Source organism: Arthrobacter sp. Z1-15 (assembly GCF_054792395.1).
Map to the genome: position 1 here is coordinate 3,095,133 of NZ_CP096454.1, position 226,062 is coordinate 3,321,194.

General features: G+C 65.0%; 230 protein-coding genes and 5 tRNA genes (2 of these 235 running past the window's edge). 55 read left to right on the plus strand and 180 right to left on the minus strand.

Annotated features, from left to right (window positions below; genetic code table 11):
* From M1D40_RS14165 to rpoB, 18 genes are all read right to left on the minus strand, one after another.
* Positions 1-2,197 carry the 5' portion of a hypothetical protein gene (locus tag M1D40_RS14165; RefSeq protein ID WP_461169214.1) on the minus strand. It extends 2,156 nt beyond the left edge of the window, so the window shows 2,197 of its 4,353 coding nt (coding positions 1-2,197); its start codon is at positions 2,195-2,197; its stop codon lies beyond the left edge, outside the window.
* A 241-nt stretch (positions 2,198-2,438) separates the two neighbouring features.
* Positions 2,439-3,629 carry an elongation factor Tu gene (gene tuf, locus M1D40_RS14170; protein WP_341393387.1) on the minus strand — a complete coding sequence of 397 codons (1,191 nt, stop codon included), beginning with the start codon at positions 3,627-3,629 and terminating at the stop codon, positions 2,439-2,441.
* A 225-nt stretch (positions 3,630-3,854) separates the two neighbouring features.
* Positions 3,855-5,969, minus strand: coding sequence for an elongation factor G (fusA, locus tag M1D40_RS14175; protein WP_341393386.1), 2,115 nt, complete (start codon positions 5,967-5,969; stop codon positions 3,855-3,857).
* 114 nt (positions 5,970-6,083) lie between these two features.
* Positions 6,084-6,554 carry a 30S ribosomal protein S7 gene (rpsG, locus tag M1D40_RS14180; protein ID WP_104052741.1) on the minus strand — a complete coding sequence of 157 codons (471 nt, stop codon included), beginning with the start codon at positions 6,552-6,554 and terminating at the stop codon, positions 6,084-6,086.
* Between the two features lies 1 nt (position 6,555).
* Complete coding sequence (gene rpsL, locus M1D40_RS14185; RefSeq protein WP_104052742.1) at positions 6,556-6,930, minus strand: 30S ribosomal protein S12; 375 nt, start codon at positions 6,928-6,930, stop codon at positions 6,556-6,558.
* 375 nt (positions 6,931-7,305) lie between these two features.
* On the minus strand, positions 7,306-8,133 hold the full coding sequence (locus M1D40_RS14190) for an IclR family transcriptional regulator domain-containing protein (RefSeq protein ID WP_461169215.1): 828 nt from the start codon (positions 8,131-8,133) through the stop codon (positions 7,306-7,308).
* Complete coding sequence (locus M1D40_RS14195) at positions 8,117-8,782, minus strand: 3-oxoacid CoA-transferase subunit B (RefSeq protein WP_461169216.1); 666 nt, start codon at positions 8,780-8,782, stop codon at positions 8,117-8,119. The genes M1D40_RS14190 and M1D40_RS14195 overlap by 17 nt, the downstream gene beginning before the upstream one ends.
* Entirely contained in the window at positions 8,779-9,462 is a 684-nt protein-coding gene (locus M1D40_RS14200; RefSeq protein WP_461169217.1) for a 3-oxoacid CoA-transferase subunit A, read from the minus strand. The genes M1D40_RS14195 and M1D40_RS14200 overlap by 4 nt, the downstream gene beginning before the upstream one ends.
* A 32-nt stretch (positions 9,463-9,494) precedes the next feature.
* Positions 9,495-10,694, minus strand: coding sequence for a thiolase family protein (locus tag M1D40_RS14205; protein ID WP_461169218.1), 1,200 nt, complete (start codon positions 10,692-10,694; stop codon positions 9,495-9,497).
* Positions 10,695-10,783: 89 nt separating this feature from the next.
* On the minus strand, positions 10,784-11,140 hold the full coding sequence (gene pcaC, locus M1D40_RS14210; protein ID WP_341393736.1) for a 4-carboxymuconolactone decarboxylase: 357 nt from the start codon (positions 11,138-11,140) through the stop codon (positions 10,784-10,786).
* Positions 11,141-11,192: 52 nt separating this feature from the next.
* The gene (locus tag M1D40_RS14215) at positions 11,193-12,005 is read right to left on the minus strand and encodes an alpha/beta fold hydrolase (protein ID WP_461169219.1); all 813 of its coding nucleotides are present in this window, start codon (positions 12,003-12,005) and stop codon (positions 11,193-11,195) included.
* On the minus strand, positions 12,002-13,417 hold the full coding sequence (locus M1D40_RS14220; RefSeq protein ID WP_461169220.1) for a lyase family protein: 1,416 nt from the start codon (positions 13,415-13,417) through the stop codon (positions 12,002-12,004). The genes M1D40_RS14215 and M1D40_RS14220 overlap by 4 nt, the downstream gene beginning before the upstream one ends.
* 2 nt (positions 13,418-13,419) lie before the next feature.
* A complete protein-coding gene (gene pcaG / locus M1D40_RS14225; protein WP_461169221.1) occupies positions 13,420-13,986 on the minus strand; it encodes a protocatechuate 3,4-dioxygenase subunit alpha in 567 nt (188 codons plus the stop codon).
* Complete coding sequence (gene pcaH / locus M1D40_RS14230) at positions 13,983-14,810, minus strand: protocatechuate 3,4-dioxygenase subunit beta (protein WP_461169222.1); 828 nt, start codon at positions 14,808-14,810, stop codon at positions 13,983-13,985. The genes pcaG and pcaH overlap by 4 nt, the downstream gene beginning before the upstream one ends.
* 115 nt (positions 14,811-14,925) lie before the next feature.
* Positions 14,926-16,122 carry a 4-hydroxybenzoate 3-monooxygenase gene (locus tag M1D40_RS14235; RefSeq protein ID WP_461169223.1) on the minus strand — a complete coding sequence of 399 codons (1,197 nt, stop codon included), beginning with the start codon at positions 16,120-16,122 and terminating at the stop codon, positions 14,926-14,928.
* A 139-nt stretch (positions 16,123-16,261) separates the two neighbouring features.
* Complete coding sequence (locus tag M1D40_RS14240) at positions 16,262-17,026, minus strand: IclR family transcriptional regulator (RefSeq protein ID WP_461169224.1); 765 nt, start codon at positions 17,024-17,026, stop codon at positions 16,262-16,264.
* Between the two features lie 80 nt (positions 17,027-17,106).
* Positions 17,107-20,997 carry a DNA-directed RNA polymerase subunit beta' gene (locus M1D40_RS14245; RefSeq protein WP_341393376.1) on the minus strand — a complete coding sequence of 1,297 codons (3,891 nt, stop codon included), beginning with the start codon at positions 20,995-20,997 and terminating at the stop codon, positions 17,107-17,109.
* A gap of 90 nt (positions 20,998-21,087) precedes the next feature.
* Entirely contained in the window at positions 21,088-24,588 is a 3,501-nt protein-coding gene (rpoB, locus tag M1D40_RS14250; RefSeq protein WP_341393375.1) for a DNA-directed RNA polymerase subunit beta, read from the minus strand.
* Between the two features lie 518 nt (positions 24,589-25,106).
* Between rpoB and M1D40_RS14255 the strand changes: the two genes are divergently transcribed.
* Entirely contained in the window at positions 25,107-26,339 is a 1,233-nt protein-coding gene (locus M1D40_RS14255; protein WP_461169225.1) for an acetyl-CoA C-acetyltransferase, read from the plus strand.
* A 94-nt stretch (positions 26,340-26,433) separates the two neighbouring features.
* Here M1D40_RS14255 and rplL read toward each other — a convergent pair whose 3' ends face one another.
* The 8 genes from rplL to M1D40_RS14295 form a co-directional block, all read right to left on the minus strand.
* On the minus strand, positions 26,434-26,808 hold the full coding sequence (gene rplL / locus M1D40_RS14260) for a 50S ribosomal protein L7/L12 (protein WP_341393373.1): 375 nt from the start codon (positions 26,806-26,808) through the stop codon (positions 26,434-26,436).
* Positions 26,809-26,885: 77 nt separating this feature from the next.
* The gene (gene rplJ / locus M1D40_RS14265) at positions 26,886-27,446 is read right to left on the minus strand and encodes a 50S ribosomal protein L10 (RefSeq protein WP_341393372.1); all 561 of its coding nucleotides are present in this window, start codon (positions 27,444-27,446) and stop codon (positions 26,886-26,888) included.
* Positions 27,447-27,788: 342 nt separating this feature from the next.
* Positions 27,789-28,886, minus strand: coding sequence for a GNAT family N-acetyltransferase (locus M1D40_RS14270; protein WP_461169226.1), 1,098 nt, complete (start codon positions 28,884-28,886; stop codon positions 27,789-27,791).
* Positions 28,887-29,008: 122 nt separating this feature from the next.
* Positions 29,009-29,716, minus strand: a complete 708-nt coding sequence (gene rplA, locus M1D40_RS14275; protein ID WP_342023904.1) for a 50S ribosomal protein L1 — start codon at positions 29,714-29,716, stop codon at positions 29,009-29,011.
* Between the two features lie 143 nt (positions 29,717-29,859).
* On the minus strand, positions 29,860-30,291 hold the full coding sequence (rplK, locus tag M1D40_RS14280; RefSeq protein WP_104052758.1) for a 50S ribosomal protein L11: 432 nt from the start codon (positions 30,289-30,291) through the stop codon (positions 29,860-29,862).
* A 130-nt stretch (positions 30,292-30,421) separates the two neighbouring features.
* Positions 30,422-31,246 carry a transcription termination/antitermination protein NusG gene (gene nusG / locus M1D40_RS14285; protein WP_341393365.1) on the minus strand — a complete coding sequence of 275 codons (825 nt, stop codon included), beginning with the start codon at positions 31,244-31,246 and terminating at the stop codon, positions 30,422-30,424.
* 95 nt (positions 31,247-31,341) lie between these two features.
* Positions 31,342-31,608 carry a preprotein translocase subunit SecE gene (secE, locus tag M1D40_RS14290; RefSeq protein ID WP_341393364.1) on the minus strand — a complete coding sequence of 89 codons (267 nt, stop codon included), beginning with the start codon at positions 31,606-31,608 and terminating at the stop codon, positions 31,342-31,344.
* 97 nt (positions 31,609-31,705) lie between these two features.
* Positions 31,706-31,778: transfer RNA gene (locus tag M1D40_RS14295), tRNA-Trp, on the minus strand.
* A 298-nt stretch (positions 31,779-32,076) separates the two neighbouring features.
* On the opposite strand from M1D40_RS14295, the gene M1D40_RS14300 reads away from it, so the two are divergent.
* Positions 32,077-33,297 (plus strand): pyridoxal phosphate-dependent aminotransferase, encoded by a 1,221-nt coding sequence (locus M1D40_RS14300; protein ID WP_461169227.1) that lies wholly within the window; start codon positions 32,077-32,079, stop codon positions 33,295-33,297.
* 54 nt (positions 33,298-33,351) lie between these two features.
* Here the strand turns inward: M1D40_RS14300 and M1D40_RS14305 are convergent, their stop codons facing one another.
* Both M1D40_RS14305 and M1D40_RS14310 read right to left on the minus strand, forming a co-directional pair.
* On the minus strand, positions 33,352-34,038 hold the full coding sequence (locus tag M1D40_RS14305) for a response regulator transcription factor (protein ID WP_341393362.1): 687 nt from the start codon (positions 34,036-34,038) through the stop codon (positions 33,352-33,354).
* Positions 34,035-35,360, minus strand: coding sequence for an ATP-binding protein (locus tag M1D40_RS14310; protein WP_461169228.1), 1,326 nt, complete (start codon positions 35,358-35,360; stop codon positions 34,035-34,037). The genes M1D40_RS14305 and M1D40_RS14310 overlap by 4 nt, the downstream gene beginning before the upstream one ends.
* A 133-nt stretch (positions 35,361-35,493) precedes the next feature.
* Between M1D40_RS14310 and M1D40_RS14315 the strand changes: the two genes are divergently transcribed.
* From M1D40_RS14315 to M1D40_RS14335, 5 genes are all read left to right on the plus strand, one after another.
* A complete protein-coding gene (locus tag M1D40_RS14315; RefSeq protein ID WP_461169229.1) occupies positions 35,494-36,912 on the plus strand; it encodes a PspC domain-containing protein in 1,419 nt (472 codons plus the stop codon).
* Positions 36,909-37,163 carry a hypothetical protein gene (locus M1D40_RS14320; protein WP_341393359.1) on the plus strand — a complete coding sequence of 85 codons (255 nt, stop codon included), beginning with the start codon at positions 36,909-36,911 and terminating at the stop codon, positions 37,161-37,163. Before M1D40_RS14315 ends, M1D40_RS14320 begins: the two co-directional genes overlap by 4 nt.
* A gap of 81 nt (positions 37,164-37,244) precedes the next feature.
* Positions 37,245-37,484 (plus strand): PspC domain-containing protein, encoded by a 240-nt coding sequence (locus tag M1D40_RS14325; RefSeq protein ID WP_461169230.1) that lies wholly within the window; start codon positions 37,245-37,247, stop codon positions 37,482-37,484.
* A gap of 154 nt (positions 37,485-37,638) precedes the next feature.
* Positions 37,639-38,667, plus strand: coding sequence for a 6-phosphofructokinase (locus M1D40_RS14330; RefSeq protein WP_341393357.1), 1,029 nt, complete (start codon positions 37,639-37,641; stop codon positions 38,665-38,667).
* 64 nt (positions 38,668-38,731) lie between these two features.
* Positions 38,732-39,445, plus strand: a complete 714-nt coding sequence (locus M1D40_RS14335) for a GNAT family N-acetyltransferase (RefSeq protein ID WP_461169231.1) — start codon at positions 38,732-38,734, stop codon at positions 39,443-39,445.
* A gap of 59 nt (positions 39,446-39,504) precedes the next feature.
* Here the strand turns inward: M1D40_RS14335 and M1D40_RS14340 are convergent, their stop codons facing one another.
* The 4 genes from M1D40_RS14340 to M1D40_RS14355 all read right to left on the minus strand — a co-directional run bounded on the left by M1D40_RS14340 (position 39,505) and on the right by M1D40_RS14355 (position 42,669).
* Positions 39,505-39,903: an ankyrin repeat domain-containing protein gene (locus M1D40_RS14340; protein WP_461169232.1), complete on the minus strand. Its 399-nt coding sequence runs from the start codon at positions 39,901-39,903 to the stop codon at positions 39,505-39,507.
* Positions 39,904-39,957: 54 nt separating this feature from the next.
* Positions 39,958-41,049 (minus strand): CAF17-like 4Fe-4S cluster assembly/insertion protein YgfZ, encoded by a 1,092-nt coding sequence (gene ygfZ / locus M1D40_RS14345; RefSeq protein WP_461169233.1) that lies wholly within the window; start codon positions 41,047-41,049, stop codon positions 39,958-39,960.
* A gap of 63 nt (positions 41,050-41,112) precedes the next feature.
* Complete coding sequence (locus M1D40_RS14350) at positions 41,113-41,712, minus strand: heme-binding beta-barrel domain-containing protein (RefSeq protein ID WP_341393354.1); 600 nt, start codon at positions 41,710-41,712, stop codon at positions 41,113-41,115.
* 210 nt (positions 41,713-41,922) lie between these two features.
* Positions 41,923-42,669 (minus strand): hypothetical protein, encoded by a 747-nt coding sequence (locus M1D40_RS14355; protein ID WP_341393353.1) that lies wholly within the window; start codon positions 42,667-42,669, stop codon positions 41,923-41,925.
* Positions 42,670-42,813: 144 nt separating this feature from the next.
* Between M1D40_RS14355 and M1D40_RS14360 the strand changes: the two genes are divergently transcribed.
* The 10 genes from M1D40_RS14360 to M1D40_RS14405 all read left to right on the plus strand — a co-directional run bounded on the left by M1D40_RS14360 (position 42,814) and on the right by M1D40_RS14405 (position 52,430).
* Positions 42,814-43,524: a winged helix-turn-helix transcriptional regulator gene (locus M1D40_RS14360; protein WP_341393352.1), complete on the plus strand. Its 711-nt coding sequence runs from the start codon at positions 42,814-42,816 to the stop codon at positions 43,522-43,524.
* An 81-nt stretch (positions 43,525-43,605) separates the two neighbouring features.
* Positions 43,606-44,580 carry a mycothiol synthase gene (gene mshD / locus M1D40_RS14365; protein WP_461169234.1) on the plus strand — a complete coding sequence of 325 codons (975 nt, stop codon included), beginning with the start codon at positions 43,606-43,608 and terminating at the stop codon, positions 44,578-44,580.
* 95 nt (positions 44,581-44,675) lie between these two features.
* Positions 44,676-46,901: an RNA degradosome polyphosphate kinase gene (locus M1D40_RS14370; RefSeq protein ID WP_461169235.1), complete on the plus strand. Its 2,226-nt coding sequence runs from the start codon at positions 44,676-44,678 to the stop codon at positions 46,899-46,901.
* 11 nt (positions 46,902-46,912) lie between these two features.
* Positions 46,913-47,956 carry an NUDIX hydrolase gene (locus M1D40_RS14375; protein ID WP_461169236.1) on the plus strand — a complete coding sequence of 348 codons (1,044 nt, stop codon included), beginning with the start codon at positions 46,913-46,915 and terminating at the stop codon, positions 47,954-47,956.
* Positions 47,957-48,054: 98 nt separating this feature from the next.
* Positions 48,055-48,582, plus strand: coding sequence for a ferritin (locus tag M1D40_RS14380; RefSeq protein WP_341393348.1), 528 nt, complete (start codon positions 48,055-48,057; stop codon positions 48,580-48,582).
* A gap of 5 nt (positions 48,583-48,587) precedes the next feature.
* Positions 48,588-49,109 (plus strand): DUF1648 domain-containing protein, encoded by a 522-nt coding sequence (locus M1D40_RS14385; RefSeq protein ID WP_461169237.1) that lies wholly within the window; start codon positions 48,588-48,590, stop codon positions 49,107-49,109.
* Positions 49,110-49,231: 122 nt separating this feature from the next.
* Positions 49,232-50,035: a thymidylate synthase gene (locus tag M1D40_RS14390; RefSeq protein ID WP_341393346.1), complete on the plus strand. Its 804-nt coding sequence runs from the start codon at positions 49,232-49,234 to the stop codon at positions 50,033-50,035.
* A gap of 13 nt (positions 50,036-50,048) precedes the next feature.
* On the plus strand, positions 50,049-50,732 hold the full coding sequence (locus M1D40_RS14395; RefSeq protein ID WP_461169238.1) for a dihydrofolate reductase: 684 nt from the start codon (positions 50,049-50,051) through the stop codon (positions 50,730-50,732).
* A gap of 9 nt (positions 50,733-50,741) precedes the next feature.
* On the plus strand, positions 50,742-51,881 hold the full coding sequence (gene asd, locus M1D40_RS14400) for an aspartate-semialdehyde dehydrogenase (RefSeq protein WP_341393344.1): 1,140 nt from the start codon (positions 50,742-50,744) through the stop codon (positions 51,879-51,881).
* Positions 51,882-51,959: 78 nt separating this feature from the next.
* Positions 51,960-52,430, plus strand: coding sequence for a hypothetical protein (locus tag M1D40_RS14405; RefSeq protein ID WP_341393343.1), 471 nt, complete (start codon positions 51,960-51,962; stop codon positions 52,428-52,430).
* A 71-nt stretch (positions 52,431-52,501) separates the two neighbouring features.
* Here the strand turns inward: M1D40_RS14405 and M1D40_RS14410 are convergent, their stop codons facing one another.
* The 11 genes from M1D40_RS14410 to M1D40_RS14460 all read right to left on the minus strand — a co-directional run bounded on the left by M1D40_RS14410 (position 52,502) and on the right by M1D40_RS14460 (position 64,297).
* Positions 52,502-53,578 carry a UDP-N-acetylmuramate dehydrogenase gene (locus M1D40_RS14410; RefSeq protein ID WP_341393733.1) on the minus strand — a complete coding sequence of 359 codons (1,077 nt, stop codon included), beginning with the start codon at positions 53,576-53,578 and terminating at the stop codon, positions 52,502-52,504.
* Positions 53,579-53,583: 5 nt separating this feature from the next.
* Positions 53,584-54,015, minus strand: a complete 432-nt coding sequence (locus M1D40_RS14415) for a MaoC family dehydratase (protein WP_461169239.1) — start codon at positions 54,013-54,015, stop codon at positions 53,584-53,586.
* A gap of 4 nt (positions 54,016-54,019) precedes the next feature.
* Positions 54,020-54,469: an FAS1-like dehydratase domain-containing protein gene (locus tag M1D40_RS14420; protein WP_341393341.1), complete on the minus strand. Its 450-nt coding sequence runs from the start codon at positions 54,467-54,469 to the stop codon at positions 54,020-54,022.
* A complete protein-coding gene (locus M1D40_RS14425) occupies positions 54,466-54,696 on the minus strand; it encodes a hypothetical protein (RefSeq protein ID WP_341393340.1) in 231 nt (76 codons plus the stop codon). Before M1D40_RS14425 ends, M1D40_RS14420 begins: the two co-directional genes overlap by 4 nt.
* A gap of 90 nt (positions 54,697-54,786) precedes the next feature.
* Positions 54,787-55,710, minus strand: coding sequence for a DUF2797 domain-containing protein (locus tag M1D40_RS14430; RefSeq protein WP_341393339.1), 924 nt, complete (start codon positions 55,708-55,710; stop codon positions 54,787-54,789).
* A gap of 128 nt (positions 55,711-55,838) precedes the next feature.
* Positions 55,839-56,405, minus strand: a complete 567-nt coding sequence (locus M1D40_RS14435; RefSeq protein ID WP_341393338.1) for a type 1 glutamine amidotransferase domain-containing protein — start codon at positions 56,403-56,405, stop codon at positions 55,839-55,841.
* A 111-nt stretch (positions 56,406-56,516) separates the two neighbouring features.
* On the minus strand, positions 56,517-57,995 hold the full coding sequence (locus M1D40_RS14440) for a MinD/ParA family ATP-binding protein (protein WP_461169240.1): 1,479 nt from the start codon (positions 57,993-57,995) through the stop codon (positions 56,517-56,519).
* Between the two features lie 286 nt (positions 57,996-58,281).
* Positions 58,282-59,562 carry a M20 family metallo-hydrolase gene (locus M1D40_RS14445; RefSeq protein WP_461169241.1) on the minus strand — a complete coding sequence of 427 codons (1,281 nt, stop codon included), beginning with the start codon at positions 59,560-59,562 and terminating at the stop codon, positions 58,282-58,284.
* Positions 59,559-61,259 carry an amidohydrolase gene (locus tag M1D40_RS14450; RefSeq protein WP_461169242.1) on the minus strand — a complete coding sequence of 567 codons (1,701 nt, stop codon included), beginning with the start codon at positions 61,257-61,259 and terminating at the stop codon, positions 59,559-59,561. The genes M1D40_RS14445 and M1D40_RS14450 overlap by 4 nt, the downstream gene beginning before the upstream one ends.
* On the minus strand, positions 61,256-62,950 hold the full coding sequence (locus M1D40_RS14455; protein ID WP_461169243.1) for a thiamine pyrophosphate-dependent enzyme: 1,695 nt from the start codon (positions 62,948-62,950) through the stop codon (positions 61,256-61,258). The genes M1D40_RS14450 and M1D40_RS14455 overlap by 4 nt, the downstream gene beginning before the upstream one ends.
* A 24-nt stretch (positions 62,951-62,974) precedes the next feature.
* The gene (locus tag M1D40_RS14460) at positions 62,975-64,297 is read right to left on the minus strand and encodes an MFS transporter (RefSeq protein ID WP_341393331.1); all 1,323 of its coding nucleotides are present in this window, start codon (positions 64,295-64,297) and stop codon (positions 62,975-62,977) included.
* Positions 64,298-64,505: 208 nt separating this feature from the next.
* Between M1D40_RS14460 and M1D40_RS14465 the strand changes: the two genes are divergently transcribed.
* A complete protein-coding gene (locus tag M1D40_RS14465) occupies positions 64,506-65,639 on the plus strand; it encodes a helix-turn-helix domain-containing protein (protein ID WP_461169244.1) in 1,134 nt (377 codons plus the stop codon).
* A gap of 64 nt (positions 65,640-65,703) precedes the next feature.
* Here M1D40_RS14465 and M1D40_RS14470 read toward each other — a convergent pair whose 3' ends face one another.
* A complete protein-coding gene (locus M1D40_RS14470; protein ID WP_341393329.1) occupies positions 65,704-67,683 on the minus strand; it encodes a hydantoinase B/oxoprolinase family protein in 1,980 nt (659 codons plus the stop codon).
* Position 67,684: 1 nt separating this feature from the next.
* The gene (locus M1D40_RS14475; protein ID WP_461169245.1) at positions 67,685-69,721 is read right to left on the minus strand and encodes a hydantoinase/oxoprolinase family protein; all 2,037 of its coding nucleotides are present in this window, start codon (positions 69,719-69,721) and stop codon (positions 67,685-67,687) included.
* Positions 69,722-70,018: 297 nt separating this feature from the next.
* On the opposite strand from M1D40_RS14475, the gene M1D40_RS14480 reads away from it, so the two are divergent.
* On the plus strand, positions 70,019-71,473 hold the full coding sequence (locus tag M1D40_RS14480) for a helix-turn-helix domain-containing protein (RefSeq protein ID WP_461169246.1): 1,455 nt from the start codon (positions 70,019-70,021) through the stop codon (positions 71,471-71,473).
* Here M1D40_RS14480 and M1D40_RS14485 read toward each other — a convergent pair.
* The 4 genes from M1D40_RS14485 to M1D40_RS14500 form a co-directional block, all read right to left on the minus strand.
* The gene (locus M1D40_RS14485; protein WP_461169247.1) at positions 71,409-72,860 is read right to left on the minus strand and encodes an APC family permease; all 1,452 of its coding nucleotides are present in this window, start codon (positions 72,858-72,860) and stop codon (positions 71,409-71,411) included. The two genes, M1D40_RS14480 and M1D40_RS14485, sit on opposite strands and share 65 nt — an antisense overlap.
* Positions 72,861-72,943: 83 nt before the next feature.
* Positions 72,944-74,425: an aldehyde dehydrogenase family protein gene (locus M1D40_RS14490; RefSeq protein ID WP_461169248.1), complete on the minus strand. Its 1,482-nt coding sequence runs from the start codon at positions 74,423-74,425 to the stop codon at positions 72,944-72,946.
* A gap of 86 nt (positions 74,426-74,511) precedes the next feature.
* A complete protein-coding gene (locus M1D40_RS14495) occupies positions 74,512-75,708 on the minus strand; it encodes an acyl-CoA dehydrogenase family protein (RefSeq protein ID WP_341393324.1) in 1,197 nt (398 codons plus the stop codon).
* A gap of 43 nt (positions 75,709-75,751) precedes the next feature.
* Positions 75,752-77,155, minus strand: a complete 1,404-nt coding sequence (locus M1D40_RS14500) for an aminotransferase class III-fold pyridoxal phosphate-dependent enzyme (RefSeq protein ID WP_461169249.1) — start codon at positions 77,153-77,155, stop codon at positions 75,752-75,754.
* Between the two features lie 80 nt (positions 77,156-77,235).
* Between M1D40_RS14500 and M1D40_RS14505 the strand changes: the two genes are divergently transcribed.
* Positions 77,236-78,747: a PucR family transcriptional regulator gene (locus M1D40_RS14505; protein WP_461169250.1), complete on the plus strand. Its 1,512-nt coding sequence runs from the start codon at positions 77,236-77,238 to the stop codon at positions 78,745-78,747.
* On the opposite strand, the gene M1D40_RS14510 is transcribed toward M1D40_RS14505, so the two are convergent.
* The gene (locus M1D40_RS14510; RefSeq protein ID WP_461169251.1) at positions 78,744-79,943 is read right to left on the minus strand and encodes a CaiB/BaiF CoA transferase family protein; all 1,200 of its coding nucleotides are present in this window, start codon (positions 79,941-79,943) and stop codon (positions 78,744-78,746) included. The genes M1D40_RS14505 and M1D40_RS14510 overlap by 4 nt on opposite strands.
* Before the next feature lie 376 nt (positions 79,944-80,319).
* On the opposite strand from M1D40_RS14510, the gene M1D40_RS14515 reads away from it, so the two are divergent.
* Positions 80,320-81,528, plus strand: coding sequence for a tyrosine-type recombinase/integrase (locus tag M1D40_RS14515; RefSeq protein ID WP_461169252.1), 1,209 nt, complete (start codon positions 80,320-80,322; stop codon positions 81,526-81,528).
* Positions 81,529-81,767: 239 nt separating this feature from the next.
* Entirely contained in the window at positions 81,768-82,337 is a 570-nt protein-coding gene (locus M1D40_RS14520; protein WP_461169253.1) for an Ltp family lipoprotein, read from the plus strand.
* A 78-nt stretch (positions 82,338-82,415) separates the two neighbouring features.
* Here M1D40_RS14520 and M1D40_RS14525 read toward each other — a convergent pair whose 3' ends face one another.
* The 28 genes from M1D40_RS14525 to M1D40_RS14660 form a co-directional block, all read right to left on the minus strand.
* Positions 82,416-82,655, minus strand: coding sequence for a hypothetical protein (locus tag M1D40_RS14525; RefSeq protein ID WP_461169254.1), 240 nt, complete (start codon positions 82,653-82,655; stop codon positions 82,416-82,418).
* A 142-nt stretch (positions 82,656-82,797) separates the two neighbouring features.
* A complete protein-coding gene (locus M1D40_RS14530) occupies positions 82,798-84,306 on the minus strand; it encodes a glycosyltransferase family 61 protein (protein WP_461169255.1) in 1,509 nt (502 codons plus the stop codon).
* A gap of 335 nt (positions 84,307-84,641) precedes the next feature.
* Complete coding sequence (locus M1D40_RS14535; RefSeq protein ID WP_461169256.1) at positions 84,642-86,774, minus strand: tail fiber domain-containing protein; 2,133 nt, start codon at positions 86,772-86,774, stop codon at positions 84,642-84,644.
* A 67-nt stretch (positions 86,775-86,841) separates the two neighbouring features.
* Entirely contained in the window at positions 86,842-87,207 is a 366-nt protein-coding gene (locus tag M1D40_RS14540) for a hypothetical protein (protein WP_461169257.1), read from the minus strand.
* The gene (locus tag M1D40_RS14545) at positions 87,204-88,166 is read right to left on the minus strand and encodes a hypothetical protein (RefSeq protein WP_461169258.1); all 963 of its coding nucleotides are present in this window, start codon (positions 88,164-88,166) and stop codon (positions 87,204-87,206) included. The genes M1D40_RS14540 and M1D40_RS14545 overlap by 4 nt, the downstream gene beginning before the upstream one ends.
* A 55-nt stretch (positions 88,167-88,221) precedes the next feature.
* The gene (locus M1D40_RS14550; protein WP_461169259.1) at positions 88,222-88,989 is read right to left on the minus strand and encodes a hypothetical protein; all 768 of its coding nucleotides are present in this window, start codon (positions 88,987-88,989) and stop codon (positions 88,222-88,224) included.
* Complete coding sequence (locus tag M1D40_RS14555) at positions 88,986-89,270, minus strand: hypothetical protein (protein WP_461169260.1); 285 nt, start codon at positions 89,268-89,270, stop codon at positions 88,986-88,988. The genes M1D40_RS14550 and M1D40_RS14555 overlap by 4 nt, the downstream gene beginning before the upstream one ends.
* A 254-nt stretch (positions 89,271-89,524) precedes the next feature.
* The gene (locus tag M1D40_RS14560; protein ID WP_461169261.1) at positions 89,525-90,313 is read right to left on the minus strand and encodes a hypothetical protein; all 789 of its coding nucleotides are present in this window, start codon (positions 90,311-90,313) and stop codon (positions 89,525-89,527) included.
* 116 nt (positions 90,314-90,429) lie between these two features.
* Entirely contained in the window at positions 90,430-91,563 is a 1,134-nt protein-coding gene (locus tag M1D40_RS14565; protein WP_461169262.1) for a Gp37-like protein, read from the minus strand.
* Positions 91,563-92,321 (minus strand): hypothetical protein, encoded by a 759-nt coding sequence (locus tag M1D40_RS14570; protein ID WP_461169263.1) that lies wholly within the window; start codon positions 92,319-92,321, stop codon positions 91,563-91,565. Before M1D40_RS14570 ends, M1D40_RS14565 begins: the two co-directional genes overlap by 1 nt.
* Before the next feature lie 167 nt (positions 92,322-92,488).
* Positions 92,489-97,312, minus strand: a complete 4,824-nt coding sequence (locus M1D40_RS14575; protein ID WP_461169264.1) for a matrixin family metalloprotease — start codon at positions 97,310-97,312, stop codon at positions 92,489-92,491.
* A 65-nt stretch (positions 97,313-97,377) separates the two neighbouring features.
* Positions 97,378-97,764, minus strand: coding sequence for a hypothetical protein (locus M1D40_RS14580; RefSeq protein ID WP_461169265.1), 387 nt, complete (start codon positions 97,762-97,764; stop codon positions 97,378-97,380).
* 50 nt (positions 97,765-97,814) lie between these two features.
* Entirely contained in the window at positions 97,815-98,156 is a 342-nt protein-coding gene (locus M1D40_RS14585) for a hypothetical protein (protein ID WP_461169266.1), read from the minus strand.
* 307 nt (positions 98,157-98,463) lie between these two features.
* Positions 98,464-99,141 carry a hypothetical protein gene (locus M1D40_RS14590; protein WP_461169267.1) on the minus strand — a complete coding sequence of 226 codons (678 nt, stop codon included), beginning with the start codon at positions 99,139-99,141 and terminating at the stop codon, positions 98,464-98,466.
* Positions 99,142-99,186: 45 nt separating this feature from the next.
* On the minus strand, positions 99,187-99,594 hold the full coding sequence (locus M1D40_RS14595) for a hypothetical protein (RefSeq protein WP_461169268.1): 408 nt from the start codon (positions 99,592-99,594) through the stop codon (positions 99,187-99,189).
* A gap of 274 nt (positions 99,595-99,868) precedes the next feature.
* Positions 99,869-100,204, minus strand: a complete 336-nt coding sequence (locus M1D40_RS14600; protein WP_461169269.1) for a hypothetical protein — start codon at positions 100,202-100,204, stop codon at positions 99,869-99,871.
* Between the two features lies 1 nt (position 100,205).
* Positions 100,206-100,610: a hypothetical protein gene (locus tag M1D40_RS14605; protein ID WP_461169270.1), complete on the minus strand. Its 405-nt coding sequence runs from the start codon at positions 100,608-100,610 to the stop codon at positions 100,206-100,208.
* A gap of 5 nt (positions 100,611-100,615) precedes the next feature.
* Positions 100,616-100,951, minus strand: coding sequence for a hypothetical protein (locus tag M1D40_RS14610; protein ID WP_461169271.1), 336 nt, complete (start codon positions 100,949-100,951; stop codon positions 100,616-100,618).
* A 56-nt stretch (positions 100,952-101,007) separates the two neighbouring features.
* Complete coding sequence (locus M1D40_RS14615; RefSeq protein WP_461169272.1) at positions 101,008-102,027, minus strand: major capsid protein; 1,020 nt, start codon at positions 102,025-102,027, stop codon at positions 101,008-101,010.
* Between the two features lie 11 nt (positions 102,028-102,038).
* The gene (locus tag M1D40_RS14620; RefSeq protein ID WP_461169273.1) at positions 102,039-102,407 is read right to left on the minus strand and encodes a head decoration protein; all 369 of its coding nucleotides are present in this window, start codon (positions 102,405-102,407) and stop codon (positions 102,039-102,041) included.
* A 24-nt stretch (positions 102,408-102,431) separates the two neighbouring features.
* Complete coding sequence (locus M1D40_RS14625; protein WP_461169274.1) at positions 102,432-103,052, minus strand: hypothetical protein; 621 nt, start codon at positions 103,050-103,052, stop codon at positions 102,432-102,434.
* 65 nt (positions 103,053-103,117) lie between these two features.
* Positions 103,118-103,969 carry a VG15 protein gene (locus tag M1D40_RS14630; RefSeq protein WP_461169275.1) on the minus strand — a complete coding sequence of 284 codons (852 nt, stop codon included), beginning with the start codon at positions 103,967-103,969 and terminating at the stop codon, positions 103,118-103,120.
* Positions 103,969-105,402 carry a hypothetical protein gene (locus M1D40_RS14635; protein WP_461169276.1) on the minus strand — a complete coding sequence of 478 codons (1,434 nt, stop codon included), beginning with the start codon at positions 105,400-105,402 and terminating at the stop codon, positions 103,969-103,971. Before M1D40_RS14635 ends, M1D40_RS14630 begins: the two co-directional genes overlap by 1 nt.
* Positions 105,403-105,414: 12 nt before the next feature.
* Positions 105,415-106,929, minus strand: coding sequence for a hypothetical protein (locus tag M1D40_RS14640; protein WP_461169277.1), 1,515 nt, complete (start codon positions 106,927-106,929; stop codon positions 105,415-105,417).
* Positions 106,930-106,940: 11 nt separating this feature from the next.
* Entirely contained in the window at positions 106,941-107,342 is a 402-nt protein-coding gene (locus M1D40_RS14645) for a hypothetical protein (protein WP_461169278.1), read from the minus strand.
* A 9-nt stretch (positions 107,343-107,351) separates the two neighbouring features.
* Complete coding sequence (locus tag M1D40_RS14650; protein ID WP_461169279.1) at positions 107,352-107,591, minus strand: hypothetical protein; 240 nt, start codon at positions 107,589-107,591, stop codon at positions 107,352-107,354.
* Between the two features lie 9 nt (positions 107,592-107,600).
* The gene (locus M1D40_RS14655) at positions 107,601-108,005 is read right to left on the minus strand and encodes a hypothetical protein (protein ID WP_461169280.1); all 405 of its coding nucleotides are present in this window, start codon (positions 108,003-108,005) and stop codon (positions 107,601-107,603) included.
* Positions 108,006-108,436: 431 nt separating this feature from the next.
* The gene (locus M1D40_RS14660; protein WP_461169281.1) at positions 108,437-108,745 is read right to left on the minus strand and encodes an HNH endonuclease; all 309 of its coding nucleotides are present in this window, start codon (positions 108,743-108,745) and stop codon (positions 108,437-108,439) included.
* A 67-nt stretch (positions 108,746-108,812) separates the two neighbouring features.
* Here M1D40_RS14660 and M1D40_RS14665 point away from each other — a divergent pair, with 67 nt between their 5' ends.
* Positions 108,813-109,013 carry a hypothetical protein gene (locus tag M1D40_RS14665; protein WP_461169282.1) on the plus strand — a complete coding sequence of 67 codons (201 nt, stop codon included), beginning with the start codon at positions 108,813-108,815 and terminating at the stop codon, positions 109,011-109,013.
* Positions 109,014-109,216: 203 nt separating this feature from the next.
* Here the strand turns inward: M1D40_RS14665 and M1D40_RS14670 are convergent.
* The 40 genes from M1D40_RS14670 to M1D40_RS14865 all read right to left on the minus strand — a co-directional run bounded on the left by M1D40_RS14670 (position 109,217) and on the right by M1D40_RS14865 (position 127,817).
* A tRNA-Leu gene (locus M1D40_RS14670) sits at positions 109,217-109,290 on the minus strand.
* Positions 109,291-109,534: 244 nt separating this feature from the next.
* On the minus strand, positions 109,535-109,750 hold the full coding sequence (locus tag M1D40_RS14675; RefSeq protein ID WP_461169283.1) for a hypothetical protein: 216 nt from the start codon (positions 109,748-109,750) through the stop codon (positions 109,535-109,537).
* Positions 109,751-110,051: 301 nt separating this feature from the next.
* A complete protein-coding gene (locus tag M1D40_RS14680; protein ID WP_461169284.1) occupies positions 110,052-110,780 on the minus strand; it encodes a hypothetical protein in 729 nt (242 codons plus the stop codon).
* Entirely contained in the window at positions 110,777-111,004 is a 228-nt protein-coding gene (locus tag M1D40_RS14685) for a hypothetical protein (protein ID WP_461169285.1), read from the minus strand. Before M1D40_RS14685 ends, M1D40_RS14680 begins: the two co-directional genes overlap by 4 nt.
* Positions 111,001-111,381, minus strand: coding sequence for a hypothetical protein (locus M1D40_RS14690; RefSeq protein WP_461169286.1), 381 nt, complete (start codon positions 111,379-111,381; stop codon positions 111,001-111,003). Before M1D40_RS14690 ends, M1D40_RS14685 begins: the two co-directional genes overlap by 4 nt.
* Complete coding sequence (locus M1D40_RS14695; protein ID WP_461169287.1) at positions 111,378-111,596, minus strand: hypothetical protein; 219 nt, start codon at positions 111,594-111,596, stop codon at positions 111,378-111,380. The genes M1D40_RS14690 and M1D40_RS14695 overlap by 4 nt, the downstream gene beginning before the upstream one ends.
* Complete coding sequence (locus M1D40_RS14700; protein WP_461169288.1) at positions 111,593-111,760, minus strand: hypothetical protein; 168 nt, start codon at positions 111,758-111,760, stop codon at positions 111,593-111,595. The genes M1D40_RS14695 and M1D40_RS14700 overlap by 4 nt, the downstream gene beginning before the upstream one ends.
* Complete coding sequence (locus M1D40_RS14705; RefSeq protein WP_461169289.1) at positions 111,757-111,984, minus strand: hypothetical protein; 228 nt, start codon at positions 111,982-111,984, stop codon at positions 111,757-111,759. The genes M1D40_RS14700 and M1D40_RS14705 overlap by 4 nt, the downstream gene beginning before the upstream one ends.
* Complete coding sequence (locus M1D40_RS14710; protein WP_461169290.1) at positions 111,977-112,405, minus strand: RusA family crossover junction endodeoxyribonuclease; 429 nt, start codon at positions 112,403-112,405, stop codon at positions 111,977-111,979. Before M1D40_RS14710 ends, M1D40_RS14705 begins: the two co-directional genes overlap by 8 nt.
* Positions 112,402-112,731, minus strand: a complete 330-nt coding sequence (locus tag M1D40_RS14715; RefSeq protein WP_461169291.1) for a hypothetical protein — start codon at positions 112,729-112,731, stop codon at positions 112,402-112,404. Before M1D40_RS14715 ends, M1D40_RS14710 begins: the two co-directional genes overlap by 4 nt.
* Positions 112,728-113,057, minus strand: coding sequence for a hypothetical protein (locus tag M1D40_RS14720; RefSeq protein WP_461169292.1), 330 nt, complete (start codon positions 113,055-113,057; stop codon positions 112,728-112,730). Before M1D40_RS14720 ends, M1D40_RS14715 begins: the two co-directional genes overlap by 4 nt.
* A complete protein-coding gene (locus M1D40_RS14725) occupies positions 113,054-113,689 on the minus strand; it encodes a hypothetical protein (protein ID WP_461169293.1) in 636 nt (211 codons plus the stop codon). Before M1D40_RS14725 ends, M1D40_RS14720 begins: the two co-directional genes overlap by 4 nt.
* Positions 113,686-113,928: a hypothetical protein gene (locus M1D40_RS14730; protein WP_461169294.1), complete on the minus strand. Its 243-nt coding sequence runs from the start codon at positions 113,926-113,928 to the stop codon at positions 113,686-113,688. The genes M1D40_RS14725 and M1D40_RS14730 overlap by 4 nt, the downstream gene beginning before the upstream one ends.
* A complete protein-coding gene (locus M1D40_RS14735; RefSeq protein WP_461169295.1) occupies positions 113,925-114,275 on the minus strand; it encodes a hypothetical protein in 351 nt (116 codons plus the stop codon). Before M1D40_RS14735 ends, M1D40_RS14730 begins: the two co-directional genes overlap by 4 nt.
* Positions 114,272-114,910 (minus strand): hypothetical protein, encoded by a 639-nt coding sequence (locus M1D40_RS14740; protein WP_461169296.1) that lies wholly within the window; start codon positions 114,908-114,910, stop codon positions 114,272-114,274. The genes M1D40_RS14735 and M1D40_RS14740 overlap by 4 nt, the downstream gene beginning before the upstream one ends.
* Positions 114,907-115,287: a hypothetical protein gene (locus M1D40_RS14745; protein WP_461169297.1), complete on the minus strand. Its 381-nt coding sequence runs from the start codon at positions 115,285-115,287 to the stop codon at positions 114,907-114,909. Before M1D40_RS14745 ends, M1D40_RS14740 begins: the two co-directional genes overlap by 4 nt.
* Positions 115,284-115,568 carry a hypothetical protein gene (locus M1D40_RS14750; RefSeq protein WP_461171067.1) on the minus strand — a complete coding sequence of 95 codons (285 nt, stop codon included), beginning with the start codon at positions 115,566-115,568 and terminating at the stop codon, positions 115,284-115,286. Before M1D40_RS14750 ends, M1D40_RS14745 begins: the two co-directional genes overlap by 4 nt.
* A 377-nt stretch (positions 115,569-115,945) precedes the next feature.
* Complete coding sequence (locus tag M1D40_RS14755; protein WP_461169298.1) at positions 115,946-116,386, minus strand: hypothetical protein; 441 nt, start codon at positions 116,384-116,386, stop codon at positions 115,946-115,948.
* Positions 116,387-116,410: 24 nt separating this feature from the next.
* The gene (locus M1D40_RS14760; protein ID WP_461169299.1) at positions 116,411-116,764 is read right to left on the minus strand and encodes a hypothetical protein; all 354 of its coding nucleotides are present in this window, start codon (positions 116,762-116,764) and stop codon (positions 116,411-116,413) included.
* Positions 116,761-117,138 (minus strand): hypothetical protein, encoded by a 378-nt coding sequence (locus M1D40_RS14765; RefSeq protein WP_461169300.1) that lies wholly within the window; start codon positions 117,136-117,138, stop codon positions 116,761-116,763. The genes M1D40_RS14760 and M1D40_RS14765 overlap by 4 nt, the downstream gene beginning before the upstream one ends.
* A 200-nt stretch (positions 117,139-117,338) precedes the next feature.
* Positions 117,339-117,608 carry a glutaredoxin family protein gene (locus tag M1D40_RS14770; protein WP_461169301.1) on the minus strand — a complete coding sequence of 90 codons (270 nt, stop codon included), beginning with the start codon at positions 117,606-117,608 and terminating at the stop codon, positions 117,339-117,341.
* 53 nt (positions 117,609-117,661) lie between these two features.
* A complete protein-coding gene (locus M1D40_RS14775; RefSeq protein ID WP_461169302.1) occupies positions 117,662-118,234 on the minus strand; it encodes a hypothetical protein in 573 nt (190 codons plus the stop codon).
* A 74-nt stretch (positions 118,235-118,308) separates the two neighbouring features.
* Complete coding sequence (locus M1D40_RS14780; RefSeq protein ID WP_461169303.1) at positions 118,309-118,476, minus strand: hypothetical protein; 168 nt, start codon at positions 118,474-118,476, stop codon at positions 118,309-118,311.
* 71 nt (positions 118,477-118,547) lie between these two features.
* Positions 118,548-119,165, minus strand: a complete 618-nt coding sequence (locus tag M1D40_RS14785) for an RNA ligase family protein (protein WP_461169304.1) — start codon at positions 119,163-119,165, stop codon at positions 118,548-118,550.
* 68 nt (positions 119,166-119,233) lie between these two features.
* Positions 119,234-119,725, minus strand: a complete 492-nt coding sequence (gene ssb, locus M1D40_RS14790) for a single-stranded DNA-binding protein (protein WP_461169305.1) — start codon at positions 119,723-119,725, stop codon at positions 119,234-119,236.
* Positions 119,722-120,129: a hypothetical protein gene (locus M1D40_RS14795; RefSeq protein WP_461169306.1), complete on the minus strand. Its 408-nt coding sequence runs from the start codon at positions 120,127-120,129 to the stop codon at positions 119,722-119,724. The genes ssb and M1D40_RS14795 overlap by 4 nt, the downstream gene beginning before the upstream one ends.
* 11 nt (positions 120,130-120,140) lie before the next feature.
* Complete coding sequence (locus M1D40_RS14800; RefSeq protein WP_461169307.1) at positions 120,141-120,686, minus strand: hypothetical protein; 546 nt, start codon at positions 120,684-120,686, stop codon at positions 120,141-120,143.
* Positions 120,683-121,504 (minus strand): YqaJ viral recombinase family protein, encoded by an 822-nt coding sequence (locus tag M1D40_RS14805; RefSeq protein WP_461169308.1) that lies wholly within the window; start codon positions 121,502-121,504, stop codon positions 120,683-120,685. Before M1D40_RS14805 ends, M1D40_RS14800 begins: the two co-directional genes overlap by 4 nt.
* The gene (locus tag M1D40_RS14810) at positions 121,501-121,716 is read right to left on the minus strand and encodes a hypothetical protein (protein WP_461169309.1); all 216 of its coding nucleotides are present in this window, start codon (positions 121,714-121,716) and stop codon (positions 121,501-121,503) included. Before M1D40_RS14810 ends, M1D40_RS14805 begins: the two co-directional genes overlap by 4 nt.
* Positions 121,717-121,907: 191 nt before the next feature.
* A complete protein-coding gene (locus M1D40_RS14815; protein WP_461169310.1) occupies positions 121,908-122,123 on the minus strand; it encodes a hypothetical protein in 216 nt (71 codons plus the stop codon).
* Complete coding sequence (locus M1D40_RS14820; RefSeq protein ID WP_461169311.1) at positions 122,120-123,331, minus strand: AAA family ATPase; 1,212 nt, start codon at positions 123,329-123,331, stop codon at positions 122,120-122,122. Before M1D40_RS14820 ends, M1D40_RS14815 begins: the two co-directional genes overlap by 4 nt.
* A gap of 94 nt (positions 123,332-123,425) precedes the next feature.
* The gene (locus M1D40_RS14825) at positions 123,426-123,587 is read right to left on the minus strand and encodes a hypothetical protein (RefSeq protein ID WP_461169312.1); all 162 of its coding nucleotides are present in this window, start codon (positions 123,585-123,587) and stop codon (positions 123,426-123,428) included.
* Positions 123,584-123,934: a hypothetical protein gene (locus tag M1D40_RS14830; RefSeq protein WP_461169313.1), complete on the minus strand. Its 351-nt coding sequence runs from the start codon at positions 123,932-123,934 to the stop codon at positions 123,584-123,586. Before M1D40_RS14830 ends, M1D40_RS14825 begins: the two co-directional genes overlap by 4 nt.
* 345 nt (positions 123,935-124,279) lie before the next feature.
* Positions 124,280-124,621, minus strand: coding sequence for a hypothetical protein (locus M1D40_RS14835; RefSeq protein WP_461169314.1), 342 nt, complete (start codon positions 124,619-124,621; stop codon positions 124,280-124,282).
* A complete protein-coding gene (locus M1D40_RS14840) occupies positions 124,618-124,983 on the minus strand; it encodes a hypothetical protein (RefSeq protein ID WP_461169315.1) in 366 nt (121 codons plus the stop codon). Before M1D40_RS14840 ends, M1D40_RS14835 begins: the two co-directional genes overlap by 4 nt.
* Positions 124,980-125,321, minus strand: a complete 342-nt coding sequence (locus M1D40_RS14845) for a hypothetical protein (protein ID WP_461169316.1) — start codon at positions 125,319-125,321, stop codon at positions 124,980-124,982. The genes M1D40_RS14840 and M1D40_RS14845 overlap by 4 nt, the downstream gene beginning before the upstream one ends.
* The gene (locus M1D40_RS14850; RefSeq protein WP_461169317.1) at positions 125,318-125,596 is read right to left on the minus strand and encodes a hypothetical protein; all 279 of its coding nucleotides are present in this window, start codon (positions 125,594-125,596) and stop codon (positions 125,318-125,320) included. Before M1D40_RS14850 ends, M1D40_RS14845 begins: the two co-directional genes overlap by 4 nt.
* Positions 125,593-126,726 carry a DNA polymerase III subunit beta gene (dnaN, locus tag M1D40_RS14855; RefSeq protein WP_461169318.1) on the minus strand — a complete coding sequence of 378 codons (1,134 nt, stop codon included), beginning with the start codon at positions 126,724-126,726 and terminating at the stop codon, positions 125,593-125,595. The genes M1D40_RS14850 and dnaN overlap by 4 nt, the downstream gene beginning before the upstream one ends.
* Before the next feature lie 286 nt (positions 126,727-127,012).
* The gene (locus tag M1D40_RS14860; protein ID WP_461169319.1) at positions 127,013-127,249 is read right to left on the minus strand and encodes a hypothetical protein; all 237 of its coding nucleotides are present in this window, start codon (positions 127,247-127,249) and stop codon (positions 127,013-127,015) included.
* Positions 127,250-127,565: 316 nt separating this feature from the next.
* A complete protein-coding gene (locus tag M1D40_RS14865) occupies positions 127,566-127,817 on the minus strand; it encodes a helix-turn-helix domain-containing protein (protein ID WP_461169320.1) in 252 nt (83 codons plus the stop codon).
* 115 nt (positions 127,818-127,932) lie between these two features.
* On the opposite strand from M1D40_RS14865, the gene M1D40_RS14870 reads away from it, so the two are divergent.
* Entirely contained in the window at positions 127,933-128,190 is a 258-nt protein-coding gene (locus M1D40_RS14870; protein ID WP_461169321.1) for a helix-turn-helix domain-containing protein, read from the plus strand.
* A 376-nt stretch (positions 128,191-128,566) separates the two neighbouring features.
* Here the strand turns inward: M1D40_RS14870 and M1D40_RS14875 are convergent.
* Positions 128,567-128,640: transfer RNA gene (locus M1D40_RS14875), tRNA-Met, on the minus strand.
* A 79-nt stretch (positions 128,641-128,719) separates the two neighbouring features.
* Positions 128,720-128,791: transfer RNA gene (locus tag M1D40_RS14880), tRNA-Thr, on the minus strand.
* Between the two features lie 198 nt (positions 128,792-128,989).
* On the opposite strand from M1D40_RS14880, the gene M1D40_RS14885 reads away from it, so the two are divergent.
* Positions 128,990-130,366, plus strand: a complete 1,377-nt coding sequence (locus tag M1D40_RS14885) for a protein kinase domain-containing protein (RefSeq protein ID WP_461169322.1) — start codon at positions 128,990-128,992, stop codon at positions 130,364-130,366.
* 81 nt (positions 130,367-130,447) lie between these two features.
* On the opposite strand, the gene M1D40_RS14890 is transcribed toward M1D40_RS14885, so the two are convergent.
* From M1D40_RS14890 to M1D40_RS14900, 3 genes are all read right to left on the minus strand, one after another.
* Positions 130,448-132,364, minus strand: coding sequence for a DEAD/DEAH box helicase (locus M1D40_RS14890; protein WP_341393320.1), 1,917 nt, complete (start codon positions 132,362-132,364; stop codon positions 130,448-130,450).
* A gap of 357 nt (positions 132,365-132,721) precedes the next feature.
* Complete coding sequence (locus tag M1D40_RS14895; RefSeq protein ID WP_461169323.1) at positions 132,722-133,384, minus strand: MOSC domain-containing protein; 663 nt, start codon at positions 133,382-133,384, stop codon at positions 132,722-132,724.
* Positions 133,385-133,394: 10 nt separating this feature from the next.
* Positions 133,395-134,693: a glycosyltransferase 87 family protein gene (locus tag M1D40_RS14900; protein WP_461169324.1), complete on the minus strand. Its 1,299-nt coding sequence runs from the start codon at positions 134,691-134,693 to the stop codon at positions 133,395-133,397.
* A gap of 129 nt (positions 134,694-134,822) precedes the next feature.
* On the opposite strand from M1D40_RS14900, the gene M1D40_RS14905 reads away from it, so the two are divergent.
* Entirely contained in the window at positions 134,823-136,001 is a 1,179-nt protein-coding gene (locus M1D40_RS14905) for an amidohydrolase (protein ID WP_461169325.1), read from the plus strand.
* Complete coding sequence (locus M1D40_RS14910; protein WP_341393316.1) at positions 135,998-136,435, plus strand: hypothetical protein; 438 nt, start codon at positions 135,998-136,000, stop codon at positions 136,433-136,435. The genes M1D40_RS14905 and M1D40_RS14910 overlap by 4 nt, the downstream gene beginning before the upstream one ends.
* A gap of 29 nt (positions 136,436-136,464) precedes the next feature.
* On the opposite strand, the gene M1D40_RS14915 is transcribed toward M1D40_RS14910, so the two are convergent.
* Positions 136,465-137,613 (minus strand): cystathionine gamma-synthase, encoded by a 1,149-nt coding sequence (locus M1D40_RS14915; RefSeq protein WP_461169326.1) that lies wholly within the window; start codon positions 137,611-137,613, stop codon positions 136,465-136,467.
* A gap of 59 nt (positions 137,614-137,672) precedes the next feature.
* Entirely contained in the window at positions 137,673-139,052 is a 1,380-nt protein-coding gene (locus M1D40_RS14920; protein ID WP_461169327.1) for a cystathionine beta-synthase, read from the minus strand.
* Between the two features lie 124 nt (positions 139,053-139,176).
* Here M1D40_RS14920 and M1D40_RS14925 point away from each other — a divergent pair, with 124 nt between their 5' ends.
* From M1D40_RS14925 to M1D40_RS14935, 3 genes are all read left to right on the plus strand, one after another.
* Entirely contained in the window at positions 139,177-140,202 is a 1,026-nt protein-coding gene (locus M1D40_RS14925) for a DNA-3-methyladenine glycosylase family protein (protein WP_461169328.1), read from the plus strand.
* Positions 140,203-140,301: 99 nt separating this feature from the next.
* Entirely contained in the window at positions 140,302-141,402 is a 1,101-nt protein-coding gene (locus tag M1D40_RS14930; RefSeq protein ID WP_461169329.1) for a Gfo/Idh/MocA family protein, read from the plus strand.
* Positions 141,402-142,175, plus strand: coding sequence for a ThuA domain-containing protein (locus M1D40_RS14935; protein ID WP_461169330.1), 774 nt, complete (start codon positions 141,402-141,404; stop codon positions 142,173-142,175). Before M1D40_RS14930 ends, M1D40_RS14935 begins: the two co-directional genes overlap by 1 nt.
* Here the strand turns inward: M1D40_RS14935 and M1D40_RS14940 are convergent.
* From M1D40_RS14940 to M1D40_RS14960, 5 genes are all read right to left on the minus strand, one after another.
* The gene (locus M1D40_RS14940) at positions 142,148-143,749 is read right to left on the minus strand and encodes an ammonium transporter (protein WP_341393310.1); all 1,602 of its coding nucleotides are present in this window, start codon (positions 143,747-143,749) and stop codon (positions 142,148-142,150) included. The two genes, M1D40_RS14935 and M1D40_RS14940, sit on opposite strands and share 28 nt — an antisense overlap.
* A gap of 264 nt (positions 143,750-144,013) precedes the next feature.
* Complete coding sequence (gene fdhA, locus M1D40_RS14945; RefSeq protein ID WP_461169331.1) at positions 144,014-145,231, minus strand: formaldehyde dehydrogenase, glutathione-independent; 1,218 nt, start codon at positions 145,229-145,231, stop codon at positions 144,014-144,016.
* A gap of 236 nt (positions 145,232-145,467) precedes the next feature.
* The gene (gene trxA, locus M1D40_RS14950; protein WP_152219900.1) at positions 145,468-145,866 is read right to left on the minus strand and encodes a thioredoxin; all 399 of its coding nucleotides are present in this window, start codon (positions 145,864-145,866) and stop codon (positions 145,468-145,470) included.
* Between the two features lie 132 nt (positions 145,867-145,998).
* Positions 145,999-146,080: transfer RNA gene (locus tag M1D40_RS14955), tRNA-Tyr, on the minus strand.
* 125 nt (positions 146,081-146,205) lie between these two features.
* Positions 146,206-146,559: a hypothetical protein gene (locus M1D40_RS14960; protein WP_461169332.1), complete on the minus strand. Its 354-nt coding sequence runs from the start codon at positions 146,557-146,559 to the stop codon at positions 146,206-146,208.
* Between the two features lie 127 nt (positions 146,560-146,686).
* On the opposite strand from M1D40_RS14960, the gene M1D40_RS14965 reads away from it, so the two are divergent.
* Positions 146,687-147,178, plus strand: coding sequence for a YajQ family cyclic di-GMP-binding protein (locus M1D40_RS14965; protein WP_341393307.1), 492 nt, complete (start codon positions 146,687-146,689; stop codon positions 147,176-147,178).
* A gap of 167 nt (positions 147,179-147,345) precedes the next feature.
* Positions 147,346-147,945: a hypothetical protein gene (locus M1D40_RS14970; RefSeq protein ID WP_461169333.1), complete on the plus strand. Its 600-nt coding sequence runs from the start codon at positions 147,346-147,348 to the stop codon at positions 147,943-147,945.
* 11 nt (positions 147,946-147,956) lie between these two features.
* On the opposite strand, the gene M1D40_RS14975 is transcribed toward M1D40_RS14970, so the two are convergent.
* The 3 genes from M1D40_RS14975 to M1D40_RS14985 form a co-directional block, all read right to left on the minus strand.
* Entirely contained in the window at positions 147,957-148,637 is a 681-nt protein-coding gene (locus tag M1D40_RS14975; protein ID WP_461169334.1) for a histidine phosphatase family protein, read from the minus strand.
* Between the two features lie 42 nt (positions 148,638-148,679).
* A complete protein-coding gene (gene htpX / locus M1D40_RS14980; protein ID WP_461169335.1) occupies positions 148,680-149,552 on the minus strand; it encodes a zinc metalloprotease HtpX in 873 nt (290 codons plus the stop codon).
* Positions 149,553-149,743: 191 nt separating this feature from the next.
* Positions 149,744-151,015: an MFS transporter gene (locus M1D40_RS14985; protein ID WP_461169336.1), complete on the minus strand. Its 1,272-nt coding sequence runs from the start codon at positions 151,013-151,015 to the stop codon at positions 149,744-149,746.
* Positions 151,016-151,146: 131 nt separating this feature from the next.
* Here M1D40_RS14985 and M1D40_RS14990 point away from each other — a divergent pair, with 131 nt between their 5' ends.
* On the plus strand, positions 151,147-151,890 hold the full coding sequence (locus tag M1D40_RS14990; RefSeq protein ID WP_461169337.1) for an MBL fold metallo-hydrolase: 744 nt from the start codon (positions 151,147-151,149) through the stop codon (positions 151,888-151,890).
* Here the strand turns inward: M1D40_RS14990 and M1D40_RS14995 are convergent.
* The gene (locus M1D40_RS14995; protein WP_461169338.1) at positions 151,887-152,621 is read right to left on the minus strand and encodes an esterase/lipase family protein; all 735 of its coding nucleotides are present in this window, start codon (positions 152,619-152,621) and stop codon (positions 151,887-151,889) included. The two genes, M1D40_RS14990 and M1D40_RS14995, sit on opposite strands and share 4 nt — an antisense overlap.
* Complete coding sequence (locus M1D40_RS15000; protein ID WP_341393300.1) at positions 152,618-153,379, minus strand: alpha/beta fold hydrolase; 762 nt, start codon at positions 153,377-153,379, stop codon at positions 152,618-152,620. The genes M1D40_RS14995 and M1D40_RS15000 overlap by 4 nt, the downstream gene beginning before the upstream one ends.
* 90 nt (positions 153,380-153,469) lie before the next feature.
* Here M1D40_RS15000 and M1D40_RS15005 point away from each other — a divergent pair, with 90 nt between their 5' ends.
* Entirely contained in the window at positions 153,470-153,919 is a 450-nt protein-coding gene (locus tag M1D40_RS15005) for a Fur family transcriptional regulator (RefSeq protein WP_461169339.1), read from the plus strand.
* Between the two features lie 34 nt (positions 153,920-153,953).
* Positions 153,954-155,444, plus strand: coding sequence for a catalase (locus M1D40_RS15010; RefSeq protein ID WP_341393298.1), 1,491 nt, complete (start codon positions 153,954-153,956; stop codon positions 155,442-155,444).
* Between the two features lie 97 nt (positions 155,445-155,541).
* Here M1D40_RS15010 and M1D40_RS15015 read toward each other — a convergent pair whose 3' ends face one another.
* The 6 genes from M1D40_RS15015 to M1D40_RS15040 are packed head-to-tail and all read right to left on the minus strand — an operon-like array spanning position 155,542 to position 160,862.
* On the minus strand, positions 155,542-156,429 hold the full coding sequence (locus M1D40_RS15015; RefSeq protein WP_341393297.1) for a prenyltransferase: 888 nt from the start codon (positions 156,427-156,429) through the stop codon (positions 155,542-155,544).
* A complete protein-coding gene (locus M1D40_RS15020) occupies positions 156,426-156,860 on the minus strand; it encodes a lycopene cyclase domain-containing protein (protein ID WP_461169340.1) in 435 nt (144 codons plus the stop codon). The genes M1D40_RS15015 and M1D40_RS15020 overlap by 4 nt, the downstream gene beginning before the upstream one ends.
* Complete coding sequence (locus M1D40_RS15025) at positions 156,857-157,219, minus strand: lycopene cyclase domain-containing protein (RefSeq protein WP_461169341.1); 363 nt, start codon at positions 157,217-157,219, stop codon at positions 156,857-156,859. The genes M1D40_RS15020 and M1D40_RS15025 overlap by 4 nt, the downstream gene beginning before the upstream one ends.
* Positions 157,219-158,883, minus strand: coding sequence for a phytoene desaturase family protein (crtI, locus tag M1D40_RS15030; protein ID WP_461169342.1), 1,665 nt, complete (start codon positions 158,881-158,883; stop codon positions 157,219-157,221). The genes M1D40_RS15025 and crtI overlap by 1 nt, the downstream gene beginning before the upstream one ends.
* Positions 158,880-159,791, minus strand: coding sequence for a phytoene/squalene synthase family protein (locus tag M1D40_RS15035; RefSeq protein ID WP_461169343.1), 912 nt, complete (start codon positions 159,789-159,791; stop codon positions 158,880-158,882). Before M1D40_RS15035 ends, crtI begins: the two co-directional genes overlap by 4 nt.
* A 3-nt stretch (positions 159,792-159,794) precedes the next feature.
* A complete protein-coding gene (locus tag M1D40_RS15040; protein ID WP_341393292.1) occupies positions 159,795-160,862 on the minus strand; it encodes a polyprenyl synthetase family protein in 1,068 nt (355 codons plus the stop codon).
* A 35-nt stretch (positions 160,863-160,897) separates the two neighbouring features.
* On the opposite strand from M1D40_RS15040, the gene idi reads away from it, so the two are divergent.
* A complete protein-coding gene (gene idi / locus M1D40_RS15045; RefSeq protein WP_461169344.1) occupies positions 160,898-161,467 on the plus strand; it encodes an isopentenyl-diphosphate Delta-isomerase in 570 nt (189 codons plus the stop codon).
* Here idi and M1D40_RS15050 read toward each other — a convergent pair.
* Positions 161,464-162,222 (minus strand): glycosyltransferase family A protein, encoded by a 759-nt coding sequence (locus M1D40_RS15050; protein WP_461169345.1) that lies wholly within the window; start codon positions 162,220-162,222, stop codon positions 161,464-161,466. The genes idi and M1D40_RS15050 overlap by 4 nt on opposite strands.
* Before the next feature lie 100 nt (positions 162,223-162,322).
* Here M1D40_RS15050 and M1D40_RS15055 point away from each other — a divergent pair, with 100 nt between their 5' ends.
* The gene (locus M1D40_RS15055; RefSeq protein ID WP_461169346.1) at positions 162,323-162,979 is read left to right on the plus strand and encodes a hypothetical protein; all 657 of its coding nucleotides are present in this window, start codon (positions 162,323-162,325) and stop codon (positions 162,977-162,979) included.
* 112 nt (positions 162,980-163,091) lie between these two features.
* On the opposite strand, the gene M1D40_RS15060 is transcribed toward M1D40_RS15055, so the two are convergent.
* The 8 genes from M1D40_RS15060 to M1D40_RS15095 form a co-directional block, all read right to left on the minus strand.
* On the minus strand, positions 163,092-164,276 hold the full coding sequence (locus M1D40_RS15060; RefSeq protein WP_341393288.1) for a TerC family protein: 1,185 nt from the start codon (positions 164,274-164,276) through the stop codon (positions 163,092-163,094).
* Positions 164,277-164,526: 250 nt separating this feature from the next.
* Complete coding sequence (locus tag M1D40_RS15065) at positions 164,527-164,832, minus strand: DUF4193 domain-containing protein (protein WP_229964803.1); 306 nt, start codon at positions 164,830-164,832, stop codon at positions 164,527-164,529.
* A 325-nt stretch (positions 164,833-165,157) separates the two neighbouring features.
* The gene (locus M1D40_RS15070) at positions 165,158-165,550 is read right to left on the minus strand and encodes a hypothetical protein (RefSeq protein ID WP_461169347.1); all 393 of its coding nucleotides are present in this window, start codon (positions 165,548-165,550) and stop codon (positions 165,158-165,160) included.
* Positions 165,551-165,710: 160 nt separating this feature from the next.
* Complete coding sequence (locus M1D40_RS15075; RefSeq protein ID WP_341393286.1) at positions 165,711-166,112, minus strand: DUF779 domain-containing protein; 402 nt, start codon at positions 166,110-166,112, stop codon at positions 165,711-165,713.
* Complete coding sequence (gene adhP, locus M1D40_RS15080; protein WP_341393285.1) at positions 166,112-167,131, minus strand: alcohol dehydrogenase AdhP; 1,020 nt, start codon at positions 167,129-167,131, stop codon at positions 166,112-166,114. Before adhP ends, M1D40_RS15075 begins: the two co-directional genes overlap by 1 nt.
* A gap of 60 nt (positions 167,132-167,191) precedes the next feature.
* Entirely contained in the window at positions 167,192-168,715 is a 1,524-nt protein-coding gene (exaC, locus tag M1D40_RS15085) for an acetaldehyde dehydrogenase ExaC (protein ID WP_461169348.1), read from the minus strand.
* Between the two features lie 109 nt (positions 168,716-168,824).
* The gene (locus M1D40_RS15090) at positions 168,825-170,201 is read right to left on the minus strand and encodes a GAF domain-containing protein (protein ID WP_461169349.1); all 1,377 of its coding nucleotides are present in this window, start codon (positions 170,199-170,201) and stop codon (positions 168,825-168,827) included.
* A gap of 217 nt (positions 170,202-170,418) precedes the next feature.
* Complete coding sequence (locus M1D40_RS15095; protein WP_341393282.1) at positions 170,419-171,840, minus strand: FAD-dependent oxidoreductase; 1,422 nt, start codon at positions 171,838-171,840, stop codon at positions 170,419-170,421.
* Between the two features lie 174 nt (positions 171,841-172,014).
* Here M1D40_RS15095 and rarD point away from each other — a divergent pair, with 174 nt between their 5' ends.
* Positions 172,015-173,088, plus strand: coding sequence for an EamA family transporter RarD (rarD, locus tag M1D40_RS15100; RefSeq protein ID WP_461169350.1), 1,074 nt, complete (start codon positions 172,015-172,017; stop codon positions 173,086-173,088).
* A 102-nt stretch (positions 173,089-173,190) separates the two neighbouring features.
* Here the strand turns inward: rarD and M1D40_RS15105 are convergent, their stop codons facing one another.
* From M1D40_RS15105 to M1D40_RS15120, 4 genes are all read right to left on the minus strand, one after another.
* Positions 173,191-174,831 carry a CAP domain-containing protein gene (locus tag M1D40_RS15105; RefSeq protein ID WP_461169351.1) on the minus strand — a complete coding sequence of 547 codons (1,641 nt, stop codon included), beginning with the start codon at positions 174,829-174,831 and terminating at the stop codon, positions 173,191-173,193.
* 214 nt (positions 174,832-175,045) lie between these two features.
* A complete protein-coding gene (locus M1D40_RS15110; RefSeq protein ID WP_461169352.1) occupies positions 175,046-176,581 on the minus strand; it encodes an APC family permease in 1,536 nt (511 codons plus the stop codon).
* A complete protein-coding gene (locus M1D40_RS15115) occupies positions 176,578-177,474 on the minus strand; it encodes a universal stress protein (RefSeq protein ID WP_461169353.1) in 897 nt (298 codons plus the stop codon). The genes M1D40_RS15110 and M1D40_RS15115 overlap by 4 nt, the downstream gene beginning before the upstream one ends.
* A gap of 12 nt (positions 177,475-177,486) precedes the next feature.
* Entirely contained in the window at positions 177,487-178,893 is a 1,407-nt protein-coding gene (locus M1D40_RS15120) for a flavin monoamine oxidase family protein (protein ID WP_461169354.1), read from the minus strand.
* A 171-nt stretch (positions 178,894-179,064) separates the two neighbouring features.
* On the opposite strand from M1D40_RS15120, the gene M1D40_RS15125 reads away from it, so the two are divergent.
* A complete protein-coding gene (locus tag M1D40_RS15125; RefSeq protein WP_461169355.1) occupies positions 179,065-179,745 on the plus strand; it encodes a TetR/AcrR family transcriptional regulator in 681 nt (226 codons plus the stop codon).
* A gap of 12 nt (positions 179,746-179,757) precedes the next feature.
* Here the strand turns inward: M1D40_RS15125 and gabT are convergent, their stop codons facing one another.
* Entirely contained in the window at positions 179,758-181,110 is a 1,353-nt protein-coding gene (gene gabT, locus M1D40_RS15130) for a 4-aminobutyrate--2-oxoglutarate transaminase (RefSeq protein ID WP_461169356.1), read from the minus strand.
* 67 nt (positions 181,111-181,177) lie between these two features.
* Positions 181,178-182,608, minus strand: a complete 1,431-nt coding sequence (locus M1D40_RS15135; RefSeq protein ID WP_341393274.1) for a gamma-aminobutyraldehyde dehydrogenase — start codon at positions 182,606-182,608, stop codon at positions 181,178-181,180.
* Positions 182,609-182,774: 166 nt separating this feature from the next.
* Between M1D40_RS15135 and M1D40_RS15140 the strand changes: the two genes are divergently transcribed.
* The 4 genes from M1D40_RS15140 to M1D40_RS15155 all read left to right on the plus strand — a co-directional run bounded on the left by M1D40_RS15140 (position 182,775) and on the right by M1D40_RS15155 (position 185,966).
* Positions 182,775-184,226, plus strand: coding sequence for a PucR family transcriptional regulator (locus tag M1D40_RS15140; RefSeq protein ID WP_461169357.1), 1,452 nt, complete (start codon positions 182,775-182,777; stop codon positions 184,224-184,226).
* Between the two features lie 86 nt (positions 184,227-184,312).
* Positions 184,313-184,945: a putative glycolipid-binding domain-containing protein gene (locus M1D40_RS15145; RefSeq protein WP_341393272.1), complete on the plus strand. Its 633-nt coding sequence runs from the start codon at positions 184,313-184,315 to the stop codon at positions 184,943-184,945.
* A 57-nt stretch (positions 184,946-185,002) separates the two neighbouring features.
* On the plus strand, positions 185,003-185,428 hold the full coding sequence (locus M1D40_RS15150; protein ID WP_461169358.1) for a hypothetical protein: 426 nt from the start codon (positions 185,003-185,005) through the stop codon (positions 185,426-185,428).
* 10 nt (positions 185,429-185,438) lie between these two features.
* The gene (locus M1D40_RS15155) at positions 185,439-185,966 is read left to right on the plus strand and encodes an HIT family protein (protein ID WP_341393270.1); all 528 of its coding nucleotides are present in this window, start codon (positions 185,439-185,441) and stop codon (positions 185,964-185,966) included.
* Here M1D40_RS15155 and M1D40_RS15160 read toward each other — a convergent pair.
* Genes M1D40_RS15160 through M1D40_RS15170 form a run of 3 tightly spaced genes read right to left on the minus strand, consistent with a single transcriptional unit; the run spans position 185,963 to position 189,075 of the window.
* The gene (locus M1D40_RS15160; RefSeq protein WP_461169359.1) at positions 185,963-187,024 is read right to left on the minus strand and encodes a polyprenyl synthetase family protein; all 1,062 of its coding nucleotides are present in this window, start codon (positions 187,022-187,024) and stop codon (positions 185,963-185,965) included. The two genes, M1D40_RS15155 and M1D40_RS15160, sit on opposite strands and share 4 nt — an antisense overlap.
* On the minus strand, positions 187,021-188,367 hold the full coding sequence (locus tag M1D40_RS15165) for a geranylgeranyl reductase family protein (RefSeq protein WP_461169360.1): 1,347 nt from the start codon (positions 188,365-188,367) through the stop codon (positions 187,021-187,023). Before M1D40_RS15165 ends, M1D40_RS15160 begins: the two co-directional genes overlap by 4 nt.
* Positions 188,368-189,075 (minus strand): demethylmenaquinone methyltransferase, encoded by a 708-nt coding sequence (locus M1D40_RS15170; protein WP_341393267.1) that lies wholly within the window; start codon positions 189,073-189,075, stop codon positions 188,368-188,370.
* Between the two features lie 164 nt (positions 189,076-189,239).
* On the opposite strand from M1D40_RS15170, the gene M1D40_RS15175 reads away from it, so the two are divergent.
* The 5 genes from M1D40_RS15175 to M1D40_RS15195 all read left to right on the plus strand — a co-directional run bounded on the left by M1D40_RS15175 (position 189,240) and on the right by M1D40_RS15195 (position 194,097).
* The gene (locus M1D40_RS15175; RefSeq protein ID WP_461169361.1) at positions 189,240-190,559 is read left to right on the plus strand and encodes an isochorismate synthase; all 1,320 of its coding nucleotides are present in this window, start codon (positions 189,240-189,242) and stop codon (positions 190,557-190,559) included.
* A 156-nt stretch (positions 190,560-190,715) separates the two neighbouring features.
* A complete protein-coding gene (locus M1D40_RS15180; protein WP_461169362.1) occupies positions 190,716-191,510 on the plus strand; it encodes a basic amino acid ABC transporter substrate-binding protein in 795 nt (264 codons plus the stop codon).
* Between the two features lie 145 nt (positions 191,511-191,655).
* On the plus strand, positions 191,656-192,444 hold the full coding sequence (locus M1D40_RS15185) for a transporter substrate-binding domain-containing protein (RefSeq protein WP_341393265.1): 789 nt from the start codon (positions 191,656-191,658) through the stop codon (positions 192,442-192,444).
* Between the two features lie 88 nt (positions 192,445-192,532).
* Positions 192,533-193,318 carry an amino acid ABC transporter permease gene (locus M1D40_RS15190; protein ID WP_341393264.1) on the plus strand — a complete coding sequence of 262 codons (786 nt, stop codon included), beginning with the start codon at positions 192,533-192,535 and terminating at the stop codon, positions 193,316-193,318.
* Positions 193,319-193,323: 5 nt separating this feature from the next.
* A complete protein-coding gene (locus M1D40_RS15195; RefSeq protein ID WP_341393263.1) occupies positions 193,324-194,097 on the plus strand; it encodes an amino acid ABC transporter ATP-binding protein in 774 nt (257 codons plus the stop codon).
* A gap of 188 nt (positions 194,098-194,285) precedes the next feature.
* On the opposite strand, the gene M1D40_RS15200 is transcribed toward M1D40_RS15195, so the two are convergent.
* Together M1D40_RS15200 and menD are read right to left on the minus strand one after the other, a co-directional pair.
* Entirely contained in the window at positions 194,286-195,935 is a 1,650-nt protein-coding gene (locus M1D40_RS15200; protein WP_461169363.1) for an HNH endonuclease signature motif containing protein, read from the minus strand.
* 229 nt (positions 195,936-196,164) lie between these two features.
* Complete coding sequence (menD, locus tag M1D40_RS15205; RefSeq protein WP_461169364.1) at positions 196,165-197,910, minus strand: 2-succinyl-5-enolpyruvyl-6-hydroxy-3-cyclohexene-1-carboxylic-acid synthase; 1,746 nt, start codon at positions 197,908-197,910, stop codon at positions 196,165-196,167.
* 380 nt (positions 197,911-198,290) lie between these two features.
* Here menD and M1D40_RS15210 point away from each other — a divergent pair, with 380 nt between their 5' ends.
* Positions 198,291-199,235 carry a hypothetical protein gene (locus tag M1D40_RS15210; protein ID WP_461169365.1) on the plus strand — a complete coding sequence of 315 codons (945 nt, stop codon included), beginning with the start codon at positions 198,291-198,293 and terminating at the stop codon, positions 199,233-199,235.
* Between the two features lie 933 nt (positions 199,236-200,168).
* On the opposite strand, the gene M1D40_RS15215 is transcribed toward M1D40_RS15210, so the two are convergent.
* The 3 genes from M1D40_RS15215 to hisC all read right to left on the minus strand — a co-directional run bounded on the left by M1D40_RS15215 (position 200,169) and on the right by hisC (position 204,796).
* Entirely contained in the window at positions 200,169-201,881 is a 1,713-nt protein-coding gene (locus M1D40_RS15215; protein ID WP_461169366.1) for a thiamine pyrophosphate-dependent enzyme, read from the minus strand.
* 146 nt (positions 201,882-202,027) lie between these two features.
* Positions 202,028-203,695, minus strand: coding sequence for a thiamine pyrophosphate-binding protein (locus M1D40_RS15220; protein WP_461169367.1), 1,668 nt, complete (start codon positions 203,693-203,695; stop codon positions 202,028-202,030).
* Between the two features lie 15 nt (positions 203,696-203,710).
* On the minus strand, positions 203,711-204,796 hold the full coding sequence (gene hisC, locus M1D40_RS15225) for a histidinol-phosphate transaminase (protein ID WP_461169368.1): 1,086 nt from the start codon (positions 204,794-204,796) through the stop codon (positions 203,711-203,713).
* 318 nt (positions 204,797-205,114) lie between these two features.
* Here hisC and M1D40_RS15230 point away from each other — a divergent pair, with 318 nt between their 5' ends.
* Positions 205,115-206,521 carry an amino acid permease gene (locus M1D40_RS15230; RefSeq protein ID WP_461169369.1) on the plus strand — a complete coding sequence of 469 codons (1,407 nt, stop codon included), beginning with the start codon at positions 205,115-205,117 and terminating at the stop codon, positions 206,519-206,521.
* A gap of 210 nt (positions 206,522-206,731) precedes the next feature.
* Here M1D40_RS15230 and M1D40_RS15235 read toward each other — a convergent pair whose 3' ends face one another.
* A complete protein-coding gene (locus M1D40_RS15235) occupies positions 206,732-208,279 on the minus strand; it encodes an LTA synthase family protein (RefSeq protein WP_461169370.1) in 1,548 nt (515 codons plus the stop codon).
* A 192-nt stretch (positions 208,280-208,471) separates the two neighbouring features.
* On the opposite strand from M1D40_RS15235, the gene M1D40_RS15240 reads away from it, so the two are divergent.
* Positions 208,472-209,356, plus strand: a complete 885-nt coding sequence (locus tag M1D40_RS15240) for an NAD-dependent epimerase/dehydratase family protein (RefSeq protein WP_461169371.1) — start codon at positions 208,472-208,474, stop codon at positions 209,354-209,356.
* A gap of 119 nt (positions 209,357-209,475) precedes the next feature.
* On the opposite strand, the gene M1D40_RS15245 is transcribed toward M1D40_RS15240, so the two are convergent.
* Both M1D40_RS15245 and M1D40_RS15250 read right to left on the minus strand, forming a co-directional pair.
* A complete protein-coding gene (locus M1D40_RS15245) occupies positions 209,476-209,619 on the minus strand; it encodes a hypothetical protein (protein WP_461169372.1) in 144 nt (47 codons plus the stop codon).
* Positions 209,620-209,758: 139 nt separating this feature from the next.
* Complete coding sequence (locus tag M1D40_RS15250) at positions 209,759-210,553, minus strand: SDR family NAD(P)-dependent oxidoreductase (protein WP_461169373.1); 795 nt, start codon at positions 210,551-210,553, stop codon at positions 209,759-209,761.
* A gap of 219 nt (positions 210,554-210,772) precedes the next feature.
* Between M1D40_RS15250 and M1D40_RS15255 the strand changes: the two genes are divergently transcribed.
* Complete coding sequence (locus M1D40_RS15255) at positions 210,773-211,219, plus strand: hypothetical protein (protein WP_461169374.1); 447 nt, start codon at positions 210,773-210,775, stop codon at positions 211,217-211,219.
* Between the two features lie 104 nt (positions 211,220-211,323).
* On the opposite strand, the gene M1D40_RS15260 is transcribed toward M1D40_RS15255, so the two are convergent.
* The 3 genes from M1D40_RS15260 to M1D40_RS15270 all read right to left on the minus strand — a co-directional run bounded on the left by M1D40_RS15260 (position 211,324) and on the right by M1D40_RS15270 (position 214,235).
* Entirely contained in the window at positions 211,324-213,021 is a 1,698-nt protein-coding gene (locus M1D40_RS15260) for a BCCT family transporter (protein WP_341393248.1), read from the minus strand.
* A gap of 517 nt (positions 213,022-213,538) precedes the next feature.
* Positions 213,539-213,739, minus strand: a complete 201-nt coding sequence (locus M1D40_RS15265) for a stress protein (RefSeq protein ID WP_341393247.1) — start codon at positions 213,737-213,739, stop codon at positions 213,539-213,541.
* A 100-nt stretch (positions 213,740-213,839) separates the two neighbouring features.
* Entirely contained in the window at positions 213,840-214,235 is a 396-nt protein-coding gene (locus M1D40_RS15270) for a VOC family protein (protein WP_341393246.1), read from the minus strand.
* 91 nt (positions 214,236-214,326) lie between these two features.
* Between M1D40_RS15270 and M1D40_RS15275 the strand changes: the two genes are divergently transcribed.
* Positions 214,327-215,340 (plus strand): S66 family peptidase, encoded by a 1,014-nt coding sequence (locus tag M1D40_RS15275; RefSeq protein WP_341393245.1) that lies wholly within the window; start codon positions 214,327-214,329, stop codon positions 215,338-215,340.
* Positions 215,341-215,350: 10 nt separating this feature from the next.
* Here the strand turns inward: M1D40_RS15275 and M1D40_RS15280 are convergent, their stop codons facing one another.
* Positions 215,351-215,938 carry a TetR/AcrR family transcriptional regulator gene (locus M1D40_RS15280; protein WP_461169375.1) on the minus strand — a complete coding sequence of 196 codons (588 nt, stop codon included), beginning with the start codon at positions 215,936-215,938 and terminating at the stop codon, positions 215,351-215,353.
* A gap of 26 nt (positions 215,939-215,964) precedes the next feature.
* On the opposite strand from M1D40_RS15280, the gene M1D40_RS15285 reads away from it, so the two are divergent.
* Entirely contained in the window at positions 215,965-217,137 is a 1,173-nt protein-coding gene (locus M1D40_RS15285; RefSeq protein WP_461169376.1) for an MFS transporter, read from the plus strand.
* Here the strand turns inward: M1D40_RS15285 and M1D40_RS15290 are convergent.
* Positions 217,134-217,436 carry a helix-turn-helix transcriptional regulator gene (locus tag M1D40_RS15290; RefSeq protein WP_341393242.1) on the minus strand — a complete coding sequence of 101 codons (303 nt, stop codon included), beginning with the start codon at positions 217,434-217,436 and terminating at the stop codon, positions 217,134-217,136. The two genes, M1D40_RS15285 and M1D40_RS15290, sit on opposite strands and share 4 nt — an antisense overlap.
* Positions 217,437-217,500: 64 nt before the next feature.
* Here M1D40_RS15290 and map point away from each other — a divergent pair, with 64 nt between their 5' ends.
* Entirely contained in the window at positions 217,501-218,268 is a 768-nt protein-coding gene (map, locus tag M1D40_RS15295; protein WP_461169377.1) for a type I methionyl aminopeptidase, read from the plus strand.
* Here the strand turns inward: map and M1D40_RS15300 are convergent.
* The 8 genes from M1D40_RS15300 to M1D40_RS15335 form a co-directional block, all read right to left on the minus strand.
* Positions 218,252-219,214 (minus strand): glycerate kinase, encoded by a 963-nt coding sequence (locus M1D40_RS15300; RefSeq protein WP_461169378.1) that lies wholly within the window; start codon positions 219,212-219,214, stop codon positions 218,252-218,254. The genes map and M1D40_RS15300 overlap by 17 nt on opposite strands.
* A complete protein-coding gene (locus M1D40_RS15305) occupies positions 219,211-220,428 on the minus strand; it encodes an acetyl-CoA C-acetyltransferase (protein ID WP_461169379.1) in 1,218 nt (405 codons plus the stop codon). The genes M1D40_RS15300 and M1D40_RS15305 overlap by 4 nt, the downstream gene beginning before the upstream one ends.
* A gap of 11 nt (positions 220,429-220,439) precedes the next feature.
* Positions 220,440-221,111: a CoA transferase subunit B gene (locus M1D40_RS15310; RefSeq protein ID WP_461169380.1), complete on the minus strand. Its 672-nt coding sequence runs from the start codon at positions 221,109-221,111 to the stop codon at positions 220,440-220,442.
* Complete coding sequence (locus tag M1D40_RS15315) at positions 221,111-221,905, minus strand: CoA transferase subunit A (protein ID WP_461169381.1); 795 nt, start codon at positions 221,903-221,905, stop codon at positions 221,111-221,113. The genes M1D40_RS15310 and M1D40_RS15315 overlap by 1 nt, the downstream gene beginning before the upstream one ends.
* A 29-nt stretch (positions 221,906-221,934) precedes the next feature.
* Entirely contained in the window at positions 221,935-222,867 is a 933-nt protein-coding gene (locus M1D40_RS15320; RefSeq protein WP_461169382.1) for a beta-keto acid cleavage family enzyme, read from the minus strand.
* A gap of 28 nt (positions 222,868-222,895) precedes the next feature.
* On the minus strand, positions 222,896-223,675 hold the full coding sequence (locus tag M1D40_RS15325; protein WP_461169383.1) for an SDR family oxidoreductase: 780 nt from the start codon (positions 223,673-223,675) through the stop codon (positions 222,896-222,898).
* A 45-nt stretch (positions 223,676-223,720) separates the two neighbouring features.
* The gene (locus M1D40_RS15330) at positions 223,721-225,016 is read right to left on the minus strand and encodes an MFS transporter (RefSeq protein WP_461169384.1); all 1,296 of its coding nucleotides are present in this window, start codon (positions 225,014-225,016) and stop codon (positions 223,721-223,723) included.
* 80 nt (positions 225,017-225,096) lie between these two features.
* Positions 225,097-226,062: the 3' portion of an MFS transporter gene (locus tag M1D40_RS15335; protein ID WP_461169385.1), read on the minus strand. The gene runs 315 nt beyond the window's last position; only the last 966 of its 1,281 coding nucleotides appear in the window; its start codon lies beyond the right edge, outside the window; its stop codon occupies positions 225,097-225,099.

Sequence of the window (226,062 nt, forward strand, 5' to 3'; positions counted from 1 at the left end):
CCTGCCCGGCCAGCAAATAGCCGCCCCGCCGGTCCGCCCGTGCCAGGCGCACCGACATCAGCCCGCAGTAAACAAGCGCGGCAGCAGTGAGGACTTCGTATCCGCGCAGGTCCAGCAGCCCGGCGCCCGCGGCCGCAGCCGCGGCAAAGCCGGCCGGGCCCATCCATTCCAGCCACGGCCGTTCTTCGAAGACCCGGCGCAGCACCAGGGAGGTCACCACGTTTACCGACAGCGCGGAGAACAAAACAACCAAGGTCACGGTCATTCCCGGCTGTTCCGTAAACCGCAGTCCCGGCGTCAGCATCGCCGCCAAGACGGCCGCGACAGCAACCACAGCGCCTTCCCTGCGGGCCGATGCATCCGTCCCGGCTGCGCTCCGGCGGGCTAGGACGTACACGGAAATGAGCTGGTTCAGCAGCACGGCGGCAGCGGCCGTGAACAACGACCAGGCCCAGGTTTCACGGGCGCCTGCTCCTGCGGTCTCCAGGACTGCCAGCGACACCACGGGGGCCAGCACGACCGCTGTGCCCCTCACCCACAGCAGGAAATTCTGCTTCGCCGGTCCGGAGCTGCGCGCCGCACCAATGCCGTAATACCCGGCCAGGAGCGCACCCAGGATTACCGCCGGCCACAGCGTGCCCGTCTCTCCATTGAGCCGGGCCAGGAGGCCGAGCATGGCCGCACCGGCCGGTACGGCGTTGGGGATGGCTTCGATTTTCGAGGCTCCGGCCATGCAGGTCAGCAGCACGGCCGCGGCAGTGGCGGTGAACAGGACCTGGCTTGTGCTCCCTCCAACCAGGATTCCCGCCGCTGATTGGGCCGCAGCCAGCCCGGCCAGTATCTGAAGGACGATCACGATCACATAGTCGGAGATAAAAAACGGTGTGCCGCCCAGCGCCGAGTACCTGCCGCGCAGGACCAGTAGTCCGGCGGCCTGCACGAGCAGCAGTACCGAGGAGGCCAGGACCGCTGCTGCGGAATCGTCCGTCACCATGTAGGCAAGAACGGTTAGGCCGACAGTGGCCGCAGCCCGAAAACCGTAGCTGCTGTACAGCCGCTCCCTGCCGCGGGCCTGCAGGAAGAGGACGGCGTAGTAGCCGGAGAAGGCCAGGAACAGAAAGGAGAACTGCCAGCCGCCCAGTTCCACTGCTGTCAGCAGGGCCACCCCTGCCGCGGCAGGGACCAGGAAGCGGTGGGACTGGATAAAGGCGTCCAGATAGATGTTTCGCAGCCACGCGGGGCGGCGCATGGCCGCCAGTGAAACGGCCGTGGCCAGGAGCACTGTAAACAGGAAATACCACATGATGCCGGACCGCATGGAGGCGCCGGAGGCAAGCGCCGTGGAGAGCAGGAACGTCATGGACAGGTACGCGACCACCCGGCTGTCCAGCCGGGCCGCAGCGTAGGCATAGGCTGCCGTGCCCACAACGGAGGTCACCAGCCACGCCGAGGGCGCATCGCGCAGCACGAGGTTATGCAGGGCCAGCCCGACCACCGGGATGAGGGCCAGCCCGGTCCCGGTGAAGGCGACCGCAGCGGGACGCAGCCGCCGGCTCCGGGCGTGGACCACCAGTCCCCCGGTGTAGAACAGGCCGGCCACCAGGGTGACGCCGGCAAACCTGGCGCCCTCCGGTATCGCCAGGCCAATGAAAAGCGATGCGGCGGCGACGAGCAGCAGGCACGCGGCATACAGCGTGATGTTAATGTTCCGCAGGTCCCGGCGCCGTTTGCGGGCTTCCTCTTCAGCCGCACGCCTGGCCAGCTCCTCGGCGGACGGCGGCTGGACCGGTGCAGGTCCGGCAGGCTGGAGATCCGGGGCGCCCTGCCCGGCGCTCTCCTTGAATGCTCTCTCCGGCACCGCAGGTCCTGACAGTGCGGGGGTCGACGGCGGCGGGGACGACGGCGGCGGAACGGCCGGTGCCTGCGGTGGAAGTCCAAATGCGGAGGAAGGACCAAACGCGGACGGCGGGCTGAAGGCGGCGGGAACGTTTACCCGCTCCCCGGAACGGGCTGAAGCGGCAGCACTGCTGTAGCCGGCCCGAAACCCGTCGTCGTACGCCCGGGAGACGGCGTCGGCAGCTGCCTCAGGCTGGGCTGCAGCGGATCGCCGCGACGCAGCAATGCTGCTGCAGAACCAGCCGACGCTGAAACCGCTGCCCGCCAAAATGAGCACCACCACCAGTATCAACGTGCCCATAGCGTGAGAACCCCCCGGTTATACGACTGCAGCCTGCACCACATCCTAGGGGCGGCGAAAGTGTTTTCCGGGCTCCGGCTCACCCTGTGGACAACCACGGGGAAACCACCGGCCCGGCGTTCCGCAGGAGCGGGCCGAAAAAGCAAGAAGTCCCCGCTGCCAGTGGCAGCGGGGACTTCTTTTCAGTTCGTGACCGGCCGCAGGGACCGGCAACTCACCGAAGATTCAGCAAGTAAGGAAATTACTTGATGATCTTGGTGACACGGCCTGAACCAACGGTGCGGCCGCCTTCGCGGATAGCGAAGCCGAGGCCTTCTTCCATGGCGATCGGCTGGATGAGCTCAACGGTCATCTCAGTGTTGTCGCCGGGCATAACCATTTCCGTGCCCTCGGGCAGGGTGATAACGCCGGTTACGTCCGTGGTACGGAAGTAGAACTGCGGGCGGTAGTTCGAGTAGAACGGGTTGTGGCGTCCGCCTTCATCCTTGGACAGGATGTAGACGTTGGCTTCGAAATCGGTGTGCGGGGTGATGGAACCCGGCTTCACGATAACCTGGCCGCGCTCTACGTCTTCGCGCTTGATGCCGCGGAGCAGGAGACCACAGTTCTCGCCTGCCCATGCTTCGTCAAGCTGCTTGTGGAACATCTCGATACCGGTAACCGTGGTCTTCTGGACCGGACGGATGCCGACGATCTCGACCTCGGAGTTGATGGCGAGGGTACCGCGCTCGGCGCGGCCCGTAACAACGGTTCCACGACCGGTGATCGTGAAGACGTCCTCGATCGGCATCAGGAACGGCTTGTCCTTGTCGCGGATCGGGTCCGGCACGTTGTTGTCAACGGCTTCCATGAGCTCTTCGACGGAAGCAACCCACTTGGGGTCGCCTTCCAGAGCCTTGAGGCCGGAGACGCGCACGACGGGAGCGTTGTCGCCGTCGAATTCCTGGGAGCTCAGCAGTTCGCGAACTTCCATTTCAACGAGGTCCAGAAGTTCCTCATCGTCAACCATGTCGGACTTGTTCAGTGCGACCAGCAGGTAGGGAACGCCAACCTGGCGGGCCAGCAGAACGTGCTCGCGGGTCTGTGCCATCGGGCCGTCGGTAGCGGCAACCACGAGGATTGCGCCGTCCATCTGAGCTGCACCGGTGATCATGTTCTTGATGTAGTCAGCGTGACCGGGGGCGTCTACGTGTGCGTAGTGGCGCTTCTCGGTCTGGTACTCGATGTGCGAGATGTTGATGGTGATACCGCGCTGGCGCTCTTCAGGTGCAGAGTCGATAGCAGCGAAATCGCGCTTTTCATTCAGATCAGGGTACTTGTCAGCAAGTACCTTCGAAATGGCAGCGGTCAACGTCGTCTTTCCATGGTCAACGTGACCAATGGTGCCGATGTTGACGTGCGGCTTAGTCCGCTCGAACTTTGCCTTCGCCACGGGTTCCTCCTAGAAAGGTTGAAGACTCAATCTTCAACAGCGCTTCTCGCTGCTGAAACTGATGTAAGTCTACTGGGGGCTGTTTATTTGATGAAATTGCCGTATTTCCGCAGCAGCCTGGCGAGGCCGCTCAGTTTGGCTATGCAGCGGGCTTCCGGCCGGGGCCTTGGCCCGCTGCACACGGTGCGGTGTTCCGAAGTTTCCCCCGGAACACCGACCAGGGTTTTATTCGCCGCGCGTCTTCTGGATGATCTCGTCGGCAACTGCCTTCGGGACCTCCGCGTAGCTGTTGAACGACATGGAGTACACAGCACGGCCCTGCGTCTTGGAACGCAGGTCGCCGATGTAACCGAACATGCCGGACAGCGGTACGTGAGCACGGATGACCTTTACGCCTGCGGCGTCTTCCATGGACTGCATCTGGCCGCGGCGGGAGTTGATGTCACCAATTACTTCACCCATGTATTCCTCAGGGGTGCGGACTTCAACATCCATCAGCGGTTCGAGCAGGACAGGGTTCGCCAGGCGTGCGGCTTCCTTGAAAGCCTGCCGTCCGGCGATCTTGAACGCCATTTCCGAGGAGTCGACGTCGTGGTATGCACCGTCAAGCAGGATTGCCTTGATGCCCACCACGGGGTAGCCGGCGAGCACACCGTCAGTAAGCGCGCTCTGGATGCCCTGGTCAACGCTGGGGATGTATTCACGGGGAATACGGCCACCGGTGACCTTATTGTCGAACTCGTAGAAGGTTCCTTCGGAAGTGTCCAGCGGCTCGAGAGCAATCTGGACCTTTGCGAACTGGCCGGAACCACCGGTCTGCTTCTTGTGCGTGTAGTCATGCTTGGCCACAGCGCGCTTGATGGTTTCGCGGTAGGCAACCTGGGGCTTGCCCACGTTAGCCTCGACGCGGAATTCGCGGCGCATGCGGTCAACCAGGATGTCCAGGTGCAGCTCGCCCATACCGGCGATGATGGTCTGGCCTGTGTCCTCGTCGAGGGAGACCTGGAAGGTCGGATCCTCTTCGGAGAGCTTCTGGATGGCCGTGGAGAGCTTCTCCTGGTCACCCTTGGTCTTCGGCTCGATGGCCACGGAAATCACGGGCTCCGGGAAGCTCATGGATTCCAGCACGATCGGGTTCTGAAGGTCGCACAGGGTGTCCCCGGTGGTGGTGTCCTTCAGGCCGATGGCCGCGTAAATGTGGCCCGTCGTGATCTCGTCAACCGGGTTTTCCTTGTTGGCGTGCATCTGGAAGAGCTTTCCGATGCGCTCCTTCTTCTGCTTGGTCGCATTCATGACCTGGGCGCCGGAAGCAGCGTGACCGGAGTACACGCGGATGTAGGTCAAACGGCCGAAGAACGGGTGCGTAACAACCTTGAACGCCAGTGCGGAGAACGGAGCGTTGGCATCAGCGGCGCGCTCGAGAATGATCTCTTCGTCGCGGATGTCGTGGCCCTTGATGTTCGGCACGTCAAGCGGGTTCGGCAGGTAGGCGACGACGGCGTCAAGCATCGGCTGTACGCCGCGGTTCTTGAACGCAGAGCCGCACAGCACCGGGTAGACCAGCGAGTTGATGGTCAGGTGGCGGATGCCGGCCTTGATTTCCTCGGTGGTGAATTCTTCACCTTCGAGGTACTTGTTCATCAGCTCGTCGCTGGCCTCGGCAACAGCCTCGATCAGCGCGGCGCGGTACTCTTCAGCCTTTTCCTGAAGATCGGCCGGGATGGGCTCGATCTCGTACTTGGCGCCCATGGTGACATCACCCTTGGAGTCGCCGCGCCAGGTCAGGGCACGCATTTCGACGAGGTCGACAACGCCCTCAAAGTCGCTCTCGGCACCGATGGGCAGCTGGATAACCAGCGGCTTGGCACCAAGGCGGTTGATGATGGTGTCTACGGTGAAGTAGAAGTCAGCGCCGAGCTTGTCCATCTTGTTGACGAAGCAGATGCGCGGAACGTTGTACTTGTCGGCCTGGCGCCAAACAGTCTCAGACTGCGGCTCCACGCCTTCCTTGCCGTCGAAGACAGCGACGGCGCCGTCGAGCACGCGCAGGGACCGCTCAACCTCGACAGTGAAGTCAACGTGACCCGGAGTGTCGATGATGTTGATCTGGTTGTTGTCCCAGTAGCACGTGGTTGCTGCGGAGGTAATGGTGATACCCCGCTCCTGCTCCTGTGCCATCCAGTCCATGGTGGACGCACCGTCGTGGGTCTCGCCAATCTTGTGGTTCACACCGGTGTAGAACAGGATGCGTTCGGTGGTGGTGGTCTTGCCGGCATCAATGTGGGCCATGATGCCGATGTTGCGGACCTTGTTCAGGTCGGTAAGCACGTCAAGTGCCACGGTTTCTCCCTTATTTGGTGTTTGCCGGTTCGACTGCGTTTATCTGCTTCCGGCCCTGCACCCCGCCGCAGCGGGATACAGGGCCTGAAGAGCGGCCGCCGTCGGCCAGGCTTTTTACCAGCGGTAGTGGGCGAAGGCCTTGTTGGATTCGGCCATCTTGTGGGTGTCTTCGCGGCGCTTCACTGCAGCACCGAGACCGTTGGAGGCATCCAGGATCTCGTTGCGCAGACGCTCGGTCATGGTCTTCTCGCGGCGGGCCTTGGAGTAGCCAACCAGCCAGCGCAGAGCCAGTGCAGTTGCACGGCCCGGCTTGACCTCGACGGGAACCTGGTAGGTGGCGCCGCCAACGCGGCGGGACTTGACCTCAAGGCTCGGCTTGATGTTGTCCATAGCCTTCTTCAGGGCTGCAACGGGGTCTCCCCCGGTCTTCTCCTGAGCGCCGGCAAGTGCACCGTAAACGATGCGCTCTGCGGTGGACTTCTTGCCGTCAACGAGAACCTTGTTGATCAGCTGAGTGACCAGAGGGGAGCCGTAAACGGGATCCAGAACTAGCGGCCGCTTGGGGGCCGGACCCTTGCGGGGCATATTACTTCTTCTCCATCTTCGCGCCGTAACGGCTGCGAGCCTGCTTGCGGTTCTTGACACCCTGGGTGTCCAGTGCGCCGCGAACGATCTTGTAACGAACACCGGGCAGGTCCTTCACTCGACCGCCGCGAACGAGGACGATGGAGTGTTCCTGCAGGTTGTGGCCAACGCCGGGAATGTAAGCGGTTACTTCAATGCCGCCGTTGAGGCGCACGCGGGCAACCTTACGGAGCGCAGAGTTCGGCTTCTTCGGGGTGGTGGTGTAAACGCGGGTGCAGACACCACGGCGCATGGGGCTTCCCTGAAGGGCGGGAGCCTTGGTCTTGGAGACCTTGGGTGACCGGCCCTTGCGGACCAGCTGCTGAATCGTAGGCACTTTCGTGTTCTCCGTTTTTTCTCGAGATAACTTCTCTTGGTTGCATCGCCCCGCTTTCAGCTGTTGGAACAGCCGAGGGCGACGCGCTTTAAGTCGTCGTTGCCGCAATGCCCCGAGAAGTTCCGATACTCGCGCCGAAATCGACCGTAGGCGTGCAAAAGTGTGGCATTCGTTGCACAGGAACCCTGCAACCCGGAAACAGGCCCGCTCTACGAAGCTCCCGAGGGATTTCGTGAACGTCCTTCATCCACTGCCACACAAACAATTGATACTCAGTCTAGCAGACTTAAGCCTGAGCTCCCGCCGGTGCGTCCGAAATCACATCCGGACCTCCGCCCAGTAGCGGGCGATACCGGCCGGAAGGGGGCTTCAAACCTATCCGCGGGCTGCAAGTGCGGCAGTGATCTTCTCCGACGCCTCTTTCAGGGCCGGCAGCACTCCTGCAACGGCTTCTTCCAGACTACTCTCCCCGGCGCCCAGAGTTGCCTGCATGGAGGTATTTATCGCTGCGATCACTTCTCCCCCGGGGCTGCGGACCGGAACCGCAACGGACCGCAGCCCGGATTCCAGTTCCTGGTCAACCACTGCCCAGCCGGCCTCCCGGATCCTGAGCACCTCGGCGCGCAGAACCGCGGGGTCGGTAACCGTCCGTTCCGTGAACGGCTCGAGCCGCACCGTGCCCAGGTACTCCTCCAGCGCCGCGTCTGGCAAGCCTGCCAGCAGGACGCGGCCCATGGACGTGGCATAAGCCGGGAAGCGGGTGCCCACGGCAATGCCAACCCGCATCAGGCGGCGGGTGTGGATTCGAGCCACGTAGACAATGTCGGGGCCGTCCAGGATGGACGCCGATGTGGATTCGGAGATCCGGCGGGACAGGTCCTCCAGCAGCGGCTGCGCCAGCTGGGGCAGGGTTTGGCCCGACAGGTAGGAGTAGCCCAAAGCCAGCACCAGTGCGGTGAGCTCGAAGTGCCGGCCGTCCGTGCGCACGTAGCCCAGTTCTTCCAGCGTGAGCAGAAAACGGCGGGCCGTGGCACGCGACAGGCCGGTGCGGCGGGACACCTCGCTTAGGGTCATCTGCACGTGGTCCGCGTCGAAGGCCCGGATGACGCTCAGGCCGCGGGCCAGCGACTGTACGAACTGGTCGCTGGCCGGTGCCGTCTCGCTCACGTGTCCCCCATGTTTTCGGTTAGTGCTGGCTGTCATCCGCTGCGCGGATCAGCGGGATGTCCATCTTTGCCGCCAGTTCCTCGAACGTGGTTCCGAAGGTGTCACGGACGTGGACGCCGTCCTCCTTCAGGAGGAAGACCGCTTCATTAGTGTAGACGCGGGTCACGCACCCGACGCCGGTGAGCGGATAGCTGCATTCCTTCACCAGCTTGCTCAGGCCGTCCCTGGTAAACAGCGACATCATGACGTAGACGTCCTTGGCGCCGGTGGCCAGGTCCATGGCACCGCCCACTGCCGGGATGGCATCCGGGGCGCCGGTGTGCCAATTGGCCAGGTCCCCGGAGGCAGAGACCTGGAAGGCGCCCAGGACACACACGTCCAGGTGCCCGCCGCGCATGATCGCAAAGGAGTCGGCGTGGTGGAAGTAGGCGGCCCCCGGCAGCTCGGTCACCGGGATCTTTCCGGCGTTGATCAGGTCCGGGTCAACCTCCTCCCCGGAGGCTTCGGGGCCCATGCCCAGCATCCCGTTTTCGGTATGCAGGGTGACGTGCTGTTCCGGCCTCAGGTAGTTGGAGACCAGGGTCGGCTGGCCGATGCCCAGGTTCACGAAGGAGCCCGGGGCGACATCGGCCGCGACCAGCGCAGCGAGGTCGTTCTTGCCCAGCTTTTCGGTTCTGTTGCTCATGCTGCTGCCGGCGCTTTCTCCCGGTCCACGCGGACCAGGGTGTTGACGTAGATTCCCGGGGTGACCACCACTTCGGGGTCCATTTCCCCGCTAGCGACAATTTCGCGGACCTGCACAATGGCGGTCTTCGCGGCGGCGGCCATGATCGGACCGAAGTTCCGGGCGGTCTTCCGGTAGACCAGGTTTCCCGCCTCGTCGGCGCGCAGTGCCTTGACCAGCGCGAAGTCAGCGTGCAGCGGGGTTTCGAAGACGTAGCCGCGGCCGTCGATGATCCGGGTTTCCTTGCCTTCGGCCAGCGGGGTGCCGTAGGCGGTGGGCGTGAAGAACCCGCCGATGCCGGCACCGGCGGCCCGGATGCGCTCAGCCAGATTGCCCTGGGGCACCAGTTCCAGATCGATCTCCCCGGCCCGGTACCTGGCGTCGAAGATCTGTGAGTCCGACTGGCGCGGGAAGGAGCAGATGATCTTCTTTACCCGGCCGGCGCCGATCAGGGCGGCGAGGCCCTGTTCTCCGTTGCCGGCGTTGTTGTTGACGACGGTCAGGTCCCCGGCACCCTGGCGCAGCAGCGCCTCGATGAGTTCCACCGGCTGGCCGGCCCGGCCGAAGCCGCCGATCATAACGGTGGCGCCGTCGTGGATGGGCGCAACAGCCTCATCGACGTCCTGCACAATGTTGAGCACGGTTAGTCCTTACGTCTTCGTGAACTGGATTCTCAGTTGGTGTTTTCGAGTACGACGGCGAGGCCCTGGCCCACACCGATGCAGATTGCGGCCACGCCCCAGCGCTCACCGGAGTCCTGCAGCCGGCGGGCCAGGGTGCCGAGGATGCGGGTGCCGGAAGCGCCGAGCGGGTGGCCGATGGCGACGGCTCCGCCCCAGGCGTTGACGATGCCGGGATCCACGTCCCAGGCGTCCAGGCAGGCCAGGGACTGGGCTGCGAAGGCTTCGTTGAGTTCAACTGCCCCGATGTCGCCCCAGCCGATGCCGGCGCGCTTCAGCGCCGTGTTGGCCGCCTCCACCGGGGCATAACCGAAGAACTGCGGCTCGTTGGCTGCGGCTCCGCGGCCGGCGATCCGGGCCAGCGGGTCCAGGCCGAGCATTGCGGCGGCGTTTTCGCTGCCCAGCCAGGCGGCGGAGGCGCCGTCGTTCAGCGGGGAGGCGTTGCCGGCGGTGACGGTGCCGCCGGAGACGTCGTCGGAGGCCGGACGGAAAACGGTGCGCAGCGTGGCGAGTTTCTCCACCGTCGAGCCGGCGCGGATGCTTTCGTCACGGTCCAGGTCCACGCCGTCGACGGCGACCGTGAGGTCCGCGTATTTGCCGTCGTCCCAGGCCTTCGCTGCCAAGGCATGGGAGGCTGCGGCGAACTCATCCTGGCGTTCCCGGGTGATGCCGTACTTCTCGCGCAGCTGCTCGGTGGCCTCCCCCAGCGAGACCGTCCATTCCTTCGGCATGGCGGGGTTGACCAGCCGCCAGCCCAGCGTGGTGGAGGCCAGGGTGGAGTCTCCGGCCGGATACGGCTTTTCGTTCTTGGGCAGCACCCAGGGGGCGCGGCTCATGGATTCGACGCCGCCGATCAGCATCAGGTCCGCTTCGCCGGTGTTGATCTGCCGCGAGGCGATCAGTGCCGCGTCGAGGGACGAGCCGCAGAGCCGGTTGACCGTGGTGCCGGGGATCGAGGTGGGCAGGCCGGCCAGCAGGGTGGCCATGCGGGCGACGTTGCGGTTTTCCTCACCGGCTCCGTTGGCGTTTCCGAAGACCACTTCATCGATCCGCTCGGGATCGAGCCCGGGGGCCCGCGACACGGAGGCCTTCAGGACCTGGGCGGCGAGGTCATCCGGACGGACTCCGGCCAGGGCTCCGCCGAATTTGCCGAAGGGGGTGCGGACTGCGTCGTAAATATAGGCCTGGTTCACCGGTGCTCCTTGAACTAAAAAGCTAAAACTGGGACGGGGGAAGGGCTGGGATAGGGCGGAAGAGATGCGGAGAAAGAGCTGCTGCCGGCTCAGTCCGCGGCGTCGATCTCGCGGAAGACGCCCTGGGCCACCTTGAAGGCGGAGTTGGCGGACGGGACGCCGCAGTAGATCGCGGACTGCAGCACGATCTCCTTGATTTCGTCACGGTCCAGGCCGTTGCGCAGCGCTGCCCGGACGTGCATGGCAAACTCCTCCAGGTGTCCGTGGGCGATCAGCGCCGTCAGTGTGATGGCGCTGCGCATGGTGCGCGGAAGGCCCGGCCGGGTCCAGACGGTGCCCCAGGCGTACTGCGTGATCAGGTCCTGGAAGTCGGTGGTGAACTCGTCCTTGCCGGCGTTGGCGCGGTCCACGTGCTCAGCGCCGAGGACCTCGCGGCGCACCGCCATGCCCTCGTTGTATACGTCCTGCCGGCTCTTGTTGGCGTCTGCGATCACTGCGTTACTTCCCTTCGAGGTACTGGGCGCCGAAGAAGTCCTTCAGCAGTCCTGCGGTTGCGGCCGGCTGCTCCACCGGTACCAGGTGCGCCGCGTCGTCGATGACGGCGGCGGTTCCGTTGGCCACGCGGTCGGCAATGAGCTGCGCGAACGACGGCGGGGTGACGACGTCCTCGGCGCCGGCAACAGCGAGCATGGGAACGGTGATGTCCGGCAGCCGTCCGCGGACATCGAAGGTGGCCAGTGCCCGGCAGCAGCGGGCATAGGAGAAGCGGTCCGCGTCCTGCAGCGAGTGGAGCAGGGCGGCAGCGGCAGCGGGCTCCCGGTCCATAAAACCCGGGGCAAACCACCGCTGCCCGGAGCCGACCACCTGCGTGGGTGTCCCCTGCACGCGTACCGTTTCCGCGCGTTCCTCCCACGCCCCGGTTTCACCGATCTTGGCACCGGAACAGAGGACCGCGATGCCGTCGAACAGCGCACCGTGGTCGAGGCCGAGCTGGAGCCCGACGGCACCGCCCAGCGATACCCCGGCGTAGAAGACCGGGACATCTGCGGCAACGTCCCCGGCCTCCCGGGCGCCGGTAACCATGGCGGCGACGGCGGCGGCAAGGTCCGCGACGCTGAAGGATTCCGTGGCAGCGGGGCTGGCGCCATGGCCGGGCAGGTCCCAGGCGATGACGGTGAAGGTGTCCAGCGCTGCGGCGGCCCGGCTCCACAGCGGCAGGGCCGCGGTGCCCAGCGACGGGCCGGCAATCAGGACGGGGGCCGCGGGGCCGGCGTTGGAAAGGCGGGAGGCCTTGATGGCGGGGATGCTCATGCTGAGGGCTTTCCGGGGTAGGCCGCGGTGATCCGCTCGATGAGGGCGGCGGTCTCCCCCAGGTATTCGGCGGGGTCGAGGATGTTCTTGAGTTCCGCATCGGAAAGGACCTGTTGGGGCACCGCTGCGCGCAGCAGCTCTTCGAAGGGCTCACCGGAGGACAGCGAGCGGGCAACCGTGCCGGCGATGATTTCCCTGCCGCGTCCGGGCACGCCGTCGTCAAGCAGGGGGGCGGCCACAGCCATGATTTTCTCGCTGACCACCAGGGGACCGGCGGACTCCAGGTTCCGGGCCAGCGCGTCCGTGTGGACCTGCAGGCCTTCGGCCAGTTCGGCCAGCTTGGCCGCAGCACCGCCGGCGAGGCGGAGCAGGGAGCGCAGGGCCTGCCATTCCACGTGCCAGGAGCCGCTGGGCCGTTCATCGTCAGCTGCGGCGGCGGCAGCGTTCAGTTGCAGGCCGTAGCCGGGGGCGGCCAGGGCCGCGCTGCGGATCAGGACGGACAGCACGGGGTTCTGCTTCTGCGGCATGGCGGAGGAACCGCCGCGGCCGGCGGCGCGGGGTTCGGAAACCTCGGCGATTTCCGGCCGGCTGAGCAGCAGGACATCGTTGGCGACTTTCCCTGCCGCGGCGGTGAAGTCCTGCAGGGCGGCCCCAAGGGCGGTCACCGGCAGCCGGTTGGTCTGCCAGGGTGCCACGGGTTCGGCCAGCCCGAGGGCGCGTGCCAGGCGTGCGGTGAGGTCGAAGGCGGTGGCACGCTCTGCCCCGGGGGCGGCCGAGCCGGCTGCCAGGGACACTGCGGCGAGGGTGCCGGAGGCACCGCCCCACTGCAGCTGGAGATTTTGGGCAGCCGTGCGCAGCCCCTGCGCGGCACTGCCGACCCCGTGCAGCCACTGGGCGGCGCGCAGGCCGAAGGTGGAGGGCAGCGAATGCTGGGTCAGGGTCCGGGCGACACACAGGGTGGCGGCGTGCCGGCGGGCCGTCTCACCCAGGGCAGCGGCGGCCCGGTCGGCATCAGCCAGGATGCTCTCCAGGGCGCGCCGGGCCAACAGCATCAGGGCGCTGTCCATGATGTCCTGGCTGGTGGCGCCCCGGTGGATGGCGGCGGCGGCTTGCGTGGACAGTGCCTTGGCCTGGGCCCGGAGGTCGGCCAGCAGCGGAATGACGGGGTTGCCTCCGCCCTGTGCCCGCTCGGCGAGGGACGCGGCGTCGTACCGGGAGGCATCGCTGACGGCGGCTACCGCGGCAGGAGCCTCCGGATCGGCCAGCCCGGCGGACGCCAGCACGCGCACCCACTCGAGTTCCACGTCCAGGAGGGCCTGGAGCAGCTGGCGGTCCCCGGTCAGTTCCGCGGTGCGCGTACCCGCCCAGGCCGGGGACAGCAGTCCGTAATCCGCGCTGTCGGCTGTGCCCACGGTTATGCCCCCGGGTAGGTGAGGAAGACGGTTTCGTCCTCGCCCTGCAGGCAGATGTTCCAGCGGAGTCCGCCGTCGGCCTCGCGGGTGGCAACGAGGGTGCGCCGCCGGTCCTCGGGCAGCGAGGACAGCAGGGCATCACGGGCCAGCGCCTCTTCGTCATCCGGCAGGTACATCCGGGTGTGCAGCTTGTTGAGCAGGCCGCGGGCAAAGACCACGAAGGAAATGAAGGGTGCGGAGCCTTCCTCCGTCGGACCAGGATTCACCGTGGTGAAGGTGTAATTGCCGGCGTTGTCGACGGCGGTGCGGCCCCAGCCGGTGAAGGTGTAGCCGTCGCGGACCAGGGAGCCGGCGCGCTGGGGGATGTTACCCTCGGCGTCAGCCTGCCAAATCTCCAGCAGTGCGTCCGGGATGGTGTCTCCGGCGCCGTCGGTCACGGTGCCCTGCAGGCGGACACTGCCGGGCATGCCCGGGGGCAGCAGCTGGTTGTCCTTTTCGAAGGGGAGGGCATAGCCGTAGAACGGGCCGATGGTCTGGCCGGGCGTGGCGGATAGCTTCTGCTCGCTCATGACTCTGCGTCCTCGTCTTCCATCCAGGTGCGGTTGCTGCCGGTGAGCACGATGTCCCAGTTGTAGCCGGTGGCCCACTCATGCGAAGTGATGTTGTGGTCGTAGGTGGCTACGAGGCGGTCGCGTGCCTTGGAGTCGGTGATCGACTGGTAGATCGGGTCCAGGGCGAAAAGCGGATCCCCGGGGAAGTACATCTGGGTGATCATGCGCTGGGTGAAGTCGGTGCCGAAGAGCGAGAAGTGGATATGCGCCGGCCGCCAGGCGTTGTAGTGGTTCTTCCACGGGTAGGGGCCGGGCTTGATGGTGGTGAACTCGTAGGAGCCGTCGTCGGTGGTGATGCAGCGGCCGACGCCGGTGAAGTTCGGGTCCAGCGGCGCGGGGTGCTGGTCGCGCTTGTGGATGTAGCGGCCGGCGGAGTTGGCCTGCCAGATTTCCACCAGCTGGTTGCGCACGGGGTGTCCGTCACCGTCCAGGATGCGTCCGCGGACGATGATCCGCTCCCCCAGCGGTTCGCCGTTGTGCTGGATAGTCAGATCGCTCTCGAGCGCGTGGACGTCCTGGTGACCGAAGGCCGGGGACCACAGCTCAATGGTTTCGGGGTCCACGTGGTGCGGATCCTTGGTGGGATGGCGCAGGAGCGAGCTGCGGTAGGGCGGGAAGTCGATGCGGGGCTGGGTTTCCTCGGCAGCGCCGTCGTCCACCCGCTTGGAGTACTCCGCGTGGACCGAGGCGATTTCGGCGGAGATCTGGTCCTGCGAAGCCTCGGCCGCGTCCAGCTTCTCGATGACATGGCTGTTCGAGAAAAGATCCTCTTCCATTTCCATGGTTCTTCCTTTCAATGAAACGCTCCGTCGCGCTTCTGCTCTCCAACCATCCACGTGGTTGGGACCACATTACACGGATTGTTCGGCTCATGGACAGGTGTTCGCGATGCGAACGCTAGCTGTGCGGCCATCCGGTGTAGGCCTCAGCCAGATACGCACTGCCGTGCCGGGAGCCGACGACGCCGCTGAGCTCTCCCAGCACGCGCTTGCGCTCGAAGGGGCTGGCATCCGCCCGGGTATGCAGCATCGATGTCATCCAGTAGGAGAAGTTCTGGGCCCGCCAGACCCGCTGCAGGGCCTTGTCGCTGTAGCCGTCCAGCAGGTCCGCGGACTTGGTGGCATAGAAGGAGTCGATGGCTTCGAACAGCACCCTGACGTCCCCCAGGGCCAGGTTGAGCCCCTTGGCGCCGGTGGGCGGAACCGTGTGCCCGGCGTCACCCGCCAGGAACAGGTTGCCGTACCGCAGGGGTTCACACACATAGCTGCGGAACTTCAGGACGGTCTTTTCGAAGATCGGGCCCCGCGTCAGCTCGAAGCCGTCCGGGCCGTCCACCCGGGCCTGGAGTTCTTCCCAGATGCGGTCCTCGCTCCAGGCGTCAGCGTCCTCGTTTGGATCCGACTGGAAGTACATCCGCTGGACGGAGTCGTTGCGCTGGCTGATCAGGGCAAAGCCGCGGTCGGAATGGGCGTAGATGAGTTCCGGGGCGCTGGGGGCTGCCCGGGTGAGGATGCCGAACCAGGCAAAGGGGTATTCAATAAAGTTGTCCGTGCGTGCTTCCTTGGGGATGGAGCGCCTGCAGATGCCGCCGGAGCCGTCCGAGCCCGCCAGGATGTCGCAGTGGATCTCAAAGTCCCGGCCGTCGCTGTCGGTGAACAGGATCTTCGGGGTGCCGCTCGCAAGGTCGGTGACGGATGTGTCGCTGACTCCGTAGCGGACATCGCCGTGGTCCCGCTCCCGGGCCGCAGCCAGGTCGGTGAAGACCTCGTTCTGCGGATACAGCCATACGGACTCCCCCACCAGGTCTTCAAAGTCGATCCGGTGGCTCTCCCCGCCGAAGCGCAGGTCAATTCCCTCGTGGCGGTACCCTTCGCTTAGCACCCGGTGGCTGACCCCGGTGTCGGTCAGCATGCGCACGCTTCCATGCTCGAGGATGCCGGCCCGGTGGGTGGTGCGGATGGTTTCATGGTCGCGCTTTTCCACCACGATATTGTCGATCCCGGACTTCGACAGCAGGTGTGAAAGCATCAGTCCGGCGGGGCCTCCGCCCACAATGCCGACCTGCGTCTTGAGGACAGTGCGCTCTGCACCCATCTGTTGCTCCCTTGAACTTTGTTGCGGACACTACCCCCCCCAGTGTGACCGCCGGCACACAGGTGACAGCAAAGCCATTCTCATTGATTGGGAAAGAAACGAAGCTGCCAGCCGTTTCGGACGCAGGAGCTGCCGGCAGTCAGCGCTGGTAGTGCGGCCCGGCGGCCTCCGCGCGGACGCCCAGGCCGCGGGAGATCCCGCGGGCGGCAGTCATGAGGGCAGGGATGGTTGTGGAGATGTGTTCGCTGCCCGTGGGCACCACGACGCCGATGGCCGCCACGGCCGTGCCCCCTGCACCAAAGACCGGGACCGCGATTCCGGTGGTGTCCTCAACGACGGCTCCGGGCAGGCTTGCACTGCCGTGAAGGCGAATCTTTGCCCAGGCCGAACGCAAGTGCTTCTCTTCGGAGGCGTCCGGGTTCCGCTGCTGAAGGTACTCCTCCTGTACATGCCGGGGCGAGTGGGCCATCATCACCATTCCCGAGGACGAGATGTGGACAGGGAGCCGGCCGGCGACTTTCGCCTGGTTCAGCACCGATCCGTGGCTGGAAAGGCGTTCGATGAACAGGACCTCATCCTCTCGCAGCACGGACAGCTGGGTGTGCTGCCGGACCACTGCCTGGATGTCTTCCATAAACGGCATGGCAATCTGCTTGAGGCCGAGGGCTGCGGAGCTGCGGCTGGCAAGTTCCCAGAGGCGAAGGCCAAGCCGGACGCCGTCGGCCTCCCTCTGCAGGAAGCCGTGCGCCGTCAGCTCGTTCACGATCCGGTGCGCGGTGGACAGCGGCAGCCCGGCGCGGCGGGCCAGCATGGCGACGGGCATCACCTGGCGGGTTTCGTCGAAGGCGCTGATGACCCGCACGATCCGGCTGGTCATGGACTCGCCGCTCGGGGAATTGGCCATGACTCAAGTCTGGCACAGCCGTTAACGCGGCAGGTCCCGCACCCAGTGGGTGCGGGACCTGCCGTTTGGTTGCGTTTTCCTTAGCGGAAGTCGCTGCCCATGTCGTAGTCATCCAGCGGGATGGCATGGAACTCGGGGCTCAGGCCGCCGTCCACTCCGGCGTAGTCGAAGTCGCTGAAGGCGCTCGGGCCGGTAAACAGGTTGGCCTTTGCTTCTTCGGTCGGCTCGACGGTGACCTCGGTGTAACGGGGCAGGCCCGTTCCGGCCGGGATCAGCTTACCGATGATGACGTTTTCCTTGAGGCCGAGCAGCGGATCGCTCTTGCCTTCCATGGCCGCCTGCGTCAGGACGCGGGTGGTTTCCTGGAAGGAAGCAGCGGACAGCCAGGACTCGGTTGCCAGCGACGCCTTGGTGATACCCATGAGCTCGGGACGGCCGGAAGCCGGCTTCTTGCCCTCGGATACAACGCGGCGGTTCTCGCTTTCGAAGCGGCGGCGCTCAGCGAGCTCGCCCGGAAGCAAGTCGGAGTCGCCGGACTCGATCACGGTCACGCGGCGCAGCATCTGGCGGACGATGACTTCCACGTGCTTGTCGTGGATGCCTACACCCTGGCTGCGGTACACGCGCTGGACTTCGTCCACCAGGAATTCCTGTGCCTTGCGCGGGCCGAGGATACGGAGGATCTGCTTGGGATCCACCGCACCGAAGACCAGCTGCTGGCCAACCTCAACGTGGTCGCCGTCGGCAACCAGCAGGCGGGCACGGCGCAGGACCGGGTACGCGATTTCCTCGGAGCCGTCATCGGGAGTGACAACCAGACGCATCTGGCGGTCGGACTCTTCGATGGTGACCCGGCCCGCGGTCTCGGAGATCGGAGCAACACCCTTGGGGGTACGTGCTTCGAAGAGCTCCTGGATACGGGGCAGACCCTGGGTGATATCTTCCGCGGAAGCAACACCACCGGTGTGGAAGGTACGCATGGTCAGCTGGGTACCCGGCTCACCAATGGACTGTGCAGCGATGATACCGACGGCCTCGCCGATGTCCACGGTCTTACCCGTGGCCAGGGAGCGGCCATAGCAGAGTGCACAGGTACCGACGGCGGACTCACAGGTGAGTACGGAGCGGACCTTGATGTCGGTGACGCCGGCTTCGAACAGCTTCGCGATGAGGACGTCGCCCACATCGTCGCCGCCCTTGGCCAGGACATTGCCCTGGGCATCGGTGACGTCGGTGGCCAGCGTACGGGCGTACGCCGAGTTCTCGACCTCTTCGTGCAGCTGCAGTTCGCCGTTGGAGTCCGGAACCGCGATGGTGACGTTCAGGCCGCGCTCGGTGCCGCAGTCTTCCTCGCGGACAATGACGTCCTGGGAAACGTCCACCAGACGACGGGTCAGGTAACCCGAGTTGGCGGTACGCAGAGCGGTATCGGCAAGACCCTTACGGGCACCGTGGGTGGCGATGAAGTACTCCAGAACCGACAGGCCCTCACGGTACGAGGACTTGATCGGGCGCGGGATGATCTCACCCTTGGGGTTGGCCACCAGGCCGCGGATACCGGCAATCTGCCGGACCTGCAGCCAGTTACCACGGGCACCGGAAGACACCATGCGGTTGATGTTGTTTTCCTTGGGCATGTTCGCACGCATGGCCGCAGCAACTTCGTTGGTTGCCTTGTTCCAAATGTCGATGAGCTCCTGGCGGCGCTCGTCTTCTGCGATCAGGCCCTTGCCGTACTGGCTTTCCACCTTGGCGGCCTGTGCTTCGTAGACCTCCATGATGGCCGGCTTGTCGATCGGCGCGGAGATGTCCGAGATGGCAACGGTGACGCCCGAGCGGGTGGCCCAGTAGAAACCGGCGTCCTTCAGGTTATCCAGCGTTGCCGCCGTCATAACCTTCGGGTAGCGCTCTGCCAGGTCGTTCACGATGGCGGACAGCTGGCCCTTGTCGGCAACCTTCTCAACCCACGGGTAGTCCGCCGGCAGGGTCTGGTTGAAGATTACCTGGCCCAGGGAGGTCTGGATGAGGGCGGGGGTGCCTTCTTCCCAGCCTTCCGGAGCCGGACGGTCGGCGGAGGGCACGAAGCCTTCCAGGCGCATGCTGACCTGAGCGTTCAGGTCCAGCTCACCGAGGTCGTACGCCATCAGTGCTTCGGACGGGGTCGTGAAGAACCGTCCTTCGCCTGCTGCGCCTTCCTTCTTGGTGGTGAGGTGGTGCAGGCCGATGATCATATCCTGCGAGGGCAGGGTCACCGGACGGCCGTCCGAGGGCTTCAGGATGTTGTTCGAGGACAGCATCAGGATGCGTGCCTCGGCCTGGGCCTCCGGGCTCAGCGGCAGGTGAACTGCCATCTGGTCACCGTCGAAGTCGGCGTTGAACGCACCGCAGACGAGCGGGTGCAGCTGAAGGGCCTTGCCCTCCACCAGCTGCGGCTCGAATGCCTGGATACCCAGGCGGTGCAGGGTGGGTGCACGGTTGAGCAGCACCGGGTGTTCGGTGATGATCTCTTCCAGCACGTCCCAGACCTGCGGGCGGAAACGCTCGACCATGCGCTTGGCGCTCTTGATGTTCTGCGCGTGGTTGAGGTCAACCAGGCGCTTCATCACGAACGGCTTGAAGAGCTCCAGCGCCATCTGCTTGGGCAGACCGCACTGGTGCAGCTTCAGCTGCGGACCGACGACGATCACGGAACGGCCGGAGTAGTCAACGCGCTTACCCAGAAGGTTCTGGCGGAAGCGGCCCTGCTTGCCCTTGAGCATGTCGGACAGTGACTTCAGCGGACGGTTGCCTGGTCCGGTGACCGGACGGCCGCGGCGGCCGTTGTCGAACAGCGAGTCAACAGCTTCCTGGAGCATGCGCTTTTCGTTGTTCACGATGATCTCGGGGGCACCGAGATCCAGCAGGCGCTTCAGGCGGTTGTTGCGGTTGATGACGCGGCGGTACAGGTCGTTGAGGTCGGACGTCGCGAAACGTCCGCCGTCGAGCTGCACCATCGGGCGCAGTTCCGGCGGGATAACCGGAACGGCGTCCAGGACCATGCCCAGCGGGCTGTTGGTCGTGGTCAGGAACGCGTTGACAACCTTCAGGCGCTTCAGGGCACGCGTCTTGCGCTGGCCCTTGCCGTTCTGGATGATGTCGCGCAGCAGCTCGGACTCGGCCTGCATGTCGAAGTCCTCAAGGCGCTGCTTGATGGCTTCGGCACCCATGGAGCCTTCGAAGTACAGACCGTAGCGGTCGCGCAGTTCGCGGTAGAGACCTTCATCGCCCTCGAGGTCGCCGACCTTGAGGTTCTTGAAGCGCTCCCAGACCTGCTCGAGGCGCTCGATGTTGTTGTCGGCGTCGCGGCGGACCTTGGCCATCTGGCGGTCGGCGGAGTCGCGGGCCTTCTTCTTGTCCGCAGCCTTGGCGCCTTCGCCCTCGAGGCGTGCAATTTCGCCTTCGAGGTCCTTGGCAATGGCTGCGATGTCGGAGTCGCGCTGGTCAACGAGGTGCTTGCGCTCCAGGTCGTGCTCAGCCTGCAGGTTCGGAAGTTCCGCGTGGCGGTTTTCTTCGTCGACCGAGGTGATCATGTAGGCGGCGAAGTAGATGACCTTTTCGAGGTCCTTCGGCGCCAGGTCCAGCAGGTAGCCCAGACGGGACGGGACACCCTTGAAGTACCAGATGTGGGTCACGGGAGCGGCAAGCTCGATGTGGCCCATGCGCTCGCGGCGCACCTTGGCACGGGTAACCTCGACGCCGCAGCGCTCACAGATGATGCCCTTGAAGCGCACGCGCTTGTACTTACCGCAGTAGCATTCCCAGTCGCGGGAGGGGCCGAAGATCTTCTCGCAGAAAAGACCGTCCTTCTCCGGCTTCAGGGTTCGGTAGTTGATGGTTTCCGGCTTCTTGACTTCGCCGTAAGACCAGCCGCGGATTTCATCCGCAGTGGCAAGGCCGATACGCATGAGGCCGAACGTGGAATCGTTGGACATGGGTCCCTGTTCTCTCTTGTTCTCTAAATCTGAATGTCTCGGGTACGGGAAGAGGGAGGAGACCGGTCCGCCGAAGCGGACCGGCGCCTGCTAAACCTCTTCTACTGAGCTCGGCTCTGCGCGGGACAGATCAATACCCAGCTCTTCCGCGGCCCGGAAGACTTCTTCATCCGAGTCACGCATTTCAATCGTGTTGCCCTCGGTGGAGAGTACTTCCACATTCAGGCAGAGCGACTGCATTTCCTTGATGAGCACCTTGAAGGACTCCGGAACGCCGGGCTCCGGGATGTTCTCGCCCTTGACGATGGCTTCGTAGACCTTCACGCGGCCGTGGATGTCATCCGACTTGATCGTCAGCAGTTCCTGCAGCGTGTAGGCGGCGCCGTACGCTTCCAGGGCCCAAACTTCCATTTCACCGAAGCGCTGGCCACCGAACTGTGCCTTACCACCCAGCGGCTGCTGCGTGATCATGGAGTACGGGCCGGTGGAGCGTGCGTGGATCTTGTCATCGACAAGGTGGTGCAGCTTCAGGATGTACATGTAACCCACCGAGATGGGCTCCGGGAACGGCTGGCCGGAGCGGCCGTCGAACATCCGGGCCTTGCCCGATGCGCCGATCAGGCGGTTGCCGTCACGGGTCACGTTGGTGGAATCGAGCAGGCCGGTGATTTCATCTTCACTGGCACCGTCGAACACCGGGGTGGCAACCGTGGTGGGACCGGATTCGCGCGGCAGTTCGGGCAGGTTCTTGACCCACTCCGGATTGCCGTCGATCTTCCAGCCCTGCTTGGCAGCCCAGCCGAGGTGGATTTCCAGGACCTGGCCGACGTTCATTCGACCCGGAACACCCAGCGGGTTCAGGACGATGTCGACGGGGGTTCCGTCTTCCATGAACGGCATGTCCTCGATCGGCAGGATCTTGGAGATGACGCCCTTGTTGCCGTGGCGGCCGGCCAGCTTGTCGCCGTCCGTGATCTTGCGCTTGTGCGCCACGTAGACGCGCACCAGCTGGTTCACGCCCGGGGGCAGCTCGTCGTCGTTGTCGCGGTCGAAGATGCGGACACCGATGACGGTTCCCGACTCGCCGTGGGGAACCTTCAGGGAAGTGTCGCGGACCTCGCGGCTCTTCTCGCCGAAGATAGCCCGCAGCAGGCGCTCTTCCGGAGTCAGTTCCGTTTCACCCTTGGGGGTGACGCGGCCAACCAGGATGTCGCCGGCTTCAACCTCGGCACCAATGTGGATGATGCCGCGCTCGTCCAGCTGGGAGAGCACTTCCTCGGACACGTTGGGGATGTCACGGGTGATTTCCTCGGCACCAAGCTTGGTGTCGCGGGCATCAACTTCGTGCTCCTCGATGTGGATGGAGGTCAGGACGTCGTCGGAGACCATGCGCTGGGAGAGGATGATCGCATCCTCGTAGTTGTGGCCTTCCCATGACATGAATGCCACGAGCAGGTTCTTACCCAGTGCCAGTTCGCCCTGGTCCGTGGAGGGACCGTCGGCGATGATGCTGTTGACCTCGACGCGTGCGCCTTCGGAAACCAGGACCCGCTGGTTGTACGCGTTGCCCTGGTTGGAGCGCGCGAACTTCATGATCGGGTAGTTGGACTCGGTGCCGTCGTCGTTCATGACGGTGACGAGCTCTGCGGAGACCTCGGTGACGACGCCGGGCTTGACGGCGGTGACGGAGTCACCGGCGTCGACGGCGGCGTACTTCTCCATGCCGGTACCCACAACGGGGCGCTCGGAACGGAGCAGCGGCACGGCCTGGCGCTGCATGTTCGCACCCATGAGGGCGCGGTTGGCGTCATCGTGCTCCAGGAACGGAATCAGGGCCGTAGCCACCGACACCATCTGGCGCGGGGAAACGTCCATGTACTCCACGCCTTCGGGCTCAACGAGCACGGGCTCGCCGGAACCGCCGCGGGCACGGACGAGGACGAGGTCCTCGGCGAAGTGCTGGTCTTCGCGCAGCGGAGCGTTTGCCTGGGCAATGGTGCGCTCTACTTCGTCGTCGGCGGTCAGGTAGTCAACCTGATCGGTGACGACGCCGTCGATGACCTTGCGGTACGGGGTTTCGATGAAGCCGAAAGCGTTGATCCGGGCGTAGGACGCCAGCGAACCGATGAGGCCGATGTTCGGGCCTTCAGGGGTTTCGATGGGGCACATGCGGCCGTAGTGCGAGGGGTGGACGTCTCGGACTTCCATGCCTGCACGGTCACGGGACAGACCACCCGGGCCCAGCGCGGACAGGCGGCGCTTGTGCGTCAGTCCGGCGAGCGGGTTGTTCTGGTCCATGAACTGCGAGAGCTGGGAGGTTCCGAAGAACTCCTTGATCGCTGCCACGACGGGGCGGATGTTGATCAGCGTCTGCGGCGTGATGGCCTCGACGTCCTGAGTGGTCATGCGCTCGCGCACAACACGCTCCATGCGGGACAGGCCCGTACGGATCTGGTTCTCGATGAGCTCGCCGACGGCGCGGATACGGCGGTTGCCGAAGTGGTCGATATCGTCGACCTCGACGCGGATGTCGACGTCTTCGCCGTTGCGCTTGCCCGGGACGGTCTTCTCGCCGGCGTGCAGGGCAACCAGGAACTTGATCATGGCAACGATGTCATCGTTGTTCAGGACCGAAGCATCGGAGTCCGTCAGCGGCTTGTCGATGCCCAGCTTGCGGTTGATCTTGTAGCGGCCAACCTTGGCCAGGTCGTAGCGCTTCGGGTTGAAGTACAGGTTGTCCAGCAGGGTCTGGGCAGCCTCGACCGTGGGCGGCTCGCCCGGACGGAGCTTGCGGTAGATGTCCAGCAGGGCATCCTCGCGGGTTTCCGTGGGGTCCTTCTCCAGGGTGGCGCGGATGGAGTCGTATTCGCCGAAGGTCTCGAGGATCTGGCCTTCGGTCCAGCCCAGGGCCTTGAGCAGGACGGTGACGGACTGCTTGCGCTTGCGGTCGAGGCGGACGCCGACCTGGTCGCGCTTGTCGATTTCGAGTTCGAACCATGCACCGCGGGAAGGAATGATCTTCGCGGTGTAGATGTCCTTGTCACTGGTCTTGTCCGCGGTGCGCTCGAAGTAGGCACCCGGCGAACGGACCAGCTGGGAAACAACGACACGCTCGGTGCCGTTGATGACGAACGTTCCCTTGTCTGTCATCAGCGGGAAGTCGCCCATGAACACGGTCTGCTGCTTGATTTCGCCCGTGTTGTTGTTCATGAATTCGGCCTTAACGTACAACGGGGCCGAGTACGTTGCGTCCCGGTCCTTGCACTCAGCCATGGTGTACTTCGGGTCGGCAAACTCCGGCTCGGTGAAGCTCAGGGACATGGTGCCCTGGAAGTCTTCGATCGGGGAGATTTCCTCGAAGATGTCAGCCAGTCCGGAGGTGGTGGCAATGCCCTGTTCCCCGGTCTGCTTAGCCTTCTCTACGCGCGCCTTCCAGCGCTCGTTGCCGACCAGCCAGTCAAAGCTGTCGGTCTGAAGGGCAAGAAGATTGGGAACGTCAAGAGGTTCGTGAATCTTTGCGAATGAAATCCGGGGAGCGATGTTCTCCGGGATGTTAGCGGTTGCATTATTAGAGGTGCTCGAGGCGACCAAGAGGGATCCTTCCACAGACCTTCAGGCGTGTTTCGCGCCTCCATCTCTGCACAGAACGGACCTGGTCCGCGTGCGTCCTTGCATCCTGCCGGGCGCGCGAAACGCTGCCTGGCACAGGACAAAGCCCACCGCTATATGAAGGCTGAAGGTTAAGAGAGGGAAGCAAATATTAACTATAGGGCATTATGGGCAGACAAGTCTACCCGGCGCCGCAACCCTGCATGGCTCGACCCGCCGGTTCCAGTCGAATGATTCGACCGCTGGATCCGTGGAACGGGGAGCTACAGGCAACACCGGCGCACCGCTGACGCATCGGATACGAATATCTTACCGTACGATCCCCGGATTGTGGGTGCCGGGGGTGTGGGGGGCCTCACCGCGGCGTGACGAGGCTCTCCCCCGCCGCATTCCGTTGACGTACCCTTGTTCCAGCGCTGCATCCGTGCTCACCGCCGAGCACGAACAGGATGCGCATCGGCCGCACCTGCACAGTCAACGACGAAAGTAGATTTTCCGCCATGAACAACCGCCCAGAGAAGGCCTCCGCAGGCCAAGAAGCAGCCCCATCCGACGTGGTGATCGTTGGAGGCGCCCGCACGCCGCAGGGCCGGCTGAACGGCCAGCTTGCCCCCTTTACCGCAGTTGAACTGGGCGCTTTCGCCATCGCCGGCGCACTGGAAAAGTCCCGCGTTCCGGCTGCTGACGTGCATGCGGTCATCATGGGGCATGTGGTCCAGGCCGGCTGCGGCCAGAACCCGGCCCGCCAGGCTTCCATCAAGGCCGGGATCGGCTGGAACGTTCCGACCGTGACCATCAACAAGGTGTGCCTGTCAGGTCTTGCCGCCGTCATTGATGCCGCCCGCCTGATCCGGGGCGGTGAAGCCACCGTGGTGGTGGCCGGCGGCCAGGAATCGATGAGCCGCGGCCCGCACCTCCTGCCGGGTGCACGCCAGGGCTGGAACTACGGCAATATTTCCGCACTCGATTCCGTGTCCCACGACGGTCTTACCGATGCCTTCGACAATGACTCCATGGGCATCTCCACCGAACGCGGCAACACCAAACTGGCGATAAAGCGCCTTGAACAGGACGAGGTTGCGGCCGCCTCGCACCGCCGGGCGGCAGCGGCCATGGCTTCCGGTGTCTTCGACGCGGAGATTGTTCCCGTCACCGTTCCCCAGCGCCGGGGCGAGCCGCTTGTGCTCACAGCCGACGAGGGCGTCCGGCCCAACACCACTCCCGAGACACTCGCCGGCCTGCGTCCGGCTTTCGATCCCGAGGGCACCATCACAGCGGGGAACTCGTCCCCGCTGTCCGACGGTGCCGCCGCCCTGATCCTGACGACCCGCGCCTATGCCGAGGAGAACGGCCTGGACATCCTCGCCGTCGTCGGCGTTCCGGGCCAGGTGGCAGGCCCGGACAACACGCTGCACTCCCAGCCGTCGAACGCCGTCTTCGCCGCCCTCGACCGGGCGGGCTGGAGCGCCTCGGACCTGGACTTCATCGAGATCAACGAGGCATTTGGCGCGGTTGCCGTCCAGTCCCTGAGCGAGCTGGGCATGGACCTGGACCAGTGCAACCTCAACGGCGGAGCCATTGCGCTCGGCCACCCGATCGGTGCTTCCGGCGCCAGGCTGGCCCTGACCGCAGCCCACGAGCTGATGCGGCGCGGTTCCGGACGGGCTGCCGTTGCCCTCTGCGGCGGCGGCGGACAGGGCGAGGCACTGCTGCTCTGGCGCGAGACGTCCTAACGCCCCGAAGGGCTTTAAACACAGAAAGACCCCGTCCCAAGGGACGGGGTCTTTGCCGTATCCGCGGCCGGAACCGCGGAAGAAAAAGCTACTACTACTTGACGGTAACCGTGGCGCCGGCAGCCTCGAGGGCTTCCTTTGCCTTCTCTGCGGCTTCCTTCGTAGCGCCTTCCAGGACAGCCTTCGGGGCGCTGTCGACAACGTCCTTGGCTTCCTTCAGGCCCAGGGAAGTCAGGGCACGAACTTCCTTGATGACTGCGATCTTCTTGTCGCCGGCGGCTTCGAGGATGACGTCGAATTCCGTCTTCTCTTCCTCGGCCTCGGCAGCACCGGCGGCGGGACCGGCAACTGCAACAGCAGCAGCGGTAACGTCGAAGGTCTCTTCGAAGAGCTTCACGAAATCAGAAAGCTCGATGATGGACAGTTCCTTGAAGGCTGCAATGAGCTCTTCGTTGGTCAGCTTCGCCATGGTGTGGCGTCCTTCCTATAAGTGGTGCACGGGCACCATATGGCGCCTCGGCACCGGAGTGTGGATTGGAAGAGCGATTACTCTTCGGTGGCTGCTTCTGCGGCCGGAGCTTCTTCAGCGGCCGGAGCCTCTTCAGCGGCGGGAGCAGAGTCGCTTCCCTCGTCGAGCTTCAGGCGCAGTGCATCAACCGTGCGAGCCAGCATGGACATCGGTGCCTTAAGGACACCGGCGACGCGTGCGAGCTGGAACTCACGGGATTCAAGAGCAGCCAGAGCGACAACACCGGCGGCGTCGAGGTTGTTGCCCTCGAAAACACCGGTCTTGATGATCAGCTGCGGGTTGGTCTTGGCAAAATCCGTCAGGCTCTTTGCAGCTGCAACTGCGTCACCCTTGATGAAGGCAATTGCAGTGGGTCCGGCGAGCTGGCCGTCGAACGCGTCGATGCCGGCTTCCTTGGCTGCAATGCCAGTCAGGGTGTTCTTGACGACCGAGTACTTAGTGTCCTGGCCGAGCGAACGACGCAGCTCCTTGAGCTGTGCAACGGTGAGCCCGCGGTATTCGGTTAGGACGGCAGCAGTTGAATCCTTGAAATCTGTGACGATCTCTTCAACAGCCGATACCTTTGTTGCGGTTGCCATCTAACCCTCCTTCCGGGGAATAGTGCCGGTGGATCGGGTCCCGAACATAAAAAACGCCCCGGGCAGATGCACGGGGCTGAGCAGCAGGAGCGCAGACGCGCATCCAGTGGCTGAGTTCGTTCACCTGCGCAGGCCGCCCTGTGAAGGGACTTTCGGATGTCCGATCAACCGGAGTCCACCCGCGCAACTGGAGATCCAGGAACAGGGATGGGGTTGAAAGCACATCGACCGACGGTCTTTGGTATATCCAGAGTACGGGAGAATCACCGCCGGGCCAAATCCCGCCGCGGCCGCTGTAACTCGCCGCGGCCGGAGGGGAGCCGACCGCCGGCTGAGGAACAGCTACCGGACGGGCTGAAGCTTCTGCCATTCGCCCGAATAACCCGCGGGCTCAAAACCGAGCTGGTTGTTGATGGCCAGCATGTAGTCGTTCTCGACAGCATTCCAGGTCCAGATACGGGCGGCTTGGGGCAGCTCCCGCCCCAGGCGGATCAGGTTCGCCGTCTTGAGCAGCATGCCCAGCCGGTGTCCGCGGTGCTCGCGGAGCACCAGGGTGTCGTCCTGAAACGCGACGGCGGGGTTGGCGTTGAACACCATCAGGAGCGTGTGCCCGGCAAGGTGCCCTGTGGGGCGGTGCCTGACGGCGCTGACGAGGACCTCCGCATCCATGTCCCGCGCCTTCCGTTCGTCTTCCCGGATCCGTGCGGCGTCCCAGTGTTCCTCTTCGAGGTCCAGGCCTGCCATCGGTGCGTCGGTGCTCATTTTCTGCCTCAGCACCGCATAGGAATCCACCAGCTGATCGGGGCAGGGGCCGCGCCAGAAGACGAGTTCGTAGTCGCTTCCCGCAGCGGCTGCGGCGTCGTCAAGCGCCTCCCGGCCGACGGACGCATCCGCCAGGTTCAGCAGACTGATGCGTTCCACCTGCTCCAGGGTGAAGCCGGCCGCTGCGGCGAACGCCGCAGCGGCGTCTGCCGGGATGGTGCCCGTGCCGCTTTTCGGGGCGATGGTACCGGTGTGCTGTTCCGGCTGCGCCGGATGCTCGGTTTCGCCCAGGAGCGTTGTTCTTCCGCAGGCGGCGGCGGCCTGCTCGGCAGCGGCATAGAGGCGCGACCCCAGTCCGGTGCGGCGCGCGTGCGGTGCGACCACCACATTGACGTAGGCCGAATGCGTGTTGTCCGCCAGCGGCAGGCCCAGGGTGGCCAGCCCCAGGATTTCGTCGCCGTCCCGTGCAGCCAGCAACACCCGCCGTCTCACGGGGGTGGCGCGGCAGCCGGCCAATTGGGTTTCCGGGCTGTCATGGAAGTCAGAGTTCCCCCACAACTCAAGCATGTGATCATTGAGCAGCCGGCCTGCGGCGATAAAGTCCGCAGCGGCGGGGTCCCCGGCATCGAGTGTTGCGGGGATGGCCAGCGGAGCGATCACGACGGATGTTTGAGTCATGGCTCACATCCTGCCGGAAGTGTCTGCGGATACGCAAAAGGCGGCCGCAGCATAAGCTGCGGCCGCCTTGAGCGGATTCGGGACGGCGGGCGTCCCTGGAGCCGGTGCGGCCCTAAAGCCAATTACGCGTCGGCGAGAACCTTGGTGACGGCCGGGTCAACGGAGATGCCCGGGCCGAATGTCGTGGAGACGGTGGCCTTCTGGATGTAGCGTCCCTTGGAAGCGGACGGCTTCAGGCGCAGAACTTCTTCGAGGGCTGCAGCGTAGTTCTCGGCCAGCTTCTGCTGGTCGAAGGACACCTTGCCGATGATGAAGTGCAGGTTGGAGTGCTTGTCGACGCGGAAGTCGATCTTTCCGCCCTTGATGTCGGTGACAGCCTTGGCGACGTTCGGGGTAACCGTACCGGTCTTCGGGTTCGGCATCAGGTTACGCGGGCCCAGGACACGGCCCAGGCGGCCGACCTTGCCCATCATGTCGGGGGTGGCAACGGCGGCGTCGAAGTCGACCCAGCCTGCTGCAACCTTTTCGATCATGTCGTCGGAACCAACGAAGTCAGCGCCGGCTGCAATAGCCTGCTCTGCCTTCTCGCCCGTTGCGAAAACCAGGACGCGTGCGGTCTTACCCGTACCGTGGGGCAGGTTGACCGTGCCGCGGACCATCTGGTCAGCCTTACGGGGATCGACGCCCAGGCGGAATGCGACCTCAACGGTTGCATCAAACTTGGACGGATTGGTTTCCTTCGCCAGCTCTACAGCCTCAACCGGTGCGTACAGCTTGTCCGCATCAATCTTGGCTACAGCTGCTTCATATGCTTTGCTGCGCTTTGCCATCTGCTTTTTCTCCTTGTGCAGTTGTGGTCTGTCGGACCGCGCTCGGCCCTGCCACACGCCGTCGCACCTGTTGGCGCGATCGGCTTTTTATGAGTGTAAATGTTTGTTCCGCAGGCGAACCCGCGTCACGGGGTGAAGGCTAATTAGCCTTCTACAGTGATGCCCATGGAGCGGGCGGTGCCGGCGATGATCTTGGCGGCAGCCTTCACGTCATTGGCGTTGAGGTCTTCCATCTTCATGGTGGCGATCTCTTCGACCTGGGCCTGCGTCAGGTTGGCAACCTTGGCGGTGTGCGGGGTTGCGGAACCCTTGGCGACGCCGGCAGCCTTCTTGATCAGCTGGGCAGCCGGAGGGGTCTTGGTGATGAAGGTGAAGGAACGGTCTTCGTAGACCGTGATCTCCACGGGGATGACGTTGCCGCGCTGGGATTCGGTTGCAGCGTTGTACGCCTTGCAGAATTCCATGATGTTGACACCGTGCTGGCCAAGTGCCGGACCAATCGGAGGAGCCGGGTTGGCGGCACCTGCGTTGATCTGCAGCTTGATGAGGCCGGTGACCTTTTTCTTGGGGGCCATGAAAGGGTCCTTCTCTAAATTATGTTCCCGGGGAACAGGAGCGTCCGTCCGGGTTGGTGGCCGCCATGGCGTGGCGGCCGGACGCTGCCGGCAGGGTAAAGCGGACCTGCAGACAACGAAGTCTTTTGTGCTACTGCAGCTTGGTGACCTGGCCGAAGCCAAGGGTCACCGGAGTCTCGCGCTCGAAGATCGTCACGAGGACCACCAGCTGCTGGGACTCGGGCTTGATCTCGGAGATCGTGGCCTGGAGCGTCTCGAACGGGCCTTCGTTGACCGTTACGGGCTCGCCGACCTCGAAGTCCACTGCGTAGTTCGAGGACTCCTGCGCGGGCTTGCCGGCTTCGATCTTCGGCGCAACCACGGTGTGCTCGAGCATGGAGTAAACCTCTTTGAGGCTCAGCGGCACCGGGTTGTGGGCGTTGCCCACAAAGCCCGTGACGCCGGGGGTGTGCCGGACAACGCCCCAGGATGCATCCGTCAGTTCCATGCGCACCAGGACGTAGCCGGGAATGCGCACCCGGTTGACGATCTTGCGCGTGGTGTTCTTGATCTCGACGACTTCTTCCATCGGAACCTGGATTTCGAAGATGTTCTCTTCCATGTCCAGGGTCTGGATGCGGGTCTCGAGGTTGGCCTTCACGCGGTTTTCGTAACCTGCGTAGGAGTGGATGACGTACCAGTCACCCTCCTGGCGGCGCAGCTTGGCCTTGAAGGCCTCGGCCGGGTCTTCCTCGGGCTCTTCGGAGCCTTCGGAATCGTCGGCGGCGGACTCGCCGGAGGCTGAGTCATCGGAGTCTGCGGAATCAGAGTTCACGGCCTCGTCGGCGTCGGCATCTTCTGCCGGCACACCGTCCTCAGCGGGCGCCTGGGCGCCGTCTGCTGCGGTCGTTTCATCCTCGGTATCCAGATCAGCGGTTTCGTCATTGATCTGTGATTCGAGTTCTTGCTCGGACACGTAGATTCCTGCTTTCTTCTTCAGAGCTCTATGGGGTTTGTCACTAGCTCAAAGGCCTGCGGTTCCTGCCCTTGGGGCGGAACACAGGCAGGGCGCTAGCTCTCGCCGCTACCTTCACCGAAGATCCACAGTGCTCCCGCACCAAAGACAAAATCCAGAACTGTCACGATAACGATCATCACGACCACAAAGGCCAGAACCACGATGGTGTATCTCAGCAGTTCCTTGCGGGTGGGTGTGACCACCTTCTTCAGTTCAGCAATAACCTGACGAAGGAAGAGCGCAATGGCCGCGAAGAAGCCGCGCTTCTTCGGCCCGCTGGAGGGGTGTCCCTTGGAGCTGCTGGCAGCTGTCTCGGTCACCTTTCGCCTCACTCATCTGTTAGGTTCACAGCCGCAGCGCGTGCTGGGACTGCTGCTTCATGAAGGACTGCTGAGCTGCCGTGATGACAGCCGTGCGCAGGGCAGACAGGACTCGAACCTGCAACCTGCGGTTTTGGAGACCGCTGCGCTACCAATTGCGCCACTACCCTATGGAGGAAACCACTCTACCGGTAATGCCCCTCGTCAGCGAACCGGCGACAGGCACAGACCAGTGTCGAGACTTCAACACCGAAGGTCTAGTCTACTCAAAGTTTGCGGTTCCGTCGAACCGGGGCTTTTCGGCACCGTCAAGGGGGACGGCAGCGCACTGTTCCGGACACCGGATCGGGGGCTGCGCGGCGTCGTCGCCGCCGTAAGGAGTCGCCCCCGTCATACGAAACGGCGGGAGCCGGTGCCTGCACCTAAACTGGGGTGGACCACCGCACCGCAACCACAGACGGGAACGTCATGCCTTCCACCGGCCGAATCTCTGAGCGCATCGCCTCCATCGCAGAATCCGCCACACTTGCCGTAGACGCCAAAGCGAAGGCCCTCAAGGCCGCCGGCCGGCCCGTGATCGGTTTCGGCGCCGGTGAACCGGATTTCCCCACGCCGGAGTACATTGTCGACGCCGCGGTGGAGGCTGCACGCAACCCCCGTTTTCACCGGTACTCCCCCGCGGGCGGCCTGCCGGAGCTGAAAAAGGCCATCGCGGAGAAGACCCTGCGCGACTCGGGCTACGCAGTGGAACCGGCTCAGGTCCTGGTGACCAACGGCGGCAAGCAGGCCGTGTATGAGGCGTTCGCGACCCTGCTGAATCCCGGCGACGAGGTCCTGCTACCGGCTCCCTACTGGACCACGTATCCGGAGGCCATCCGGCTGGCCGGCGGCGTGCCGGTCGAGGTTTTTGCCGGCCCGGAGCAGGGGTACATGGTCACCGTGGACCAGCTCGAGGCCGCGCGCACCGACAGGACCAAGCTGCTGCTCTTCTGCTCCCCGTCCAACCCCACGGGAGCCGTCTACCCCGCCGACGAGGTTGCCGCCATCGGCCGCTGGGCTGCTGACCGGGGACTGTGGGTGGTCACCGATGAGATTTACGAGCACCTGACGTACGACGGCGTGAAGTCCACGTCGATCGCCGCTGCGGCTCCCGAGCTGGGGAACAAGGTGGTGGTGCTCAACGGCGTCGCCAAAACCTACGCCATGACCGGCTGGCGCGTGGGCTGGATGATCGCGGCCCCCGACGTCATCAAGGCGGCCACCAACCTGCAGTCGCACCTGTCCTCCAACGTTGCCAACGTCTCGCAGATGGCCGCCCTGGCTGCCGTCTCGGGACCGCTGACCGCCGTCGACGAGATGAAGACTGCTTTTGACCGCCGCCGCCGCGCCATGGTGTCCGCGCTGAACTCCATTGACGGCGTGGAATGCCCCATGCCCGAGGGCGCCTTCTACGCCTACGCGGATGTCCGCGGCCTGCTGGGCAGGGAATTCCCGGGCAGCGAAGGGCCGGTCCGGCCGCAGACCTCCGCGGAGCTGGCCGCCGTGATCCTGGAGACGGTGGAAGTGGCGGTGGTCCCCGGAGAAGCTTTCGGCCCCTCCGGCTACCTCCGCCTCTCCTACGCGCTCGGTGACGAGGACCTCGCCGAAGGCATGGCCCGGCTGCAGGACTTCCTCGGCCGCGCACAGTAGGTCCACCGCTCCGCTGCCGAGACTGCGCGGCTGCTCTCCCTGCCCCCGGCCGGGTTAGAGCAGCCGGCGGTCCGCGGCCCACCGGGTGAGCTCATGCCGGTTTGAGAGCTGCAGCTTGCGCAGTACCGCGGAGACATGGGTTTCAACGGTCTTCACGGAAATAAAGAGCTCCCGGGCCACTTCCTTGTAGCTGTAACCGCGGGCGATCAGCCGCATCACTTCAAGTTCCCGGGCCGAGAGCCGGTCCAGTTCATCGTCGACAGCCGCCACGGTGCCCGTGCCGAACGCGTCCAGGACAAATCCGGCCAGCCGCGGGGAAAACACCGCATCGCCGCCCGCGACCCGCACCACGGCGTCGGAGATCTCCGCTCCGGAAATGGTCTTGGTGACGTAGCCGCGGGCGCCGGCGCGAATCACGGTCACCACGTCTTCCGCCGAATCCGAGACGCTGAGCGCCAGAAAGCGGGTGCTGCCCAGCAGGTCGCGGCAGCCGGCAATGACTTCGGCTCCGCCGCCGCCCACCCCGCCGGGCAGGTGCACGTCCAGGAGGACGACGGCGGGGCGGTGCGCCCGGATGGCGGCCACGGCAGATTCCACGGTGTCCGCTTCGGCGACCACCCGCAGCCTGCCGTCCAGGTCCGCTTTCAGACCGGACCGGAAGATGGCGTGGTCGTCAACAACCACCACGTTGATGGAACTGCTGGTGTTGACGGAGGTGCCGCCGTTGATGGCGCTGCTCATTGGTGCTCCGATGCATGGTTGGTATGGGTGTCCGCCTCCGGGTCCGGACGGGAAAGCGGCAGGGACAGCCGCACTTCGGTCCCGTCCGGCCCGCTGCGGATGGCTGCGGTGCCGCCGTTGCGCCGCATGCGGCCCACGATCGATTCCCGCACGCCGAGCCGGTCCGGCGGTACTGACTCCGGGTCGAACCCGGGTCCCCGGTCGCGGATGAAGACCTCCGCACGTTCCGCAGTGCATTCCAGATAGACCGAGACAGGTCCGCCGGCGTGCTGGGCGGCGTTCACGAGCGCCGCCCGTGCGGCTTGGACCAGTGCTTCCGTGGCTGCATCCAGCGGCGCGTTTCCCACTGCCACCACCTCCACGGGATGTCCGTATTCGTCCTCGACCTGTGCTGCGGCTGCGGTGACGGCATCGGAAAGCCGACCCGGCGCCCTCGGGTCTTCATCGGCGTACAGCCAGCGCCGCAGCTCGCGTTCCTGTGCCCGGGCCAGCCGGACAACGTCCTGTTCGGAGCCGGCACGGTTTTGGATCAGCGCCAGGGTCTGCAGGACGGAATCGTGCAGGTGTGCCGCAATTTCAGCGCGTTCCCGTTCCCTGATCCGTCCGGCTCTTTCCGTTTCCAGCTCACGCCAGTACTTCACGGCCCAGGGAGCGAAAACCAGTGCGACACCGCCCAGGACAGCCGTCGCCGCCAGCAGCCCCGCGATCAGGACGTCCCAGCTGAAAGCTCCGGAGACCATGAGGAGCACTCCGACAATGACAAGCAGCAGTCCAGCCGCCAGCCGCAGGACTCCGGTCCGCCGGTCCGCGCCGGCGCGGCTGATGAGTCCGGCCCGGCGGGCATCGTCGAGCTGGGACCAGGCCAGAACGGCGCCGGCAACAATCGCGCCGAGCGGGAAAAGGATCTGCCAGTTCACGTCGGCGCCGAACCGCTGGGCAATGACGACGGCGGCAACAGCGAGCAGCGCCAGTCCCGCCAGGACGTCCCGGCCGGCAGCGGCTCCGATCCAGCCTTGAGTGGAAGCGGGGCGACCGGAAGCGGAAGCCCGGGTTTCGGAAGCGGAAGCGCCGGCGAGGTGGGCGGCAAAGTTCTGCGCGACACTGCGGGGGTTGCGCTCTGAGCCGGCGCCCTCCGCGGCCTCCGCTGCCGTGGGCACCAGGACCCACAGCCAGGCGTAGAGCACCAGACCGGCGCCGCCCGATGCGGCCAGCAGCACCATCACCGCGCGGATGAGATTGACGGACCAGCCCAGGTGCCCGGCGAGGCCGGAACAGACGCCCGCAACCAGGCGGTCGTCAGGTCGGAGCAGTGGTGCCTTCATGCACTTATCCAAGCACGTTCCGGCTGTCCGCAACGGCCGGCAGCGGGCCCCGGGCCTCTTTTCAGGGCTCACTCAGGGTCCGCTCAGGGAAGTCCCCGATCCTTTCGCGCCGCTTGGCGGACAGAATGGAAATATGACCCCGCACCCAGCAGATTCCGGCCCGGCCGGAGAAGACCGCCGGCCTCCCGCCGAGGCAACCGGCGAAGCCACCGAACCGCTCCCGGCGAACGGCGCGCCCACCCGCCCCCTGCCCCCGCAGGCCGCCGGCTCCCACCGGATACCGGAAGCCGGGCCGGAGCAGGGCCCCAACGGTTTCTTTTCCTGGCTCCGGTCCCTGGGCATTGTCCGCGGCACCGACCGCTGGGCCGGGGGCGTCTGCTCCGGCCTCGCCGCCCGCATGGGCCTTGACCCCGTCCTGGTGCGCGGACTGTTTGTAGTCCTGGCCCTGTTCGGCGTCGGACTGCTGCTGTACGGGCTGGCCTGGGCCTTCCTGCCCGAGCCCGACGGGCGCATCCACGCGGAGGAGGCACTGCACGGCACCTGGACCTCCGGTACCACCGGCGCCCTGGTCGCCTGCATTTTGGGCGCCGGCAGCCCAAGCATCTTCTGGGCGGACGATGGCCTGCTCGGCGGCCTGTTCTGGACACTCTTCTGGGTAGGTGGTGCCGGTCTGCTGATCTACTGGCTGGTCACCCGTTCCGGGCACGGAACGCCGGCCGGCGTGCGCGGCACGGGCGACAGGGAAAGCAGGGACGAGCCCGGCACACCCGGTGCACCGGCCCATTCCTTCGGGAGCACAGCATCGGCGGGCTACCCCCAATCACCCCGGACGGACACCTATCCACCGGCTGCTTTCGGGACACCGTCCCCTCGCACCCAGCCTCCCGCCGCCGTCCGCCCGCGGACTACTCCCGGCGGTGCCGGGATTGCCCTCGTTCTGGGCGCCGTCCTGCTCACCCTCGGCACGGTCCTGACCCTGGACTACGTCTCCCTGATCAGTCCCCAGGCCCCGGTCGCCGTGGCCCTGGCTGCAGCTGCGGTGGTCAACGGCCTGGCCATCGTGGTGCTTGGGGCCGCGGGCCGCTCCTCCGGCGTCCTGGGGCTGACAGCAGCGGTCCTTGTTGTATCCGCGGCAGCCACGGGCACGGGTATCGGCAGCTACTCCAACCTCGCCGTCGCCCATCAGGCGAACTGGGCACCGGATGACTCCCGGCAGGCTACCGGCGGTTATGCGCTGGCAGCGGTGGACGGGGAACTTGATCTTCGGTATTTCTCTCGGGAGGACCGGTCTTCCGCGGAAGTGCCGGTGAGCGTGGCTGCCAGCGACCTCACCATTCTGGTGCCCGATGACGTTCCCGTCCTGGTCCGCACCGACATGCTGGCCGGCAATGTGATCATCGACGACGGCGACACCGTCACCGAGTCCGGCAGCCTGTGGCGCTCGTCGGACCGGGAACTCAACGGCACGGACGGCGATCCGCTGGTGGTGCATGTGAAGGGCTTCGCCAGCAACGTGCTGGTGACCGTGAATGAAAGCGACCTCGAACGATGAACACTTCACCCTCATCCGATGCCCGCTTCGATCCCGTTGATGATGATGAACGCCGGCCGGCCAGGACCAGCACCATCGTGTGGGGCCTGCTCCTCGCCGCGGCCGGTGTCCTGATCCTGGTCTGGCAGCTGACCGACATAGCGTTTGATCCGCTCGTCGTCCTGCTCGGCCTGACGCTCGGCACCGGCGCTGCTCTGCTCATCGGAGGCGCAGTTGCCGCCCTGGGCGGACGGGACCGGAAACGCACCTGAGCACAGGCCGAGTCACCGAACAATGTTTCACCCCGGGCGGAACCGCCCTCCAACCCGACACCGAAGAGGCAAGCTAAAACCATGAACCGATTTTTCAGCATTCTGCGTTCCTCACCCATCCGCAGGACCAGGGGCTGGGCGGGAGGCGTCTGCGCCGGCATCGCACAGCGGTTCGGCTGGGATGTCTCAGTGGTCCGGATCGCCGTCCTGATCAGCTTTCTCCTGCCGTTCGTGGGCGTCTGGACCTACCTCGCGGCCTGGCTCCTGCTTCCGAAAACGGACGGAAGCATTGTCCTGGAACGCTGGATCGGCAACCGCTAGGGGCTTGGCAGCCTTTGATTCCGGGCACGTACCCGCGGTCAATACCGGTCCCGCAGCGCCGCCGGATGTCTCCGGCAGTGGCCCGCGGCCCGGCGATGGCTAGAATCGAGGCTGAGGATCCACCAGCCCTGCAAAAGAACCAGAGGTTTCAATCATGAAGATCGGCATCCTGACCAGTGGGGGCGACTGCCCCGGACTCAACGCAGTGATCCGCGGCGCTGTCCTGAAAGGGATCAAGATTCATGACCAGGAATTTGTGGGGTTCCTGGACGGCTGGCGCGGAGTGGTCGACGGCGACATCATCGACCTCCCCCGGACCAGCGTCCGCGGTATTTCCAAGCAGGGCGGAACCATCCTGGGAACGTCCCGGACCAATCCCTTCGAAGGTCCCAACGGCGGCCCCGAAAAAATCAAGGCGACGATGGACCGGCTCGGCATCGATGCGATTATCGCCATCGGCGGCGAGGGCACCCTGGCCGCGGCCCAACGGCTCACCGACGCCGGACTGAACATTGTCGGAGTGCCCAAGACGGTGGACAACGACCTCGACGCCACCGACTACACCTTCGGCTTTGACACTGCCGTCCAGATTGCCACCGAAGCGATCGACCGGCTGCGGACCACCGGCGAGTCCCACCACCGCTGCATGGTCGCCGAGGTTATGGGACGCCATGTCGGCTGGATCGCCCTGCATTCGGGCATGGCTGCCGGTGCACACGCCATCCTGATTCCGGAAAACCCGCAGAGTCTGGACCAGATTGCCGAATGGGTGACCCAGGCCCGTGACCGCGGCCGTGCGCCGCTGGTGGTCGTTGCCGAAGGATTTGTCACCACCGACATGGAATCCCCCCATTCCGAACGCGGACTGGATGCTTTCGGCCGGCCGCGGCTGGGAGGAATCGGCGAGCTGCTCGCTCCTGAAATCGAGGCCCGGACCGGTATCGAAACCCGCGCCACCGTCCTGGGGCACATCCAGCGCGGCGGGGTTCCCACGGCCTACGACCGCGTGCTGGCCACCCGGCTGGGCATGGCAGCAATTGATTCAGTGATCGACGGCCTGTGGGGCACCATGGTGGCCCTGCACGGCACCGACATTGTGCACGTGGGCTTTGAAAAAGCGCTGGACAACCTCAAGACGGTTCCCCAGCGCCGCTACGACGAAGCATCAATCCTGTTCGGGTAGCTGCAGGCGGGCCGGGTAATCCCCGGCCCGGCGAGGAGCACGGTGTAGTTTGAAAGATATGACATTGGATCCGGGAACAATCGCGATCATCCAGCTCGCCTGGTCCCGACGCCTTGGACTGGCCGATGACGCGCTGGCCGAAGCCGGGGACGGGCACCGCATCTACAGCGTCCGGGACGAGTCCCGGCGGGTCTCCTTTGTGCGCCTGTTCGGGTCCGAGGTGTTCTGCGGCCCCGAGTGGGCGGCAGAGCGCGTCCGCGGCAAGAGTGCCGACGAATTGACCCGCAGGACTGCCCTGGCCAGCCTTTCCGTGGAATACGGCGGGCGGACGGTCGAATCCGAGCGGCTCTGCTTCGCCGATTCCTTCCCCGGTCCGGTGGAGCCCGCCGACGAAGTGGCCGTTGCCGAGGACCAGGAGTTCGCAGTGCAGCTTCAGCGCCGCTGCCCGCCCGACGACGTCGCCGAGGCGGGCCTGGCGGAGAAAGAGCAGCTGTTCGTGGTGGTGGACGACAGTGCGGAGGAACCGGTTGCGCTGGCCGGAGCCGGCTACACCATCCGGGACGGCATCATCGCGGACATCAGCACCCTCACGGCGCCGGACGCCCGGCGCCGCGGGCTGGGACGCTACATCACATCAGTCGCGGTCGAAGAGGCCATGGCTGCCGGGCTCATTCCGCAGTACCGGACACCGCTGGACAACCTCGGAGCCGCACGCACCGCTGCCGGTGCCGGGTTCGTCGCCGTCGGCGTCCGCTCCGAAGTCCAGCTGTCGGTTTAGAAGCCCAGCTGTCGGTTTAGAAGTCCAGCCAGCCGGCTTAGGCGCCGCGCCGGCCGGAGTTAGGGCAGCAGGTCCAGCATTTCCTGCCGTTGGAAGAATCCTGCCGTGTCCCTTGCACTGGGTGAGCCGGCGTCCGGGTCCGCTCCCCCCTCCAACAGGAGGCGGAAGATACCCGTGTAGCCCTTGAAGACGGCACCCGCCAGCGGGGTCTGGCCCCGGTCATTCTGCGTATTGACATCCGCACCCCGCTCCACCAGCAGGGCGGTGAGGTCCTCGTGGCCGTGATACGACGCCAGCATTACCAGCGTGTCGCCGGAGCCGTTGGTGAGGTTTACCGGAACGCCGGCGTCCAGGTAACCCCGGATCCCCTCCGTATCGCCGGCCCGCGCAGCGTCGAACACCAATCCCGCCAGTTCAATGATGTCGTCGTCAAGCTCTGGACGGGGTTCCTGGGTCATCATGGATCTCCTCTGAAGGGGTGGGTCGGTCTAACGTCATACCGCTGAATGCAGCTATGCCCGGGGCGGGCGCAGGAAGCCTCCGGCACGCCCGACAACCTGGCCCGCATCGGGAGCGACGATAATCTCCTGCGCCGCAGTGTAGGGCTCGCCGTCGTCGTCCACCACAAGCTGTGCGGCGGGATCCACGGAGCGTTTCACCACGGCCAGGGCAACCGCGCCCATCTCATAGTGCTGGGCCACGGAGGTTACGGTGCCCACTTTCCGCTCACCCAGCATCACGGCGCTGCCCGAAGCCGGAAGCGTGTGCTGGGATCCGTCCAGCTGCAGGAACACCAGCCGGCGGGGCGGGTGGCCGAGGTTGTGCACCCGCGCCACGGTTTCCTGGCCCTTGTAGCAGCCCTTGGCCAGGTGCACCGCGGTGCGGATCAGGTCCAGCTCGTGCGGAAGTGTCTTGTCGTCGGTCTCGGCGCCCAGCCGCGGGCGCCAGGCGGCAATCCGCAGCGCTTCGGAGGCCATGGTGCCGGCGAGGGTGCGGCCGGAGGATTCAACCGCCGCTTCCAGTTCCTCCGCCGGTATCAGATACTCGTGCCAGGGCCGGTCCCGTCCGGGGTGGGCGTCTTCCGGAACCCCGGTGTAGGCATATCCTCCGGGGCCAATGTTGGGCCACGGATCGGTCCAGGACCGGTACTGTTCCCACCCGGGGACCGGCGACGCTGCTGCTGCCACGGCCCAGTCTGCGCTGACGTCCGTCACTTCCACCCGGAGCATGAATTTCATCCGCTCGAGCCACTGCGCCAGCTCGGGAGCTTTCGCTGTTTCCACGATCAGCCAAGCGGTGCCGCCGTCGTCAATGATTCTGGCATCATGCTCAATCCGCCCCTGGACGCTGAGCAGCAGCAGTTCCGAGCTCATGCCCGGCTGCAGGTCGCTGACGTTTTGGGATGAAAGAGTGTTTAGCCAGCTCAGCCGGTCAGGGCCGCTGACGGTGACGACGCCGCGGTGCGAGAGATCCACGACGGCGTTGCCGCGGGCCAGTTCACGCTGTTCACGCAGGGGGTCACCGTAGTGTGCGGCGACGCCGGCATCGAGGCCGCCGGCTTCCACGGCACCGTGGCGGGACAGGAGGGGGCTCAGGTAAGTCATATCAGGTCCAACGTCCTTGCGGGAGCGGCTATTCCACCTGCTTTCCCCGCCGGGGAAAGCAGGTCAGGCGTTCTTCTTAAGAATGGCGGAGGCGTGGGCCTTCAGGGCGTTGCCGCCTTCGGCCACATCCCAGCGCCAGTACAGATCACCGTTGACCAGGCCGAAGATCCGCGTGGCAGCGGTGTACTCCTTGGAGTTGACGCCGCGCATCACCAGGTCCGTCGTCAGCGAGATCTGCGGGCCCTTGATCTGACCGTAGTACAGCTCGGCGATGCCTCCGGGGTGCACGATGGTGGCCGTGATGTCGAAGCCCCCGGTGTCATTGCGGAGCTTTTCGACTTCGTCCGCGCTGCGCAGGGCCGGAACAATGTCAGCGGGAGTTAGGCCAGGGCCGCCGTCGGCGTCGTTCAGCGGGCGGTCAAGCGCCCAGAAACCGGTCTCAACCGCGAGGGGGCGCAGGACGGTGCCTTCTTCGTCCGTGAGCCAGCTTTCAGCCTCGTACTTCAGATAGGGCAGGCCATTCTGGCTGAACGTCACGCGCTGCGTGAAGTACTCGGAGTCGGCTTCCCCCTCCCCGAGCCGGCCGGAGCCTTCCCAGGTACCAAGGAGCCAGGACAGCGGCACGAGTTCAGGGGTCAGATCGGTGGGGATCTCCATGGGCATGGCGCTGACCTGTTCCTTCGGGTTGCTGAGGGTGGGTTACTTCTGCCCTTTGTACAGGCGGCTGATGACCAGGCCGGCGAAAGCTGCCATGCCGACGCCGGTGATGCCGAGCAGAACGATAAAGAAGATTTCAAGGGCTAAGAGCGAATCCATAGCTACATCCTAACCCGCAGCCGGACGCGTTTCCTCACATGACATCCGCGGACGTCCTTAGGGAACGAGCAGCCGCGCCATGAAGTAGACAACCGAGCCCAGCGCCGCGATCGGCGCCGCGGCGAGTGCCACGCGGCCTCGGCGGGTGGTGATGTCGCGGGACAGGACCAGCCGGCGCACCGCCATGATCACGGCCGCTCCCACAGCACCCATCAGGGCCGCTGCCAGTGCGGAGACGTCAGCCTCAGGCTGCAGGACTCCGGCCAGGGCCCCCGCCAGGGCGCCGGCTGCAACGCCCAGGGGCGCCGCAATCCGGTCCGGCAGCGGGATCAGGGACACGGCGAGGGCAACGAGGATGCCGGCCGCACCGATCGTGACTCCGGCAGGGCTGCCGTCGGCGTTGGCCAGCCGGTCAGCGGCGACCCAGCCTGATCCCATCACTGTCAGCAGCACTCCGGCGATGTTGCCGATGGTGGATTCGAGCCGGTGGGCCTGGCCGGTGCCGCGCAGCAGCTGGATCAGGAAGATGGCGCCGACACCCGCTGCGGCAATACCGGGCAGCCAGGTCAACAGCGCTGACGCCGGCGCGAAATACGCCGCGGCGCAGGCACCTGCTCCGGCGAGCGCCAGGACGGCGCCCTGGGTTTTCTTGGCGGGGACATCCAGCAGATGCGGCCAGCCGACGCCCACGGCCACCGTCAACAATGCGGTAAAAACGGCAACCGCCGCCACTGACCAGTACGAAGCACCAACGATGCCTATGAGGGCTGCTGCCGCAAGCACCGCTACGCTCCAAAGTTTCACTCGATCCATCCTGCCTTATTACGCAGTACAGATGAAAGCTACAGGCCGGGCGGGGCCGCGTGGTTATACTTTCAAACACCTTCGCCTCCTGCGGATGCGGTCCAGCTTGTGCCCAATGATGTGCGCCCAACTTTCGGAGGAACCATGTCGCACATACTGCTCCTGACCAACAGTCCGGGCCTTTCAGTGGACATCCTGCCTGCCCTCGGACTGTTGAACCACAAGGTCCAGGTTGTACCGGCCGAGCCCACGGCCCTCCTCGAGACGGAGCCCAGCGATGTGGTCCTCGTCGATGCCCGCAAAGACCTCGTGGGTGCCCGGTCCCTGACCCAGCTGCTGAAGGCCACCGGACTCGACACGCCCCTGATCCTCATTCTGACCGAGGGCGGCATGGCCGCAGTGGCAGCGAACTGGCTGGCCGACGACGTCATTCTCGACTCGGCGGGTCCGGCCGAACTCGAAGCTCGGCTCCGGCTCATGACAGCGCGTGCCAACTCCTCTTCCGCGGCAGCCGCCACCGAGATCCGCGCGTCCGGCGTCGTCATCGACGAGGCCAGCTACACGGCGCGCGTGAACGGCACCGCCCTGAACCTGACCTACAAAGAGTTTGAGCTCCTGAAGTACCTGGCGCAGCATCCGGGCCGTGTCTTCACCCGGGACCAGCTGCTCCACGAGGTCTGGGGCTACGACTACTACGGCGGCACCCGCACGGTGGACGTCCACGTGCGGCGGCTGCGCGCCAAGCTCGGGCCGGACCATGAGAATCTCATCGGCACGGTCCGCAACGTCGGATACCGGTTCACCCGCTCCCGGATGGCCGAAGATCCGGCCCCCGCCGCCAGCCGGGACGCCTGAGGCACGCTCCCGGTGCAGCCGGCCGGTCCCGCTTTGGCCGGGCCTGGTTGCTCCCCGCCGCCCGGGGGTTAGGCTTCTTCAATGAGAGACGAACGCGCACAGCCCTGGTCCGTGACCCTCACCAAAGGAACACCCGAGCCGGATCTGCTGGCCCGGATCCGCCAGCTGGCGGCGGCGGCCGCTGATGCCGACGGCAACCCTCCGCTCTCGGAACAGACGCTTGTTGACCTCCGGTCCGCCGACGCGGACCCCGACGCTCTGCTGGTGTTCACCACCTGTGCCGCCGAGGAATCCGCCAACGCCGACGCCCTGGCCGGCGTTGCCGTGCTGACGGGCGGCCGGGCCGGTGAACCCGGAGTCCTGGAGCTGGTTGTCCATCCGTCGTACCGGGGCAAGAGCGTGGGCACCGCCCTCGCTTCCGCGGTCCGGGATCAGGTCCGCGGCGGCCTTGCTTCCCCGCCGCAGGCATGGTCGCACGGCAACCACGAGGCCGCCGTCGAACTGGCGCAGCGGTTTGGCTACCGCCCGGTGCGCGAACTCCTGCGCCTTCGCCTGACCCGCAGCGACGGGGCCGGGGACCTGCCCGCCGCCAAACTGCCCGACGGCGTGTCCATCCGCCCCTTCCGGCCCGGAGCGGACGAGGACGCGTGGCTTGCCGCTAACGCTGCCGCGTTTGCCCACCATCCTGAGCAGGGCAGCATGACCCGCGCCGATCTGGACGCCCGCATGGCCGAGGACTGGTTTGATCCGGAGGGCTTCCTCCTCGCCGTCCGCGATGACGACGGCGCGATCCTCGGCTTCCACTGGACCAAGGTCCATCCCGGCACCGGCGGCCATCCGCCCATTGGAGAGGTGTATGTGGTTGGCGTCGTGCCCGGGGCACAGGGCCTGGGGCTTGGAAAGACGCTGACCGTTGCCGGAATCCGCCACCTGCAGGACGCCGGGCTCCAGGCCATCATGCTGTACGTGGACGCCGACAACGAGCCGGCCATGGCGCTGTACAAGAGGCTGGGTTTCGTTCGGTGGGACGCCGATGTGATGTACGCGGCCGGCTGAGCCTTAACAGCTTGTAATGTTGATTCGACGGCTGCATGCGCCGGGGCTTCCCCGGCGCGCAGCCCGAACCGCCGCCAGCACTGCAGGGAGAGACCATGGGATCCGATACCGCCGCCGAACCGCATTACACTTTCGGGTCGGCTGAGTCCATGTCGGCGCCGCGGGCCACCGAGGACCGGATCGACATACCCGACTTCGGCCCCGCGCTGGTGCCCGACGGGGAGATCAGCCCGGAACGCTTCCTGGACCGGGAGATCAGCTGGCTCCACTTCAACGCCCGGGTGCTGGAACTGGCCGAGGATCCGGACCTGTACCTGCTGGAGCGCGTCAGTTTCCTGTCGATTTTCGCGTCCAACCTCGACGAGTTCTTTATGGTCCGGGTGGCCGGCCTTAAGCGCCGGATCGCCACCGGGCTGGCCGTTCCCTCCGCTGCGGGCCTGAGCCCCATCGAACAGCTGGAGCATATTGTCGAGGCTGGCTACCGGCTGCAGCAGCGCCATGCGGAGGTTTTCGCCCGGCAGATCCGCCCCGCCCTGGCCGAGGAGCAGATCCATCTGGTGAGCTGGAACGAGCTCGACGACGCCGCCAAGGCCTACCTGCACCGCCAGTTTGCGTCCAAGGTCTTTCCGATCCTCACCCCGCTGGCCGTGGACCCGGCGCACCCTTTCCCCTACATCTCCGGGCTCTCGCTGAACCTGGCCGTGGTGGTGCGCAACCCCATCAGCGGCAAGGAGTTCTTCGCCCGCGTCAAGGTTCCGGACCAGCTGCCCCGGCTGATTTCCGTGGACGGCCCGCGCGCCGGCAACGTTGCGGGCCGGGTGGCCCGTTTCATTCCGCTGGAAGACGTCATCGCCGAGCATCTGGACCAGCTGTTCCCGGGCATGGACGTCATGGAGCACCACACCTTCCGGGTCACCCGCAACGAGGACCTGGAGGTGGAGGAGGACGACGCCGAGAACCTCCTGCAGGCGCTGGAGAAGGAACTCCTGCGCCGCCGGTTCGGGCCGCCCGTCCGGCTCGAAGTCACCACCGACATCAATCCCAGCATCCGTGAGCTGCTGGTGCGCGAGCTGGGGGTCGAAGAGGACGAGGTGTACGCGCTGCCCGCACCGCTGGACCTGCGCGGCCTGGCCCCCATCAGCCGGATCGACCGCGCCGACCTGCACTATCCCAAGCAGGTTCCGCACACCAGCCTGCACCTGAAGGAATCGGAAACCTCCAAGCCCGCTGACGTTTTCGCGGCGATGCGCCGCCGCGACATTCTGCTGCACCACCCCTACGATTCCTTCTCCACCTCGGTCCAGGCCTTCCTGGAACAGGCGGCCGCCGACCCGCGGGTCCAGGCCATCAAGCAGACCCTGTACCGTACCTCCGGCGACTCCCCCATCGTTGATGCCCTGATTGACGCCGCCGAGTCCGGCAAGCAGGTGCTGGCGCTGGTGGAGATCAAGGCACGCTTTGATGAGCAGGCCAACATCTCCTGGGCGCGCAAGCTGGAGCAGGCGGGCGTCCACGTGGTGTACGGCATCGTGGGTCTGAAGACCCACTGCAAGCTGTCCCTGGTGGTTCGCCAGGAAGTGGACGGGCTGCGCCGCTACTGCCACATCGGCACCGGCAACTACCATCCGCGCACCGCCCGGTATTACGAGGACCTGGGGCTGCTGACCTCTAATGAGCAGGTGGGCGAAGACCTGACGAAGCTGTTCAACCAGCTCTCCGGCTACGCCCCGAAATCCACGTTCAAGCGCCTGCTCGTGGCTCCCCGGTCTGTCCGCTCCGGCTTGATTGACCGGATCGAGCGGGAAATCGCCAATAAGAAGGCCGGCCTGAACGCCCGCGTCATCATCAAGGTCAACTCCATGGTGGACGAGGCGATCATCGATTCGCTGTACCGTGCCTCCCAGGCCGGCGTGCGGGTCGACGTCATTGTGCGCGGCATCTGCTCCGTGCGGCCAGGCGTTCCCGGGCTGAGCGAGAACATCACCGTGCGGTCCGTCCTGGGCCGCTTCCTGGAGCACTCACGCGTTTTTGCCTTCGCCAACGCCGGCGATCCGGTGGTGTTCATCGGTTCGGCCGACATGATGCACCGCAACCTGGACCGCCGGGTCGAAGCCCTGGTTCAGCTGGCCTCAAGGGAAGATGTTGCGGACCTTATTTCCCTGATGGACCGGTACATGGATCCCGGGACGGCGAGCTGGCACCTTGAAAAGGACGGCATCTGGACCAGGCACCACAAAAACGAAGAGGGGGAACCGCTGCAGGACGTCCAGTCCTGGCTGCTGGCCTCCCGGTCCCGCCAGCGTGCCGCCGCCCGCCGTTGACCGCCATGTCCATGTCCTCTGAACCTGACACTTCCACGGGCGAGCGGACCCGGCTTCCGGACGAGCCTGCCAAGCCCCGGGGTGGCTGGCCCGACGAGGAACAGGCTCCGGAAGCCGGCGCCGCGGTGCCGGAGACGATCAAGGTGGTTGCCGCCGGTGCCCTCTGCTGGCGCACGCGGAACGGCCAGCTTGAGGTGCTTATGATCCACCGCCCCCGGTACAAGGACTGGTCCTGGCCCAAGGGCAAGCTCGATGACGGTGAAACGACTCCGGAGTGCGCCGTCCGGGAAGTCCGGGAGGAAGCCGGCATCGGCATCCGCCTGGGCATCCCGCTGCCGGCCACGGTGTATCCGGTGTCCTCGGGCATGAAGATTGTCCACTACTGGGCTGCCCGGATTCAGGACGGCAAACCGGTGCCGGACGGCAAGGAAGTGGACGGCGTCCGCTGGTGCAGCCCTGCCGAAGCCCACGCGGAGCTGACCAATCCCTCCGACCGGCTGCCCCTGCATGCCCTTGAAGAGGCGCACGCCGAGGGCAGGCTGCGGACCTGGCCGCTGATCATTGTCCGCCATGCCAAAGCCAAGCCCCGTTCCTCCTGGACGCGCGCCGAGGGAGACCGCCCGCTGGCTGCCACCGGCCTGCGCCAGGCACAGGCGGTGTCACGGCTGCTGGCGGCCTGGCAGCCGGACCGCGTGGTGTCCAGCCCGTGGGTGCGGTGCGTGCAGACGGTGCGCCCGTATGTGAAGACCAGGTCGGTGAAGTTCAAGACGGTGGACGCCATCACCGAGCGCAGTGCCAAACGCAAGCCGGGGAAGGCCCGCAGCGCGGTGGAGGCGCAGTTCGACAAGGGCAAACCCGTGGTGGTGTGCACCCACCGGCCGGTGCTTCCCGTGGTCTTTGAGGTCCTCGCCCGGCACATGCCGGCAGGCCTGTCCGTCGGGTTGCCGGCCAAGGACCCCTATCTGGCGCCGGGGGAAGCCGTTATCTGCCAGGTCAGCGCGGCCGACGAGGGGCGAATCGTTTCGCTGGAGCGGTTCCGGGCCTTCGACGACTGAGGGGGCCGGCCCGCGCCGTCGCCCCGGCGCTCCTGGGCCGGGCGAAGCTAAGCCTAACCGTGCTTTTGCCGCGCCCTGCAGGAGCCTAGGGTAGGCGCATGACCACTTTCACAGAACTCCTTGAAGCCCAGATCGGCCACGAATTCAACGCCTCGCAGCAGTACGTGGCGATGGCTGTGTTCTTCGACGGCGAAGACCTTCCGCAGCTGGCCCGCCACTTCTACGCGCAGTCGGTTGAGGAACGCAACCACGCCATGATGCTGGTGCAGTACATGCTGGACCGCGATCTTCCCGTGCGCATTCCCGGCGTGGCCGCCGTGCGTAACGGCTTCAGCTCCGTGGTGGAACCGATTGCCCTGGCCCTGGAGCAGGAGCAGCAGGTCACCCGCCAGATCGAGGCGCTGTTCGCGGCGGCCCGCGCCGAGGGCGATGCGCTGGGCGAGCAGTTCATGCTCTGGTTCCTGAAGGAACAGGTTGAGGAAGTGGCCTCCATGTCCACGCTGCTCACCGTGGCCAAGCGTGCGGACAACCTCTTTGACCTGGAGAACTTCATGGCCCGCGAACGCGTCGGCGACGGCGGCGAGCACGACGCAGCCGCTCCCGAAGCTGCAGGCGGAGCCCTCTGAGAGCTGTGAGCAGGGCCGCCTCCGTGCCGGGCGTCCACCCCGGCTGGTATCTGGCCGCCGGGCTCGTAGCGGTGCTGGTGGCAGCGGTGGGAGCAGCGGCCTGGCCAACGCTGCCGGAGCGCCTGCCGGTGCATTGGGACGGCTCCGGCACCGCGGACCGCTATGAGGAGAAGTCCTTCGGGACGGTGTTCTTCGGCCCGCTGATCTCCGCCGGCCTGATCCTGTTCCTGTACGTGACAGCCCTGGTTATCCGGCCGTTTCCGCTCAACAACGCCGCTCCGGCCGGCGTCGATGAGCAGGTGCATCAACAGGCCGGCATGGATGCAACGTTGTATTTCCTGGCCTTGACGACTGTGGAGCTGTCCCTGCTGGTGGGCTGGATCAGCCTGCGCGGCTGGTTTCTGCCGCCGGACGGATCGGTCCTGCTGTTTGCCCTTCCCACGCTGGGATTCCTCGCGGCGATGGGCGGGGCCGGGCTGCTGGCCTTGCGCCGTTACCGCCGTTTGGTGGCCGAGCTCTCCACTTAGCATGTCCCATCACTTAGGCATTTCCCATCCAACGTGCAGAAACCGGCCATCGACTCCGTCCGGGCCATCCACGCCATCGAACCAATCCTTCGGGCCGGGCAGGAAGCAACTAGACTGGTGCGGTGACTATTCCTACCCCGTACGAAGACCTGCTCCGCGACGTCATGGCGCACGGGACGCAAAAATCCGACCGCACAGGCACCGGAACGCGCAGCGTTTTCGGCCGGCAGATGCGCTTTAACCTGCGGGATTCCTTTCCGCTGATCACCACCAAGCGGGTGCACTTCAAATCAGTGGCCCTTGAACTGCTCTGGTTCCTGCGCGGGGATTCCAATGTCCGCTGGCTCCAGGAGCGCGGCGTGAGCATCTGGAACGAATGGGCCGACGACGACGGCGAGCTGGGCCCGGTCTACGGCGTCCAGTGGCGCTCGTGGCCGGCTCCGGACGGCGGACAGATTGACCAGATCGCCAAGGTGGTCGAGAGCATCCGGACCAATCCCGATTCCCGCCGCCACATCGTCACGGCTTGGAACCCCGCCGAGGTGGACAACATGGCGCTGCCGCCGTGCCACGCCATGTTCCAGTTCTACGTGGCCGACGGCAAGCTCTCCTGCCAGCTCTACCAGCGCTCGGCGGACCTGTTCCTCGGCGTGCCGTTCAACATCGCTTCCTACGCACTGCTGACCCTGATGGTGGCACAGCAGACCGGGCTGGAACCCGGCGAGTTCGTCTGGACCGGCGGTGACGTGCACATCTACGACAACCACGTGGACCAGGTCCGCGAGCAGCTCAGCCGCGAGCCCTACCCCTATCCCCAGCTGCGCCTGGCCCGAAAGCCGGAGTCTATTTTCGACTACGCGCTGGAGGACTTCGAGGTCCTGGACTACCGCCACCATCCCGGCATCAAAGCCCCGATTGCAGTTTGAGAGGCGCAGCCCCTTGAGTTCACCCGTTGATCCCATCCGCTATTTTCCCGTCGCCGGGGAAGGCTCCTCGGAGGGCCTGGATCTGTCCTCAGCGCTGGCGGAGGCCGGCCCGTCCGGAAAACCCGCTCCGGTGATCGGCATGATCTGGGCCCAAACGCTCGACGGCGTGATCGGGCGCGACGGCGGCATGCCCTGGCACCTGCCCGAAGACCTGGCACATTTCAAGAACACCACCGCCGGACATCCGGTCATCATGGGTCGGCGCACCTGGGAGTCCTTCCCGCCCGCCTACCGCCCCCTGCCCGGCCGCACCAACATCGTGGTGAGTTCCAGCCAAACGCTTGCGGACGAGATTTCACCTGCGGGCGCCGTCGTGGTCTCGTCCCTGGAACAAGCGCTGCACACGGCCCGGCACAGCCCGGGCGGGGACCAGATCTGGATCGTCGGCGGGGCGCAGCTGTATGAGGCAGCCGCGCCGTTTGCCGACGCCGCCGTAGTGACCGTGATCGAGACAAGCCTCGAGGGTGACACCTATGCTCCCCGGCTGGGCCCCGACTGGACCTTCACCGCGGTCAGCCCCGCGGAGGACTGGCACACCGCCGCCAACGGGACCTCCTACCGGATCGCGGTGTGGGTCCGCACACAGAAGCCTTCCGGCAGCGTCACCAATCAGGACGCCCAGGCAGTCCTGCCCTAAACTGGGAGCATGACTTTCGCAGCTACCTCCGTACCCACCGCGGGCTTCATCGGCTGGCGGGGCATGGTCGGTTCCGTCCTCATGCAGCGCATGCAGGATGAGGGCGACTTTGGCCTGATCAACCCCGTGTTTTTCTCCACCTCCAATGCCGGAGGTGCCGCGCCGTCCTTTGCCGACGGTGCCGGGAAGCTCCAGGACGCGTACGACGTCGAGGCGCTGGCGAAACTGCCGATCATTGTCACCGCCCAGGGCGGCGGCTACACGTCCGAGGTTTATCCCAAGCTGCGCGACGCCGGCTGGGACGGCCTGTGGATTGACGCGGCGTCCACCCTGCGCATGGAGCAGGACTCGATCATCGTCCTGGACCCGGTGAACCGCGACGTCATCGACGCCGGGCTGGCCCGCGGCATAAAGAACTTCGTAGGCGGCAACTGCACGGTCTCCTGCATGCTCATGGGCCTGGGCGGACTGTTCCGCAACGGCCTGGTCGAGTGGGGCACGTCCATGACTTATCAGGCAGCCTCCGGCGGCGGCGCCCGGCACATGCGCGAACTGCTCAACCAGTTCGGCGAGCTGAATTCGGCCGTAGCCGACAAGCTGGCCGATCCTGCCTCCGCCATCCTGGACATCGACCGCGCGGTCCTGGCCCGGCAGAAGGACCCGGGTATGGATTCCTCCCAGTTCGGCGTGCCGCTGGCCGGTTCGGTGATCCCCTGGATCGATGCGGACCTGGGCAACGGGCAGTCCAAGGAAGAGTGGAAGGCCGGCGCCGAGACCAACAAGATCCTGGGCCGGGAAACCGAGGGCCGGATTCCGTTCGACGGGCTGTGCATCCGCATCGGCGCCATGCGCTCACATTCCCAGGCGCTCACCCTGAAGCTCACCGAAGATCTGCCGGTTGCTGAGATCGAACGCATTATCGCGGCCGACAATGAGTGGGCGAAGGTGGTTCCGAACACCAAGGAAGCCTCAATGGCTGAACTGACTCCGGTGGCGGTCAGCGGAACCCTGGACATCCCGGTGGGCCGGATCCGCAAGCTGGAAATGGGCCCGGAATACATCAGTGCCTTCACCATCGGCGACCAGCTGCTCTGGGGCGCGGCCGAGCCGCTGCGCCGTATGCTGAAGATCGCCACCGGCAACCTCTAGGGCGCATGCTTCCGCCGGTGCCGCCGGTCGGTAAGCGGCCCTCCCGCGAATGTCAGTGGCGGGTGGGACGGTGTTCCCATGGAGCACACACCGCCGGGCCGGCACCCCTTTGAATCCATAGATTCCATCCTCGACAGCTTTTTCGCGTCCAGCTGCGTCGGAAAGCAGATACCCACCGGTGTGAGATATCTGCGGGTGGGAGGACACCTGCGGGATTACCTCGAAGCGGAAGGCGAGCGGGTCCTCTGTCCCGAAGACGCCGAGCTGCTTGACCTGGAACGCTCCCTGGAGCCCGACTCGGCCTTCGCGCGGCTGTTCGGAGCGGAAGTGCTCGCCTACACGCTCAGCGGTTTCCTGGAACCGGAGTGGCTGCTGCCGGATCTCCAGGACCGAAGAACACAGGTCAGCCTGACGCCGCGGCTGGTCCAGTGGCTGTGCAACTGCCACCTCCTGGATCCGCGCCGGGACCGCGCTGCCATCCGCAGCACGAGGGCGGCGGCGGCCTGGGCGCGGCGCGGGCCTGCCCTGGGCCGCCGGGATGATGGCTAGCCGCCGGGCGGCTGGCCGGGGCCACGGCAGGCAGCCAGGCGGTCCACTTAGCCAGGCAGCCGGTCAGGCAGTCAGAGGCTGCAGTTGATCAGCAGCGGCTCGGGGTGCAGCCGGATACCGAACGCATCTTCCACGCCTTCGGCTACGGCCCGCGCCACAGCCAGCAGATCTTCAGCGGTGGCGGTGCCCCGGTTCGTCACGGCCAGCGTGTGCTTGGTGGAGAGCGAGGCCCGGCCCCCGGCCAGTTCGGCGCCCTGCCCCGTGGACGGCAGGCCAAAGCCCTTGGGGAATCCGGACCGGTCGATCAGCCAGGCAGCGCTGAGTTTGACCATGCCGGGCTGCGCCACGGGGTAGCGCGGAGCCTCGGGCGGCAAATGTGCGGCGGACTCCTCGGGCACCACCGGGTTGGTGAAGAAGGACCCGGTGCTGTAGGTGTCGGGGTCTTCGGGGTCCAGCACCATGCCCTTTCCGGCCCGCAGCCGCAGCACCTCGCGGCGCACGTCTTCGGCGGCAGCCCGCTCCCCCACCGCAACGCCCAGTGCCCGGGCCAGCTCGGCGTACCGCACCGGAGCACTTTCCATGCCCCGGGTCAGGCCGAAGTCGACGGTGAGAACCACATAGCGGGGAGAGCCGTTGACCGTACTCCGCTTAAGCACCGAATCCCGGTACCCAAACTGCAGGTCCTCGTTGGCGAACGTCACGATGCTGCGTTCCCTGCGGTCCCATGCCCTGACGCCGGTAATCGTGTGCGAAACGTCGGCACCGTAGGCACCCACGTTCTGTACCGGCGTCGCACCGGCCAGACCGGGGATGCCGGAGAGCGCCTCCAATCCGGAGCATCCTCCGCGCAGCGTCTGCTCCACGACGTCGTCCCAGGGATGTCCGGCCTGCGCGCGGACGGTCACGGTTCCGTCGGGGTTGCCGCTCGTCTCCAGCCCGCGGGTGGCGACATGGACGACGGCGCCGTCGAAACCGGCGTCTGAAATCAGCAGGTTGGAGCCTCCGCCCACAATGAGCAGCGGCTCCTTCGCCTCATCGGCGGCGCGCACAGCGCCGATGAGTTCATCTTCGCTTTCCGCGTTGATGTAACGGCGTGCCGGGCCGCCGACACGCGAGGTGGTCAGTGATGCCAGGGGCACGGAAGTCAGGGCGCTCACCAGATCCGTACAACCGCCTGTGCCTTGACCAGGACCTTCTGGCCGTTGAAAGTGACGGTGAGATCCACGCGGGCGGTGGAGTTGTCCGTGTCGAGGGCACCGATCACGCCGGTGATTTCGACGACGGCGCCCGGCGCATCGTCCAGGTCCTGAACCGGAACGGGACGGGTAAAGCGCGTCTGGTAGTCGATGACGGCGCCGGGATCGCCGATCCAATCAGTGACCAGCTGCACCGCGGCACCCATCGTGAACATGCCGTGGGCGATGACCCCGGGCAGCTCCACGCTGCGGGCAAAACGTTCGTTCCAGTGAATGGGGTTGAAATCTCCGGATGCTCCGGCGTAACGGACAAGGTCGGCGCGGGAAATCTCCAGCGTTGCCGAACCGATTTCCTGCCCGGTGGCAAGCTCGCTCAATGCAATCGACACGGCGTTACTGCCCTTCTCCTCGAACGAGGATGGATGACACGGCGGTGGCGACCTTTTCGCCCTCCGTGGTGGAAATCTCCGAGCGGGTGGTGAGCAGGGCGCCGTCGCCCATGGCCCGGACTGAATCCACGTAAAGCTCAGCGATCAGTTCGTCACCCGCAATGATGGGCCGGTGGTGCGTGAAGCGCTGGTCCGCGTGGACAACCCGGCTGAAATCGATCCCGGCTTCCGGGTCGGAGATCAGCTGCGCGTCGGCGCGCTGGGCGACGATCACGGCGAACGTAGGCGGAGCCACCAGGTCCGAATACCCCAGACTCTGGGCTTCGGCGACGTCGAAGTGGGCGGCGTGGCCGGCTTTGACTGCACGGGCGAACTCGCGGATTTTCTCGCGGCCCACCTGGTAGGGGTCGCTGGCGGGGTAGCTGCGGCCCTGCAGTTCGGGATTGATGCTCATTTGGTTCCCTTCATCCGGCGCCGGGCGTCCCGGGCTCGAACCACCATACCGGCGATGTGCAGGCACATGCCCACAGCAATCACCGGGGCGGCAATGTACATCAGCAGCTGAGCGTCGCTGACGGCGCCGACGACGACCATCAGTACTCCGGCTCCCGAGATCACCAGCGCGGAGACAACCAGTTTGCGGTAGAGGGCGGAACCGGTCTCCCAGGGAGTGTTTAGCATGGTCCCAGAATACAGGCGGCGCGTAGTTGGCCGCGAAACGGAGCCGGGGCTGCGGGACGGACGGGAGCGGCGCCCGCCGCCGGGACGCGGCTAGAAGAGCGCGGTCTGCAGGGCCGGCAGCAGGGTCCGGTAGGAACCGGTGCGCAGGCGCCTGCCCTTGAGCCGGGCCAGGTTGGCGAGAAACGGGATCTCGGAATCCTCCACCCGCACCAGCGCCGCGGCCCCGAGCATTGCCTCAATCACCATGCCGTGTTCCCCGGCTCCGGGATCCAGCGGATACGGGACCGCCCCGGCGGCATCGGGCACCGCCAGCGCCTGGTCCGGGCGCTGCCAGACTTCCTCCGTGACGGTAAACCCTTCGGTTCCGGAAGCCGCCAGCAGGAGCCGCGCGGCGTCCGCATGGCCGGCGTTGAGTCCGTCCAGTACATCCGGTGCCAGCGGCCGGGCCAGGGCCGAGATCTTGGCCTCGGCCCGCACGGTCTGGACCAGTCCCGCTTCGGCAGTGACCAGATCTTCCAGGATCCGAACGACGCGCCCGTCCGCGGCGCGGGCGATGTACCGCGCCGCCACGGCCCCCTGTTCAGTCAGGCGCAGGCGCTTGTGTCCGTCCGCCGCCGTGCCCACCTTGGTTGTTCCGTCGGCAAAGGTGGCGACGTACAGCCAGTGCGGCTGCGCCAGGTACAGCTTCAGTCCCGGGGAAGCAATGCCGGAACGGTGGCTGTTGTGCACCAGCCGCCAGTCGTCGCGGGCGAAACAGGGGCCGCACTGATAGCCGCGGTCCGCTGCGCTGTGTGCGGGGCAGGGCTCGTGGGTCCGGCTGTGGCGGTCCTGAACCTTCACCGATCCCAGGCAGAACTTCAGCGCTCCGCCGTCTCCGGGGAGCACCCGGTAGGACAGGAGGGTGCCGGGGTCCAGTCTCTGCCGGCGTTTTTCGCCGTCGGGAGAGCTCAGTGCCAGGTAGGGGCCGCCGTCGTCCCAGGACACTCCGGTGCACAGGTACCGGTCGTCAGTCATGTGCGGATCTCCAGGCAGTTCGGGCAGTGACACAATTCCGACGGCTCAGGCCGGCGGGCAGAAAAAATGGGGCGGGGAATTTCTTCCCCACCCCATTATCGGGCGTCTTCAGCCGGAACCGTGCTGAGTCAGGCGTGTTGGCCTTCGTGCTCGCCTTCGGCGATCTCTTCAAGCAGCTTGTCGTTGAAGGCCGGCAGGTCGCCCGGGTTGCGGCTGGTGACCAGCCCCTGGTCCACCACAACTTCCTCGTCGCTCCAATTGGCGCCGGCGTTCTTCAGGTCGGTTGCCAGCGACGGATAGGACGTCATGTCCCGTCCCTTCACCACGCCGGCCTCGATCAGCAGCCACGGACCGTGGCAGATGGAGGCTACCGGCTTGTGCGCCTCGAAGAAGGCGCGGGCGAAGTTCTGCGCGTCTTTGTCCACCCGGAGGAAATCGGCGTTGACCACTCCGCCGGGCAGCACCAGGGCATCGTAGTCCTCGGCATTCGCATCGGCGACCGCCAGGTCAACGGTGAAGGTTTCACCCTTCTCGATGCCGTCAAAACCCTGGATGGTGCCGGTGGACGGCGAAACGAGCGTGGGCTCGCCGCCGGCGTCCTTCACCGCGTCCCAGGGACTGGTGAGCTCCACCTGCTCCACGCCGTCGGTCAGGAGAAAAGCGACCTTCTTGCCGGAAATGTCATGTTCAGCCATGGTGCCTCCGATATTCGCTCGATGCTTGGCCGGCGGTTTGGGAACCGCCGCGGAACCTCCCGGTTCCCCTGCCTCTACCCTAGAAAACCCGACAGACAATAAGCAAGCTGACTAAGTTGCCGGAACGGGCTCCGAAAGCCCCTCCGCCACAGCCGCAGCGGCAGCCAGCCAGGCCCGCTGGGTGGCGGGACGCAGCGAACCGAAACGGATCTGTCCCTTCCGCAGGGCAGCGTCATAGGGGATGGTGACCGTGGCCCGGGCCAGCGGCTCGAACCCCTGGGCCACTGACCGGATCTGGGCGTCGGTGCCGTTGCGGTCGGATTGGCTGACAATGACGACGGCGCCGGCCGCAAGCTGGGCAAACGCACCGCCGCGTTCCTGGAGTGCCTCCAGCAGCAGTGCGCCGGCCTCGGCATGCTCTTCGACCGTGGTGGTGGCAATGACCAGCTGGTCCGTGTGGTGGATCATCCGCAGCCAGCGCTCAGCGCTTTCATCATTTCCGGAGTCCACCAGATTGAGCCGGAAGTACTTGGAGGCCACTTCATGCAGGGCGTCAAAGTCAGCCATCGTGATTTTCTGCTCGGAGGCCAGGACATCCGGCTTGGACCGCAGGACGTCGAATTTGTCCTCGGTCTGGTGGTGCACGAAGCGGGCCAGCAGTGCGGACTGGGCCGACGGCGACAGCAGATTCCCGGTGTTGGGCAGCAGGTCCATCACGGTTGCGTCATGGGGGCCCTGCTCGGTGCGCCAGCCCAGGGTTCCGCGGGTTTCGTTGTTGTCCCAGGCCAGCACGGGGCCGCCGCCGTTGCGGGCGAACACTGCAGCCAGCATCACGGTGGTGGGCGTCTTGTTGGCGCCGCCCTTGCCGTTGACCACGGAGATGGTCCGCGGCCCGGGCCAGTGCTGGCTGACGGCGCGGATGTCGCGGCGCTCGGCCAGTTCAGACTCGGACGGGGACATCCGAAGACCGAGGCCGGCGAGCAGGCCGCGGAAACCGCGGGTGGCGGGGATGCGGGCTGTCTGGGTGTCCAGGAACGACGCCCGGCGGCGGGCCGGGGCGCGCTCGCGCAGTTCCGCACGGGTACCGGCAGGTTCGGCGGCGGGTTCCGGGGCGCTGCGCGCGGGTTCAGGTGCCGGTGCCGGCGCTGGGGCTGGGGCTGGAACCGCGGCAGGCGCCGGGGCGGGAGCGCGGTCGGGCACCGGCAGGACCGCAAATGACGGAACGGGCGTCTGGACCGGATTCAGGTCCGGATTCAGGTCCGGAACGTCGTACCCGGCGGCAGTGGCATCAGCAGCACCTGCCGGGACCGGCTCGAAAAACGGCTCCGGGGGCAGCGGGGGAACCGGAGGCGCCGCCGGATAGTCCTGTCCGGGTCCGGTGTCCAGGCGGTACCCGGAGAACCCGTCACCGGAGGAGAGTGATCCGGCGAAATTGCCGTCGTCTGCGCTGAAGATCCGGTCGGCAAACGTGGAGGTGTCCGTCCCTGCCCCGCTGTTTCCTGCGCTGCGTTGCGCGGTGGTACGCAGGCCTCGCCGCGTGGGCCAGTTCTCCGGGTAATCGGGGTCGGAATCGGGCGTGTTTTCAGTCATGGGGTCTGCGTCTTTCGTTCCGGAAGGGGCGATTGATCTGGACGTTTGTTCTGGGATGGTACTTCGCCGCCTGCGTCGGGCACCCGCGTAGCGAAATCCCTTCCCTCGCTCCCCCGGCGAATGAACGGCCCTTCCACCCTACAGAACCCCCTTCCATCCCATCGAACTGCGGGCCTCTGCTGCCCGGGCCCCGAAACACCCGGGCAGCAGCCGCAACCGAGCAGCAGTTATGGAGAAAACGGCCGGGTACCAAGGGGCCCGGCTGTGGGGAACAGCGACCTAACCTTTAAGGCACAGCTACAAATGCACCCTCAACCACGCGTCCGAGCAGCTCGGTCAGCAGGTTCACCCCGGCCAGCATGTCGTCGTCGCTGGTCAGTTCCTTTTCGTTGTGGGAAATGCCCTCCACGCTGGGGACAAAGAGCATGATCGTGGGCACCAGATCCTTGAGGTTGGTGGAATCGTGCCCGGCCAGGGTGCGCACCGTCCCGTAGGGCAGGCCCAGATCGGCCGCGCACTCCGCGGCCAGCGACATCCCGGCCTTGTCATAGGCCTTCGCTCCCCAGACGTGCTGGGCACCCTGCTCGATCCGCACCGCAGCCGACTGTTCAATCGCCGCAATCCGCCGGTGCAGCTCGGCGTCGGCAGCGGCGAGGACCTCGGCGTCGGTGCTGCGCAGGTCCACCAGCAGTTCCACCCGGCTGGCGACCACGACGGGCGAATTCGGGTACACGGTGAACTCTCCGCAGGAAGTGATGACGGCGTGTTCTTCCGTGCTGAACCCGTCGGCGATTTCCCGGGCCGCCACCACGAGCGCGCTGGCGCCGAGCAGGGCGTCGTGCCGGTCGGCGATGATCGTGGCCCCGGTGTGCGCCTGTTCACCGTGCACGGTGAATTCGTATTTGTTGGCGCCCCAGGTCGACTCCACCAGGCCGATGGTCAGGCCTGCGTCCTCCAGGGAGCGGCCCTGTTCAATGTGGATTTCCAGATACGCTGCCAGGTCCAGGGAGAAGTCTCCGATGGTGCCGATGCTCTCCAGCGCTTCGCGCACGGACGTGCCGCGCGGATCCACTGTCTCGAGGACATGCTCGGCGGACAGTTTGCCCGTGAAGACGGCGCTGCCCATCATCGACGGCTTGAACCGGCAGCCTTCCTCGTTGAACCAGTTCACGACGGCGACGTTGAACTGCGGTGCCGACCCGCCGGCGGCCAGCCGCTGCTGCAGCCTGATGGCCGCGTGGACGGCTGCCAGGACGCCGTAGGCGCCGTCGAACCGCCCGCCCAGCGGCTGCGAGTCCAGGTGCGACCCCATGGCGATGTACGGCGCGCCGGGAACCAGTTCCAGCAGGGCAAACTGGTTGCCCACGGCGTCGTAGCGCACCTCGAAGCCGTGGCCCTCGGCCAGGCCGCGGAACCAGTTCCTCGTCTGTCCGTCTTCCGCAGTGCCGGCCTGCCGGTCAACTCCCCCGCCCGCGGTGGCCCCGAAAGTGCTCATGGAATGGAAATCTGCGAGGAAGGCGCCGGCACCGCTGCCGAGGGGTGCCTGCTGGCGGGTAGTGATGGTCATAGTGCTGCTCCTGTGGTTCGGGCCGGGGACTCTGCCCCCGGCTGTGGTCCGGCAGCCAGCCGGTTGTGGGTAAAGTCGCCGCCGGCAATCGTGGCCAGCACCTGAAGCTCAGAGATGTCCGCCGCGTCCAGCGGAGATCCGGACAGCACGGCGAAGTCGGCCAGCTTGCCCCGGCGGAGCGTGCCGTTCCGTGCGTGGGTACCGGTGGCCTGTGCAGCCCAGTCGGTGTAGGTGCGCAGTGCTTCCTCGGGGGTGAGTCCCTCGCCTGCTCCGCCCAGGATCCTGCCCTGTTCGGTTTTGCGGTCCACCCAGGACTGCATCGCCCGCAGGACGTTGTTATCCGCAACGGGCAGGTCGGAACTGCCAGCCACGAGGATTCCGGCATCCACAAGTGACCTGCCCCGGTAGAGCCAGCCTTCCCGTTCCGGCCCGACCATTGCAGCGAATTGATCTCCGAGCGGCCCGATGAACGCTGCCTGCGGCGTGACGGCGATGCCGGCGGCAGCAACGGCAGCCAGCTGGTCCGGCCGGGCGATGCCGAAGTGTTCAATCCGGTTGGGCAGGGAATTGCGTCCGTAGCGTTCCTGGCACGCGATGATGATCTCCGTTGCCAGGTCGATGGCGGCGTCGCCGATGGCGTGCAGGGCGATGGGCCAGCCGGCCCGGTAGGCCGCGTCCACGCGCTCGCGGTACACCGCCGGATCATCGAGCAGGTATCCGGTGTTGTGCGGGTGGCCGCAGTAGTCCTCGGTGACCGCCGCCGTCGCGCCCAGGAGCGAGCCGTCCATGAAGACCTTGACCGGGCCCAGCGACACCCACTCGTCTCCGAAGCCGGCTACGGCACCCAGATCAATACCGCGGCCCGTACCCGTGCCGTGCATGTCGGTTTCATTGGCCCGCAGCGGGCGCAGCGCGTCGAGTGCGGGCATGAGCTGGGCGCGTGCGTGCAGCCGGCCGCTCGCGGCGGCGAGCTGATAGGCGCGGACTTCCACCGGGCTGTGGCCGATCCACCCGCCGCCCACTCCGGCCTCGGTGAAGCTTGTGATGCCTTCCGCGGCGAACCGGGCTGTTGCGGCATCCAGCGCGTCGACGATCCGTGCCACCGGATAGGGCAGCAGCAGATCCTGGAGCAGCTGCTGGGCGGCTTCTTCCACGACTCCGGTGGGCGAACCGTCCTCGCCGCACAGGACGGATCCGCCGGTGGGGTCGGAAAAACCGGGTTCAAAGACTCCTGCCAGTTTCAGTGTTGCGGTGTTGGTGATGGACAGGTGCCCTGAGACGTGGCGCAGATAGAGCGGCCGGTCCCCCGTGATCCGGTCCAGCTCACGGATGTCCGGGTAGGCTCCGCCGTGGTGCTTGTGGTTGAAGCCGGTTCCGTTGATCCAGGCGTCCGGGGTGTCCGCCAGCCGCTGCACCTCGGCCTCCAGCAGGGCATACAGCTCGGGGAGCCCGCGTGCCTGCTCCAGATCAACGGCTCCCAGCCCCAGGCCCCACCACGTGGTGTGGCAGTGCGCGTCAATGAAGCCGGGCACCACGGTTGCTCCGTCCAGCCCGATGTCCTGTTCGGCGGTGCAGCCTTCCAGTTCCTCGTCGAATCCCGCGATCCGGCCGTTGAGCACGCCGACTGAAGAGGCCGCCGGGCGCTCCGCTTCCAGGGTGATGATGTTTGCCCCGCGCAGGATCAGGTCGAGTTTCATCGGTTTCCTCCTGCCGCTGCCGGTTCCGGGGCGGTGGAGCCGGCGGTGCTCCCGGTTGCGGTGCCGGCTGCGTTCGAGGTGTCCGGAGCCATGGTTGCCGGGTCGGTGATGAGGTGCAGCAGGGCCAGGCGCCCGCTGCCCAGTGCCCGTTCCAGCGCCGGTCCGAAATCGGCCGTTTCCTCCACCCGTTCGCCGTGGCCTCCGAAGCTGCGGATCAATCCGGCGAAATCGGGGTTGTCCAGGGCCGTGCCGGAGGGACGGTGGGGGTAGTGCCGTCGCTGGTGCGCCACGATGGTGCCGTAGCCGCCGTTGTCCGCAACGATAATCAGCGGTGCGGCTTTCCGGGCCGCGGCAACCGCCAGCTCCTGCGCGTTCATCATGAAGTCTCCGTCGCCGCAGACGGCAACCACGCGGCGCCCGGGGTGAATCAGCGATGCCGCCACAGCGGCGGGAACCGCGAGCCCCATGGCGCCGTTGCGCGGCCCCACCAGCGAGCCGGCGCCGTGGTGGCTGAGGTAGCGGGCACCCCAGATGGTGGCGTTTCCCGCCCCGTAGGTCAGGATGCGGTTTTCGGGCAGCAGTTCCTCCAGAAGTCCGAAGGCCGTCCCAAGGTCGACGCCGGTGCCTCCGTCCGCGGCCGGCACGGAATACCGTGCCTGGTCGGCGGCAAGGGCTTCCATCCACGCGCCGCTGCGGCTGCCGCGGGCCGCCCCGGGCTGCGGCAGCGCCGCCACAAACGCCGCCGGCGCAGCGGGAATATGCAAATCGATCCGTCCGGCATGTCCTGCCGCCTCCGGATCCTGAAGCACAAGAAGAGTTTCGGCCGCCAGCCCGCGGGTGTACCCGTCGCTGAGGACGTCGGTCCTGGCGCAGCCGACGAAGAGCAGCAGATCGGCCTCATCAAGGCGGCCTGCCAGCGTGTCGGCCCGGCCGTAGCCCAGCCACCCGGACCAGGCAGGAGAGAGATGCGGAACGGCGTCGTAGGACCGGAAGTCCGCGGCCACCGGAATCCGTGCAGCCGCCGCCCAGGCAGCAAGCTGACCGCCGTCGTCGGCTGTCCATCCGTCCCCGCCCACAATCAGCAGCGGGCGTTCGGCGCGGGCCAGCCGGGATACCAGTTCCTCCAGCGCCCGGGACGCCGGTTCAGCGTCTGCCGACGCCCGGGGCGGAACGGTTCCGGTGCCGGCCGTGCGCACCAGGACATCCTCGGGCAGGCCAATGATGACCGGTCCGGGACGGCCGGACACAGCCAGCCGCATGGCCGCGGCGACTGTTTCCGCGGCCCGCCGTTCGTCGTCGAGCACCATCACCTGCTTGGCCGTGGTGCCGAACCAGCCCTCCAGGCTGAACTCCTGAAAGGCGCCGCGGCCGCGGTCCGTCAGCGGGATCAGACCGACAAAGAGGACCATCGGCGTTGCATCCTGCCAGGCGGTGTGGACGGCGATCATGGCGTTCGCGGCTCCCGGCCCCCGTGTCACCATGGCAACACCGGGAGTTCCGGTGAGCCGGGATTCCGCCAGGGCCATGAACCCGGCGCCTCCCTCATGCCGGCAGACAACGGTGTCAATGGAGGAATCGTGCAGCCCGTCGAGGACGTCGAGGAAACTCTCGCCCGGGACGGTGTACACGCGGGCGACGCCGTGTTCCTCGAGCTGGCGGACAATCAGGTGGCCGGCGGACAACGATGGCATGAGAGCTCTTTCGGTGGGAGGAAATTAGTGCTTGAAGCCGGGCAGGTCCACGCTCATCCGCGGCACAATAACGCCGGCGGCGGCAGTGAACAGGCTCAGGAGCACCAGCAGGACTGCGGCCGGCCACCAGTGGTCCGAGGCCGCGGCGACCATGGCGGTGGCAAGCAGCGGCAGGAAGCCTGACACCATGCCGGCGGTGTTCTGGGCGAAGCCGACACCCGTGTACCGGGTGCGGGCCGGGAACAGTCCGGTGAGGACGGTGCCGTTGGCTGCGTACGGCAGGGACAGAGTGGCCACCGCAAGGGTCATGCCCACGACCACCAGCACCTCGTTTCCGGACGTGATCAGCAGGAACGAGGGAACGGCCGCCGCTGCGGAGGCGAGCCCGCCGTAAAGAAGGACACGACTGGCGCCGAAGCGTTCACCGAGCCGTCCGCCCAGGATCAGGACGGGGATTTCGACGACGGCGGCAACCATTCCGCCCAGGAGCATCAGCTGAGAGGAATAGCCCAGGATGGCAACGCCGTAGTACACCACGAAGGCCGTGACGAGGTAGAAACCGCCAACACCCAGCAGCGCCGCGGCCATGCCGACCAGGATGTGCTTCCAGGAATCGACCAAGGTGGTGCGGATCGGAGTCTTCTCGACCTGCCCGTGCTCGAGCAGTTCGGCGAACACCGGGGACTCGTCAAGCCGGCTCCGGATGTACAGCGCAATGAACAGCATCGGAATGGCAGCCAGGAACGGGATGCGCCAGCCGAAGTCGTCGAAGTTCTCCTTGGAGAAGAAGACCGTCGCCAGGAAGAATCCGCCGGAGGACAGAATGGTGCCGATCGGGGAACCGATCTGGGGCAGGGCGGCGTAGCGTGCGCGGCGCGCCAGCGGTGCGTTCTCCACGACTATGGTCATGGCCCCGGACCACTCCCCGCCGACGAAGAGCCCCTGCGCAACCCGCAGCAGCACGAGCAGTACCGGTGCCGCGATGCCGATCGCGGCGTAGGTGGGGAGCATGCCGATCAGCCCGGTGATGACGCCGATGCCGACGATGGTGATCATGAGCGTCTTGCGGCGTCCGATCCGGTCGCCCATCGCGCCGAAGAACATGCCGCCGAGCGGGCGGGCCAGCAGTCCGACGCCGAAGGTCGCGAAGGAGGCCAGGGCAGCGGCAGTGGCGTTCTCATTGGTGAAGTACTGGACGTTGAAGACCAGGGCCGCGGCGGCACTGAAAAGGAAGAAGTCGTACCATTCCATCGCGGTGCCGATCAGGGCGCCGATGGAGACCTTCATGGCCTCCTTGTCGGTGATGGTCCGGGTGGCCCCGGCCTCGAGGTTCAGTTGTTGTGTCATGGCCTGCCTCTGCAGCTGCTGGGGTCCGCGGGCGTGGAAAACGGCCGGTGCGGACGGGAACGAAGCACCAGCATGTCACCGGGGAGGGTTTGTGACGTGCATCTAATGACGCCGGTTTGGACGGCTAAACTGTGCAAAAGCACAGAATTGGAGCGTTTACGCAGTGGCCATTGCAGGGAAACATGAAGTTAACACAGACGAGTTTGAGGTGCGGTGGAACGCACTGCTGGACGGGCTCAGCGTCGACCGGCTGAGCAGCCTGTTCCTCGAGCGCGTGCTGCGGCTGGAAGACTACCGCGACGGGACACTTCCGGCCAGCGAAATCCGCCGGACCGCGGCGGCTTCCTTCCGGACGCTGATCGCGAGCCTGCGGCAGACGTCCAATCAGCGGGAACTGGCAGCGGTACGGCAGGACATTGCCCTGGAGGTCGGAGTGTCGCGGGCCCGCGCCGGGGTTCCGGTGGAATCCCTCACGTCAGCCATCCGGCTGGATTTCACCGTGCTCTGGAACGAGCTGATGCTGCTCGCTGATCCCGCCGACGCCGAGCTGCTGGTGCGCCGGGCGGAGACCGTTTGGCACGTCGTCGACTCTTACGCCGTGCAGACCCAGGCCACCTACCTCGATGAACGCCAGCGCATGGCCCAGGAAGCGTCGTCCGTGCGTCAGGGATATGTGGCGGCCCTGTTCGGGCCGGCGAGTACTCCGCCGGAGCTGCTGGCCCGCACCGCCCTGGAGCTCGGCATCGCCGAGGATGCCGTCCTGGCCGTGGCTGCTGCAGCGGCCGACGGCGCGGGCCAGCTCCACCTGGCCGCCGCCGCTGCCTCACGCCGCGGCGCGGCAGTCTTCACCCATCCGCTGCCGGACGGACTGGCCGCGTTCTGGGTTGCCGATTCCCGTGCCGGCAGCGCGGACCGGGAAACGATGGAGCAGATTCGGGGAATCCGCTGCGGACTGGTGGAACCGGTGCACGGCTTGGCCGGGCTTCGGACGGCGGCCCGGACCGCCCGCGCCCTTGCTGCACTCGCCGGTGACGGCGACCGGGCCGCATTGACCATGCGCAATGCGTGGGCCCGTCTGGCCCGCCACAGGTTGGCCGAGACCGGTGTTCCAATGGTTCCGGACGTGGACGAGGCTCTGCGGCAGTGCGGCCCCGTGGAGAAGGACCGGCTGCAGGAAGCCGTGCGGTCCTATCTGGCCACCGGCAGCGTTGCCCGCTCCGCGGAGCAGCTGTTCTGCCACCGGAACACGCTGATGAACCGGCTGCGGCGCTTCACCGAACTGACCGGCATCGACGTCACGGTTCCGGAGGCAGCTGCCCGTCTGGTGGTGGCCTGGTCCTAGGAACCAGGCCGGAAGCAGTCCTCAGCCGCGGCGGCGGGACAAGCCCATCGTCCTCGGCAGCGTCTTACGCAGTCCAACCTGCCACAGAGCGGCGCTGCATCATCTGCCGGTACTGCTCCGTGGTTGTTGGAAAGTGTTCCCCGGTTCCCCAGTCAAGGATGACTCCGTGTCTACGCACTACGTCCATCGCGTCGATGTCTCCCTGGCGATAGCGCTTGGCCACCAGCGCCGGGTCTTCCTCCATCCACGAGCGGCGAAGCCGACTGATTTCGGCCCGGGTTTTAACCGTGGCGGGGCCATCGATCTCGAAATCGTCAATCTCGGCGTCGTGCTCAACTATGACCACTCCGTAATCCAACTCCGCTCGCTTCACAGAGACATACCCGTCGATGACATCCTCCAGGACCTCTTCTGGAGTACGCTCCAGCGGATCACCGAAGCCGCCCCCGCCTGCGGACGGACGGGTGAAGAAATCTCCTGACTCAACGGGTACCGAAGAAAATACGGCACCGAGGTATTTTTCTCCTTCCCGCCCCTTGTTCAACCAAACTCCGTGCGGAATGGATGGCAACCCGCCGGCAATACCCCAGGTGACGGACCTGGCGCGATCGCAGCAATAGCTCATTACTGCATTTGTGGCATCCATAAGAATCCCGCCCTTCTCCACCCCGACACCGCCGCGGAAACGACCCGGTCCGCCTGAATCCGTGATCAGCTCATGGTGGGTAGTGAGCACCGGGGTCAACCGCTCCTGGCCCTCGACAGGCTGGACTGCAAGTCCTGCGCCGAAGACGGGTGCCGTGGCTCCTGTTCCGTCCTTGGAGGAGCGCCCGCCCCAGCCGCCTGCCATCCAGTCGTACCACATGAAAAACGGCTTCTCCCGGCTTCGTCCGTCGCGCCCTCCGATGAGAAGGTATTCGAGGTTGAAGGCGCACGCCATGGCCCGTTCCGGCATCACCTGGGACCAGATTTCGAAGATCCCGTTCATCAGTTTTTCGTAAGGTCCCGAACAAAAACCTGTCACCGCGTGCGGCCAACCGGCGTTGACCACTGTGCCTTCCTCGCCGATGTCGGCGGTCACAGCTGCATAAAAGCCTGAATTGAGGGGAACATCGGGAAAAAATGTCTTGGTTCCGGCGTAAATGGCCGAGAATGTGGTGCCGTAACCCGAGTTCAGGAACGTGGACACTACCTCTGCAGACCCCGTCAGATCGTACCGAATGCCGGTCCCGTCCAAGGTCAGCTTTATCTTGATGGGGACCAGGCCCTCGTCCTTACCAGGATCGCTGTCCAGGTAATCCACGGTTTCCCATTCCCCTTGTGGAAGGGACTCCAACTGGCGCAGCACGGTTCTGGTGACGTAGTCCTGGGTTTCTCTCATGGCTTCCAGAACAGTTGCCCGTGAATACCGTTCGACCAGTCGCAGGATCTCACGTTCACATACTGCGGTGGCTTCAGCCTGGGCGTGCAGGTCGCCCATAGCCTGTTCCGGGGCCCTCGTGTTGCCGACGAGCAATCGGGCTACATCCCGCTGAAACGTCCCTCGCGACCAGACCCGTACCGGCGTAATACGGAGGCCTTCGCCAAAATGTTCCTTGGCACTGACGTCAAAGGAGCCAGGTACGGACCCACCAATATCTGCCCAGTGTCCTTTGTTTTGCGCGAAGCCCAGCAGCACATCTTGGGAAAATATCGGGCGGATAAAGCTAACATCGTTGAAGTGCGTGCCTCCCCGGTAGGGGTCATTGACGCAGAACACGTCTCCGGGATTGATGTCGCTGTTGAACTCTTCCAAAACGGACTGACATTGAAAGTGCAGGGTTCCCACGTGCACTGCGATGTCTGCGCTGCCCTGCATAACGGTGTTGCCCTGCGCGTCACACAGGGCGGACGAGAAATCGCGGGAATAGATGACGAAGGAATAGCAGGTGCGCAGAATCTGCTCGCTCATCAGGTCCACGCTGGTAACGAACGCATTCTTCAAGACCTCAAATGTCACCGGATCAAGCGTTCCAACTGGTTCCACAGCGTGTGTTGGTTTCATGTCAGGCCTCCTTCAGATGGATGCGGATGTTGAACCACTCGTCCACTTCGGCCTGGGTACCCGGTGGAATCAGCGTGGTGGAGTCAAGTTGGGAAATAACGGCCGGGCCGATAATCCGGGCTCCCGCAGGTGTTGTGGAACGCTCGTAGACCGGGGTTTGCTGCCAGCCGCCTTCTTCGAAAAAGACGGAGCGAACGGAGAGTGGATCTCCGGGGTCTGCAACCAATTTTTCAGCCCGGCGGAAGGATGGCTTCGGAGTCCGGCCGATCCCGGTGACATGCAACTGATATACCTCCACCGGCTGGTCGTCTTGGCGGAACGCGTATTCCTTCTCGTGTTGTTCGTGGAAGGTCTGCACCGCCTGCGCCAACGCCTCCGGGCCACGGTTCACGGGAACCATGAGCGAACGCCACTGCCCGTGGTAACGCATCGAAATTTTACGTTGGAGGACCGCGTTCTCGGCAGTCACCCGCTCGTGTGCAAGGCGGCCGGCGGCGTCCGCTTCCAGCGCGCCAAAATGCTGTTCGAGATCCTCGGAATCGATTCGGTCCACAAGCTCCGAGTACATTTCCGACAAGTCGTGGCGGATGTCCACCAGAAGGCATCCCATCGCCGAGGTCACGCCGGGGTTGGGCGGCACAATCACGGTGGGAATACCTAGTTCACGTGCAACTTCCGCCCCGTGCAGGGCTCCGGCACCGCCAAATGCGATTAGGGCAAAATCACGGGGGTCCAACCCCCGGCGGATGGAGACGAGACGGACGGCGTCTGCCATATTTGCGTTGGCGACCTTGAGGATGGCACACGCTGCTTGTTCCGTGCTCATGGCGAGTGGCTTGCCTATGACATTGTCGATGGCGTCCAGGGCTGCGTCCCTATCCAGGCGTTTTGCGCCCCCTGCCAGATCGCTGCCCAACCGGTTCAACGCAATGTTGGCATCCGTATTGGTGGGCGCAGTGCCGCCGTTGCCGTAGCAGGCAGGTCCGGGATCAGCGCCAGCAGACTGAGGTCCGTTGCGAAGCGACCCTGCGATGTCGATGTGAGCCAGAGACCCGCCGCCGGCACCAATCGTGAGCACCTCAATGCTCGGGAAGATGATCGGATGGCCGTACTCAACCTGCCACTCCTTCGTGGTGCGCAGCTCCCCGTCATTGACCAGGCAGATGTCAGTGGAGGTGCCTCCCATGTCCAATCCCACCGCGTGGGACATGCCGCACTGTTCAGCGATGAACTGGGCGGAGATGGCTCCTGCGGCGATACCGGAGGCCGCCAGACGCACCGGGTACTGCTCGACCATTCGCGGTGTCATCGAGCCGCCTCCTGAGTGGAGGAGCAGCAGGTCGCCCCGATAGCCTCCCTCACGCAGTGCACCGCTCAGTCGATTCACATAGCCGGAGACAAGCGGAGCCAGCACAGCATTCGATACGGCCGTGTTGAACCTGTCATGCTCGAAGATCTCGGGAAGGACTTCAGCAGACGCGGAGATCGTGGCCTCCGGCAGCTCCTCCTCCAGAATCTGCCGCATCCGCCGCTCGTGCGACGGGTTGGCAAAGGAGTTGATGAAGCAGACCGCCACTGTACTAACCTGCCGCCGCCGCAGCACGGCAGCAAGCTTCCGCGCTTCTTCCTCGTCTAGCGGAGTTACTACATTGCCTTCGAAGTCGACACGCTCCCCAACTTCGAAACGGTCGCGCCTCCGGATGTAGGGCCCCGGAACGTCGTCATATGCGTCCCACAGGTTGTCCTTGGTCCCGTCCCTAATCTCGATTACATCGCGGAAACCTCGGGTGGTGACCATAGCTGCTTTGGGAAACCGGCGGGTAATAAGAGCGTTGGTGGCCACCGTAGTTCCGTGGCTAAATAGCGAAACATTGTGAAGGTCTATCTCGCCGCGTTTAATGCCGCTCATCACAGCAGCCATGGGGTCGGCGGGTGTCGATGGAACCTTGGTGACCCTTATAGAGCGGTCATCCTCATTGAAGATGCAGACATCAGTAAATGTCCCTCCCACATCGACGGCCACACGAATTTGACTCAATGTTTTCTCCTCCGGATCGAATCCATCCTTCTACTGTGGTGCCAATCACATAGACTGTCATTGTTCGTTACACAAGATTGGGCCCGACCCTTTTGGACAGGATCCAAATTAAGGACCTTGGAAATTAAGGACCATGGAAGGTTGGGCAGCGGCTTGCACCTTAGCGACCTGGTTGAAGCAGCAGCGTACGGGGCAAATCCACTTGTGAATGGGGGACGCGATCGTGAGCTGCTTGGAACGCACAACTATCGACCGAGAGCGGTGGTTGAGCGACTTGAACCAGGCTTTGTCGTGCTCATGGATGCAGAGCACTTGTTTCCGCTGCCGAGCGCGCCGGGTTGGGCCGATGCCTTGGTCACGCGCTTCAGCGCAGCGGGAGTATCGGCGCTGCTGTACCGGCCAGGAAATGATGGGGAAGGCACGCCGGAACCACTGGTGCAGTCGGCCAGGCTCGCCTGCTTACCGCTCTTTGAGCTTCCAGTCAGCACCACGCTGAGGGAGGTTGAGCAATACGTCTTCATGAGACTGCAGCGTGAGGAACTGATCCAGCTCCAGCGCTTCAACCGGCTTCTGACCAGCCTCCTGGAGGCAGCAGGCAGCCCGGACCCGCTCAACGCCGTCGTTGCCCGTCTTGCTGACGTGGTTAGTGGATCCGCCTTCGTCTACGACCTCTCCGGTAAAATCATCCATTCCGCCGGGACAGGCCCCGCCCGCCTAATCTGGGACGCCCACGCCACGTTGATCACCGAACGTGTTCCCCTTCAAATTGGGCGCTGGACGGCAATGACCCGGCGTGTCGCTCGGGGGCCGGACATTTTTTTGGTGGCAGTCGCGAGCCAGCAGTCACAGCATCTGGCGGAAATCGCCGAGCCTGCTCTGGAAGCCAGTGCCCAACTGTTCAGGACCATCAGCGGAATCAACAGTGCGGCCTGGACTAACCAGCAACATTACGGCCAGTCGCTCCTCTCGCTGCTGCGCAACGGTATCTCGCCCCACCGGGAACGACGGCTACTGGACCAACTCCTTCCCTACGGCTTCCGTACAGGGGACAGTTTCCGGTTCGCTGTCCTGTCTGCAATTGGCGAGCCCTCACTGCGGCGGCACCACGACCTGCTCAGTCTGGGCCTGGAACTGGGGCTTGGGCTCATCGTAGCTGAGCACTACGATGTGGGCGCTAGCCCGGTCATGCACGCACTGGCCACTGAACGCAGCCAGTTGTCCGAATGGTTCAGGGAAGCTGGAGCCAGCCATGTGGTGGGCGCTTCCGAACCGTTTTATACCCTGACAGGTTCCCCGGAGGCGTATCAGGAGGCTGAGACGGCCCGTACGGTCGCCGAGCGCCGGCGGCCTCCGGGCCAAGGCCTCGTAATCCGGATGGAGGATGTCGGGTTGGCTGCATGGCTCAAGGCCCGGAACCCGGGGCCTTCGGTAGCTGACCGTATGGCTCGTCAAACCGCACCGCTGAGGGATCAGCCACAACTGCGGGAAACGCTGGTCCTTTGGTTTGCACACGGTATGGACGTGAGGTTAACGGCACAGGCCATGTTTGTCCATCCCAACAGCATCCGATACCGGCTGCGCCGGTGTGAGGAGCTCTTGGGCAGCTCGCTCCAGTACCCCGAGATGCTGGCTAACGTATATCTGGCGTTGCAGGACGAAGTCCTGACAGCCGAAGCTGACGGCGCCCTCAGCCGCGGCGGCGGGCGGCAAGGCGTTCCAGCAGGTCCTCCTCTGCCCGGATCCCCGGTTTGATTCCGGCGGGGATCCGCAGGAGGAAGACCATGCCCAGGCCCCACCACAGGCCGAAGAGCAGCCACGGGACGGAACCGAGCGCGGCGGGCATTCCCGGCAGATACAGCGACAGCAGCCCCAGGCACAGCACCACTGCGGCGATGCCGATGATGCGCCCGCCGTTGCCGGCGCCGCCGATCCGCAGCGGGCGGTCCATCTTCGGCTCGCTGCGGCGCAGCAGCACGAAGACCAGGGACACCAGCGCGTAGGCAATCACAATGCTGGGGGAACCTGAATCGACCAGCCAGCCCAGCATGTTCTGCCCGAAGAACGGAGCCAGGACGGACAGCCCGCCGATGAAGACCAGGGCATTGACCGGAGTGCGGTACGTGGGATGCAGCTTGCCGAACCACGCCGGCAGCATGCCGGACCGCGCCATGGAGTACATCAGCCGGGAAGCACCAAGCAGAAGCGAGTTCCACGAGGTCAGGATGCCCGCAATGCCGCCGGCAATCAGGACCTTGGCCATGATGTCGCTGCCGAAAAGCTTGCCCATGGCGTCCGCCGTCGCGATGTCCGTTCCCGCCAGCTCGTCAGCGTTCATGGCCGAGGAGGTGGTGAGGATGGTGCCCACGTACCAGACCGTGGCCAGGGCCACCGCAATGACTACGAGCCGGCCGATCTGGCGGGCCGGAATTTTGGTCTCCTCCGCCGACTGCGGGATGACGTCGAACCCGACGAACATGAACGGCACAACAACCAGCACGGCGAAGAAGCCGCCCATCCCGCCGGTGAAGAACGGTTCCATGTTGGCGGTCGAACCGCCGGTGAAGGAACCGAAAACCAGCATCAGGCCCACGATGAGCAGCAGCAGGACCACAAAGGTTTGGGCAATGCCGGCGTGCCGCACGCCCCGGATGTTGATGGCGGTCACGACGACGGCGGCAACGGCGCCCACCAGTGCCCAGGTCAGGTGGACCTGGTCCCCGGCAACGCTCCACAGCGGCACTGCGTTCAAATCGGGAAAGAGATACGTGGCGGTCCGCGGCAGCGCGACAGCCTCGAACGCCACAATGGTGATGTACCCGCCGGTGATTCCCCAGGAGCCGATGAAGGACCAGCGCGGGCCCATCCCCCGCAGCAGGTAGTTGTGTTCCCCGCCTGCCTTGGGCATGGCCGCGACCAGTTCCGCGTAGGTGAGGCCGACGACGGCCATGATCAGCCCGCCGGTCACCATCGCCAGCACCGCGCCCATGGTTCCCGCCGAGGCTATCCAGTCTCCGGTCAGAACCACCCAGCCGAAGCCGATCATGGCTCCGAAGCCGAGCGCCAGTACGTCCCAGTTGCCCAGGACCTTGAGCAGGGACGGTTCCGACTGCCGGACGGATTCCACTTTTGAACGTGCCATGGGCGTGCCCCTTTAGTTTTGCCGGTGCGAAGTAGGTGGGTTTGGTGCCTTTGGTGCAGGAGTTGCATGGTGTGGACGGCAGACTACCGCGGGTTTCCGCCGCGCAGATAGACCGTGGTGGTGTGGCTGAAAAATTCCTTCGCCGCGCCGCCCTGCTCCTTCGGCCCGTATCCGGATTTCCGCGCACCGCCGAAAGGCACATGGGGATCGGCACCGGCGGATTCCGAATTCACGTGGAGGATTCCGACGTCGATGCTGTCCACCGCTTCAAGCACCCGGGTGACGTCCTGGGTGAACACTGCGGCGCTGAGCCCGAAGTCGCTCTCATTGGCGAGTTCGAAGGCATTGGCTGTGTCTGAGGCCCGGCGCACCGAGAGCACCGGGCCGAAAAACTCTTCCCGCCAGGCTGTATTGGCGGCACCGGAAGCAGGGTTGCGGAGAAGGTCCAAGATGGTTGCGGGCAGGTAGAAGCCGCCCTCGGGATCGCCGGGGCCCTTGCCCTCATAGGCGAGCGCAGCCCCTTCTTCGACGGCTGCCGAGATTCCCCTGCGTACGCTGTCTGCGGCTCCGGCGCTGATCAGCGGCCCCATGTGCACTCCCGGGTCCGTGGGGTCCCCCACCGTCCAGGCGTCAAGGCGGGTGCGGAGGCGGCCCAGGAACTCGTCCGCCACCTGCTCGTCCACCACGAGACGCGAAGTTGCCGTGCACTTCTGTCCCGTGGAGCGGAACGCACCGAGGACGACCTGTTCCGCTGCCAGGTCCAGGTCGGCGTCCTTCAGCACGATGGCCGCGTTTTTTCCGCCCATCTCCGCCTGGACCGGGAGGCCCCGGGAAGCGCCTGCGGCCGCGAGGCGGCGCCCGACGGCGGTGGAACCGGTGAAGGTCAGGCCGTCGAGACGGGGATGTTCCACCAGGGCGGCGCCCAGTTCCCCCGGCCCGATGAGCAGGTTCAGGACGCCCTTCGGCAGTCCGGCGTCCGCCAGGGCCTCAGCCAGCCGCACCGCCAGCAGCGGCACGGTGGACGCGGGTTTCCACACGACGGTATTGCCGTACACCAGCGCCGGCGCAATCTTCCACGCCGGGATGGCGATGGGAAAGTTGAACGGCGTGACGACACCCACGACGCCGAGCGGCTTGCGGACAACCAGGATGCGCTCACCCCTCCGGGGGGAGGCAAAGACTTCGCCGGCCGCCCGGTCGCCTTCGTTCCCGAAGTACCGCAGGATCTGCGCGGCACGCGCCACTTCGCCCCGGGCCTCGGCGAGTGTTTTTCCCTCTTCCCGGGCCAGTTCGCGGCCCAGGCTTTCCTCTGCCCGCTCCAGCAGGCCGGCTGCCCGGAGCAGGACCGCACCGCGTTCGTGCATCGGGGTACCCGCCCACGCGGCGGCCGCGTCCGAAGCCGACCGGACGGCGCGGTCCACGTGGCCGGCCGTGGCCTGCAGCCCCTCCGCAACCACTTCTGAGGGACGGGCGGGGTTGGTGGAGGACAGGACAGCGCCGGTGCCCTCCTCCCATGATCCGGCGATGAACTGGCGCAGCTGCTCGGCGGGGGCAATGGTCGTCATGGGGGTGTGCTCCTGGTGTTGGACTGCCGGTCAGCGGACAAGATCAGTGGACAAGGGCTCAGCGGACTAGGAATCAGGGGAAGAAATCAGCGGAAGGCGGCAAGGCCGGTGAGGTGCTGGCCCAGAATGAGGGTGTGCACCTCATCGGTGCCTTCATAGGTGCGCACCGACTCGAGGTTGTTGGCGTGCCGCAGGGGCGAGTAGTCCAGGGTGATGCCGTTGCCGCCGAGGATGGTGCGAGCCTCCCGGGCGATGGCGATGGCTTCGCGCACGTTGTTCAGCTTTCCCACCGAGATCTGGTGCGGCTGCAGGGTTCCGGCGTCCTTGAGCCGGCCCAGATGCAGGGCAAGGAGGAACCCCTTGTTGATTTCCAGTGCCATGTCCACGAGCTTCTGCTGGGTGAGCTGGTAGCCGGCGAGCGGTTTGTCGAACTGCAGCCGGTCCTTTGAATAGGCCAGGGCGGCCTCGAAGGAGTCGCGGGCCGCGCCCATGGACCCCCAGATGATTCCGTAGCGGGCCTCGTTCAGGCAGGAGAAGGGACCGCGCAGTCCCCTGGCGCCGGGGAGAACCGCGTCGGCCGGCAGCCGCACGTCGTTAAGCTCAATCTCGCACTGGATGGAGGCGCGCATGGACAGCTTGCCTTCGATCGGAGTGGCGGCAAATCCGGGAGTGTCGGTGGGTACAAGGAATCCGCGGATCCCCTCGTCCGTCTGCGCCCAGATGACTGCCACCGCGGCCACGCTCGCCAGGCCGATCCACCGCTTGGTGCCGTTCAGCACCCAGTCCTCCCCGTCCTGCCGGGCGAAGGTCTTCATGGAGGACGGGTCCGATCCCGCCGTCGGCTCCGTCAGCCCGAAGCAGCCGATGAGCTCCCCGGCCGCCATCCCGGGCAGCCACCTCTGCTTCTGCTCCTCCGACCCCCACTTGTAGATGGCGCTCATGGCCAGGGAGCCCTGCACGGAGACGAAGGTGCGCAGCCCGGAATCTCCGGCTTCGAGCTCGGCGCCCGCCAGTCCGTATTCAACGGCGGAACGACCGGCGCAGCCGTAGCCGTGCAGGTGCATGCCGAGCAGCCCGAGCCTGCCCATTTCCGGAACGATGTCGAGCGGAAAGTGCGCGTCCTCGAACCAGCGGGCGATGTTGGGCCGGATCTGCTCATTGACGAACCCGCGGACCCGGGAACGCAGGGCGAGTTCATCGGCGGTCAGGAGTGCGTCGAAATTGATCAGGTCGGACGGATCCAGGACCGTCTCTTCGGTTCCGGGCGTGAAAGCGGTGGTCATTGTGGTCCTTCTCGGTGGGTGCGGGTAACGGGGAGGGCCGGAGCTAGGCCGGGGCGTCCGACGGTGCGGCGTTCTGCGCCGCGTCGAGGACGGCGCTGCGCAAAACGGCCAGCCCGTCACGCAGCAGCTCCTCGCTCATGACCAGCGGCGGCAGCAGCCGGATGACGTTTCCGTACGTGCCGCAGGTCAGGGTGAGCACTCCCTGTGCATGGCAGGACGCGGAGATGGACTGCGCCAGGTCCGGACGCGGCTGCAAAGTTTCGGGATCGGCGAATTCCAGGGCCAGCATTGCCCCGCGGCCGCGGAACTGGGCCACGACGCCGGTTTGTTCCACCAGCGGCTCCAGCACCTCCCGGGCCACAGCCTCGATGGCGCGGGCATTGGCGAGGAGCGTGCCGTCCTCGAACTCCTCGAAAACCGCAAGCGCCGCTTCGCAGGCCAGCGGATTTCCGGCATAGGTGCCGCCCAGTCCGCCGGTGTGTACGGCGTTCATAAGCTCCGTCCGTCCCGTCACGGCGGAGAGCGGCAGGCCGCCGGCCAGGGCCTTGGCGGTCAGCGTGATGTCACCGGCCACGCCTTCGTGCTCGCTGGCGAAGAGGGTGCCGGTGCGTCCCATGCCGGCCTGGATCTCATCCATCACCAGCACGATGCCGTGGCGGTCCGCCAGGGTGCGCAGCCCGGACAGGAAACCGGGGGCCGGGACAATGAAGCCGCCTTCCCCCTGGATCGGTTCGACCACCATTGCGGCAAACGATTCCGGGCCGTGCTCCGCCAGGGTGGCCTCGACGGCGGCCAGGGCTGCCGCTGCGGGATCCGCGCCCGCGGCGCCGCCCCCGGGTGCCCGCAGGGGGTTGGCCGAGGCAGCCCGGACAACCTCCGCCGGCAGCGGCCCGAAGTTGAGCCGGTAGGGGTTGACCTTGGCGGTCATCGCCATGGTCAGCAGGCTGCGGCCGTGGTACGCCTCGTCGAACACCAGCACGTTGGCGCGCCCCGTAGCCGCCCGGGCAATCTTGACGGCGTTTTCCACCGCTTCGGCACCGGTGGAGAACAGCGCCGTGCGCTTGTCGAAGGCCCCCGGTGTGTGCCGGTTCAACCAGCGGCACACTTGGGTGAAGGAGTCGTACTCGGTGACCATGAAACAGGTGTGGGTGAACCGTTCCAGCTGCGCCGCAACGCGCCGGCGGACCCGCGGGTTGGACGCGCCCACGCTGGTTACGGCAATTCCGGAGGCAAAGTCGATGAACCGGTTGCCGTCCACATCCGCGAGGATGCCGCCGTCGGCCCGGTCAACGAAAACGGGCAGGACGGTGCCGAACCCGGCGCTGACCTGCTCCGCACGCTCGGCATGGAGCTGGAGTGAACGGGGACCGGGCACAGCGGTTGCCAGGTGGCGGGACTGGGGAAGCGGGGCCGCGGCAGTGGCGGTTTCCATCGGAGTCTCAATCATGGGGTTACGCTACGCAGCGCTGCGACATGCGTCATTGAGCATTCCACCCAATCCGGGCAGCGGTACTGGATGATTTGTCTATGGTTTCGCTTACTGAGCTCAGCAGCACACTGGGCCCGCATCTGGCCTCCGTCTCCGGCCGGCGGCTGACCCAACGGCAGCTGACCGGGGTGCACGTCTCCGAACTGGAGGATCCGACGCCGTATCTGGAGGGCGGGGAACTGCTCCTGACCACGGGCATGCCGCTGGGCGGAACCGCTGCCGCCACCGCGGAATATGTGGCACGACTGCGGAACAAAGGCATCCCCGCACTGGGCATCGGCCTGGGTCCGTGGTTGGAGCAGGTGCCCGAGTATCTGCTGTCCGCCTGCAGCGAGGCAGGCATCGATCTGCTGACCGTGCCCGACGGCGTGCCGTTCCAGAATGTCTCCCGGGCGTTTTGGGGCTTGTCGGTCAAGAGCAGCCAGGCGGGCCTCATGGGCAGCCTGGGCACGCAGACTTCACTGGCTCAGGCGGCCATGCGCCCGGATGCCACGTCCGCCGTCGTACGCGGCCTTGCGCAGGCGCTGGGCGGGTGGGCTGCGTATCTGCCGGCCGGCCCCGACACCGCCGTCTGCTGGCCGGAGAGCGCTGAAGCGTATCTCCCGCAGCTGCGTGCCGAAACCATCCGGCTCAACCGGACGGGCACCCACACCGCTGCCACCTTCGAAATCCACGGCCAGGCCGTCGTCGAGTACTCCATCGTCGCAACCGGCCGCATTCAGGGATTTTTGGCCGTCGGGCCGGGGCGGACACTGACCGCAGCGGACCGGCAGGTAATCCTCACCGTGTGCACCCTGCTGGCGCTCAAGGCGAAGCAGCGGGAGGTGGTTGCCGGAGCGACGTCGGCTCTCGGTTCGGCGGTGGCCAAGCTGGTGCTGCACGGGCACACCGAAGCCGCCCGCATCCTCGCCGAGGATCTCGGGCTGCAGGATCTTCCGCGCAGGGTCAGGGTGCTGGCTCTGTCGGTGCGCCCGGGCGACGACGCCGAAATGCTGATCCGGGCAGCAGGCTCGCTGTCCCCTGACGCCGGCCTGCCGGCGCTGCCGCACCAGCTGGCCTCGTGCCTGCTCCGGCACGAGGAGGAAGCTGCCCTCTACTTGGTGCTGCCCGAAGAAACAGCGCCGCAGGAACAGGGTTCCCCCGACGGGGGCATCCCCGAAAACCACCCCCGTCTGGCGGGTGCGTTGAGCGAGCCGGTATCCCTGGGCGAGGTTGCGGGGGTCATGCCGGCCCTCCGCCGTGCGCTGCGGCAGGCGCCCGCCGGGTCGCTCGCGGGGACCGGAGGCCCGCACAACCAGCAGGCCCGGGAATGGATAGACACTCTGGCACGGTATCGACGCGCGGACCTGGTGGGAACGGTCGCGGAATACCTGCGCCACCGGGGGCACTGGGAAAATGCGTCGCGCAGCCTCGGTGTGCACCGGAACTCGCTGCGGCACCGCATCGGCATTGCCGGTTCCCTGCTGGGCGTGGATCTGGATGACCCGGATGTTTTTGCGCCGTTGTGGCTGGAACTGCGGCACTACGAGCGCGCCGCGGACGGCAGCTAGCCGTCTGCAGGGCCGCGCAGCCAGCCGGTGACGCTTTCCGTGTGCTCTCCGAGCCGGGGCGGGGCCTCTCCGCGCGGAGCCAGCGGCGGGTTCCACACCGCCGGATGGCGCAGCTGCCGTCCGGTGACCGTCCCCGCGGCGTCCCGCACCTCGATCGTGGGCTCCAGCCCCAGCGACTGCGCGTACGCGATGCCTTCGTCGATACCTGCCACCCGTCCGGCCGGGACCCCGGCACCGGCCAGCCGGTCCTGCCACTGTGCCGCCGGAGCGGCAGCCAGCAGGGACTCCAGCTGCGTCACCAGGACTTCCCGGTGCTCCACCCGCGCCCTGTTCGTGGCGAAGCGCTCATCCGAGGCCAGTTCCGGGGCGCCCAGCTCCTTGGCCAGCCGCCCGAACTGTCCGTCGTTGCCGCAGGCCACCGCAAGCGGGCCGTCCGCACATTCGAGCAGCTGGTAGGGAACGATCGACGGGTGGGCGTTACCCATCCGGCCCGGCACGATGCCGGCTCCGAGGTACGCCTGCCCCTGGTTGGCCAGGGCGCCCTGCAGGCTGGACAGCAGGTTCACCTGCACGTGGCTGCCGCGGCCGGTGGCCTGCCGTGCGTTCAGCGCCGCCAGCACGGCGATCGCCGCATCCTTGGCCGTCAGCACGTCAACCAGTGCCACTCCTGCCTTGTACGGTGAGCCGCCGGCGTCGCCCGTGATGCTCATGAGCCCGCCCAGGGCCTGGACTATGAAGTCATAACCGGGAATGTCAGATCCGCCGGCGGCACCAAACCCCGAGATGGAGGCGTACACCAGCTGCGGGTTATCCGCGCTCAGGTCGGAATACCCCAGTCCCAGCCGGTCCAGTCCCCCGGGCTTGAAGTTCTCGACCAGCACGTCGGCCCGAAGGGCCAGTTCCCGCGCCAGCGCCAGGTCCTCCGGAGCGGACAAATCCAGGCAGACGGATTCCTTGTTGCGGTTGACGGACTCATAATAGGTGGCCCCCGTTCCGGACCACGGCGGCCCCCAGCTGCGGGTGTCGTCACCGGTTTCCGGACGCTCCACCTTGATCACCCGGGCACCCAGATCCGCCAGCGTCATGGTGCACAGCGGCCCCGCCAGCACCCGAGAGAAATCGGCAACCAGGATGCCGTCCAGCGGCCGCTGTCCGCCGTCGTCGTCCCCGGGTACCTTCTTCGGCGAATCGGACATCATTACCCCTCCGGCGTGGCGCTGGTGCTGCACCCCTGTGCAGCTGACGGCCTTCATCGTAGCCACGAGCCGGGGCGGCAGGGTTGGATGTTCTGACCAGAGGAGGGGATAACCCGCACACCGGGCCGCGCACGCCGGACCGGGGAAAGGAGTTCCCGGACACAGAAAAACCCCCGGAATCACAAGGATTCCGGGGGTTCAGCTGTAGCGGTGGGGAGGCTCGATCTCCCGACCTCACGATTATGAGTCGTGGGTTTGATAGAATCAGAGCAACAAGACGACCCAACATCCCCGGAAACTCGCGGATTTCCCAACGACCTTCTAAGCTAACCTAAGCTATCGATGGGCACACCAATGGGCACACCAAGGAGAAGGCATGGCGCAGGCCAAGGGGACCGGTTCGATCTACAAGAATTCCAAGGGGTTATGGGAAGTCAGAGTTGAGCTCCCCAGAGGCCTCGATGGCAAGCGGCGTCGAAAGGTTGTTCGAAGGAAGTCGCGCTCTGAAGCCGTCCTGCTTCTCCGCCAGCTCAACAAGGAGCTCGCCAAGGCTGGAGACCTCGCCACTAGCTCAGTGACGCTCGAGGCATGGTCGGAGCACTGGCTTAAAAAGCGCTCTGAGAAACTCGCGCCCAACACCATCAACGGATACCGAACGGCGTTCCATGAGTACATCAATCCCCTGCTGGGAAAGAAGCGCCTCGATAAGATCACGCCCACGGACGTCAAGCATCTGCACGAGCTGATTCTGGCCACCCCGAAGGATAAGGCTCTGCGTGGGTTCTCGGATCCGCCCGAGGGCACAGAGATGTTGTCGAGCACCTACAGCCTCCTCATTCACAACTCTCTGTCCGGTGCACTCAAGATGGCTGTGCGTGAGGGCAAGATCAGCGTGAACGTCTGTGAGCTTGTGGACCGCCCGACTAAGAGGTCGACGGACGAGAAGGCGCTCACGCTTGACGAGGCCGTCAAGCTGCTGCTGCATCTGGCAGAACGTCCGGATGGACCACTGTGGGCCACTTACTTACTTACGGGCGCACGCCGCGGCGAGGTCATCGGCTTGGAGGTCAACCGCGTTACGGACGTACTCGACTTGTCCTGGCAGATTCAGCGCATCAAGGATATTCAGTCGGCGCCGGCTGACTACGAGTACCGACACCTCGAAGGCAACCTCTACCTAGTGCGGCCGAAGTCAAAGGCAGGGTGGCGCACTCCCCCATTGGTTGAACCCCTGGCAACAATCCTCCGCCGGCACATCGGGGACCGGAATGATGGCCTCGTGTTTCTCCGCGATGGACGCCCTTGGGACCCCGCCGATGCTTCCAAGGAATGGAAGAGACTACTGCAGGAAGTCGGGCTGCCCAGTGACGTCACGCTGCATGGCGCAAGGCATACTGTTGTCGATCTGCTTTATGAGGCTGGCGTTCCCGAGCCTGTCATTATGGAGATCGTAGGGCATTCGACTCGCGCCATCACGCGCTCCTATCGCTCGCGTGGTAACCAGAAGATCATCCGTGAGGCACTGGAGAAGATGAGTGCCCTCTTCAACCCCGCTGCTCCCCTACCCATCATTGAGGCCGGCTAAAAGATGAATGACGAAGCACCCGCAACCAACCCCGCACAGTCTCGGTGGGATCAAATTCGAGCGGCCAAGGGTTTGCCGCCGGAGAGCCTGCCGCCCAGGCAAGAGGGTTGCCCGACGAAGGGCGGCGACACGTGGGGTGAACCCGTGGAGGATCCTGAGTAAGGCCCTGAACTCACCACTGTCAGTGGCGTGTGGCACACTTATTTCGATCCGTTCTACTACTCACTTATGGGGGAATTTTGAGCACTGAATCTGTGCCGCCGGCGCCGGCCAAGAAGAAGAAGAAATGGCCGTGGGTATTGCTGGCCATTCTGGTTGTCATCATCATCGCCAGTGTTGCCGGGCAGGGTGGCGACAAGGAGCCGGCTGCTGAGAACACGACGTCGGCATCACCTTCCGCCGCCACGTCGGAAGCCCCTGCCACGGAAGCGGCTTCTGTAGAGACGGAAGCAGCCCCGACAGCGGCGCCGGCACCGGCTGAAGCCGCGCCCAAGGAGGCGGATGTGCCGAGCGAGTACAAGTCGGCGTTGAAGAGTGCTGAGAACTACTCGAAGATCATGCACATGAGCAAGGCTGGCCTGTATGACCAGCTGACCAGTGAGTATGGCGATAAGTTCGCTCCCGAGGCTGCCCAGTACGCCATTGACAACATCAAGGCTGACTGGAACGCGAACGCCCTGGAGTCCGCCAAGAAGTACCAGGAGACGATGGCTATGTCACCTGAGGGTATTCGCGATCAGCTCGTGAGCGAGTATGGCGATAAGTTCACTCCGGAAGAAGCTGACTACGCTGTCGCTAATCTGCCGTAACACTGGCCCGTGCGGTTGGCGTTAAGTGCCGATTGTGCCCCACTCCCGTTTGGGAATGGGGCACAATCTGTTTAACTCTCACCACTCCAGGTCATAAGGGTCGCGCCATCCACTTTCCTCGGCCCGAATCCTCCGCACCCGCACGGCAACAACCCACACGTTCCAGGCTTTCCCGCTGTCGTCTTTCCAGTGCAGGAGGACGTGCGTGCGGGTCCATGCGGCTGCCTTAGCGTCTATGGTGCGCCCGTCGTCCAGTTGCGCCCGCACGTAAGGTTCGCGCCTGTACGGGGCGGGTGTGATGGGTTCGGAAGGGTGCATGAGTTCATGTTAAACGCCAAGACCCCCCCCACCCGGTGAAGGGTGGGGGCGGTGGTGGCATCTAGCCCATGCGGCGCCGAAAGGTCTCTCGAGGAATATGCAAAGCTTCCTGGCGGTCGCGGGCGAGGCTGGCACGTCGGATCTAGCTAATAGCGTCGCTCAACAACTTGCCATCCCGACCAAAGTCGAAAGTGAAGTCTGAGAGGAAGGCTTTCAAAGACCACGTTTCTTTGGCAGGCACCCGAGGAGTGCACCACAAATACGTGAGATCTCCACCAGCCCCGGCCATGAAGAGGTATTCGTTTATCGCATCGTAGGATTCGGACCCGATGATGACAACTTTCTTTGGTTCCTGCGTGAACATCAGACTGAACATCCCGCTCCCGGCGAACCCAGCTACTATGTCCGCGTTATTGAACAGGGACACCTGTTCCTGTATCGACAAGTCCTCCGGGTAAATCACTGCAAATCCGTTGCTGCGGAAGTACTCCTCCACTTCCTGGGAGTTGGTGCAGCCGCGGCCGGCCTGAGGTTTGCGGCTAGCAAATACCTTGGCGTGCCTGACCTTTGGGTCGATAAGTTTCGACCCAATGCCTTGCCAGGTGGCTGCGACGTCACGGTGTATGTACTTCGGGTTGCTGAACATTGGCGTGGCGCCGATTAGCCGTTCGACTTGCACCGGGCTGGATATGGTGTGGATTTCCTCGCCGCTTATGCCTGCGCCTTCCAAGAGGCGTAGTTGCCATCCAGCGAGCTCGGACTCCCCGGGTGCCAGGGAGATGAGGGCTTTGAGGCCAGGGTATTTCGCCTTAGCCTCCGCCCACCCCCAGGTCCGGGCCAGAACTTCGCTAGTGAAGTGCCCGAAATGCCCGGGAACCTCACTGTCCAATGCGTAGTAGGTGCCGGGCAGTAGGGTGTTTGGCGTTGCTGGGGCGACTGCGTGCCATTGTGCAGCATCCTGTATTGCGCGACTGCTGAGCCTATGCGCCCGGATGTGGCGAAACGTGTCGGGCAGCAGGATGTCGCCCATTCGGTAGACCTGCCCCGGGGCACAGGTGACTCGCGTGTAAGCACGGAGCGACAATTCGGGATATTCGATCACCTCCGGGCAGCGACTTTTCTCCAATTTAGCATTGTTGCCCCTTATGACGGCGCGACTTTCTAAGCGCCCTGCAGGAATGGTTCGCAAGATATCAACACGGTGCCGGTAGGCCTTGCCGGTGAGAACTTTGTTGGCCGTTTCATCGCGGGCCTTATAAACGTGGTGACCCGCTTTCGTTGCCGCGCAGGAATAACCGTCGAAGCTAACACCCGCTAGACTATCGGCAAGGCTCCTCTCGTCACGGCCAGCGAAGGGCTCCCCGGTCATTTTATTGGCGAGAAGGTCGGCGAGGTATCTGCTCAGTGTTCCCGTGCGCGCATCCGGGATGATATAGACGCCGCCCGCTGGCAGCATATAGAACAGATTCTTGAACCCCGTTCGATCCGCTGTTCCATCAATGATGACCTCGACTTTACCTCCTTCGGCAATCGTCACAAGCATCTCCCGGACGCCTTCTGGTGGGTAAATAGTGAGGTTCGGGCACGCCGATAGCGTGCCCGAACCATCCCAAGTAATCACTTCAGTGGAGGGATGAGATGCAGCCAGCATGGAAGCCGCCTCTAGGGAGCCAGAGCTATTCATGACGGCGATACGAGAAATGAACCCGGGAGGTAATAGTTTATGCATTCGCTAACTTTAGCGGCCTTTTTCGAGTTCCTTCACGCGAGCAGCGAGTTCCTGTACCTCATTTACGAGCGGGGCGATAACCGCGCCCTAGCTGTGCCCTTGGGGGTGGTACACGTCGCTCGTGGGATGGACTTCTGAGCAGGTCCGGCTAGTTGGCGGGCATTCGTCTGAAATGTTGGCTTCGCGCCACGCGTCAACACCTCCAGCCTGTATCACTTTTGTGGTTACGTGCCCCCACGCTACGTTCTCGCCTGCAATCATTTGACTTGACCTTCCAGCTCTTTCACCCTTGCCGTCAATTCCTGCATGGCCTTGACTAGCGGGGCAATAACCTCGTCATAACCGATCGAGAGAACGTCGGAGCCGCCGTTTATGGAGTGGTCCTGTAGCCCGCCGAAATCCTCACCCGTCTCTTCGATAACCTGCTGGACTTCCTGTGCGATGAAGCCGTGGTGGAAGCGGGACCGCTTCTTGGAACCGTCCTTCTCTGCCGGCACGCGGTTGCCCTCTGAGTCTTCCTCGAAGTAGTCCTCCCGCATATCCCAGCGGTAATCTACCGGGCGCAGCCTCTCGATGAAGTCCAGGCCGAGCACCGTGTCCCGAATGTCCGCCTTGTCGCGTGCGTCGGAACGGTTCTGCACAGTGCCGTAAACGTAGGTTGTGTCGCTCGCACCGCCCAGTTGCACCTGGTTTGAGCCAGTGGCGCCGGAACCAGCCCCGATGGCAGTTACTGAACTCTCTGCCGCAAGTCCACCACCGGTAATATTGGCTCGCCCTGCGTTGTAGCCAATGAACGTATTTGCGCTACCCGTTGTTAGGTTGAACCCAGATCGCGAACCGACAAAGGTGTTTTGCTGGCCCAGCGAGTTGAGGCCAGCCTGCTCCCCAACGGCGGTCGTGTTCCCGCCATTGTTGGTTGCGTTACCCAGGGCATTGAATCCCACGATGGTGTTCGCGCCACCCAAAACTGCTGTTGCTGCCGTCTCAACGACGTCGATAAGGACGTTGCCCGACGCTAGCGCTGCAGGTGCAGTGACGGTGAAGACTCCCTGCCCATCTGCAGTTGTCGCAGCGGTAAGCCATTGACTTTGAGAACTGGTAACAGCGGCCAGGATCCCCGACATGAAGCGGACCATGACCTTATTGCCGCCTATAACGCCGGCGCCCGGCGCAGTCACAGTGATGGTCGTCCCTGCTTGGGCGTAAGTTCCAGCAACGTTCGGGTACGTGAGGACCTTATTGTTCTCGGAGATATTAACGCCGAGATTCATTCCAGCGCCAGCACCAACATAGACAGCCTGATTGGAAGCTTTGGCGTTCATGGCTGCGCGGTCGCCTATGGCGGTGTTATTGGATCCTTGCGCATTCGTCAGAGCCTGAGTGCCAACGGCTACGTTGCGGAAAGCCGTCACCGGATACTGATTCTCAATTCTTCCACTCAGCCCAATCGGAGCATTTCCCGTTGAGAGTGCACGATAGCCAAGTGCGACGTTATGGGTTCCGGTCGTGATGCTATGTCCAGCGTCACGCCCCACCAATGTGTTCATCGCGCCCGAAGAAATGAAGTGGCCCGCAAGAGAGCCGATACCAACGTTCCTAGTACCCTCGGTGTCGCCGTACCACTCCGACTTACCTGTCACGTTGGAGAGCGCAAACACGCCGATAGCAAGGTTCTCAACGCCCGGATTACCAAATGCCAAAGAGCCGGCACCGATAGCAATGCAACCCCGTGCCCGACTGGCCTTCCCGAGGGCATCTCGTCCGATTGCGATAAAGCTCTGCGCTTCACTGCCTGTGGATCCATCAGAAATTTGGCCGGCAGCTCCCTTCCCAACCTTTACTCCGCCGATCCCCCCGCCATCCGATGCGAGCGGGCCGGACCACTCTTTGAAGCTCTCAAGTGGGGTGTAGGTGGAGACCGCTTCTTCCTTGCCTAGCTTGGTTGCGGCCGCAGCGTGGGCGGCCGTACTCGCCACTTCAGACACTGCAGTATTGGCCGCAGTCCCCTCGGTGACGATCTCTCGTTCGACTGCTTCAGCGGTGGGTGCGGTGCTGTTCTCCGCGGCCATCTGGGCGGCTGCGGCTGCAGCGCTGGCGGAGACGCCCGCTGCAACCGCAACCTCCTTCATGCCCTTGTAGGAGGTGAGGATGCCTGTGAATCCGCCGCCAGCCCATGCAACCTGGTCGAGGGTGGCGTGCTGGAACGCGGGACCGAACCCGGATTCGTTCACCTGCACGGGGTTGGGGAGGGGCAGCCCGTCGAGCGTCGTGATGGTGATCGGTGTCATGGCCGCATCACCCGGCGCGAAGATGGTGACGATACCGTTGGCGGCCACACGCTCTGGTGCGGAGGGGTCGCCGGCGAAGATCTGTTCGTAGGGGTAAGACAAGGGGGCCTCCTAGAGGACATGGAAAAAGGCCCCCTAGGAGGCCTTGAGACTGGGGTGTGCGGAGGAGTTATTTGCGCCGCTTGCCGGTGCCGTCAGGGATAACGTAGCCGGGGATGGTGTCGGCAGTGCGGAAGGAACCCTGTGCGGCTGTACTGACGCCGGTGGGCTTGAGCAGCCCGTAATGGGTGGCGACGGCGACGATGAAAGTTCCGAGACCCAGGGCGAGAGCGAGCCCCAGGTTGTAGACGGTGCCGGCCTGTAGCGCAGCGATCAGCTCCGTGAGGAGCGAGGTCAGCACGGACAGTGCCGCGAGCAGCACAGCCTTGCGCCCGGCGCTTGTGGCCCGCGTCGTGACCAGGCCGACCAGCACGGGCAGGAGCACACCCAACACCAACTGCAGGGCAGGGATCAGGGGGACATCGAACGCGATCATGCGGACTCCTTCGGTGCGTTGTCGATGGTGGCCTGAGGGACGATCTTGGCGGTGAATCCCAGAGCGGCCGCGGTGTTCCACTCCGGCAGCTTCACGGGCCGGAGCTTCCCGGTCGCCACGTTCAGCGCATACACTGTGGCGTTGTCCTTTGACTTCAGGTACGGGGACACATCAACGTCACCCAGAATCGCGTCGGCTGCCTTCTTGACCGTGCCGTTGTTGCCCTTGACGGCATTCTCGATGGACTCGACCACCTGCACGGTCCGCCGGGCAAGTTCCAGTGCGGTCTTACTGTTAATCCACGCCTCAGCGAGGGCGTTGTTCTGGTCAGCGTTCAATTCGTCATCCTCCGATGGGGTTGTGATGGCGCCGAGGGGAACTGTCCCGCCAGCGATGAAACTTGAATACGATGAAAGGAACAGGTCCCAGTCGAAATGGGCCCCCGGATCGTACCGGGTGCCCGGGTTGGTCTCTCCGTGGCCGTAGAACCCCGCCCGGGAGCCAGAAACAGCCTCGTGGGCGCTGATCCGGCGGGCCGGGGTGGGCTGGTCCATGTACCCATCCCGTACTGCCGTGAGCGACAGGTTCGCCGCCGCCGCAGCCATATTCACCACAATCTGGTCGGCCCGGTCCTGGGACAGGTCCCGCCACCGGGCAGCCTGTAGAGCCCCCGACACCGACATGGCATGGGCGTTGTTCGTGGTGTCCGCCCAGGTAGACCACCCCGGGTGGACCAGAGGGATGACGGAATCGAAATCCGCCAGTGCGTGGTAGGACCCGTGGTCCCCCCGGGTGCGCAGGAAATTCAGGCAGTTCTCGGCGTTCTGATCCGGCCCGTCAAGGTCAGTGATGTTCTCGGTGGTGTGAACACCGATCACTCCGGACACACGGTTCCGGGGCCAGCCAAACTGCGGTTGTCGGGTATTCGGGATGTCCTGCAATGCATAGCCTGTTGCCATGTGCCCTCCTAGGGCATGAAAAAAGCCCCGGGTTGCGGGGCTTGGATTGATGCTGCTACGGAGTTGGGGCTGGCACCGGTGCGGCGGCAGCTTGGATGCGGCATGGTCCGCCGCTGGTTTGGGTGGTGCCGTCGTCGTAGGTGACGAGCCAATAGGAAGCCTCGCCAGCGCCTTCACAGGTGACCGATGTGATGCCGCGGCCGTTTGCTCCGGGTGTTCCGGGTGCGCCGTCGTTTCCGTTGGCTCCGGCTGGTCCTGCTGGTCCGGGCACTGTGGAGTCTTTGCCGGGTGCACCTACTGCTCCGGGTGGTCCTTCTGGTCCGGGTGCGCCGTTGAGGCCATTCGCGCCATCTGCGCCGTCTTCTCCAGGGGCTCCTGCGGGTCCGGGCTCACCGTCAGCGCCGTCCGCCCCATCCTCACCACCCTCGCCGGCGGGTCCGCGTGTGCCCGTAATGCCCTGCACCCCTTGGATTCCCTGAGGCCCACGCTCAAGACGCGACGGCTCCTCAGCAATCCTCTCCAACTGCTCGCAAAGGTCGGCATCATACACAGCAACGTCTCCGGCTTGGCAGAGTGCGGCTTGAGCTTCGACGGCGATGTCTTTCTTCGCCTGCTGTTCACTGGCTGCTTCTGCTTTGGCGCTGTCTCGGTCGGCTACTGCTTGTCCGAGCATGAAGAATCCGAGGAGGCCGAAGACGATGATTGTCCAGAACAGTCCCCACTTGACCCGCTTGTCGAGTTTGCGTGACCGGTCAACTTTCTCGACCATTTCGTCCAAGGTGGGTGGCGACTCGTCCTCTGGCTCTAGGGCGGGTTGGCTCATCGGTCCTCCTTGGGGAGTGGGGTCCAGTGTTCAGGTTTGGGTTTGATGTCGTTCTCGATCAGCTGCTCACGCCAAGACGTTCCATCCGCGGTGCGAATGTCCACAATCTCGGAGAGGCGCGCATTCCTCGCACGCTCCTTCTCCAGCTCGTTCTTGAGGTGGGTGATCAACGCGGCCTCATTCGCTTGTCGGCGGGTGTCGGCGCGTTTGATGAAGAAGCCGACTGCACCGCCGCTTGCGACGAATAGCCCTGTGAGGGCGGTGATGAATGTGGGGTCCACACGGGTGCCCTCCTATTTGTGACGGGCTGCGGCGGCACGGGCGTTTTGTTTTCCCGCCCGGCTTGTGGTGTTAATGGGCATATCGACACTCCTGTTAGAGACCTTGGGTGTTGGTCGCGCCCCCGGCCTGTTCACGCAGGTGCGGGGGTTCGCGCATTTCGAGGAGGGTCAAAGTGTTTGACCCTCCTCGAATTTGGGTAAAAGAAAAGCACCCCCGTGGTGGAGGTGCCGTTGCCCAGTAGGGCGAGGAGCGGTCAGTCGCCCCAAGCGATGAAACTCATGCGAACCCCCGCCGTGTTCCGGAGGCGCTCACCATGCCGGTCATAAAGGAACACGGCCACACGGGATGAGTTGGACAACTGCTCGTCATACACCGCATGGATCAGACCAAGGTTCGGCGCCGTGGACTGAGTGAACGTCGCACCGAGGATGCGTGCCGGAAAAGGACTGGCGAACCGAACCGCCGCAGCACCATTCGCATCCGAAGCAATCGTCACCGTCCCCGTCTTCAAATACGGGACCGTCACCGTCGCGCCCTCAGCAGTCACCACCACGCGGGGCTCCTTACCCCAACCCCAAACGCCGTTGCCCTTCGACTCAAACCGCCAGACGTCAGACCCAAGCTTCACCTCAGCGCCCGGGGTGCCTAGATAGGTGAGGGCCAGCTCGTCGGCAATCTCGACACCGCCATTCGATGCCCAGCAGCGCAGATCAACAATCTCCTGCACCGTCGTGTCCTTCTGCGTCACGCGAACGAGAGCAAGCGGCTGATCCGACTCCGTGCCGGGGGTGTCTCTGCGATTACTAACCCCCATGCCGGGCGTCGGTAAAGCCTTCGTTGCCGTGCCCCGGATGGGTACCAGTGTTGATGTGCCAGTACCCGACCAGTTGCGCCGGCGAACGATCAAGTACCAGGCAGAGGGGATGGGCGGAGATGGCAGCGACATGGTCTCGTACTCGAAGGTCACATCAGTGACCCCGTCCCCGCTGCCCGTGCCGGCTTCCACGCGAATCCCACGGTCGATGCTGGCAAGGGATGACACTTTCCAATCCTTCGCCCCACCCACGGAGAACCTGCAGAGCGGCTGCAACCAGATCGGGAGCTTGTCCGCTGTAATGGCCGCCTTCGGGTAGCCGTATGATGCCGGGGGTGTCGCCATTAGGTGCCTGCTTTCAAATCGTTGAAGCCCCGTGCGAGGGACGTAATTGCTTGCATGAGGATGTCCAGCGGGTCATCCTTGGGGCCGATAGTCGCGCTGAGCTTCAACCCGTTGTCCGCGTCGTAGGAGAAGTTGATCTCCGTGACCAAGTCAGTGACCTCAATACCGTTGCCGACGCGGGCCGTGACCATCTGCCCCGGCTTGAGCCCCTTGGGCCCAAAGATCTTGAAGTTGCCGGACTCGGCGAGCTCCACCGTGAGGGACGATTTAGCGGCCGTTTCCAACAACGCGGAATCCGTGCGCTGCTTGTGCGTAGCGCCGTCTGAGGTGTCTCGAGCGTCTTTGAACACCTCGATAACGTCGCCCCACAGCGCCTCTCGCGCACTGTCGCGGAAGGCTAGGAACTCCCGGAGTTCGCCCTGCCCCTGAGCCCCCAGCACGCCGCTGGTTGCTTCCGGTGCAGCGCCGTTGAAGTCCCACTTCTGGATGACCCGCGACTCCTCCGTGAGGACATTCGGATACGGCTGCGGCTCGTAGCAGTCCAGCACCAGAGCGCCGGCGTCGTTCTGCTCCACAGTCACAACCAGCCCGGCATCCTGCACCGCCGGGAACAACCGGTCATACAGGGGATGCATGCGGAAGGTCGCTTCCATGACCTTGCCGCGACCCTTATCCGCAGCAACCGTTAGCCCGTACCCGCGCCGCTCCACAACGTTCTTCCGGACAACATCCTTGAGTACGGTCTCGGCGGGCTGCCGGCCAATCGTGTAGTAGGCCGATTCCTCACCCTGGCGAAGCAGGGATCCGCTCGTGACTCGCTCAGTCGGGTTCACATACCCAAGGAAGTTGTGCAGGATCCGCCAGTCAGACTGAACATCGAATACTAGGTCGGCATTCATGCCGCCGGCACGTTGACGGATTGGCCCCGAGATGAGGCGTTCACCCCGGAACTTGGTGCGAATGCGGGCGCCGGGCTCGGCAAGGAGCCCGGCGCGCTTGTGGTTCTTGGCTACGGTGATCTGCATGTCGCTGATCGCGTTCGCCCGGATCGTCCCCTCAAGCTTCTTCACATCGCCAAGCGGTGCCTGCCACTTCCGGTCACGGTCAAAAATATCCGTCCTGAATAGCGCCATCAGATCCCCATCAGCATGTACGGAATGAACCGAGCCTCCACAGACCCAGCCCCTTCCATCGCCAGACTGAGCCTGATGTTCGCCCCTGGCTGCAGGGCGGGATAGTTGAACTCGCGCAACTTGTTCATCACATCCACCCCGTCCAGCTCAGCGATCAGGTTCCGCGGGTCCGTGTCGATGACCAGCTTCTTTCCATCCGGAACAGGGAACGGCACAACAGTGTTCTCCCCGCCAATACCGACCGTGACCGAGGTCGTCGGCCCGGTGATCGTCCAACGGATATAGGACTCAACATCGCCCGGGTTCGTTACCTTGGCAGTGCCGATGGTCGTCACCGGTGAGATGTGCAGCGGCGGACCAATGTCTTCCTCGCCAAGGAGCGGCGTCTTCTCCTCGGCGCCCCATGACTGGACAATGGGTGCAGCCTCCCAGAACGGCTGCTCAGGGAACAGTTCGATCCCATACGCTTTCCAGCCGTGCTGCACCGGGTCCTGGTTGAATGTGTTGCCGGCGCCGGGGGCCAACCGCAAAGTGAGGGAAAACCTCTCCCCTGTTGGCAGACCCACAGTCCAGACACCGGTTTTGCCGGGCCGAAGCGTTTTCCAAAAGCCCCGGTTCAGCTCCACCCAATCGACGGAACTAGTGTCGGAAAAGATGCCAATGTTCCAGTAGACTTTCCGGCCCGTAGCGCGCCAACCATCCCACTGCTCCCCGTGGACCACCGGGGAGCCATGGGTGTAGTTCGTGAAGTCCGGCATGCCCAGACCCTCCATGCCCTCGCGCAAAAGGAACACGCCCCGGGAGGGGCGGGTGAGGTCCCATACGGAACCGTCCCACCCCGTCCAGGTGTGCGTCATTCTTATCCACGGCGAGACGGCACGCCGCATTGGTGGCGGCGCATATGGTGCGGCGTAAACAAGTGCCACTAGCTCATCACCACCTTGCGCAGATTATTCAGAGACGCTGTGCGCCGCTGCTTGGTTTCCATCACGTCGACGATGTGCATAGGGTCCCCATACACATTCCCCTCAACCACTAGCCGCGGCCCGGCATCATGCCCGTCGCGCACGGCAAGCTGACGCATGGTGTTCCATTGCTGGTTCGTGAGGATCGCCTCGGGCTTGCCGGTCTGATTCAGGACCTGTGACATCCCAGGAGGCAGAACCCCGCCGGAGTCGTACAGGTTCGGCTTCATCCCCGGAGACGCGGTCGCGCCGCCACCCCCGAAGAATCCCTTCACGCTGCTGACTACATCCCCGGCAATATTCTTGATGCCGTCCTTGATGTCCTGGATCCACTTGGTGACCTTCTCGAGGCCGCTCTTGGCCAGGCCACCGACAGCATCCACGACCATCCCTCCCTCCGGGAACATGTCCGTGAATTTCTTCATGAGCTTGTCCAGCAGGCCGGAGAACGGATTCTCCACAGGCTCAGCCCCCGATCCCTGCCCGGCCTTTCCGCTGCCCCCCGGGTAGAGGTACTGCAGATTGACGATGTCCTGAGCTGTTGGGCTCGAGGCCATTTGGCCGAGGTTCGGTTGCATGATCGAGTGTCCAGAGTTGTGCGGCAGGCCCATCGCGTGACCCATCTCGTGAGCGGCCACCGTCTGCCGCTGCACGGCGTTGAGGGTGTTCATCCACGAGGGGGACATGTCGATGTTGTTGTTCGTCGCGTAGCCGAGGATCCCGCCGCCACGCTCCAATGGCTTTGCGTAGCCCTGCTGAGATCCGCGGCCAATAGCCACCTTGATGCCCGCAGCGCCGTCCCACATTTTCGCTGCCCCGGGAAAGTTCCATTTGGAGAGACTCGGGGCGACGTCGAGGTAGTAGGCTCCGTGGCGGGCGATGGCGGCCGAGTTTCCGGTGAAGAAGCCGCCCATGTTCCCGCCGCCCGGCACTGCAGCGTGTGCTGGATTGGACTTGGTCCCGCTGGATGCGGCCCGGGCCATCTCTGCGAGCTTGTCCTTACCAATTGCAGCTGTCTGCTTCTTGGTGAAGTACCACTCGCCGCGGTGCGCCGGCCCTGCAATCTCATCTGCGGGGCCGTCACCCGTGTAGCCGCCGTTCTTGAAGCCTGCAGGCAGTTTCGGCTTGGTGATATCCACGCCCGGGATTTTGTTGAACGTGTCAACAAGCCCGCCAATGACCGTTTCGACCACGAACTTGACCGGCTTCTTGGCGATTTCCCCGAGCTTGTCCCATGCCTTGCCGATACCGGCCATAGCCTTGTCAAAGGCTTCCGGCAGCTTGGCAGTTGCCGCCTTGAGCTCGTCCCAGTTGGCGACGATGATCGCCACAATGCCGACGACGGCGGCAATCACCCAGCCGAGGGGGCCCATTGCGAGCACCCAAGCGGCAGCCATACGGGCGCCTTGAAGCATTGCCTGACCACCCATCAGCACCCAGCTACCCACAACGCGGGCGCCTTGAATGACGCTGGCACCAGCGTTCACGGCAGCCGAGGCTGCTGTTGCCACCCAGGAGGCAACAACGCGGGCAGCTTGAGCTACAGCCTGGCCACCCATCGCCACCCAGGAGGCAACAACCCGGGCGCCCTGCACGACAGCGAGTCCGGCATTCAGTACGGCTGAAGCAGCCGTCATGACCCACCCAGCAACAACTAGGGCCCCTTGCGCGATGGCCGCGCCGGCCATCAGGAGCCACCCGCCAACCACACGGGCGGCACTGGCCACATGAGCTGCTGCCGCAAGGGCGGACTCGACCTTATACATGAGCCAGATAGCAGCCGTCTGTGCCCCGGAGACCACAGCGGCGATGCCCGTCTGTACCCAAGACGTTCGCAGGAGCCACAGCGCCGCCTTGACGATGCCTGAAGCCACAGCCCACCCAGCCATTGCGATCTTCTGGACGTTGCCGGCCAGAGTCAGGACCGCCGCTGCTCCTGCCGTGGCGGTGAAAGCACCAATGAGCACTCCCAACACCACCGGGCTATCTGTGAGCAGCAACAGCAGCGGGGAGAACGCCACAGCGAGGGTGTCCACGATGGACGCGAATCCGGTGAACACCTCGATCAGGGTCGGCCCGAGCTGCTCGGCCAGCGGCGCCAGGGTCTCCAGTAGCCCTCCGAATGCCGCGGTGAGGCCGGGCATCAGGGGAACCAGCTTGTCTACGCCCCGCTGCAGGGCCTCCATAAAGGTCGTGAGCCCCGCCCCGAATGTCGGATCCGACATTGCGGTGAAGATACCGCCAACGAAAGCGCCGGAAATTTCCCCGCCGAGGCGCAGGAAGTCCGCGAGGTTGTCCGCCCCGACTCGGAAGGCTTCTCCAATTGGGCCTAGGGCAGCGAGCAGGCCCTGAGACCCCGCTTCCGAGCCGGCGAAAAGCTTCGCCATGGTTGTCTGAAAAACGGGGCCTTCCATGATGGTCTGCACACGGTTCAGTCCGTCAGCCAACCCGCCCAGAGTGGCCACGGCCCCGCCGGCGGCCGCAGCGGCGGTCAGTGCGGAGAAGATGCCACCGACGGAGCCGATGATGGAACCAAGATCCTTGAGACCCTGGATTCCGTTATCGATCCACTGATTCAGCTCGCCACTGGCGGCTGCACCTTGGATGAAGCCATTGAAGCGTTCCGCCAAATCCACGACAGCGCCCGAGAGCAGCGGCATGTATTCCATGCCGACCACCCCGAGGGTGACAAAGGCCTGGACCAGCGGATCGATGGCGCCGTTCATGATGATGATCGATGTGGCAACGCCCATCAGCAGGGACTCCAGCACCCCACCACCGAGCGCATCAGCAATGGAGGTGAGGAGTGTCTGCGAACCGGCGCCAAGGGCCGAAGCGATAGCGCCCACGCCGGTGGCCAGCTGGGGCATAACAGTGCCAGCCAATGCCAGCAGCGGGCCCGCGAATCCGTTGAAAAAGTTCTCCTGCGCGATACGGCGGATGGCGCCGAGCTGATCGTAAACAGCCAGCAGGGCAACCACTGCAGTCCGTGCAGCCGGCGTCAGCTTGTCCATGGCCTGCGAGGACTTCTCCCCAGCCTTAGACGCTGCATCCGCCTGCTGCATTTGCGTACGCTCGAGGTTGCGATGCGCCTGCTCCACCGCCCGTGCCGCCGACACCTGAGCCTTTTCGGCCGCCTTCCCTGCATCCTCTACGGCACGCTGCGCCTCAGCAACCCGGCGAGCCCCGTCCTGCTGGGACTTCACCGCGTCAGCCTCAGCATCCTTGCGGTTTTGGATCGCATCGAGCTGTGACTGCCGAGCATCAGCCAGCCGCCGCTCAGCCTGGAGGACAGCTTCGCTGCCAGTCTTGGCTTCCTCGGTCGCCTTGGTCTGCTCGGCACGCAGGGACTCCACCGAAGACTTCGCGTCCTCGTCCGCAGCCTTGGCCTTCGCTACAGCGTTGGAGAGCTGCAACAGCCGGTCGGCGCCGGCGTTGGGGTCGTTCTGCGCGTCGTAATAGGCGGCTGCAGCCTTCTTGTAGGCCAACCCCGTGTCGACTGCTTTGCGGGAAGCAGCCTCAGCATCACGAGCAATTTCCTTCACCCGCGCCGCAGCCTCATCGCGGGCCGTAACGAGGTCCCGTTCTGCGTCGGCAACATCGCGAGCAGACTCAGCTTCAGACCGGCGCGCCATCTCAATGGCTCGCGCCGCCGACTTCTCAGCCTCAGCGGCCGCCGTTACCGCGTCAGAGAGCGCCAGCTTGGCGTCCTCCACCCGGCGAGCAGCATCCACGCGGGAATCAGCAGCGTTCTCCTCAGCCTGAACAATGGCAGCCTGAGCATCCTCAATTGCCATAGCGGCGATGCGCGGATCCGGGCCAGTACCCAGCGCGGAAGTCTCCTCCGTGATTGCCTTGAGTGCATCACCCATCCCGCGGAAGGCCGCGACCATGACGCCAACGCCAGCCCCGATAGCAATAAGGCCGGCAGGGATCAGCGCAGCAACACTGGAAAGCTGCAGCAGGGAAGCAGAGAGGGTCAGGACATTGCCGACAGCCCCCATAAGCCCAGCCCCAAGCCCACCCAGCGCGGGCACCAGTCCGGCCAGGACGACGGAAATACCCATGAACGCCTGCGTGAACGCCCTGCCACCACGAGTTCCCGCCTGTGACACATTCCTGGCCATGGCATGCATGTCCAAGTTGACCCGGTTAGTGTCTCCTCGGATGCTATTCACCAGCCCGGCCAGCGGGCGCCCACGGAAGGCCCGAGACAAGGTTGCCCCGAGACGGCCCATGCTGGTGTTGGTGCGCTCGGACTCCGTAGTGACACGCTGGAGGTGCGTCTCGAGAGTCTCAGAAGCAGCCGCCGAATCTCCCTGGGCCCGGGCGTGGGCGTCAGTCGACGCCGTGAGGCTACGCTCCGCCTTCTCTCGGGTCACAGCCATGGCAGCAGCGCGAGCACGCGCCGCGGAAACCTTCTCCTCCGCCGCTGCAAGCTGTGAAGCCTTGACGTTGGATGAGGCCCGAACCTCCTGCAACTTCAGTTCAGCCACACGCAGATTGCCGAGAGCCTTATCCTCAGCGGTTGATGCCGCCGTGAGTCGCTCGCGAGAGCTTGCCACCTTCTCTTCGGCCTGGCTCACTGATTGGGCGAGCCGTCCAACCTCAGCCTCGAAGCCGGCAGTCTCGGCCGCAAGCCCGGTGGTCATTCCCCGGCCCATGCGGGAGCCAGCATCGCGGCCAGCAGTTTCCGCGGCCGGGCCAATCTCCCGACTAATGGCGCGCTGGGTGCCCTTGAATACCGGCTGAACCAGTACCTCTGCGAGACCGACTACGGGCATTGTGGCCTCCTCAGGGCATAAGGAGAGCCCCACCCACGCGGGCGAGGCTCTCCATGTGTATTCAGTTAGGCGATGTCCGCGGCGTCGAAGCCGAACAGGCCGGCAAGGTCTTCTACGAACTCCCGCTCCATGTCCGCCCTGGCGCGATCAATTGCCGTGCGCGGAACAGGGAAGGGCTTGTATGGGGTCGGCTTACCGCCCGCTGTTGCCACGATGGCACCTTGGATGGAAGCCATAGCGGCGAGCATCTCGCGGTGCATGATCGCCGACAGATCGTATTCCGAGATGCGGGGCGTCCACTTCTCCGTCGATTCGGGAAGTGACGCCAGCACTCGGGCCGTTTCGGGATTGTTGGCTATTGCCTCGTTGAGCCTGCAAGCGGTGGGCAGCATGTCGATCAACTCGAGCAATGCCACCCACCGGCCTGCCGCATACCACTGATCCAGATCCACGCCGGGATACTCATGAGCGAGATCGGCGCGGATCTGGGGTCGGTAGCTGGTTAGGAGCTCGCGGAGGCGGCGTCTTCCCCCACAGTGCCGTAAGCGTCCTTGTAGTAGTTGCCGGCAACCTCGATGAGGCGCATCAGCTCGGCGCGGGACAACTTCTCAGCTCGGAGCGACTTCGCGTCGGCGGCCGACAGCCAATCCTCCAAGATGCCCCACGCTGACTTCGGATTCTCGATCCGCTCTGCGATTTCGTCGGAAGCCTCAGCCTCCATGGCGTTGATATCCGGGAAGGTGATGAGCTTCGAGCCGCTCAGTGCAATCTTGAACGGGTCGACTTTCGCAACGTCCTTGCGGAGCTGGGCGAGGGAGAACTGGACATTCGGCTTATCAGCCATGGTGAAACCTCCGGGTGTGAGGGTTGATGGGTTTGAAAGGTGAAGCTGGTACTACTTTTCAGACTTGGCGGGCGCCGAGTCTGACGATTTGGGGGTCGGTGCTGCGTCGGCCTGCTTGACCGCCACCGTGCGTGCACGCTGCTCAGTGAAGCCCTGAGCTCGAAGCTCTGCAGCCTCTCGCGGAACAGCAGTCTCGATGGTCAGCCCATCCTTGATGAAACGAGGCATAACTACTCCTGACGTTCTGGGTGAAGGGGTACGGTGCGCGCCGCCACCCAGAGAACGGCGCGCACCGAGATGAAAGGGCTTACTGGCCGGCGGGTGCGCCAGTGAAGCCGAGCAGGTCCTTGTGCTTCAGGGCACCCGTGCCGCCCATGTAATGACGGACCGGGGTGCCGATCTCGTCGTCAGTGAAGACGTCGAGGGTGATCTCCGAGGAGACCGCGCCTTCCTGCCCCCAGGTTTCGCTTCCGCCGGCGTTCAGCTTCACGCTGCCGTAGCCCTTGCCTAGGACCCAGTTCTCGGAAGCGGGACCGTCGGAGCCAATGACCAGCAGTCGGTATTCCTCACCCACCGGCAGGTCGGGCTCATCGAAAACGATCTCGCCCGTGACGGGATCCTGAGTCGTGCCGGTTAGGTCAGTGCCGAGGGTCAGCTCAGCCATGTGCCGGCGCCCCTTCTCCAATGGGGTGAAGGTGATCTGCCGCGGCACCTTCGTAGTGTCGGAGCGGACCGGCGAGGCGTAACCGAGCGCATCGATGGTCTCCGACTCAACTTCACGAGAGAAGCTGTAACCATCCGGGGTAACGATGCCGACCGGCAGCCAACCCAGCGCCTTCAGGTCGATGAGCTGGCCATCGACGCCATACAGCGACTCCGGCAGATCGACGGCGCCGCGGAGACCAATGACGGCAATGGCCTTCTGAATCTTGCGGATGAGCTGCCGGGAATCCGTTTCCTGGCGCTGAGTGTCAAACGTGGGCATGGAGGCCCCTCTCATGTTGGTGTTGGTGCCCTGAGCTGGGCGGGCTTAGTTGATGGGCCGGGAGGTCACGTCGAAGGTGGCCACGGCCTTATTGAGGGTGTCGGACGGGTAGTAGCCGTCCTCGGGAGTAGAGACGACACGGATGGAGTCGAGGAACCCGTGCGGAGTGTCAATGTCGGTGCCGCAGATGGACGCCTTGACGGACTCCAGGACGTTGACCGCATCCGTCCCTGGCGCATAACACTCCAAGGTCACCGGATCTACACGGTCAATGAAGCCCTCAGTGCCCGGGTGGGCGGTCACATGCACCAGCGGGAACGGGCCTGCAGGCGCGCCATACTGATCCGTCTGCAACCACCAAGCGAACGTCACCGTCTCGCCAAGGTGAGTGGTGCCGTCGATCAGATCGCCCAAACACTCGCGGACATCAGGGAAAACGAGGCCATCAATCATCGGCGCCCCCTGATCGTCATGGACGCGGCCACACGGAGCAGCACCGCGTCACGGGAGTCCCGCCAATCGCGTTCGGTTTCCCCAACGACAGCACCAGCACGAGGCTCGTTACCCCAGCCGGCACGGACCGTCCTGCTCTTAGCCTCATACGAAGAATCGCCAACAGCATTCGCCTTGCCGGCCATCGTCCGTGCAGTCTCCAAAGTGACGCCCTTCATCCAATCGGACTGGCCCAACGCTTTCAGGCCAGCCTCGAGCGGGCGATAACCAGCCATCAGGCCCTCACCAGCCCAACCTCGTCACCGAGCGGCCACTCACCAGGGCGACCCTCCACAGACCAATCCCCAGCCATCTTTTTCCCGGCCGGGACGCGGACCCGATCCGTGGAAAGAAAGGAGAAGCCGGGGTCCGAATCCCGATAAAGGACCGCCTTGGAATCAACGACGTCGGAATGATCGAGCGGATCTGCTGTGGCGCGTGCCCCCACAATGCAATCCTTCACAGGGATCTCCTGCGTCGGCTGCGGGTTCCCCTTGTTATCGCGACCGCCGCCCCGGATCACGATGACGTCAGTGCGCCAACTCTTCGGGAACATCTTGACGATGCCCATGTCAGCCTCCCGGATGGATAGTGAACGCCTGCTTGCGGGGGCGAGACCGACCCAGCAGCCTCTTGTCCGCGGCACTCATGTAGATGTTGCCGTCAGGATTGTGGATCTTGCCGCCCAATGCGAAGGGGCCGGCGCCGAACTGGAAGCTCTCCATTCCAGCGGTCGGCGCATCCTCCGAAACATCCAAGGCGCGCTTGACCATGCGGCATACGACGAGCTTCGGGACGTCCGGATCCATGCCGCCGTCACTGATTGGCACAGTGATGCGCGAGTCGAGGTCCGGGTAGTTGCCGCGGACCTCGATGGACGCCTCGTGGAGCTTCTGTGTGGCGTCGGCTTCGTCCTCAGCCGGCAGCGCGGACCAATGCTTCTTTAGATCCTCAAGATTCGCGTAGTCCGCGGCCATGATGCCTACTTTCGGGACTGACGCCGGCGCGGAGCTGAACCGGTGAAGTCCGGAGCCGCGGCCTCCGGCTTGGCCGCGGGCTTGGGCTCTTCCGGAACTGCCTCAGCCTCATCGCCGGTTTCGGGGTCGTCGGGCGTCGATTCTTCGTGATCCTCCGAATCGGCGTCATCGGGCTTCTCGTTGGGCTCGTCCTCGACGTCGTTGGGCTCAAGGACCGGTGTAAGGCAGTGATCGCCAACGCGACCCTCTGCCCAGCCGGGGAGTTCGTCGCCAGGAGACAGCGCTACGACCCTGCCCTCTTCGTCCCACAGGGACACAAAGGCAGCCAGTGTTCGTGACATGGTCACTCCTTTCAAAGGCCAAGCGGCGGCGGGCATTGCTGCCCGCCGCCAACTGGCTACAGGACGGTGGCGGCCAGCGTCAGGTTGGTGTTGGCCGGGACCGGCAGGGCGATGGCGGAAGCCTTCGTCCACAGGCCAACCGGGTCCTTGTCCGAGTAGGAGCCGACAACAACGCCCGGCGCCTCTGTGGAGTCGATGCCGTAGTCCGCATCGAGCGCCTCAGCGGTGACACCCCACAGCGTCTCGCCGAGCTTGCGGCCCGCCGGTGGCAGGAAGATCACCTTGTTGGGATCGAGGATGGACTGGGCCTCGCCATCCTCACCTTCGACCTGCGCTTCGTACAGGCTCAGGGCCGGCAGGCCGAAGGACTGCAGCAGCGCGTTGATCGCATCCACGGTCACGACCTGCTGGGTGGAGCCAGCGGGCAGCGTCATGGAGCGGATTGCCGCGTTCCGCATCAGCGAGGACTGGACGTCCTGGCTGGTCAGAGTAGCGCCCGGGCGCACGCCGTTGGTGGCGACGTAGGTCTTCTGCCAAGCGAGGAGGTCATTGATGGGGTTGGACCCGTCAGTGTTCCACTTCGCTGCGGCGGTCTGCGTATGTGATGCCTTGCGTCCGAAGTCAGCCTCGAGAGTCAGGCCGTTCTCGGAGAGAGTGACCTTGCCTTCTTCGAGGGCCTGGCCGCGGGCAACCTCGACACGGGCGTGGATGCCGCGGGCCAGATCGACGGCGTCGTTCAGAATGGCGTCCACGATGCCGGAGTCAAGCTTCCGCATCTTCAGTCGGTCATACTCGGACAGCCGACGCTTCTCCGAGATCGGGGGCAGCTCGCCGCTGATGCGGTCGATTCCGCGCCGGCCCGAGATCGGGGACTCCGTGTCCCATGCGCGGTACTTGGCGACACGGGCAAGCCCGCCGCCGCCTACCGTGGCCCGGAAGTCGATGTCGTCGGTCTCCACATCCGGCAGGAATGCAGACAGCCCGAAGGTGTTCTGCGGCAGATCGGAGAGAGCTTCACGGACGTATCCGGTCAGCTCCGTGGGAGTGATGTATTCGCTGGAAAGAACAAGTGCCATGGTGCGCCTCCTTAGGCGAAGATGATTCGACCGGAGGCAGTTGCCTGACCAGCGGTGTCGACGGATACGGGCAGCTTGGCGACGATGACGCGGCCATGCTCATAGATGGCGCCACCAACGGGCGTTGCGGGATCCGCGGGGGCAGAAACCGGAGTGAAGAGGAACCCGGCCAGATCGGCGCCGGAAGTCCAGAGCCCGTACTTTGCGCCTGACTTCTGAAGGGGCAGCCCCGACTTCAGGAAGCCGCCCGGGTAATGATCAGCCTTCGTGAACGTCGAAACGTCCAGGGTGATGCTCTGCGCGGCGGTCGTGCCGTGAGCAGATCCAAGCCAGTCCTGATTGTCCTGGCCGAAAGACGCCCGCTTGATTGCGATGTCCATGGTCCCTCCTAAGGGGAAAGTGGGTTACTTTTTCTTGCGACTCGCGTAGCGTTCGCGGCCAGCGGCTACGGAGCCGCCGGCAGGGTTGTTATCGCCGGAGCGTTTGCCGGACCCGGGGATCGGATCAGGCTTCGGAGCTTTCCCTTCGGCACGGGCGTAGAGATCGGAGATCTTCTTTGCGGAAGCGAGGTAACTGGCCTCGTCCGTCCCAGTCACGAGGTCTTGGTAGTCCTTGGGGACGGGGTGCTCGGTCAGTGCGGCGAGGCGGGCGTTGGTGGCCTTGAGCGTCGCGTTCTCGGCCGCCTGATCGTCTCGTTCCTTGTTCGCTCGCTGAATGTCGGACAGCTTGGCGTCCTCGGCGGCCTGAACCTTAGCTTCAGCATCGGCGGCGCGCTTCTCAGCGGCTTCCCGTGCTTCACGTTCGGCCTTCAGTGCTTTGATGCCACCCTCGCCCAACTTCTCGTTGGCAGCTTTTTCAGCCTCCGCAGCATCAGATGCAGCCTTTGCGTCCGCGGCTGCCTTCACTGCAGCGTCCTCATCGACTTCCATGACGGCGTCGCCAAAAGTGCGGCGATGGAAAGCCATCAGTGCAGTCAGGCCACCCGGGGCAGTGACGTCGATGCCGTGGGGAAAACTCTTCTTCATTGGTGCTCCTTCATGAGGCCGTATCGCACGGCGAAAAACCCCGCCCGCATCGCACGGAAGGGAAGTTAGTGGGTGTGGGGCAGAACGCCGTCAGTAACGGCGTCGGGGTATTTGCGGCGCATGGAGAAGACCGCCGCCTTCAACTGCCGGTGCTTGTCGTCTGGATCCAGGGATTCAAGAAACGCCCGGACTTCAGGGCCGTTGTCACCGACCGCGTCTAGGTACATGGCCTCGTACTCGTCCGGGAGGTAACCGGGCGGGTAATCATCTGTTGATCGAATAGGCAAGATTTCGCAGTCGCAGAAGCCGTGGAATTCGTTGTCGGCACCGTATTTCTTGCTACCGGCAGACTTCTCGGAAAGGTAAACAGCGTCACGGCTTGCCAACAGCAGGCAGAAGGAGCACGTCTTCGCCCCAGTTGGAATCCGTGCGTACCGGGCACCTTCGCGCTGTGCGTTCCATGCGACCGTTTCGCGGCCGTGCTGCTTCACGTACTTGTCGGTGGCGCCGGTCAGGGAAGCAAGGGCTTTAGCGGGGTTGGCAGGCGCCCGAACGACAATCAGCCGGCCCTCGTCCTCCACCTCATAGGTGCGGTCGAACAAGTGCCCAGCCGCATACCTAACCTTCGCCTCAATACGCTCCGGAGTGATGGCCGAAGCCAACACCGTCGCGGCCGCAAACGAACCAGAAACGCCAGACTCGAAACGCAGCTGCTCGTACCACTCCATCGCCAGCGCTGCTGCAGCCTGCCCGTACTCAGTAACGAGCAGCGGCACAAACTCCAGCAAGGCATTACGGACAGCTTCAGGGCGGGACATGTCCAGCGCCCCGAAATACCGGGCCAACTCGTCAGCTACCAGCGCCGAGAGCTGCGAGCTCGCAACGCGGTACTGCTCAATGGACTCGCGGGCAACCACTACTGCGTGCCCGCGCCGCCGCCGGCGTCGCTGAACACCGGCGCCGCGGTCGACTTGGAAGCCGCCACCAAGGCCTGCAGCTTGACGCTGCCAGCCTGCTTGAAGCTGTAGGCCTTCATGCGCTCGATCTGCAGCTTGTCCAGGCCGTAAACCTCCATGGCAACCTCCGGGTCACCATCGGGGAACGTCTGCGTAAACTTCAGGCCAGCGTCCGCCTGGGCGGCCTTCGACGTCGTACCAGGATCCTTGAAATGCGCACGCAGGCCCCGCAGTTCAGCTTCCATGGCCGGCGTCCACTCGCCGTACTTCACCGCGAGCACATTCCGGGCCAGATCAACCCGGGACATGCCAATGCTCGGCAGCTCGTCATCAACGACTGAAATCAGGTCGGACTCAGCGGCGCGGATAGCGTCCGCCGATGACGGGTTGTCGTGGATGATGCCGAGGTAGCCCACCGGGATGGAGGTTTCGCTGGAGACCATCAGCCCAATGGTCCGCAGCATGTCACCATGCGGCGTCATGCTGGCCTGCGAGAGCTGCTGCAGGGTCGGCTTGACCAGGTCTCCGGTTTCCTCATCGCGGGTATTGGGCAGAGCCCAGACACCGCCGATAAGAGCATCCAACGGAGAGATGCGCTTCCCGTTCGAATCCCGGAAGTGCTCGTCCTCAGCGCCGAGCAGTGCCCGCTGCGGCGCCCCATAGAACTCCGCGTTGACTTCCTGCCGCAGCATTGTGCGCACACCCATGTCGATGTAGCCCATGAGCGGGCGAGTGATCCGGGAGTAACCGAACGGGCGCTCCAAGGAACGGCCCCAGACGTAAGGAGTGCACATCACCCGGCCGGCGATCCCGGCATAGACCGCGGTCACCATCCACTTGCGCTCGATGTACTCGACCTTCAGCGTCTCGCCGTCGAGATATAGCAGCGCTTCCCAGCGACCCACCAGCTCCAAGGCGTGCACCACGCGATTGGTACGAGTGTCGATCTCAGCCGTGGCCTCCAGTGCCGTGCGTGCTGCCACAATGAGCTCAGGCTCGCCGGCATCCGTGTCACCCGGGGTGACGAACACAAACGACACCGAATGCTGCAGCGATGACTCGATTGCCATCCGCTCGACCGCGGCGAAGTGATTGTCCTCGAACACTTCCTCAAGGGCAGTCAGCATCTGCGACTTGCGGCCCAGTGTGAACCCATCCGGGCGGATACGGCGCGCCGGCACCTTCACGGCCTTGGCAGCCCAACCAATGGCCACCTGAAAGTCCTGCATGTGTGGAGGGATCGAGAACCCGATCTTGTCCAGTCGTTTCTTGGAGTCGAAGTACGACGTCCGCAACCGGTTCCGGTCCGACTTGCGCCGAACGACGGTCAGCATCCGAGTGAACGCTGAAGCCTCCGAAACAGACAGGTGGCGTGCCACATCAAGAACAGCCAAGCAGGCCACCTCCTAGAAAACGATTGCGCCGCGGACCTTCTTCTCGGAAGACTTGGGGATGCGGCGGGCGAACTTGAGCGCCCCGTAATGGGCGCAGGTAATGGCGACGGTCGGTGCCAGATCGACGTCGAGGCTTGAGCGATTCCACTTGAACGAGCCCGGCCGATTCTTAATCGGATCCTTCGTCGCGTGCTTCACGGAATGGTCCAGATGTTCCTGGCCGAAGTGTGTGATGGCCGGGTGCTTCTCCACCGATTCGTGGAGCCCTGCGCACGCCTGCGTGTACTCGTGCCCGCTGAGGATGAAGACCTTCATCTTCTTCCGCTTCAGGTGCGCTTCGAGCAGGTCACGGGCGGGCGAATAGGCATCAATGACAATCGGGATCCGACGCTTGCACCGCTCCCACAACCAGTCGACAAGGGCCATGGTCCCGGCCTCATCGAACGGTGCGTCGGCAGCAAGCTCAAGGTGCACTTCCGACTCCTCAGCGAAGGCTGAGACGCCGATGGACACCTTGGTACGCTCCGGGTTCATGTCGACGCCGTAAGCCGCGACAGGCCACTCTGGGTCCGGGTCGTCAATGGCGAGGTCGTCCCACTTCTCAGCAGTGAACGCGAGCTTGCCGGCTTCCGAAGGTGTCGGCCACATATTCAGCCGCTCGCGAGCAAAGGACCGCGGCGAGAACCTGTGGAACTCGGTCTCAACCGTCTTCAGCTTGATACGCCCGCCGAGAGCAGGGTTCGCCTCGGCCCAGTTCTTCCGGTCTGCGGTGAAGACCTTCAGTTCGGCTTCGGTCATCTTGTCGACGTCCCCGGACGGTGAATGCTCCACCCAAGCCGTGCGTTTATCAGAGCCGGTGATGGCCGCGTTCCGGATGCGGACGAAGGGCTCTCCGCGCTCGGACAGATCTTTAGGGGGCGTCCCCATGTAGATCGTGATTGGATCGCCAGAGGGGGCAGCTGAGGTCGTCGGCTCCAGCGCCTCCTGCTCGTCCTCCTCGTACTCCTGGCCCTCATCAATCACGAGGACGTCGAAGGAACTACCGCGGCCGGCGCCACCAGTACGGGCACCCAGCTCGATCAGGCCGCCAGTGTGGAGTTCGATTGCTTCCTGGCCGTTGGTCTTGCGGATCTCCTTCACCAGAGCGTTCAGCTCCGGGAACTTCGCGTGAGGGTCATTCACTTTGGTGCCGAAGAAGTGCATCAGGCGCTTGAACGCCTTCCTCGCAGAACCGAGGAGGTGCGACGTGTGGAGGATCTTCAGATCGAGCGCCACCATGAGGTAGAGCTCAACGATCTCCAGTGCGCCGTTTTTGCCGTTCTGCCGCGGGACACTTAGGCCCCATGTGGAGGCTGCCCAGCCTGCATCGTCGGTGCGCAACCATGCCCGCACAACCTCCGCCTGCCAAGGATCGGCGACGTAGCCATAACCCTCAGCGAACTCGAGCGCACTCTCTGCATGCTCCTTGCTATAGCCACGCGGGGAAGGTGCTGTGTTGAAGCGTGCGACCTGCGAACCAATCAGCACGCCGCACCACCCTAGCTATTCTGTTTTTGTCTCAACTTCTGCAGAGGGGAAACGTTGGAAGGCAGAACGGAAGGAACGGCGGCCGGAGCTGCAGCTGCTTTCGATTCGGCCGGCGCCAGCTTCGTGAGGAGATTCGCGAACGCGGTCGCTTGCTGCCGGGCCTCTGCAAGCACGGCGTTGAACTTGACCTCGATATTGATCGAGTGACTCTCGTCGTCCTCAATCGCATGATCGAGAACCCGGAACTGCATCAGGTTCAGGACACCCTTGCCCTGAATGATGTTGTCCAGCTCGTCCAAACGGTCAGCCAGGCGGGCAGCCTCAAGCACCAGTGCGTTGCGCGGGACATCCTTAGTGGACATCGCCTGCCAGATGGCAGACCCACGCTCACCGAGGCCGGGAGGTTCATCCATGGCGGCCTCCTATACTCGGGGCGGCCAGGACCAATGGCCTGGCTTCGGATCTTCGCTGAACGTGTAGATGCTCCCGCGGTTCTCTTCCTTGATGGGCTCCTCATGCAGGGGCCAGAAGATATTGAGTCGTGCATGCTCGGTTGATTCGTCATCAACCTCGACAATCAGGGCCGCAATGGGTTGACCTGCGTAATGTTCGCTCTCGCCGTAGTAATGGACGATGCGCCCGACGCTTGGTGCCTGTGGCATTGCGACCTCCTAGAGGGTCAAGCGGTCACCCGTCACGGCGATGTACCGTCCGGCTGTATAGCGTTCGATGTTGCGGCCGTCGCGGATCTTCCGGCCCGGCGCTTCCTGCGCCTCAATGAAAACGTGCACGCCGTCGCCGGACTGGGAAACCTCAGCGAAGATAATCGGCTCCGTGATGCCCGCGATGTACTCAGCGGCCCAATCAGTGAGCCTGCCGCCGTCGAAGCAATGGTCGAGGTCGATGCAGCCGATGCCGTCACCCAGGACGAACCCGAGCCCGACGCCGGCGCCCGAAATTCGAGCATCATCGAACGTCGACCAGGTGCGCGGATCCGTAGAAGAAGCAGCCTTGCCGGCAACCGTCAGCGGCCGCTTGTCAGCAGCGCGGCGCACCCACCGATCACGCGAAGTCATCGACTCAGGGAACGGCGGACGCTTCGCAGCACGGTGCGCGTACACGCGGCACTTCGAGGTGCAGTACTTCGCACCCTTCCGCGGCAGGAGCATAGGCCCTCCGCAGTGCGCGCACGTGGTTGATGACATGCTCACAGTTTACCAGTTTGTAACGGATAATCCGCGGTATTACGCGGAAGTTAGTAGTTGCGGATAGTTGTTCGGAAGGCCCGAGGCCCTCGAAAGTCTGGGAGGCCGAAACAGTCCAGGCAGTCCGCAAACGGACGCCACAGGACCCCTCAGTCGTGGAGGGAAGGCACCCCGCGCCCGGCGTGGATCGCTCGGGGGGATATTTTCGCCCTATGCCCGGGGAGGGCGGGGCCGGCACTGGGGAGGGGGCCTCCCCCGGGGTCCATTCAGTGTGCGTTATGCGGGTTGCGGGTCCGTCTCGGTCACCATGCTCGGCTGGTTCGGAGTGGCTTGAGTGTCACGACTTTGCCGTGGTCGGGTGGCTTGTTGCCGCGTTTCTGGTTGCACAGTCGGTGCGCGAGTCGGCAGTTGCTTCGTTCGAATGGTGAGCCACCCTTGGATACAGGCACTACCTCATCAATCTCAGGTGACCCTGGCAAGCCATGAGGCAGTCCCTTGTCGACGGGTAGACCACAGAGCCAGCAGATACTCTCCTCGCGCAGGACGCGGGCCCTGAGTTTGTTCCGCTTGCTGCTGTTGGCTCGGCGCGGGTTAGCTACTGTGGTTGCCATCGCGCCTCCCGATGCGGGCCGTAGGAAGTAGGCTCAGTTGGTCAGATCACCTACTGAAAGGAATCCTGTGGCAGCTGAAACAAAGAAGGTCTCGGAGCTCAACCGTTCGGACATGGGGCGGAAGGTTCGCTACGAACCGGATGAGGACACCCGCGAGACTGGAGTTCTTACTTACGTAGCGCACTTTGTGACATCGTCCACCTTGAACTTTGAGACGAGCCAGCACACCGTGACCGATGCCGATGCGACGGTCACCCTCTTGGACTAAGCCTTTGCCTGATGGCCCTGCTGATTACGGCGGGGCCATCTGCATATGAGCTCCTGCATGGAGTAGGCGCGTAGCGTCGCCTCGTTCTTGGGCCACAGATCAGTGATCCCCACCGCGATGCATTGGATGCGCCCGGGTTCGATCCTTGGCCGCACATTTGGGTGACTTGCCCAGTACCGGCCTGTGGTCTCCATGCAGGAGAGTGGGACGCGCTGGATTCGAACCAACACTGTGCAGGATTTGAGCCTGCTGCCTCTACCAATTGGGCTAGGGTCCCTTATGCCGTCTGCTTCTCAGCGATGGCGTGCGCCGTACCCTGGCGCGGGGAGTTCGCTGTCAGCCCTTGCACCCGCAGTGGGGGTCACAAGCGCGGTCAAAGTTGCGGCAGTTGACGCAGCTCTTTGTTCCTTTGCTGCATCCGCGGTCGCAGTGTTCGCAGTAGACGCCGCCCGTGCCGGTGCCGGTCATGGGCTGACCGCAGCGGCAGGTGGTGAGTGTTTCGGGCATGGTGTGTAGCCTTCCTAGCGGTTGCGTTGGAAGCCGAGGCGGTAGGCTCCCCCGTCGTCGTCATCGATGGACTGTCCGCGGTGGGCGATGTGCATCTCTGGCTGGGTCGTGTAGCTGTGCGATGTTTCGACCAGGGCATCCAGCTGTGTGTCTCTGTCCGAGGCGTCGTCGTGGCCCATCTGTTGGGCGTGCGCTTCGAGCCATGCGCAGACGGCTTTGTATAACCGCACGGCGCCTCCTTGAAGTTGTTGCCCCTCGTTGTGCTTCCGGTTTGCCTGAGGCGGTGGCCGGTGGTTGTGTGCCTTGGCCTGCGATTCGCGGGCGGAGCGGTGATGTGCGTTCCGACATTCCAAGGACTTGACCGCCTGGCCTATTCGGCGGGGCGGAGTTTGCATAGAAAGGCCCTCACCGTCATGGGGGAACAGGTGAGGGCCTTTCGCTTTTGGGCACAAAAAAGGCCGGTCGCGTTTGCGTCCCGGCTGTTTGTGGTGGGTTGAAGGTGGATACACTTCTGACCCGGAAATGACTCTATCAGCTTTTTACATGCTTGTCTCGCATTTCTTGGGCGACTCGGAACACTTCTCCTGGGTGGTAGACGCGGCGGGCTTTGTCGTCGATTGTGACTCTGTCGAGGACGTATTTGAGGCGTCCTCGTTTGACCCAGTTTTTGAAGTCGAACAGTTTGATTGGTGTTTGTGTTTGGACCCGAAGGTAGTTGATCACTTCCTTTGGCGGGAGGGGTTCACCTTTCGCTTCTTCTGCCATCTTCAGTCGTCGGGCGGTTACGTCGTGGAGGGTGCCGCAGGTGTCGCATTTGACGGTGGCGACTCCTGCTTCTTCGGTGAGTGGTGCATCGCAGGTGATCTCTCCGAGTGTGGCCCCGCATGTGCCGTATGCCCATGTTTCGGGTGGTAGGTCTACGAGCTTCTCGGCGTCTTGGATGAGTTCTCGGAGCATGCTGAGGAATCCGCCGGCGTATTCGTCGTTGGCGAGTTCGGCCGCCTTGAGTCCTTCCCACATTGCCAGGGCGTGGCGCTTGTCCATGGCGCCGTCTCGGAGTGGCATTGCTGAGCCGGTGGATCCTCCTCCCCCGCCTTCCGAGTTCTTGGGCCCGGTGTTGTCGAGTTTCGCCATGGTCGTGAACAGCATCTGCCGGGTCTCGGTGACTTTATCGAGCCAGAGTTGCAGGTCACTCACACACTGGTTACAGAGGTATGTGCTGGTCTCGTTCCGGCAGACCGTCGTGGTGCAGTCGTTCATGCGGCGCTCCTGTTCCGTTCGAGATGTTTGGCTACGGAGATGATGAGCTCCCGGTAGTTGGCGCGCTCGGTCTTGTGGATGTATTTCTTGCGCTTTCGTGCGATCCGCCCGCTCTCGTTGGTGATGTGGATCTGGGTACACCAGTGGTCGAGCTTGCGCTCATTCCGGCGGCGGGTGTTGTCGCGGAACGGACTGCCGCCGTTGGTGGGCATCTGCTTGCTCATGCGTAGAACCTCCTGATGTGTTCGGCTTGTTCGGCGTTGATCGCTGCTGGGTCGATACCAATCACGGCACGGTGCGGTATTGAGTACCCATCCCAGCCGTCGGTGCGTGCGGCTTTGAAGGTGTCGGGGATGTCCGCTGCAACTCGGGCACGGACCAACTCGTCTGCGTGCCGGATGACTACTGCGTGTTCCGGTCGCGTGTGGTTGGGCTGTGCGTTAGTCAGCCAGTGCCGGAGTTCGCGCCAGTGCATGTTGTCCGCTTCCCGTCGTGCGGCTTCCCTGAACAGTCGCGACCCGAGGTGCACGTACTGCCTGAGTTCCGGGTCACGGGCTGCGAGGATGCCCTTGCGGATTAGTGCGGCGTGGCGGGTTTTCATGAGTAGTCCCCTTGTTGTTCGATGGCGTTGCTGGCGAGTCGCATCATGCCGACTGCCTGGACGTGCGGGATGGATGAGTGGCCCCAGATGGTTCCGGCAGCGACATCGTTGCCGTCCATACGCTGGTAGGTGGCGATGATGATGGCGCCGGTTATCACTGCATCTTCAGGGATGCGCAGGTTTACTTCCGCGCCGCCTATGTCGTGAGTGCTCATGCGGTCCTCCGTGCTTGCTTGTTGGCGTAGGTGATGGCTTCGGCATGGGTGGCAAAGTACTTACCGCCACCAAATGCGCCACTGGGGGTCATCAGGTAAGCCAGTGCGTGCGGTGCGGTCGGATGGCCCCAGTTGATGCAGGCGACTTTCCAGCGGCCCTTCATGGCTTCTCCTTGCGGGTGAGTCCTGCGCGGTCGGGGATATTGGCTGACGATGTCGGCATGAGATCCGATGCAGCGATGAGCTGGGCGCCGTCTTCGGCGTCGTCAGCGAACGCGTCGAGCTTGTCGAGGACTGCCTGTGCTTCGGCTATCGCTGCCCGGAGCTTCTGGGCTGGCTCGTGGGCCATGTGGGTAAGGCGGTGTAGGACATCTACTACGTCAGCCATTGGGTTCCTCCTGGGTGATGGTGATGACGAGTGCTGCGGGACCTTTGCCGCCGTGTCGCATGTCTGGCCCGATGACGTGTTTCCAGTCGTCGTCGGCGAGTAGGCCGGCGTCTACGATTCCGTCGAGGCAGGCTTTGGCGGTTGGGTAGAGGTTGCCGGGGTCGTATCGGCCGGCGCGGGGTTTCCAGACGTGGGCGGTGACGTGCACGGGGCCGTCGTAGGGGGTGAGGTCCCATCCGCGCTCAGCGAGGCGTAGCGCTGCTTCTAGGCGCCAGGCAGCGGTGAGCTTGGCTTCCTGCTGTCTGTGCAGGCGGAGGTTGCTGTTCAGCCAAGGCTTTACTTCTTGGAGCTTCCCGGTGGCACGCTTCCGGACGGGCGGGAACTCCGGCGCCGGGATAGTGAACTGCGTCGTGCGGGTCATCGTTTCCCTCCTGGCATGAATGAAGCCACCCGGTTGGGGGCGGCTTCGGTGAGCGTGAAGGTGCGTGAAGGTATGAGGGGTGGCGGACTGAGCACGTAGTCCGATTGCTTGCCGGGTACCTGAAAGATCTGGCGGATCCCTTCGATGAAGGTGCCGAGGCGATCCGCGAGGGTGTTCATTGCCTGGCCAGCCATCTCGCTGAAGGCGCTGAGTGTGCGGAAGATGTTGGTGGTCTCCCGGTGTTGCCGCGCCTGTTTGGCGATCCTCCCGGCGGCGCGGTGTTTCATGCGGGGGAAGTGTTCGGGCGTGCGGGGCTTGGTGCTCATTCGGTGTCGCTTTCCGGCTCGGTGGCCTCGAAGTAGTGGGGGTGCGTGGCGAACCGCAGGAGGGTTCGCGCTCGGTTGTGGATGGCTTCGGGGTCCATTGGCCAGGTGTCGAATAGCGGCGCCCAGCACTGCCCTGTTGCGCTCTGGATCATTGCGTCACAGCGGGCGGACTCGTACTCGGCGCAGAGTTCGGCTTCGGTGAATCTCATGCGTGCCATGTCGGCTTCTTCATTCACTCGCCCCACGAACCAATCGCCCCACTGCTGCGGGTCGGTGGGCTCCGGCGGGACAGGCGGGTAGATCGTCAGTTCCAGTGGCTTGCTCATGCGGCTGCCCCTATCCGCCGGGGCTGGTGCAGGGCGCACGGGGCCGGTTCACCGCACGCCTGGCACAGCCGCCGGTTCTCCTTGGCCTTGTCGTTCCAGACGTCGATTGTTCTGGCGTCACGGTGCAGCGGCTCCCGGAATGCTGTGCGCGCTGCGGCCGCGGTGAGGCCAGCAACGAAGTCCAGCGTGAGTGGCTCCGGGGTGAGGCGAGGCGCTTTCACCTTGGCGCGCAACCCATGGCCGGATTGGACCATGAGTCCCCAGCCCTCGGGCAGCTCGCCGGGCTTCACGATGTCGGCGTTGGGCACGACGAGCCACCAGTAGTCGCAGAAGCGTTTGATCCGCTCGGACTTCGTCGGGTCCCGCAGCTCGGTCAACCAGTCGGAGCGGGACACCTTCACTTCGTGGCCGTGCATCGCCTGCTGGGACTGGTATTTGTCGATGGCAATGAAGTCAGCGATGCTCAGAAACTGCCAAGACGTCTGGCTGCTGCGAACGTGCTCAGCGCGCACCCAGCGGTCGGCGATGGTGCCGCGCCGCTCGGTGTTGTACCGCACCAGGAGCAGGTCCAGCATGTCGCGCTCAGTGGGCGCCGGCCGGGCCTTGGATGCGCCGAACAGCGTGCCGCTCATGCCGTGTACCGCCGCAGTGTTGCCAGGATGCGGGTGAGGTCCATCGACTTCCGCCGGAGTGTGCCGGTCTTCGCTGATCCCCAAGAGTGATCGGAGGGCTTCGGCCGGCTGACCTCTGCGCGCCGGCGGTTATTGCGCTCAAGCTCCTCGTCCAGCCGTGTCAGTGCCTCATCGCAGGCCTTGATGAATGTCTGCGCTTCGGCCTTGGCTTCTTTGATGGTCTGTCGGTTCATGCTCATGCTGTGGTCTCGCTTTCGATCACGGGTTCGATGTGTTCAGGCAGGACGTAAACCGGCTTGCGGTGTAGGTTGTGGGCGATCAGGTAGGCGGTGAAGTGCCATGTCGGGACGTACTCGGTGCCGCCGTCACCGAGCCAGTTTGCTGTTCCGTTGGAGAGGGTGCGCTTGCCCACGATCACGCCCTCTCCGCCCGGCCAGCGGTGCTCTTCCCACCCTTCGCCGGAGAAGTGCCCTGCGTTGGAGGACCACAGTCTGTCGGGTCTGAGGCCGAACTCTCCGGTCCCTGCCTCCCGACGGCGGAGATGCTCTGAGTAGGTCACTCGCTGGCCTAGCTGAAAGTCGCTCATGCTGTCTCGCTTTCGTCGGTCGCTTTCGCGGTTCGGTACTGCCGGATTCCCCAGACGATGGCCTGCAGTGACCAGAGGTAGTGCGAGGTGTAGTCGGTCCAGTCCTCGTCCCGGAGGTCGCTGTACCCGAACCCAGCGGTCTCGAAGTCCTCTAGTGCTGCGCGGGCGGCTGGCTCGTATCGGTACTCGCCGTCGTCCAGCACGACCCAGCGGAGTTTCTGCCAGATGTCCGTGGCTTCGGCTGGGGTGTAGCCGGTGCGGCGGTCCCAGAAGTCCTGCAGCAGCCACGCCTTGAACTTGTCCTCGTCGTGCTCCTTGTAACCGCCGAAGATTGAAACGGACTCCAGCTTCTCGCCCCAGTAGCTCGGGTTGATGCTCCAGCTCCGAACCTTGAAGAAATCGAACATGTCGGGCTCGCGGGCGAAGGTGTATGTGCCGTGCCCACCTCGGATGGCGAGGCTTCCGGGCCAGGTGATGATGTGGAACGGCTCGTTGAAGCCCTGCTCTTTCGGCTTGTCGAAGCGGAGGTGCCGGTACACGCCGTCGTCGTGCAGGATCGTCATCGGGTACTTGCCGCCGCCTGCCATGAAACTCCTGTGGCTGGCTGCGTACGGGTCTGCGTGGTTGATGCTCATGCTGTGGTCTCGCTTTCTGGCGTGTAGTGCTTACCGATGTGGGTGGCGGGCCGTTGCCCGACTTTGTGGTCTGCCCAGCAGCAGGGGCAGTTGTGGGCGGCGAATGTTTCGTGGTCTTCGCATGCGGGCGGAGTCGGCAGGAACCGTTCTGCGGCGTCTTCAGTTCTCCAATGGGGTCCCGGGTGGAATATCGGGCCTGGCGTCTTGCAGGACGGCTCCATGGCCTTCGTAGTGGCCGCGAGGATCAACGCACCAATGCTCGGAACCGAGTCGTGATGCTTGCCGATCAAAGACACCAGCGACGCCGCCCCCCAGTCCGGGCGGATCTCGTGAAGCATGTAGGCCAGTGCCCGCGCTTGCTGTTCGGTCACCGTCACGATGCGCCTCTTAGCATCCGCACTAGGCGATGAATGGCACCAGGCGTTACTTCGTAGTCACCAGCTATCGCCCTGTACGACTCGCCTGCTTCCCTCCTCGCCAAGATGATCGGCTTGTCCTCATGCCGGATCTTCCTGAATCGTGATTTGGTGGCCGTCCGACCACGCCTCACCATGTCGGCGCTGTTGTCAGCAGGGGAACCCCAGTAGAGGTGCTTGGGGTTTACGCACTTCCGGTTATCGCAGTGATGGCAGGCGAAGGTCCAGCGATCAGGGGTCATTCCCGTTGCAGCTTCGAGGGCATAACGATGTGCCTTGCGGGTCTTACTGGTCCTTCCATCCCAGAACTGTCCGTAGTCGCCTCTTCCGAGTGCCCCCGTCCACTCCCAGCATCCCGAGGGTTGGACTTCCCAGCGCCCATCAAAATTCTTCAATTGAGATTCCTTTCCGCCAACCAAAAATCGCCCGGCCCCGCGTTACGGAACTGGACGATTGGCTGGAACTTTTCTCACTCTTTGAAAGGCAACAACAGGAGAAGGCGAGATGAAGACGGAAGGTATTTATAGACTTCTTACCTTCTGCCACTCTGTTTGCCACCCGTTTTGCCACTGTTTTGAGTGGCATTTGCCACCCGTTTTGCCACTTTTGCCACCCCGATTTATGGGGTTTTCGCAGTCACCCGGGGGTCCTTCAGCCACTCGGAAGCACCCGCCGCGTCGTCCTGGCAGTAGCTGCACGCGTCGTCGTAAATGAACCGCTTCACGTGGTTCTTCGAATGCCCTCCGCGACCGCCTGCCCGTTTCCGCTGCTCAATGGTCTTGGCCAGGGTTTGGTGTTTCAGGTAGTCGTGGATCCGGTACGTGCGCGCATCGACCTTGTCCAGCAGGCCGGCGCCCACGAGTTCCTTGAATGCTGTTTCGCCGCGGGACTTCGCAGCACGGGCGGACACTTGACCGTCCATCTGCTGGCGTGCTGTGCGGAGGATCAGCTGCAGGTGCAAAAGCTGGGCGGTGTCGCTGAGTCCGTCAATCTTCGGGTTGTCGAAGTAGTCGAGGCTGAGCTTGATCCACGGTCTGGCGTCCTTGCCTTGCTCATCCATCGCGTGCCCTGCCGTTCTTTGTGGTCATATTGCGGGCTCCAGCCATGCGCTGCCGACCCGCGCCGTGTAGGCCGCGCATCTGGCTTCGAATCGGTCCCGTTCTTCTGTCGTGGACTGCAGCTGTTTCTCGTACCTTTCAGACCCGGGCGGCGCCAGCTCGTACCAGCTGCCGAAGTTCTCCACGGCCCAGACGGCGTGCCGATACCCGCGGCGAGCCCAGGCCATTTCTTCGCAGACACCGGGCGCGCTGTCGGTGTGAACTCTGGAGAAGTTGTGGAAGTCGTACGGGCGTTCTGTATCAGCGGTTGCGCCGCAGTGCCGGCAACTTCGTGGCAGCAGGTCGAAAATGTCGACCTGTCCCTCCATCTGAACCGTCATGCCACTCTCTTTTCTTGGTGAGCATAGTTTTTGGTGAGTTTGGGGCTGTTGAGTTGGCGCCAGGCGTGAGCCATCTCGGGGCCTTGCTGCGGTGTCCAGGCGCGTCCGGGGAAGTAGCGGCGGAGTGTGTCTGTGGCGACGTGGTGTGTGCGGGCGATCTCGCTGAAGCTCCACCCGTCATCGATGAGTGATTCCCAGAGCGCGAGCTGCTCGCTGGTGGCCGCATGGGGGCGGCGGGTGAGACCGAGCTGGGCGCTGTGCCGGATAACTCCGGAGCGTGCGATGCCGAAGTGGTCGGCCAGTTCCTTCTGCGTCAAGCCCGCGGCATGGAGTCTGGCGAACTCTTCGCGGTCAACTTTCCTGTGGGCTGGCATGGTTCACCGGGCCTTTCCTTTTCGTTGGGTGGAGCGGTCTGCTCGATAGATGGCTTGGTCGGCCGTTGGGTCCCTGTGGGTGCGTCGGGCTTTGGCGTCTGCTTCGTCCTGCTTGCGGGCTTGACGGTGGTGGTCGCAGCTTCCGCGGGTGAGGCAGATGCCATGTGCGCCGCGGCAGAGGAAGCAGCAGTTGTCGAGGCTCATGCGGCGTCGGCCCGGTGTGTGATGTGCTCGCGGATCTTGGTGGGCGCGAGTCCGGACCAGACCGTGTCGCTGTCCGGTGCGCTCACGATGACGACGGGCATCTGTCGCAGGCCGAGAGTCGCGGTCACGTATTCGAAGGCGGCTGCGTCTTCTTCGACGTTCACGGTCGTGTACTCAATGCCGGCCTGGTCGAGTTTCTGCTTGGTCTTCGTGCATCCGAAGCAGTCGTTCTTTGTGTAGACGGTGACGGCTATGTCCTGGGTCATTGCAAGTCCTTTGGGTGTTGGGGCGGTGGAGGCTGAGGGGTGCTGGTCGGTGTTCACTCAGCGGCTTCCATTGCCTCGTATGCGGCGTAGTACTCCGAGACGGGGCAGGTCTCCCAGTCGCCACCGAAGGTCTGCGGGTTCCCAATACCGAAATCGCCGGTCAAGTCCTCGACGTTGACGAGGCTGTAGATCGCACCTTCATGTGGGAAGTACGTCGGCACCACCATGTAGGTGTTGAAGTTGGGGCCGGGCTTCGTGAAGTACTCGGGCATCCCAGATTTGAGGAGCACATCACGCGGCTGGATGCTCGGTGGCTGGATTGCGGCCACCGCGTCACGGGCTTCCTGACCCTTCGCCCCGGTTAGTGGTTCGAGGGTGTTGCGCGTCTTGAGGAATCGCCACCCTGCCGGAATCTGTTCCTTCTGGGGTACGCGATCAGGAACAAGAAACGTTTCGCCGTGCTTGCCGTTGAATGGGTTTCGGTGGTACCTCGACGTGACGGGGAAGGGGAAGGACGCCGCCAGTGCTTGGGAGGCTTTGGCGGCCCGGTTCAGGCCATCTTGTGCCTGCTCCATCTGGGTGATGAGTTCGGGAGTATTCGGCGTCTGGTGCTTGAAAGCGTGCATTGCAAGTCCTCCGGGGATGCGAGGCGGCGCCCGGTGTTCCGGGCGCCGCGGGGGTGTGCTGGGTCGGGTGTTGGCTAGCGGCGGTTGAAGAAGTCGCCGTCGAAGCCTCTGTCAAAGTCGTCAAACGTCTTCTTCGCCTTCTTGCCGGCGACAAGCAAGAAGATCCCGCCGAGCAGGAAGTAAAGGATGACGAGGCCGGCGATGCAGGCTGCGATGGTGAGGATGATTGCGGTGTTGCTCATGGTTGGTTGCCTTTCTGGGCATGAAAAAAGCCCCGGGGTGCGGGGCTTGGGGTCGGGTGGTGCGGGAGCAGCTAAGCTGCTTCCCACTTCCCGGCGTCGTTGTGGTCCAGGGTGACCTTGGAGATCTGCCGGGATGAGTGCTGGTAGATGCAGATGCCCTCGGGGTCCATGAAGCCAGGCGCAGCAGAGGAGCCATCCCGGCGGAGTGCTTCGAGGGTGTCGGCAATGGCGGCCGTGTCGTTGGGCCCTTCGTACAGGACGGGGACGACGTCGAGGTTGAGGTCAGTGTCCAACTGGCCGTAGCGGGCCGTATTGAACAGGGAGAATCGCTTCTCTGCCATCCCGTACTTGCGCTGGATGCCGGCGCCCCACCATTCGCCGAAGTGCAGCCCCTCGCCGAGCAGGCGGACCAGCTCGGCACCGTTCGCCTGCACCCACCCAGCGAACCCGTAGTTGTCCGTAGCCTTGCCGGGAGTAATGAGCCGAGTCCGGGACTGGGCATAGACGCCCATGAGTCCGTCCGGAGTTTCGATGTGCGCGATGATGCTCGGCTCGGGGCTGTCCGTAGCCGCGCCGGCGTCAACCTGCACGATGCCGATGGCCGCGTTGGTGCCGTCGATCTTCTCGGTGATGGTGATGTTGCGGAGCAGGCGCGGCGTTTTGGGCCAGGGTTTGAACTCGATGGACATTTCTTCTCCTTGTCTGGGCATGCAAAAGGCCACGACGGTTGTCGCGGCCCGGGGTGATTCAGTGCTGCTTAGTAGGGCGGATCTGTCTGGCTTGGCGCGGCACCCCACCCGCTGGCCGGTGCGCCCCACGGATCCTCGGCAGGTGCCTGCTGTCCACCCCAGCCCTGCGCTTGCTGCTGCTGGCCGGACGCCTGATGCGGGCTGTTGCCCTGATGCCAGGTGAGGTCTTTGCCAACACTGATGACGCGGATCTGGTCGGCGGTTCGGCGCTTGCCATCGCGGTCTTCCCATTCCCGGGTTTCGATCTCGCCGTGGACGATGACCGAAGCGCCCTTGTGGAGGACCTCGACCACGTTGTCCGCGAGGGTCTGCTTGCCGGCGTTCCAAGCGGCGCAGTCCCAGAACTTTGTGGGCTTGTTCTCCCACTCGTTGGACTGCTTGTTGAACTTCCGGGCGTTCACCGCCACGGAGAACTCAGCGACGGCCGAGTTGCCAACAAACTTGAGATCCGGATCCTTGGTCAGGCGCCCGATGATGGTCACGAATGTCTCGCCGCTCACTGCTCGTTCTCCTTGAGGTATCGGTCAGCGTGCTCTTTGAAGATGAGCACCTTCTCGTTGGTGAGTCCGGCGATTCCTGCGGCGGTGTTGCCGAAGATGCTCCTGCCCTCGAAGAGCACGATGACGTGCTTGCCGGGGAGGTCTTCCCACTTCTCGACGCCAACGGTTTCCATCAGTCGCATGAGGTGGTCGAGGCCGTACGCGGTGCCGACGCGCTTGATGAACTTCCCGTCGTCGTCCTTCAGTGGTCCATCGAGACAGTAGCCGCCAACTCCGATGCCGCCACCGTTCCACTTGGTGTGGAGGTAGGCGCTGACTATGCCGTGGTCAGGCGAGCCGAGTGAGGTGCCGCTGATGGTGGCGATCTGCCCGCCATACGTCTTGCCTTCGTGTGTGATGCTCACGTTTACGTCGATCACTGCTGTTCCTTCGCGTAGTTGAGGATGTACTCCGGCGCGCCCTGCTCGGCAAGCCAGGCGATGTAGTCGGAGAGGTTGCCGGCCTGCTTGGCCTTCTCCGTGTTGGCCTTCACCTCGTCGGGGATGATGGGGGCGGCAGGCTGGGCGGGCGAGGGGGATGCTCCGACCAGCGGTTCGACCTTGAAGATGGCTCGCTTCCCACGGGACGGGCTGATTGGAACCTTCAACTGCTTGTCGATGTGGGACAGGTGAGAGATTCGGATCCCGCCACGAACCTCCGCGCCGAAGCGAACGGTCGGATCTACGTAGAGCGTGACTCGCCGGCCTTCCCAATCTGCAGCTTCGTCGCCCCACGCGTACACCAGCACTCGGAGCATGGTCAGCGGTGGGCGCCAAACTCGGCCCTCTCCTTCGACAAGGCTGATGTCGTACTTCTGTTCCGCGGCCCCGTCCTTCACCCCTGCGATGGTGAAGGTGCGTGGGCCTCCAATGAAGTCGTCGGCGTTCCATTGGTCTGAGCGGGGTTCGGCGGTGATTTTCACAGCTTCAACTCCAGGTCTAGGTAGTGGTCGATGCGTTCGGTGGGTGGGTTGTTGGCCGTGCGCGTTAGGTAGGTGTCGACCATGCCGGCGATGTTCTTCTCGACCTGTTCGGCGGCCGTGAGTATCGCGTCGAACCAGAGCAGGTCCGGGTAGACGCGCTTGACGTAAGGTGGCATCCCGCCGTTGTAGCTGACGTAATCGCACCAGTCGCGGCCGGAGACGAGGAGGCCAGTCATTATCTGGGCGACGTTCTCGGCCGGCACTTCATCGTTCAGGAATGCCTTGAGCTGGATCTTCTGCTTGCGACTCTTGATCTCGATCAGTCCGTCGTCGCCAACCAGCCCGTCAGGTGAGTAGCCGATCTTGTATCCGGCGAACTCGCGGACCATGAAGCCGATCTCCTCGACCGGCGCGTAACGTTCGGCGTACACGTCGCGGGCATACGGCTCATCCAATGTCCCGCGTTCCATATCTCGGGAGGTCGGAGTGGGTTCGACGTAGCCGGTGATGCGCTCGGCTGCGAGATGTGCAATCAGCCCGCGTGCAGTGTCGTTGTTGAGGTCCGCAGCGATCACCCTGTCCATCCCGCGAGCTACTGCAGCACGGGCCGGGTGGAGGGTCTTCAGTGGACCAGGTGAACGCTTCCCGACGCAAGGGTCAGCAGTTGGTGCGCCACAGTCCGGGCAATCAACTTCGATCGCTGACGGCTGGCGCGAAGACACGAGCTGACCAACCACTGAGGCGGTGACGATGCCGCAGCGTGCGGCGAACCATTCCGGAGTGCCCTGATCGAGCTCCTTGTAAATGTGGAGGTTCATGCGAGGCCTAGCCTTTCGGTGATCTGGGCTACCACGTCGGCATTCGGGTTGACGTTGGATGCGTGGGCGATCAGGTTTGCGGTTTCCTGTGCGTAGGCGACGGCGAGGGTGGCTTCGGCCTGCGCTTCGAGCATGACTACGACGCCTTCAAGGGTGTCGCCGGGCACTCTGATGGACAGGATGCTGCGTGCGTCTTCGTAGTGCTGGTTCATCGTCGGTTCCTATCCGCTGTAGTCGGCGCAGTCGTAGCAATCCCGGCGGCGGCAACCGCAAACGGGTGTAGTGCAGTCGTCGCAGCAATCGCCGCTGCATGGGTTCTCGCAGTCTTGGCATCCTTCGCATGCTTCCGTGTTGTCGGGTTCGGCGGCGTCGTAGGCAGCTTGGGCTGAGGTGATTCCGGAGATCATGCGAGGGCCTCCGTGATGAGGTTGCGGAGCGTGGCGGCGATGGCCCTGATTGCCAGGTCGTCTGCATTGTTGCCGTTGAAGACCTCATCCAGCCCTGCTAAGCCGTCCTCCACCGCTTCCAGTGCGGCGATCAGCTTGAGGGCGTTCTCGGAGGGGAGGCCTGCAGCGAACAGGTCGCCCTCAAGAGCTTTGATTTCTCTCAGCTTGCTCATACGGCCAGCTCCCCGTCTGCGAAGTAGAACTCGTGGTCGCCGGCATCTTCCGCAACGATTTCGATGAAAATCTGGAAGTCGGTCGCTTCGGCCATGTCCTGCAGCAGCTGCATGCCTTCCATGTCCAGGACGTTGCCGTCGCGGATGACGATGACGCGCAACTCGGGGTCGGTGGCCATGATCATTGCGCAGGACACGATGAGCTGTTCCCGCCCTGACGCCCGGGAGAATGGGACGCCTTGGTAGAGCACACCTTCGTCATCGAACGTGAGGCCTTCGACGGGCATTTCGGCTGCGGCGAGACCGTCAGTCTTGGTCTTGTCGATGGCCTCCAGCTCGGTCGTGAGCGCGTCTGCGGATTCCTTCGCGGTGGCCAGGGCGGCGCGCACCTCGTCGGCTGCCTTGGCTGTACGGACCGCCGCATTGACCTGCTCAGCGGTGTCGATCTGCGACTGGATCGCTTCGAGGTCAACAGGCTTAGTCGCGCCATCAAGCCGCTGCTGTGCCGATTTCAGCTGCTCCTCGGCTTCCGCGAGCTCACGCTTCATCCGCTCCACCTTGTCGGCCCATCCGTCCCGAGCGGTGCGGGCAACATGGATCTGGTGGTTGAGAGTCTGACCGGCCCGGTGCTCAGCCAACAGCTCGGAGACACTGACTTCCTCATCGGGCAGGCCTGCAGGCTTGGGCCCGTACTGGCCGGCGCGGGCCGTCAAGTCCTTCACTGCCCGGTTGGCGTCGGCGCGCTTGTCGAAGATCCGCTTCCGTTCTGCGTCCAGTTCGGCGGGGATGAACGGCAGGTCCACTACGTTCAGCAGTGCCTTGAGCTGTTCCTTCTCGCCGAGGCTGATGAACCGGCGCCCATCGATGCCGAGGCTGCTGATCCGGCGGTCAATCTCGGCCTGACCGAACTTGTTCCCCTCAGCGTCCGTGCCCTTGAGTGTTGTGCCGGATGGGGTGTAGGTGCGGATCAGTTTGGCCCCGTCACTCAACTGGATCTCCACACTGCCCTTGCCGTGACCGTCCTTGATGGGGCGCTTGATGTTGCGGGAGTTGTGGCCGCAGAGGGCTGCTTCGATGCCGTCATTGGTGCTGGTCTTGCCTGCCCGGTTCTTGCCGGCCAGGACAATCAGGTTGCCGGTTGGTTCGATCTTGGCGAAGCTGACGCGCTGGAAGTTGGTCAGGGTTGCGGCGGTGATCTTCGTGCTCATTTGCTGCCTTCTTTCGTGGTCGTGGTGTGCCCGTAGTAGATGGGGGCGAAGAGGATGGAGAGTGCGTAACCGGCGAGGATGATGCTGTCGGGGATCATCGGGTGTACTCCTTGGCGAGTGCGGCGAATCCTGCACGGTCTTCCATGCCGCCGTACGGGGTTGGCTGTAGACCATCGAGTCGGTCGAGGCGGGAATACTCTGGGTTCGGATCGGTGTCGATCAGGTTGCGGCGGATCCAGGCCTTGATGCGGTTCATGCCGTTACCGGCTCGGTGTAGTAGTTGATCCAGTCGCCGGGGATGTTGGCGGACGACAGTGCATTGTTCACGGAGACGTTGAAGTTCGATTCGCACTGTTCGCGGTACTCGTTCGGCAACCCGGATCCGTAGACCGCGGCCATTCCGTCGAGGTCGGTCAAGACTTCCTCGAGGTAGTCACGGAAGTCGGCGGTGTTCTTCCCGTCGATCTGCCAGGCGAGCTTGGCGGCGAAGTCATCGAATCGTTCGCCGTTATCCACCTCGTACTTGTCGTAGTAGCGGCCGGTCAGTTGGCGAACAACAATGTCGGCCTCGTACCGGGTCAACCGGTCAATGTGCTTTGTCATGGTGTGCCTTTCGGGCAAGAAAAAAGGCCCGAGTGGGCCTTGTGTACTCCTGTGTACTTAGTGAACTGGGTGTGGGGGTGCGTCTTCTTGGTGTTCCCACCCGTTCGCGATCAGTAGGGCTATGACGTGGGGCGGTATGTAGAAACCGGGCGGCAGGTGCTTGGAGTAAGAGGCGCTGATCTGTGTGCCCATCAGGTGTTGGCCCAGAGAGCGCCACAGCTGCAGCCGTGCGGACGGTCGGATGTGAAGGGCACATGGCCTTCCTTGCCCACGCATTCGCAGACATGCCCTGCTCCGATACCTTGGCCGCCGCGGCTTGGACACTGCGGGAGGATTCCGGGATACCTAAACACTCACCCCCGCCTTCCAGTCGTGGATGGCTTGCACAAGTGCGCGGCCTTCCGGGTCGAGTGAGTGTGCCCGCTGCCGGAGCCACACGCTGGCCTTGTCCGCGCCTCCTAGGGTTTCGATGGGCATCCCATCCGCCGCGGCCAGGAGAGCTTCCTGCGCGTTCCCGTACCCGGCCTTGGTCAGCTCCTCGGCGACGTGGGCTTCCCACGCGAGTTCAAAGGACTCGGGTCCTTCCTCCCTGGCTTCGTCTTCGGGATAGAAGTCGCTGCCGCAGGCGCAATCGAAGTCAGTGGTTATCCGGTGCGCCGCGATGACGCCGGCCATTCCCGCGCTCACTCAAATGCTCCGAGGATTGCCCCGCGTAGGGCGGCGGAGGCATCATCCAGCGCCGCGCCTTCCGGGTCCGGGCCGTGACCTTCTTGCCATGCGCCCCCGCCGAACTCACCCTTGTAACGCCACTGCTCGGCAAGGATTAGCACGGCTTCCAACGCGGCCAGCAGCTTGGGTGCGGCCGCGATCAGCTCGGCGTCCGCTGGCGCATAGACAGCTTCCACGCCACAGTCGGCGCAGCGCCCGATTGAGAAGGCCGTTTCGCTGTCGTGCCAGACCGCCGGAGACTCTCCGTGGTCGGCGCGGATTTCCCATGGGCCGCGAGCGTGCCCCTCGGTGCGTGCCTTGATGTCGGCCAGTGCGCTCATCGGATGGACTCGGCTTCCGGCTCGGCCAGGGTGGTGAGGATGGCGCGGGCGCGCTCTCGCAGGAGGGTCTGGTGCCGCGGGCTGGGGTGGGCCAGTGAGAGCCAGCCGTCGGACTTGGCGAGGGTGGCTGCTACCTTGTCGATGGCCGTCTCGTCCGCGGGGTCCAGTTTGCGGTAGCCCTTGGCGATGAGCCCGGCCGCGATGTTCTGGGCGTAGGGGCGATGCTGGTCCGGTGCGTCCGCCCAATCCATGAGGAGTGTTTCCTCGGGAATGCTGTTGTTGTCGGCGAGGAAGATGTCGAGGGCCAGTTCGTCGCGCTGGGTGTTCTCGGTGCTCATGGTGTTTCTCCCTCGGTGGTTTTGCGTGCCCATGTGCGAATCAGGCTGTGGTTCCGTGACTTCGCGGACGAGGATTGATCCCCGACGCGCTGGATAAGGCCCCTCTTGCGGGCGGCGCTGAACGCCGCCCCCGCCATGTTCGGATGAGGTGGTGTCCGCATCTCGCGCCTCAAATCGTCGGCCGAGAACACTGCTTGCGACTGAGCGAGGCGGGTGATCACTGCTTGCGCGTCCTTCTGCCAGTCCAGGTCCTCCAGAACTGCGGGGGCGCTCATCGTGGCATCCTCACCGGCATGATCAGGTGCTTCGTGATCCGGGAAGCCGTACCGTCCACACCCTCAGGAGAGAACAGGAAGGGCTTCACCTCATTCACATAGGAGATGCGAACCTTATCCGTGTGAAGCTGCTCCAAAGCGGCCACAAAGTAACGCGGCTGCAACGCGAACTTCATCTCTTCGTTCGAGCCGTGGACCACGCCACCAGCAGCAATAGGTGCCTTCGATGGGCCGAACAGTCCGTAGTCAAAGGTCACCTCAGCGCCGCCATCGAACATGCGGACAAAGCAAGGCGTGTGCCGGTCACCCATCAGGCCGGCAACCTTGGCGGCTTCAAGCAAGACTGCCCTGTCAATCTCGAAGGAAGCCGTCACCTTCTCCGGGAAGAGGGCCTCAATCTTCGGATAGTCACCGTCCACGCACTGCACAGTGAATGTCACCGCCGCCGTCTCGATACTGACGCGGTGATCGCCGAGCCTGAGCAGTACCTCTTCGCCCACGAGGAAACGGTCCAGGGCTCTGATGATTCGCGCCTTCAGCAGGAACTCGCCCTCGCCAACCCCTTCGCCTACAGCGAAGTCCTCAGCCAGCCGATACCTGTCGGTGGCATGCATTTCCAGTGCACCATCAGTGAACGCAATCCGAACCGCATTCAGAATCGGCAACGTTTCGTCTGTGGAGGCTGCAACAGAAACACGGCGCAATGCAGGCCGAAGCTCGCCGGCCGGCACGGCACTCGAAACGGAGGCGACAACAACAGGCAGCTTGGGGTACTCGGACACCTCCATCGTCTCGGTATGGAGTTCGTAGTCCCGGGCTGCCAGCGTCACCTTCTTGCCCTCCGCCGTGACCTTGACCGGGGATCCCTTGGCGCGGCCAGCCGTTGACCGAATCGCTTCCAGTAGCCAGCGATACGGGACAAGGAATGGGACGCCTTCGCCCTCCGCGTCGGCCAGGACCGTCACCGCGGACACTTCATAGTCGAACGCCGACAACGTGCCGGACGACGGATCAACGTGCACCGCATGCAGGACCGGGACAGGCTTCCTGCCGGCCATCACCGGGGCTAGGCGAGCCAAGGCCTCCAGCCAATCCTTAGCCGATGCCGTCACTGCTTGTAGACTGCTCATTACTTACTCCTTGATGTGGGTACGAAAAAGGCGGTCACCATGCGCGGTGGCCGCCTTTGCTTTGGGGTGAGCCGGGGAAGTCATGGGGTTGGCCCCGGTGTTTTGTGTGCGTCGAGGTGCTGCTTGAGTGCGCGGGTTGCTTGCCGCTCAGAGACGTAGCCAGTCCAGTAATCGCAGGTAAAGCACGACCCCTTCCAGCGTCCGCGGCTTGCTCCATAACGGGAGCGGTAAAGATCGCCGACATGGCTGGTGTCGGGCGAGCCGGTGGGGGCCTGTGTCGTGGTGCTCATGCGGCTATCTCCATTCGTTCGCGGTCTACGTTCTTGGCGGCCGTTTCGCCTGTTGGGTCTGCGTGTTGGATGAAGCGGGCCAGGTCGGGATCGAACTGGCCGGTCTTGAACTTGTTCGCCAACTTGTCGGCGCGGGCCTTGGATAGCGGCTCGTTGTTTTGTTCGGCTGTGTATAGGAGTGCGTCGCGGATGTCGTTTTTGGGCGCGGCTCGGTCTACGAATCTGAGGAACACAGAGTTCTCCCTAGGAAACTCAAGTCTCGGAAGACAAGAGGGGGCGTAAATACGAGGGGTGTGTGCCCTGATGCGGGCGAAGGTTGCCGGCTCTGTGGCTGCGGCGGGTGGTGCGGGGTGGTGCGGGTGGTGCGGCGCTACTTGGGTTCGCTGGGAAGTGCTTCGAACCAGTCCTGCAACTCGGTTGCGCCTAGTACGGGGCGACTGGTGGGATATCTTGCTGCGAGGTTTCCGGCTTTGATGTGTGCGCGAATCACGTCTGCGCTGACGCCATATGCTGCGGCCGCTTCCTGGACTGTGAATGCTTGTTTGCTGTTCATGCTGCCACCGCCGCATCTTCAGTGATGTCGTCGGGGAGAATTTCTGAGGGTTTGGCCCGCAGCGTGCGGGCGATTGTCCATATCTCATCGACGGTGAAGGGGAGTTCTCCGCTCATTCGCCGTTCGAATGTCTGGTACGTGACCCCGAGTGCTGCTGTGAGTTCTTTGCGCTTGATTGCTTTGGCTGCCATGTGGTTCTCGATCTTCCGGGCCGTTGTGAGCCGGGGTGAGAGTTGCGGTGTGTTCATGCAGCGAGCTTATGTGAGCAAACGTTCACATGTCAACACGTAATGTGAACGAATAAAGACTTAACCTGACCGAATGCACTTGCTGTGTCGCTATCGGTCACATAGAGTGAACGGTATGGAAAAGGAAACGCACGTTCTTGAGGTAGCCCTAGGCACGCAGATCCGCGTGGAGCTGGCTACCAAGGAGTGGACTCAGCAGACTCTTGCCGACAAGGTAGGCATCACCCGCGAGACGCTCAGTAAATACATGAAAGGGCACCGGCAGATGCCGATGCCCGTCTTCTTCGCGATTGCCGAAGCGTTCGGCTACTCACCGAAAAAGTTCATGGAACTAGTTGAGGACCGGATCAGTCCAGAAGATCGCTGGTTCTAACACCAGCCATCGCCGCAAGCGCCCCTGCCTCCCGAAAGGAGAGGGGGCGCTTTCCTTGTTTCCGGAGCAATACGGCAGGCTCCGAAAGGCCCCACAGGGTACACAGAACGCTCGTTTGCGTGCTGCGCGCCAGGGCCAAGATGATGTGCATAGACAATCCCCTATCAATTAGAACGTGTGTTCTAATCACACACTATAGCGAAGCACGGCCACTCCAAGGTTCGGCGGCGTCATGAACGGCGATAGCGTGGGATAGCGTCGGATGGATGCGGTAGCCATAGGTGCGGACGGATGGGCACACCAATGGGCACACCGGGGTGATTTTGGGCAAAGAAAAACCCCCAGATTCTCGCGGAATCTAGGGGTTTTCTACGGGTAGCGGTGGGGAGGCTCGATCTCCCGACCTCACGATTATGAGTCGTGCGCTCTAACCAACTGAGCTACACCGCCAAAAAATGAGTGAAGCCCGCGTCCCTAAATTGGCCTCTGCAAAACAAACAGCCTTAGCAACACGGGCCCTCCCATTGAGAGCCCCGACCGGGAATCGATCCCGGGACCTCCATCTTACCAAGATGGCGCTCTACCACTGAGCTATCGGGGCAACGAGTAAATACTTTACCAGCACTTTTGGAGAACGTGAAATCGGCGAAAAACCGCACCAATAAAGTGATCCGGGCCACTTGGGGAGCGGGCTCCGGGGGCGTCCGCGGAGCACCCTTCCACCCCTCCCCAGGCGGCCGGGCAGGTAAGGACAGGCACGGATTATCAGTATGCTTAGGGTACGAGAAAGTAGGCATGGGTGACAGATTCACCGCAGCATCCGGTTGGTGCCCTGATGGGCGGCCGCTACCGCCTGGAACAAAAAATCGGAGCCGGTTCCATGGGGACCGTCTACCGTGCCCGGGACGAATTTCTGGATCGGGACGTGGCAGTCAAGCTGGTCCGCTCCGCAGCAGCCACCCCGGAACAGCAGCAGCAGACCGACGCCGAAGCAAAGATCCTGGCCCGTTTGAACCACCACAGCCTGGTCACCCTGCTGGATGCCGGAGCCCACAGCAGCGGCACCGGGGAGCAGCAGGTCTATCTGGTGATGGAATTGGTGGACGGCTCTGACCTGCGCGCCCGGCTGCAGGACGGCCCGCTGATGGCCCGCCAGGTGGCCCAGCTGGGTTATGACCTGGCGGTCGGCCTGGATTACATGCACGGCGCCGGCGTTGTGCACCGGGACGTCAAGCCGGCCAACATCATGCTTTTCGACTACAGGCGGGACGAAACCCGGCTGCGCGCCAAGCTCACCGACTTCGGCGTCGCGCTGATCGCCGGCGACCCGCAGCAGCAGAGCGGAACGTTCACCGGAACGGCCGCCTACATGAGCCCGGAGCAGGCCCGCGGGGACGCCGTCGGGACCCCGAGTGACATCTATTCGCTGGGCCTGGTGCTGCTCCAGTGTCTGACAGGCGTACCGGCCTACCCCGGCCCCGCACTGGAGAGTGCCGTCGCACGCCTTCTGCGCCCCCCTGCCATCCCTAAAGACATGGAGGAGGGGTTCCGGGTGCTCCTGCAGGATATGACCGCCTTGGAGCCGCTGGAGCGGCCCTCCGCCCACGAAGCGTCGCTGGCGCTGTATGAGCTGGCGGTTGCACCCCGTGCCCGGCACCGGGTAACTTCGCCGCTGATCCCGGCAGATGAGGCGCAGCGGCTGGAAGCGGTCCGCCGCTACAACCTGCTGGACACCCCGCCGGACGGCTCCTTTGACCGGATCACTGCCCTTGCCGCCCGGCTGTTCTCGGTTTCGGCGGCAATCGTGAGCGTCGTGGACACCGACCGCATCTGGTTCAAGTCCCACCACGGCACCGACGTCCGGCAGATCGGGCGGGATCCGGGGCTGTGCGCTTCGGCCATCCTGCAGGACAACACCTGGGTGGTGTCCGATGCGCGGGCTGACCCCAGGACACTGGCCAATCCCCTGGTGGCGGGTGAGTTTGGCCTGCAGTTCTACGCCGGTGTGCCGCTGCAGACCCGGGACGGGCATAACCTCGGCACGCTGTGCATCCTGGACCGGGAGCCACGAGACTTTACGGACAGCGACGTGCGCACACTCGAAGACCTCGCCGCCATCGTCATGAATGACCTGGAACTCAGGCTTGAGGGTCAGCGCACACTCGCGGTTTCCTAACCCCGGCAGGCTCACCCGGCAGCACAAAAGGAAGGGCGCCCTGCGGATTTCTCCGTAAGGCGCCCTTCCTCTGTCTACTGCTTAGTCGCGGAAACGCGGCTGGCGGGTACCGGCAGGCTTGAAGCCGCCGCGGTCGCCTTCGCGCTTCTTGAAACCGCCGCGGTCGCTGCCGCGGTCGCTGGCGCTGCGGTCACCGAAGGAACGCTCGCCGTCGCGCTTCTTGAAATCCTTCTTGAAGCCGCCGCGGTCGCCGCGGTCATTGAAGCCGCCGCTTTCGCGCTCGCGGGCCGGCTTGCGGCCGTTGTCCAGCTCGAGGTGGATCAGCTCGCCGCCGATCCGGGTGCGGGACAGGGCACGCAGCTGATCCTGGCTCAGGTCGGCCGGGAGCTCAACGAGCGTGTGGTCGGCGCGGATGTCGATGCCGCCGATCTGCGCGGAGGAGAGTCCGCCTTCATTGGCAATGGCGCCAACAATGGAGCCGGGCATGACGCGCTGGCGGCGGCCGACGGCGATGCGGTACGTTGCATTGCCTTCGGTCAGCGGGCGTGTCGGGCCGCGGGAGCCGTTGCCGTCATTGCGGCCTTCGGAGCGCTCGCGCTGGCGGGCCGGTGCCTGCGGAATTTCTTCCATCAGCAGCGGGCGGCCGCCCTGGGCCATGACGGCCAGTGCAGCGGCAACTTCCTCGGCGGTGACATCGTGCTCGGCCAGGTAGTTCGTGACCAGGTCGCGGAAGACCGAGACATCCTCGGATGCCAGGGTTTCGGTGATCTGCTCGGAGAACTTCGCCAGGCGCTTGTTGTTGACGATGTCGATGCTCGGAAGCTGCATGTGCTCAACCGGCTGGCGGGTGGCCTTCTCGATGGCCCGCAGCAGGTACTTCTCACGCGGGGTCATGAAGAGGATCGCGTCGCCGGTGCGTCCTGCGCGGCCGGTACGGCCGATGCGGTGGACGTAGGACTCCGTGTCATGCGGGATGTCGTAGTTGATGACGTGGCTGATGCGCTCAACGTCAAGACCGCGGGCGGCGACGTCGGTGGCAACCAGGATGTCGATCTTGCCGCTGCGCAGGGCCTCGACGGTGCGCTCGCGCTGCTGCTGCGGGATGTCACCGTTGATTGCTGCGGCCTGGTAGCCGCGGGCCTTGAGCTTGTCAGCCAGGTCCTCGGTTGCCATCTTGGTGCGGACGAAGGCGATAACGCCGTCGTAGTCTTCGCTTTCCAGGATGCGGGTCATCGCGTCCAGCTTGTGCGGGCCCATGACCTGCACGTAGCGCTGGCGGGTGTTCGCACCGGTGGTCGTCTTGGACTTGACCGTGATTTCCGCCGGGTTGTTCAGGTACTTCTTGGCGATCTTGCGGATTGCGCCGGGCATGGTGGCGGAGAACAGTGCCACCTGCTTGTCGGCGGGCGTGGTCGCCAGGATCTGCTCAACGTCTTCGGCGAAGCCCATGCGGAGCATTTCGTCGGCCTCGTCCAGCACCAGGTACTGCAGGTTGGAGAGGTCGAGGGAACCCTTGGAGATGTGGTCGATGACGCGGCCCGGGGTACCGACTACAACCTGGGCGCCGCGGCGCAGGCCGGCGAGCTGGGGTCCGTAAGCGGATCCGCCGTAGACCGGCAGGACGGTGAAGTTGTCCATGTGCTTGGCGTAGGAAGCGAAGGCTTCAGCGGACTGGAGTGCCAGTTCGCGGGTCGGGGCCAGCACGAGGATCTGGGTGTCCTTGGTGGCGGGCAGGCCGGCCATCAGGGACAGGGCGGGGACCGCAAAGGCGGCGGTCTTGCCGGTTCCGGTCTGCGCCAGGCCGACGACATCGCGGCCTTCAAGCAGGAGGGGAATGGTGGCGGCCTGGATCGGGGAAGGCTTTTCGTAGCCTACGTCCACCAGTGCTTGCAGAACGCGCGGGTCCAGACCGAAGTCGGTGAAGAGAACCTGGTTCTCTTCGACTGCTTCGGGAGCGGCGGTTGCTGCGGTTTCGGTGTTTTCTACAGAGTCAAGCAAAAGAAATAATCCTCATTCATTGGGACCGCGCGGCCGGAAGGCCGCAGGACGTAAGTCCGGCGCTATTGCAATCCCATGGCAGGACTTTCCGTCACAGCTGTAGACCGATTTCACTGGATTGTGACGTAGGCCGGTGTGACGATTTCTTTGCCGGCGCTCCCAAAAGATGAATCTGCCCGCATTCGAAAACGCGAGCCCCAACACAACGTACCTGGCGATTGGAAACCGCAGGAAAATAAGGGAATACCGGAGTGGGGGATGTTTCAAGTGTACGGCATGCGGGGACCGCGCGGTCCATACCGGGCGGTGAGCTTGGGCACAGCGGGCCACATCCGGTGTTTGGGCGGGCCCTGAGCCTCAGCTGCCGGCGGCCGGCTCCCGCGCCTTCAGGGTCCGCAGCACTTTCTGGATTTCCGGTGACAGGCTGATCTCCCCTGCAGCCTGTGCTGCGGTCAGCAGATGCGCCTGGTCCGGGGACAGGCCGCGGAACACGTCACCCGAGGTCACCCCGTGGCCGGGCCGGTAAATGACGGACACACTGTCGCCGGCGGAAACGGTGCCGTTGCGCAGAACCCGCAAATACGTTCCGGTGCGGCCTGCTTCGGTAAACCGGATAACCCAGCGCGGCTGATGCATGCGGGCGGCAAAATTACGGCAGGGGGTCCGCGGGCAGGTCACTTCCAGCACGGTTTTCTCGCCGATCTGCCAGCGTTCGCCGATGACTGCCTCCGAAACGGGCAGGCCGGCGATGCGCAGGTTTTCGCCGAAGAGACCCGGCGGGATCCCGGTTTCCAGTTCCGCCGCCCAGTAATCGGCGTCCTCCTGGGAATAGGCATAAACGGCCTTCGACTCCCCGCCGTGATGCTTGCGGCTGGCCTGCACGTCTCCGTTCAGTCCTAGCGCGTGCACCTTGACCGGGCCGTCGACCGGACGCTTGTCGATCGCGGTAACGCCCGTGGAGTCGGTGGTGGGCAGCAGTTGGTGGACGCGGCAGACCGCCAGCAGGGTTCCGGAGCTCATGCGCACCATCCTACGGTTGAACGTGCCTGAGGCCAGCCTGCTGGATTCCCGCCTGTTCCGGCTGCTTCCACCAGCGCGGCGGACGGTTCTTCCACAGGACGGCGGCCCACCAGCCCATCAGCGCAAGGCCCCAGAAGACACCGACACTGGAGGCCATGAGCCATGGTGCCGGCTGCTGGGAATCAAGATTGGGGGCGCCCATGAGCCAGCCGATGGACTTGGGGGAGAGCAGGAAAACCACGACGGCGGATGCCAGCAGGGCGATTCCGGCTTTCCGCAGGCCCGTGCCCTTCGCAGTGAGCTCAGCAATATTCCGGCCGAGAACCGGAATGAAGAGGGCCACCCACACCCAGTGGTGCGACCAGGACACCGGGGAGATCAGCAGCATCAGCAGCGCTGTCGCTGCCAGGGCCGTGAACCAGTCGCTGCGGTTGCCGGCCAGGCGGATGATGACTGCGGCCGCCGCAACGCACACCAGCGACAGCAGCAGCCAGGGCAGGTCCACCGGGAAGTCCGGGCCGGTGAAATGCAGGATGGCGCCCTTAATGCCCAGGTTGTCCACGTAGCCCGCGCCGCCGATCCGCGAGGTGTCGGGAAGCAGGTCCAGCCAGTAGGTCCGCGATTCGCGCGGCAGGATGAGGAAGCCCAGTGCGAAGGTGGCCAGGAACCCAACGGTCATGTTCCGCAGGCCGCGCCAGTCTCCGCGGGCAAGGAAATAGAGGCCAAAAACCAGCGGGGTCAGTTTCAGCCCGGCGGCAACTCCGGTCAGGAGCCCGGTGGGCCAGCTGTCCCGCTTGATCAGGAAGTCGGCAAGGATCAGGCCGAACAACAGGATGTTGATCTGGCCGAAAGCCATGGTTTCCCGCCAGGGACCCAGGAGCAGCACAAAACCAACGCCGGCCAGGGCCAGCGGACGCAGCCGGGGATCTGTCAGGACGGCCTGCACGCTGGGCTTTCCGAAGGCATGGCGCACCCCGAGGACTGCTGTGGCGGCGGCGATCAGCACTGAGATCCCGGTGAAAATATTCAGGCCAAGGTTCTGCCCGAAGGGCGCAAGGACCGCGAACATCAGCGCCGAAAACGGCGGATAGGTGAAGAGGAGGCTGCTGCCCTCGCGGTACTGCAGCTCCTTCGTGTACAGCTGGCCGCCGGCGTCGATAACGCTCTGGCCGCCGGAGAGGTAGACGCTGAAATCCAGCCCGTGCCGAGGTGAAATAACAAACGCCGCGGTGACCATGACTGCTGCGGCAACAAGAGCTGCCAGAGTCGCTGCCAGCCGGACCATCCCGGATCGGGTCTTCAGGCCCATGATTCTCCCTGCACTACAGCCAGCTCAGATTATTTACTTGTGCAAGTCTACCGGCGGGGCGTGCCTGCCCGGCCTGCCGGCGGTGCAGGATAGGCTGGGCGCACCCGATCAGACCCCGGAAGGTTGCTCATGCCCGCACCCGTTTTGGCCATTATTAACGCCCGCATTGTCCCCGTCACCGCGCCGCCCTTCACCGGGACGCTCCTGGTGGCGGACGGCCGGATCGCGGAGCTCGGCCCCGACGTGAGGGTGCCCGAGGACGCCGAGGTCCTCGACGCCGGCGGCAAGTGGCTGCTGCCCGGGCTGGTGGACGCCCATACCCATCTGGGCGTCCATGAGGAGGGTGAAGGCTGGGCCGGCAATGACACCAATGAAATGACCGATCCCGTGATGGCGGGAGTGCGGGCCATAGACGGCGTGAACCCCGAGGACGCGGGCTTCGACGATGCCCTCGCCGGCGGCGTTACCGCCGTGAACATCAACCCCGGCTCCGGCAATCCCATCGGCGGCCTCGCCGTTGCCCTGCACACCCACGGCCGGTACGTGGAGGAAATGGTCCTCCGCTCCCCCAGCGGCCTGAAGTCCGCCCTCGGCGAGAATCCCAAGCGGGTCTACAGCGACAAGAAGCAAACCCCTTCCACCCGGCTGGGCACCGCACTGGTCATCCGCAAGGCGTTCATGGACGCGCAGAACTACATGGGCAAGGACGACGACGCCCGCGACCCGCAGCTCGACGCCCTCGCCATGGTGCTGCGCCGGGAAATTCCGTGGCGCCAGCACGCCCACCGCGCCGACGACATCGGCACCGCGCTGCGCCTGGCCGATGAATTCGGCTACGACCTGGTCCTGGACCACGGCACCGAGGCGCATCTGCTGGCCGATGTGCTGGCCGAGCGCGGCGTGCCGGTCCTGATCGGCCCGCTGTTCACCACCCGTTCGAAGGTGGAGCTGCGCCGCCGCAGTTTGGAAAACCCGGGCAAGCTGGCCGCTGCCGGCGTGGAAATCTCCATCATCACCGACCACCCCGTGGTGCCCATCAACTTCCTCATCTACCAGGCCGCCCTGGCGATGAAGGAAGGACTGGACCGGGAAACAGCGCTGCGTTCCGTCACCATCAACCCGGCCCGGGTCCTGGGGCTGGGCGACCGGATCGGGTCGCTGGAACCCGGCAAGGACGCCGACGTCGTGCTCTGGAGCGGTGATCCGCTGGATGTCATGCAGCGGGCGCTGACGGTGTGGATCGGAGGCCGGGAGGTTTACCGCTACGACACCGAAACCCGGACGCCCGTGGTGGCTGACCGCCGGTGACCCGCCCTGTACGACGCCGCCCGGCAGGCGGCACCCCGCGGCCGCCGCTGCCCGGCATCATGCGCGCGGCGTCCGCCGCCTGGCTCGCCGCCGCCGCACTGGTGGCGGTGGCCGGAGCATCCTTCATTGTTTCCGCCGGCACCCAGCACCGCGACGGAGCCGCGCTGACGGCGCTGGGGGCCGTGGTCCTGGCTGTGGCGGCGGTGATCGGGTTCTGTGTTCTGCGGCTGCGGGCCGGGAAGCGCAGCGCGCGGGAAACCCTCACCACGGTGGGGGTCATTGTCGGAATCCCGCTGCTGTTCCGCGGCCCGGCGCTGATTGCCGTCGGCCTGGTGCTGCTGGTGTGTGTGCTGCTGCTCTGGCTTCCGCAGAGCAGCAGGTTCTTCCAGGAGCGTGAGCCCAAGGCCCGGCGGCGCTTCTTCGGCCGCCGCTAGAAGCAGCCGGGCAGCCGAAGAAGCTCCTGCTACAGCCGGCCCAGGGCCTGCTCCAGATCGGCAATCAGGTCTTCGAGGTCCTCGATCCCCACGGAAAGGCGCAGCAGGTTCTCCGGCACGGCCAGTTCGGTGCCCTTCACGGAGGCGTGCGTCATCTCGGACGGGTAGTTCATCAGGGACTCCACCCCGCCCAGGGACTCGGCCAGCGTGAACACGCGGGTGGACTCCGCGACCGTGCGAGCCGCGGCTTCCCCGCCCTTGAAGGACACGGAGACCATCCCGCCGAAGTCCTTCATCTGGGCCTTGGCCAGGTCATGGCCGGGGTGGTCTTCCAGCCCCGGGTAGAGCACGTTCTCCACGGCCGGCTGGTCCTGCAGCCAGCGGGCCACGGCCATCGCGTTGGAGGAGTGCCGGTCCATCCGTACGCCAAGGGTCTTCAGTCCCCGCGTGGTCAGCCAGGCTTCCATCGGAGCGGACACCGCGCCTACGGCGAACTGGATGAACCCGATCTTCTCTGCGGCGTCGCCGTCGTTCAGGATTACCGCACCGCCCACCGCGTCCGAGTGCCCGCCGATGTACTTGGTGGTGGAGTGCACCACGATGTCCGCGCCCAGGGACAGCGGCTGCTGCAGGTACGGCGAGGCGAACGTGTTGTCCACCACCAGCCAGGCCCCGGCGTCGTGCGCGGCCTGCGCCACCGCTGCGATGTCGGAGATCTTCATCATCGGATTCGACGGCGTTTCCAGCCACACCATCTTGGTGTTGCCGGCGGCGATGGCTGCAGTGAGGGCTCCGACGTCGGACATGTCCACTGCCGCGTTGGTGATGCCCCAGCCGGCCAGGACCCTGTTGATCAGCCGGTAGGTGCCGCCGTAGGCGTCGTTGCCGAGCACAATGTGGTCACCCGGCGCGAGCAGCGCACGGATGAGCGCGTCCTCGGCCGCGAGGCCGGAGCTGAAGGAATAGGCGTGCGCCCCGCCCTCAAGCGCGGCGAGCTGCTTCTGCAGCGCGTCGCGGGTGGGATTGGTGCCGCGGCCGTATTCATAGCCGTTGCGCAGCTTGCCGATGCCGTCCTGCGCGTAGGTGGTGCTTTGGTACAGCGCGGGAATCACTGCGCCGGTGGTCGGATCGGGAGTCTGGCCCGCATGGATGGCGCGGGTGTTAAAGCCTTGACTCATGGTTTGCTCCTTGCTTGCTGCTGGCTTGGTGCTTGCTCGGTGGCTGCTCGGTGCGCCGGCTAGATGCTCATGTAGGACAGCAGGTCATGCCGCGTCAGTATTCCCACGGGAGCACCGTCGGAGGTGACCATGACGGCGTCGTGCTCCTGCAGTTTCTCCTTGGCCGCGGCCACCGAGTCCCCGGCACCGACCATGGCCGGCTGCGGGCCCATGTGTTCGGAAATGCTGTCCGTGGGCTTGGCCTCGCCGCGGAACAGTTTCTCCGTCAGCGAGCGCTCGTCAGCCGAGCCGAGGACCTCGCCGATGCGAACCGGCGGCTCCTGGGACAGCACCGGGATGCAGGAAACCCCGTATTCGTTGAGGATGTTGATGACGTCCAGCACCGTCTCGTTCGGATGCGTGTGCACCAGGTCCGGCAGGGAGCCGTCCTTGGTGGCCAGGACGTCGCGCACCGCGGACTCCTGTTCGGGCCCCTGGAGGAAGCCGTAGGAACGCATCCACTCGTCGTTGAAGATCTTGCCCATGTACCCGCGTCCGCTGTCCGGCAGCAGGACCACGACGACGTCGTCGGGCCCCAGATCCCGGGCCGCCCGCAGCGCAGCCACTATAGCCATGCCGGAGGAACCGCCCACCAGCAGGCCCTCCTCGCGGGCCAGACGGCGGGTCATCGCGAAGGACTCCGTGTCATTGACGGCAACAACTTCGTCCGGGACGGAGGGATCGTAGTTGTCCGGCCACATGTCCTCCCCCACGCCCTCCACAAAGTAGGGGCGTCCGGTGCCGCCGGAATAGACCGATCCCTCCGGGTCCGCGGCAATAATGCGGACGGGTCCGGACGGGCGGTCCGCTGAGACTTCCTTCAGGTAACGTCCGGTTCCGGTGATGGTGCCGCCGGTGCCGGCGCAGGCCACAAAGTGGGTCACCCGTCCGTCCGTGTCCTGCCAGACCTCCGGTCCGGTGGTCTCGTAGTGGCTCGCCGGGGCTGCGGGGTTGGAGAACTGGTCCGGCTTGTACGCGCCGGGGATCTCCCGCACCAGGCGGTCCGAGACCCCGTAGTAGGAGTCGGGGCTTTCCGGAGCAACCGCCGTCGGCGTCACCACCACTTCGGCGCCGTAGGCCCGCAGCACGTCGCGCTTTTCCACTCCCACCTTGTCCGGAGTGACAAAAATACAGCGGTAGCCCTTCTGCTGGGCCACGAGGGCGAGCCCGACGCCGGTGTTGCCGCTGGTGGGCTCGATGATGGTGCCGCCGGGCTTCAGTTTGCCCTCGCGTTCGGCCGCCTCAATCATCCGAACTGCAATGCGGTCCTTGATCGATCCGCCCGGGTTGAGGTACTCCAGCTTCACCAGCACGGTGGCCGCCAGACCGTCGGTGACGTTGTGCAGCTTCACCAGCGGGGTCTTGCCGATCAGGTCCAGGACAGTCTCTGCATACTTCATGTGCAACACGTTACTTGTTCGGTCCCCGCCGTCCAGCTTTCCCCGGAACGCGGCGTAGCAAAAGCCACACCGGTGCCTTTCGCTTCCGGACCCGGGTGTCGGCAGTGCGTGCGACGATGGAGTTATGTCGTTGTCCGTGCCGGTGTCCTCCCCTGGAACGTCCGCCCGAATCTCCGCTGGAACATCCCCGGCCGCAGTGCCCGCCGCATCAGGTGCCCTGTCGCTGCTGTGGGAATCCGAGCGGCCCTTTTCACTGGCCAGTTCGCTGGGAATCCTGGCACACGGCTCCAAGGACCCGTCGGTGCGCCTTGGCCGCGGTGTCGCGTGGCTCGCCTTTTCAACGCCCGGGGGCAATGCGTCCCTCGCCCTTTCCGAGCAGCCCGCTCCGGCGCCGGGCGCCCGGATTCTGGCGCGGGCCTGGGGCCCGGGCGCCGACTACGCCCTGGCCGGCGTGCCGGCCCTGCTCGGTGACCGGGATGACTGGACAGGATTCGACGAGCCCGGCTTCACCGCCACCCTCCCCGCGGCGCTGGCCGAAGTGCGCCGCCGCAACCCCGGCCTGCGCCTGCCCAGCACGGGACGGATGCTGGACAGCATTGTCCCCGTGGTCCTGGAGCAGAAGGTCACTGCCATGGAGGCCTACTACTCCTGGCGCTATCTGGTGACCAAGCACGGCGCCGCTGCGCCGGGTCCTGTCCCGCCGGGGCTGACGGTTCCGCCCTCGGCAGCCGGCTGGCGGCGGATCCCGAGCTGGGAGTGGCACCGTGCGGGAGTGGATTCCCACCGTTCGGCCACCATCCTGCGCGCCTGCGCCGTCGCCTCCGGCCTGGAGCGGCTGTCCGGGGCGCCGCTGGGCCCGGATCTGACGGCTCGTCTGTGTTCGATCCCGGGGATCGGGCCGTGGAGTGCCGCCGAAATCACGCAGCGCACGCACGGCGCACCCGATTCGGTCTCCGTTGGCGACTACCATTTGGCGGCGTTTGTGGGCGAGGCCCTCACCGGACGCCGGACCGATGACGCCGGCATGCTGGCTCTGCTTCAGCCGTGGCTGGGCCACCGGCAGCGCGTGGTCCGCCTCCTGGTGCTGAGCGGTTTCCGGAAGCAGGCCTTCGGGCCGCGGCTGACGCCCGAAGATCACCGGCGCCGCTAAGGAGGGGGCGGGCCGGGGCACCAATGACGTAGGCTTCCCCCAACGTTTCCGTTACTGCGTCCGCATCCCCGTGAGGCCAACAGCAAAGGAACCCTTCACTTGAATGAGCAGCACACTGACCGGCAGGTCCTCCGGGTTGGAGTCATCGGCATTGGCTGGGCGGGACAACAGCACATCAAGGCCTATCAGGCGATTGACGGGGTGGAGGTCGTGGCGCTGGCCGGCATGGAAGCGGAGCTTCTGGCCGAGCTGCAGGGCCGGTACGGGATTCGGGACGCCTTCGCCGGCTGGGAAGAGCTGCTGGAGCTGGAGGACCTCGACGCCGTCAGCGTGGCGGTGCCGACATTCCTGCACGCCCCGATCGCCGTCGCAGCGCTCGGCCGGGGGCTTCACGTCCTCAGCGAAAAGCCGATTGCCCGCAACGGTGACGAAGGCCAGCAGATGGTCGACGCCGCCCGCCGGGCAGGGCGGGCGCTGGACGTGGCCTTCAACCACCGGCTGCGCGGCGACATCCAGGCGCTGAAGCAGATCATCGACGCCGGGGAACTGGGCCGGCCGTACTACGCCAAAGCGTCCTGGCTGCGCCGGCAGGGCATTCCCATGCTGGGCAGCTGGTTCACCAGCAAGGACATGGCCGGCGGCGGGCCGTTGGCGGACATCGGGGTGCACGTGCTCGACTACGCCCTCCATCTGCTGGGCGAACCGAAGGTCCTGTCGGTCTCGGCCTCGGCCTACTCGGAGCTGGGTCCGCGGGGCAGGGGCGGAAACGCGAGCTACACGGCTAGCGACACCAAGCTGGCCTTCGACGTCGAGGACTTCGCTTCGGCGTTCATCCGCCTCGAGGGCGGCGGCACGCTCCTGCTGGAGGCCGGCTGGGCGACCTACCGCGAAACGGACGATTTGATGGATTTCACTGTGTACGGCACCGACGGCGGCGCCGAGCTGCGTGCCGTGGGAGCGTCCAACACCCCGGTGGCGGACCTGCGGGTTTTCACCGAAAAGGGCGGCGTGAACGCCGACTACGCACCCGTGGCGCACCCGGGCCTCGCGCACCTGGCCGTGGTAGACAGTTTTATCGCCACCATCCGGGCCGGTGAGGCAGTATGGGGACAACACGACGGCTCGCTTGCCCTGACCCGGGCCCGGGTCATCGATGCCTGTTACCAATCAGCAGCGCTGTACCGCGAGGTGATGATGTAGTGACATTTGACGACAAGCTCCGGATCCTCGTGTGGAACGAGGGCGTCCACGAGAAACACAATGAACCGGCCACCATGGCTGCGATGTATCCGGACGGGATCCACGGCGCCGTCAAGGCAGGACTTTCCGGGTACTTTCCGGCGGCTGAAATCGGCACGGCCACCTTGGCCGACGATGAACACGGCCTCACCGAAGACCGGCTGGCGGAAACCGACGTCCTTTTGTGGTGGGGGCACCGCGCCCACGCTGACGTGAGCGACGCCGTCGTGGAACGCGTCCACCGCCAGGTCCTGGCCGGAATGGGGCTGGTGGTCCTGCACTCGGGACATTTCTCGAAGATCTTCACCAAGCTGCTGGGCACCAGCTGCTCACTGCAGTGGAGGAACGACGGCGAACGGGAGCTTGTCTGGACGGTCAAGCCTTCCCACCCCATTGCCGCCGGCGTGGAAAGCCCCATCGTCATTCCCCAGCAGGAAATGTACGGGGAGCTGTTCGACATCCCCGAACCCGATGACCTGATCTTCATCAGTTCCTTTGAGGGCGGGGAAGTTTTCCGTTCCGGAGTCACGTTTTCCCGCGGCAACGGCAGGATTTTCTACTTCAGCCCAGGCGACCAGGAATATCCGGTCTACCACCATCCGCAGATTCAGCGGGTCCTGGCCAACAGCGTCCAGTGGGCCGCCCGGCCCGAGGCTGCCCGGACGGTGCCCGGGGTCGGCAACCCGGCGCGGGGGTGGTTCCTGTCTCAGGGCGGGGAGACCGGCAGCCGGTAGATGGATTCCGGTTCCGCGCCGAAGCGTTTGAGCACCGCCGCGACAGCTTCCTCATGGTCGCGGTCGACGGCGGTGAGCACCCGGAGCCGGTCGTCGAAGTCCAGCTTCCGTTTCCGGCCGCGGAAGTTCTCGGTCCGCACCGTCCCGGTGTAGACCGCCGCTTCGGCGAGCTCCAGGGACCGGGCTCCGGCCATCAGCAGCGCATCGCGAAGGCCGTCGATGCGGTTCGTGTCCACCACGGCGCTGAGCACGTACTCCGGCGGACCGATGCGGCTGTCCGTATTCCTGCCCGCGTAAAGGCCTTCCTCGGCGGCACGGCCGCTGGCCGTCGGGCGTGAGGTGATCCCGCTCAGTGCGTAGCCGGAGGCTCCCTGCTGGACATGGTCCAGGTCCTCCTGTTCCGGACCGGATTCCCTCAGCCCCATCGTGTGGCTGATGATGAGGGCGATCACCCAGCTCAGGATGAAGCTGAACAGCACCACGCAGACAATTGCGACCACCTGGTGCCAGAGAAGCACTCCCCCGCCGCCGGTGAAGACCCCGTCCTCGCTGACCGCGTTGACGGAGCTGTCTGCAAAGAACCCCAGAAGCAGCGAGCCGAGCACCCCGCCGACAAAATGGACGGCAATAACGTCCAGGGCGTCGTCGTAGTGCAGGACGTGCTTGATCCGCACCGCGAAGCAGCACACGCACCCGGCGATCAGCCCAATCAGCAGGGCGGCCCCGGTGCCCACGAACCCTGCACAGGGGGTGATGGTTGCCAGCCCCGCGATGGCACCGGACGCCGCGCCAACGAGGGTGGAGTGGCCGCTGCTGAGCCGTTCCACCAGGAGCCAGGTCAGCATGGCTGCGCCGCCGGCCACGTGGGTGTTGATCAGCGCCTGGGCGGCAATCTCGTTTGCCTGCAGCCCGTCTCCGGCGTTGAACCCGAACCAGCCGAACCACAGGATTCCGGCACCCACCAGCATCAGCGGCAGGTTGTTCGGGGATGTCTTTAGATTCGGCCAGCCGTGGCGCCGTCCCACCACCAAAAGCACAGCGATGGCAGCGGCTCCCGCGGAGGCGTGCACCACCATTCCGCCGGCCCAGTCCTGGGCGCCCAGCTGCACAAGCCATCCCTTCGGATGCCACAGCCAGCGGGCAACCTGGGGGTAGACCAGGATGGACCAGGCTGCCAGGAACACGGTCCAGCCGGCAAATTTCAGCCGGCCCGCCGTTGCTCCCGTCAGCAGTGCCGGGGTGATGATGGCAAACATCATCTGATACGCCACAAAGGCGAGCGCCGGAATGGTTACCCCCGCCGCGACCGTATGGAACTGCGGGGTCTCCACGTCAATGAGGGCGAACGCGTCGAATTCCCCGACCAGGGAGTTGCCCCTGTTGCTGAAGGCCAGCGTGTAGCCCACCAGCACCCAGGTGAGGGTAATGATCCCCAGCGGAATGATGTTCTGCATCATCATGGTCAGGACATTCCGGACCGGGACCATGCCTCCGTAGAAGAGCGCCAGGCCCGGAGTCATGAACAGGACAAGGCCTGCACAGATGAGGACCCAGGCGGTATCGGCCCCGTTCACGGCCGGGCTCCCCCGGCCAGGGGCGGAGCGGGAGGTATGTGGTGGTAATCGGCAGACACGCGAGCGGACATGACATCCCCGTTTCCAACGCTGCAGCAGTGAGTGTGTGGAGGGCCTCCGGGGCCTCGGATACGGCGGGAATCCCGGTTAGTCGACTGTACGTCCCGGCCCGGAAGCAGCGGAAGCCACCACCTCGCCGAACACAGCCCAAGGGCCGAAACCGTGCGGTTCCGGCCCTTGGGCTCTGCTGCGGTGCGGAGAACGCTAGCTGCGCACCATGCCGTGCGGATCGATGACGTACTTCCGGGCTACCCCGGCGTCGAACTCCCGGTACGACTCCGGCGCCTGGTCCAGGCTGATGGTCGTCGCGTTCACGGCCTTCGCGATCTGCACCTTGTCATGCAGGATCGCCATCATCAGGTCCCGGTTGTACTTCATCACCGGGCACTGTCCCGTGGTGAAGGACAGCGACTTCGCCCAGCCCGCCCCGAGATTCAGGGACAGCGAGCCCACCTTGGCGGCCTCGTCAATGCCTCCCGGATCCCCGGTGACATACAGGCCGGGAATGCCCAGGGCGCCGCCTGCCGCCGTGATGTCCATGAGGGAGTTCAGCACCGTTGCGGGCGCTTCCGTCGCCGCGCCGTCCCCGTGTCCGCGCGCTTCGAAGCCGACGGCGTCCACCGCGCAGTCCACTTCGGGCACCCCGAGCAGCTGCTCGATCTGGTCTCGGGGATCGCCCTTGGACACGTCCACCGTTTCACAGCCGAAGCTGCGGGCCTGGGCCAGGCGTTCCTCGTTGAGGTCCCCGACGATGACGACGGCGGCGCCCAGCAGCTGCGCGCTTACAGCCGCGGCCAGCCCCACCGGGCCGGCGCCGGCAACGTACACCGTGGACCCCACCCGGGTTCCCGCCGTGATGGCTCCGTGGTAACCGGTGGGGAAGATGTCGGAGAGCATCGTCAGGTCCAGGATTTTCTCCATCGCCTGGTCCTTGTCCGGGAACCGCAGCAGGTTCCAGTCCGCGTACGGCACCAGGACATATTCGGCCTGGCCGCCCACCCAACCGCCCATGTCCACGTATCCGTAGGCGCTGCCGGGCCGGTCCGGATTGACGTTCAGGCAGATCCCGGTCTTCCGTTCCTTGCAGTTCCGGCAGCGTCCGCAGGAAATATTGAACGGCACCGACACGAGGTCTCCCACGGAGAGGAACTCGACGTCGGGGCCGGTTTCCACAATCTCCCCGGTGATCTCGTGCCCCAGGATCAGGTTGGGCGGCGCAGTGGTGCGGCCCCGGACCATGTGCTGATCCGATCCGCAGATGTTGGTTGTTACGACTTTCAGGATGGCGCCGTGCGGCACCTTGCGGCCGATATTCGCCGGGTTGACCCCGGGGCCGTCCCGTAGTTCGAACGTGGGATAGTCGATGTCCTGCACTTCCACCACACCGGGCTCGATGTAGGCAACTGCGCGGTTTCCGCTCATGGGTTCTCGCCTCGCTCTAATCGTCATTGACTGTGAGCCTCGCGGGCGTCCGGTCTCCGCCGGCATGGCCGGCACGCCCCGGCTCCGCTCAAGGTTGGTATGACCCTACCGCTGCCGGGGGAACCGGGAACAGGGTAGCGGAGGACATAAAAAAGGCCGTGCAGGCCCCGTCCGGGATCTGCACGGCCTTGATGTCCGTCAGGGTGGACCTGCGTCCACGGGTAAAAGGAGGAGGGCTAGCTCGCCTGTCCGTCCGAACCTGCGGCGGCCTGTCCGTTTTCCTGCGCGGCGATCTGCTCGTGAACGCCCTTCATGTCCAGTCCCTTGACCGCTTCCACCAGTTCGCTGAACTGGGAGGCGTTGAGCGCGCCGGGCTGGGAAAAGACCAGGACCTTCTCGCGGAAAGCCATCAGCGTGGGGATGGAAGTGATGCCTGCGGCAGCTGCCAGTCCCTGCTCTGCTTCGGTGTCCACCTTCGCAAAGGTGATGTCCTCGTGCTGCTGGGAAACGGCGTCGTACACCGGCGCGAACTGCTTGCACGGGCCGCACCAGTCCGCCCAGAAGTCCACGAACACAATGTCGTTTTCCTCAATGGTCTCGGGGAACGTTGCCTCGGTGATGTCGATAGTTGCCATCCCCCAACGCTATCCGGCGTCGGTGGAGATGTCTCTACATGTTCGCTGAGCGGTGAAGGCGCCGGCCTGCTCCCGGGCACGAAAAAACCCGCCCCGGCCAGTTTCCTGGCGGAGCGGGTTTTCCCTGTTCGGTGGCAGATACTGGATTCGAACCAGTGAAGGCGTTGCCAGCTGATTTACAGTCAGCCCCCTTTGGCCGCTCGGGTAATCTGCCGAACATCTTCAGTGAAGAAGACCGCCGCAAGCGACTGCGGCCTAAACAACTTTACAGAACTTTTGCCCAAGATACGAATCGGGGGCCCAAAGGGTTTTTCCGGGCCGGGCCGGCGAGCTTCCGAACTACAGCCCCCGCGCGATCCGGGACTGCATCTGGGCGTAGAACCGGTCGGCCTGCTGCTGGGTCACGGAACCCCAGGCAACCGCGTTTGCCAGGTCTTCACGGATGCCCAGCAGCCTGCCTGCATCGGATTTCCCCCGGTCCGCGTCGCTGCCGGGCGAGCCGGCGGCGTCTCCCGGACGGTCCAGCGGTGTCAGGAATGACCGCAGTTCTGCGGCGGAGGCCGGGGCGGCTGCGGCGCCGACCCCCGTAATGGATACCGCTGCCAGAACGGACCCCGCCGCCGCGGTGCGCAGCCGGTTCATGTGGGTGCGTCTCGGGCGGGGGTCTTCCGTGTTCTTTCCTGTGGTGGTCACCCCAATACTGTTGCCGGGAAAGATGGGACAACTCCCGGCGTAGCCTGAGTGCAACCTGTGAGGGCTGCCACTGATGCCCGGAGCTACTAGGCTGGATGCAGGAGAAAAACTACTGCAAGGAGCGCACATGGCCAGCGAGTCATCATTTGATGTTGTGAGCAAGATCGACAAACAGGAAGTTGCCAACGCCCTGAACCAGGCGCAGAAGGAACTGTCCCAGCGCTATGACTTCAAGGGAGTCGGCGCCGAGGTGGACTTCAGCGGAGAGAACATCCTCATGAAGGCCAACTCCGAGGAACGCGTCAAGGCCGTCCTGGACGTCCTGCAGTCCAAGCTGGTCAAGCGCGGCATTTCGCTGAAGTCGCTCGACGCCGGGGAGCCCTTCGCCTCCGGCAAGGAATACCGGATCGAAGCCTCCATGAAGGAAGGCATCGCCCAGGACCAGGCCAAGAAGATCAACAAGATCATCCGCGACGAGGGCCCCAAGGGCGTGAACTCCCGGATCCAGGGCGACGAACTGCGCGTGACCTCCAAGTCCCGCGACGACCTGCAGGCCACCATGGCACTGCTCAAGGGTGCGGACCTGGACGTGGATCTGCAGTTCATCAACTACCGCTAGGCCTTCTGCGGCTGCCCTCCGGCAGCAGCAGAACGACGACGACGACGGCGCCGCTCCCCTTGGCGGGGTGCGGCGCCGTCGTCGTTGCCTGCGGCTGCAGGTGAGGTGCCTCGCGGTTACACTTCCGCTAGGGGCGGCCGCCGGGCCTGCACCGGGAACGGGGAACCATGAAAGCCCACCAGCGTCTTCTTACAGCGCTGCTCCTCACCGGGGTGGCCGCAGCGGCAGGCTGCGGTTCACCGTCCGCCGGACAGGGGCAGGCTGAACCGGATGCCGGGGCAGTGGAATTCGGTTACATCGAGGGATCGGAGCCTGCCGGGGTGCCGGCCGCCGGCTCCCTGCCCGCCCCAACGTCTTCCTTCACGGGCGTGGACGAAATCCCGGCAGCGGTCCTGGCGGCCCGGGAACGGTTCTCCGAAAAACTGCCGGACGGCGCTGTCTGGTCCCCTGAAGACTTCCGGACCGATTCCCTTCCCCCTGATGCCGTCATTGAGGAGGGTGTGTATGACGTTGGAGTCTCCGAGTACTGGCTGTGCGCCTGGATGGGCGAGTACGTCAAGGCCGAGGACGCCGGAGACCGGCAACGGACGGCCCATGCGGTACGCGAACTGGAGAAGTATCCGACCCTGCCCGCCGTTGCGGCCTACCACGCGTCCCCCGAGACTGTCGCCGATTCCGTGATCGAACCGGCCAAGCTCGGAGATTCGTCAAAGCTCCGGGAATTCTTCGAAACCTGCACCAGCTACCAGCGGGCGAATCCCGAGTAGGCCCCGCTGTCCTAGAGCTTCACATCCTCGCCGGCGGGGCCGTCCTCGCCGTAGTCACGCAGTTGGCGGCCGCCCACCGCCTCACCCATCCAGGTGAGCAGGTTCCAGGGGCCGGGGGTTCCCCCGCCGTCGTCGTCCGCCGATTCCATCACTGCCACGCCGGTGTTGCTCAGCGCGTTGTCCACGATGAAGTCAGGTTCCACGTTTGCAGCCCGGGCCGTGCACCAGGCGCGGATCATGGCGCCGTGGCTGACGACAACGGGCGTGCTGTGCCCGGCTGCCCGCAGCTCGGCGACAACGGCGTCGAACCGGTCAAAGGTCTCGCGGCCGTTGGGCCCGCCGGGCATATGCACGTCCAGGTCGCCCTGAACCCAGCTGTACACGGTTTTCAGATATGCAATGATCGCGTCCCGGTCATTGCGCATTTCCAGGCTTCCGGCGGACACCTCGCGCAGGCCCTCGCGCACTTCCACCGGCAGGCCCAGGGCCGCCGCCAGCGGATCGGCGGTGAGCTGGGTCCGCACCAGATTGGAGGCGTACACGGCATCGATCGGTTCCCCGGCCAGGGCTTCGGGCAGGGCCGCGGCCTGCGCCAGCCCCAGCTCGGTCAGCCCCGGGCCGGGAACCGCCGTATCCAGGAAGTGGTCAATATTGGACGGAGTCTGTCCGTGCCGGATCAGTATCAAACGCATGGAACCGACCCTACCCGGCCTGTCCGCCCGAACCGGAGGGGGTCAGGATTTCAGCGGACGGCCGGCCATGTTTTCCAGCCGCCGGATGCGGTCCGCCATGGGCGGATGGGTGGCGAGCAGGCCGCGGACGCCGTTCCGGAACGGGTTGGCAATCATCAGATGCGCTGCGTTTGCCAGCTTCTGGTCGGTGTCGGGAAGCGGTGCGCGCTGGGTGCCGGTTTCGAGCTTGCGCAGCGCGGACGCGAGCGCCAGCGGATCGTCCGTGAGCTTGGCGCCGTCTTCGTCGGCGTCGTATTCCCGGGTCCGGCCGATGGCCATCTGGATCAGCGAGGCGGCAAAGGGAGCCAGGATGGCCATGGCGATCATGGCCAGCGGGTTGGCGTTGCGGCGGTCACCTCCGCCAAAGAAGAGCAGGAACTGGCCCAGCGAGGTAATCACGCCGGCGATGGCCGCAGCCACCGAAGACGTGAGGATGTCGCGGTTGTAGACATGCATGAGCTCGTGGCCCAGGACGCCGCGCAGTTCACGCTCGTTCAGCAGGGCCAGGATGCCCTGGGTGCAGCAGACCGCGGCGTGCTGCGGGTTGCGGCCGGTGGCGAAGGCATTGGGTGCCATGGTCGGCGAGATGTAGAGCCGGGGCATGGGCTGGTTGGCGCGTGCCGAAAGCTCGCGGACAATCCGGTACATTTCCGGAGCCTGCTGCTCGGTGACCGGAACGGCGTGCATGGCGCGGATGGCCAGCTTGTCGCTGTTCCAGTAGCTGTAGGCAGTGGTGGCCAGCCCGATGAACAGGAAGACCCAGATGAAGGTGGGGCTTCCCGTTCCGCTCGAGAGCAGGGCGCCGATGCCCAGCAGCACGGCGAAGAGCACTCCGAACAGCGCGGCGGTCTTCAAACCGTTGAAGTGTTGATGCACGTGAGGTTCCTTCCTGAGCGGATCTGCACCGGGAGCCCCAAGCGGCACCCCGAAGATGACCGGATCCGCGAAACGTCAGTCTATCCATCGATTCCAACGCTTCATATACCCGGCTTGTTCCGCTTCGTTCCGCGGCTGAAAGCGTTGTCCGTTTACGGGACCCCGGGCCTGCGGGATGGCCAGTGCGGCTGCTACGGCTCCGGGTGGCGGGCGTCGTAGCGGGCGAACTGCGGCTGCCAACGGGCCAGGACCCCCACCAGCGCAACGCACACCAGCCCGCCGATCACCGCCGCCCAGCCTTCGCCCAGGAAGGACGCGTCGACGCCGGCTACCAGGTCACCCAGGCGGGGTCCGCCGGCTACGACGACGACGAACACCCCCTGCAGCCGGCCGCGCATCGCGTCCGGCGTTGCTGACTGCAGGATGGTGGAGCGGAAGACGCCGCTGACCGAGTCCGCAATACCGGCGCAGCCCATGGCAACCGCTGCCGGTATCAGCCAGGCGCTCGGATCGTCCCCGCCGTTGCGGCCCGCCATGACCACCACCGCACCGAAGGCCGACACGGACAGCCCCCAGGCAACCACCGACCACAGCACGGCCAGCCCCTGCCGGCGCACCGCACCAAGAGGTCCGGAGAAAAGCCCGGCGAGGAAGGCGCCGACGGCGGTGGCCGCCAGCAGCACGCCCACCGTGGTCGCCCCGCCTCCGAGCAGCAGGGCCCCGACGGCCGGCAGCAGTGCCCGCGGCTGGGCCATCACCATTGCGGCGAGGTCCACCAGGAAGGTCATGCGGATGTTCGGGCGGGTGGCCAGGAAGCGGAATCCCTCGAGGACGGACTTCAGCCCCGCCTTTTGCACTTCCCCCTCGGGAGGCATCGGCGGCAGCCGGTAGACGGCCCACAGTGCAGCGGTGAAGGTTACGACGTCGATCGTGTAGGTCCAGCCGTAGCCCACCTGCGCCACCAGGACGCCTGCCAGCAGCGGCCCGATGGTCATGGCCAGGCCGAAGGTAATCATGCTTAGGGCGTTGGCTGCCGGCAGCAGTTCGGCCCTGACCAGCCGCGGGATGATGGCGCTGCGCGCCGGATGGTTCAGGCCGGCGGCGCCGGCGTTGACCGCCACCAGGGCGTAGAGCAGCCAGATATTGCCTGCCCCGGCCCAGGCCTGCGCGGCAATGCCGATGGTGGACACCCACAGCAGCACGGAGGAGACGAGTGCAACCTTGCGGCGGTCGTAGGCGTCCACGATCGAGCCGCCGTAGAGGCCGGCCACCACCAGCGGCACCAAACCCACCAGGCCGAGCAGTCCCACGTAAAAGCTGGAGGAGGTCAGCGAGTACACCTCCAGGCTGACGGCCACCAGGGTGAGCTGGGTACCGACGGCGGAGAGGGCCGTTCCGGTCCACAGCCGGCGGAAATCCGGGCTTTCGCGCAGCGGAGTGAGGTCGGCGAGGAGTCTGGGCACCCGAGAAGTCTAAGCGCGAGTCCGCGCTGCCGCGGCCAACGCGCTACCCCGGGCCGCTGCGCAGACTGCACTACGGATAGAAAGCATGCTTAGGATGGAGGCGGAACTGCCCCAGCTGCCGAGGAGGTCACGTGTTTACCCGCAACGTCGCAGACGGAATCCACCGCATTGAGCATGCCTACGTCAACACCTATCTGGTGGAGGATGACAACGGCCTGGCCATCATCGACGCCGGGCTGCCCGGCATGTGGCCGGAGCTGTCCCGGGCGGTTCGGGAGCTGGGCTACGGGGCAGGGTCCGTCACCGCGCTGGTGCTGACACATGCCCACTTCGACCATGTGGGCACGGCCGCCAGGATCAGGCGCGAGTTCCGCACTCCGATCCTGGTGCATGACGCCGACCGGTACATTGCCGCCCACCCCTACCGGTACGAGCATGAAAACAACCGGTTCCTGTATCCGCTGCGCTACCCCAAGTCGGTCCCCTATCTGGGGGCCATGACGCTGGCCGGAGCGCTGACCGTCCGCGGCGTGACCGATGTGCACAGCCTCGATGGGGATTCCGGCGGAGCCCTTCCCGGCGCCCCCCGGATCATCCACACGCCGGGACACACCGCGGGCCATGTTGCCCTGCACTATCCGGAGCGGGATGTGCTGATCTGCGGCGATTCCCTGGTCACCCTCAACCCCTACACCGGCGCCAAGGGACCGCAGATCGTATCGGGGGCGGCCACAGCCGACAGCCCGGAGGCGCTGGCCTCCCTGAATCTGCTGGCCAAAACCAACGCCCCGCTGCTGCTGACCGGTCACGGGGAGCCGTGGACCGGCGGGGTACAGTCCGCCGTCGAGCAGGCGCTGGCCCGCGGGGCCTCCTAAAGCTCCCGCTCGAGTTCCTCTTCCAGCACGGCCAGCAGCCGAGGATCGCCGATGGGACGGAAATGCCCCATGGTCTCGAGCTGGATATTGCGGGCGCCGGGCAGATAGCTGCCGCCGGGGATGTGCGGATCGAAGCTGCTGTACACCGAGGTGATGCGCGCATTCACGTCCCGGCTCTCCTGCAGCCGGCGGAGGAACTTGTTGCGGGGCGCGAAGGCCCGGACGGACGGCAGGATGAAGAAGTTCGCGTAGACGGAGCCGGAAAACGGAGTATTGACGGCGATCATGCGCTCCACGCGCCGGCCGCCTTCGGGCAGCAGCATCAGCTGCTTGCCGATCAGCCCGCCCTTGCTGTGCGCCACCACCACGGCGCCGGTGAGGTCCTTCTCCACCAGATACTGCTGGACCAGCAGTGCCATGCGGTCTATCCGGCCGCGGTTGTAGCCCAGCGGCGCCACCGTGTGCACCGGGTGTCCCCGGGCGGAAAGCGCCTCGGCCAGCGGCCGGAGGAACTGCCAGGTCTCGTAGACGCCGGGCACCAGCACAACGGGCCGGCGCGGGGTCTCCGGGGCGTCCGGGGCGTCGGAGGGCGCCAAGTAGGCGGAGGGATCCCTGCGGAAGAGGAACCCGTGCACCTGCCAGTAGCCCACGTACGCGTAGTCGGCCGCCCAGGCCCGGGCCTGGGTCAGCCGGCGGCGCAGGCGCGCGAACCTCGGGTGCGCGAAGGTCACGGCCGGGAAGACGCGGCTGCCCGCAGCAGCGCAGCGGTCTGCGCGGGTTCGGTGAACATGCAGACGTGCGGCTGCCGGGGCAGTTCCACGGCCACGGCCCCGGGCCGGGCGGCCGCCAGCTCCTGCAGCCAGCCGGAGGGCACAATGGGATCCCGTGCTCCGCGGACCAGCGTCACCGGCGCCTGGACCTTGCCGATGCGCTCCTCAAGCCGGTGCCGCACCATCTTGGGCATGGTGCGCAGGTACCAGCGCGGCCCGGCCCGCAGGTAGTCGGTAAGCAGGATCCAGTTGATCGCCGGGGGCTCCCGCAGGCAGTCCTGGGCCAGCCGGACGCCCTGCAGCACGGCATGGCGCTCGCCGCGGTTGATGGTTGGCCCCAGCAGCACCACGGAAGTGACCAGGTCCGGGGCGTACAGCGCCATTTCCGTCACCACCTGGCAGCCCATCGAATGTCCCACCCACTGCGCCGGCCCGATGCCTGCGGCACGCAGGGCATCACAGGTGACGGCCGCGAAGTCGGCCATGTCCAGGCTGCCGCGGGCGGGTTTGGGTGCCGATCCGAAGCCCGGCATTTCCACGGTATGAACGGTGGAAGTTTTCGCCAGCTCCTCCACCAGTCGGGAGAAGTACCGTCCTGACGCTCCGATGCCGTGCACCAGCACCACCTGTGCGGCCCCGGAGCCGTAGGTGCGGATGTCGACGTCGTACTCGCGAACCCTCACGCGCTGATGGTGCGCCTGGGTCTTGATGCTTGCCACTGGATCTCCCCGTCATGTTGTCCTTCTCCCTCCAGTGTGCCACCCGGGGTCTTATTATGAATTATTCATAATTAGTGGTTAGCTGGGTGCATGACATCGACAGCAGCCCCCACCGAGGCCACCGAAAGGTGGACCGGAGCGCTGCGTGCCCACGGCCGTCGGGTCACGAAGCAGCGGATGGCGGTCCTCACCGCCGTCGAGCATCTGCCGCACGCTGTGGCCGACGACGTCGCCGCCGCAGTGCGCAGCGAGCTTCCCGACATCAGCCTGCAGTCGGTCTATGTGGTCCTTGCGGACCTGACCGAAATCGGGCTGCTGCGGAAGATCGAGCCGCCGCATTCCCCGGCCAGGTACGAGACCCGCGTGGACGACAACCATCACCACGCGATCTGCACCGGATGCGGACGGATCGAGGATGTTGACTGCGCCGTGGGGCACGCGCCCTGCCTGACGCCGGAAAACACCCACGGCATGACCATCCAGATTGCGGATGTGCTGTACCGCGGGCTCTGCGCCGACTGTGCCGCAAAAGCTTCCTGACGTCACCGCACCACCCCTTATTGAAAGAGAGAGTATGTCGAACTTCACCACCACTCAGACCGGTACTCCGGTTGGCAGTGACGACCAGTCACTGAGCGCCGGCGCCAACGGCGCAATTGCCCTTCACGACCGTTACCTGGTCGAGAAGCTGGCACAGTTCAACCGCGAGCGCATCCCGGAGCGCATTGTGCACGCCAAGGGCGGCGGCGCATTCGGTGAATTCGTCGTAACGGAAGACGTTTCCAAGTACACGCGCGCCGCTGTCTTCCAGCCGGGCACCGTGACGGAAACCGTTCAGCGCTTCTCCTCGGTTGCCGGCGAGCAGGGCTCCCCCGACACCTGGCGCGACGTGCGCGGCTTCGCGCTGCGTTTCTACACCTCCGAGGGCAACTACGACATCGTCGGCAACAACACCCCGGTGTTCTTCATCCGCGACGGCATCAAGTTCCCGGACTTCATCCACTCGCAGAAGCGCCTTCCGGGTTCCGGCCTGCGCGACGCCGACATGCAGTGGGACTTCTGGACCAACTCCCCCGAGTCGGCCCACCAGGTCACCTACCTGATGGGTGACCGCGGCATCCCGACGTCGTGGCGCGAAATGCCCGGCTTCGGCTCGCACACCTACCAGTGGATCAACGCCGCCGGTGAGCGCTTCTGGGTGAAGTACCACTTCACGTCCAACCAGGGCAACCACGAGATCAACGGTGCCGAGGCTGAGAAGATTGCCGGCGCCGACGCCGACTACTACCGCCGCGACCTGTACGAGGCCATCGCCGAAGGCAACTTCCCGTCCTGGGACCTGCACGTGCAGGTTATGCCGTACGAAGATGCCAAGACGTACCGGTTCAACCCGTTCGACCTCACCAAGGTTTGGCCGCACGCGGACTACCCGCTGATCAAGGTGGGTACCCACACCCTGAACCGGAACCCGGAGAACTTCTTCGCGCAGATCGAACAGGTTGCCCTGTCCCCCGCGAACCTGGTCCCCGGCATTGACGCCAGCCCGGACAAGATGCTGATGGCCCGCATCTTCTCCTACCCGGATGCACAGCGTTACCGCATCGGCGCCAACTACAACCAGCTGCCGGTGAACGCACCGAAGGCTCCGGTGAACAACTACTCGCAGGACGGCGCGCAGCGCCACTTCTTCAACTCCCCCGAGACCCCGGTCTACGCGCCCAACACCCTGGGCGGCCCCGTAGCCGATGCCGCACGCGCCGGCGAGGGTTCCTGGGAGAGCGACGGCATGCTGGTGCGCGCCGCCGCTACCCTGCACTCCGAGGACAGCGACTTCGGCCAGGCCGGAACGCTGTACCGCGAGGTGTTTGACGACGCCGCCAAGGAGCGTTTCCTCGAAACGATCACCGGTGCCGTCTCCGGCGTAAAGCGCCCGCACATCCGCGAAGCCGCGATCCAGTACTGGACCAACGTTGACGCGACCCTGGGCGAGAAGCTGCGCCTGAACCTGGCGACCGGCGACACCACGCCGATCGAAAAGGCTGAGTTCGTGGGCGTTTCCGAGTAATTTCGGCAGTCCTGAACCTTCCGGCGCAACTGCCGGATACAAGAGCGGCCGGTCCCTTCGGGGGCCGGCCGCTCTTGTGTTCCCTCCCCCAATGGCGCTACCGGGACGGCCAGTACCAGATGATCAGCATGGTCACGAGGAATCCGGTGAGGAAGTTCAGCTTCAGGAACCGCTTCCAGCCGGCGTTGGCCTGCTCCGAGTCCGCGTCCGGGATGTTCCAGAACGGCAGCAGGTTCAGGATGTACGGCACCGCCAGCAGGCCGCCCAGCACCGCAGGCCAGGGCGTGAGCAGCATCAGCAGCCCGCCGGTAAGGTAGGCGGCGGCAGCGAACCGGACCACCGCTTTGGCCCCCAGGACGGTGGCAATCGAGGAAATCCCGCCCTCGCGGTCCGGCACCACGTCCTGCACCGCGCCGAAGGCCTGGCTCGCCACGCCCCAGAGGAAGAACGCCCCCAGCACCGCCCACAGCCCCGGAGTGAAGGCGGCCCCGGCCAGCACCAGTCCGTACACGGCCGGTGACACAAAGTGCGTGCTGGAGGTAAGGGAATCCAAAAACGGACGTTCCTTGAACCGAAGCCCGGGCGCACTGTAGGCGACCACGGCAAATACGCTGACGGCGAGGACCAGCCAGGACAGCGGGTTGCCCAGCAGGAGCAGGGCAACCAGGAACGGTACGTTGGTGGCCACTGCCGCCCACAGGGTGATCCGGTGGAAGCTGCGGTCCAGCACCGCGCCCTCCACCCCGCCCTTGCGCGGGTTGTGCAGGTCCGACTCGTAGTCAAAGACATCATTGATGCCGTACATGGCCAGGTTGTACGGGATCAGGAAGTACAGCGTGCCCAGGACCCAGGCCAGGTCGATGCCGCCGGTCGTGATGAGGTAGGCGGCGGCAAAAGGATAGGCGGTGTTGACCCAGGACAGCGGACGGGACGAAACGAGCAGCATCCGCAGCGTCGAGCCCGGGGTCCGGGTTGATGTGCTCACTGCTTCTCCTCGTGTTCTGCGCTATGTTCTGCGCTGCGTTCTGCGCTATGTTCTGCGCTGTCGCCCTCCGGGGCCTTCGGCCTTTTCTCCAGCAGCACCCACAGCGCCGGCAGCAGCAGCACCGCGGCCAGGGCGTAGGCGAAGTCCTCCAGCGGGGCGCTGCCGATGAAGGCCCCGGAAATCCGTTCCGGGTTGTACCAGAACAGCCCCGCGGCGATCATCACGTTGTCGAAGACCGCGGTGAGGACCAGCAGGACGACGGCGGTGACGGCCAGTGCGGCCGGCATGCCTTTCCCGCCAGGCGCCCCGGGTTTCCCGGAAGCTTTCGTTGCACCGGACTCCGCCGATGCGCGGCGCCTGCGCAGCAGGGCGAGAACCAGCACGGCCGCGGCCGGAACCAGGAAGACGGCGTTCAGCGCCCAGTACGTCACCGCTTCACCTCCTGCCGCCCGGTGTGCTGCCGTCCGGAGCGGTGCCGGGCAGTGCGCAGCACCAGCGATACCAGCCCGAAGAGCACCATGGTGAGGTAGCAGAGGAAGGCCAGGAAGAAGACCTCCTCAACGGGCAGGTGCGGGGCCAGGACAATGCCGAGCATGATGGGGGTTTCCCCGCGGTGGAAAATGTCCAGGCCAATGCCGCCGAGGTCCCACAGCAGGAAAAACACCAGGCCAATGGCCGTCACCAGCGCCGCGCGCCTGGCATCGGCGAAAAAGAACAGCTTGAACCTGTGGTCCAGCAGCGCCATGCACCCGATGGAGGCCAGCAGCAGCAGCAGGTAGAGCGCCCCCATCAGGACCGGCTCCCGGAATTCGGATCCGCTGCCGGTTCCGGAACCGGCAGCTCTTCGGTGCTGGTGTCTCCGCGGAGCCGTTTAAGCACCAGTTCCGCGCTGATCAGGCACATCGGCAAGCCGATGCCCGGCAGCGTGGAGCCGCCGGCGTACAGCAGCCCCTCCACTCTGCGGCTGGCGTTGGTGCCGCGGAAGAAAGCGCTCTGTTTCAGGACGTGCGCCGGGCCGAGCAGGGTTCCGCGCCAGGAGTTCAGGTCCTGCACAAAGTCCTGCGGCCCCACGGTCCTGCGGACGGTGATGCGCTCGGCCAGATCGGGGATCCCGGCCCAGGCCGAGATCTGCGCGATGACGGCGTCGGCCATGGCCTCAATCCGCGCATCGCCGCCGCCGTCCATCCCGCCGGAGCCCAGCGAGGGGTCTGAAGGCACCGGTACCAGGACAAACAGGTTTTCGTATCCCTCGGGGGCAGCGCCGGGATCTGTCGCACTGGGCCGGCACACGTAGAGCGACGCCGGATCCGGAACCGAAGTTTCCCGGCCGAAGATCTTGCTGAAGTTCGCTTTCCAGTCCGAGGTGAAAAGCAGCGTGTGGTGCGCCAGGGACGGCAGCTCACCACGGACTCCCAGATGCAGCAGCAGCCCGCCCGGACCGGGAATGCGGTGCTTCCAGTAGCTTTCCGGGTAGGTCTGCAGCTCGCGCGGCAGCAGCGCGGTCTCGGTGTGGTGCAGATCCGCGGCGGACACCACGAGGTCGGCCTCCAGTCTCAGCAGCTCTCCGGCGGCGTCGGTGTACTCGACGCCGGTGGCCCGGGCGCGCCGCCGGCCGGCGAGCCGCCGGGGCAGACGCCGGCTACTACGTCCCGCGTCGGGTTCCGTGGTGAGGATCCGGGTGACGGCGGTTTCGGTGCGGATCGTGACGCCCTCGGCCCGGGCCAGCTCGGATATGACGCTGATCAGCCGGGTGAAGCCTCCCATCGGATACAGCACACCGTCGGCCAGGTCCAGCCGGCTCATCAGGTGGTACATGCTCGGGGTGGTGAACGGCGAGGAGCCGAGGAAGACCGCCGGATAACCCAGGATCTGCCGGATCCGGGGATCGGTGAACTTTTGCGCCACAAAGGAACTGAGCGGCTGCAGCAGCAGCTGGGCCAGCCGGGGGCCGCGCCGCAGCACATCGGGCCGCAGCAGGGGCAGGAAGGACGCGAAGGTGGAATACAGGAAGCGCTTCTTGGCCATGTCGTAGACGTCGACGGCGGAGTCCAGGTATTTCTCCAGGCGCGCTCCCGCGCCGGGCTCCAGGGACTCGAACAGCTTCACGTTCTCGTCGCGGGTCGCTGCGATGTCCACCGGCTCGGCGAAACCTTCAAAGAGGACGCGGTAGCCCGGATCCAGCCGGACCAGCTCCAGCTGTTCCTCCGCGGAGGTGCCCAGCAGCCGGAAGAAATGGTCAAAGACTTCAGGCATCAGGTACCAGGAGGGCCCGGTGTCGAAGCTGAAACCGGCACTTTGCCAGGTTCCGGTCCGCCCGCCGGCCACGGGCTGCTTCTCCAGGACGGTGACCTCCAGCCCTTCCCGGGCCAGCAGGGCTGCGGTGGCCAGTCCGGTGATTCCGCCGCCGATGACGACGGCGGTGCGTGGCTGTGCCGTTGCGGAACTGCGGGTCATGGCTGCCTTCCGGCGTAGGAACCGCGCGGCGCCGTCCGGCGGAGGCGGTGGACGGCAAGGATCTGCGCGGCGATGCGCAGCTTGACGGGGTTGGGCACCCGGACCCGGGTGCTGCGCAGCTCTTCGGCGGGGGTGGCCCGCAGCCGGCGGGAGAGCTCTGCAAAGAGCTCCTGGGCCAGTGCGACGGCGGGCCGGGCTGCGGACGGAAGCTCGGCGATGGATGCCCCGGAAACCAGCAGGTCAGCGTCAATGTCATCGAGCAGCCGGTGTTTGTCCGACTCGGAGAATGCGCCCACGCTGACCCCGGGAAAGTAGCTGCGGCCCAGGGCATCGAAGTCATCGGCCAGGTCGCGGAGAAAGTTGACCTTCTGAAAGGCCGCCCCGAGGCGCTGCGCACCTTCCCGAAGCCGTTTCGCCCGGTCCTCGCTGACCTCGACGCCGTCCAGGAAACACAGCAGGCACATGAGCCCAATGACTTCGGCGGACCCGTAGACGTAGTCGTCGAAGGAGGCCTGGGTGTGTTCCGCGCGCAGCAGGTCCGCACGCATGGACCGGAAGAAGGGCGTGGTCAGCTCCTCTGTGATGCCGGTGGCACGGGCGGTCAGGGCGAAGGCATGAACCACCAGATTGACGCTGTAGCCGGTGCGCAGGGCCTGACGTGTGTCGGCTTCCAGCGTATCCAGCACCCGGCCGACGTCCGCCGCCGGAAGGCCCGCGGCCGCTGCCACGCCGTCGACAATTTCATCCGCGAGCCGCACCAGCGCGTAAACGGCCTCAATCTGCAGCCGGGTTCGGGGACGCAGCAGCCGCGAGGCCAGCCCAAAGGAAGTGGAATAGGAACGGATAACTCCCGACGCCGTTTCCACCGCCACCCTGTTGTACAGGTCCAGGCCTGTTTCTCCGGCCATTCCCTACCGGCCCCGGTTCAGGGCGCCGGCCACGATGCGTTCGAGCACCAGACGCAGCGGGGGCGGAACGGCCGGGCAGTCCAGGTGGGCGCGGGCCCGGTCGGCGTGCTCCTCGGCGAGGGAACGGGCGTAGTCGCGGGCCCCGGAGCTGATCAGGAGTTCCCGCGCCCGGTCCGCTTCTTCGGGGGTGAGGTCGGGGCAGCCGATCAGGTGTGAGAGCTCGGCCCAGCAGGGTCCCTGTGCTGCGTGCGAGATCAGCGCGGTCCGCTTGCCCTCCCGGAGGTCGCTCAGGTTTGACTTGCCCGTGGCGCTTTCTTTGCCGAAAACCCCCAGGAGGTCATCAACGAGCTGATACGCGATTCCCGTGTCCCGGCCAAAGTCGCCCAGAGTGGCAACGACGTCGTCGTTCGCTCCGGCGAGCACCGCCCCTGCCTGCAGCGGAGCCTCGAAGGAGTAGACAGCGGTTTTCAGCCGTTCCATGTCCAGGATCTCGGGCACCGGCGGGGCGCCGGGCGAGAAGGAGAAGTCGACGTCGATGAGCTCGCCGGCGGCGGAGGCAAACACCGCATCGTCCAGGATCCCGGCCAGCCGCTGCCGGGTCCCGGGATCGGTGTCCACCGTGTCCAGCATGCGGAAGGCGCCCGTCAGGGCCAGGTCACCGGCGATGATGCCGGCCGACATGCCGCGGTGCCGGGCTGCTTCGGGCGTCTGTCCCGCCGTCTCCGCCAGGGAGCGGTAGGTTCCGGAGACGTTGTCGTGGCCCCGGCGGACGAAATCCAGGTCGATGACGTCGTCGTGGATGATCAGCGCCGTGTGCAGCAGCTCAAAGGCGGCGCCAACCCGCGCCGCTGCACTGATGTTGGTGCCGCCCAGATGCTGGTACGCCGTCATCAAGATGCCGGGACGGACCCGCTTGCCGCCAACGGTGGACGTCTCCAGCGTTTCCCAGAGGCTAAGGTAGCTGGGGCTGAGCTTGGCGGCGCGGAGCTTCGCCCGCTCGAAAAAACTGTGCAGGACACTCTCCACCTGCTCTTGTCCGATTGCTGGTTCAAGCAGGGGTTCAGTCTCCATAGGTAAAGTAAACACGGAGAAGATACGGAGGAGAAATGGCGCAACACGCGGAACTGGTCGTTCTCGTGGATCCGGACGGCACGCCCGTCGGAACGCACGAAAAAGCAACGGTGCATACTGTTGACACGCCTTTGCATTTGGCGTTCTCCACTCACGTTTTCAACCGGTCCGGCCAGCTGCTGGTCACGCGGCGGGCTCTGGGCAAGCTGACCTGGCCCGGCGTCTGGACCAACTCCTTCTGCGGGCACCCGGGCCCGGGGGAAGCCACCGCCGACGCCGTGCTCCGGCGCGCGGAGCGGGAACTGGGGCTGACCCTGTTGCCGGAGCAGCTGACGCTTAAGCTGCCCGATTTCCGTTACCGGGCAGTGGACGCGTCAGGAATCGTGGAGCACGAAATCTGCCCGGTCTACACCGCGGTGGCCGACGCAGACCCGGTTCCTGCCGCCGATGAGGTGATGGACTGGCAGTGGGTTGATCCGCTGGCCCTGGCTGAGTCCGTCCGTCTGTCCCCGTGGGCCTTCAGCCCCTGGCTCGTACTGCAGCTGCCCCTGCTGTATCCGCAGGTTTTCGCCGCTTCGAACCCTGCAGGCCCCGGCCTCTCCTAGCGGCGGCCGGCTTCGGCAGGTGCGGAAAACCGGCGGGGCCAGCGCACCCAGGGTGCCTCGGCCGGCCAGTGTGCCAGCAGCGTATGGAAGGCACGGCGGAAGCGTCGGGCGAGGTTGGCCGCGCCGATGAGTGCCCGCGGCGCCATGCCCACCACGAGGGTCGGTTCGAACCGGCAGCGGTACTGCTGGCCCAGATGCAGGCTCAGGCAGACGTCGTCGTGCATTTCCGGATCATGCCGGTGCACCGAGGGGCGGATCTGATGCCAGACGGAGGCCCGCATGGCGAGGTTCGAGCCGAACAGCGGCAGGTGCCCCAGCGCCAGCCCCATCGCCAGATAGTAGGAGCCGAGGTACAGCACGCTGAGCGCCGCGCCCACCGGCCGGGGGAAGCCGTAAAAGGCTCCCGGGCCCGAGAGTGCTCCGAGCTCCGGATCTGCGGCAAAGCGTTCTGCTATCCGCTGAACCCAGTCCGGGGGCAAAACACAATCAGCGTCACAGCGGGCAATAATCCCGCCCCCGGCTGCGTCATAGCCGGCGGCGGCTGCCGCCGGAATCCCGGGCACCGGCTCGGGGATAACGCGGGCACCAAACCGTCGGGCGACGGCAGCGCTGGAATCGGTGCTGTTGTTGTCCACCACCACAATTTCCCAGGGCTGCAGGGTTTGCCGGGCAAGAGAGGCCAGGCAGGCCTCGAGGGCGGCGGCGTCGTTCAGGCAGGGAATAACCACGCTGACTGAGGGCAGGACGGCAGGCATGGAGGAAGTCTAGCCGCAGCGGCTCCGGACGCGGCTCCGGAGAGGCGGTGCAGGAACTGCCGCTCTCCCGCGGGAGGAGGTGCTGCGATACCGTAAATCCATGATCGACGCCCTCCTCCGCCGCCCGTCCGGTGCCGGAGAGTTCTTCGCAGATGCAGTACGACTTCTTTGCGTGTTCAGTCTCGCGGCAGCTGTTCTTTCGTACGGACCGGTGGACGTTGCACTGTTCCTGCTGGTGCTGATGGGAATACTCATCTCCCGGTGCCTGGACATTTCGCGGGTGTTTGACGGCATCTACGGCCTGACGCTTTTGGCGGCGGCCTGGAGCAGCGTCCTGAATCTGTACGCGCGCGTGAGCTGGTGGGACCTGCCCGTGCACTTCGCGGCCACCGGAGTCATTGCGGCCATGACCTATCTCCTGCTGGCGCGGCTGGGCGCAGTCCCCGCCCCTGCGCCTTCCCCCGCGCCTTCCCCCGCACCTTCCCCCGTACCCGGCCGCAGCCTGGCGCTGCGGATCGCGGTGCCCGTCCTCGTTCTGGCGCTGGGCCTTGCGGTCAGCGTGCTCTGGGAGCTGGGCGAATGGTGGGGCAACGCGTTTGTGGACGGGAGCATCAACGTCGGTTACCAGGACACCATGGGCGACCTTGCCGCCGGCGGGCTCGGGGCGCTGCTGGCCGGCCTCGCTCTGGGGAAGGCATCCCGGCCTCCGCATCGGCGGCAGGAGGCCGGCGCGGAGGAGACCTTCAGCCGGCGCTGATCCACTCGGAAAGCCCATGAAAAAAGGCACCGCCGGCAGTGCTGCTGTTGCCGGCGGTGCCTCAAAGGGTCCTGTTAGGCCTTGAGGTACTTCTTAGGACTGGAGGTACTTCTTAGGACTTGATGTACTTCGCGTGCTCTTCGTGGGCGCGGGCCACCTCGGCGCGGATGTCCTCAATGTCCTTGACCTTGTCGCGGTATTTCTTGTCCATGGTGGAAATCTGCCGTTCCTCTTCACAGAGAGCGGCGTAGATGCGCTCGCGCTCGCCCTCGTCCGAAGTGTAGGACAGGTCGAGGTAGGCGTTCGCGTGGCGGCGGGCGTTGTTGACGGCGGTCTGCGCCTTGCCGGCAGGGCTGACGAGCGAAGCAATAACGGTGACCAGCAGGACGCCGATGATGACGCTCAGGGACAGGCCGGTTCCGATCTCGACAACCGGCACATGCTCGCCGTTATTGATGAACGGCAGGGTGTTCTCGTGCAGGGCGTGCAGCACAAGCTTCACGCCGATGAAGGCGAGGATGGCGGCAAGTCCGAAGGAGAGGTAGATCAGGCGGTCCAGCAGGCCGTCGATCAGGAAGTAGAGCTGGCGCAGGCCCATCAGGGAGAACGCGGTGGCGGTGAAGACGATGAAGGTGCTCTGCGTCAGGCCGAAGATCGCGGGGATGGAGTCCAGGGCGAAGAGGATGTCGGTTCCGCCGATGGCCACCATGACCAGCAGCATCGGGGTCAGGACCTTCTTGCCGTTCTCCACGGTGAAGAGCTTGTCGCCGTCGTAGTGGTCAGTGGTGGGCAGGACCCGCTTGGCGATCCGGATGATGAAGTTGTTTGCCTCGTCCTTCTCGCCTTCGGGCTTCAGCAGGTTGCCCGCGGTGATCAGCAGGATGAGGCCGAAGATGTAGAAGATCCAGGAGAAGGAGTTGATCAGTGCCGCGCCCAGGAAGATAAAGCCGGTGCGGGCAATCAAGGCAAACACGATGCCGAAGAGCAGCACCTTCTGCTGGTCCTCACGCGGCACCCGGAAGCTCGCCATGATGATCAGGAAGACAAACAGGTTGTCCACGGAGAGCGCTTTTTCCGTGATGTAGCCGGCAAAGTACTCAGCACCGGCGGTGGTACCGCCGAACACCAGCACCAGCACGCCAAAAAGAATCGCCAGCCCCACATAGATGCTGGACCAGACGGCAGCTTCCTTCAGCGTGGGAATATGCGCCTTGCGGATGTGGAAGAAGTAATCGAAGGCCAACAGGCCCAGAATGACGACAATCGTCACTCCCCAGATCAGGGGGGAAACAGTCATGGAACTCCGCTTTCGTAGGGTACGTCAAAGAACCATAGGTCTCTCCGGCGTCCCTGTGAACGGGTGCCCGCGGTTTCCGGCTGCGGCTTCGGCGCCGAACGTGTTGACGGAAAACTGCGTGGTGGATACTCCCCTACGAATGCCCCAGTCTAACGGCTTTTAAACCGGGCCTGCCACCCGGGGGCCGGGACACGCGCGGGTACCACCCCGGCGGCCGGTATGACGGCGGCAGCCGGGGAGGTCACGGCAGTTAGCCCTCGCAGTCCGAGCAGTACTTCTGGCCGTTCTTTTCCAGGGCCACCTGGGAGCGGTGGCGGACCAGGAAGCAGGAGGCACACGTGAATTCATCGTCCTGTGCCGGGACTACCCGGACCAGCAGTTCCTCGCCGGAGAGATCGGCGCCGGGAAGTTCAAAGTTCTCGGCGGCGTCGGTTTCGTCAACGTCCACGGCCGTGGCGGACGGGGTCACACTGCGCTGTGCCTGCAGTTCCTCCAGCGAGGCGGTTGATGCCCCATCGTCCTCGGTCTTGCGCGGTGCGTCGTAATCTGTTGCCATCTGCCTTAACTCACACTCCATTTTTCAGCTAGCTGTTGGGATCCGGCCTCGATCGTAACGGATGGACCGCATGCCCTTCGCTTCCCGGAGCAACATTCGGGACATATTCGCCGCGGGCCGAATCGGCAGCCCGGAATTCAGTCATGCGGACCCTCTTCGGGAGAACGAACAGCTGGCCAAAAGAATTTCCGGTGCGCGGTTGGCGCGCCGCGCACCGGGCCATGGGCCCCGGACACGCCGGAGGGGCGTTCCGTGGAACGCCCCCTCCGGGACTGCTGTTCTGAGGCGCCGGTGTTCAGGCGCCCGGTGTACCTGTGCGCTGCGGCTACTGCTTCGGCTCGGGCTGCACTTCGGCCGGCGTCATGGTGTGCTGGCCGCCCGTCGTAAAGCTGCCGTTCCCGGTGGAACCGGTCGAGCTGGTGCCGCTTGCCTCGGCTGCCGTGGGCGTGGAGGCCGAGGAACCCGTGGAGGTGCCCGAGTCGGAGGCAGGCTTGCCCGACGTGGACGAGTGCGAGACCTTGTCCTTGGCCGTGGAGGCCACTTCCGTCACCTTTTCCTGCAGGCCCGGCGCCTTTTCCTTGGCCCACTCGGTGCCCTGCGAGACGGTCTCCTGGACCTTGGGATCCTTCCAGAGTTCCATCAGCTTTTCGCGGCCGCCCTTCGAGCCAACCAGGTAGCCAACGCCCATTCCGGCGAGAAATACGAACTTCTTAACCATGTTGTCCTCTTTTCCGCCCCTTGCAGGGGCATCGCGAATACCGTCCGATACTGTCCATATGCACACTACCGCCGGAAGCGGAAGAATAAACAGCAACCTTACTATGCCCGGGGGCAACCCTGTGTCCACTCTCGGCTTTTCCCCGGAGAAACGTCCCGCGTCAGCCAGCCATCAGCCGGGAACGGATCAGGAAGCGCTTGCCTTCCGGTGCCTCGACCGAAAACCCGCTGCCGCGCCCCGGCACCACGTCCACGGTCAGGTGCGTGTGCTTCCAGTATTCGAACTGTTCCAGGGACATCCAGAAGTCCAGGGACTCCCCCGGCGTCAGCTCGAACGTTCCCAGCAGTACGTCAGCTTCGGAGGTGATGAAGTCTCCGGCCGGATAGCACATGGGCGAAGAACCGTCGCAGCATCCTCCGGACTGATGGAACATGAGCGGCCCGTGCATCTCGCGCAGGCGCAGCAGCAGCTCCTGTGCCTGCGGTGTGAGCGCCACCCGGGACGTGCTCTCCCCGGGCAGCGTCACGGCCGCCTCAAGACCGGTCTCCATGGAAGCACTCATCAGTATCCGATCACCACGCGGCCGTCGACCCGGCCCCCTCGAAGTTCGTCCATGACGTTGTTGATCTCCTCCAGGTTTCGGGTGGTGATGTTCGGGTGGATGAGTCCGCGGTCATAAAAATCGATCGCCTCCGCCAGGTCCTGGCGGGTTCCCACAATTGAGCCCCGGATGGTCAGGGCCTTGAGCACGATGTCGAAAATGGGCGCCGGGAAATCGCCGGGCGGCAGCCCGACAAATACGATGGTCCCTCCGCGCCTCGCCATGCCGATGGCCTGACCGAACGCCTCCGGATGCACTGCCGTCACCAGCACCGCGTGGGCACCTCCGACCTTCGCCTGGACAGCCTCGGCCGGATCCTCGTTGCGTGCGTTGACCAGCACTTCGGCCCCGTACTTCTTCGCCAGCTCCAGCTTGTCATCGGCGATGTCCACGGCTGCCACCCGCAGGCCCATGGCTTTGGCGTACTGCACCGCAACATGGCCCAGTCCACCGATGCCGGAGATCACCACCCACTGCCCGGGCCGCGCTTCGCTGACTTTCAATCCCTTGTACACGGTGACGCCTGCGCAGAGGATCGGGGCAATCTCCTGCGGATCTGCGCCCTCGGGGATGCGTGCCGCGAAGCTGGCATCCACCAGCATGTACTGGCCAAAGGAGCCGTCCACGGAATAGCCGCTGTTCTTCTGCTCTTCGCAGAGCGTTTCCCAGCCTGTCCGGCAGAATTCGCAGTCACCGCAGGCGTAGGCGAGCCAGGCATTGCCCACCATGTCGCCGGGCTGCAGATCGGTGACCCCCTCACCGACCTGCACCACCTCCCCGACGCCTTCATGTCCGGGAATGAACGGCGGGGTCGGCTTGACCGGCCAGTCTCCGTCCGCAGCATGGAGGTCGGTGTGGCACACACCGGTCGCCACCAGCTTGACGAGCACCTGTCCGGGGCCGGGCTCCAGTACTGCCACGTCCTCGACGGCGAGTCCTTCGCCGAGCCGGTTTACCACTGCTGCTTTCATGCTGGCCATTCGATCCTCATTTCTTCGGTCAATGCGGCGTCCACCCAGCGTAGGCGCGGAGCGTGCGGCTTAGAAGAAGCCCTGCTTGTTCTCCGCGTAGCTGACCAGCAGGTTCTTGGTCTGCTGGTAGTGGTCCAGCATCATCGCGTGGTTTTCGCGGCCGATGCCGGAGGACTTGTAGCCGCCGAAGGCTGCGTGGGCCGGGTAGGCATGGTAATTGTTCACCCAGACCCGTCCGGCCTGAATGTCCCGTCCGGCGCGGTAGGCAGTGTTGCCGTTGCGGGACCAGACTCCGGCCCCGAGTCCGTAGAGGGTGTCATTGGCGATGGCCAGGGCTTCGCCGTAGTCCGAGAATCGGGTCACCGAAACCACCGGGCCGAAGATCTCCTCCTGGAAGATGCGCATATTGTTGGTGCCTTCGAACACGGTGGGCTTCACGTAGAAGCCGCCGGCCAGGTCGCCGTCGAGCATCAGCCGCTCGCCGCCGGTGAGGACCTTGGCGCCCTCCTGGTGCGCAATGTCCATGTAGGAGAGGATCTTTTCCAGCTGGTCGTTGGACGCCTGCGCTCCCACCATGGTGTTGGTGTCCAGCGGGTTGCCCTGGACGATCTGCGCGGTGCGGGCCAGGGCATCGGACATGAAGCTGTCGTAGAAGGAGTCCTGGATGAGCGCCCGTGAGGGGCAGGTGCAGACTTCGCCCTGGTTCAGGGCGAACATGTTGAACCCTTCCAGGGCCTTGTCGTAGAACGCGTCGTTTTCCTGCGCGACGTCGGCGAAGAAAATGTTCGGGCTCTTGCCGCCCAGTTCCAGGGTCACCGGGATCAGGTTCTGCGAGGCGTACTGCATGATCAGCCGCCCGGTGGTGGTTTCGCCGGTGAAGGCGATCTTGCGGATCCGCGGGGAGGAAGCCAGCGGCTTCCCCGCTTCCACCCCGAATCCGTTCACCACGTTCAGTACGCCGGCCGGCAGGATGTCCGAGATCAGCTCCATCAGCACCATGATCGAGGCAGGGGTCTGCTCGGCGGGCTTCAGAACAATGGCATTGCCCGCCGCGAGTGCGGGAGCGAGCTTCCAGACAGCCATGAGAATGGGAAAGTTCCACGGGATGATCTGGCCGACAACGCCCAGCGGCTCGTGGAAGTGATAGGCAGTGGTGTCGTCGTCGATCTGGGAGAGGGTGCCCTCCTGGGCCCGGACGGCACCGGCAAAGTACCGGAAGTGGTCCACGGCCAGCGGCATGTCTGCGGCGAGGGTCTCGCGGACCGGCTTGCCGTTGTCCCAGCTTTCCGCGACGGCGAGCATCTCCAGGTTTTCCTCGATGCGGTCGGCGATACGGTTCAGGACCTGGGCCCGTTCCGCAACGGACGTCTTGCCCCAGGCCGGTGCTGCCTTGTGGGCTGCGTCCAGGGCAAGGTCAATGTCCTCGGAGGTGCCGCGGGCCACCTCGCAGAAAACTTTTCCGTTGATCGGGGAAACATTCTCGAAGTAGCCTCCCTTGACCGGCGGCACCCACTCTCCGCCGATCCAGTTCTCGTAACGGGGTTTGAAGGAAAGCTTGGATCCCTCGGTGCCGGGCTGCGCATATACGGTCATGTCTGCTCCTTGGAGGTGACGACGTCGGTGTCTGACGTACTGAGGGTACGTATCCGCACGTTGCACGAAGGTTGCATGGGCGCACGGACCGCCGCACGCGGGAGGGGTCCTAGCCCAGTTCCCGCTCCAGCCGCTCCAGATGCGCCACCACGGAGGCGCGGCGGGGTGAGCGCAGCGGCAGCATCCGCAGGGCAAGGGACCAGGCCTCGACGTCGTTGCCGGCCTCCGCCAGGGACAGATATGCCAGGAGGACCTCGGCGTCGGCGTCGGAAAGCACCGCTTCGCGCAGGACGGTGCTGACTTCGCTGCGCAGGACCGTGACGGCCGGGGCTTCCGACCGGGGAAGCACGGGTCCGCGGTACAGGTTCAGGGCCCGCCGGTACGCTCCGCGCTCCAGGTAGCCGAGCACCTGCCGGGCGTCGATGGCCAGATGGTGCGGCAGCCGGTAGGGCCGTGACTGCGGCACCAGCGCCGGCCCCGGCATCCCCTCGTTGTGTTTTCCCAGCAGGTTCCGCAGCCGGAGCATTTCCGCGCGGACGGTGCTGACCGAGGCGCTTTCCGGATAAACCATGACGGAGAGTTCGTCGGCGGTGAGTCCTTCGGGGTGCAGCGCAAGGAGAGTCAGGAGCTCCGAATGCCGGATACTCAGGGCAGCGGAGCGCCCTCCCACGGTCACCACGGCGGAATCCCGGCCCAGGATCTGCAGGCTGTCCGGTGCTCCTGCCGGCACGGCACGCAGGGCGGGTGTTCCTCGGGGTGCTCCGCGCGCGGCGCGGGCCCCCGCTTGTGTCTTCCTCCGCCGGCGCGCGCTGTCGGCGTCCTGCAGCCGCTCCACCCGCAGGTGGGCCTCGGCGGCCGCCACCGTTGCCTCGACCAGCGCGAGCGTGTGTTCGGCCACCGCCTGGTCCCGGCCGGTGATGTCAACCACGCCCAGGACGGAGCCGGTGTCCGGGTCCCGAAGCGGCACCGCGGTGCAGCTCCAGGAATGGACCTGCCTGCTGAAGTGCTCTGCCCCCGCAATCTGGACACTGTGCCCGGAGGCAAGCGCCGTTCCGGGGGCGCTGGTACCGATGGACTGTTCCGACCAGTCCGTGCCCGGGATGAAGAGCATTCCTTCGGCGCGCCGCTGCAGTTCGTCGTCGCCCTCCACCCAAAGCAGCCGGCCCAGCTCGTCTCCGACCGCTACCAGCAGCCCGCTGTCCGATCCGGGGCGCACCAGCAGCTGCCGGATAACGGGCATGACAGCGGAGAGGGGGTGCGCGCGCCGGTACTCGTCCAGGGCGGAGCCGGTGAAAACGAGTTCCGGAACGGCCTTGTCCGGGTCGGTGTGGTGACGCAGCGACCGTTGCCAGGATTCCCGGACCGGCGTCCTCAGCCCGCGCAGAAATCCGTCAGCGGAGTCCAGGCCCTCATGTGCCCGGTGTGCGGCACGCTGGAGGCCCTCCGCGGAACGCCGCGGCGGAAGGAGATAATCCGAATTGTGCACTGCCCCGACCTATCCGCACTGATAAGGAGACCGCTGACACCGCGTTCCGAGCTGTGGTGTGCAAGACAGTCTACCCATGCCCCGCCCCGGCTGCCACGGGGACCGGGGCACCCCTGTGCGTCTGCTGCAGGACGGGCCGGATCAGGCGTTAAAAGGGGCTGCCGCAGCTCCCGGGGACAATGTCCCCGGGGCCGCGGCTGCAGGCCGGGCAAGCGGGCTACTGGCCCCGCGCTACCCGGATCATTTCCTCGCGGTCAACAACCTTCACGCGCTCGCGGATCAGTTCGCCGCTGGACGGATCCGGGTGCACGTAGGAAGCGCCCAGGCTCTTCTCGTAGGCGTCCAGCTTCAGCCAGCCCTCCCAGGTGACGTACTCGACGCCGCGGTCTTCGAGCAGCTTGATGATGGAGTCCTCATCCGGCTCCTCGGCCGCGGGAAGGTTCAGCCGGTCTTCCAGCAGGAACCCGATGGTTTCCAGTGCGTCGCCCTTGGTGTGGCCGATCAGGCCCACCGGGCCTCGCTTGATCCAGCCGGTGGTGTAGATGCCCGGGACGGGAGTGCCTGATTCGTCGATGACGCGGCCGCCCTCGTTGGGAATGACGCCGCGGCGGGTATCAAAGCCGACCTCCGGCAGTTCCGAGCCGAAGTAGCCGATGGCCCGGTACACGGCCTGCACCGGGTAATCGACAATCTCGCCGGTGCCGCGGGCGTTGCCGGTGCCGTCGAGTTCGTTGCGCTCGAATTTCATGCCGGCAACCTTGCCGGGGTTGGCGGGATCCTCGTAAATCTCCACCGGGCTGTGCAGGAAGTGCAGGTGCAGGCGGCGGGAGGCCCCGGTGTCCTGCTCTTCGACGAGCCAGTTGGTCAGCGTGTTGACCATGGTCTTGGTCTGGTTGTTGGTGCGGATCTGCTGGTCGGAGCCTTCATCGAATTCGAAGTCCTCCGGGTAGAGCACAATGTCGACGTCGCGCGAATGGGACAGTTCGCGCAGCTCCAGCGGGGTGAACTTCACCTGGGCCGGGCCGCGGCGTCCGAAGATGTGCACGTCCGTCACGGGAGACTTCTTCAGGCCCTCGTAGACGTTGTCCGGGATCTCGGTGGTCAGCAGGTCATCGGCGTGCTTGGAGAGGATGCGCGCCACGTCCAGGGCCACGTTGCCGTTGCCGATGACGGCAACTTCCTTGGCCTCCAGCGGCCATTCACGCGGCACATCGGGGTGCCCGTCATACCAGGACACGAAGTCGGCACCGCCGAAGGAACCTTCCAGCTCAACGCCGGGGATGCTCATGTCCGCGTCCCTGATGGCACCGGTGGCGAAGATGATGGCGTCATAGAAGTGGCGGAAGTCGGTAAGGGTGAGGTCCTTGCCGTAGTGCACGTTTCCCAGGAAACGGATGTCACCGCGGTCCATGACCTTGTGCAGGGCGTTGACGATCCCCTTGATCCGCGGATGGTCCGGAGCTACGCCGTAACGGATCAGGCCGTACGGCGCCGGGTACTTGTCGAAGAGGTCGATGCTGACCTCAAAATCCCGTTCAGCTTTGGTGAGGATATCTGCGGCATAAACACCGGCGGGGCCAGCGCCGATAATGGCGACTCGCATGGGGCGCTGCGACCGGTCCGCGGCTGAATTAGACACTGATAGTCCTTCGTCTCGGGGGAAACCTCGTGCGGAATAACGCACAGTTTCCTATTCTAAATGCCGGGCACGACGGCGTCTAAACGGTTCGGTGCGGCAGCCGCCTTGGATGGCCTGCCGTGCCCTCCGCTGCGGCCCGGGAATACCCATTGCTCGAGTTATGTTGAGGATCACGTGTCATCATCAAACGGAACAGGCGCTCCGCGCTCCGCACCCTCACCCGAGTCCTTCCGCCCGCCTTCCCCGGCAGGGTCCGGCACTGCCGGCCCGGCAGCGGGCAGCGCTTCCGGCACGACGGCGGCCGGCACCGGCGGCGGCGCACCGGCTGCACGCACCCGGGGCGAGAACACCCCCGGCCTACTCTTCGGCGTCGGCGCCTACATGCTGTGGGGCCTGCTGCCCCTCTACTTCATGGTGCTGGTTCCGGCCGGCGCCGTGGAGATCGTTGCCGCGCGCATCGTGTTCTCGCTGGTGTTCTGCGCCGCCCTCCTCACCGTGATGCGGTCCTGGCGGACCCTGCGGGCTGCCGCACGGAACTTCCGGCTGGTAGGAACCCTGGGCGGTGCCGCGGTCCTGATCGCGGTCAACTGGACCACGTACGCGTGGGCCGTGCTGAACGAACATGCCGTGGAAGCGGCGCTGGGCTACTTCATCAATCCACTGGTGTCGGTGCTGCTGGGCGTGATCGTGCTCAAGGAGAAACTGCGGCCGCTGCAGTGGGTGGCGATGGGCGTCGGCTTTGTTGCCGTGCTGGTCCTGGCCCTGGCCTACGGCACCGTCCCCTGGATCGCCCTCATCCTTGCCTTCAGTTTCGGCACGTACGGACTGGTCAAGAAGGGCGTGGGCGGCAGGGTGGACGCCATTTCCAGCCTGACCATTGAAACCGCAGTCCTCACGCCCGTGGCCATCGCCGTCCTGGTGTGGATGTCCCTCAACGGCACAGCAACCATTCTTTCCAACGGTCCCGCGCATTTCTGGCTCCTGGCGGCCTCCGGGATCGTGACGGCAGTTCCGCTGATCTTCTTCGGTGCCGCCGCCCGTCGCCTTCCGCTGTCCACCGTGGGAATGCTGCAGTATCTGGCCCCCACGCTCCAGTTCATCATCGCCCTGGCGGTCTTCAAGGAAGTCATGCCGCCGGAGCGCTGGGCCGGGTTCGGGCTGGTCTGGCTGGCGCTGGTGATCCTGACCGTGGACATGATGGGCGGTCCGCGGCGCAACCGGCTTCTCCGCGCGGCGGCAGCGGCCTAAGAAAGCGGCCCAGAGCAGCAGCCTAAGACGCAAAAAAGCCCCGCTCACCGGTGACCGGTGGGCGGGGCTTTTTTCGAACTCCGGTGAAGGAGCCCGCGAAGGTTACAGTGCGGAGGTGCTGCGCTGGCGCTGCAGGGCCACCAGTGCTGCCGCTCCGGTCAGTGCCATGAGGGCGCCGATCCCGCCGATGGCCAGCTGTGCGGCGTTCAAACCGGTTGCGGCCAGTTCGGTCTTTCCGTCAGCTGCAGGAACCGGCTGGGCTGCCAGGACCGTAACGGCCTGCTCGACGGTGAACGTTGTCCACCCTGCCAGGATCCCGTCGCGGAACAGTGCCACCTTGTGCTCGCCGGCCGTCAGCACGGCGGGAACAGCCACAGCCAGCGAGCCGCCGGCGTCGGCAGTGGTGGCCCCCAAATTGACGCCTGCGGACGGAAGAACGACTTCATAGGAAGCAGCTGCGTCCAGGCCGGAGATTCGCAGCTGGCTGCCGGTGGCAACGGCTGTAGCCGTTCCCCGCGCCGAGGCTGTCAGGAGAGCTTCGTTTCCGAGCGACACCTGTTCGATGGCCGCTGCCGCAGCGGCCTGGGCCTTCTTCTCAGCGGCCTGGCGTGCGGTGGCATCAGCTGCAGTCTTCTGCGCTGCTGCCTGTACGGCTGCAGCTTCTTCAGCGGCGGCCTGCTCGGCTGCCTCTGCTTCGGCAGCCTTAGCGGCCTCCAGTGCGGCTGCGTCCTGCTCGGCAGCGGTTTCGGCTTCGCGGGCCGCTGCCTGCTCTGCAGCTGCGGCTTGCTCAGCTGCAGCCGCATCGGCTGCAGCCTTCTCGTCAGCGGCCGCCCGGGCAGCTTCAGCGGCCTTAGCCGCAGCTGCCTCTTCGGCGGCCTTAGCTGCGGCTGCCTCTTCAGCAGCCTTGGCTGCGGCTGCCTCTTCGGCTGCCTTATCTTCGGCGGCCTTGTCCTGTGCAGGCTGCGTGGCACCGGGTGCGGGCACAGCAGCTTCCTCCTGGGCAGCAGCGTCAGCGGCGGCCTTCTCAGCGGCAGCCTTTGCGGCAGCGTCAGCGGCGGCCTTCTCAGCGGCAGCCTTTGCTGCTGCATCGGCGGCTGCCTTCTGTGCAGCGGCTTCCGCGGCGGCGGCATCGGCAGCAGCCTTCGCGGCGGCTTCCTCGGCCGCTGCCTTCGCTGCTGCTTCTTCCGCTGCGGCGCGCGCTGCGGCTTCGGCGGCTGCCTTCTCCGCTGCGGCACGCTCGGCTGCTTCCCGTGCTGCGGCTTCATCCGCAGGAGTAACGGTGGACCGGCCGAACTGTGCGGTGGCGAGGTAGACGCCGCGGTTCGGGCCGGCAGTCAGCTGCACGGCGCCGATTCCGATGTCGGTGTCGGCGGCGCGCAGCATGTTGGCGCGGTGGGCGGGTGAGTTGACCCACCAGGAGAAAGCCTCGTCTGCACTCATGTTCCAGACAATGTTCTCGTGGAAGGCATAGGACCCGGGGCTGTGCTGAAAGACGCCGGCACCGTGGATGTTGGCCTGGTCAGCGGACTGCTGCGTCCAGGACTGGGACTCGCCGGACATCTGCGCATCCCAGCGCAGCGGCGCCAGTGCATGCTGCGCCCGGTAATCATTGATCAGTACGTACAGGCGGTTCGCGAATTGTGCATCCGCGGAACTGGCAGCTGCGGACGGAATCGAGATCACCGCCGTCAAAAGTGCAATGGCGAGCGCCGTGAAAACGCCCACAAGTTTCTTAACGCGCATTGTCTTTCCTTATGCCTCGAGACTTGGTGACCGCCAAAGCGAAAACACCGAAGCCAGACCATGCACAGCCTCCCCAGAGAGCTGCGGTGCCCGGCAAAAACGTCACGGGGCAACGATGTGAACTTACCTTAGGCCCCTCTAATAGACAACAACACCTTCATTATCATCAGTAACGGCAATAACAAGTTGGACACGCAGGAGACTGCCCGGGGCGCTACTCCCGGTCTGCGGCGGTTCCCTGCCGCAGGGTTTCACCGCGGAAGTAGCCGGGATTCCGGAAATACATGAACATCATCAGCACGGCTCCCAGGGCTATGACGCCGGTGCCCAGCACAAAGACCAGCCCCACTCCCCCCACTGAGGAGCCGGAGCCGTAGTCGGGGTCCATGGAGTCAGCCGCGGTCTTCAGGAACATCACGAACAGGATGACGGCCCCCAGCAGCGGCGCCAGGAACTTCAGCAGGAAATCGCGCACGCCGCTCAGCGCTTCGGCCCGGAAATACCAGACGCAGGCCAGGGCGGTGATCCCGTAGTAGAAGCAGATCATCAGGCCCAGGGCGGTGATGGTGTCCCACAGTGCGTTTTCCGACAGCAGGCGGGTGACGGTGTAGAAACCCGCCGCAGCCACGGCGGAGGCGACGGTGGCGTACCCCGGGGACTTGTGCACCGGGCTGATGCCGCCGAAGCGCCGGGGAAGTGCCCGGTAATGCCCCATCGCCAGTAGCGTGCGTGCCGGCGACACGAAGGTGGACTGCAGCGATGCGGCTGAACTGCTGAGGATGGACAGGGACATCAGGATGGCAAACGGTCCCATGACCGGACCGGCCAGGACCGCGAAGATGCTCTCCTGGTTCTCGGGATTCCCTGCTCCCAGTTCCCCCTCACCGACACCGGCGTAGGACAGCACGGCAAGGGAAACCATCATGTAGACCAGGACAATGACGAACACCGTCACCGTTGCCGCACGGCCCGGCGTCTTGCCCGGATCCTTCGTTTCCTCGTTCATGGTCAGCGTCACGTCCCAGCCCCAGTAGACAAAGATGGAGAGCGAGACGCCGGCGGCGAAGCTGGAAAAGGACTCCACGGCAAAGGGATTGAACCATTCCGCGGTGATCGGGGTGGCGTCAAAGGCGGTTCCCGCTCCAACGTGGAGGAAGGCCGCCACGGAGAACCACCCCAGGACCAGCAGCTGGAAGCCCACCAGAATGTATTGGAACACCTTGGTGGTTTCCAGGCCTCGGTAGGAGATCCAGCAGGCCACGGCGATGAAGACGCACGTGGTGAGGATGTTCAGCGGCAGGTTGGTGGTCAGCTCCGCCAGCGAATCGTTGCCGGTCACCTGAGCGAGCATCAGATAGAAGAAGTCAACGGCCACGGCGGCGAGGTTGGACAGCACAATGATGGTGGCCGCAATCAGCCCCCAGCCGCCCATCCACCCAACCCACGGACCGAAGGCGCGGGTGGCCCAGGTGAACGACGTGCCGGAGTCCGGCATGGCCTTGTTCAGTTCCCGGTAGCCCAGTGCCACCAGGATCATGGGAATGAAGCCCACCAGGAAAATGGCCGGCAGCTGCACCCCCACCTCGGAGACGGTGGGCCCCAGACCCGCCGTCAGGGTGTACGCCGGCGCAATGCAGGACACCCCGATCACCACCGCGCCGAGCAGCCCCACGGTGCCGGATTTCAGCCCCTTGCGGCTGAGTCCGCTGGACTGGCTCTGCTTGGCCGGAACAATTTTGCTTGAGCTCATTCGGTCACCTCTGTCGGACGGGATGTGCCGCCGGCGGGGCGTGACCGGAAGTTCCGGGGCACCACCACCATGGGAACGGGAAGGCTGCGCAGCACCTTGCTGGCAGTGGGGCCCAGGAAAAGACGGTTGTTCTGCGCCAGCCGGCTGGACCCGATGAGCATGATTTCGCCGTCGTCGAACTCCAGGTCGTCTATGGCGTTCTCAATCGTTCTGCCCTGCGCGACGACGGCGGTTACCGGGCAGCGGCCGGCAGCCAGTTCCTGCGCCCGGGCCAGCCGGTCGGCTGCGTGCAGGTCCGCCTCCAGCACGGCGTCGCCGTCCCGCCCGGAGGCGTCCAGCGCCACCAGCGACACCAGCCGCAGCGGAAGTCCGCTCCGCGCCGCCGTCGCCACCGCTGTTTCCAGCACGTCCTCGGAACCGCGGCGGTTGCCCACGGCGCAGGTGATCCGGGTCAGCGTCCCGGTCCTGCTGTAGCCGCGCGGTGCCAGTGCCACCGGCACCTGCGCGGCATGCAGCAGCGCATTGGCAACGCTGCCGACGGTGAACCGTTTGAAGAGTCCGTTGCTGGCGGCGCCCACCACAATCAGTGCTGCGTTCAGTTCATCGGCTGCAGCTATCAGTCCGCTGGCGTCGGAGTCCGCGTTGCGGATGTATCCGGCGGCGCGCACATCGGAGGGAACCGCAGCCAGGGCATCGGACAGCCAGATCTTCAGCTGTTCCTCGAGCAGGTCCCGGTATCCGCTTTCGGGCGGATAGACGGCGGTATAGGGAGAATGCACCGGGTCGACCATGACCAGATCCAGCTCCGCGTCCTGGCTTCGGGCCAGGACGGCCGCGAGGTTCAGGGCGTCCCGGCCCCTCTCATTGGCGGTGTATCCCACGACGTAACGCATGCGGACTCCTCTTTAACGCTGTCCGGATACTGCGGCGGACGTTTCGGCTGACGCGGCGGCGAGGATGCTGTCGGCGGTGAGCTGGCCCATCCGGACCGCTCCGTCTACGTGCTGGTAGCCCTCTGCGGCGAGGTCGGAGCAGGACCAGTGGATGGGACCCACCGGGGCCAGCTGGTCCGGGCCGTAGCGGTGCAGGCCGCCGAGGTCGTAGCTGGCGGCGTAGGCGCCGCGGGTCCACTCCTCGGAGCCCCAGTCGGACTCGTAGTAGACCTCCGGGCTCAGCGCTTCCTCGCCGAGGAAAGCCGCGATGGAAGACAGGATGGCCTGCCGCCGGTCTTCAGCGGAGAGCGCGAACATCGCGTCGGCCTTCTCATCCGAAACAAACCCCACCAGCGTGCCACGGGGGTCTTCGTGGTTGGTGTTGTCGTAGACCTCCTGCACCAGTGCCCCGGCGCCGAAGCAGGTGCCGGACAGACCTTTGTCCCGCCAGAACGGCGTGGCGTACACGGCGTGGACCTTGATGACCAGGCCGAGTGACTGGTGCTGGTGCATCTGGTGCTGGCGGCGCGGCAGCGGCGGGTCGAAGGACACCCGCGAATACAGGTTGGGCGGCACTGCCATGACGGCGTAGCGGGCATGGACGGTGACGTTGTCCGCAACGGCCGTGACGCCGTCGTGCGCGGTGCCGTCTTCCCCCGGCCAGCGCAGGAAGCGCACGGGGTTGGAGGGCACGACGTCGTCACCCAGGTCGGCAGCCATGCGTTCGGAGACCTGCTGCATGCCGCCGGCAACGCGCCGGTCCAGGATGAAGTCCTCGTCCACCAGGTGGGAGAAGGATCCGGCCGACGCCGCCATCAGCACCGCCTGGAGCACCGAGAAGGCGTGGGCGGGCTTGGTGAGCATGCCGCCCGCCACGAACAGGCCGATGTTGTTGCACGCCTCTTCGTCGTCGGACAGCTCGCGCAGCCAGCTGTGGAAGGACACCGTGTCCAGTTCCCGGGCGCGCGGATGTTTCCAGGGGGCGGCCGGATCCGTTTCCGCGGCCAGCTGGTCCAGGATGCCGATCAGCCGGAGCATTTCCTTTTCGGTGCGCTCCCCCACCGGAAACATGTCGCCGGAGTAGGTGCGCCGGGTGCCGTCCGGCGAGATGTAGACGGACTCACCGGCACGGTAGCGTTCAAAGGTTTCCAGGCCCAGCTCCTCCACCAGGGCGGAAAGCACCGTCTGGTCCGGGGAGATCCACTGGCCGCCGATCTCGAGCATGGCTCCGTCGATGGTGTCGGTCCAGGTGCGGCCGCCCACCCGGTCCCGGGCCTCCAGCACCGCGACGGACAGCCCCGCGGCCTTGAGCCTGCGGGCAGCGCTCAGCCCCGAGGGTCCGGCTCCAATGATTACAACGTCACGTTCCAGCGTCTGCACGGTGTCCTTTCCTGCGGCCGGAGGGCCGCCAGTGTCCTTCGAATAAATGAATGCTGTTCATTTATTAGAACGAGACTGTAGCGTGGGTCACGTCCGCTGGGAAGCGAAAGAGGGAAATGTGACGGCTGCGTGAAACCATGAAGACCCGAACCGCGGAAGGAAAATGGGCACATGACAAGGGATGAACCGCACCGCAGGGGTGCCGGGCGGCCGGTAAAGGAAGTCCTTTCGCAGGCGCGGATTACCACGGCGGCGCTGGCGATCATTCAGGCGGGCGGCTACGGTGCCCTGACCATGTCCGCCCTGGCCAAGCGGCTGGGGGTGGCTCCGTCTGCGCTGTACAACCACGTGGATTCCAAGCAGGAAGTGCTCCGCTGGCTGCAGGACCACGTCATGTCTTCGGTGGACACATCGGGTTTCGCGGAGCTGCCGTGGGATCAGGCGCTCCGGGGCTGGGCCCGCTCGTACCGGAAGGTGTTTGCGCGGCACACACCGCTGATTCCGGTCATTGCCGTGCTCCAGGTCAGCGGCGCTCCCCGCACGCTGGCCATGTACGAGGCGGTCACCGAGGGACTGGTCCGCGCCGGCTGGCCTCTCGCGCAGATTGTGCCGGCCATCGTGGCGCTGGAATCCTTCATCTACGGATCCGCGTACGACGCCGTGGCGCCACAGGATATTTTTGAGACCGGCGCTCTGGCGGGGCAGAGCCCGCACTTTACCGCTGCGGTCCGGGAACAGTCCGGACGGTCCGAGGGCCGGGCGGCGGAAAGCGCCTTCGAGGCGGGACTGGACGCCCTGGTCACCGGGCTGGCCCGGCGGGCCGGACTCCGGGTGGAGTCCGGCCACGCCTAGGGCGGTCAGCTGCTAAACGGCGGAGCGGACGGCAGCTTCGAGGACGTCCAGGGCGTCAGCCAGCAGGTCCTCGCCGATAACCAGCGGCGGCAGCAGGCGCACCACGTTGCCGTAGGTTCCGCAGGTCAGGATGATGACTCCTTCGGCCAGGCAGGCCGCTGCCACCGCTTTGGTGATCTCGGCGTCGGGCGTCTTGGTGCCCGGCTTCACGAACTCCAGCGCCAGCATGGCGCCGCGGCCGCGCACCTCGCCGATCACACCGGTCTCTTCAGCCAGCGCCCGAAGGCGGGGAACGCAGATCTCTTCAATGCGGCGGGCCCGGCCGGCCAGGTCAGAGGTTTCCATCGTGTCGATCGCCGCCAGTGCTGCGGCGCAGGCGACCGGGTTGCCGCCGTAGGTGCCGCCCAGTCCGCCCGGATGGACGGCGTCGAGCAGTTCTGCGCGCCCGGTGACGGCCGAGAGCGGCAGGCCGCCGGCAATGCCCTTGGCCATGGTCATGAGGTCAGGAACCACGCCCTCGTGCTGCACGGCGAACCACTCGCCGGTGCGGCAGAAGCCGGACTGGACCTCGTCGGCGATGAAGACAACACCGTTGTCGGCGGCCCACTGCGCCAGGCGCGGGAGGAAACCCTCGGCCGGGACAATGAAGCCGCCCTCGCCCTGGATCGGCTCGATCAGGATGGCGGCGGTCTGGTCCGCACCAATCTGCTTTTCAATGGCGAGGATGACACGCTCGGCGGCCTCGGTGCCGGTGATCTCAGGGTTTTCCTCGCGGTACGGGTAGCTCATGGGCATCCGGTAGACCTCGGAGGCAAACGGCCCGAACCCGGTTTTGTACGGCATCGCCTTGACAGTCAGCGCCATGGTGAGGTTGGTGCGGCCGTGGTAGGCATGGTCAAAGGCGACGACGGCGTTCCGTCCGGTAGCGGCGCGGGCAATCTTGATCGCGTTTTCCACCGCCTCCGCCCCGGAATTGAACAGGACGGTGCGCTTCTCGTGGGTGCCCGGCGTGACTTCCTGCAGCTTTTCGGCCAGGGCGATGTAGCCCTCGTACGGGGTCACCATGAAGCAGGTGTGGGTGAAGTGGTCCACCTGCTCCTTCACGGCGCCGACGACGGCGGGGTCCGAGGCACCGACGCTGGTCACGGCAATGCCCGAGCCCAGGTCGATGAAGGAGTTGCCGTCAACGTCGCGGATGATCCCGCCGTCGGCGTCGGCCACGTAGACCGGAACGGAGGACGCCACGCCCTTGGCGACCACGGCGGCGCGGCGGGTGTTCAGCTCGACGGACTTCGGCCCGGGAAAGGTGCCGTTGATGCTGCGTTTTTGTTCCAGCCGGAAAGCGGGAACGGCTTGGGTGCTCATGGGGTGTGCCTTTCGAACGGTGCTGCGAAAAAAGGGTGCGGCGGGCTGCTGCCGGCCGTGAGGGGAACTAGGCGTCCAGGGCCGTCATGACGTGCTTGATCCGGGTGTAGTCCTCCACGCCGTACATCGACAGATCTTTGCCGTAGCCGGAGCTCTTGAACCCGCCGTGCGGCATTTCGGCCGTGAGCAGGATGTGAGTGTTGATCCAGACCGCACCGAAGTCCAGGTCACGGGCCAGGCGCATGGCCCGGCCGTGGTTGGTGGTCCAGACGGAGGATGCCAGGGCGTATTCGACGTCGTTGGCCATCTCCACCGCCTCGTCCTCCGTAGTGAAGGTCTGCACGGTAATGACGGGGCCGAAGGTTTCCTTCTGCACCACGTCGTCGTCCTGGCGGGCGCCGGTGATCACAGTGGGTTCAAAGAAGAAGCCCTTGGCGCCGGCCCGTCTGCCGCCGGTGGCGATGCTGCAGTGTTCCGGCAGGGACTCGATGACGGCGTTGACCGCATTGAAGTGGTTGATGTTGTTCAGCGGGCCGAAGTAGTTGGCTTCGTCGTCCTCGTGCCCGGTTTCGAGCGTCTTGGTGTGTTCGACCAGGGCCGCCACAAACTCGTCCTGCGCGGAGTCCTCCACCAGTACGCGGGTGATGGCTGTGCAGTCCTGCCCGGCGTTGAAGAAGGAGAACTCGGCGATGGCCTGTGCTGTTTTCTGCAGGTCGGCGTCGGCGAAGACCACGGCCGGCGCTTTGCCGCCCAGTTCAAGGTGCGCACGCTTGAGCGTCTTGGCTGCACCCGACGCCACGGCAATGCCGGCGCGGACGGAGCCGGTGATGGAAACCAGGCCGGGGGTCGGATGCTCCACCATCGCGGACCCGGTTTCACCGGTGCCCAGGACGACGTTCAGGACGCCTGCGGGGAAGATCTCACCGGCGAGCCGGGCCAGGACAAGGGTGGATTCCGGCGTGGTGTCGGAGGGCTTGAGCACCACGGTGTTGCCCGCTGCGAGCGCGGGGCCGATCTTCCAGACCGCCATCAGCAGCGGATAATTCCACGGGGTCACCTGCGCCACGACGCCGATGGGCTCGCGGCGGATGAAGGAGGTGTGCCCCTCCATGTACTCCCCGGCGGCCTTGCCCTCAAGCAGCCGGGCGGCGCCTGCGAAGAACCGCAGCTGGTCTGCTCCAACCGCCACTTCCTCGGCTGCAATGATGGAGCGGACCTGCCCGGTGTTGCGGTGCTGGGCTTCCACCAGCTCATCGGAGTTTGCTTCCAGTGCGTCGGCGAGCTTCAGCAGCATCAGCTGGCGCTCTGACGGCGTGGTCCGCTTCCAGGTCTTGAACGCGGCTGCTGCCGCGGCCATGGCGGCGTCAACGTCGGCCCGGACGGACACCGGAGAGGAAGCCACCACTTCGCCGTTGACGGGGTTGACGATCTCCAGCTGCTCGGTTCCCCGGGCCGGAACAAACTCTCCGTTAATAAAGTTCTGCAGCGTCTGCGCCATCGCATTGTCCTTTCAGGATTTCAGGATGAAGAATGCCCGGACGCCGGCGTCCGGGGCTTTCCTCCAAACCTAGGCGGTGACGTCCGTGTTCCAAAGGGGCAACCGGACAAGAGTCACGGGCCGTAACTGTGCAGGCGACCAAACAACGGAGCTCTATAGTTGCTCCATGCCGATCTACCTGTCCGACCTGCTGGCCGCCCCGGAGCTGGACCTGCGCCCGCACGGAACCGCTCCGGTCTCCCCTGCTCCCCTGCACTGGGTGGCCGTCACCGAATTGGAGGACCCGTTTCCCTTCCTGGGCGGCGGCGAGGTTGTCCTGACCACCGGGCTGCGGCAGCGCACGGGAGCCGTGCAGCGCAGCTTCGTCGACAGTGTGCACCGGGCCGGGGCGGTTGCCATTGGCTTTGGCACCGGCCTGAGCCATGCCAAAGTGCCGGCGGCCCTGATCGAAGCTGCCGATCTGCACGGCCTGCCGGTGTTTGAGGTGCCGTACGAAACCCCTTTTGTCGCGCTGGGCAAGATGGTTGCCGATGCCCTCTCCACCGACCACGTCACGCAGCTGCGGGAGCTGCTGGCAGCCCACCAGTCCCTGGCCGGAGCACTGCTGGGCGGCAACGGACTGCCGGGACTGCTGCAGGAACTCGCCGTGCTGCTGGGCAACGATGTGGCGCTGTACCAATACGGGGCACGGGTGCTGGCGGCCGGTTCGGATGGCGGGGCCCTTTCCGGAACCGGCTCCGGCACGGCCTCCTCCCGGCACCGCATCCCCATCGCGACCGGGCTCCGGGACCGCTGCACGCTGGTCATCACCGAGCCTTACCGGCGCCCCGATATTGTTGCCTACGCCCAAAGCCTCATCAGCGTGGAGCTGAGCAACCAGGCCCGGCGGCGGGCCCGGGACCGCGCTGTCACCGGCCAGCTGCTCTCCGATGTGGTGGCAGGACGCCTGACCGGCAACGATGCGGCGCTGCGGCTGCTGGGCGCCGGAATCTCCACCGCCCGGCGGCAGCTGACCTTCCTGGTGGAGGTAGCCTCCGGCCAGGTCCGCTCGCTGCCCGCCCTGCCGCTGCCCCCGGAGTTCGACGGCGCCGCCACCGCCGTCGTCGACGGCCGGCTTGCCGTGGTGGTGGCCGAAGGCGACGGCGCCGCGCTGGCACGCGTTCTCGGCGACTACCTCTACGGCACCGGGCTGACGGCGAGGATCGGGTTCGGCGGATCCTATGCCGAACCTGCCGGGCTGCGCTGGAGCTACTTTGAAGCAAAGGAATCTCTGCAGCGCGGGCAGAGCATCAATGAACCCGAACGGCTGAGCCTGACCTCGCTGCTGATGTCCGGCGCCGATGTTCCGCTGGCGGATCTGGCGGCTGAGGCACTGGATCCGCTGACGGATTTTGATGCCCTCCATGACGCGAGTCTGCTGGACACTTTGGAGCAGTATCTGGCCCTGAACGGGTCGGTGGCCGCCGTTGCCGACGCCCTGGGCCTGCACCGGAACACTGTCCGCTACCGGCTCGGGCAGATAGCGGACCTCACCGGCTACGACCCGGCCGTCACCGCGGACCGCGTGCACCTGTTCCTGGCTCTGCACGTGCGCCGGCTCGGTCTCGGACAGGGCTGATCAGGAATCCGGCCGGACCTCCAGACCTGCCGGACACCCAAAACCCGCCGTTGCCGCGCGCCGGGCGTGAACCATAGGGTGTAGGGATGGACAACAGCGTGCGGCCCGCCCGAATCTTCCGCTGGCAGGGCGTGGACAACTCCGCACGCCGGGACACCGCAGCTGTCTCTTTCCGCGAGCGGGAACTCGCTGCCGGGGGCACTTCCGTCACGGAGGACTACACCGCCACATGGACACTCACCACTTCCACCGGCTGGGTCACCCGCCGGTTCAGCATTCAGGTCCAGGCCCCCGGCTGGTCGCGGTCCCTTGAACTCACCCGCTCCAGCGACGGGAAGTGGAGCGCGGAAACGGAAGTCTCCGGCGACGCCGGACTCCCCGCCCCGGGAATCACCGACCCCCGCGCCCTGGACAACGCCCAGGATGTGGACCTGGCCCTGTGCCCCCTGACGAACACCATGCCCGTCCTCCGCCTGGACCTGCTGAACTCCGCCGCGCCCGTGGACGACACCCCGCTCACCATGGCCTGGGTGGAAATGCCGAGCCTGCGGGTGCTGCCCAGCAACCAGGTCTACTCGCAGGTTTCGGCCTACGACGACGCCCGCGGGTACGGGGTTGTGCTCTACAGTTCGGCCACCCGAGACTTCACCGCGGAGCTGACCGTGGATGCCGACGGCGCCGTGCTGAACTATCCCCGCCTGGCTGTGCGGGTGCGCTGAGGGGCCTTCGCACCCGGCTAGGATTGAAGTACACCACCCGCAATTTTGGAGACCCCATTGAGTCAAATGTTCCTGGACAAATTCAAAGCCCTGGTCCCCAAGTATCTTGAGGATGACTGGCGCGAAGAAGAAGACGGCATCCCTGCAGACGTCCTGAATGAAATGCTGGACGCCCACGACTTCACCATCCCCCTGGTGCTGCGGGAGTTCTACCTCGCCCTGGGCAACAACGAGGACCTCATGGAGGCCTTCCACTTCTTCTGGGATCCGGACGAACTCGAAATCGAGGACGGCTACCTGCTCTTCCTCGAGGACGAGGACGAGAAGTTTGCCTGGGGTTTCCGCGTGGACCAGCTCGATGTTCCCGACCCGATCGTCTGGCGGCGCAACAACGCCCGTAGCGACTGGCAGAGCGAAGAAGGAACCTTCAGCGAATACGTCTTTGACATGTTTGAGTGGGTCTTTGAGGAAGATCCGAACTAAGGAGCCCTGAATGCAGCAGCCCGGCACGGTTGGCGATGCGCCGCGGAAGGCCATCTGGCCCAGCCATGCACCCGAAAACTACCAGTGCCCGTTCTGTGACATGGCCTCCGGGGAGTTCAAGGCTCCGGGCAACCTGTGCGAGCCCGGGGACCTGGTCTACTCGGACGAGCTGGTGCTGGCGTTCATCGCCTCGCACGGCTTCGATCCGGAGCCCGGGCACGTCCTGGTGACTCCCCGGGAGCATTTCGAGCTGCTGTATGAACTGCCCGACGACGTCGCCGCCCGCCTGATGATTGTCACCCGCGACATTGCGGTGGCCATCAAAAAGGCCTGGCGGCCCGACGGCGTCACCACCCGGCAGCACAACGAGCCGGCCGGCAGCCAGCATGTCTGGCACTACCACCAGCATGTGCTGCCCCGCTGGGACAATGACGGGCTTTACTTCACGCCCAAGCGCCCGATCGTGGATCCGGCCGTCCGCGCCCGGAAGGCCCGGGAACTCAAGTCAGTCCTCACCGTCTCGGAGTACGGGCTCTAGACGTCCCGCTCCACCACTGCGTGGGCGAAGCTGGCCAGTGCCCGCTTCACCACGGACTCAGGCAGCGGCTCCAGCACCGCCACGGCCTCGTCGGACCACTGCCGGGCCACTGCCCATGCTTCGGCGGTTGCCGGGTTTTCCCGCAGGGCTTCCACGGCGGCGGCCAGTGCGTCGTCCGAGCTCAGGTCCCCGTCCACCAGATCCAGCACGGCGGCGGCTTCCGCATCGCCGGCAGCGGCGTTGCGCCGCAGCAGCAGCACCGGCAGGGTGGGAACGCCTTCGCGCAGGTCGGTGCCCGGCGTCTTGCCGGATTTGGCCTCGAGGCCGGTCACGTCAATGACGTCGTCGGCCAGCTGGAAGGCGGTGCCGACCTTCTCGCCGTACTCCACCATGATGTCGATCGCCTGGCGCGTCGCGCCGGAGAACAGTGCGCCGAGCTGCCCGGAGGCGGCAATCAGCGACGCCGTCTTGCCGGAGATGACGGAGAGGTAGTGTTCCAGCGGATCCTGGCCGTCGTTGGGGCCCACTGTCTCGTGCAGCTGGCCCAGGCAGAGCCGCTCAAAGGTGCGGGCCTGAATGCCCAGCGCTTCGCCGCCAAGTTCGGACACCAGGGAGGACGCGCGGGCGAAAATCAGATCGCCGGTCAGCACCGCCACCGAGTTGCCCCAGACCTCGTGCGCGGTGGGAGCGCCCCGGCGCAGCGGCGCGGAGTCCATGACGTCGTCGTGGTACAGGGTTGCCAGATGCGTCAGTTCGACGACGACGGCGGACTGGATCACCTTGGCGTTGGTCGGCTCCGGGCCCAGATGCGAGGCCAGCAGCGCGAGGAGCGGTCGGATCCGCTTGCCGCCTGCCTCGGCCAGGTGGCGCGAGGTGGCGTTGGCGAAGGGATCGGAGTTGGAAATCGCGTCCAGGAGTTCGGCTTCGACCTGTTCCAGGGACGCAGCGATCGAAGGACCCAGCTGCGGGTCTTCGGCGATCAGCGCGAATCCGGCCGGCAGCACAGGCGCGGCCTCGTCGGCGGCACTATCCGGGCTGGTGTTCGAGGATTCAGTCACGGTTTTAGACTAACTTTTCGTCGGAGCGGGTTGGACGGCTGGCTGGGTCCTGCATCTTGATTCGAGGCGGCCGGAACCAGGGCTTCCAGCACGGCGATAACTCTATCCTCCAAACCCTTGCTGCTGTGGTCCGTGAGGTTGGCCAGCATTCGCACCACAAACCGCATCAGCACCGGAATCGGCATGCCGGTGCGCAGCGCGAGCTTCATGATGGCCGGTTTGCCGATCAGCCCCGCAAAGATCCTGCCCAGGGTGAAGTGGCTGCCCCATTCGGCGCGGATGTGGTCAGAGTAGCCGGAGAGGCGGCGGTCAAAGGCCGCGTCGGCGGAGAGCAGTCCCGGTGTGCGGGCTTCGCTTTCCGCGGCCACTATGAAGTCCGCGGCAAACCGGGCGGATTCCATGGCGTAGGAAATGCCCTCGCCGTTGAACGGGGACACCATGCCGCCGGCGTCGCCGAGCAGGAGCAGTCCCGGCGAGTAGTGCGGGGTGCGGTTGAAGCCCATCGGCAGGGCAGCACCGCGGATTTCCCCCACCTGGTTCTCGGGGCTGAACCCCCACTCGGCGGGCATGCCCGCGGTCCATTCCCGCAGCACCTTGCGGTAGTCGAGCTTGCCGAATTCCTTGGAGGAGTTCAGGATGCCCAGGCCCACGTTGGAGGTTCCGTCGCCTACGCCGAAGACCCAGCCGTAGCCGGGCAGCGGATTTCCGGCGGCGTCGGGAAGTTCCAGCCAGCCTTCCATCCAGTCATCGTTGGTGCGCGGACTCTGGAAGTAGGTGCGCACGGCCACGCCCAGCGGCCGGTCGTCGCGCTTTTCGATGCCCAGGCTCAGTGCGGTGCGGCTGGAGTTGCCGTCAGCGGCCAGGACGACGTCGGCGGAGAACTCCCGGGTCTCCCCCGTGCGCCGGCCGGCGTCGTCGAGCACGTTGGCCACCACGCCGGTGACCCGGCCGGCGTCGTCGCGCACCGCGGCGGTAACCGAATGGCGTTCCAGGATGGTGGCGCCGGCAGCCTCGGCATGACGGGCCAGAGCTTCATCAAAGCCCAAACGGGTACGGATCAGGCCGTAGTCGGGGAAATCCGAGAGCACCGGCCACGGCAGCTCAAGGGTGCGGCCGGCGGCAATGAGGCGTAGTCCCTTGTTCCGGCGCCAGCCGTCGGCTTCGTCGTGGGGCAGATCCAGGAGCTGGACTTCCCGGACGGCACGCGGAGTAAGGCCGTCGCCGCAGACCTTTTCCCGCGGAAACGAGGTTTTTTCCAGGACGGTAACTTCCACTCCGGCCCGGGCAAGGTGGTAGGCCGCGGTGGAACCGGCGGGGCCGGCTCCGACAATGAGGACGCTCACTTAGATGGCTGTCCTCCCCGGCTTCACAGCGCGGTGAATGGCCACGATGCCGCCGGTGAGGTTGCGGTAGGCGACGTCGGTCCAGCCGGATTCGGCGACCCAGGCAGCCAGTTCGTCCTGATTGGGCCAGGCGCGGATGGACTCGGCCAGGTAGACGTAGGCGTCGGGATTGGACGCAACCTTCCGGGCAATCGGCGGCAGTGCACGCATCAGGTACTCGGTGTACATGGTGCGCCACACGGGCACGGTGGGCGCGGAGAACTCGGCGATGACCAGGCGGCCGCCGGGCTTGGTGACGCGCAGCATTTCAGCGAGGGCCTTCTTCGGCTCATTCACGTTGCGCAGGCCGAAGGAGATGGTGGACGCGTCAAAGGAGTTGTCCTCGAACGGCAGGTTGGTGGCGTCTCCGGCTACAAAGTCGATGTCGGGGCGGCGGCGCTTGCCCACCTTGAGCATGCCCAGGGAGAAGTCGCAGGCCACCACGTTGATGCCGGCGTCGGCGTAGGGCTCGCTGGAGGTTCCGGTACCGGCGGCCAGGTCCAGGACCCGCTGACCGGGCGAGGCGCCGACGGCGTCCACCACGATGCGGCGCCAGCGGCGTGTCTGCCCGAGGGACAGCACGTCGTTCACGACGTCGTATTTCGGTGCCACGTCGTCAAACATGGCAGCGACTTCATCCGGGCGTTTATCCAACGATGCGCGATTCACTCGATCATTGTCTCAAAGAATGTGCAGGGGACCGAACCCGAGGCGGCTGTGTCTGGTCCCTCACCTGCCCGGGCAGTGCCCGCCCGCCCCGGGCCGCAGGTACGGGGCCGGCGGGCTGCAGGTAACCTCCGGCACATCCGGACTGGGAGTAGGCTGGAGTCATTATGACCACCCTGCGTTCCCTGACCGTGCCCATTGGTGAGCTGTCCGCCACAATCGGGCTGCTGGAGTATCTGGTCCTCAATGACCAGCTTGCCTGGATCCGCAGCGGTGAGGGGCTGGTGGGCTTTGGCGAAAGCGCCCGTTTCACCGCGAGCGGGCCGGAGCGGTTTGCCGATGCGCAGCAGTGGTGGCTGAAGCTGGCCGACGACGCCGACATTGAGAATCCCCTGACGGTTCCCGGCAGCGGACTCGCCGCATTCGGCTCCTTCGGCTTCTCCAAGCGCTCCCCCTTTGAGTCCCGGCTCATCGTTCCGGAGATCATAGTCGGCTGCCGCGACGGTGCCGCCTGGATCACGCAGACAACCGCCGACCCCGACGCCGAGCTGAGCCTGGCCACCGCACAGACGGCCCTGGCCCACTATCTGGACGAGGTTCCCGTGGCCCGCGAGCCGGACCCCGAAGACCGCATCCTTCCGGGCGTCCTCACCGAGGCGGAATGGAAGAACGCCGTCGCCCGCTCCGTGGCGCACATTAATGCCGGCGACTTGAGCAAGATCGTCCTGGCCCGCGACATTGTCGCGTCGCTCGGATCACCGGTTTCCGCGGCACAGGTGCTGCGCGAGCTGGCCCTGCGCTACCGCAGCTGCTGGACCTATTCCGTGGACGGACTGATCGGTTCCACTCCGGAAATGCTGATCAAGGTGGAGAACGGTGTAGCCCGCGCCCGGGTGCTCGCCGGAACGCTGGACCGGGCCACAGCGCCGGCCGATGACCCGGACTACCCGCAGCGGGTGCTCGCCGGATCCGACAAGCAGCGCCACGAGCATCAAATTGCCATCGACTCGCTCACCCGGCAGCTGGAACCGTTCACTTCCTCGATGACCTCGCACACCGAACCCTTTGTGCTGGAACTGCCCAATGTGTGGCACCTGGCCTCCGACGTCGCCGCTGATCTGGCCCCCGGGGCCGACGGCGGGATCCCCACCTCGCTGGCGCTGGTGGAAGCACTGCATCCCACCGCAGCCGTGTGCGGGTTCCCGACGAGCGTTGCCGGTGAGCTGATCAGCGAGCTTGAACACATGGACCGGGGGCCGTACGCCGGCCCGGTGGGCTGGATGGATGCTGACGGCAACGGCGAATGGGGCATCGCCCTGCGCGGTGCCGTTATTGAGGATCCCCGCACCGTCCGCCTGTATGCAGGCTGCGGCATTGTTGCCGGTTCCAACCCCGCCGCGGAGCTGGCGGAGACCTGGAGTAAGTTCCGGCCCATGCTTGAAGCGCTGGAGCTGGACCGGGCCGCCGGCGCCGTCCAGTGGCCCTAGGCGCCCGGAACCAACCCTTGACCGTGTGATCCAAGACGTGTAAAAGCACCTCCCCGGAGTGCGTATAATTGAGTGAGCATGCATAATTATGCAGGCCCTGATGCGCTCCGGTTCGCCGGAACCGGTTCCGTCTTTTTCCGATCTGAGGTTCTTTCCATGCTGAACAAAGCACGCACCGCCCTTGCAGCCGTTCTGGCTCTCGGCGCCCTGACCGCAACTGCCTGCAGCGGCGGCGGCGGCGGGACGGCGGAAACGGAGTCCGGAATCCCTCTGGTCAACGAGGGTGCACTGACCGTTTGCTCCAACGTTCCGTTTGAGCCCTTTGAATACGTGGGCGACGACGGGGAGTACACCGGCTTCGACATGGACCTCACCCGGGAAATTGCTGCGGGGATGGGACTGGAGCTGGAAGTCCAGAACGCCAGCTTCGACGGCCTGCAGAGCGGCACCGTTCTCGCCGCCAACCAGTGTGACCTGATTGCGGCGGCTGTCTCCATCACCCCCGAACGCGAAAAGAACCTGGCGTTCTCCGACCCCTACTACGACTCACTGCAGTCGCTGCTGGTGTCGGCCGATTCCACGGCTAAGTCGCTGGAGGACATGGGCGGGAAGAAGATTGGCATCCAGCAGGGCACCACGGGTGAAACCTATGCCCGCGACAATGCACCCTCCGACACCGAGGTCATTGCCTACCAGACCGACGCCGAACTCTTCCAGGCGCTACAGGCCGGCAACATCGACGCGGTGCTGCAGGACCTGCCCGTGAACCTTACCCACACCGACGGTGATTCCTTTACGATCGCGGCCACTTACCCCACCGGTGAGGCGTACGGCCTGGCGATGAAGAAGGAAGGCAGCGAGAAGCTGGTTGAAGAGGTCAACAAGCAGCTCGCCGCCATGCGCGAGAATGGAAAGTACACCGAGCTTTACGACAAGTACTTCACCGAATAACGCCCGCGCGCGGACCGGTTGCCCGGCCGAGGCTCCGCCGTCGATACCCCCGCGGAATTCAGACGTGCGTAGAATCTAGATTGCTTTCATCTGTTTATGAAGGGGCAATCGCCACTGGCTCCGTCCACGAAAAGGTTATAGATCCATGCTGACAAAAGCACGCAGAACCGCCCTTGCCGCAGTGACTCTGGGCGCCCTGGCACTGACCTCCTGCGGCGGGGACGATTCGTCCGCCGACGCCGGTTCCGGTTCCGAACTTGGCCTGGTCTCGGAAGGAACCCTGACGGTTTGCTCTGAAATTCCGTACGTGCCGTTCGAGTATGTCGAAGACGGGGAATACACCGGTTTCGACATTGACCTTATTCGGGAAATCGCTGCGGGCATGGGACTCGAGACGGAAATCCAGCAACAGGGCTTTGAGGCTATTCAGGGCGGTACCGCCGTCAGCGCCGGAATGTGCGATCTGAGCGCCAGCGCCGTCACCATCACGCCCGAGCGCGCAGAAAAGCTGCTGTTCAGTGACCCGTACTACGACTCCCTGCAGACCCTGATGGTTCCGGAAGGCTCAGACATCAAGAGCATTGATGATCTGGCCGGCAAGCGGGTTGGCGTGCAGCAGACCACCACGGGTGCCGCTTATGCGCAGGAAAACGTCAAAGACGCCGAAATCATTGAATACCCCGGCGACGGCGAACTGTTCCAGGCCATCCAGGGCGGAAGCATTGACGCCATCCTGCAGGACATCGCGGTGAATACCTCCCACACGAAGGAGGGCGGCTACGACATCGTGGAGGAATACGAAACGGACGAGTCCTACGGCTTCGCCTCCAAGAAGGAAAACGCTGCCCTGATCGAAGAGGTCAACGCCCAGCTGGCCGAACTGCAGGACAACGGCAAGTACTCCGAGATCTACGACAAATACTTTGCTGAATAAGCACTGACAAGCACTGAACGTTCCGCCGTCCCGGGTTGCGATCCAATCCGGGACGGCGCCACACATATCTTCCGCGGAAGGCTCCACCTTGAAACCCTCCACCCGCAGACGCCTCTTCCGGGGCAGCCTGTATGCCGTCTTTATCCTGGTCGTTCTGGCCGTAGTCCTGCTTGCGGACTGGAAAGCCATCGGGGTGAACTTCTTTGACCCCGAAGTGGCAAAGGAGGCCTTCCCGACCATCATCACGGTGGCCGCGAAGAACACCATCATCTACACGGCCATCGCCTTTGCCGGCGGTCTGCTGCTGGGCCTGATCCTGGCCCTGATGAAGCTCTCCCCGGTGGCACCCTACCGCTGGGCTGCCACCGCGTACATCGAAATCTTCCGCGGCCTGCCGGCCCTGCTGGTGATCTTCGCCTTTGCCTTCGCAGTGCCGATCGCGTTCTCCTGGCGTCCGCCGGGCGGCAATGCCGGCGCCGGCCTGATCGCCCTGATCGTGGTGTCCGCCGCGTACATCGCCGAGACCATCCGCGCCGGCATCCAGGCGGTTCCTCCCGGCCAGATTGAAGCCGCCCGCTCGCTGGGCATGGGCCCGGCCTGGACCATGGTCTCCGTGACCCTGCCGCAGGCCTTTCGCATCATCACTCCCCCGCTGACCAACGAGCTGGTGATCCTGATCAAGGACACCTCGCTGCTGTTCATCGCCGGCATGGCGCTGGCGGACCGCGAACTCACCACGTTTGCCCGCGATGCCGTCTCGCAGAACGCCAACGCCACTCCGCTGGTGCTGGCTGCCCTGATGTACCTCATCATCACGCTGCCGCTGACGCAGCTGGTGGCCAAGCTTGAACGCCACAACCAGAGAGGCCGGTGACTGCCATGAGCACTGCAGCATCCAGCTCCCCCGCCGCCGCCAACACCGCCGTCCCCGCCATCCAGGTGCGGAACCTGCACAAGAGCTTCGGCTCCAATGAGGTCCTCAAGGGCATCGACTTCCACGTGGACCAGGGTGAAGTCGTCTGCGTGATCGGCCCGTCCGGTTCCGGCAAGTCCACCCTGCTGCGCTGCGTCAACCGCCTGGAGGAGCCCACCAGCGGCACCATCCTGGTGGAGGGCGTAGACATCACCGATCCCGAGACGGACCTGGACAAGGTCCGCACCCGGATCGGCATTGTGTTCCAGCAGTTCAACCTCTTCCCGCACCTGAACGTGCTGAAGAACCTCACGCTGGCCCAGCGTCGCGCCAAAAAGCGCGGCAAGGCCGAGGCCGAGGAAGTTGCCCGGAAGAACCTGGCCAAGGTGGGCCTGGGCGACCGCGGCGACGCGTTCCCCGCCCAGCTTTCCGGCGGCCAGCAGCAGCGCGTGGCCATTGCCCGGGCGCTGTCCATGGATCCGGACATGATGCTCTTTGACGAACCCACCTCCGCCCTTGACCCCGAGCTCGTGGGCGACGTGCTCGCCGTCATGCGCAACCTGGCTGAAGAAGGCATGACCATGATGGTGGTGACCCACGAGATCGGCTTTGCCCGTGAAGTCGGCGACCGCGTGGTCTTCATGGACGGCGGCGTCGTTGTCGAGCAGGGCCGCCCGAGCGACGTGCTGGACAACCCGCAGCACCCGCGAACCCGCGAGTTCCTCTCCAAGGTGCTCTAGGCCTTCCTGCCGCAGCAGCCATCCCGTACTTCGGTGCGGGATGGCTGCTTTTGTTTTGGCCGGGTCTGCGCTGCGCTGAGTATGCCCAGGCAACGGCGGCTTCTTCATCCAGGACATCGAGGTAGTGCGGTTCCCGGGGCGGGCTGCCGCTTCGTACGACGGGGTCGGACATGAACGGGGAAAGGCACCTAGAACGGCGGTGGATCTGCGCCGTAGTCATCCGGGCCGTCGCTCTCGGGCACGTTCGGGATCGGGAAATGCGGTTGGACCCGATGGGGAGGTCCGGGAGGTTGCTCGGCATCGGAAGCATCGGAAGCATCGGAGGCAAGGGAGAAGTGCGGTTCGGTCCGGTAGGTCCGGCCGCCGGGTGACGTCCACGCGATGATGCCGGGCTCGGGTTGTCGGGCCTTCCAGAAGCCCTCGGTTTTGAACATGTGGTGCCGCCGGCAGAGATGCTCGAGGTTGTCGTGGTCGGTGGCGCCGCCCTGGGCCCAGGGTTTGGTGTGGTCGATTTCGCAGATAACCGCGTTGGACCGGCACCCCGGGAACCGGCAGGTTCCATCGCGCGCCCGCAGCCAACGCTTGAGTCCGGAGGGGACTTTCCGTCTTCGGCCCACGCGGAGGATTTCCTCGGTGTCCGGTTCCCGCTCCACCAGTGTCCATTTCGCTGCCTCGCGGGCCATTCGGCGGGCGGTCTGCGGACTGATCGGCCCGTACCCGTGCAGTTCGGCGGGCTGGTCGTCTGCGCCGAAGAGGGTTTCGGCGGTGATCAGCACCAGGATCTCTCCCCGGGCTTTGAGTCCGCCGCCGGCGCAGGTGGTACCGGATCCCTCGGTGGTACCGGAACGCTTGGGTGATCTGGCTTCCTCTTCCGAAGTTTCGCCGCCGCAGGTGTAGCCGCCATTGAGCAGCAGATCCTGCAGAATGTCCGCACGCAACTGATCCACCGTGCGCGGATCCCCGGCGGCCTGCTCACCCCGGGCCGCCTGGCACAGCTGGGTGAAGATTACTTGCGCCTTCTCCGCAGGCAGCAACGCTGAAAGCCAGGACATCCCGTCCTGACCGGGTTCCAGACACACCTTCCGCTGCTCGAACGCAATATTTTGCCGCTCGACAATGGTCTCGGGGTACTGCTTCTCGCGCAGCCGGCGGGCGCGAATAGCGAACTGGGGCCGGGTTTGCCCGTCCGCCATCTCCAGTAGCTTCGCTTCGAAGGCGGACAGCGCCGGGCCCGGCACACCGACCGATTGTTCCAGCGCTGTCTGGACATGTCCGTAACTGATTCCGCCGTCCTGCAACTTCGCCAGCGTGGCGGCATGGGTCTGGCACAGGGTTCCGGCCTCGACCATGAGCCGTTTCCCGGTGTTATACGGCAGCTGCAGGATCGTTGCCGCTTCCGAGGCAGCGAGGCTGAAGGCCAGCTTGGGGTCGAGTTTGCCGGTCGCGGAGCGAATGTCCTCCCGGTAGACGGTCTCGATCCGGTGAAGGACCTTGGCCTGCTGCGCCTGCGCCCACCGGATCAGGTGATCCAGATGCGAGAGGACGGCACCTGCTGCTTCATCGTCCAGGACCTCGACACCATGCAGTGCCAGCGACCCGGTGAACCCGTCCCGGTATGCGGAGGCTGGTTCGGCAGCGGAGACCCGTTCGGCCGGATGTTCGGTGGATGTGGCCGCTGCTACGGGGCCTTCGCTGGCGACGCCGTCAGATGCTGCCACAGGACTGTCGGTGGAGACAGCGGCAGGGACCAGCTCGGCCTCATAGACCGCCAGACTGCGGGGTTCCGCAGCCTGTTCAGGTCCGGCCTCCGTGCCGGGATTTCTCCGGTGCTGATCCATGACTTCAGGCTTTCACCCGCCTCTGACATTTCCGCTTCGAATAAGGTCCAAAACGGGTCAAAACAGGCCCGTTTTGGACCTTCCAAATACCCGTCTTTTCAGCGGCATCACTTGCTCGATTGTCCTAATACTCAGCCACCGCTCAGCGGTCCCACCGGCGGAGGAGACTGGTCCAGTGACAGAGGCAGCTGCGGCAGCAATGGAACGCCCCCGGACGAGCCCGCCTGGACTAGGCGAGCACCTTCTGCACGGCTTGCCTGACCTTCGTGTGCAGCTCCCGCAGGGAATCCCGGCGCACCGGAACCTCCAGGATGGAACGGCCGGCAACGGGAGCGTCCAGTGCGGCGTCGAGCTCATCCGCCGTGCGGACCAGCCGGTGCGGCACCCCGTAGGCAGCGGCCAGCGCCGAGATGTCCACGGTGTGCGGGGTACCGAAAAAGCGCTCGACGACGGCGGTGTACTCCGCCCGCTCGCCCAGCGCCCCGTGCTCGAGGGTGGAGAAGATGCCGCCGCCGCCGTCGTTCAGCACCACCAGCTGCAGGTCCGGCTCCGGTTCCCCGGGGCCCAGAAGGAGGGCGCCGGCGTCGTGCAGGAAGGTCAGGTCACCCAGCAGCACCCGGGTGGGAATGCCGTTGGCCAGCGCGATGCCGGCCGCCGTGGCAATGGTGCCGTCAATGCCGGCCAGGCCGCGGTTGGCGTAGACGTCCAGCGGATGCCAGTCAGGGGCCGCCACCAGGTCCATGTCCCGGATCGGGTTGGAAGAGCCGAGCACCAGGTTGCCGTCGGTGTGGTCCCAGACCAGGTCGGCGACGTGCAGGCCGTTCAGTTCACTCTGCGCGTCGAGCAGCGAGGAAACGGCTGCCATGGCCGCGGCGGAGGCGGTCTGCCAGCGTTCCAGCCAGGCCGGCGTGCCTTCGCCGGCAAAGTCGAACAGCCCGGCCAGGTCGGTGATGATGGTTTCGGGGCGCCGTCCGGCGGTGAACCAGTTGACCGGGCGCGGCACGTAGATTGCTTTCTCCACGTCTGTGCGGGCGAGCAGCCCGGCCACGGGACGGGACAGGGTGGGCCGGCCGAAGACCACCACCCGCTCAATCTCCGGGCCCAGTTCCTCCAGCAGCAGCCGGTACGCGCCGATTGCGTTCGGGCCGAAGCGGGCGTTCGAGGACGGTTCGGCCAGCAGCGGCAGTCCGGCGCGGCGGGCAAACAGGGCGGCGATCTCACCGGCGCCGTCACCGGCAATGACGACGGCGCGGCGGGTGCCGGAGTGCTTGGCGAGCACTGCCGCTTCGCTGCCGGTGGCCACGGGGTCGGCGGGCAGTTCCGCGTCCGGGGCGGCCGCGGCGCCTGCGTCACCTGCGGGCAGCCCGGCCGTGTCGCCGTCCTGCGGGATCAGCGGTTCGCGGAACTGCAGGTTGATGTGGATCGGGCCTGCCGGGCTGCCGGCGCTGACCCGGTCAAAGGCGGCGCTGATGGCTCCGGCGGGATCGTCCCCGGCGCGGATGTCGGCAGTGGCGGCGGGGAACTCGGCGAAGATCCCGGGCTGGACGGTGGTCTGGTTGGCGCCGGTGCCGTGCAGTTCCGCGGGCCGGTCGGCGGAGAGCACCACGAGCGGCACGCCGGCGTGGTGGGCTTCCATCACTGCCGGCATCAGTTCACCCACGGCGGTGCCCGAGGTGGTGGCAACGGCCGCCGGGCGGTGTCCGCCGCGGGCCAGGCCCAGGGCGGTGAAGCCGGCAACCCGCTCGTCGATCCGTACGTGCACCGTCACCCGGCCCTGCACTTCGGCTTCCGCCAGCGCGTAGGCCAGCGGGGCGCTGCGCGAGCCGGGGGCAACGACGACGTCGGTCACCCCGGCTGCAACCAGTGCGGAGACGGCGGAGCGTGCGGCCTGCAGGGAGCTGAGGTTGCTTCCCGCTTCCGGCTCAGCGGAGCCTGCGGCGGAGGACGGGCTGGGAGTTTTCGAAGATCCTGTCACCGTTCTATCCTAGGGTTCGACCTTGGGTCTGCAGGAGCTGATGGCTCTATTGGTCCTAACGCGTCCGATACCCTCGCCGAGTGAGCTTGGTTCTCGCGGTTCCACTCCGGTGCGAACCAGCGCAGCTCAAACGTCTTTCCGATGCCCCATTCCACGACAGACGTTGCCGCCCGGGCTCAGTATAAAATACGCTACGTCGCCAGTGTGAGGACCGGAGCCGCTATGGAACTTACAAAAAAGCAGGCCTGAAAGAAGGAAGCGGCAGCCGGCCCTACACTTTAGTGTCTGTACATATAGGATTGAGCGTTCGGCGCCGTCCGCCTGCGGCGAGGAATTCGCTTCTGGGATCGCCGATCAGCGACGACCGGGGGTTTGCTCACGTGGTGCAAGAGAAGAAAACTAAACACGCAGGGTTTCACCGGGCATATATCTTGCAAGACGGGGCCAGGCGTGACCCCGGGGAGCAAGATTGGGCTGATCTTCTCCAGCGCGTGGCGGGCCTCAGCCTGGAAGACCGCACCGTTGGCGACATCATCTATGAACCTGCTTCATTGCTGAGTGCTGGGATTCTTCTCGGCATGCACAAGCCAATCAACCCTGACTTCATGAGCACGATTAACAGCAAGGCCGGCAAAATCGCCGACTTTATGAAAGCAACCGTTACCACCGATGAAGAAGATGACCTTTCCCCTGAACGGTTCGCAAACTCTACAGCGGTCTGTTTTTTACCAGTAGGAAACGCTTTCGCAGTTGCCCTTGGAAACACAATGGCGCCCAGGGCGAACCAGATTGCGCACTTCCTCGACGAGTTCCTTCCACCCGAACAAAAGGGCGCATACTGGAAAACGGAACCAATGGTAGACGATGATGAGATTCGGAAACTCCGCCAGGCAAAAGGTCTCGTAGAGTTTTCGTCGAGGTTCAATACGTCGAGGAACCTGTTCAACATGGACACGGAGAGCTCCGGAGTTGTCTCCTTCGGGGAGCGGATCGCGCAGCGGGTCGGCGGCGATGTTGAGATCAGCATAGAGGTGAAACTCAAGCCAGCTGCTCGGAATACGTCGGTCAAACAGAAGATGCTAGACCTCCTCATGACCGACCTGCAGACCCTCGCCGGAAAAGGCAGCAACGCCAAGGCGAAGGCCCTGATGCCTGATGGCATCGAGGAGGAACTTTCCTTAGTCGAGCACAATCTTGCCGCTGATTTTGAGATCGACAAGCTCGGTAGCGAGAGCCACCAGTTTTCAGAACTCCTTCAAGCCCTTGGCGATGTCAGTGCCGAGATGGAGACTAAGGTGAAATCCATCTTGGAGGGAACCGACTGACATGGCCAGAGCACAATTCTCGGTACGGGATTTCCTCGCCGCACGCCCGGTGGTGGATCAGATTATTCCCGTTGCTGCAGTCTTCGTCTGGCACTTCTTGGTGGCTGAGCTAGTCACCGTTCCTGAGGCCTCCCGCCCGACGATCTACGCGGGCATCGCGGCGATCTCAGGCCTAGCTATGGCAGCCTCAACGTTCATCTGCTCCATGACGTACCAATCTGGCAACATCCTCATGTCTAGAGTGGTTCAAGTATATTCGCTTGAGCTGCGTCGAAATTGGATGAGCATCATTAGTTCCAATTTGCTTACTGCTGTTGCACCGCTCGTGGCACTCGCCATTGACCGTTCGCATAGTAGCGCCGCGTCTGCAGTGGCCGTCTACTCTTTGACGCTTCTGATGACAAGGTTTGGACGAGCTCTATGGTGGATGCAGTACACACTTTTTCTCCAAGACCAGTCCTTTCAAGTTCCACACAAAACAAGGGTCAGCTTGCGCTCAGATCTGCGTGGGTAACCTGTTCGAAGCGCCTGGCCGTCAAATACTCTCCCCCGTGAACGATGCACCACTCCCTGGTACCTGGGAATGGTGAGGTTGAATCACCAGCTCGCCCGGTCACGGCACCACGCCCGGTGAGACGGAGTTATCACGAATGCCACTTTGTGGCCGGTTTCCAAAGGTCATCTAGGTGCCGGCTTTGGCGGCGTAGTGTTCGGTGGCGTACCCGTCCACGGCACCGATGCTGATGACGGCCCTGGCGGCGGATGCGCCGGATGCTGCTCGGGCACTTCCAGGCCTCGGGGTGCGCAGATCAGTGCCACGCAGACCAACTCGGCTGCTCCGTTGATCAAACCCGGGCACCGAGCAACTCGGCACGGGCCGTCACCTCGTCGCGGTCGGCCGGTGCGGCTGGGTGCCCGCCCCCCCAGTGTCCTTTAGTAGGCCCGAACCCGCTGCTCCACAACCAGGTGAATGAGCGCGAAGGTCCTGTCCTCGTCGATGGCACGGAGCGCAGCCTCAACAGCGGCGGGAACATCGGCGTCGTGCTCCACTTTGATGCCGAAGCCGCCAAAGGCCTGGGCCATCAGCGCAAACTCGGGGTTTTTCAGCTGGGTGCCGGAGACCCGGTCCGGATAATGGCGTTCCTGGTGGGTGCGGATGGTGCCGTACTCCTGGTTGTCCATCACGATCACCAGAGGGGTGGCCCCGTACTGGGCCGCGGTGGCCAGTTCCTGTCCGTTCATCAGGAACTCGCCGTCGCCGGCAATGGTCACCACACGCCGGCCCGGGTAGGTCAGTGACGCCGCGACCGCCGAAGGAACGGAGTAGCCCATGGAACCGTTGCGGGCGCTGACCATGGAGGCGTACCGCTTGGTGGGGAAATAGCGGTGGGCCCAGTTGGTGTGCTCGCCTGCGCCCAGGGTGATCATGGCGTCGTCCGGCAGCGTCGGCACCAGATGCGCCATCAGGGTATCCATCCGTGCCGGTCCGTCCCCCGGGCCGGCCGGCGGCAGAGCGGAGAACATCTCCTGTTCGCGGCGCATGCGCGAGGTCCAGGCCTTCCACTCGTCCTTGACCGGCAGGTCCATCAACACCAGGTCCCGGACAAACACGTCAGGCTTGGCGACGATCTGATAGGAAACCGGGCCGGACCGGCCGCGCATCGAGGGGTCAATGGTGACCAGGAAGTTCTTATTGGTCCAGTCCTGGCGGACCAGGAACCCGTCAGTGATCACGTCGCCGGGCACGGTGCCGACAAAAACCAGCAGGTCGGTCTCCTCGAGCAGGTCATAGGTCGGCTTCGGCCGGCCGTACCCGATCGGTCCTACGTAGGAAGGCGAGTCGAACGGCACGGTGCCTTCACAGCGCCATTCCGCGGCGGCGGGGAGGTGGTGCTCTTCCAGCCACCGGGTCAGGGCGTCTGCGCCCTCCTGGGTCCAGTCGTTGCCGCCGGTGACAAACAGCGGCTTTTCGGCTTCCTTCAGTGCAGCCTTCAGCGCCTTCCAGTCCGTAACGGTCATGCCGCCCGGCGCAACGGGAATCGGCGGGTGCAGAACGGCACTGATTTCCTGCCGGATGATGTCTTCGGGGAGCCCGACGACGACGGGTCCCGGGCGGCCGCTCATGGCGGCGAAGATGGCTTCAGCCACGATTTCGGACGCCCGCTCGGGGTGGTCCAGGACCATCACCCGTTTGGCGCCCGTATCGAACCAGGCTTTGATATCGAATTCCTGAAACGCCTCGCGGTCCCGGTGCTCGAACGGGATCAGGCCCACAAAGAGCACCATGGGCGTGGAGTCCTGCCAGGCCGTGTGCAGGCCGACGTGCGCGTTGGCCGCACCCGGCCCGCGGGTGACCATGGCGATGCCCGGCAGCTGCTGCATCTTGCCCGCGGCCTCGGCCATGTAGGCGGCCCCGCCTTCGTGCCGGCACACAACGGTTTCAATGGCCGACCGGTGCAGTCCGTCCAGCACGTCCAAAAAGCTCTCGCCGGGCACCACATAGGTCCGTTCCACCCCGTGGGCAGCCAGCGAGTCAACAATGACGTGGCCGGCGGACTTGGTTGCGGGGGCGTTGGCTGCCGCCGCGGCGGGAGCTGGCACGCGGGAAAAGGAGGATGCCTGAGGCAGCCCTGACGTCGTTGTCATCTATTCACTTTCGTTGCTCGGATACATCAATGCGCCGTCAAACCGTCAACGACCGTTAGATATCCTCAGCAAAGCACCTGCTTGGTCTGAGGTGGGATCATACTAACCGCACCGGGCTGTTATACGGCGAAGTATGACGACGGCGCTTAGCCCCGCTCCGCGCGGGCGGCTGCATCCGCGGCAAGGATGGGAGCCATGCTTTCGCGCATATAGTCGGCAACTTCGCTCTGGGTGACAGCCACGTCGAGCACAAAGAGTCCCTGCGCACCGGCAGCGAGCCAGTTTTTCAGCACCTGCAGGTCGGCGAGGGAGCGCATCTTCACACCCTGCGCGCCCATCGCGATGCCCAGGGCACTGAAATCCACTTCGGGAATCTGCATGGCCGTATCGTCGAGGCCCCGGGCGGCATACTGGTGAACCTCGGCCCCGTAGGCTGCGTCGTTGAACACCACCATTACTCCGCTCGGGATGGCACGGACGGCCGATTCGAGGTCGGCCAGTGCCATCAGGGCTCCGCCGTCGCCGGCAATGAGCACCGTGGTCCGGTCCGGGCGGGCCACAGCCGCCCCGACCGCCGCCGGAATGCCCAGGCCGATCGATTGGAAGGCAGTGCCCACCATCATCAGGCCCTGCGGGTCCGGAGCCTGGCAGTACATGGGTATCCACCCGCAGAAGTGCCCGCCGTCCTGAACGATGGTGCGTTCAATCGGCAGGATGTGGTCGAGCTGCTGGGCGACGGTGCGCGGGTTCAGCCGCCCGTCGGCAGCGAACTCGTCAGCGGGCCGGTCCGCCGCGAACGACGGAGCGGTTACCTCGGGGTGCAGGGTCCGCCATCCGCCGTCGACCGCAGTAACCGCAGCGGCGAGGGCCAGCGCCGTTTCCCTGGCGTCCGCGGAAACGAAGCAGGAGACCCGGGGGTTGGTGGCGGCGTCGAGCTCATCAATCTGGATGACGGCGGCGTCGTCCGCGAAGAGGGAACCGTAGCGGGTCTGGAAGGCATTCAGGCTGGCACCGGCAACAAGGACGAGGTCCGCCGACCGCATCAGTTCCAGCGGAGCCGTCCGCGCGAATCCGCCGGCGATGCCGAGGTCCCAGGGCGTATCGAGGGAATTGCGGGCCATGACGGAGGTGGCAAACAGGGCTCCGATTTTGTCACCCAGTTCCACCAGCGCCGTACCTGCTCCCGAGATTACGGAGCCGTTTCCGGCCAGGATCAGGGGCCGCTTGGCGCGGTTCAGCAGCGCTGCGACGTGCTCGACGACGGCGGCGTCCGGTGCCGTCGGGGCGGCCGGCTGCAGCTGCGCTGCCGGTTCCTGCGGTCCGGCGGCCTCGTTGGAGAGGTCGTAGGGAATGGATACGATGACGGGTCGCCGCTCGTGCCGTGCCGTGAACCAGGCCTCTTCAGTGAGGCGTTCGGCGTTTGCCGCCGAGACGGTGAGTGTTGAGACTCCCAGTCCCCGGGCGACCATCAGCTGGTCGATGTCCCACGGGCGGGGCCCGGTTGTCGGAGCCTCGCCCACAACCAGCACCATGGGGGTCCGGGCCTTGGCAGCCTCGGTCAGCGCAGTCAGCGAGTTGGTGAAGCCTGCTCCGTACGTCACGGTGGCCACGGCAATCTTTCCCGAGGCCCGGTAGTAGGCATCAGCCATGGCCACCGTTCCGGCTTCATGCCGGGCGCTGATATACGGCAGGCCCCGGGCGGTGAGGTTGCTGGTGAAAAATGCGTTGCCGTTGCCCATCAGGCCGAAAACAACTTCGGCGTGCCGCGCGCATACTTCGGCGACGACGTCGGATACGTTCAGGTGCTCTGTCATGTCTGTGGTCCTATTTCAGTGCAGGGGTGCCAGCAGGGCGGCTGCGTGCCGGGCTACGTCCAGGATCCTGTCGTTCGCCTCAGGACTGCCGATGGTGATGCGGATGCCTTCGTCCGGGAAAACGCGGACAGACAGCGCGCTCTCTTCAAAGAGTGCGGCCAGTGCTCCGGTCCGCTCCCCGCTGTCGAGCCAGAGAAAGTTCGCTTCGGAGGGCAGCACCGGCAGCCCGGCCTCCAGCAGTGCTGCGTGCACACGGCCGCGTTCAGTGACGAGGAGGTCGATCCGCTCCTGCAGCTCGTCTTCGGCCTGCAGGGAGGCCAGCCCGGCCTGCTGGGCCAGGGAAGTGACACCAAACGGAACTGCCACCTTGCGCAGCGTGGTGGCCAGCTCCGGCGACGCAATGGCATAGCCAAGACGCAGTCCGGCCAGCCCGTAGGCCTTGGAGAACGTGTGCAGAACGGCAACGTTGGGGTACTTGCGGAACATATCGACCCCGACGGCGGTGTCGGCGTCGCGGTTGAAGTGAACGTACGCCTCATCCAGCACCACAAGGACATCCGCAGGGACGGACCGGATGAAGGTGTCGACCTCGGCGGCGCCGAGAACGGTTCCGGTGGGGTTGTTCGGGTTGCAGAGGAAGACCACCCGGGTCTCCGGGGTAACGGCGGCGGCCATGGCGGGCAGGTCGTGTCCGCCCTCGGCAGTCAGCGCGATGGGCTGCGGCGCCGCCCCGGCCGTGGTCACCAGGAGCGGATAGGCCTCAAAGGAACGCCACGCGAACATCACCTTCTCGCCCGGGTTGGTCACGGCGAGGATGATCTGGCTGGCAACTTCCACGGAACCAGCGCCGAGAGCAATGTTCTCCGGCGACACCTGCCAGCGCTCGGCGATGGCGGCGGCGAGGTCCCCGGCAGCCATGTCCGGATAGAGGTTGATACTCGAGACGGCACCGGCCACTGCTTCCATCACGGAGGGCAGCGGCGGGTACGGATTCTCGTTCGACGAGAGTTTGAAAGCCTTCAAACCATCAATGTCGGCCGGAGTTTTTCCCTGGCGGTAGGGCGGAAAATTTTCGAGTCCGGCGCGGTGCGGAATGTTCATGGGGTTCTCCTGGGAGCCGGAAACTGAAGGAAACGTGCAGCGTCAGCGCGCTCCGGAAGAGGCTAAGTAAGATTTGTCACATAAACAAGCTGCACAGCAAACAGGTAACAGGTTGCCTGCCGGAAGGTCCCCGACACCATCGTTTTATGTACAAAGTGTCTAGTTTTTGTCCCTCAATTTGCTCCGCAGGTATTTTGTGACTAGCGTCACGGCGAGGTGCCAGGCGCTGGTCTTTTCCACGGACCCGCGGCGCCGCCGGCAATCCTGTTTTTTTCGAGGCGGAGCTCGTCCGCCTCCCGACGCTTGTGAGGCATCCGCATGAAGACTGCTGATACGACAACCCCCGGGGTGCTCCGCGCGCCGCGGCCCGGTCTGGGACGGTCGATGAATTCCCGCCAGCTGACCATGATGGGGCTGGGCAGCGCCATCGGCGCCGGATTGTTCCTCGGATCGGGGGTCGGCGTACAGGCAGCGGGACCTGCCGTGCTGATTTCCTATCTCGTGGCCGGCACCCTTGTCATCATCGTGATGCAGGCCCTGGGCGAATTGGCCGCGGCCAACCCCAGCACGGGTGCCTTCTCCGTCTATACGGAGAAGGCGTTCGGAAAGACGGCCGGATCGGCCGTCGGCTGGCTCTGGTGGTTCCAGCTCGTTGTCGTCATTGCCGCTGAAGCCATCGGTGCTGCCGGACTCCTGGCAAGTGTGTTCCCGGACGTGCCGGTGTGGCTGATGGCCCTGTTCTTTATTGGCGTCTTCTCACTCATCAACGTCACGGGCGTCAAAAACTACGGCGAATTCGAATTCTGGTTCGCGATCCTGAAGGTCGCGGCCATTGTCGCATTCCTCGCTATCGGCGCCGCCCTGATCATGGGCTGGCTGCCCAACGTCACTTCGCCCGGGCTGACGAACCTGTTTGATAACGGCGGTTTTGCTCCGACCGGATGGGCAGGCATCGCCTCGGCACTGCTCGTGGTGATCTTCGCCTTTGGCGGTACGGAAATCGTGAGCGTCGCCGCTGCAGAAACCGCCGATCCCGTCCGCAGCGTAGGCAAGGCCATCCGGACTGTCGTCTGGCGGATTTTGGTCTTTTACATCGGCTCCGTGGCGATCATCGTGACCGTCATTCCCTGGGACTCCGAAGAGCTCAGCTCTCCCTTCGCCGCAGTCCTGGCCTCCGCCCGGATTCCGGGTGCGGAAACCGCCATCGTCCTCGTGGCAGCCCTTGCCTTGCTGTCGGCACTCAACGCCAACCTGTACGGCGCCTCCCGGATGGTGTACTCGCTGGCCGAGCGCGGCGATGCCCCCAAGGGGCTGCTGCGGCTCAACAAGGCCAAGGCTCCCTTCCTCGCCGTCATCATCTCGGTCGCCGTGGGAGTGGTGTCCACCATGCTGGAACTGTTCTTCCCCGACCGGATCCTGCCCGCGCTGCTGAACGTTGTGGGGTCAACCGTGCTTCTCGTCTGGGCCTCGGTCCTGCTGTCCCAGTTTGTCCTCCGCCGCAGGGCCGACCGTGCCGGAGAGGCCCTCAAGCTGAAAATGCGGGGCTTCCCGTACGTGTCCCTCGCCGGGATCGTGATGCTCGCAGCCATTCTCGTGCTGGCCTGCTTCGATGCCGCCGCCAGGACTCAGCTGCTGTCCACCGTTGCGCTCACGGTGTGCATCGCCGTTGCCTGCAAAATCGCGAGGAACTCCCGGGAACGCCAGGCACTCAGGGTCAACGTCTAGCTCCAGGAGGCTAGGAGCACCGTCTGCCCGCCACCGGCCGCCGTCCGCGCTGCTGCACACACTGCAGCCGCCCGGGCGGCGGCCGGTTGGCATCTATCGCGCAGATGGCGCGTGCTGGCGGGATCTATCGCGCAGATGGCGGGCCCTAAACCGGCTCATCTCGGTTTGACGCTCCGGAGCTGCTCCGCCTGACCTGCTCCCCCCGAGCTACTACCCGCGATTGCCGATCCACGCCTCCGCGTAGAACCGCGGAGAAAGCGAGTCCAGCAATTCCCGATAGACACTCGGGTCCATGGCCTGCGCTGAATCACCGGGGACTTCCGGGGCAAAGGCTGACACGCCCAGTCCGGCGGCGTGATCCTGCACGGTCAGGCCCGCGGCCTCAAGGATGGTGGGGTACATGCTCAGCTGGTCGATGCCGGGGCGCAGCGGGCCGGGCGTCTCCTGGCCCGGAATCCAGATTCGGTTGAAGATGGTGCGGTTGCCGTGGTGGTCCAGCTGCTCGTGGAAAGCGTCGCCGGCGCTCATGTGCTTGAGGTGGTCCCCCATGATCACCACTGCGGTGTCCTCGAGGTACCCCATTTCCTTCATGTAGTCCACGAATCCGGCCACCTGGGTCATCGAGCAGGAAAACACGGACGTCACGTTGTTCTGCGTGTCCACGTCGCAGTAGTCGTACACGTGGACCGGCTCGTGGGTGTCCAGCGTCAGGAGGGAGAGGTTGAAGGGCTGGCCGGTCTCTTTCGACTCGGCGTGCAGCTCATCGAGCGTTTCCTTCGCGTTGGCCATGAGGCGTTCGTCGCTCAGGCCCCAGTCGCTGCGGAAGCTCGATTCCGGTTCACCGGCGGCGCGCCAGTCATCCAGGCCCTTTTGCTCGGAATAGCCGTGCGTACTCAGGAAGGTGTCTTTGGCGGCGAAGGAGGAGTTGGCGCCGCCCAGGAAAACATTCTTGTAGCCCTGGTCTTCCAGGACGTCACCGAGGCAGGTTGCCCCGCCCAGGTAGGTGTCGCCGTCGTCGTCGAGCTCGCGCGAATTACTGCTGCCACCGGAGCCCACGCCCTTCAACGGTACGCCGCACTGCGTTGAGACGAAGCCGGCCATGGTCCAGCCTCCGCCGTCATACTGCCGGAAATCCTGCACGCTCTGCCAGCCGTCGGCGGCACTGGTGGCCTCTTTGAGGGGGAGAAAAGCGTCCTTTTCAAAGAGCTGGTCATCCGCAAGGGTTTGCTCGCCGGACTCGAGGTAGATCAGCACGAGGTTGCGCTTTTGCTCGCTGCCGGTGACGGTCGGCTCCACGTAGTAGTCGCCGATGTTGTACGGAGACTTTGCCGCCTTGATGTAGTCACCCACGCCTACAGTGGTGGCGAAAGCCGTGGTGCCGCCAATGACCACTGCTCCCACCAGGACGGTGGCAACGGTGCGCACGATCCACGGCGAGCGGCGGGAACGGAGGTCCTCTCCGCTGCGGCGGCGCCTGCGGCGGAGCATATGGTGTCCGAAGGCTATCGCCAGGGTGATGAGCAGGGGCACGACGCCGATCCCCAGAATGCCCATCCACACGATGGACCCTCCCCCGCCGTCGGTTTCCACCGAAACGAGGTTGAGGAGCATCTGGTTTACGGATATCTCGCCCCAGAAGAAACGGATGCCGATCGCAGCGATGAGCAGTGCCAGCCCGGCCCAGATCAGGACGTATAAGAGGATACGTCCCATCACGCCGCCGACCCGTCGGGTCACGTGCAGAATCCGGCCTGACATGGCACACCTCGCGTTCCGGGTGCCGCATATTTGCTGAACACCCTTGACATCCAGCCCGTTTCTCGGGCGGACAGAAGACTAGTAACGTCATGCTACCCGTTCAACCGCCGTTCATCCGGTAGTAACGCGTTGTCCACAGCAGGAAATGGCCGGGCCGCTCCTGCCGCCGACTGCACCGACCCAAGGAGAATTATGAAAGTCCTCATCACCGGCGCCCACGGAAAAGTAGGCCGCGCCGTCACCCGGGCCATGATGGACGCCGGGCACGACGTCATGACTACTGACCTCTCGCAGCCCGGGTTCGAGCGCAAGCTTCCGGGAGCACCCCGCTACATGAAGGCCGACCTCAGCGACGCGGGCGAGGCCTACGCCGTCGTCCGAGGAGCGGAGGCAGTGGTGCATGTGGCTGCCATTCCGGAGCCCACCGGCAACCCTCCGCATGTCGTCTTCCAGAACAACCTCATGTCCACGTTCAACATTCTGGAAGCCGCCGTCCGCTTCGGCGTCAAGCGCTTCGTTTACATCTCCAGTGAAACCGTGCCGGGGTTCTTCTTTCCCGAACGCGACTTCCTTCCCGAATACGCGCCCGTGGACGAGGACCATCCGATCCATCCCCAGGACCCCTACGCCCTGTCCAAGCATTTCGGCGAGCAGCTCATGGACGCCGCAGTGGCACGGTCCGACATCCGGTGCATCTCCATCCGGCCCAGCTGGGTGCAGTTTGAAGGCAATTACGAGCTGAATCTCGGCCCCCAGATCCGGGACAGCTCGGAACTGAGCGCCAATTTGTGGAGCTACGTCGATGTCTATGACCTGGCCGACGCCATTGTCCTCGCCACCGAATCAGGCCTGCCCGGGCATGAGGTCTTCTACATCGCCTCGCCCGACAATGTGGGCGGCCACAACTTTGCCGAAGTCCTGGCAAAGCACTACGGAGACCAGATCGAGCTGCGCAGCCTGGACCGGCCGGACGCCTCGGGGATTTCGAGCGCCAAAGCCCGCAGGATGCTCGGCTGGCAGCCGAAACGGTCCTGGCGCGACTACTTGGATGCTGAAGGCAAAGCGCTCAGAAAGTAGTCCGGACGGTCAACGGCGGGGGCTCTGCCCGTTAGGTCCCCGCCGTTCCGGGAAACGCTGTTGCCGGAAACGCTGTTGCCGGAAACGCATCACGAGGACGGCAACTGCGAGCAGCAGGGTCAATCCGCCCAGGGCCCCGTCAGCCACAGCTGGGCGGGATCGTGCGGGCTGAAAAGTGCCGGAAGCGACAGCAGGAGAGCCGATCCCAGAACTGCCAGCCCGATAAAGGTGCCAAGAAACAGACGGTTTGTTTTCTGCTGCATGACCAGCCTCTCCTAAAACATGTGCGGCGGCGTTAATCGAACCGGTGGCTTTCAGTGGCCCGGCCCACCCTACCGGAGGCCCGACTCCTGCCGCGGAGTTGGTGAGGGCGGGGGCGCCGCGGGAGCCGGCGGACCGCTGTCACCGATCACCCGTTCCGCCAAGAAGGTGCTCGGCGTAGTCGGGCAGCCCGCGCAGGTGGGTGCCGCCGTCGACCAGGAGATCGACGCCGGTGATCCAGGCGGCGTAGTCGGAGGCCAGGAAGACCACTGCCTTGGCGACGTCGGACGGTTCACCCATCCGGTCAATGGCAAAGCTGCGGTGGAAAGCCTCCGTCATGGCCCGGGGCAGGGCACCCTCCGCCGGCACCACTCCCGGGGAGACGGAGTTAACCCGGATGCCGTAGCGGCCGGCTTCAAGGGCTGCCACTTGGGTGAACTTCAGGATCCCGGCTTTGGCAGCGGCGTAGTGCGCGTTGCCGCGGGTGGTCCCGTACACGTCAACGGCACCGATGTTAACGACGGCGCCGGCGGTGCCGCTGGTGCGCATCCGACGGATCGCCGCCCGCGTACTCAGGAATGTCCCGGTCAGGTGGGTGGCCAGCACGGCGTTCCAGTCGTCGTCGGGCAGATCGGCGATCTCCCCGAGACTGTAATTGCCGGCCACATTGGCGACGACGGCAACCGGTCCGAGCTCGTCCTCGGCAACCCCGTACATCCGTTCCACGTCCGCGGCCGCCGCGACGTCGGCGACCACCGGAAGCGCGCGGCGCCCGGGATGGGCGGCGGTGAGATTCTCCGCCGCGGCCTCCACCTCCGGCGGAGTGCGGGAGGAGATGACGACGTCGGCGCCGTGGGCCATGAGATAGTCCGCGACGGCATAGCCGATGCCTTTGGAGCCACCAGTCACGATGGCGACGTTTCCTGCCAGTTGCACGATGCTGCCCTTCCTGTCGCTCCTACCCGATCACGGCTAAAGTGCGGGCGGAACGGGTTTCCGGCTGCCCCATCCGCAGCCCGGGGTTTCAGCCTGCCAGCCGCACGCCACGCCCGCAACCAGCTCCGCGGGCGCTGCGTTGACGAAGACCAGTGCGGCCCGTAGCCTCGGCGGGCGCATACAGAGTGTTTGATCCGTGTTTGATCCTCAGGAGGCCGGATGACCGGGGGCACCGATTCCTCAATGTCGGGGTGGAACCCAACGTGGGCCGAGCTGCCTCCCAAACGGCGGCGGTTCTGGCTCTGGCTTGTCCTGCTGCTGTTTCTGATCGCCCCCGGGGCGCGCATTCCGCTGGAAGTTCTCGGAGCCTCTTCCTGCGTAGCCACGCTGATTGTGCTGGGGATAGTGCCGCTGGTCCTGTTCCCCCTCGGGCGGGCGGCCTGGCTGGAACTGCGGAACAGTTATGCCACCGGTAAGGAAACTCCGCCCCGGGTTATGACCCGCGGCGTCGCCGGATGGGCGGTTGCGACGGCCGTCCTGTGGGGTGTGGTGGCAGTCCTGGCCGCAGTGTCCGGGCCGCTGATTCCCACGCTGCCTGTCTTTGTTACGGTCATGGCGGCGCAGCGGTGGTACCAGTGGCGTGTCCAGCTTGGCGAAGCGGCATGATCCGGTTGTTGCAGCACGATGGTTAAGCACGGAAGCGGGAACCTCCGGGTTCCCGCTTCCGTTTAGATCCGGTTCTGTCTTAGATCCGGTTGTCCGCTCGAGTGCTAGTCCGCGGCGCCGGCCTTGACCTTGTCCGGCTGCTCCTCGTCCGGTTCCTGGACACTGTCCGTGTACCACTCGGTGAGGGCGGGGTCGTCGCTCTCAAAGTCCGCGCCGGCACCTTCGGCCTCCGGCACGTGGGCAGCACCGAACACGAAGTCGTCGCCGTGCTCGTCAATGCCGCGGCGCACGCCGCCGCTGATCGCCTCCAGCGCATACCGGCGCCGGATCATGTAGGGATCGTTGCGGAGGTCCTTGGCCCACGAAACCATCACTCCGATCAGAATGATCGTGAACGGCAGGGCGCAGGTCACCATGATGGATTGGAGACCCGAGAGTGCATTCCGGCCGCCGGCCAGCAACAGGGCCATGGAGATCAACCCGAGTGCAGCCGCCCAGACGATGGTTACCGGCTTCGAGGGCACGGCCCGGCCGGACTGGGACATGGAACCCATGACGTTGGCGGCGGAGTCCGCGGCGGTGACGAAGAAGACCAGAATGGCGATGAGGCAGATAACCGATGTTACGGAGCTGAAGGGAAGATGGCCGAGCAGGTCGAACATGACGTTCTCCCCCGCCGCCTTCACTGTCATGTCCAGGCCGTTCTGGTTCATCCAGATTGCGCTGCCGCCGAAGACCGTGAACCAAGCGATGGAGATCGCTGAGGGAACAAAGACCACAACGGTGACGAACTGGCGCAGGGTCCGGCCCTTGGAGATTTTGGCGATGAACATTCCAACAAACGGGGACCAGGAGATCCACCAGGCCCAGTACAGAGTGGTCCAGGCAGTCAGGTATTCCTCTTCCCCGGCGCCCTGCCCGGCAAAGACGGTGAGCATGTCCGGCATGTTGCCGACAAACGCGATGAGCGAGGCCGGCAGCAGATCGAGCACGAAGAACGTTGGCCCGGCCAGCAGAACGAACACGGCCAGCAGGATCACCAGGGTCATGTTGGCGTTGGACATCAGCCGAATGCCCTTTTTGATGCCCGCCACGGCGGAAACGGTAAAGACAATCGTCAAGAGACTGATGGCAGCCACAACAAATCCGTTGCCCAGTTCCTGGCCGGTAATGATCGAAACTCCGGTGCGGATCTGCAGCGCGCCGATACCCAGCGACGTCGCAGTCCCGAACAGGGTCACCAGGACCGCAAAGATATCAATGATCTTGCCCAGGACGCGGTTGTTGCCGTCCGGGAACACCGGTTCAAACAGTGAGGAGATCAGCGGCAGGCGGCCGCGGCGGTACGAGGCGTAGGCCAAGGCGCCGCCCACCAGTGCGTAGATGCACCAGGCAATGCTGGCCTGGTGCAGGAAGGCATCCGTCATGGCCGGCAGGATGGCGTCGGAGGTGCCTGCCTCGGCATCCGTTGAAGGCGGAGGGCTCAGGAAGTGGCTGAGCGGTTCCATCGGTCCATAGAAGATCAGGCCGATGCCAAGGCCGGCGGCGAACAGCATGGAGATCCACGAAACAGTGGAGTACTCGGGCGTGCTGTCATCGGCACCGAGGCGGATCTTGCCGGTGGGTCCAAAACCCACAACCAGCATGAACACAACAATGGCAACCACGGTGGCGTTGAACAGCCAGCCGAAGTGGGTCACCACCCAGCCCTGCATGGTGATGCCCACCAGGTTGAGATTGTCCGGCGCAAGGGTCGCCCACGCCAGCACCGCCAGCGAAACGGCCAGCGCGACAACGAACACGCTGCGCCGCGTTGGAAAGCTGACCCCTGTGTCCTCGACGCTGATTCCCGGCACGAGCCCGGGATGAATGCCAAAAGTTGGTTCCGAGGCAGCATGCCGCAGTGCTTTTTTTACACGTTCAACCGGCCGGCTACCGGCGGGTCTCCGCTCCGGGAAACCGGAGGAGGATGACCCGTCAGTACGGCCTGAGGCGTGCTCTGGTGGTGAAGAGTCGGAATTCATAAGCAATGACACTACCCAAGAGTTATGACAACTCCGATTTCCGGGAAAGCGTGAATGCCGTCCGTAGCAGAACACTTCGGCGCTAAAGTTCGTCAAATTCCGTCACAATGGATTAAAAGCCACGGCCGGCGTGACATAGTATGCGGCGGCAGTGCAGCCTCCCGTAACTTCCGGTCCTCGGGGGCGGTCGAGGGGCAAGCCCGCGATGGCCGGTGTTCCTGCCCCTTTAAATAGACGAACTTAACAGGGAAACGGAGAGGAAGCTTGGCTTCCTCTCCGTTTCTGTCAGCGGATACTAACTGCCGTTATGGCTGTTTTCCCCGCCCTGAGCCTTGGCTTCAGTGGGCTGCGCTTCCGCGCCCTTTCGGCCTGCCTCGCTCGGGTCGGCACTGTTTGCACTGCCGAAACTTCCCGTGCTGGCCTGCCCGCCCTTTGAGGCCTGCTCTTCAGTGTCGTTGCGGTTTCCGAATTGTCCGGGATTGTTCTGGTCAGCCATAACGCTCTCCTTCTTTTCGTCTGCGTATCGACAACTTACGCAAACTAATTTAGGACATCCCGAGCAAAAAGCCAAACGCTAAGCCCACTTAGCATCTCTTTCATCGAACTGCTGCCCGACGTTCGGCGTCGCTGCGCAGAATGCAGAATTCATTGCCCTCGGGATCGGCCAGCACCACCCATCCCGTACCGTCGGGGAGACGCCGGTCATCAACTTCGCGGGCTCCCAGGGCGAGCAACTGCTCGAGCTCCTGGTCGCGGCTGCCGTCAGCCGGCTGCAAGTCCAGGTGGACCCGGTTCTTAATCTGCTTGGCGTCCGGCACTTCAATAAACAGCAGCCGCTGGGAACCGTCCGGCGAGAAGATCATGCATTCCTCGTCCCCGGGCGCATTCGGGTCATTCGGGTCTTCCCGGAAGCCCAGCACCTCCGCCCAGAACCGTGACTGGGCGAAGGCGTCAAGACTGTCGAAGGACGTGTGGGAGATGAGGGCTGTCATGGCGCCAGCCTAGTGCCGTTCAGCAGCGGGTCCACCGGCCCAGGGCCGTTTCGATCCGGATTCACCGGCGTGCGGCCGCTAGGTTGGGTTCATGCCGGAATCCACCACCCACAAAACCATCGTCCCTGCCCGCTTGAAGGCCGGGGATACGCTGCGGGCCATCGCCCCAAGCTTCTCCCGTACCTTCGTCATGGAGTACGACAACACCGCTTGGATCAATCAGCGGATGACCGACATGGGCTTTTCCCTGGATTTCGGTACGAACATCGAAGCGCACGACGCTTTCCTCAGTGCACCCATCGCCTCCCGCGTCGCTGACCTGCATGAAGCTTTCGCCGATCCCGCGGTAAACGGCATCCTCAGTGTCATTGGCGGCTTTAACTCCAATGAGCTGCTGCCCTATCTGGACTGGAAACTCATTGCGGCGAATCCTAAGGTCTTCTGCGGTTACTCGGACTTCACCGTTCTGGCCAACGCCTTGTACGCCATGACCGGACTGCTGACCTACATAGGTCCGCACTGGTCGACTTTCGGGATGCGCGACCACTTTGAGCCCACCGGCCAGTGGTTCGCTGCAGCCACCGGAGGCGACCGCTGGAGCGTTGCTCCCGCGGAAACCTATACCGATGACTTGTGGTTCATGGACCAGGACGCGCGCACGGTGCATCGCACGGACGGCCCCTGGGTGCTCCGGGAGGGTTCCGCTGCAGGCGTGGTGGTGGGTGGAAACCTCAGTACTTTCAATCTTCTCGCCGGAACCGCCATGATGCCGGAGCTGGCCGGATGCGTGGTTTTTTTGGAGGAAGACTCCGGCGCGGACCTGCATGACTTCGCCCGCCAGCTGGCCAGCCTGCTGCAGCAGCCCGGCGCCGACCGAATCGCCGCGCTGGCCATCGGCAGGTTCCAGCTGGAATCCGAGGTCGGCCGCGGAGAGCTGGAGGCGCTCATCGCAAAGTTCCCCCTGCTGGAGGGCAAGCCGGTCCTAGCGAACCTGGACTTCGGACACACCAGCCCGATGTTCACCCTCCCGATCGGCGGCTGGGCAAACCTGGAGACGGGGCCTGACGGCTGTGCCCTGGAATTCGCGCACCGGCCGGACGGATAACCCCTCCCCGCTATCCGCTCTGGCCGCCCGCGACGGCAGCGATGACCGCTTCGGCAGTGCGCAGCCCCATGTCGACGGCGGCTTCAGTGTCCGTTCCGCGAAGAATCATGCCCAGCACGCCGGTAAAGATCAGCACCAGCTGCCCGGCCAGCCGGTCGGCATCCCCTGCACCGACGACGGGTACGGAAAGCTCGCGGAGGCGGCCGGTCAGCAAGTGTGTGTCACCGGACAGCGCCTCCCGGAGCCCCTGCCCCGGATCCGGTGATTCGGCAGTGACGCCGAGGAACGCACACCACCGCGCAGCACTGGCCCCCTGCCGGAAGCGTTTGATGGCCGGCAGCACCGCCAACAGCTTTCGTTCCGGCGTCGTCGCCTCATCAATTTCCTGCTGCCAAACCTCATCCCAGCGCGCGAGCCTGCGCAGCAGCGCGGAAACAATGAGTCCTTCCTTGTTTCCGAAGTGCGCATACAGAGTGGCAGGGGCGACGTTGGCCCGCCGAAGAATCTCGTCGACCGGCGTTGCCGCAACCCCCCGGGTAAAGGCAAGGTCATCGGCGGCATCCAGAAGACGTTCGCGGGCTGTCGGTTGCGTTGTCATGCCTCAAGACTATAACGTTCGTTTCAATGAAACGCACGTTACAGCCCCGCACCCGCCAGGCCGGCCCTCTGTTTGCAGTGGGTGCCGTCGCGCTGATCGCTGCCACCTACGGCTTGGCACGGCTCGGCTACGGCCTTTTCCTGCCCGCCTTTTCGACCGCCTTCACCCTCAGCCCCACGGTGGGCGGGCTGCTGGCATCCGGAACATCGGTGCTCTACTGTGCGGCAGCCCTGGCCGGCTTCCGGTATGCCCCAAGCCGTCCCCGCCTCATGACCCTGCTGGCCGGCACGACGGCGGCCCTGGGCAGCGCAGGCATCGCCGCGGCCCAGAGCACGCTGCTTTTTTCCGGAGCCGTCCTGGTGGCGGGGGTGGGGGCCGGCTTCGCGTCCCCGGCCCTGGTGGAACTGGTCCAGCGCAACACTGCAGACGAGGACCAGAAAAAGCTCCAGTCGGTGGTGAATTCGGGAACCGGGTTTGGGGTGGTTGCGGCCGGGATACTTGCCCTCGGCTTCGGGACCTCGTGGCGGCTGGCCTGGGTGCTCATAGCCGTCATCACGCTCGCAGCCATGATCGGCGTACTGCGCGCAGACACATCCAAAGACCTTTCCGCTTCCGGTCGGAGCAGCAACGACGCCGGACAGCCACCCCGCGCGCTGACTGCACGGACCCTCCGGCGCCCCGTGACCGCCGCCTTCATTTTCGGCACCGGCTCCGCCGCCGTCTGGGTGCATGGCCGGACCCTGCTCGAAAACCAGGGCGGCCTGCCTTCCGCCGTCACCGCAGGTGCCTGGATTGCACTGGGGCTGGGCGGAGCTGCTGCGGTCCTGGCGGCCCCCTGGCTCGCCCGGCACCGGACCAGGACAACCTGGCGCGTGACAGTACTGGCGGTCGCCGCCGCCACGGGCGCCTTTGCCGCGGCGCCGCACCTTGCCGCCCTCAGCTTCACGGCCTCGGCGCTCTTCGGCCTCGCCTACACGAGCGCAACCTCGGTGCTCATCATCTGGGCGGGGCGCGTCTCAACCAGCAGCGCTGCCGGAACTTCCGTCCTGTTTACCAGCCTCGTTCTGGGGCAGTCGGCAGGTTCGGCCCTGACCGGGGCGCTGATCGACGCAGGGGGTTTTGGGCCGGCATTCCTGTCCGCCGCCGTCGTCTGCGCCGTCGGGGCCCTGGGCTTCGCACCCCGCGGAGAGCAGCGCTAGGAAGCCAGCCGCTCCCCGGCGCCGGGGCCGGTTCCGTTAGGCACAGCGCCATGGCCGGGCCGGCTAACCTCGGCCCAGACCTCATCGAGGGAAAGTCCGAGGACATCTGCAATGGCGGCGATGGTGGGAAAGGCAGGGGTGGCCACGCGGCCCGCTTCGATTTTCCGCAGCGTCTCAGGTGATACGCCGGCGTCGAGCGCAGTCTGCAGCATGGGGCGCTCTCCCCTCGCACGGCGCAGCAAAACGCCCAGACGCTGGCCGCGTTCGACCTCGGCGGGAGTAAGCGGCAATCTGACCATGGCTCCAATAGTAATACCGGGATACCATTGCCGGGATAGTTATTGGAGAACAGAAAGGTCCCGCATGATCGAGATCATGACTCCCGCCGAGCTGGTCCGCGCCAGGGAAACAGGCGCGCTGGTCGCGAACATCCTGCAGACGCTGAAGAGCCGCAGCGCGGTGGGAACCAACCTCTTGGACATCGACCGGTGGGCCAAGGCCATGATTCTCGAAGCCGGAGCCGTCTCCTGCTACGTCGACTACGCACCCTCCTTCGGCCGGGGACCGTTTGGCCACTACATTTGCACGTCGGTGAATGATGCAGTGCTGCACGGACTACCGCACAACTATTCACTGGCCGACGGCGATCTGGTCTCCCTCGACCTGGCGGTATCCCTGGGCGGAGTTGTTGCAGACTCGGCCATCAGCTTCACGGTGGGTTCGCAGGCGGCGCAGGATGCAGCGATGATCACCACCACGGAACGCGCCCTGAAGGCGGGAATCGCGGCTGCCAAACCCGGCGCCCGGATCGGCGACATCTCTTATGTCATCGGCACCGTCCTTAGCGCCGCCGGCTATCCGGTGAACACTGAATTTGGCGGTCACGGCGTCGGATCGACCATGCACCAGGATCCGCACATTTCAAACTCCGGCCGGCCCGGGCGGGGCTACAAGCTGCGCCCCGGGCTGCTGCTGGCTCTGGAGCCGTGGGTGATGGCAGACACGGCAGAACTCGTGACCGACGCCGACGGCTGGACCCTCCGCAGTGCCACCGGATGCCGGACCGCGCACAGCGAACACACGATCGCGATCACCGACGACGGCGCTGAAATCCTCACCCTGCCCCGCTGATTGCCGCTCCTGCCCTCACCATGGCCGGGCCGTCGCTGGCAATAATGATGCCGGCGAACCTGTCGGCGTAGCTGCCGAGATCCTCATGGACCGAGCCCACCACCGCATAAACAGGGACCGGACCGCTGCGGGCCAGGAGGGCGGCAATGATCTTGCCGTGCCCGGTTTGGGAGTCCAGCCGGCCTTCGCCGACGACGACGGCGTCACTGGCGGCGATCCGCGCGTCGGCTCCCAGCAGGTCCAGGACGAAGTCCGCGCCGGAAACCAGGGCGGCGTCGTACTGGGCCCACATGCCGCCGGCGAATCCGCCCGCGGCACCGGACCGGTCCACGCCGCGCGGGTCGCGTTTCAGGGTGCCGGACAGCTCTTCAAGCCTCATGGCCAGCAGCTCCACCGTTGCCGGGCCCGCACCCTTCTGCGGCCCAAAGACGCGGGCGGCGTCGGTGAAGCGGGTGGTGACATCCGACAGGACAACCAGTTCGGCGCCGCGCAGCCCGCCGCCGTCGTCGATGGCCCGGATCGCGCCCGCGCCGCCGTCGGTCGTTGCCGATCCGCCGGCAGCCACCAGAATCCTGCGGGCACCGCGACGGGCCGCCTCGGCCACCAGGACGCCGGTGCCGTAGGTGCTCGCCGCCACCGGGTCCCGCTTCCCGCTGGCGGGCATGTTCAGGCCGCTGGCGGAAGCCAGTTCCACGATGGCCGTGCCTGATTCGCTGATTCCGATGACCGCCTCGGCTGCATCGCCCCAGGGACCGACCGTCCGCAGGGATAGGGGCCTGGCATCCAAGCCGCGGAAGACCACATCGAACGTTCCCTCCCCTCCGTCGGCAACAGGCATCTCCTCGGCGGATCCCCCCGCTGAGCGGATCCCCGCCGCGATGTTCGCCGCCACCTCGGCGGCGGTGTACGTGCCCTTGAAGCTGTCCGGCGCAACCAAGATGTTCACGGGGTGCGGTTCGGTGCGTGCAGGATCATTGCGTCGCCCTGTCCTCCGCCGCCGCACAGCGCCGCAACGCCGGTGCCCGATCCCCGGCGACTCAGTTCCAGTGCTGCATGCAGCACCAGTCGAGCGCCGGAGGCCCCAATCGGGTGCCCCAGTGCCAGTGCCCCGCCGTTGGCGTTGATCTTTTCCGCCGGCACCCCCAGCATGCCGGCGCTGGCGAGTCCCACCAGCGCGAAGGCCTCGTTGATCTCGATGACGTCCAGGTCCGCCGGTGCCAGTCCTTCCCGTGACGCCGCCTGCTGGATGGCCCGGGCGGGCTGGTACTGCAGGGTTGAATCGGGTCCGGCAACGCAGGCGTATTCGCCGATTTCGGCCAGCCATGGCAGCCCGAGTTCTTCGGCCCGTGCCCGGCTCATCAGGATGACCACGGCGGCGCCGTCGGAAATGGGTGACGCCGTGGCCGCCGTAATGGTGCCCTCCGCGCCAAAAGCAGGGCGGAGTCCGGCCAGTGATTCGGCGCTGACGTCGGTCCGGACGGATTCATCAGCAGAAACGGTTATGGTCCGGCCCCGTCGCAGGGGAACATCGACCGGGGTTATTTCGGCGTCAAACGTGCCGTTCTCCTGCGCGCGGGCGGCACGCTGGTGGCTGAGCGCCGCGAACCCGTCCTGCTGCGGGCGGCTGAAACCGTCCCCGGAGTTATTGGCGCTGTCGGTCAGTGCCCCCATGGACTGGTCCGTGAAGTAATCCCACAGGCCGTCATGGTTCATCGAGTCCGCTGCGGTGAAATCACCGTAGCGGTTTCCGGTGCGCGATGCGGGCAGCAGGTGGGGTGCTTGGGACATGGATTCCATACCGCCGGCGATCACCACCTTCGCGGCGCCGGTGCGGATCATCCGGTCGGCGTCCGCAATTGCGGCGATGCCGGATAGACAGACCTTATTCACGTTGGTGGCCGGAACGCTCATGTCCAGGCCGGCCAGGCTGGCTGCCTGGCGGGCCGGTATTTGGCCGGCGCCGGCAGTGAGGACCTGTCCCAGGACCACATGGTCCACGGCTGCGGCCGGAACGTTGTAACGCTCCAGCGCCGCACGGATGGCAGCGGCGCCAAGTTCCGTTGCGGGGAGGCTGGACAGGCCGCCGAGGAATCTGCCGAAGGGGGTGCGGGCGCCGCCGACAATGACGGTCCGGTTGCGGGGATCTGGAGTGTGCGCCATGGGGGTCCTGTTCAGCGTGCGGGTTGGGTCAGGCGGGTATCGACGATGAATTCGGCCTCCGTGGCGGCGCGGACGGTCGCCACGGAAACGTCCGGCGCCAGTTCGCGCAGCACGAGCCCCTCGCCGGAAACCACGTCCAGAACGGCAAGGTCAGTGATGATCCGGTTGACCACGCCGCGGCCGGTGTAGGGCAGCGAGCATTCGCGGACGATCTTGGGGGTGCCGTCCTTGGCCATGTGCTCCATCAGGACAATGATCCTGCGGGCGCCGTGGACCAGGTCCATGGCCCCTCCCATGCCCTTGATCATCTTCCCGGGAATGGCCCAGTTCGCCAGATCCCCAGTGGCCGAGACCTGCATGGCACCCAGGATGGCGGCGTCGATCTTGCCGCTGCGGATCATGCCAAAGCTCATGGCGGAGTCAAACGTGGAAGCTCCGCGGCGCAGGGTCACCGTTTCCTTGCCGGCGTTGATGAGGTCCGGGTCCACCTCCGCGTCCACTGGATAGGGACCGAGCCCGAGCAGACCGTTTTCGGACTGCAGGGTGATTTCGACGTCGTCGGGCACGTAATTCGGCACCAGGGTGGGCAGGCCGATCCCGAGGTTAACGTAGCTTCCGTCCTCGAGTTCCCGTGCGGCCCGGGCAGCCATTTCGCTGCGGCTCCAGCCTTTGTCAGCTGACATTAGTTGCGCTCCGTTTCGTGACGTGGTTCGGGACTGGTGGTTCGTTTTTCGATCCGTTTGGCGGTGATCTGCTCCGGGGTCAGGAGCACCACCCGGTGTACGTAGACGCCCGGCAGGTGGATTTCGTCCGGGTCAAGCTCTCCCGGATCCACCAGTTCCTCGACTTCTGCAATGGTGATTCTTCCCGCCATCGCACACAGCGGGTTGAAGTTGCGGGCGGCACTGTGGAAGACCAGGTTGCCTTGCCGGTCCCCCTTCGCCGCACGCACCAGCGCATAGTCGGTGACCAGTGCCTCTTCGAGGACGTACTGGCCGGTGTCGCCGCCCACACTGAATTCGGCGGTCGGTTTGGCCGGAGACGCGACCGCGACGGAACCGTCGCCGTCGTATTTCCAGGGCAGACCGCCGTCGGCGATCTGGGTGCCCACGCCGGTGGCGGTGTAGAAGGCGGGAATCCCCGACCCGCCGGCGCGGAGGCGTTCGGCGAGGGTGCCCTGCGGAGTGAGTTCAACCTCCAGTTCACCGGCCAGGTACTGGCGCGCGAATTCGCGGTTTTCCCCGACGTAGGATGCGACCACACGGCGGACCCGGCGGTCGGCAAGCAGGACGCCCAGCCCCCAGTCATCCACGCCGCAGTTGTTGGATACCAGTTCCAGGTCTCCGGTGCCCTGTTCGCGCAGTGCGGTAATCAGGGCCGATGGCACTCCGCACAGGCCGAATCCGCCCACGGCGAGGGATGCGCCGCGGGGAATGTCGGCGACGGCGGCTGCGGCGGAGCTGTATGTCTTATCCACGGTCGCGGTCTTTCTTCTCGGGAAGCGGGTTAGAAGCCAACATTGGTGCTGCCCTTCAGCTGCAGCATTTCGCGGGCTTCGTCTGGGGTGGCCACCTCAAAATTCAGGGCTTCCACGATGGTGCGGATGCGGGTGACCTGCTCGGCGTTGGATGCGGCGAGCTGGCCGGGGCCAATCCACAGGGAATCCTCCAGCCCCACGCGGACGTGGGATCCCATGGCCGCGCCGATGGTGGCCAGCGGCATTTGGTTCTTGCCGGCGCCCAGAATGGACCACTGGTAGTCCGCGCCGAAGAGCCGGTCAGCTGTGCGGCGCATGTGCATCAGGTCTTCGGGATGAGCGCCGATGCCTCCGAGCAGGCCGAACACGGACTGCACGAACAGCGGCCCACGGGCCAGTCCGCGGCCGTGGAAATGCGCCAAATTGTTCAGGTGCGAGATGTCGTAGCACTCAAACTCGAAGCGGGTGCCGTTGGCGTTGCCGATGGTCAGGATGTTCTCGATGTCCGCGAACGTGTTCTTGAAGACCAGGTCCCGGGACTTCTCCAGCCCTTCCCTCTCCCACTCGTGCTGAAACTCGGAGTACCGCTCCAGCATCGGGTACAGGCCAAAGTTCATGGATCCCATGTTCAGGGATGCCAGTTCCGGCTTGAACGTGGACGCCGGCAGCATCCGCTCCTCCACCGTCATGTGCGGGGAACCCCCGGTGGTGATGTTAATGACCGCGTCGGTGTTGGCCTTGAGCTTGTTCAGGATCGGCTCAAAGTTCTTGGGGTCCTGGGACGGCCGGCCATCCTTGGGATCGCGGGCGTGCATGTGCACAATTGCTGCTCCGGCCTTTGCCGCACCGATTGCCGCTTCGGCAATTTCGTCAGCCGTAACCGGCAGGTGCGGGGACATGGTGGGGGTGTGAATGGCGCCGGTGACGGCGGAGGTGATGATGACTTTACGCTTCGTGGCCATGTTGGTTCCTTACGTGGTGGAGCAGCGGTCAGTAGAGTTTTTCGGTGTTGCCGTCAACGGCCATTGCCTGGCCGTTGACGTTGCGGGCAAGGCTGCCGGCCAGGAAGACGGCCATGTTGGCAATGTCCTCTGCCTCAACCAACCGGTTCAGTGATGACTGGCGGTGGTACAGATCGGTGACTTCTTCCACCGGGCGGTCCAGCATGGAGGCCTTGGCTTCGATGACGGCGCCAATGCGGGGGCCGTTGACGGCGCCGGGGCATATCGCATTGACCCGGATGCCTTCCTCGCCAAGCTCAATGGCCAGGGTCTTGGTCAGCCCCACGATGGCCCATTTGGAGGCCGAGTAGGGGCTGCGTCCGGCCATGCCAAGCCGTCCCGCTGCGGAGGACAGGTTGACGACGGCGGCCTGCTCCGCGGCGCGCAGCAGCGGCAGCGCGTGCTTGATGCAGTAGAACTGGCCGTGGACGTTGACGTCGAAGGTGGTTTTCCAGGCTTCTGCTTCCAGCGTGTCGATGGGCCCGGTGGGTCCTGCAATGCCGGCGTTGTTCACCAGCACGTCCAGGCCGCCGAGTTCGGCGCGCACGGTGTCCATCAGGGCCCGGACCTGGTCCTCGTTGGAAACGTCGCTGACCACAGCGGCGAAACCGGCGGCACGAGCGGCGTCGACGGCGGCCGGATTGATGTCGGTGACAAAGACAGCGGCACCGAGTTCCTGGAACCGGGTAGCGATGGCCAGGCCGATGCCGGCAGCGCCGGCGGTGACGAGGACCTTGCGTCCGGTGTAGTCGAGTCCGGTGGATTCCATGGGTGGTGCTCCTAAACGGTTGGGAGGTTTGGGGTTGGCGAGGAGTTAGTGCGCTGCGACGGCGGATTTTTCCGGGTCTTCTGCGCCGCGTTTGAGCGAGCGGGTTAGGATGGCGCCAATGGCGCACATGGCCACGATGAACCAGAGGCCGGCGACCTTGGATCCGGTGATATCTTCCATGAAGCCCATGATGTAGGGGCCGAGGAAGCCGCCAAGCAGGCCAACACTGTTGACGAAGGCGATGCCGCCGGCCAGTGCTGCGCCGGACAGCCTGGTTGCCGGGTAGGTGAAGAGGATCGGCTGCAGCGCAAAGAAGTTGAAGGCGGCGAGGCAGAACCCGATCATGCCGAGCACCGGTCCCCCGACTGCGCCAAGCGTGAACCCGGCGACGATGCCCACCATGGTGCAGGTGGCGATCAGGCGGGAGCGCGATGCATTGGTGGCCAGGCGGGGCAGCAGCAGGGCGCCCACGGCGGAGAAGATCCAGGGCACCGAGGTGAGCAGCCCAATCTGGACGGTGCCCAGCTCGCCGTAGCTGCCGATGATAGAGGGCAGGAAGAAGCTCAGCGCGTAGACGGCAATCTGGTGGGTGAAGTAGATGCCCACCACCAGTAGGATCTGCTTGTCCTTGAGCACGTGGCGCAGTTTGGAGTTTCCGGAGGCCTCAGCCCCGGCTTTTTCCTCGGCTGCAATGCGGGCCTCGAGGTCCTCGGCTTCCGCCCGGGTCAGGAACTTCGCGTCGGTGGGCTTGTCCGGCAGGTACTTCCAGACGACGAAGGCCAGGGCGCAGGCCGGCAGGCCTTCAATGATGAACATCCACTGCCAGCCGTGCAGGCCGCCAATGCCGTCCATGGTCAGCAGCAGCCCTCCGAGCGGGGCGCCGATGATGTTGGCCAGCGAAACACCAAGCAGGAACATGCCGTTGGCCTTAGCCCGGTCCTTGACGACGAACCACTGGGTCAGGAAGTAAATCACGCCGGGGAAAAGTCCGGCCTCGGCCACGCCCAGCAGCATGCGCAGGATATAGAAGGACCATTCGCCCTGTACCAGTGCCATGCAGGCCGAGAGGATGCCCCAGGTGACCATGATGCGCATGATCCAGAAGCGGGCACCGACCTTATGCATGATCAGGTTGGACGGCACTTCGGAGAGGGCATAGGTCAGGAAGAACAGGCCGGCGCCAATGCCGTACGCGGTGGCGGAGATGCCGAGGTCAATCTCCATCCGGTCCTTGGCCATGCCGATGTTGGTCCGGTCCAGGAACGCCATGACATAGGCGGCGATCAGCAGCGGCATGACGCGGCGGAAAATGATCTTGTTGATGACAGCTTGCGGCCGCATGGCCGTAGTTTGCGCAGTCGAGGACATTGTGAAGGAACTTTCGGTGAGAGGGCGCGGGGAAGTGAAGGAAAAGTGCGGGTTTAAGTGTTGGCTGGCTCTTCGGTTTGCTCCGCGGATGCCCGGTTCCCGGAATGCGCGTCGCTGCGGGTGAAAAGCTGCAGCAAGACGCCGAGGAGCGCCAGTGCTGCCATGGCCAGGAAGCAGACGACGTAGCCGGTGCGCTCCTCCCAGCCTCCGCCCAGCGTGATCAGCTGACCCATGAGGAACGGCGCGATTCCGCCGCCAATAAACATGGCAGTGGTGATGATGCCGTTGGCGGTGGACGTAGCTCCCTTAGGAGCGGCGTCCGAGGCGGCCGCGTAATAGATCGGCCAGACGGCGTTGGCCACAAGCCCGAAGGCGAGCTGGATGATGACCACCAGGAGCGAGGATGTCGCGAAGTAGAACGCCGCAACCGATGCCGCCATCCACACCCCGCAGATGACGATGGTGATTTTGCGGCCGATGATGTCCGAGAGCGTCGGCCAGATGATCTGGCCCAGGATGCCGGTCAGGGCGAAAACAACGCTCAGGCCCGCGGATGCTGCCAGGGATAGACCGACGACGTTGAACAGGTAGGCAGGAAGGACCATGTTGATACCCATGTAGACGATCTGCGTGAGCGCCGTGGTGCCGGCCGTCAGGATGATGGTGCGTTCCTTCAGCGTTTTTTTCAACAGCCCCTTGGGGCGCTCAGCTGCCGGGTCGGCGAGTTCCGGCGGGGTGAGGCCCTGGGCCTCGATGTCCGCGTACAGCGCCGTGATTTTGTCCGGCGTGGAGTACTTTCCCCAGAACAGCATCAGGGGGATGGCGATGATCAGGGCCAGGAACAGGGCGTAGGACCAGTTTTCCGGTCCGAAGAGCGAAATGATCATGGCCGCCACCAGCCCGGACAGCAGGGAGCCGATCGGATACCCCGTGTGGTGCGCGCCCAAAGCAAAGCCCCGGCGCTCCTTGGGCCACCACTCGGCGGTGTTGCTGACTCCCACCGGTTCGGCCCAGCCAGC

Coding starts and splice junctions, on each gene's coding strand:
- M1D40_RS14725 (WP_461169293.1), bottom strand. CDS start 113,689: ATGAGCGGCACGCTGTTCGGCGCATCCAAGGCCCGGCCGGCGCCCACT.
- M1D40_RS14245 (WP_341393376.1), bottom strand. CDS start 20,997: ATGTCCAACGATTCCACGTTCGGCCTCATGCGTATCGGCCTTGCCACT.
- crtI (WP_461169342.1), bottom strand. CDS start 158,883: ATGACCCGCAGTTCCGCAACGGCACAGCCACGCACCGCCGTCGTCATC.
- M1D40_RS15305 (WP_461169379.1), bottom strand. CDS start 220,428: ATGGCGCACACTCCAGATCCCCGCAACCGGACCGTCATTGTCGGCGGC.
- M1D40_RS14480 (WP_461169246.1), top strand. CDS start 70,019: ATGGATGCAGAGCACTTGTTTCCGCTGCCGAGCGCGCCGGGTTGGGCC.
- M1D40_RS14730 (WP_461169294.1), bottom strand. CDS start 113,928: ATGAGCATGAACCGACAGACCATCAAAGAAGCCAAGGCCGAAGCGCAG.
- pcaC (WP_341393736.1), bottom strand. CDS start 11,140: ATGGCGGTGCGCCGCGAGGTCCTCGGCGCTGAGCACGTGGACCGCGCC.
- M1D40_RS14805 (WP_461169308.1), bottom strand. CDS start 121,504: ATGAACCTCCACATTTACAAGGAGCTCGATCAGGGCACTCCGGAATGG.
- M1D40_RS14565 (WP_461169262.1), bottom strand. CDS start 91,563: ATGGCGCTATTCAGGACGGATATTTTTGACCGTGACCGGAAGTGGCAG.
- M1D40_RS14460 (WP_341393331.1), bottom strand. CDS start 64,297: ATGACACAACAACTGAACCTCGAGGCCGGGGCCACCCGGACCATCACC.
- M1D40_RS14785 (WP_461169304.1), bottom strand. CDS start 119,165: ATGTCCATCGAGTTCAAACCCTGGCCCAAAACGCCGCGCCTGCTCCGC.
- M1D40_RS15240 (WP_461169371.1), top strand. CDS start 208,472: ATGAAAGTCCTCATCACCGGCGCCCACGGAAAAGTAGGCCGCGCCGTC.
- M1D40_RS14825 (WP_461169312.1), bottom strand. CDS start 123,587: ATGAACCGCATCAAGGCCTGGATCCGCCGCAACCTGATCGACACCGAT.
- rplK (WP_104052758.1), bottom strand. CDS start 30,291: ATGGCCCCCAAGAAAAAGGTCACCGGCCTCATCAAGCTGCAGATCAAC.
- M1D40_RS15065 (WP_229964803.1), bottom strand. CDS start 164,832: ATGGCAACAGATTACGACGCACCGCGCAAGACCGAGGACGATGGGGCA.
- M1D40_RS14515 (WP_461169252.1), top strand. CDS start 80,320: ATGGCGCAGGCCAAGGGGACCGGTTCGATCTACAAGAATTCCAAGGGG.
- M1D40_RS14510 (WP_461169251.1), bottom strand. CDS start 79,943: ATGTCCGATTCGCCGAAGAAGGTACCCGGGGACGACGACGGCGGACAG.
- M1D40_RS14445 (WP_461169241.1), bottom strand. CDS start 59,562: ATGACCATCACTACCCGCCAGCAGGCACCCCTCGGCAGCGGTGCCGGC.
- M1D40_RS14435 (WP_341393338.1), bottom strand. CDS start 56,405: ATGGCTGAACATGACATTTCCGGCAAGAAGGTCGCTTTTCTCCTGACC.
- adhP (WP_341393285.1), bottom strand. CDS start 167,131: ATGGCCAGCATGAAAGCAGCAGTGGTAAACCGGCTCGGCGAAGGACTC.
- M1D40_RS14455 (WP_461169243.1), bottom strand. CDS start 62,950: ATGCCATCGTTGTCCGCCGGCCACCTGATTGTCCGCCAGCTCGAGGAA.
- M1D40_RS15155 (WP_341393270.1), top strand. CDS start 185,439: ATGCAGCAGCCCGGCACGGTTGGCGATGCGCCGCGGAAGGCCATCTGG.
- mshD (WP_461169234.1), top strand. CDS start 43,606: ATGAGAGACGAACGCGCACAGCCCTGGTCCGTGACCCTCACCAAAGGA.
- rpsG (WP_104052741.1), bottom strand. CDS start 6,554: ATGCCCCGCAAGGGTCCGGCCCCCAAGCGGCCGCTAGTTCTGGATCCC.
- M1D40_RS15140 (WP_461169357.1), top strand. CDS start 182,775: ATGCCGATCTACCTGTCCGACCTGCTGGCCGCCCCGGAGCTGGACCTG.
- M1D40_RS14815 (WP_461169310.1), bottom strand. CDS start 122,123: ATGAGCAAGCTGAGAGAAATCAAAGCTCTTGAGGGCGACCTGTTCGCT.
- M1D40_RS14360 (WP_341393352.1), top strand. CDS start 42,814: ATGTCGCACATACTGCTCCTGACCAACAGTCCGGGCCTTTCAGTGGAC.
- M1D40_RS15285 (WP_461169376.1), top strand. CDS start 215,965: ATGAAACGCACGTTACAGCCCCGCACCCGCCAGGCCGGCCCTCTGTTT.
- M1D40_RS15280 (WP_461169375.1), bottom strand. CDS start 215,938: ATGACAACGCAACCGACAGCCCGCGAACGTCTTCTGGATGCCGCCGAT.
- M1D40_RS14865 (WP_461169320.1), bottom strand. CDS start 127,817: ATGAACACACCGCAACTCTCACCCCGGCTCACAACGGCCCGGAAGATC.
- M1D40_RS15115 (WP_461169353.1), bottom strand. CDS start 177,474: ATGCGTTACGTCGTGGGATACACCGCCAATGAGAGGGGCCGGGACGCC.
- M1D40_RS14530 (WP_461169255.1), bottom strand. CDS start 84,306: ATGCTGGCTGCATCTCATCCCTCCACTGAAGTGATTACTTGGGATGGT.
- M1D40_RS14750 (WP_461171067.1), bottom strand. CDS start 115,568: ATGACCCCTGATCGCTGGACCTTCGCCTGCCATCACTGCGATAACCGG.
- M1D40_RS14595 (WP_461169268.1), bottom strand. CDS start 99,594: ATGATTGATGGCCTCGTTTTCCCTGATGTCCGCGAGTGTTTGGGCGAT.
- M1D40_RS14660 (WP_461169281.1), bottom strand. CDS start 108,745: ATGGCAACCACAGTAGCTAACCCGCGCCGAGCCAACAGCAGCAAGCGG.
- M1D40_RS14605 (WP_461169270.1), bottom strand. CDS start 100,610: ATGGCCGCGGACTACGCGAATCTTGAGGATCTAAAGAAGCATTGGTCC.
- M1D40_RS15220 (WP_461169367.1), bottom strand. CDS start 203,695: ATGACAGAGCACCTGAACGTATCCGACGTCGTCGCCGAAGTATGCGCG.
- M1D40_RS14840 (WP_461169315.1), bottom strand. CDS start 124,983: ATGAGCGCACTGGCCGACATCAAGGCACGCACCGAGGGGCACGCTCGC.
- M1D40_RS15235 (WP_461169370.1), bottom strand. CDS start 208,279: ATGTCAGGCCGGATTCTGCACGTGACCCGACGGGTCGGCGGCGTGATG.
- M1D40_RS14620 (WP_461169273.1), bottom strand. CDS start 102,407: ATGGACATCGCAATCAAGCGGGCGTCTTTCGGCCAGGACAATCAGGAC.
- M1D40_RS15255 (WP_461169374.1), top strand. CDS start 210,773: ATGACCGGGGGCACCGATTCCTCAATGTCGGGGTGGAACCCAACGTGG.
- pcaG (WP_461169221.1), bottom strand. CDS start 13,986: ATGAGCGAGCAGAAGCTATCCGCCACGCCCGGCCAGACCATCGGCCCG.
- M1D40_RS14655 (WP_461169280.1), bottom strand. CDS start 108,005: ATGACTTCGCGTGATCGGTGGGTGCGCCGCGCTGCTGACAAGCGGCCG.
- M1D40_RS15055 (WP_461169346.1), top strand. CDS start 162,323: ATGATCGACGCCCTCCTCCGCCGCCCGTCCGGTGCCGGAGAGTTCTTC.
- M1D40_RS15175 (WP_461169361.1), top strand. CDS start 189,240: ATGACCACCCTGCGTTCCCTGACCGTGCCCATTGGTGAGCTGTCCGCC.
- trxA (WP_152219900.1), bottom strand. CDS start 145,866: ATGGCAACTATCGACATCACCGAGGCAACGTTCCCCGAGACCATTGAG.
- M1D40_RS14485 (WP_461169247.1), bottom strand. CDS start 72,860: ATGGCACGTTCAAAAGTGGAATCCGTCCGGCAGTCGGAACCGTCCCTG.
- rplJ (WP_341393372.1), bottom strand. CDS start 27,446: ATGGCAACCGCAACAAAGGTATCGGCTGTTGAAGAGATCGTCACAGAT.
- M1D40_RS14270 (WP_461169226.1), bottom strand. CDS start 28,886: ATGACTCAAACATCCGTCGTGATCGCTCCGCTGGCCATCCCCGCAACA.
- M1D40_RS14720 (WP_461169292.1), bottom strand. CDS start 113,057: ATGAGCAAGCCACTGGAACTGACGATCTACCCGCCTGTCCCGCCGGAG.
- M1D40_RS14545 (WP_461169258.1), bottom strand. CDS start 88,166: ATGGCAACAGGCTATGCATTGCAGGACATCCCGAATACCCGACAACCG.
- M1D40_RS15330 (WP_461169384.1), bottom strand. CDS start 225,016: ATGCGGCCGCAAGCTGTCATCAACAAGATCATTTTCCGCCGCGTCATG.
- M1D40_RS14615 (WP_461169272.1), bottom strand. CDS start 102,027: ATGGCACTTGTTCTTTCCAGCGAATACATCACTCCCACGGAGCTGACC.
- fdhA (WP_461169331.1), bottom strand. CDS start 145,231: ATGAGCGGAAACCGCGCAGTTGCCTACATCGAGCCCGGTGTGGTGGAA.
- M1D40_RS14600 (WP_461169269.1), bottom strand. CDS start 100,204: ATGGGCATCGTCAAGATGTTCCCGAAGAGTTGGCGCACTGACGTCATC.
- M1D40_RS14215 (WP_461169219.1), bottom strand. CDS start 12,005: ATGAGCATCCCCGCCATCAAGGCCTCCCGCCTTTCCAACGCCGGCCCC.
- pcaH (WP_461169222.1), bottom strand. CDS start 14,810: ATGGAAATGGAAGAGGATCTTTTCTCGAACAGCCATGTCATCGAGAAG.
- M1D40_RS15135 (WP_341393274.1), bottom strand. CDS start 182,608: ATGGCGCAGACGCTGCAGAACTTTATTAACGGAGAGTTTGTTCCGGCC.
- M1D40_RS14650 (WP_461169279.1), bottom strand. CDS start 107,591: ATGCCACAGGCACCAAGCGTCGGGCGCATCGTCCATTACTACGGCGAG.
- M1D40_RS15270 (WP_341393246.1), bottom strand. CDS start 214,235: ATGACAGCCCTCATCTCCCACACGTCCTTCGACAGTCTTGACGCCTTC.
- M1D40_RS14830 (WP_461169313.1), bottom strand. CDS start 123,934: ATGACAAAGCACATTGACCGGTTGACCCGGTACGAGGCCGACATTGTT.
- M1D40_RS14305 (WP_341393362.1), bottom strand. CDS start 34,038: ATGAGCAGCGCCATCAACGGCGGCACCTCCGTCAACACCAGCAGTTCC.
- M1D40_RS14845 (WP_461169316.1), bottom strand. CDS start 125,321: ATGAGCACCGAGAACACCCAGCGCGACGAACTGGCCCTCGACATCTTC.
- M1D40_RS14710 (WP_461169290.1), bottom strand. CDS start 112,405: ATGACCCGCACGACGCAGTTCACTATCCCGGCGCCGGAGTTCCCGCCC.
- M1D40_RS15325 (WP_461169383.1), bottom strand. CDS start 223,675: ATGGAATCCACCGGACTCGACTACACCGGACGCAAGGTCCTCGTCACC.
- M1D40_RS14870 (WP_461169321.1), top strand. CDS start 127,933: ATGGAAAAGGAAACGCACGTTCTTGAGGTAGCCCTAGGCACGCAGATC.
- ygfZ (WP_461169233.1), bottom strand. CDS start 41,049: ATGACTTACCTGAGCCCCCTCCTGTCCCGCCACGGTGCCGTGGAAGCC.
- rplL (WP_341393373.1), bottom strand. CDS start 26,808: ATGGCGAAGCTGACCAACGAAGAGCTCATTGCAGCCTTCAAGGAACTG.
- M1D40_RS14820 (WP_461169311.1), bottom strand. CDS start 123,331: ATGAGCACGAAGATCACCGCCGCAACCCTGACCAACTTCCAGCGCGTC.
- M1D40_RS14310 (WP_461169228.1), bottom strand. CDS start 35,360: ATGAAGGCACCACTGCTCCGACCTGACGACCGCCTGGTTGCGGGCGTC.
- M1D40_RS14810 (WP_461169309.1), bottom strand. CDS start 121,716: ATGAACCAGCACTACGAAGACGCACGCAGCATCCTGTCCATCAGAGTG.
- M1D40_RS15275 (WP_341393245.1), top strand. CDS start 214,327: ATGCCGGAATCCACCACCCACAAAACCATCGTCCCTGCCCGCTTGAAG.
- M1D40_RS15290 (WP_341393242.1), bottom strand. CDS start 217,436: ATGGTCAGATTGCCGCTTACTCCCGCCGAGGTCGAACGCGGCCAGCGT.
- M1D40_RS15245 (WP_461169372.1), bottom strand. CDS start 209,619: ATGCAGCAGAAAACAAACCGTCTGTTTCTTGGCACCTTTATCGGGCTG.
- M1D40_RS14350 (WP_341393354.1), bottom strand. CDS start 41,712: ATGCCCATGGAGATCCCCACCGATCTGACCCCTGAACTCGTGCCGCTG.
- exaC (WP_461169348.1), bottom strand. CDS start 168,715: ATGACCGTATATGCGCAGCCCGGCACCGAGGGATCCAAGCTTTCCTTC.
- M1D40_RS14590 (WP_461169267.1), bottom strand. CDS start 99,141: ATGCCCACGTTTGACACTCAGCGCCAGGAAACGGATTCCCGGCAGCTC.
- M1D40_RS14240 (WP_461169224.1), bottom strand. CDS start 17,026: ATGGCCAATTCCCCGAGCGGCGAGTCCATGACCAGCCGGATCGTGCGG.
- M1D40_RS14490 (WP_461169248.1), bottom strand. CDS start 74,425: ATGACGACCATTGCCCCCGCCGAGCAGCTGCGCCAGTTCATCGCCGGA.
- M1D40_RS14925 (WP_461169328.1), top strand. CDS start 139,177: ATGTCGTTGTCCGTGCCGGTGTCCTCCCCTGGAACGTCCGCCCGAATC.
- M1D40_RS14505 (WP_461169250.1), top strand. CDS start 77,236: ATGGTTTCGCTTACTGAGCTCAGCAGCACACTGGGCCCGCATCTGGCC.
- M1D40_RS15035 (WP_461169343.1), bottom strand. CDS start 159,791: ATGGCCGGAGAAACAGGCCTGGACCTGTACAACAGGGTGGCGGTGGAA.
- M1D40_RS14195 (WP_461169216.1), bottom strand. CDS start 8,782: ATGAGCAACAGAACCGAAAAGCTGGGCAAGAACGACCTCGCTGCGCTG.
- M1D40_RS14770 (WP_461169301.1), bottom strand. CDS start 117,608: ATGACCCAGGACATAGCCGTCACCGTCTACACAAAGAACGACTGCTTC.
- M1D40_RS15050 (WP_461169345.1), bottom strand. CDS start 162,222: ATGCCTGCCGTCCTGCCCTCAGTCAGCGTGGTTATTCCCTGCCTGAAC.
- M1D40_RS15265 (WP_341393247.1), bottom strand. CDS start 213,739: ATGGCTGACCAGAACAATCCCGGACAATTCGGAAACCGCAACGACACT.
- M1D40_RS14315 (WP_461169229.1), top strand. CDS start 35,494: ATGACCCCGCACCCAGCAGATTCCGGCCCGGCCGGAGAAGACCGCCGG.
- rplA (WP_342023904.1), bottom strand. CDS start 29,716: ATGGCAAAGCGCAGCAAAGCATATGAAGCAGCTGTAGCCAAGATTGAT.
- M1D40_RS14680 (WP_461169284.1), bottom strand. CDS start 110,780: ATGAACGACTGCACCACGACGGTCTGCCGGAACGAGACCAGCACATAC.
- M1D40_RS14685 (WP_461169285.1), bottom strand. CDS start 111,004: ATGAGCAAGCAGATGCCCACCAACGGCGGCAGTCCGTTCCGCGACAAC.
- M1D40_RS14850 (WP_461169317.1), bottom strand. CDS start 125,596: ATGAGCGCCCCCGCAGTTCTGGAGGACCTGGACTGGCAGAAGGACGCG.
- M1D40_RS14905 (WP_461169325.1), top strand. CDS start 134,823: ATGCCCGCACCCGTTTTGGCCATTATTAACGCCCGCATTGTCCCCGTC.
- M1D40_RS14715 (WP_461169291.1), bottom strand. CDS start 112,731: ATGAGCACCAAGCCCCGCACGCCCGAACACTTCCCCCGCATGAAACAC.
- map (WP_461169377.1), top strand. CDS start 217,501: ATGATCGAGATCATGACTCCCGCCGAGCTGGTCCGCGCCAGGGAAACA.
- M1D40_RS14540 (WP_461169257.1), bottom strand. CDS start 87,207: ATGATCGCGTTCGATGTCCCCCTGATCCCTGCCCTGCAGTTGGTGTTG.
- M1D40_RS15185 (WP_341393265.1), top strand. CDS start 191,656: ATGCTGACAAAAGCACGCAGAACCGCCCTTGCCGCAGTGACTCTGGGC.
- M1D40_RS14915 (WP_461169326.1), bottom strand. CDS start 137,613: ATGAGTCAAGGCTTTAACACCCGCGCCATCCATGCGGGCCAGACTCCC.
- M1D40_RS14325 (WP_461169230.1), top strand. CDS start 37,245: ATGAACCGATTTTTCAGCATTCTGCGTTCCTCACCCATCCGCAGGACC.
- M1D40_RS14760 (WP_461169299.1), bottom strand. CDS start 116,764: ATGACGGTTCAGATGGAGGGACAGGTCGACATTTTCGACCTGCTGCCA.
- M1D40_RS15010 (WP_341393298.1), top strand. CDS start 153,954: ATGTCGAACTTCACCACCACTCAGACCGGTACTCCGGTTGGCAGTGAC.
- M1D40_RS14700 (WP_461169288.1), bottom strand. CDS start 111,760: ATGAAGGGCCGCTGGAAAGTCGCCTGCATCAACTGGGGCCATCCGACC.
- M1D40_RS14920 (WP_461169327.1), bottom strand. CDS start 139,052: ATGAAGTATGCAGAGACTGTCCTGGACCTGATCGGCAAGACCCCGCTG.
- M1D40_RS14330 (WP_341393357.1), top strand. CDS start 37,639: ATGAAGATCGGCATCCTGACCAGTGGGGGCGACTGCCCCGGACTCAAC.
- M1D40_RS14775 (WP_461169302.1), bottom strand. CDS start 118,234: ATGCACGCTTTCAAGCACCAGACGCCGAATACTCCCGAACTCATCACC.
- M1D40_RS14235 (WP_461169223.1), bottom strand. CDS start 16,122: ATGGGTGCAGAGCGCACTGTCCTCAAGACGCAGGTCGGCATTGTGGGC.
- M1D40_RS14550 (WP_461169259.1), bottom strand. CDS start 88,989: ATGAGCCAACCCGCCCTAGAGCCAGAGGACGAGTCGCCACCCACCTTG.
- M1D40_RS14765 (WP_461169300.1), bottom strand. CDS start 117,138: ATGCCAGCCCACAGGAAAGTTGACCGCGAAGAGTTCGCCAGACTCCAT.
- M1D40_RS14500 (WP_461169249.1), bottom strand. CDS start 77,155: ATGATTGAGACTCCGATGGAAACCGCCACTGCCGCGGCCCCGCTTCCC.
- M1D40_RS15125 (WP_461169355.1), top strand. CDS start 179,065: ATGACAAGGGATGAACCGCACCGCAGGGGTGCCGGGCGGCCGGTAAAG.
- M1D40_RS14320 (WP_341393359.1), top strand. CDS start 36,909: ATGAACACTTCACCCTCATCCGATGCCCGCTTCGATCCCGTTGATGAT.
- gabT (WP_461169356.1), bottom strand. CDS start 181,110: ATGAGCACCCAAGCCGTTCCCGCTTTCCGGCTGGAACAAAAACGCAGC.
- M1D40_RS14570 (WP_461169263.1), bottom strand. CDS start 92,321: ATGCCGGACTTCACGAACTACACCCATGGCTCCCCGGTGGTCCACGGG.
- M1D40_RS14430 (WP_341393339.1), bottom strand. CDS start 55,710: ATGACTGACGACCGGTACCTGTGCACCGGAGTGTCCTGGGACGACGGC.
- M1D40_RS14440 (WP_461169240.1), bottom strand. CDS start 57,995: ATGACTGAAAACACGCCCGATTCCGACCCCGATTACCCGGAGAACTGG.
- M1D40_RS14340 (WP_461169232.1), bottom strand. CDS start 39,903: ATGACCCAGGAACCCCGTCCAGAGCTTGACGACGACATCATTGAACTG.
- M1D40_RS14420 (WP_341393341.1), bottom strand. CDS start 54,469: ATGAGCATCAATCCCGAACTGCAGGGCCGCAGCTACCCCGCCAGCGAC.
- M1D40_RS14975 (WP_461169334.1), bottom strand. CDS start 148,637: ATGCGTTTGATACTGATCCGGCACGGACAGACTCCGTCCAATATTGAC.
- M1D40_RS15070 (WP_461169347.1), bottom strand. CDS start 165,550: ATGGTTAAGAAGTTCGTATTTCTCGCCGGAATGGGCGTTGGCTACCTG.
- M1D40_RS15145 (WP_341393272.1), top strand. CDS start 184,313: ATGGACAACAGCGTGCGGCCCGCCCGAATCTTCCGCTGGCAGGGCGTG.
- M1D40_RS15105 (WP_461169351.1), bottom strand. CDS start 174,831: ATGCGCGTTAAGAAACTTGTGGGCGTTTTCACGGCGCTCGCCATTGCA.
- M1D40_RS15180 (WP_461169362.1), top strand. CDS start 190,716: ATGCTGAACAAAGCACGCACCGCCCTTGCAGCCGTTCTGGCTCTCGGC.
- M1D40_RS14375 (WP_461169236.1), top strand. CDS start 46,913: ATGTCCTCTGAACCTGACACTTCCACGGGCGAGCGGACCCGGCTTCCG.
- M1D40_RS14495 (WP_341393324.1), bottom strand. CDS start 75,708: ATGACCACCGCTTTCACGCCCGGAACCGAAGAGACGGTCCTGGATCCG.
- M1D40_RS14900 (WP_461169324.1), bottom strand. CDS start 134,693: ATGGGCCTGAAGACCCGATCCGGGATGGTCCGGCTGGCAGCGACTCTG.
- M1D40_RS14575 (WP_461169264.1), bottom strand. CDS start 97,312: ATGCCCGTAGTCGGTCTCGCAGAGGTACTGGTTCAGCCGGTATTCAAG.
- M1D40_RS15195 (WP_341393263.1), top strand. CDS start 193,324: ATGAGCACTGCAGCATCCAGCTCCCCCGCCGCCGCCAACACCGCCGTC.
- M1D40_RS14190 (WP_461169215.1), bottom strand. CDS start 8,133: ATGACAGCCAGCACTAACCGAAAACATGGGGGACACGTGAGCGAGACG.
- M1D40_RS14425 (WP_341393340.1), bottom strand. CDS start 54,696: ATGCTAAACACTCCCTGGGAGACCGGTTCCGCCCTCTACCGCAAACTG.
- M1D40_RS14645 (WP_461169278.1), bottom strand. CDS start 107,342: ATGGATGAACCTCCCGGCCTCGGTGAGCGTGGGTCTGCCATCTGGCAG.
- M1D40_RS14970 (WP_461169333.1), top strand. CDS start 147,346: ATGAAAGCCCACCAGCGTCTTCTTACAGCGCTGCTCCTCACCGGGGTG.
- M1D40_RS14625 (WP_461169274.1), bottom strand. CDS start 103,052: ATGAAGAAGAGTTTTCCCCACGGCATCGACGTCACTGCCCCGGGTGGC.
- M1D40_RS14585 (WP_461169266.1), bottom strand. CDS start 98,156: ATGGCTGATAAGCCGAATGTCCAGTTCTCCCTCGCCCAGCTCCGCAAG.
- M1D40_RS15110 (WP_461169352.1), bottom strand. CDS start 176,581: ATGAGCTCAAGCAAAATTGTTCCGGCCAAGCAGAGCCAGTCCAGCGGA.
- M1D40_RS14380 (WP_341393348.1), top strand. CDS start 48,055: ATGACCACTTTCACAGAACTCCTTGAAGCCCAGATCGGCCACGAATTC.
- M1D40_RS15215 (WP_461169366.1), bottom strand. CDS start 201,881: ATGACAACGACGTCAGGGCTGCCTCAGGCATCCTCCTTTTCCCGCGTG.
- idi (WP_461169344.1), top strand. CDS start 160,898: ATGGCGCAACACGCGGAACTGGTCGTTCTCGTGGATCCGGACGGCACG.
- M1D40_RS14965 (WP_341393307.1), top strand. CDS start 146,687: ATGGCCAGCGAGTCATCATTTGATGTTGTGAGCAAGATCGACAAACAG.
- M1D40_RS15025 (WP_461169341.1), bottom strand. CDS start 157,219: ATGGGGGCGCTCTACCTGCTGCTGCTGCTGGCCTCCATCGGGTGCATG.
- M1D40_RS15310 (WP_461169380.1), bottom strand. CDS start 221,111: ATGTCAGCTGACAAAGGCTGGAGCCGCAGCGAAATGGCTGCCCGGGCC.
- M1D40_RS14705 (WP_461169289.1), bottom strand. CDS start 111,984: ATGGCTGACGTAGTAGATGTCCTACACCGCCTTACCCACATGGCCCAC.
- M1D40_RS14755 (WP_461169298.1), bottom strand. CDS start 116,386: ATGGATGAGCAAGGCAAGGACGCCAGACCGTGGATCAAGCTCAGCCTC.
- M1D40_RS15005 (WP_461169339.1), top strand. CDS start 153,470: ATGACATCGACAGCAGCCCCCACCGAGGCCACCGAAAGGTGGACCGGA.
- M1D40_RS14255 (WP_461169225.1), top strand. CDS start 25,107: ATGAACAACCGCCCAGAGAAGGCCTCCGCAGGCCAAGAAGCAGCCCCA.
- hisC (WP_461169368.1), bottom strand. CDS start 204,796: ATGAACATTCCGCACCGCGCCGGACTCGAAAATTTTCCGCCCTACCGC.
- M1D40_RS14690 (WP_461169286.1), bottom strand. CDS start 111,381: ATGAAAACCCGCCACGCCGCACTAATCCGCAAGGGCATCCTCGCAGCC.
- M1D40_RS15230 (WP_461169369.1), top strand. CDS start 205,115: ATGAAGACTGCTGATACGACAACCCCCGGGGTGCTCCGCGCGCCGCGG.
- M1D40_RS14470 (WP_341393329.1), bottom strand. CDS start 67,683: ATGAAACCAACACACGCTGTGGAACCAGTTGGAACGCTTGATCCGGTG.
- M1D40_RS15060 (WP_341393288.1), bottom strand. CDS start 164,276: ATGACTGTTTCCCCCCTGATCTGGGGAGTGACGATTGTCGTCATTCTG.
- M1D40_RS14780 (WP_461169303.1), bottom strand. CDS start 118,476: ATGAGCAACACCGCAATCATCCTCACCATCGCAGCCTGCATCGCCGGC.
- M1D40_RS14735 (WP_461169295.1), bottom strand. CDS start 114,275: ATGAGCGACTTTCAGCTAGGCCAGCGAGTGACCTACTCAGAGCATCTC.
- M1D40_RS15200 (WP_461169363.1), bottom strand. CDS start 195,935: ATGGATCAGCACCGGAGAAATCCCGGCACGGAGGCCGGACCTGAACAG.
- dnaN (WP_461169318.1), bottom strand. CDS start 126,726: ATGAGCAGTCTACAAGCAGTGACGGCATCGGCTAAGGATTGGCTGGAG.
- M1D40_RS14300 (WP_461169227.1), top strand. CDS start 32,077: ATGCCTTCCACCGGCCGAATCTCTGAGCGCATCGCCTCCATCGCAGAA.
- M1D40_RS14695 (WP_461169287.1), bottom strand. CDS start 111,596: ATGAGCACTCACGACATAGGCGGCGCGGAAGTAAACCTGCGCATCCCT.
- asd (WP_341393344.1), top strand. CDS start 50,742: ATGACTTTCGCAGCTACCTCCGTACCCACCGCGGGCTTCATCGGCTGG.
- M1D40_RS15320 (WP_461169382.1), bottom strand. CDS start 222,867: ATGGCCACGAAGCGTAAAGTCATCATCACCTCCGCCGTCACCGGCGCC.
- M1D40_RS14525 (WP_461169254.1), bottom strand. CDS start 82,655: ATGCACCCTTCCGAACCCATCACACCCGCCCCGTACAGGCGCGAACCT.
- M1D40_RS15075 (WP_341393286.1), bottom strand. CDS start 166,112: ATGAGTGCTTCCATGGAGACCGGTCTTGAGGCGGCCGTGACGCTGCCC.
- M1D40_RS14610 (WP_461169271.1), bottom strand. CDS start 100,951: ATGTCACGAACACTGGCTGCCTTTGTGTCCCTGTGGGACGAAGAGGGC.
- M1D40_RS14740 (WP_461169296.1), bottom strand. CDS start 114,910: ATGAGCATCAACCACGCAGACCCGTACGCAGCCAGCCACAGGAGTTTC.
- M1D40_RS14370 (WP_461169235.1), top strand. CDS start 44,676: ATGGGATCCGATACCGCCGCCGAACCGCATTACACTTTCGGGTCGGCT.
- M1D40_RS14895 (WP_461169323.1), bottom strand. CDS start 133,384: ATGAGCTCCGGAACCCTGCTGGCGGTCTGCCGCGTCCACCAACTGCTG.
- M1D40_RS15040 (WP_341393292.1), bottom strand. CDS start 160,862: ATGGAGACTGAACCCCTGCTTGAACCAGCAATCGGACAAGAGCAGGTG.
- M1D40_RS14450 (WP_461169242.1), bottom strand. CDS start 61,259: ATGAAACTCGACCTGATCCTGCGCGGGGCAAACATCATCACCCTGGAA.
- M1D40_RS14405 (WP_341393343.1), top strand. CDS start 51,960: ATGGAGCACACACCGCCGGGCCGGCACCCCTTTGAATCCATAGATTCC.